This is a genomic window from Fibrella aestuarina BUZ 2 (assembly GCF_000331105.1).
GTDB classification, from domain to species: Bacteria; Bacteroidota; Bacteroidia; order Cytophagales; family Spirosomataceae; genus Fibrella; species Fibrella aestuarina.
On sequence record NC_020054.1, the window covers coordinates 6,448,829 to 6,679,514 of the forward strand.

Below are 230,686 nucleotides of genomic sequence, written 5' to 3' on the forward strand. Positions count from 1 at the left end.
AGAACACGAACGTGGGCGAAGCCGTTGGCAATTGCAGCATGTACTTGATCTTCACGTACTTGCCCTTGATTGCCGGTGGCGGATACGATTCAATCTCGGGCTGCATGAGCTCGTTGATTTTCGAGGTCGGAATCCGCTTTTTCTTGTTCTCGTATACCTCCATCGCTTTTTCCATTACCTGAAAAATGCGCTGCTTTTCGTGTACCGACGCAAAGACGATGGGCAGGTAATCGATGGGTGCCAGCCGCCGTAGGAATTCCTTCCGCCACACATCGGCCGTTTTGTGGTCTTTCTCCACCGCATCCCATTTGTTTACCATAATGACCACACCCTTCTTGGCCTTGATCGCCTGCCCGATGATGGTCATGTCCTGCCCTTCCATCCCGCGGGTAGCATCGAGCAAGATCACGCAGACATCCGATTCCTCCATCGCCTTGATCGTGCGCAGCGTCGAATAGAACTCGATGTTGTCGCTTACGCGCGCCTTGCGACGCAGCCCGGCCGTATCGGTCAGGATGAACTCCTTCCCGAACGCCTTATAGTGGCTGTTGATGGCGTCGCGGGTGGTACCGGCAATGTCGGTCACGATGTTGCGCTCTACGCCCAACAGCGTGTTAACGAACGACGATTTGCCCACGTTGGGGCGGCCCAGAATGGCAATGCGCGGAATACCTTCGTCGGGATTCTCGGCTTCTTTGGTGGGAAAATGCTTCACCACCGCGTCGAGCAGATCGCCCGTGCCTGAGCCGGTCTGCGCCGAAATCGGATACGGCTCGCCCATGCCGAGGCCGTAGAATTCGCTGGCGGCGTGCATCCGATCGCTGGTTTCGGCTTTGTTGGCCACCAGGAACACCGGCTTTTTCGACCGGCGCAGCACATTGGCAAACTCATCGTCGAGGCCCGTTATGCCGGTCATGGTATCGACCACGAACAGCACCACCGTTGCTTCGTCGAGTGCAATCTCAACCTGCTCGCGAATCGCTTCTTCGAAGACGTCTTCCGACCCAACCACGTACCCACCCGTATCGATGACGGTAAAAAAGTGGTCGGTCCATTCGGCCCGTCCGTAATGCCGGTCGCGCGTTACGCCCGACTGGTTATCCATAATGGCCTGCCGCTGCTCGATCAGTCGATTAAACAGCGTTGATTTGCCCACGTTGGGGCGGCCTACAATAGCTACAATGTTTGACATTTTCGTAAAGGAGGAAAGGGAGGAACGGAGAAAGGGGAGAAAAGGGTGTAAAGGGGTTGTGCCTGAGCCTCCCCTTCCTCTTTTCTCCCGTTACTCTGTTTCTCCTTTCTTATTTATTCGTCATAGCCCAGCCGGCGGAGCATTTGTTGCTTCTGGCGCCAATCGGGTTCTACTCTGACGTGTGTTTCTAAAAAGACTTTTTTGGCAAAGAAGCGTTCCAATTCTTCGCGGGCCATGATGCCTGTTTTTTTGATCATGTTACCCTTTTCGCCCAGCAGGATAGCCCGTTGCGTGGGCCGCTCGACCAGAATATCCGCCGAAATCACGATCATATCGTCGCGCTCCTTGAAGCCGTGCACGATGACCTCCGAGCTATAAGGCACTTCCTTTTTGTAATTCAGGAAGATTTTTTCCCGAATGATCTCCGAGGCAAAGAAGCGCTCAGGCTTGTCGGTCAGTTCGTCGTCCGGGAAGTACGGCGGGTGATTGGGCAGGTGCGCCATGATCGAGTCGAATAGCCGGTCGATGTTGACGCCGTTCAGCGCCGACACGGGAATGATCTCGGTGGCTTTGCGCGGCCCGGTGGGTACTTTGGTGCCAGGTACGTCGTCCGGAGCAGGTTCTTCATCGAGTTCGTGCTCGGCGGCCAGTTCGTCGATGTCCGGGTCGACCACGGCTGCATCGTCATCGTCGTCGGCATTGACGATCCCGCCAATCTCGAAGTGTTCTTCCCAGTACCGGATCTTCTCCTCGATCTGCTCGTCGGTGGCCTGATCGATTTTATTGATCAGGAGCAGGATGGGTACGTTGGCGTACTTGAGCCGCCGGATCACGTCGTCTTCGTCGTGTTTTTCGAAGATGTCCGTCACAAACAGAATGACGTCGGCGTCTTCGAGCGACCCGCGCACGAAGTTCATCATCGACTCATGCAGCCGGTACTGCGGCTTGATGATGCCCGGTGTATCGGAGTAAACGAGTTGGAACGGTTGACCGTGGTGGTTGCCGTTCATAATGCCCATAATGCGATGGCGCGTGGTCTGCGCTTTCGACGTAATAATCGAAAGGCGTTCGCCCACCAACTGATTCATCAGGGTGGATTTGCCCACGTTGGGCTTGCCCACGATGCTCACAAAGCCCGCTTTGTGCCCATCGGGTGGTTGTATGTCAGGTGATCCCATGCGAGATGGCTGAGGTGAATTTTCGGCCCGACGACTATCGCCAAACAGAAAACTAAAATATTTTTTACAAAGATAGTTGATTTAGTTGAAAACGTGATTACCTTTGCACTCCCAACATCGCGGGATGGAGCAGTTGGTAGCTCGTTGGGCTCATAACCCAAAGGTCGCTGGTTCGAGTCCAGCTCCCGCTACTAAGTCAAACCCCAATCATTTGTTTATCAAGTGATTGGGGTTTTTTGTTGCTTAAACGGGGAATGCAAAAGCACCTAGACGCATGGCACCTCATGCACATACAACGAGCGGTTTAACGTACCTGAGTCGCTCCCCAACCGTGGACCCATCCTTACAGAAAAGCCAATTAGTGCCGGTTCTCTCAAAATCGAGGGCTAAAGTCAATGTCAATTCTAAAGCATGGGGCTTTTAGGTCAGCCAGCAACGGGGGGCTGGAAACGAAGGGTAGTACCCGGTTCTCGATACACACATGGTTCTCTCAGTCTTTTGCTAATCTGTGAAATACTTGCTCTTCCTATAAAGTAAGTTGGCGCAGTTGAGTATTCTGTCCAGCCTTTCGAGGTGAGACGAATAGAGGCAGCTCATTATAGCTCCAACGAAACGAACCAGCCTTCCGTGAGAGAGGCTGGCTCATTATTATCGCAACGCTGTTGGCTAATTCTTGATGAAGTAAGGCGAGCCGTCGGGGAAGGACGCTTTACTATACCCCTCGATAACTAGCTCTTGAGGCGCATTGCTGGGCGGCTCCAAGCCCCCCGTGCCTGTATCGCCGCCCCCAAAGCAACGGGTACGTCCCCGATCCCAGGGATCTTCCGTTATCTGCACATCGGAGCGAACTAACATGTTGCGGCCCCGAATAATGAATGCATCTCTTAGGAATTGGCGACTCACGTTCTGAACCACCCACCATTGGCCCCGAAAGAAGCGTCCGTCTACCCGATCATTCGTCAGGTTCCAGAAGCCAATGGGGATGATAGCCCCATCACTAGCCGCATTGAAGCGGGGGCTACACTTAACTCGGTACGAGTATGGCGTATTGCCCGATTCAAAGATTGATGCGGGTTGGAAGTTGTTCACACTAAAACCCTGTTGGTCGCCAGCATCACCCTCAAAACAGCCCACATTGAGGTTACCAGGCTGGCCCGCAATATCCGTACGTTGCAAAAAAGCCCGGCCTCGAACGAGAAATTCGTCATTCCCTATAATCTGGGCTACGTACTGCTTATTGTCACCGGGATTGATGAGTGCCTGCAAGCGGCTGTTGGTCACCGTCCAGGTACCCAAAAAACTACCATTATCGTAGATATTACATCCTGGATCACCGGTTTTGGCGCCGCGGTTATTAACACTAGTAGGTTGAGCTGCGCTGTCTTTATCGCGTTCGCAGCTGACAGGGACGGTCAGTAAGCCGCCCAACACCAGATAGGCACCGATGCGAATCAGGCCTGTTTTGTAGAGATTCATATACGTGTATTGAGTGTTTGATTACTCCATAAAGGTCTATTTGATCTACAATTAATACAATCAGTGAAACCACTGCTTTTTAACTGAACAGGCTAAGGGAATCCCCTTATTCGCCCTTAATCGTGCCGGATGAGTTGACCTCATTCGCTGGCCGAACAAAGCGTCAACTTCCGTAGGCCATTCTCTTTATGGCTTTCGACTGTCTCGACACGGATGCGTCGAGGCTAAACAATATCCCGATTGGTGTAGCCTGAAGCTACCAAGCTCACTATCGCACACTCTTGGCAAGTCAACAAACTATCGAATTGGATGGGCGTTGATAGGGGGATTTCCCTATGCCGATCAGCCAGGTCAGACGAACTAAAGCGATACCCATTGGCGCTGCAAAACCAGTGGCGCCATGAAATTGGCGAAGCTTTCTGCACTACGATGGATATAAGTTGTCTCAGGATCGCTGGGCCTTATCGATGCCTGCTTTGCTTAATGCCAAACGCTGGTCGCAAAGCACCGACTGAACGACAAGCCGATTCGTCTTCTTTCCTTTCGTCAATTGCCAGTAGGTACCGGTGATTTTTTTCGATTCTAGGCAAACGATTGCGCAGGCCAGTACAAACGGTTGCACACCCGGAAAGCCCGTTTTTTGTCCTTTTAACGAAAACATAATCCTTTACTTCCAATGCTGGCCTTAATAGGTTTAGGTATTCGTTCGGAGCGTTGATATCAACGAAACGATTATCCGACGCTCATAAACGCTGTTTTTGATGCGCCCAACAACTCGACGTACTTTCCTGAAAACCGCGGCTCTGAGCAGTGCCGCCCTGTCGCTGCAGCCCGCACTAGCCGCCTCGTCGCTGACGACAAACCACCCGCCCATGCTGGACAAGGTACGGCTGGCCTTCATAGGGGTTGGGTTGCGGGGGCGTAACCACCTGCAACAGGCGCTTTACCGGCCCGATGTGGAGATCACCGCACTTTGCGATGTGTCAGCCGACAGCATCGCCAGGGCCACTGCTCTGATTGAGAAAGCGGGGCGGAAGGCCCCGGCCACGTACACGAAAGGCGATGAGGCGTTCAGAGACATGCTCAAGCGCGACGACATCGATGGGGTGGTGATTGCTACGCCCTGGGAATGGCACGTGCCGATGGCCGTGGCGACCATGAAAGCCGGTAAATATGCCGGTGTCGAGGTGTCGGCTACAGTCACGCTCAAGGAGGCCTGGGATTTGGTCGATGCGTTTGAGAAAACGGGCGCCCACTGCATGCTGCTGGAAAACGTATGCTACCGGCGCGATGTCATGGCGATCCTGAACATGGTGCGGCAGGGTATGTTTGGCGAACTGACATACACCCACTGCGGCTACGAGCACGACCTGCGCAACATTAAATTCAATGATGGCAAATCCGTCTCGGGTGTTGGGGCTGAGTTTGGGAAGGGGGGCTTTTCTGAAGCAAGCTGGCGTACGCAGCACTCCGTGGATCGAAACGGCGACCTGTACCCGACGCATGGCCTTGGCCCGGTGGCCCACTGGCTCAACATCAACCGGGGCAACCAATTCGTCCGGCTGACCAGCATGGCGACCAAAAGTCGGGGCCTGCACAAGTACGTGGTCGATCACGGCGGAGCCGATCACCCTAACGCCAAGGTAAACTTCAAGCTGGGGGACGTGGTCACGACGATGGTGGAATGCGCCAACGGCGAGAACATTATGATCATCCACGATACCAACTCGCCCCGCCCCTACTCGCTGGGATTCCGGGCGCAGGGTACGCAGGGCATCTGGATGGATGACGGCGACCAGATTTACCTGGAAGCGGCAAATGGCAAACCGCTAAGCCCCAAGCCGCACACCTGGGAGCCCTTTGCTCCGTATCAGGAGAAATACGACCATCCGCTCTGGAAAGAACACGGCCAGAATGCCCAGAATGCGGGCCACGGGGGCATCGACTTTTTCGTGTTACGCGCCTTTATCGAATCGATTAAAAAGCAGGTAGCGCCCCCCATCGACGTCTACGATGCCGCTGCCTGGAGTGCCATCAGTCCGCTCTCGGAAGAGAGTATTGCCAAGGGCAGCAAGCCCATCGACATCCCCGATTTCACGCGAGGCAAGTGGAAGACAAACAAACCCATTTTCGGGCTTAACGCCGTGTACTAACCACCAATCAGCCACAGCATCACCTGGGCAGAGTCAGGCGCAAACTGACCCTGGTTGGAACCCCTATATCCGCTCCGTTGCCAGTACGCTTTACCCAACTCACCTACACGCGCTGCGGACCGCTTACCTCCGGACACCTCAACCCACTGACTGTAAATCATTTATCACCCTTTTAAGCTCTTCATCCATATGCACCAAACGTATCTACCGATTACACGCACCCTTAGTCAGGCGATTCGCTGGCTGTGGTTACTGGCACTGCTCGCTTCACCGCTGGGTATGTGGGCTCAGTCAGCCGTGACGGTTAGTGGCGTAGTCACTGACGTCGAAAATGGCCAGGGGCTCCCCGGCGTCAATGTGGTAGTCAAGGGGTCGCCGCGCGGCACCACAACCGATGGCAACGGACAGTATAAACTAGCCGTTGCTGACGCCAGTGCGGTGCTGGTCTTCAGTTCCGTTGGGTACGTGTCGCAGGAGGCGACCGTCGGGACGCAGACGAGCCTCAATATTCAGTTGGTCAGCGACAGCAAAAGCCTGAACGAAGTGGTCGTGTTGGGCTATACCACCACCACGCAGAAAAACCTGACGGGCGCGGCCCAGGCCGTTTCCGGCAAGGAACTCAAGGACGTGACGACCAACAACGTGCAGCAGATGCTCCAGGGAAAGGCTGCGGGGGTTTTCGTTGGCAACAGTTCCGGCGACCCGCGCGTCCCCCCCAAGATACTGATCCGGGGCGTGGGTACGTTGACGGCCAGTTCGGACCCGCTGTACGTGGTCGACGGGGTCATTGGCGGCATCCCGAACCCCAGCGACATTGAAACGCTGACGGTGCTGAAAGATGCCTCGGCAACGGCACTGTATGGGGCGCGGGCTTCTAACGGGGTCATTGTCGTGACCACCAAACGGGGAGCCCTGGGCAAAACCCAGTTTACGGCCCGGCTGAACAAAGGGCTGGGTTACCTGAGCCTGGGCAACTTCCGGTTGCTGAACGGGCAGGAACTGTATGATCTGCAAAAAGCGGTGTTTCAGCGCGACCGCCCAACGGGGGTCCTCACCGATTACCTGCCGACGCCCGACGCCAACGCCAACACGAACTGGTTTGATCTGGCCTTCCGGCCCGCCAGCAATACCCTCGCCGAACTGAGTGCGGCCGGTGGCAGCGACAAAACCCGCTTTTACCTCAGCACCAACTACTACCAGGAAAAGGGGATTCTGGACAAAACAGGGTTGGATCGGTTTGGCCTGCGGCTCAACTTTAATCACAACATCAGCGACAAGTTTCGGGTGGGCCTCAACACGGCCGCCACAGTCACGCGTGGCTTCGACAACAATGGCGGGGCGCTCTATGCCGCCTACACTTACCTGCCTTACGATGACCCGTATGCCAACGGATTGCCTTACAACCCGGTAACCGGCGAGAAAAAATGGTATGGCCGCGACAACGCCAACTTCATCTACAACCGGCAGTTCATTAATTTCAAGGAGAATACGCTCAATGGCGATGTGTTGCTGAAAGCCGAGTATGACCTCCTGCCCTGGCTCACGTTTACCACCTCCAACCGGGCGCAGGGCACAAACTATGCCTATGACAGTTACGAGGATATGCAGGGGCCATCAGCGGCCGACGTGATGGGTCGGCTATCGGGCTATAATGAGCGCAGTTATACGCTGCTTACCTCCGACCTGCTTCGCTTCAAGCATAATTTTGGCAATGGCCATACCCTCGACGGACTGGCCGGTTACGAGTACCAGACGTATTACTACGAATCGCTCTGGGCAACCGGTAAAGGCATTTATTCGGGGCTGGACATCCTGGATGCCACCTCGCAGCCGGAATCCATTGGCGGGTCAAAGACCGAAAACTCCTTCCAGTCGGGGCTGTTCCAGGCGAATTACGGCTACAAAGACAAATACCTGCTCACGACCTCGTTCCGCCGTGATGGCTCATCAAAGTTCGGGCGCAACAAGAAATACGGTAATTTCTACGCCGTTGGCCTAACCTGGCTGGCCTCCAACGAGGCGTTTCTGAGCAACAACGCCACCATCAATAACCTGAAAGTCCGGCTCAGCTACGGCACCACGGGCAACGCCGACGGGATCAACGATTACGCAGCCCAGGGGCTTTACAGCCTGACGGGGCAATATGCCGGCGTGCCCTCGGCTTATCCAACCCGGATCGAAAACCCGAATCTGTCGTGGGAGGTATCTAATAACGCCAACATCGGCGTCGATGCCACGCTGTGGAACCGCCTGACGGTTTCGGTCGACGTTTACAATCGCCTGACCAACAACCTACTCTTCAGCCGTCCGTTGCAGGGAACCAGCGGTTATTCGTCCATTACGGAAAACGTGGGGGCCGTTCGCAATCAGGGTCTTGAAGTTATCCTCTCGGCCGACATTCTTCAGAAAACGGCGCTGAAATGGCGCGCTGAAATCAACGCGGGCCTGAACCGGAACCAGGTAACGGCCCTTTACGGCGACCGGACATTCGTGGCCAACGGGCAGCGTCCCTACGCGCTCAACACGCCACTCAACAGTTGGTACATGCGCCGGTGGTCGGGCGTCGACCCGGCCAATGGTGATCCGCTCTGGCAGAAAATCAATCCGGACGGCACCGCCACCACCACCAACAACTACAACGAGGCGACGCTCCAGTTTATCGGTAACAATGCCAACCCGAAGCTGTTCGGCGGCATCCGGCAAATGCTGAGCTGGAAAGGCCTTGAGCTGAACGGGTTCTTTACCTACTCGGTGGGGGCAACGCTCTACAACGGGGCGCGTAACCTGTTCGATAATGACGGTGCCTACGACCGCTACAACCTGCTGGCCCTGCAACCTGGCTGGAGCCGCTGGGAGAAGCCCGGCGACGTGGCCACCCATCCCAAATACATTATCGGCGGCAACAAAAATGCCCAGCGCCCTTCCTCGCGTTTTCTCGAAAACGGCAACTACCTGCGCCTACGGAACGTGACGATCAGCTACGAATTACCCAAAGCGCTCGTCAGCCGGGCCAGGCTGGGTAGTGTTAGGCTGTCGGCATCGGGCGATAACCTGTTCACGCTCACGAAGTTTTCGGGCATCGACCCCGACGTTACCGAGACGGGTGACGTGGGGACGAAGTATCCTTTCAGCAAGAAATTCATCCTGGGCGTTCAACTCACTTTCTAAGCCACTGCACTCATGAAAACGGCTGTTTTCCGCTATACACTGCTGAGTCTGACCCTCCTGGCATCAGCCTGCAGCATCGATAAAGTCCCCTACAATGGCCTTCCTGAAAGCGCCATTCTGAACGACGTGCAGGGCCTGCGGGCCGCCACCGACGGGAATTACACGTTCATCAAGGATGAGGCCTACACGCGCAACCTGTACATCATGAACGAGTACCCGGGCGACAACGTCACCCTGAGCGGTACCACCACCGACCCCCTGTTTCTATCCTACACCTACCGCCACACGTCGGATCAGGGCAACACGGTGGCGATCTACCGGAAAGGCTACCAGATCATCGTTGGCTGCAACAAGGTCATCGGGGTAATCAAGGAAGATGCCTCCGCCGCCACCGACCAGCTGCTGGGCGAAAACCTGTTTCTGCGGGCCATGGTCCACTTCGATCTGGTTCGGTTGTTTGGCCGCCCTTACACCCAGAGCCCCGAATCGAACCTCGGGATCATTATTAAGACGGACACGCAACCCGATGATAACGGCAAGCGCGCTACGGTAAAAGACGTGTATGCGTTTATCGTGACCGATTTGCTGCGGGCCGCCAAACTGATGACCGAAGAGAAATCGAGCAACTACGCCAGTGCAGCGGTTGCCAATGCGCTGCTTTCGCGGGTGTATCTGTACATGAACGACAATGCCAACGCCATCAAATACGCGGATCTGGTGATTGCGAGCGGCCACTACACCCTAGCTACCCCAGGGCAGGTGCCCAATTTCTACGCCACCGACAATGAGGAGAATCCGGAGGTCATTTTCGCCATCAAACACACGCTGAAAGACGATCGGACCTGGAACTCCATTGGCTCTATGTATTATACCTCGCCGGGGGGCGTGGGCTGGGGCGAAGTGTATGCCTCGCAGGCCTACCAGGACCTGGTCAATAAATTTCCGAACGATAAACGCCGTACTTTTCTGGTCAGGAAGCTGACAGCGGCGGGCGTGCAGGAAAAGCGAAACGGCATCGACAAGGTCTATATCACCAAATTCTCCAACCAGGGCGGTTTACCCACGCTCAGTTCGCCCATCGTGCTTCGCCTGTCGGAGATGTACCTGAACCGCGCCGAAGCCTATGCCAAAACCGGCGAAACCGCCAAAGCCATTGCCGATGTCAACCTGATTCGGCAGCGGGCAGGCCTGACCGGCGCTGAACTTTACACCACAACTGACCTGAAAGGACTACCGACGGTACTCGACGTGGTGTTGCAGGAACGGCGCCTTGAACTGGCGTTTGAAGGCCACCGACCCTATGATCTGTTTCGCAACAACCTGAGTCTGGTTCGCAACTATCCGGGGTATCACAACACGACCAACGGACAGCAAACCGTGCCAGCTACCGATAAGCAGGTCGTCAACCTGATTCCCGAAACCGAGATCGTTCTTAACAAAAATCTGGTGCAGAACCCGCTGTAACCAGCCAATCCCGAGCGTCGGCAATAGAGTCCGTTGGGGCTGTTGCCGGCGCTCGTCGCCTACCGCCCATGTCGTTTCTAATCCGGACGTATCTACTAAGTGTGCTTCTCGCCAGCCAGCCAATGCTCTCCACGCCGCTCTTCCCAGCTGTGCCTGCCCCGACCGTTTTGCCAGTTCCTTTGGGTGGCAACAGCTGGGTAACGAGCTCGGCAGAAAACGAGCCTTCGATCACCCAGGAAGGCTTAACCAACTGGACCAGTCCGGCGAGCCGGGTAACTACCTACGTTCGGTTTGACCGGTCAGGTACGTTGGCCTTGTCGGCGATGCTGCGCGTTCCGGCGGGCAAGAGTCGGCTTCGGGTTACGCTGCTGGGGCAGGCCAAAGAGGTCGAGGTTGAGGGGCAGGCCTTCACCAGTCAGGCGCTGGGGCAGTGGATTATCCCGCAGGCAGGCTACGTACCCATCGTACTGGAGGGGATCAGCAAGACGGGGGCCGTCTATGCGGACGTTAGGGAGCTAGGTATCAGCGGCGAGGCCGTCGACGAACGTACCTGCTTCGTCCGCAACAACGAGGGTAATTTCTTCTACTGGGGGCGGCGGGGACCATCGGTGCATCTGCGCTACCCGATTCCAGGCGGCGTCGACGCCGAGTGGTTTTACAACGAAGTGACGGTGCCAAAAGGCAACGATGTCATTGGTTCCTACTTCATGGCCAACGGCTTCGGCGAAGGGTACTTCGGCATGCAGGTCAATTCCCCTACCGAACGCCGGATTCTGTTTTCGGTCTGGAGCCCCTTTCATACCGATGACCCCAGTAAAATTCCCGCCGACCAGAAAATTTTGCTCGCCCGAAAAGGTACCGACGTCACGACCAACGACTTCGGCAACGAGGGATCTGGCGGGCAGAGTTACCTGCGCTACAACTGGCAGGCCGGTCAGACCTACCAGTTCCTGTTGCACGGCCAGCCGATCGACGGCGGTTACACGCAGTATACGGCCTACTTCAAACCGACCAGCGAACCAACCTGGCGCCTCATCGCCAGTTTCAAACGCCCTAAAACCACCACGTACCTGAAATCCCTGTACTCCTTTCTGGAAAACTTTACGCCCGAAACTGGTAACCTTCAGCGCGAAGTCAATTTTGGTAACCAGTGGGTACGTGGTACCGACGGCCAGTGGCACGAGCTAACCAATGCCCAGTTTACGGCCGATAATACAGCCCGAAAAACCTACCGGATGGACTACGCAGGCGGCTTGCGGCAAAACCAATTTTTTCTCCGCAACTGCGGCTTCTTTTCGAGCTACACCCCCATCAGCACGTCCTTTTCGCGCCCACCCCAACGCAAGCCGCCGACCATCGATCTGGACAAACTGTGACTTACCCTCCCCCGGTTCAGCGGGCAGGACCTACGTCATTTCGGCCGGTTTCACCAGCGCCTTACTTCAGCCAGCCACCGGTGAAACCAGCGCGGGTCAGGCCCCGGCGAATGTGCGGGTTCCGCTTCATGAGCTTCCAGACGAAATCGGTGCGGGCGTTTTCGGCCATCAACAGAATCGGGCCCTGATCAATGCCGAGATAGTCGATATCGAACCAGCCAATGGTGGTGGGGCCGTTGGCAAAGGCCGACGGGTAGCGATACGTGGGGTTGAACGCATCGCGGAAGCCGTAGGGGCCGTATAACTGACTGCCGTATTTCGCTTTCATCGCCCGCAACGCAGGCAGGCAGATTTCCGGGGCGAACGGCATGGAGCCACCTGCTGCCGTGGGGGCTATGGTACCATCATCGACCACCTGCTGAACGGCTGCGCCACGGGCCCGGTATGAGAAAAACCGGCGGCCAGCCACGGTCGTGTCTTTGGGGCCGTCGCAGGCCGTCAGACCCCAGATGTTGGACCCATAATCCTGCCAGCCAGCGGGGTTGCTCAGGCAATAGGCCCGGTTGGCGTAGGTAGCCCGCCGCGAATTTTCGGCATAATCGAACCCCTTTGACTGCATGTAGCTGTCCCGAATCCCGCGAAAGTCGATCCAGACGTGTGAGTACTGGTGGCCAAACAGGGGGTCGAAATTGACGTGGGGTTTCTGCCCAAAAGGAGCGGCCCAGTCGTAGGTTTTCACCCAGGCGGGCCACACCTCAGGACCAACCGGATGGGTAGGTGAGCCGAGCGCCAGCACGTAGAGCAACATGGCCTCGTTGTAGCCTTTCCAGTCGTTGCTGATGAATCCTTTTTCGGGGTGCCAACCCATCGACACAAATGGCTTGTTGTGTTGAAACCAGGTCCAGTCGACACGCCCGTAGATCTGCTCGGCCAGTTTCCGGATCTCCGCCTCGACGGGCGTATTCCGGTCGAAATAGGTCTGGCTACTCAGGATGCCGCCCAGCAGCAGCGCCGTGTCAATGGTCGACAGTTCGACCTGTTTGAAGCGCTCGCCGGTTTTCATGTCCAGGAAATGGTAGAAGAACCCTTTGTAACCCGCCACGCCGGTGGGCTTGTCAGACTGGGGCGCCTGGGCAAAAAAACGGAGCGTCTGCCGGGTACGTTCGGCGGCCTGCTCCCGGGTAACGTACCCACGCTCGATACCAACCAAATAGGACGTGAGGCCAAAACCTACGGCGGCAATGCTGGAGAAAGCCGTTCTTGGTGCGCGGTCGGGAATCAGGCCATTGGCCGGGTTGGCCGTTTCCCAGAAATACCGAAAGGTGTCGCGCTGCAAACTATCCAGAAAGGCGTTGTCGCTGGCAGAAAACCTTGTTGGCGGTTTAGTCGTCGACAAGTGGGAAGTCGGAATGGCGATGTCGGCCGTAGCGGATTTTCCTGCGTTGAACTGATGACTCAGTGTAAGCAGCAGGGTGACCGGCAGGAGCAGTTTTGAAGCGTATTGTATCACTGTTTTTCGTAACGAATAAGCCGATGGTACTGGCTACGTCGAGCAGGCGTAGCCAGTGCCATCGGCAGGCTGAGTTAATATCCCGGATTCTGCGTCAGTGCGCCCCCGCTCAACTGAATCTGGTTCTGCGGGATAGGGAACACTTCGTTTTTACCCTTCGTGAACGTTTTACCATGCGCCGCGAAGGCCTGCACGGCCCGCCCGGCCTGCACGTCTTCCTGCCGGATCAGGTCGAAGAAGCGGTCATGCTCCATTGCCAGTTCCACGCGCCGTTCGTGCCACACCGCGGCCCGGTCGAGCGTTGTGAGCGCCGGCAGCCCGGCTCGGGTACGTAGCCGGTTGATGTCGGTGAGTGCCGCTGCATTCTGGCCTGTCGCCAGCGCTGCTTCGGCGTGAATCAGCAGCACCTCGCCCAGGCGCATGATCCGAAGGTTTTTGGGTAGCCGGTCATTATTGCCGCAGTTCCGTTCGGCCGTGCGGCTGTGGTACGCCTTATAATTGTAGCGGTCATTTTCGACCGAATCACGACTTGGCACCCGGAAGCCATCCCACAGGACCGTACCGCGCGGGGCGGGATTAATAAAGATAATGGTGGCCGCCCGGCGCTGATCGTTTGCTTCGTACTCATCGACCAGACTCTGAGAAGGCGTACCAAACCCGAAGCCCAGATCGGACCAGCCTCGTTTACCACCCGCCCGTGGCCCCTGGCAAACGACATACAGGTTGATGGCCGCGTTACACGACAGATTGATCCCAGTCTGCACCTCAAACAGCGACTCCACACTGTTGGCCCCGGTTTCGCGCCAGATGTTGGCGTAGTTGGGCAACAGGTCGTAGCTGCCAACCTGGTTTTTCACGATCGAATCAGACAGCGTGTAGGCCTGCTGCCAGTTTTTCTGGTACAGATACACTTTAGCCAGCATCGCCATTGCCGCTGCTTTGGTGGCCCGGCCCGTCTGCGTTTGCCCTTTTATCGGCAACACGTTGGCCGCATACCGCAAGTCCCGCACAATCAGGTCGTACACCTGCTCGCGGGTGGCGCGCTTCTGCAAATCGGTATTGTTCACCTGATCAACCGCCGGAATGGCATCGAGCAGCGGAACACCACCGAAAAACCGAACGAGGTTGAAGTAAAAATAAGCCCGCAGGAAACGGACCTCCCCTTCTAACTGACGCCGTACCGTCGGCTCGGCTGCGCTGAGCGGAATGAGCGCCAGCGCCTGGTTGGCTTTAGCGATAGACCGAAAATAAGCCGACCACAGGTTGTTGAGATTGCCCACGCCCGCCGTTGGGTTCAGGTTGTCAAGCGTACCAAACGTATTGGCGCCATCGGCGGCCGAGCTGCCTTTGTCAGCGTCATCGGACGCGATGTTGGTCATGCCGACGAAGTCAAAGCCGTGCATGCTTTCTTCCCAGAGGCTGTTATACACGCCCGTGACCAGGTTCTGGGCCGCTGCCGGGTCATTCCGCACCGCGTCTTCACCAATCAGGCCCTGAGGCGGCGTGGTCAGGAAATCATTACAAGCGGCCAGCCCCAGCACAAACAGGGCCATCAGCAGCGAGAGTCGAATCGGAGATTTTACCGAAGATTTAATAGACGTCATGGTCGTAAGGTCGTTTGATTAGAAGCCTACGTTCAACCCAACAGCGAAGGTGCGGGTGGTTGGATAGGAGGTCAATTCGATACCAGAGTCGAGCGGCCCGCCGGGGAGTTCGGGCGAGAAACCGCTGAATTTCTGAAGTGTAAACAGGTTTTGCGAGGTCACGTAGAGGCGGGCGGTCCGCAACCGCACTTTTTCGCGCCACGCGGTCGGGATTGTGTACCCGAGCGTGAGGTTATTCAGCCGAACAAAGGAACCCGATTCCACAAAGTAGGTAGAGGCGGGCGTGGCCGACGTAATCAGGCGCGGATCGGTCTGCGAAGGGCGGGTAGGCAGCCAGCGCGCCTCGGCATAGGCCGCTTCGATGTTGTCCGTGTTTTCAAAACGGAACGCCTTTTTACCATTGTACACCTGGTTCCCCGCGTTGCCATACACGTCAGCCGTGAGGTCAAACCCTTTGTAGGTCAACGCCAGGTTGATGCCGTAGTAGAGCTTGGGCTGATACGACCCGGCGTAGATCCGGTCATCGGTATTAATGACCCCATCGTTGTTTACGTCCTGGTATTTCAGATCACCCGGCCGCACGTTGGCGCGTGTACCAAATACCGGCGACCCGTCGATTTCGGCCTGATTCTGGAAAACGCCGATGGCATTCAGCACGTAGAAACTACCCACCGGCTGACCGTTGTCGCTACGAGTTGTAAAGCCCTGCTGCCCAACCCCTCCGGCCAGCAGTGCCTGCCCACCGTTGAGCCCAACCAGTTGGTTCCGGTTCAGCGTCAGGTTACCGCCGATGCTATAGCCCAGGCCGCTTTTGGTCGTTTCTTTCCAGTTCAGCACAAACTCGAAGCCGCTGTTTCGGAACGAGGCGATGTTGGTCAGAAACTGGTTATCCGGGTCGCCGAAAATAGCCGGAATGATCCGGAACGCCAGTGCATCGCGGGTCGTCTTGTTGTAATAGTCGATCTCACCCGTCAGGCGGTTATCGGCCAGGGCAAACTCCAAACCCACGTCGACCTGCTGCGTCCGCTCCCACTTCAGTTGCTGATCTTTGATGTCCTGAATCGCGTTGCCGAGGGTCAGGCCATTGTTGAAAAAGTACGGAATATTCACATTGGCCGTCAGGATGTAGGCATTGCTGGCGATGTTGTCGTTGCCCAGAATACCCCAGCTCCCCCGCAGTTTCAGGAAGTTGACCAGCGACTGCGTTTTCAGGAAGCTTTCATCAGAAATAACCCAGCCGAGACCCACTGTCGGGAAGAAGCCCCAGCGTTCGCGGAACTTGGAACTGCCATCGGCCCGCAGTGAGGCATTGAACAGGTAGCGATTGGCAAACCCATACGTCGCGCGCGTCACGAACGACTGCCGGGTCTGGAGGTCGCCGCCGCTGTTGTTAGACAGCTGCTGGTCGGGATTACCCAAGCCTAGATACCACTGGTTGGGGTCGTTCGGGATGTTGATGCGGGAACCGGTGATGAAGTTAGACGTAAACCGCTCCGTAACGGCCCCCAGTAGGAATGTGACGTCGCTTCTGCCGAACGTCTTGTCAAACGTAGCGGTGTTGTCGATGATATACCGCTGCGACTGGCTGTTGTCGAGCGTAAGCTGACTATTCTGCTGACGCTGGTTGCCACCCGCCGTAATGAACGTAGCCGCATCGTTCTGAAAAGCCCGCAGGTACGTTCGGTTGTTGTTGAAAATCAGGTCCGTATTGAAGGCCGAACGGAGCGTGATCCACTCGGCAGGTTTGTAGCTGAGGGCCAGATTGCCCTGCAACCGGCTGTTGATGATCCGGTTGTCGCGGGCGTCGAGGCTGAGCAGCGGGTTGCCCACGTTGCCGAAGGCCGAGAGGTTCCCGTATTTAGTATCGACCAGTGCCGGTACGATGGGCGCCGCCCGGTAGAGACTTTGATAGACCCCGTCGAGGTTGACGGCGCGTTCGTTACCACGAGCAAACGAAATCTGATTGCTGAACGTCAGTTTATCGTTGATCTTGACCTCATTATTGGCCCGCAGGGTCAACCGTTGAAAGTCGTTCGTGTTGACTACGCCCTGATCCGAGAAAAAGCCCGCGCTGATAAAAAACGTGTTGCGTTCGCCCCCGCCCGAAATAGACAGGTTGTGGTTCGATTGGGGAGCCCTCCGTAGCGCATAGTCGTACCAGTTGGTCGTTCCTGTCGACGTGAGCGGCGGATTATTGACGTTCACATTGGGAGCGGCATCGGTCAGGTAGCTGATGTACTGATCGCGGTTGGCCATTGGAATCAGGTTGGCGGCCTGCCGCACGCTGAAGTTGGCGTCGTACTGGACCTGTGTAGCCCCCGATTTGCCCCGGCGTGTGGTTACGATCACGACGCCGTTGGCCGCCCGAACGCCGTAGATCGCCGCCGAGGCATCCTTCAGCACTTCAATGCTAAGAATGTCGTTGTTGCTGATGTTACGGATATCGTCGGTGAGCACCCCGTCGACGACGTACAGCGGGCTGACGCCCGCCAGAGCCGACCCGACTCCCCGTACCCGAATCTGCGGCTGCTCGTTGGGCCGCCCCGAGGCGATAATCTGCACCCCGGCCAGCTTACTCTGGAGGGCTTGCGTGGGCGTCTGGACGGGGTACTTAATAATTTCCTCGCCTTTTAGCTGCGCCACGGACCCCGTCAGGTCGCGTTTCCGTTGGGTCCCGTAACCCACTACCACGACTTCGTTGAGAGCCTGGGCATCGTCCGCCATAACGACATTGACCTCCGTCTGGCCGTTGACCGGCACTTCCTGTGCGGTATACCCTATGCTGGAGAAGACAAGGGTAGCGTTGGCGTCGACCTGGATCGTGTAGGCCCCTGACGCGTCGGTGGTTGTGCCCTGAGACGTCCCTTTGACCTGTACGGTGGCACCGGGTAACCCGGCCTTCGTTGCCTGGTCGGTGACCCGGCCGGTGATTCGATTTCCCGCCGTCTGCGCATAGACGGTTACGCTTAGCAGCCCCCAGCAAAAAGCCATCAGGAGGCGAAAACGAACACCAGTCAACTGGCTAGTAAATTGGTTTACCATATTCATGTGAATGACAACAATTTTCCTATAATTAATTGCACAAAAGTAGGCTGTCAGAATACACCTCATCAGTAAAGAGGTACATCAAAACCTCATCATACCGCCGATATTTGCCGGGAAATAGCCTTTTTCAGTACATCAACATCGAGTTCAACGTGATTCCGTCTCCTCAACACCAGCAGTGGCTACCCAGCCAGACAACGTACCTGCTACGGTGGTTACTCGGGTTATTGCTCGTCAGCCATACCGGTGTTGGACAAGATGCCTACCAGTTCTGCCAGCCCGACATTATCAATTACACCCGCCAGCAGTATGGGGCCCATAAACACAATTGGAGCATTGCCCAGAGCCCCCGTACCCGATTTATGTATCTGGCCAATTCGAGGGGCCTGCTGGAATACGATGGGAGTACGTGGCGGGTGTACGAACTTCCCAAGAAGCAGCGGGTACGGTCGGTGGCAGTCGACGAAACAGGTCGAATCTTTACGGGAGCGCTGGGCGAATTCGGCTATTGGGCACCCGGCCCCAGCGGCGAGTTGACGTATAAGTCACTGGCCCCGCTGATCAGAGACCCGGCGTTTCGGAACGAAGAAATCTGGCACGTGCTGGTGACCCCACGGGGCATCCTCTTCCAGTCCTTTGCGTACATGTTTCGGTATTGGCAGGGGCGGGTCGAGGCGATTCCTACGCCCGGCAATGTATTGTTCGTGCGGGCGGTGCGGAATCGGTTACTGGTGGAGGTCATTGATAAAGGCCTGTATGAACTGCGGGGCAAGACGTTCACCCTGATACCGGGTAGCGAATTTCTGGGGCGCGAAACCGTCAACACGCTGTTACCGCTTGGCAAAACGGAACTGCTCGTTGGGACTGAGCGGGCACTCTACCGGTACGATGGGCGCCGCTTTCGGCCCTTCAACGCCCAACTCAATGCGTTCATCCAGCAGAACCGGCTTAACCGGGGCATCCAGTTGGGCGCGGACGGATACGCCTTCGGTACCTTGCTGAACGGGGTGTTGATTACCACCTCCGACGGGCGCATCCGGTATCTGTTCAATCAGCAAACGGGCCTGCAAAACAACACGGTGCTGGCCCTCTGGCAGGATGCCAACCGCGACCTGTGGGTGGGCATGGACCAAGGCGCCGACCTGATTCACCTCAGCTCGCCTATCCGCTACTTCACCGATAGCGACGGTGACCTGGGTACGTTCTTTGATCTGGCCCGCCATCAGGGAAACCTGTATCTGGGCACGAATCAGGGCGTTTATTACAAGCCACTAGCCCAACCCGAGTTGCCGTTTCGACTGATTACGGGCACCCAGGGGCAGGTCTGGCAACTGAGCGTACAGGATGGCCAACTCCTGTGCGGGCACAATCGGGGTACGTTCCTGATCGATGGAACGACGGCCCGGCTCCTGTGCCCCATCACGGGCGGCTGGGCGCTTCGCCGACTGGCCAAACACCCCGACCGGTTGCTTCAGGCGACGTATACCAAACTCTGCGTGTACCAGAAAGACAAGCGGGGCCAGTGGGTCTTCGCCCATACAGTGGATGGGTTTTCGGCACCGGTACGGCAATTGGAAGAAGACGAGACCGGGGCTATCTGGCTCAACAAAGCGCCCAGTCAGGGCATTCAGCGCCTGTACCTCTCGCCCGACCTGAAGCGCGTGGTGAAAAGCACCAGCTACGACTCACCCGCTTTTCAGACCACCACGGCGAACCTCGCCCAACTGGCAGGGCGCATTGTGGTGACGGCCGCGCCCATTGCGCAGGTTTTCGACCCAACGCGGCAGCAGTTCAGCCCGGCGCCGCTGCGTTTCCCGTTTCTGAAACCGGGGGTTCAGAAGCTCTTCCAACTAGCGGGCTCCGAACTGCTTCTGCTGCATCAGGATGGGCGGTTGCAGCATGTTCAGGCGGGGCAGACAACCGCGCATGATATTCCGGTGCGCACCAATCGGTGGGTCGAAGAAGACGAAACGCTGGTCGACTTGGACACCAATTACCTGGGCCTCTGTCGTGAAAATGGCTTTGCGCTAATCCCCCGTCGTGGATTGAGCCAGTTACAGCAAACGGCCACGCCACCACCGCTGATCCGCAGCGTTACGACCCTCGACACGCCCGCTGTGCAGCATACCTTCCAGGCTCCGCAACGCCCCGACGCCGCCTTGTCGTTTTCGCACAAGCAGGCCAATCTCCTCGTCACGTTCTGCACGCCCGCCTTCACGCAGCCGGTGCAATACAGCTACTGGCTGGAAAACAACATGAGCAGTTGGTCGCCTTACCAGCCCATCCAGCAAAAAGAATTCAACAACCTGCCTGCGGGCCAGTACGTGTTGCATCTACGCGCCAACGGCAGCCCCACGGAAAGCACCCTCGCCTTTGAGATTCGCCCACCCTGGTATTGGTCGGTCTGGAGCAAGCTGGGCTATCTATTGCTGGGAGTTGGCGCGCTCACCCTCTCCTACCGGCTGCATCTGCGCCGCGTGGCCACCAAACAACAGCAATTGCGCACCGAACTCGAAGCCCGGCTCCGCCAGCAGGAAGAGGCCAGTCAGCGGGAGATTATTCTGTTGCAGAAAGAGCAACTGGAGCAAGGCCTGATTCAGAAATCGGAAGAACTGGCCAATTCAACAATGACCCTGATTCGGAAGAACGAACTGCTGATGCAGTTGAAGGACGAGCTTAATCAGGTCAGGAATCAGGTGAACGGGCGCGGCACGGGCGAGCATTTTCAGCACATCAACCGGCTGATCGACCAGAACATTTCCAGCGAGCAGGATTGGGCGCTGTTCGAAGCCAATTTCAACAAAGTACACGAGCAGTTTCTGAAGCGGCTGATCGACCAGTACCCCGACCTGGGACAGGGCGACATGAAACTGGCCGCTTACCTACGCATGAACCTGTCGACGAAAGAAATTGCCCAGCTGCTTAACATAACGCCCCGCAGTGTCGAGTTGAAACGATACCGCCTTCGCAAAAAACTGAACCTCGACGCGCAGGCCAACCTGAGCGAATTTATGATCAAGTACTGAGTCGTTACAAGCTCATTGTCTGGCGCTTAACAGGCAAACGGGTACAGAAGTGGGGGCCTCGTCTTTTGGTAGCACCTAAAACCTAAACGCCTGCCTTTCATGAACCACCTCGCTACCGCCGATTACGCGGTTTTCCTGACCTACTTTGTCCTTGTCGTTGGTTACGGCTACTGGATTTACCGCTCGAAGCAGTCGGGCGAAACCAATACCAAAGATTTTTTTCTGGCCGAAGGGTCACTGACGTGGTGGGCCATTGGCGCTTCGCTCATTGCCTCCAACATCTCAGCCGAGCACTTCATCGGCATGGCCGGGTCGGGTTTCGCGATGGGGCTGGCCATTTCGTCGTATGAATGGATTGCGGCGGCGACGCTGGTAATCGTGGCGGCGTTTTTTATTCCCATCTACCTCAAAAATAACATCTCGACCATGCCCCAGTTTCTGGCGCAGCGGTATTCCGACACCGTCAGCACCATTCTGGCCATTTTCTGGCTAGTGGTCTACGTGCTTGTCAACCTCACGTCGATTCTGTATCTGGGGGCTATCGCCATCGAGTCGCTGGCGGGGATCTCGTTTACTACCTGCACCATCGGGCTGGCCATTTTTGCCATTTTTATTACCCTGGGCGGCATGAACGTCATTGGCTATACCGATGTGATCCAGGTGGTGGTGCTCATCTTTGGCGGGCTGGTGGTCACGTACCTGGCGCTGCAACTGGTGGCCGACAAATCGGGCGTCGAGGGCGTCTGGAACGGGCTGGCCACCCTCCGCACCCGCGCCGACGACCATTTCCATATGTTCTTCGCCGAAGGGCATCCGCATTACAACGCCCTGCCGGGTATGTCGCTGGTGTTGGGCGGGATGTGGATCAACAATCTCTATTACTGGGGCTGTAACCAGTACATCGTGCAACGGGCGCTGGGTGCCGATCTGCCCACGGCCCGAAACGGTATTCTGTTCGCGGCGTTCCTGAAGCTGCTCATCCCGCTGATCGTGGTCATTCCCGGCATCGCGGCCTTCGTCCTGTATCAGGAGGGCACCTTCGCCGCCGCCATGACCGATGCCAACGGCAACGTCAAACCCGACCATGCGTATCCGGTGCTGATGAACCTGCTGCCTACGGGCATGAAAGGGTTGGCCTTCGCCGCGCTCACCGCCGCCGTGGTGGCCTCGCTGGCAGGCAAGTGCAACAGCATTTCCACCATTTTCACGCTCGACATCTACCGGAAGTTCGTTGACAAAGACGCGTCAGAGCAGAAGCTGGTGCGGGTAGGGCGCTGGGCTGTGGTGGTCTCCTTCGTTGTGGCCATCCTCATCGCGCCCATGCTGCGGTCGTTCGATCAGGTATATCAGTACATCCAGGAATACACCAATTTTCTCACCCCCGGCGTGTTTGCCATTTTTGCGCTGGGCTTTTTCTGGAAACGCGCCACCAACCGTGCCGCCCTCACGGTCGCCATCCTGACGATCCCGCTCTCGATTCTATTCAAATTCTGGCCAGCCATCAGCGAATTGGTTGGCGAGCGGGCCGCCGAGATTCCCTTTCTTCACCGCACTACCTGGGTTTTCTGCATCGATATGGTGCTGATGGTCGTGGTATCGCTCACCGATCCGACTAGCGAGGGCAACCCCAAAGGACTGGCTATCGACAAAGCCATGTTTCGGGTATCGCGGTCGTTTCTGGCCGGATCGGCGGCAATCGCGGTGGTGCTTATTACCTTATATACCTTGTTCTGGTAGCAACGTACCTAGGCTGCTACGGCGGCCCCGGCCGTTTCGCGAGCCAGCGCGTCACGTACCTGAGCCGTCAGTTCAAAGGAACGAAGGCGGGCCGTGTGGTCAAAAATCTGGGCGGTTGTGATCAGTTCGTCGGGGCGAAGCTGGTCGATAAACCGGGCCAGCCCCTGCTGCACCGTGTCGGGCGAACCAACCATTGCATACCGCAACGCATGGCTGGCTCCCGCCTGATCGGCCGCAAACTGAAGCAGATCGGGGCGATCGACGGGCGGGGGCAACATACCGGGCGTACCACGCCGCAGGTTGATGAATTGCTGCTGCACCGACGTAAACAGGCGTTGCGCTTCGGCGTCGGTATCAGCCACGACCACGTTGGCCGCCAACATGACATAAGGCTTATCCAGCGATTCTGACGGGACAAACTGCGTCCGGTACACGTGCAGGGCCTGCAACAGAGCGTCGGGGGCAAAGTGAGACGCAAAGGCGAAGGGTAAGCCGAGCATGGCGGCCAGCTGCGCGCCAAACAGGCTGGAGCCCAGTATCCAGATGGGTACGTCGAGGCCCGCGCCCGGTACAGCCTGCACCGCCTGCCCCGGCTCGGTCGGCTGGAAATAATCGCGCAGTTCGACTACATCCTGCGGGAACGTATCGGGGCCCGTGAGGTTGCGGCGCATGGCCCGGGCCGTTACCTGATCGGAACCCGGCGCGCGGCCTACGCCCAGGTCGATCCGGCCGGGGTAGAGCGATGCCAGCGTGCCAAACTGCTCGGCAATGACCAGCGGCGAATGGTTAGGCAACATAATGCCCCCTGACCCAACGCGGATGGTTTGGGTGCCCCCCGCGATGTAGCCAATCCCCACCGACGTAGCCGCGCTGGCCACGCCCGTCATGTTATGGTGTTCGGCCAGCCAGTAGCGGTTATACCCCCAGCGTTCGGCGTGTTGAGCCAGATCAAGCGCATTATGCAGCGCCTGCCGGGGCGTACTGCCTTCGGTAACCGGCACCAGATCTAAAATTGAGAAAGGAATCTTTTTCATGGCGTTGGAAAGCCACGTACCCGGTCAGGTTGTGTGCCGGATGGCTTTCGTGTACAACACAAACGGTCCGGAAATCATTACCCGAACCTGTTAACCGAAAGGCAACCGGCACGACTTAACGCGCTTCATTGACCAGTAGCCAGGGCATTGATCGCTGCCGGAACATCTGGCTCACCCTTGAAAAACACGCCGCGTTTACCCTGTGTCAGCGCCCAGCGGTGTAGCCACGAGATGCCGCCATTCCGAACGTAGTCGTCCTGCGACTGGTAGGCGGGGTCCTGGAGCGCCTCATGGAGTGAGACGAATTGATACCCTTCGGCCGTCAGGCGCGCTAGTATATCGCCCAGATACTGCGAATTGATGGTATTGGCGTGCGTTAACAGAACATGTGCTATGGAGCGCCTGAATAGTGAGTCGGCCTGCGCCTCGTAGTAATGAACACAAGCCAGCATGTAATCGACGTATTGCTTACCGACCGACGAGGCCAGCGCACTGTCTTTCCGAAGCAACGCGACATCGTAGGCAGCGGAGAACAGATAATCGGCATTATCGATAGACACCGGCGCTTCTACATACTGCTGGCTGGCCAGATAGCGAACCAGCGAATCGCGTTTGCTGACCGTGTTGCCCCGTTGCAAATATGGATGACGAAAGTAACGGAGGCGTCGATTAGCCGCCTGAAGCAACGGACGCAGCAACGTATCGGCGCCGGCAACGTCTTGCTGGTAGGCAGCGGCCGATAGTGTATTATATCCCAGGTGCGCAAACGTGTGATTGCCTAACTCCATACCGGCTTCCAGCCAGCGCGTCAGCAGGCGCAGCTGACTGCTGTCAGGCTGTGACTGGCTCATCAGTTTTTCGCCAACGACGAAGCCAATCGCAGGTACGTTGTGTCGTTTCAGCTGTGCCAGCAACCGATCAGTCAGCGAGTCCTGCCCGGCGACGGTCCGGTAAACCCGTGAAACGGTAGGTAAATCATCAATGCTGATGCACATCCGTTTCTGAGCGCAGGCTGGTATCAAACAACCTACTATGAACAACGACGTGAGCAAAAATCGACAGGAGACTACTGTTGTGTGCATAAGCCGTTCTAGTAACAATATATGTTGGCCTTCGGAAAGCACACCAGCGCCTTCCGAAGGCCAACAAAGAACGTACCTACTGGCTAAGCGATGACCCCTATCGCTTCAAGAATCTTTTCGGCGGCATCCCGACCGGTTTCGGCCCCGCCATTCATGTATCCCTGATAATCGGCGCTGCAATGCTCACCCGCAAAAAATAAGTTGTTGACCGATTCGCCTTCAGCACCGCCAAAGCTGGTCTTTTGCCCGACGGTGTAGCAGGCGTAGCTTCCGAGCGCAAACGGGCTGCTTGGCCAGTGAAAACGCTCGGCTCGACCATTGTAGCGAGCCGACGCACCGGGGAAAATCTGGTTTAACTTAGGCAGATAATATTGCGCTTGCAGTGCCGCGCTGCCTACGCCAAGCAACGTACCCGTAACGCCGCCGGTATAGACCGTAAAGCCACCCGAGCTACCTGCCTGCAGTTGGCTATTATCCCACCCCGACTGTAGGCCATTGTCGGAGAATACGTACCCAGAATAACTCTGACTACGCCACGGACGGTTGGAGAAACCCAACAGCAGTTTGGCGTTGGTGCCGTAACCCAATTCCCAGATAGCTCGCCGTTTGCGAGTGGGCAAACTTACGTTCAGTTGCACCTGCCGCAATTTTGTAAACGGAAGCGTCAACAGCACATAATCGGCGCGGACGGTAGCACATCCATCAAAAACCAAGTCAAGTTTGGTACCATATGTAGTCACCGCCCTCAACACGGCGCCAGTCTTAATCGAGTCCTGATACAAACCCGCCAGGCGATCAACGATCTGCTGATTACCGCCTTCAATTTTGTAGCGTTCGTCGCTGTCGCCAAATACCTCAAACTGCCCCCCACTGGTGTCGGTCGAGATAAGCGTGAGCAGGTTGAGTGCCGTTTGAACATCACAGGAAAGACCAAATTCCGTTTCGTAGGCCACCGTCAGCAACGACCGGATAAGTCCGGGAGCGCCAATAATGAGGAGGTATTCGCTAATCGACAGCCAGTCAAAGCGCAAGCCGGGGCCACTCGTCGTGGTGTAATCAACGCTGTCGGGTAACTGATCGATGTCAGCCTGTATACGGCTGGCAATGGGCCGAAACGCCGACACGATCTGAGCCAGTGAGTAGAGCCGTCCGTTGAAGAAGTAAGCGTCTTTGATCAGCGCGGTTTCTGAAGGGGCCTGCGTATCGAGTAAGGGCAAGCCAAATTCCTGGGCCAACTGCAGCATATCCGCATGGCCACTGTCGATAAATTCACCGCCAAGTTCGGTGGCCAGGCCAGTCGCCAGCAGGTTTTTGGCCGTGCGAATCCGGCCGCCAATCACGTTGGCTCCTTCGTAGATGGTGAAATTACCGAACCCCCTTTTAGCAAGGGTATGGGCTGCGTGCAAGCCAGCAATACCAGCCCCGATAATCGCTACGCTGGGGCCACTGGTACTCAGGCGAGCGTTGCGCGCGGGCTGGACGGGCGCAAGGTCATCGGAGCGGCAACTACTCAGTGCGGCTAATCCGCCGGCAGCTAGTGCCATCTGGCCTGACGAACGCAAAAACGCCCGGCGCGACTGTTGTTCGATCAATTGGCCAACTAACTCATCGGCGGGTATCTGGGTACGTTCTGCGTCAATGGCGAGCCGATAAGCCTGACGCAACAAAGTCATCAAGGGGGTCTTCGATGTAAACATTATTCGCAAATTATTAAGTATAATTACCCGACAATTTGCGAATAAATAACTAGTTTTAGGTAGCACCGAGTGACATAATTCGTACTTTTCAAGGCTGGATGACCCGTTGACCTGCCTTACAGCTGACTAGTACTGCCTGGCTTGCGGGCACCAACCGGCGGCAATTATCGTTTACTCGCTGTAAGATTCTGACAGCCAAACAAAAAATGGCGTTGCGCTTTCCAATTGTGTTTTCTATCTTTGCGCTCCCGTTGAGAAAAAGACATAGCCATGGCTAAGAAAGGTAATAGAATCCAAGTCATCCTGGAGTGCACCGAGCAGAAAGAATCGGGCGTACCAGGAATGTCGCGGTACATCACGACTAAGAACCGCAAAAACACGCCCGCACGTATCGAGCGTAAGAAGTACAACCCCTTCCTGAAGAAGGTAACGCTTCACAAAGAAATTAAGTAATTGTCATCTAAACTGGCGGAACCCGGCTTAACTTGCTGAGGAACACGTCGAAACCAACATAAGCAATGGCAAAGAAGGTAGTTGCAACCCTGAAAACGAAGGACAACGGCAAAGCATTCGCGAAAGTGATCCGCGCCGTGAAATCACCCAAAACGGGTGCTTACACCTTCAAAGAGGAAATGGTACCCGTCGACGACGTGCAAAACGCACTGAAAGCGTAATCGGTTAGTTGCCTTTCCCGAAAACACTACACTGAAAAGTCCCCAAAAGGGACTTTTTTTGTTATACAGAAAAGTCGGCAGGCTGCGCTGTCATTAGGCTTCGCCATCATTGATGGTTATTCATGGTAAAAAACAATTAATGACTACCAATGACGCCGCAGGCAAATGACTACCAATGACAATCAATGACGGCGCAGCCCACTGACTATCAATAGACACTACACGATGGCCTTTTTTGGATTATTTGGCAAAGAGAAAAAAGAATCGCTCGACAAGGGACTGGAAAAAACCAAAGACAGTTTTTTCTCCAAGCTGGGCCGGGCAGTCGTTGGCAAAGCAACCGTCGACGAAGAGGTGCTCGACGAACTCGAGAGCGTCCTGATCTCGTCGGACGTGGGTGTCGAAACCACCGTCAAGATCATTAACCGGATTGAAGCCCGCGTAGCCCGGGACAAGTACATGGGTACGAGCGAGTTGGACAGCATTCTGCGCGAAGAAATTGCCGGGCTGCTATCCGACAACAAACCTACCGGCAGCAACGTACCCAACGATGACTTTTCGCTCCCCGCCGATAAGAAACCTTACGTGATTATGGTCGTTGGGGTGAACGGGGTCGGCAAGACCACCACCATCGGCAAGCTGGCGGCGCAGTTTCACAAACGGGGTAAACAGGTCGTGCTGGGCGCGGGTGATACCTTCCGGGCGGCGGCGGTCGATCAGCTCAAGCTCTGGGGCGACCGCGTGGGCGTACCGGTCATCTCGCACGGCATGAACACAGACCCCTCGGCCGTAGCTTTCGACGCCGTGAAAAAAGGGACCGAAATGGGCGCTGACGTGGTCATTATCGACACCGCCGGCCGGTTACACACCAAAGTGAACCTGATGAACGAGTTGTCGAAGATCAAGCGGGTGATGCAGAAATTCATTCCTGACGCCCCCCACGAAGTATTGCTCGTGCTCGACGGATCGACCGGACAGAATGCCTTTATTCAAGCCACCGAGTTTACGAAAGTGACCGAGGTCACGGCCCTGGCCATCACCAAACTCGACGGCACGGCCAAAGGTGGGGTCGTTATCGGCATTTCCGATCAATTCCAGATTCCCGTCAAGTACATCGGCGTGGGCGAAAAAATCGAAGACCTGCAAGCCTTCGACAAGATGGAGTTCGTCGATTCGTTCTTTAAGAAAGTGTCGTAACCGTAGAGACGCAACATCCTGCACGGTCCGCCACTGCGGTCTCTACGCTACACCCCCTCCTTCCTATGCGCTACCTGTTCCTGCTTCTCTGCTTGCTGACGATCAACGCTATGGCTCAGAAAAAGCCGCGCCGGAAGGCCGCGCCCAAACAGGGTATTTGCGGGGTGGTGGTCGAGAAAGTGGGGAATCAGATGCCCAGCCCCGACGCCCCCAGCTCGAAACAAGCGGCGTTGGGGTCGCCCGTGAGCCGGGAAGTACTCGTGTATCCGCTGCTGAAGATGGACGCCGTGGAAGGGATTGAGGATGGCTTTATCACGTCGACCAACGGCGTGCTGCCCATCAAAACGACCAAATCAGCCGCCGACGGCACCTACTGCCTGACGGGCTTATCTGCCGGCCGCTATACGGTGCTGGTTCGCGAACCCAAAGGCCTCTACGGTAGCCTGTTTGATGGCGAGGGCAACATCAACCCCGTCACGGTGCCAGCGGGAAAAACCGCCCGGCATACCATCCAGATCACCTATCAAGCCGCTTTCTAGCGCCATTCATGATGGTAACCTTTCTGGTCGTTTTTGGGCTGTTCTTCCTGGCAATACGCGGGCTGTTGAAGTATACCAGCCAGACGCTAGGCGATGAATCGCCGCTCAGCCAGCCCGTCACGTACGCCTATCCCAACGATTATTTCTGGTGGCGCGAAACCGTATGGGTTTTACCAATCACGTTACTAGTAGTCTACGGAGATTGGCTATTTCTAACTCGATTCCCCACAGCTACGAAACTCTGGCATTATCTTTTAATCGGATTTATGCCAGGACTGACGGCCTTCTTCATTTACGTGTTGAGCCGTCTTTACTGGACCGAGCGTCAGTTGGCAACCATCATCAAGGATACCCTTGTCTACCTCGATCCCCCTACGCAATCCATGGTCGTCAGCCGGGCCAGCACCGATACGGTACTCACGACTGCCAACGTGGCTGCCATTGAGATGCATACGGTCTCATTTGGCAAATTCCTGTATTTGTATTTCCGCTTCATCGATCAGGATGGCTGCGCTACGCCGATCTACGACTACGGTAAAGGCTTACCGTTTGGCATTGAAGCCTATTTTAAGGGCATTCCCGTAACCGCTTTCACCCACAGCTACCCTACGTCGCCACTGCCGTTAAGCTGACGAATCATCTCGGCGGATCCAATGAACAACGGACTCCGTTGATGCAGGTTATCAGGCGCTACGTCGAGCAAACGTATCGGCCCGTTGGTGGCTACGCCGCCCGCCTGCTCGGCAATGAACGCCATCGGGAAGCATTCGTAGAGCAACCGCAATTTGCCATTCGGCGTTTTCACCGTGGGCGGGTACAGATAGATACCACCCTTGATCAGATTCCGGTGAAAATCAGCGACGAGCGAGCCGATGTAGCGGCCCGTCAGGCGTTGTTGACGGCAGGTTTGCAGGTACGTCTGCACCGAGACCGGGTAGTCGAGTACGTTGCCCTCGTTGCAGGAGAAAATTTGCCCGATCGGCGGTTGGCTCAAGCCGGGGTGCGACAGGATGTATTCGCCCAGCGACAAGTCATACGTAAACCCATTGACCCCGTCACCGGTCGTCAGCACCAGAATCGTGGAGGAGCCGTAGAGAATATAGCCCGCCGCTACCTGCTGATCGCCGCCTTGCAGAAAATCGGCCAGCGTTGCGGGGGTTCCGACGGGCGTAATGCGGCGGTAGATGCTGAAAATCGTACCGATCGACACGTTGACGTCGATGTTGGACGACCCATCGAGCGGATCAATCGCGACAACGTACCTGGCATTGAGATTGCCCGTGTGAATGATGTCATCATCTTCTTCGGAGATAATGGCGCAGGTTTGCCCACCGTTTTTGAGCGCCCGAATAAACCGGATATTGGCCACCACGTCGAGCTTCTGCTGCGTTTCGCCCTGCACGTTGCCTGACCCCGCCGAGCCAGTAATGTCCATCAGCCCGGCCCGGTTGATCTCCCGGTTGATGATTTTGCTGGCCAGCGCCATATCGCGCAACAACTGCGACAACTCGCCTGTGGCGTAGGGCACGGCCAGTTGCTTTCGCATGATAAACCGGTCGAGCGTGGTGCCCACGGGCAGGGCCAGATTCGCGAGGGAAGACTGCATGGTTGTCACGGTCGAGCGCGTTTGAGTGCGTGAATGGGTGAGCTTATAACGCGTTTATCTTCTGATCGAACCGGGCTTTCAACTCGCTCGCCTGTGCATCGTAAGCGGCTCCGTCGGCCCAGGTTTGTCGCGGGTCGAGTAACGCATCGGGCACGTTTGGGCAGCTCGCTGGAACGGATAACCTAAAAACAGGATGCGCCTGGTAACGTACCCCACCCGAATTGGCCATATCGGGATCAAGCGTGCCGTTGAGCGCCGCCTGAATCAGCGCCCGCGTGTGGGCAAGGCTGATGCGATGCCCCACGCCAAAGGGACCGCCCGTCCAGCCGGTGTTCACCAACCAGACTGTCGTGCTGTGCTGCCGGATTTTCTCGCCCAGCAAGTCGGCGTATTGGCGGGCCGGTAGCGGCATAAACGCCGCCCCAAAACAAGCCGAAAACGTAGCTTCGGGCTCAGAAACACCCATTTCCGTACCAGCCACTTTGGCCGTATAACCCAGCAAAAAGTACTGCATCGCCTGTTCGGTTGTAAGCCGGGCAATGGGCGGCAGCACGCCGAACGCATCGCAGGTCAGGAAGAAAATCGTATCCGGATGGCCCGCCACCGACGGGTTCAACGCGTTGTCGATAAAGTTGATCGGGTACGATGTGCGGGTATTCTCGGTAATCGTCGTGTCGGTGTAATCGACAGTACTGGTGCCAGCGTTGAACCGCGTATTTTCGACAATTGCCCCGTAGCGAATCGCGTCGTAGATCTGTGGTTCACGCTCGTGGGTCAGGTCGACTACTTTAGCGTAACACCCCCCTTCAAAGTTGAAGATACCGTCATCGTTCCAGCCGTGTTCGTCGTCGCCCACCAGTTGGCGGGTCGGGTCGGCCGAGAGCGTCGTTTTGCCCGTACCCGATAGCCCGAAAAACACCGCCACGTTGGGTTTGCCATCACGCCCGACGCCCACGTTAGCCGAGCAGTGCATGGGCAACACCTGCTGACGAGGCAATAGGAAATTGAGGGCCGAAAAAATACCTTTCTTGATCTCTCCGGCATAGCCTGTGCCGCCAATCAGCAGCACCCGCTTCGCCAGATTCAGAATCGCAAAATTTTCGCTTCGGGTGCCATCCTCAGCCGGATTCGCCTTGAACTCAGGTACCGCCAGAATGGTAAAGTCAGGCTCAAAACGGGTCAGTTCGTCGTTCGCAACACGCTGAAACATGTTGTAGCAGAACAGATTCTGCCAGGCCGAGGTCGTCAGAATGCACAGATTGAGTTGCTGTGCTTCATTCGCCGCGCTGGCCGCCCGGGCGTAGCGTACGTAGATGGTTTCGTATTCGAGGTAACTGCGCATCCGGCGATGCAACTGCTCGAATCGTTGCGGATCAAACGGCAGGTTCACCCGGCCCCAATCGACGGTTGTTTCGGTTAGGTCGTCGCGTACGATGTAACGGTCTTTGGGCGACCGACCTGTAAACGTACCTGTGGTGCATTGCAGCGCGCCCGTATCGGTCAGTTGCCCCTCACCCTGCTGAATCGCCTGCTCAATGAGCGCCGCTGGCGGTAGCTGGAAAAACAGTTCGGCCGGATCGTTCAGACCCAGAAACTCGATGGCCCGTTCGGCGGGAAAATTCAGACTGATGAGGTTGGCAAACGGCTGCGCTTGTTCAATGACCATGACCGATGAAGTTAAGTAGACGCACAAACATACTGCGAACTTCTATAATTTAGCGAACGTTCGCTAAATTAATTACAAACGCTCTTATCAATTGGTCTTTGTAGCTTTGTACCCCACCCCCTGCCCCCTCCCCTCAAACAAGGGGAGGGGGGCTTCTGAGTAGCTGGCGTAGCCAGACAGCGTAGTGCCGTTATTTCGTCAGCTTTTTAGGCCAAAAGAACATCTTTGACATCCTTTTGCCGGTAAGCGAAGCTACTGTAGAGCAGTTCCCCTCCCCTTGTTTAAGGGGAGGGGCTAGGGGTGGGGTATCCTATGACTACAGATCGCGATAAAGTACGCCTCATTTTTGGGCTGAAACTGAAACAGTTGCGCGCCGAACGGGGCTTTTCCACCTACGACCTAGCCGACCGCACCGGCCTGTCGCCGTCGTACCTCAACGAGATTGAGAAGGGGAAAAAGTACCCGAAAACGGAGAAGATTTTTGCGCTGGCCAAAGCGCTCGACACCGACTACGATGCTCTAGTGTCGTTGAAGGTCAACAAGCAACTGGAGCCGGTCGCCGAACTACTTAACTCAAACGCACTGAGCCAGTTGCCATTTGAGTTGTTTGGCATCGAACCGGAATATTTTCTGGAAGTGATGGCCAATGCACCCGCTAAGCTGAGCGCCTTCATCAACACCATCATCGAGATTGGCCGGAACTACGATTTGCGTGTCGAGCAGTTTTTTCTGTCGGTGCTGCGAACGTACCAGGCCATGCACGACACTTATTTCGACGATCTGGAACAACAGGCCGACGCCTTTCTGGCAAGCCATGACGTACCCAATCGTGAGCCAGCCGGCGACGTACCCACGTACCTGACGCAGGTCCTCACCGGGGAGTACAGCCTTAGCGTTGTTCCTTACGACGCCCATACGTACCCCGACCTGATGTCGCTTCGCTCCGTTTTTTTACCCGAAAAGAACACGCTACTCGTCAACAGCCAATTATCGACCGAGCAGACGGCCTTCACGCTGGGCCGCGAAATCGGGTATAACCAGTTGAAACTGGTCAATCGGCCGCTGGAGTCATCAATGCTCCGGGCGTCATCATTCGATGAAGTGCTGAACAACTTCCGGGCGTCGTACTTCGCGCGGGCCATCCTGATTCCCCGCCAAACGCTACACCCGCTGCTGACCGACTTGTTTCGCCAACGTACCTGGCAGCCTGATCAATTACTGCGCATGATGGCGTCGTTCACCGTAACGCCGGAAATGTTTTTGCTGCGCATGATGAATCTGCTGGCGCACGATTTTGGCCTGAACGACCTGTTTTTCCTCCGATTCGACAATCCGGGCGTTAACCATTCAGCCGATCAGCCCCGGTTCGTGTTGTCGAAAGAGCTACACCTGAGCCGCCTGCACACCCCACACGGTGTGGCGCGCGACGAGCACTACTGCCGCCGACAGGTCGCCCTGACGATGCTGACCGACCTGCGGGACCAGCAAACGCAGGGTCAATGGAACGGGCAGCCGATCTGCCGGGCGCAAATCACCACCTATGCCAGCGACGGGTCGGCGTATTTTGTGCTGTCGATCGCCAACTCATCACCGCCGACTACCACCAACAGCAGCATCAACATCGGCCTGCCCCTCACCGATACACTGCGCAATACACTGGCTTTTCTCGACGACGCAACCATTCCCCGCACCGACGTCGGCGAAACCTGCGAACGCTGCCCCATCACCGACTGCGCCGTCCGGGCTGCCCCGCCGACTGTCTTACTAAAAGAACAGCAAACGCAGGCGATTCAGGCGCAGATTGAAGCGCTGCGTTGATGTTACCCCACCCCCACCCCTCCCCTTAAACAAAGGGAGGAGAACTGCTCTACAGTAGCTTCGCTTACCAGCAAGACCGGCACTTAGTCAACTCTTCCCCCTCTGTTTCAGGAGGAAAAAAGAATATCGTACAGCGGTTGCGCTAACAAAGCTTTTTCAAAAGCATTCCCCTCCCCTGCCTTTCAGGGGAGGGGGCAGGGGGTGGGGTCAACGGCTAAAGCAGGCAATGATCTTGGCCAGAACGGCGTCAATATCCATTTCAACTTCGTTGTTCGTTACCCGCAGCGTGTGGATCGCTAGTTGAGCCAGGGTTGCGTCCCGTTCAGCATCGTGTTGGCGGGCCTCCGCTGGTGCATGAGCGCTGCCATCTACTTCGACAGCAAGCCGTTCGGCGGGGCAATAAAAGTCGAGCACGTACATACCCACACTATGCTGCCGCCTGAACTTACGCCCCAGCAATTGGCTGTTCCGCAGCCGTTCCCAGAGACGTGCCTCGGCGTCGGTCGGTCCCTTTCGCAAGTCCCGCCGCACCGCCTCCATGTGTTTACGATTATGTATTAACTGACTCATTCGTAGTGTATTGGTGGTTCGACCACAAGATACTAGTGGTCATCAAAATAGCATCGACTATTAAAGCCGTAGAGCAAGTCACCAGACTAGTGCCAATCACCGGAAGGAGGCGGGCATTCAAGCCTCCCCTCCCCTTTTTTGAGGGGAGGGGGCCGGGGGGTGGGGTCAACCCCGAACTTTGCGCCGCCGATCAGTCGTTACCAACAAAACCGATTTGTTTTGAAGACCAAAGGCTTAGTAAAGAATAAGATTAACATCGTCACGCTGGGTTGCTCCAAGAACCTGGTCGATTCCGAGAATCTATACACGCAACTGCGGGGCAACGGCATGAACGTTACCCACGAATCGAAGAAAGACGATGCCAATATTGTGGTGATCAACACCTGCGGGTTCATCGATAACGCCAAAGAAGAGTCGATCAACACCATCCTGCGTTATGTTGATGCCAAAGAGGCGGGTGTTGTGGATAAAGTGTATGTCACGGGTTGTTTGTCGCACCGCTACAAAGACGAACTGGAAGTCGAAATGCCGACCGTCGATGCGTGGTTTGGCACCAACGAACTGCCCCGCATGCTGAAGACGCTCCGCGCCGATTACAAACAGGAGCTTGTGGGCGAACGTCTGCTGACAACCCCGGCGCACTACGCGTACCTAAAAATCGCCGAAGGCTGCGACCGCCCCTGTTCGTTTTGCGCCATTCCGCTCATGCGCGGGCACCACGTGTCACGCCCGATGGACGAGCTGGTGACGGAAGCCAAGTCGCTGGCCCGCCGTGGCACCAAAGAACTGATTCTGATTGCGCAGGACCTGACCTACTACGGCCTCGATCTGGACAAAAAACGCTCACTCGCTACCCTAGTTGACCGCCTTGCCGACGTGGAGGGCATCGACTGGATACGGCTGCAATACGCTTACCCGTCGGGTTTCCCGATGGACGTGCTCGACGTAATGCGCGACCGGCCCAACGTCTGCAACTACCTCGACATGCCCCTGCAAACCGGCTCGACCGAGTTGTTGAAGGTAATGCGGCGCGGCATTACGCGCGAAAAAACCGAGGAGTTAGTGCACACCATCCGCGAGAAAGTGCCGGGCATTCACCTGCGGACCACGCTGATTGTAGGTCACCCCGGCGAAACCGATGCCCTCTTCGACGAGACGCTCGACTTTGTGGACCGGATGCGCTTCGACCGGCTGGGTACGTTCACCTACTCGCACGAAGACCAGACGCACTCCTTTACCATGCCTGACAACGTACCTGACGAGGTGAAACAGGAGCGCGCCGACGCCATTATGGAAGTGCAGGAAGGGATCTCGCACGAAAAGAACCTCACCAAAATAGGCCAGACCTACAAGGTACTCTTCGACCGGAAAGAGGGTGGCTACTTCATCGGCCGCACCGAATTCGACTCGCCCGAAGTCGACAACGAAGTGCTGGTGCCCGCTACAAAAGACACCTATGTGCGCCTCGGCGATTTCGCCCAGGTACGTATCACCGACGCTCAACCGTTTGATTTATACGGCGAACTGGTAACGACGATGTAACACAAAAGAACGTATTCGATACAGTGAAAGGCAGGCCGCGTGGTTTGCCTTTTTTTGTGCTGGCTTGAGCACAAATGCAAAGTTCGCGTTGGTGCCTGACTGACAGCCTATCAGCCAGCCTTTCGTATTGACTCCGGCCCGACGGCTTCGATGGCGGGTACACCAGCGGGGTAATGACGGTACGTGGCTTTTTCAACCAGAGACGGGTAATGTTCGAACGTAACCCACCGGAGGGGCCACTTGCGGAGCCACAACGCCCCTTCCAGCGTCTTGACGAACCAGGCCGGGGCAGCCGGATAGCCAAACGCCGTCCGCAGGGGCTCGGTCAATAGAGCTGAAGCAGCCGGTTTTACGGCAAACCGCAGCCACGTCGGAAACCAGCCTTCGACAATGCGGACGGTGGCGTCGGCCACGCGGCGGTTGCTTTCGGTATAGCGAAAATGCCGGTGTTCATAAGACGTCGTGAACGCCAGCATGTCGGCCATCGAGGCGGGTAGATCGTGCAGGTTCATGCGACGGCCCACTTCCATGAAAAACGTGAAGAGCGCCAATTCTTCATTGGGCGTAAGCGCCCGCCAGCCGTAGCGTCGTAGCCAGTTGATGGGGTACGTGACGAACGTGGCCAGTACAAACAGATAGTCCGCGTTGTCGATGCGGTAATGGCTGTGGATGTGGTTCATGTGGGCGATGGCCCGCTGCCCTTTCTCATCGTCGTAGCCCGATTCCATAAACTGCGCGATGAGTCGGCTGGTGTCGTCGTATCGTTTCTGGCCGTGGCGCTCAAACTCACCCGTGCGGGCCAATAACCCCGATACGCGCGGACTGGCATAGGTATGAAACAAGGCCAACTCAAGCGACCGCACGATGTCGTACGGAAACTCATACGCCACCAGCAGGTGCACCATGCGCTGATGATCGCGCACCGGATCGAGCCGTTCCAGTTCCTGCCGCACCGCCGGATCGCGAAACAAGCCAAACCGCTTATGATAGATCGTCTCCGTTTGCATGTTTACGAAGATACGAATGAATGATTGGCACGCGGATTTTTAGGATAGTCGCGGATTTTCTTTTCTGAATGTGATAGACCACGATCAGTTGGCTTTTATCCATTCAGAGAAAAAATTCGCGACTATCCTAAAAATCCGCGTCATCCGTACGGCCCGCCGCTGCGGTTCCCGTCAGCCGAGATAACTTGGCAGTTCGGCTATGTTGTAAGTGGCTGCAATGGGCGTTCCCCACGACGTCTCCAGCGGAATAACACCAGCCCAGGTAGGTAAGTCGACATCGCCGGGGTCGTCGTTGGGGCCGCCCGTGCGGACTTTGGCCGACGCCTCTGCCAGCGAGAAAGCCAACACGGTCGTTTTGCGCAGTTCGCTGTCAGTCGTGGCGCGCAGATCGGCCCAACGGCCCGGAATCAGGTGGTCGGTAATGAGCGTCAGCGCGTGCAGGCATTCGGATTCGTCGGTAACCTTTTCAGCCTGCGCCATCACCACCACCGACCGGTAATTGACCGAATGTGAGAACGCCGATTTGGCCAGCACCAGCCCATCGGCCAGCATCACGCTGATACAGACCGAAGCCCCGTTTTCGATGCTGCGAATGAAGTGGCTTCCTACCGAGCCGTGAATGTACAGCCGGTCTTCGTGGCGGGCATAGGCCGTAGGAATGGCCATTGGCTGCCCATTCAGCACGTAGCTGACGGTGCAAAAAAGCCCTTCATCCAGAATAGAATAAATGGTTTCGGTATCGTAGGCCGTGCGTTTCGCCAGCCGGCTGGGGGTTGTTCGAGGTGTTTGCATGGCACAAACGTCAGTCTTTACTGGCCTATCTATATATACCAGTTTTTGAAAAACAGCTAGTCCGGTTTAGTTTTGGTAAAACGCCGCCAACTACCGACAATCATGCTCCCCTTTGCCACCCTGCTTCAGTTAACTACCGCAACCTCAACGCCCCTCTACGTTCAGCTTAGTCAGCAGCTGGGGCAGCTGATTCGGGCAGGTACGTTGGCGGCGGGGCAACGCCTGCCGGGCAGCCGGTTATTGGCCGCCCAACTTGCCATCAATCGCCTGACGGTGGTGGCAGCCTACGACGATTTGCTGGCGCAGGGATGGCTAAGCAGCCGGGGAGGCAGCGGTACGTTTGTCGCCGATCATTTACCAGAACCAGCCCCTCAGTCCATCCATAATCAGGTTGTGAACCCCACGGTGCAGCCCGGTTATACATTCGCCTCGCGCCCGCACTTGAAGGTACCCGTGCGCAACAGCCCGGCCGGCCTGCGCTTCGACGATGGCCTGCCCGACGCCCGGCTGGCCCCGCTCGATGAACTGAGCGGGGCCTATCGATCCTATAGCCGCTGGGGCAACAAACAGGCCCACTTTGGGTACGCCGACACGCACGGACACCCGTTCCTGCGGGAACAGTTGGCACAGCACCTCAACGAAACCCGTGGGCTACAAATCGGACCCGCCAATGTGCTGATCACGCGCGGCACGGTCATGGGTATTCACCTGGTCTGCCAGACCTTGCTCCGGCCCGGCGACGTGCTGGTAACGGGTGGCATCACCTGGACGACGGCGAGTATGAACGCCCAACAAGCCGGTGCGCGCGTACTGACTGTTCCCGTGGATGAGCATGGCCTCGACGTAGACGCGCTGGCTGATCTGTGCGCCCGTCAGCCCGTTCGGATGGTCTACATCACGCCGCACCATCACTACCCCACCACGGTCACACTCCGGGCCGACCGGCGTCTGCGCCTCTTGCAATTGGCCGACCAATATGGCTTTGCGCTCTTCGAAGACGATTACGATTATGATTTTCACTACCTGGGCCGGCCCATCCTGCCCCTCGCCAGCGCCGACCGGCACGGCATGGTCGTTTACGTGGGATCGATGACCAAATCGGTAGCCCCCGCGTTTAGGGTGGGCTATGTGGTGGCCCCATCGGCGCTGATCGACGAACTAGCCCGGTTACGACGCATCATCGACCGGCAGGGCGATCCGGCCCTTGAGTTTGCCATTGGGCAATTGTTTGAAACGGGCGAGATGAAGCGCCATTTTCGCAAAGCCCTCCGAACGTACCTGGGGCGCCGCGACCACATCGCTCAACTACTGAGCAGCGAACTGGCCAACGACCTCTCGTTTACCAAACCCGACGGCGGCCTGGCACTCTGGGCTACGTTTCGGCCCGATGTTGACCTGCCCGCGCTGGCCGAGCAGGCCGCATCGTTGGGGCTTTCGCTCTCGTCGGGCCTGCCGCATGTGCGCCCGGGGCAGCAACCACACAGCATCCGCATGGGCTTTGCGTCATCCACCGAAGCCGAACTGGAACAGGCCGTGGCGATCCTGAAGCGGGTTACAATGGGTCCCAATAATAAAGCCTCCCGTCGGTAGCCGCGCTTCAGCGACCAGCCAGGAGGCTTTGTTAACGACTAGTTGACAGACCAGTTGCCGGGTCAGAATGGTTTAATATCGCCCCGAATTTCGCCAGCAGGATAGATCGGCGTATGCAGGTTGGCGTAATAGAACCCATTCAGCATGCTATCCACCCGCGTGGCGGTGGTGAGCGTGGTTATCCCGATAATGGGCGAACTCAGGGCGGCAAACGGGATTTCAACTGGCCCAACCCCCGTTGGCGAATTGGGCGTGATCCGGTGTAAATGGCCCGCCGATGGCGTGATGCCCGCATACGTAACCGTATAGCTCAGCACCCGGGTTGCGGGGTCCAGCACCCCCGCAAACGTGCCGGTAGCGGCCGAAGGCGTTGGTGTTGGCTTTTCGCTGGCGCCATTCAGCACCGCACTCAACTTCACGGGGCCGTCCACCCGGATATTCCCGCGAATCTCACCCGCCGGGTTGGCTGGCGTGTGCAGGTTGGCGTAGTAGAAACCCCGGATCAGGCTATCCGCCCGGCCCTGCGAGGCCAGTATGGCGGTACCGATGATGGGCGAGCCCAGCGCCGCAAACGGAATCTCGACTGGTCCCGTCAGCGTGGGTGAATTAGGCGTAATTCGGTGCAGGTGGCCCGCTGTCGGGGTTATTCCTGTGTAAGTCAGCGTGTAGCTCAGCACCCGGGTCGACCGGTCGAGAATCCCCACGAACGTACCTGTACCGGGCGAGTTAACCGGGCTGGGACGTTCAGCCGAACCGCTGAGGTTGGCTACCAGCCGTACCTGCGCATCGGCGGGTAAGTCGATCCGGTGATCGCAGGCGACAAGGGCTATGCCTAGGATACTACTAAGCAGAATGTACAGGAAGCGGTAGTGGCGTGAGCGGGTCATTGGCTATTTGTGTTGACGTGGTTGATAAGCCGAAGCCTGATTACACCAATTGATTGATTGGCAACCAGTTACCTATCGCTACGAGAAAGATCCGCAAAAGGTTGCGTACCGTAACCGACGTTTAGTCAATATATCCGCTAACTATGTTTTTTGTGCAGTATAAGGGCAACTCTCTGCGCAAAATAGTCAAGATTGTACACAAGTATATCAGGAACCAGAGATTTTTTTGTCCTATTCCAACGTAATTTTGGCTTCATAACCAACTTACCATTTGGTGTATGCAGCGCTGGTCAACGAAGCGTTTAACGTACCTGAGCCTGCTGGCTTCCGCTTCCGCCTTTGGTAGCGTGATCTGGTCGTCTTGTGGGCAGCACAATAACCTGAGCAAACCGGCCGACGTGGTAGCTGCCGAGGCAGGTCTGCCCGAAAAAGTCGACTACAATCTCCACGTCAAGCCCATTCTGTCGGACCGTTGCTTTGCCTGCCATGGCCCCGACAAAAACAAGCAGCAGGCGGGCCTGCGGCTCGACACGCCCGAAGGCGCTTATGAAGCGCTGGCCAAAAGCGGCAAAACGGCCGTTGTACCGGGCGATCCGGGTGGCAGCGAACTGGCCCACCGTATCCTGAGCGCTGACCCCGACGAGGTAATGCCCACGCCTAAGTCGAACCTGACGCTGAGTGCCGACGAAAAAGCCTTGTTGTTGCGCTGGATTGAACAGGGTGCCGAATACAAACAGCACTGGTCGCTGGTGGCGCCCACGATGCCCGAAGTGCCTAACCCAGCTAACGACCGCTGGTCGCGCAACGACATCGACCGGTTTGTACTGGCAAAATTGGGGGATAAGAAACTGACCCACGCGTCCGAAGCCGACAAGCTGACCCTGCTCCGCCGCGTGAGCCTCGACCTGACGGGCCTGCCCCCCACCCCGGCCGACGTCGACGCCTTTCTGGCCGACAAATCGCCCAACGCCTACGAAAAAGTGGTCGATCGGTTGTTAAAAAGCCCGCACTACGGCGAACGGCAGGCGATGGAATGGCTCGACGTGGCGCGCTACGCCGATACGCACGGCTATCAGGACGACGGCCTGCGCACGGTCTGGCCTTACCGCGACTGGGTGATCCGGTCCTATAACGCCAATCAGCCGTTCGATCAGTTTGTAACCTGGCAACTGGCGGGCGATCTGCTACCCCGTTCGGCCAACATCAACGAGCAGCGCGACAAGTGGCTGGCTACTGCCTTCAACCGTAACCACCAGCAAACGCAGGAAGGGGGCGTCGTCGACGAAGAATACCGCGTGGAATATGTCGCCGACCGGGTCAACACGTTCGGGAAAGCGTTTCTGGGGCTAACCACCGAATGCGCCCGCTGCCACGACCACAAATACGACCCCATTTCGCAGAAGGATTACTTCTCGCTGTACGCCTTTTTCAATACGAACAGCGAACGGGGACAGATTCCCTACAACGGCGAAGCGGCCCCCACGGTTACGCTCCTTAACCAGCAGGAACAGGCCCAGCTCGCTTACATCCGGCAAAAGCTGACGCCGCTCCAGAAGCAGTTGAACCCCAACCAGCCGGTTTATCAGCAACGGTTTGCTGGCTGGCTCGCGCAGGCCGAACGTACCCAGCCGAAACCGAACGAGACCGCGTTGCTAGCGCACTACACCTTCGACGAGGAAAACCGGGGCGACGCGGAGGCGTATGATGAAAAACGAAACGCCGAAAACCGCAAAAAAGACGAGGAACGGCAACGCCTTGAAGCACGGGCTAAAGCCGCCGGGAAAACCTACGTACCCAAGCCGGAGCCTCGCCAGTCCAAAACTCGGGCCTCCGTTGAGCAGGACCCACGCAATGCCTTCCTCAACAGTGTCAACGATACACTGCATGCCCAGTTAGGCGGCGATGTCGACAACCTGCCCCGTTCGGTGCCGGGCCGGTTTGGCAAGGCCCGGTTTCTGCCCGGCGATAGTTACATCGCGCTACCCTACGAAATGGCGGCGTTTGAGCAGAACCAGCCCTTTACCATCAGTTCCTGGTTCAAGCTGAACAAAGTCGGCAGCGGCCTTACGCTGCTGGGGCGCACCACCGGCCCGATGGACGGGCAACGTGGTTACCAGCTTGACCTGTTGGGTGATGGCCGATTGAAGCTCATGCTGAGCCACGTATGGCCCGCCAATGCGCTCGATGTGGAATCGGTGGAAAAAGTACCGGTCGGCCAGTGGTTTCAGGTAGCGTTCACCTACGACGGAATGGGAAAAGCGCGGGGCCTGACGCTTTACCTGAACGGGGAGCCCATGCCCACCCGCACCGTGACGGATCATCTGATTCACAGCATCGTGTGGGGTCGCCACAAGTCGCACTGGGCGCAGCACTCGTTCTACGTGGGCCGGATGCACGATAATTTCTACAAAGATTTTGCCGTCGACGAACTGCGGATCTACAACCGCTGCCTCACGCCCATCGAGCTGCCTCGTTTGGCTGGCAAACCCGACGCGCTGGCCCTGGCCTTGCGCACCCCGTCGGCCAACCGAACCCCTGAGCAGCGCGCCGCCCTCTACACCTATTACGTCCGCACGCAGGACCCCGGTTACCGCGCTACCTTCGACAGCACGATGGTTTACCGGGCCAAGCACTTCATGACGCTAACGGATGCGAATCAGGTCATGGTGATGCGCGAAATGAGTCAGCCGCGCCGCACGTTCCTGCTGCAACGGGGAGCCTACGACGCCCCCGGCGAAGAAGTGACCGCCGCGACCCCGCACTTCCTGCCCGCTCTGCCCGGCAACGTACCCAAAAACCGTCTTGGACTGGCCCAATGGCTGCTTGGTGCCGAGAATCCGCTCTTCAGCCGGGTGATGGTCAACCGGGTGTGGCAGCAATACTTCGGGCAGGGGCTGGCCAAAAACGTCGACGACTTCGGGAATCAAGGCGCGCTCCCCTCCCACCCCGAACTGCTCGATTACCTGGCCGTGCGTTTCCGGCTTGGCGACGGGGCGGCCGTCAAACCCTGGGACCTGAAAGCCCTACACCGCCTCATAGTAACGTCGGCGACCTACCGGCAAAACTCATCCGTATCGGCGGCGTCCCGCGAAGCTGATTTCGACAATACGTACCTGAGTCGTGGGCCCAGCTACCGGCTGTCGGCCGAGCAGGTTCGCGACAACGCGCTGGCGGCGAGTGGCCTGCTCACGCGCCGCATTGGCGGGCCGAGCGTGCGACCTTACCAACCGGCGGGCATCTGGGAGGCGCTCTCGACCCGCAACGCGGTCAACTACGTGCAGAGCAAGGGCGACAGCCTCTACCGGCGCAGCATGTACACGATCTGGAAGCGGTCGTCGCCCCCACCGATGATGCTCAATTTCGATGCGTCGGAGCGGCACATCTGTATTGTGAAACGGCAAAAAACCAGCACCCCGTTGCAGGCCCTCGTGACCCTCAACGACCCGCAGTTTGTGGAAGCCGCCCGTGTGCTGGCGCAGAAAGCAGGAAGCACGGCACAGAGGTCCGGGGCCACGGGACCGGCGATCATCGACCAGTTTTTCAAAGCCATCATCAGCCGCCCGGCGCGACCAAAAGAGCTGACGCTGATGCAGCAACTCTACGCCGACGAACTGGCCGATTTCCAGAAAAACCCGAAACGCGCCGCCGAATTATTGTCGGTAGGCGATTATCCGGTCGATAAAACGTTGCCACCCGCCCAACTCGCCGCCTGGACCGTAGTAGCGAGTACTTTACTCAATTTCGACGAAGCGATTATTAAACGATAAGGAAGTCAGTAGCCTTCGGCGTCATGTATAGTCACTGGGTGGTCATTTATCGCAACTAGAACGACGAATGACCATACATGACGCCGAAGGCTGATGACGACAGATGACATTACTTCATGGACATTCAGGACGAAGTATTCGATAACATCCACGACACCTTAAGTCGCCGGACGTTTCTGGGGCAGACCGGCGCAGGGCTGGGTACGTTGGCGCTGGCGTCGCTGCTCAATCCGGGGCAGTTGTTTGCCGGCAGTACGGCTCCTGGTGATGGCCCCGCGCTGGGTAAACCGCATTTCCCGCCCAAAGTAAAGCGGGTGATCTACCTGTTTCAGAGCGGCGCGCCTTCCCAACTCGATCTGTTCGATTACAAGCCAAAGCTCGAAAGCATGTGGGGGCAGGATCTGCCCGCGTCGGTCCGGAATGGGCAACGACTGACGGGCATGAGCGCCGGGCAGAACAAATTTCCGCTGGCGGCTTCAGCGTTCAAGTTTGCGCAGCACGGACCGGGGCGCATGTGGGTGAGCGAGTTACTGCCTAACATTGCCGGCATTGCCGGCGACGCCACGTTTATCCGGACCATGAACACCGACGCTATCAACCACGACCCCGCCATTACGTTTATCCAGACGGGTAGTCAGCAGGGCGGGCGGCCGAGTTTCGGGTCGTGGGTCAGCTACGGGCTGGGCAGCGACAACCAGAATCTGCCGTCGTTTGTGGTGTTGCTCTCCAAAGCCCGTAACGGCGATCAGCCGCTCTACGCCAAGCTGTGGAGCAACGGATTCCTGCCGTCGGTGCATCAGGGCGTGGTGTTCCGGTCGGGGCCCGATCCGGTGTTTTACCTCAACAATCCGCCGGGTATCGACCGTACGAGCCGCCGCCGCATGCTCGACTACCTCACCAAACTCCACGCCGAGCAGAGCCACCACGTGCTGGACCCGGAGATCAACAGCCGGATGCAGCAGTACGAAATGGCCTACCGCATGCAGGCGTCGGTACCCGAAACGCTCGACATCGCGCATGAGCCCAACTACATTTTCGATATGTATGGCCCCGACAGCCGCAAGCCGGGTACGTTTGCCGCCAACTGCCTGCTGGCGCGAAAGCTGATCGAGAAAGACGTGAAGTTTGTGCAGCTCTACCACCAGGGCTGGGATCAGCACGGCAACCTGCCGAATGATATTCAGGTGATGACCAAAAGCGTCGATCAGGCGTCGGCGGCATTAGTGAAAGACCTCAAGCAGCGCGGCCTCCTCGACGACACGCTCGTGATCTGGGGCGGCGAATTCGGCCGGACCAACTACTCGCAGGGCAAGCTGAGCAAAGCAAACTACGGCCGCGATCACCACCCGCGTTGCTACACGATCTGGATGGCTGGGGCGGGCGTAAAGAAAGGACTCGTGTACGGCGAGACCGACGAATTTGGCTACAACGTGGCCAAAGATCCCGTCCACATCCACGACTTTCAGGCGACCATCATGCACCTGATGGGCGTCGACCACGAGAAACTGACGTTCAAACACCAGGGTCGCCGCTACCGCCTCACCGACGTGCACGGCAAAGTAGTAAAGCCGCTGCTGGCGTAGTATCGATGACTTGTAAAAAATGTGGCACTGATAATTGGGGCACTTGGATTTCATCATCTACGTCGAAACTCCATGTGTATTGCAAAACATGCCGAAGAGACAGGGCTAATGCTTATTCGCAACGAAGAGCCAAAGCTCCTGGTACACACACTACCAGTCAATGGCTTGCTAAGTTAAAAGAACATGACAAATGCCCCGCCTGTAATCGGCTATGGAAATCTATCCCCCATAGGCCTGACAAGCGCTATCGTTACGTTTGGACCAAAGATCATATTGTTCCGCTAAGCAGAGGAGGTACAGACAGCATCGAAAATATTCAACCACTATGCTATCAGTGCAATTTTGGTAAGCGGTGAGAGCATTTCGATCTTTAGACCATCCTGTTTCGGCAGCCTTGACATTCGCCAGCGCCCACTACTCCACCCGGAACGCGGCGAGGGCTTTGGTCGGTTTACCGTCGTTGCCCCAGGCGCTGAGGCCGTATTTACTCCAGCTTCGGGCGCCCTGCGGTTCCCAGTATAGCACGCCCAGCCCTTTGCGGTTAGGCACAGCCTTTACTTTTTGCTGCACGGCCACCAGCATGTCGTAGGTGTTCTGCACCTCGGTGTCTTCCCCGCCGACTTCTACCACCATCACCTCTTTGTTGTACCGCGTCGCCAGATCGGTCAGGTTATCGCCCAGATCGTTGATCGACAGCGTGTAATCGGGACTGCCATCGAGCCAGTAGGGGTAATACGACAGCCCAATCACGTCGTAGCGCGCCTTGTGCACGGTGGCGCTATCGAACCAGGCCCGGAACCTGGGCCGGTTGTTGCCCTGATCAACGTGCAGGATCACCTTCGACTGCGGGCTTACGGCCTTGATGGCGTCGTAGCCTTTGTTGATCAGTTGCGCCAGTTGGTTCCAGTGGGCCGTGCTGCCTTCGGGCAGGAGCATGCCGCCGGGGGTTTCGTTACCCACCTGCACCCACTCCGGCGTGATGCCTTTGGCCTTCAGGGCCGTCATCACGTCGCGGGTGTAGTCATACACGTCGGTGAGCAGCATAGGAAAGTCGTGCGTTTGCCAGGCGGCGGGCTTGATCTGCTTCGAAGGATCGGCCCAACTGTCGCTGTAGTGGAAATCGATCATCACGCGCATGCCTGCTTGTTGCGCCCGCACGGCCATCGCCACCGTTTCGTCGCGGCTGCAGTGCCCGCTCTGCGGGTCGTTGGATGGATTCACCCAGGTACGTAGCCGGATGCTGTTCATGCCGTGATCTTTCAGTATCTGGAAGCAGTCCTGCGATACGCCCTGCTCGTTGTAAAATGTATAGCCGGTCGCCTCCATCTGCGGCAACCAGCTGATATCGGCGCCTTTAGCGAAGGCCGGTTGGGTCGTTGTGTTGGTTCGGTTGGGGGCAAGCGTCCGTTTGGCACAGCCTACGCCCAGCACCGTCAGCAGCCCGGCCATCGCCAGCAGCCGACCGTTGAGAAGTTGCATACAGTTCATCATACAAAGAACGGTCTGAATGGGCCGTGCTGTATGGCGCATCCGCTCGAAAAGTAACGTCTGGATTGTCCTTTGGGCCTTTTCGTGCAGTAAATCAACCCGGTAAGGCTTGTATAGTGTGGGGGCTTCCCCATCTTCGTGGTGCATTTACCGACACACTATGACCAACCGCTACATCAACCTGATTCTCTGTCTGTTCACGTCCCTGATCGCCTCGGCGCAGGTTGCCGACAGCTACTACCTCCCCCAGACCGTTCAGTACAACGCCGCCATCCCCACACCCCGCCAACACCTGGGGTATCAGGTGGGCGAATGGCATGTTTCGCACGACCAGATCGTGGGCTACATGAAAAAGCTCGACGAGGTATCTGACCGGATCACCCTCGTGGAATACGGACGTACCTACGAAAGCCGCCCGCTACTGCTGCTCACGATCACGTCGCCCCAGAACCAGCAACAGATCGACCGGCTTAAAGCTGAACACGTTCAGTTGGCCGACCCCGCCCGCTCGACGGGCCTCGATGTGAGCAAAATGCCCGCCGTAGTCTGGATGGGCTACACCGTCCACGGCAACGAACCCAGCGGCAACAATTCGGCCCTGCTGGCGGCGTACTACCTGGCGGCGGCACAGGGGCCCGCCATCGACTCACTGCTCAACGAAAGCATCATCCTGCTCGACCCGTGCATCAATCCCGATGGGGCCAACCGCTTCGCCAACTGGGTCAACGCGCACAAGAGCCAGAACCTGGTCAGCGATCCGGCGAGCCGGGAGTTCAACGAGGTGTGGCCCAACGGACGGACAAACCACTACTGGTTCGACCTCAACCGCGATTACCTCTACCAGCAGCACCCCGAAAGCCAGAGCCGAATGGTGAAGTTTCACGAGTGGAAACCGAACCTGCTCACCGACCACCACGAGATGGGCACCAACAGCACGTTTTTCTTTCAGCCGGGCGTACCCAGCCGCACCCACCCGCTGACGCCCCGCCGCAACGTGGAGCTGACCAACCGATTCGGGCAGTTTCAGGCCGAAGGCATGCAGCGGATTGGCTCGTTGTTCTACACGCAGGAAAACTTCGACGACTTCTACTATGGCAAAGGCTCGACGTACCCCGACGTGCACGGCTGCGTCGGGATTCTGTTTGAGCAGGCGAGTTCGCGGGGGCACGCGCAGGAAGGCAGCAACGGGCTGCTCACCTTCCCGTTCACCATCCGCAATCAGTTTACGGCCATGCTCTCGACACTCCGGGCGGCGCGGGCCATGCGCGTCGACCTGCTCAATTTCCAGCGCGATCACTACCGCGAAGCTAACGCCGACGACGTGCGGGCCTATGTGTTTGGCAACAGCAACGACCGGGTACGTACCTGGGAAATGGTGAACATTCTGCGGCGGAATCAGGTAGCCGTGTATGAACTGAACCGCGACGAAACCCTCGACGGACGTACCTACACGCGCGGTAATGCGTACCTCGTGCCGCTGGCCCAGCCGCAACACCGCCTCATCCGCAGCATGTTCGAAAAGCGCACGACCTTCCAGGACAGCCTCTTCTACGACATCTCGGCCTGGTCGATGCCCCATTGTTTCAACGTACCGTATTCGGAAGCCCGGACTGCGCTGACGCCCGGTGCTAAAGTCGAGGCCAACCCCTTCCCGAAAGGGCGGGTTATTAGCGGACCCGTCGGTACCGATTACGCCTACCTCTTCGCGTGGGACAGCTATTTCGCGCCCCGCGCCGCCAGCGAACTGATGCGCAAAGGGTACCGGCTCAAAAGCGCATCGCAGCCATTCAGTGCGCAGGTTTACAGTCAGTCGCAGCCGATGCGGTTTGATTACGGAACGGTGCAGATTCTGGCCAATGGGCAAGACCCCGTTCAGCTTCGCAACCTGCTGGCAACGCTGGCCGAACGGGATGGCGTCGATTTTTACGCCGTCTCGTCGGGGATGACGCCCGACGGCATTGATCTGGGCAGCGACAATTTCAAAAATATGCGGCAACCTCGACCGTTGCTGGTGGTGGGTTCGGGCGTGAGCAACCTCGACGCGGGCGAAGTGTGGCACCTACTCGACACCCGCGTCAACGTTCCCTTATCGACCGTCGATATGGCGCAGATGAGCCGCGTCAACCTCGACCGCTACAATGTGCTGGTGCTTGTGAGCGGCGACTACAACGGCCTGCCGACGGAGAAAATCAGGCAGTGGGTGCAAAACGGCGGTACGCTGGTGGCCATGACCGACGCCGTGCGCTGGGCGAGCGAAAAAGGCCTGTCGACCGCCCGGCTCAAGCGCATCCCGACCGATACGACCGGCACCCGCGCTTATGCCGATTACGAACGATACAGCGGCTCACGCGTGATTGGCGGGGCCATTTTCCAGACCCGTGCTGACCTCACGCACCCGCTGCTCTATGGCTACAAAACCAATTTGCTCTCGGTGTTCAAAGACAATACCGTGTTTCTGGAAAAAAGCCGCGACCCCTTCGCCACGCCACTCTATTACACGCCAACGCCACTGGTGAGTGGGTACGTGGCGTCGGCCAACGAACGGCTTTTCCGCGACACGCCCGCCATTGTCGTGAACACGCTGGGCAGCGGGCGAGTCATCGCCATGGCCGACAACCCGAATTTCCGGGCCTTCTGGTACGGCACCAACAAGCTCTTTCTGAATGCCCTCTTTTTCGGTAATCAGATTGGCGCGTTTGCCCGTGGCAGTTCTGACGAAAACGATTAAGGCGTTTCAGGTTTACCGTCTAAGGTTTGATGTTTACAGCAGGCCCTTAGACGGTAAACCTGAAACGTCAAACCTGTTAAGCACCAAACTGCCTCTTGCGCGAATTACTCCACGATATCCGAACGTACCTGCGGGCCGACTTTAAGCCTGGCCTGTATGCCATTACGGCGGCCTGGGTTGCCCTGCTTATCAGCATCAATTACGCCATTGGGCTGGAGAATACCATCATCGATGCGCAGCCGTTCAGCCCCTGGCGGCCAGTATGGTACCTGGCGCTCTACGCCACGGCCTATTACGGTGCGTTCTGGTTATGGAGCCGCTTTCACCACCGCTCCGATATCTGGCGCGACCGGCGTTTCTGGCGGCACACGCTGGTGGCGTTGGTCGTTTACAGCTATGCCGTTGGCTCCAGTGTTTACGCCGATCTGGCCCGGCGCGTCGAGGATATGCGGCTTTATCCGTATGTGTACCGCGTGCTGGGTAACCTGCACTCCATCCTGACGATCCTGCTGCCGCTGGTTCTGTATTACTACCTGATCGACAAACCTCAGAATGGCTTTTACGGCCTGCAACCAAAGCGCAAAGGCCTGTTGGTCTACCTGACGCTCCTGCTGCTGATGGTACCTATCATTGCCTTAGCCGCTACCCAACCCGATTTTTTGCAGGCCTATCCCACCTACCGCAACACGGGGGCGCACCTGGCGCTGAACGTACCGGAGTGGCTCACCATCCTTGGCTACGAATTGGCCTATGGCTGGGATTTCGTGCCGACCGAACTGCTCTTTCGGGGCTTTCTGGTCATCGGTCTCAGTCGGCTACTGAACCCCGCGCTGACCAACGCGGCGACTCAGCCAACAGGCCTCACCACGCCGGGGCCAGTTTTGCCCATGATTGTCTGGTATGCCAGTATTCACTTCGGGCGACCGTTGGGCGAAACCCTTTCGTCACTCGTCGGCGGCTACATCCTGGGCGTGCTGGCCCTGTCGACACGTAGTATCTGGGGCGGTCTGTTTATTCATATCGGCATCGCCTGGCTGATGGAAGCCGCCGCCTTTCTGGCCAGCCGGTAGCGTTTATGGTTGTTGAGGACGCCCATTGTTTACTCAACAAAAACTTTAATAAGGAGTAGCAAACTGATTTAATCCACAATCACTTAGGTTATCCACACTGTTTTCTGTCGAAATTGTGGATAACTCGGTAACCCAAGTCCATTTACCGACATGTTGTGCGCTTGAGTTACCGAGTTCGTATTTTCTTAAACGCCCACCAACGGGCCGCGAGCCGAGGGAGTTGCTGCCGCCAGCAGCCGTTTGTGGTAGTAGACGTATGACACGTACCCCACGATCGGAATCACAATGATGGGCGCCCACGTACCCAGCGGTTTCCCACTCATGGCGATGCAATAGATAGCCCCCAGAATGTCGATCATCAGCCCAGCATAAGCCCATTCGCGCAGGCGCGGAAAACCGGGCACCAGCAGAGCAATCACCCCCAGCAGTTTAGCCCACCCTACCAGAGGTAACAAATAGGCCGGTAACCCTATTTCTTTGAACCCCTGCACGGCTTCGGGCATAACGATGATATCAGGAATGGCCGACCCCAGCATAACGAAGGCAAACAGACCCGTGGCAATCCAGTAAATTGTGTTGATTGTTTTCATGATTGACAGTGTATTTGTGTGTTGACTAGACAGTAGCGCGACAGCGAGCTAGGCGGCTTCCGGCTTGCTGAAGTTCAGAAACCAGTGGAAGCCGTACTGATCCGTAAAATCACCGAAAAGACTGTTCCAGAAGGTGTGTTCCAGCGGATGCAGCACCTCACCGCCCGCCGATAGCTTGGCGAACAGATCGGTGATTTCGGCTTCGCTACCGCATTCCAGCATCAGCGACACCGCATGCCCAATAACGTCGCCGGGCCCAACGTGCAAATCATCGCCCATGAGCATAAAGCTGCCCAGTTTCAGGTCGGCGTGCAGGATTTGGTCTTTTTTGTCGGCCGGGAAGTCGCCTGCCATCGGTGAGTCGCTAATCGGTAACAGCACCAATTCGCCACCAAGACACTCCTGATAGAACGTCATGGCTTCGCGGCAGTTGCCGTTAAAATGCAGGTAAGCAGTGAGTTGTGTCATAATTCTGTATTTGTTGTTTTGATCGGGTAACTACACAAAGATACAGGGGCACTACTGCCCGAATCGGGGGTAAAAGCGGCAACGTAGGGGGGCTTTTGCGCCATAGTTTTCGACCAGATCAGGGACCCCAAAAAGAGTGGTTCCGCACTAACTACAGACCGACTCAGTAACTTGTGAGGCAAGGCCTCCTTCTCCATGAACTCCTCCGGCACGCTGGCTTATCCGCAACTGACCTCGACCCGCTTTGTCGCGGCCTTTCTGGTTATTGTGTATCACTTCGGGATTTTACCCAGACAAGTCGTTCCTTTTCTCTGGTTCGACCAGATCCATTTTTTCAATCTGGCTGGTGGTTCGGCGGTCTATTACTTTTTCGTCCTATCTGGCTTTGTCCTGACAGCCGCCTACCGCGACAGGCCGCTTCGTTACGGGTTGTTTATCGCTAATCGGTTAGGTCGGATTTACCCGGTGTATTTCGTTGCCCTGTGTCTGACACTGCTCGTTACAAGCCTGCCTTCTGAGCACGTTGTCGGGTGGTTTCATACACCATCAATTGATGGCACCAAGCAACTAGTGAAGGCCGCGTTGCTGTCGGCAAAGACGCTGAGCAAACGGGATCTGTGCCTGTCTGTTTTGCTGCTACAGGGATGGCACGTCACTACCTGGCAGGCATTCAACGGACCGGGTTGGTCCTTATCGGTGGAGTTCTTTCTGTACCTGCTTTTTCCGTTTCTGTTGCCGCTTGTTCGTCGGGAAGCAGCAACCTACCGCCGTGTTTTTTTGATTGTGGGTATTGCAGGGTCTACTGCCTGCCCGCTGCTACTGGCATCGCCCCTTGTCGATAGCAGCCGGGGTTTTCTGTTTATTGGTTCTCCCCTGTTGGCTATCCCCGGTTTTCTGCTCGGCATGGTTGCCTACGAGTTTGGGTTGCGGTGCCGCCTGCCAGCGGGATCGCGGGTGCCTGCTTTCGTTTTTTTGGGAAGTGTCGGCGGCTGCGTTCTCTTGCTTAGTGTCTTTGAAGCCAGCGACTTTTTACTCAATCCGTTCTTCGCGCTGATTATCTGGAGTCTGTCGCAGGACACGTCGATTATCACCCGCACACTAGCGCATCCCAAACTGGTTTTGCTCGGCGAAGTGAGCTACGGGTATTATATCCTGCAACTCCCGATATTCCTGCTCGCCAGCCAATGGCTGCACCCGTTTGACGGCCTGACCGATACGACCTTTTTCTATCGGTTCAACGGCCTGTTGCTGCTGGTTGCCTGGGGAAGCTTCGTGGGCTTTGAGACGCCTGTCAGGCGCTTCGTGAAAACGATCACCGCCCGCATCGACCATCGCCTCACGCGCCTGGACCAACGCAGCCTTCCCTTGCCGAAATCGGCTTGACAGAAGACCTGAAAGGGGTTGATCCAGGCAATACGGCACGCTTGCTCCTATTTTTCGTGCCCAGTTACTAACGTGGTTAGCCATTCTGGTCGGGCTTCCTTATTTTTGTACTTTATTAAGAACAGCACTTAACAAACTGCTGGTAATCAAGATTATGCAAACGTCAACCTACGTCCCCTACAAGGTTAAGGACATTGCCCTCGCGGAGTGGGGCCGGAAAGAAATTCGTTTGGCCGAGGCCGAAATGCCGGGCCTGATGGCGCTACGGGCTGAATATGGTCCCAGCAAGCCACTGGCCGGTGCTCGGATTGCGGGTTGTCTGCACATGACCATCCAGACGGCGGTGCTTATCGAAACCCTCGTTGAACTGGGTGCCGATGTGACCTGGTCATCCTGCAACATCTTCTCGACGCAAGACCACGCCGCTGCGGCCATTGCCGCGGCTGGTATCCCCGTTTACGCCTGGAAAGGCATGAACGAAGAAGAATTCAACTGGTGTATCGAGCAGACGCTGTTCTTCGGTGAAGACCGCCAACCGCTCAACATGATCCTCGACGATGGCGGCGACCTCACCAACATGGTGTTCGACGTGTATCCTGAGCTGATCGGTGGGATCAAAGGGCTGTCGGAAGAAACCACGACGGGTGTTCACCGGCTGTATGAGCGCATGAAGAATGGCACGCTCCATCTGCCTGCTATTAACGTGAATGACTCGGTAACGAAGTCGAAATTCGACAACAAATACGGTTGCCGCGAATCACTGGTCGATGCCATCCGCCGCGCCACCGACCTGATGCTGGCTGGTAAAGTAGCCGTTGTGGCTGGTTACGGCGACGTAGGTAAAGGCTCAGCCGAGTCGTTGCGTGGGGCAGGTTGCCGCGTACTGGTGACCGAAATCGATCCCATCTGCGCCTTGCAGGCCGCTATGGACGGCTACGAAGTGCTGCCGATGGACGAGGCCGTTACCCGCGCCAACATCTTCGTGACGGCTACGGGCAACATTGGCATCATTAAAGACCGCCATTTCCGCGCCATGCGCGACAAATCGGTAGTGTGTAACATTGGCCACTTCGATAACGAAATCGATATGGCGTGGCTGAACGAGACGTACGGGCAGACCAAAAGCCAGATTAAGCCGCAGGTGGATATGTACGAAGTCGACGGCAAGGAAATCATCGTGCTGGCTGAAGGCCGGCTGGTGAACCTAGGCTGTGCCATGGGCCACCCGTCGTTTGTGATGTCGTGTTCGTTCTCAAACCAGACGCTGGCCCAGCTCGAACTGTGGACCAACGCCGACAAGTACGAAAACAAGGTATATGTGCTGCCGAAAGTGCTCGACGAAAAAGTAGCGGCCCTTCACCTCTCGCATGTGGGTGCTAAACTGGAACCGCTGGCGCAGGATCAGGCCGATTACATTGGCGTGCAGGTATCGGGTCCGTTCAAATCAGAACTGTATCGGTACTAGGCTTTTACGGCCACCGTCAACTTGCTTAAGGGCGTGGCTTCGGAAACGGAGCCGCGCTTTTTTGTTGGCTGGGTACGTTGCCTAACAAGAGGAGCCAGCATGAGCAAACAATGTAAAAAAAGAACATTTTTGAGCCGTCAATTACGTATGCGTACCGGTACCTATATACCTACACATACGTGTGGTAGCGCTTGAAGACCTTGGTTAAGCAAACACCTTTTCGCCTAATCGCCTGGCAGCAATGGCTCACTGTGAGCCTGTGGCTCTCCGTAGTTGGCTCAGTGTGGGGGCAGACGCCGCAACTGCGCCCAACCCCATACGTGACGGGCCTGTATCATCCGGTCGATATGGCGGCGATCGGGCCACAGCAGCTACTGGTCGCTCAGACCAACGGACAGGTCCGGCTGGTCCAGAATGGGGTAATCCAATCGCCCGTCGTGCTCGACATTGGCCCGCTGCTCTTTGACCTCGACTTCAACGGCATCTTCGGGCTGTGCGTGCATCCGCAGTTCGCTCAGAACGGCTACCTCTACGTGCAGTATTTTCGGAAGACGGACCAGGCGGCCGTCGTTGCCCGCTATACCTGCACGCGCACAGCGCCCATACAGGCCAGTCTGGCCTCGGCACAACTCATTTTCACGGTGCCTTACCCGGCAGCGGGGCATCGGTCGGGGCGCATTACGTTTGGGCCGGATGGCTACCTCTACATCAGCACCGGCGATTCGGGCGAGGGCGCGCGCGGCAGTCAGGGTGACCCCAGCCAGCTCGCCCAGAACCGGCAAAGTCCGTTTGGCAAACTGTTCCGAATCGATGTCGACGCTGCCACACCCTACGCCATCCCGCCCGACAACCCATTTGCCAGCCCGACCGACGGCGTTCCCGACGAACTTTATGCGCTGGGCCTACGCAACCCCTGGCGATGGAGCTTTGATAAACTTACGGGCGACCTCTGGATGGCCGACATTGGGCAGGATGGCTGGGAAGAGCTAACCGTGACGCCTGCCGCAGCCCCCGCTCCCCAGAACTACGGCTGGCCCTGCTACGAAGGTACCCACCCCTACGCCACCAGCGGGTGCAGCCTCACCACCGTTTTTGCCCAGCCCCTGCTCGATTACGCTGGTTACAACAACAACGGCCAGCAGGCGCGGTCAATTACGGGTGGTTTTGTGTACCGGGGCAGTACCTACCCTAGCCTGCGTGGCTGGTATGTCTACGGCGACTGGTCGCAGGGAACCCTCTGGACGCTGCGTCGCCCCACCAACACCACCTACCAGAACGTTACGCAGACACCGACCGTCGACGGATTGGTGTCGTTTGGCGAAGGCACCGATGGCCAACTCTATGCCCTGTCTTTCTGGAGTGGAACCGTCTACGCACTGGGTGTCTATACGCTCGGCAGCGCTCAAACCGGCAACTGGCAGGCACCCACCACCTGGACCTGCCAATGCGTTCCCGATGCCACGGCGGCCACCGTAGTGGCCGCTACCCACACCGTCGAGGTCAGCCAGCCGACACCTGCTCAGTCGGTTCAGCTACGCGGGACGATCCGGTTCTCCGGCAACGGAGCCTTACGATTTCAGTAAATGACTCGTTCAATGGCCCAATGGTATCTATTGTCGCAAAACACCCGCCCGGTACTTGCCGGGCGACGTACCCAGCCGGGCCTGAAAGAGCCGGTTTAGGGTACTGATGTTGTCGAACCCAGCCTGCGTTGCAATCTGGCTGATGGGCAGATCAGTAGCCGTGAGCAACTGGCAGACGTGCGTCAGCCGCACTTTGTTGAGGTAGTCGACAAATGTCACGCCCATGTGCTGCCTGAACCACCGGCAGAAGGCGTTGGGCGAAAAGTGGCAGGCATGGGCAATTTCCTGCAACGAAACCGGGCGCTGGTAATGCGTATTGATGTAATCGACGGCCGTCCGGATGCGGGTAGCGGCACCAGTCATTACGGCATGGCGCTGATACGCCTGTTGCAGGATCGGCTCGCGCTCAGGTACGTTGCTGAGCCGGTCAAGCAGTTCGATGAGCCGCACCAACGCCGCCGTACCCGTCTGATGCACCGTCTCTTTCAGCAACGTAACCAGCACAGCGGCGGGGTTCGGAAACGAAAGCCCACATCGGGCCGACTCGAAAAAGGCCGCCAATGGTTTACACTCGGCAAACGAATCGAGCAGGTTGGGCGGAAACTGGATGCAATACGCTTCGACTAACTCCCCTTGCTCATCGGCGTAGCTGACAAACGTGTGGGGCAGGCTCTCGCCAATCAGGAAAAGGCTTCCTTCGTCGTACAGCGAAATAGCATCGCCAATAAACCGCACCCCTTTCCCCCGTGCAAAGTAGACAAGCTCCAGTTCGGGATGGTAATGCCAGTGGGATTCAAAAGCCGGCTGGCAGAGCCGAAAGGCTTTGAACGACGCAGTCGCCAGGTTGGTAATCCCCCTTTCCAGCTCAGGTTTCATAGGCAGACAGCGGTGAGGAGATGACCTTCAAAATGAGCCAATATTACCAGTGTACTAGTACTAAACGATTGATACGGTTAATATCCGAAAAGTATTGGACTAAAGTGGTAAAACAGCAGCGTGCTTTTTGCGCGCACCTTTGCCTTATCCGAGCCGCTACGTTGGCTCCTCAGTTCAAGCTTATCACTATTCCTGTTTATGCCCATGCAATCACTGGATACGCCCTACGAACTCCAACCCGAGCAGATCGATTTTTACCAGAAAAACCGGTTTATCAAACTCAAACACGTGTTCGACGCCGACACGCTGGCCCATTACAATGACGTTATCAGCCAGCAAGTAGCCTCGATGAACACCGTATCTACTGCCCTCGACCAGCGCGACACCTACGGCAAGGCCTTTTTACAGCTATTCAACCTGTGGCGCGAAAACGAGGCTATCAAACCGTTTGTGTTCAGCCGACGGCTAGCCAGGATTGCCGCCGAGCTGATGCAGGTCGATGGCGTGCGGATGTACCACGATCAGGCGCTGTTCAAAGAAGGCGGTGGCGGCATCACACCCTGGCATGCCGACCAGTACTACTGGCCGCTCAGCAGTGACAAGACCATCACGGCCTGGATTCCGTTGCAGGCCGTGCCCCTGCCCATGGGGCCACTCGAATTCAGCGCGGGCAGCCACCGAATTGTGGAAGGCCGCGACCTGAAGATCAGCGACGACAGCGAGAAGCTCATCGCCGAAAAACTGCGCGTCACCGACTTTGCGCACGTCATCGAACCGTTTGAGCTGGGCGAAGTGAGCTTCCATTCGGGGTGGGTGTTCCACCGCGCCGGTGCCAACGTGACCAATCAGGTACGGAAAGTGATGACCGTGATTTACATGGACAAGGATATGCTCCTGCAGCAGCCCACCAACAAGAACCAGGAAAACGATTGGCATACCTGGTGCCCCGGCGCCGAAGTTGGGCAGGTAATCGATACCGAACTGAATCCAGTCCTTTACTAGCCCGTTCCGATGAACCGACTCGTCGCCTTACTGCTCGTTTGCTACACGTCGCTAACCTACGCCCAGCCTGTGCCCCGGCCCGTAGCGGGCACAATCAGGCGAATGGAAAACGTCGCGTCCAGGTTTGTCGAACCGCGCCACGTCGACATCTGGCTACCAGCCGGGTACAGCGCCAACAAGCAATACGCCGTCGTGTATATGCACGACGGGCAAATGCTTTTCGACTCGGCCACCACCTGGAATCACCAGAGCTGGGATGTCGATGACGTGGCTACCAGTCTGCTGGCGGCGCATCAGGTGCAGGACTTTATCGTGGTCGGCGTCTGGAACGCCGGGAAGAGTCGTCACGCCAACTACTTTCCGCAAAAACCATACGCCTCACTGACTACTGAGCAGAAAGCGGCTGTCAACCAGCAGCTTCAGGCCATCGGCCGAACGACCGAACCCTTCCAGCCCAACTCAGATGCGTACCTGAAATTTCTGGTCACGGAGCTAAAACCGCACATCGACAGTACTTACGCCGTTTACACCGACCGGGCGCATACGTTTGTGGCGGGCAGCAGCATGGGCGGCCTCATTTCCCTGTATGCTCTCTGCGAATACCCGGCAGTTTTCGGTGGCGCGGCCTGCCTGTCTACCCACTGGCCGGGCATTTTCTCGGTCGACAACAACCCCGTTCCGGCGGCTTTTTTCGACTATCTACGTACCCGGCTGCCTGACCCTAAAACGCATAAGCTCTATTTCGACTACGGCGATCAGACGTTGGACGCGCTTTATCCGCCGCTGCAACAGCAGGCCGATGCAGTGATGCGCACCAAAGGGTACACGGTCACGAACTGGACCACCCGGTTTTTCCCTGGCGAAAACCACAGCGAACAGGCCTGGCACAAACGGCTTGCTATTCCGCTCACCTTTCTGCTAACGAACTAAGCTCATGATGATGCTACCTCTGTGCCGCCTCTGGTTGGCCCTTACCTGGGGGGCCCTCACTTGTGTAGCCGCCCCCAGTCTGTTGATGGCTCAGGCGCCGCTACCCGAAACCTATCAGTGGCTGCCCCTTGGCGACGTAAAGCCGAGAGGTTGGCTCCAGGCCCAGATGAAGCAGGACTTGCAGGGCTTCGTGGGAAACCTGGACCGGCTGGTGCCCGACCTGATCGTGAAGGATGATATCTACGGCAAAAACCGCCTTACCACAAAGGTGAAAGCCAAAGACGTGGGCGCCATCGCCGAAAACGGCGACTGGAACGTGCAGTTCCTATGGTGGAACAGCGAAACCCAATCGAACTGGCGCGACGGATTTGTGCGGCAGGCGTTCCTGTCGGGCGATCTGAAGGCCCAACAGCGCGCCAAATCCTACATTACGGGTATACTGGCCACGCAGGATGCGGACGGTTACCTGGGCGTGTATGCCCCCGATCTGCGCTATAGGCTCACGGGCGAAAACGGCGAACTCTGGGCCAAAGCCACCCTGTTTCGGGTGCTGTTAGGCTATTACGAACTAACCAAAGACCCCCGGGTCTGGCAGGCGGTGGTGAAGGCCGTCGACAACGTGATGGTCAATTACCCGATCAATCAGTCGTCGCCGTTCAGGGCCGAAAAGCCATTCGCGGGACTGAGCCACGGCCTCGTTTTCACCGATGTGCTCGACCGGCTCTACCAGCTCACCAACGATCGGAAATACCTCGACTACGCGCTGTTTCTGTACACCGATTATTCAAAAAACGCCGTCTCGGAAACCGATATCCAGTTGCCCAATATTCTGGACGACAACTACCGAATGCACGGGCACGGCGTACACAGCTACGAGCACCTTCGCCCGCTGACGGTGGCCTATTGGGCGTCGGGCGATGCGCAACTGAAGCAGGCGCTGGATCGATACCAGCAACGAATCGAGCAACTGACGACCCCCACCGGCGGCCCCATCGGTGACGAATGGATCACGCAGGCGTCGGCCGACGCCACCCAAACCGGCTACGAGTATTGCTCATTGCACGAGTTGCTGCATAGTTATTCGATGCTCTTGCAGAAAACGGGTCGCCCCGCCTACGCCGATCAGATCGAGCGGCTGTTTTTTAACGCGGCCCAGGGCGCTCGCCACCCCACCCACAGCAGCATTGCTTACCTGAAAACCGACAATTCGTACGCGATGACCGGGACTCGAAACGGCGGAGGCGACCCCAAACAAACCCGCTACAAGTATTCGCCCGCCCACCAGGATGCTGCCGTCTGTTGCGTACCCAATGCGGGGCGTATTGCCGCCTATTATGTGCAGGCCATGTGGATGCGCCAAGCCGACGGGCTGGTGGCCAACCTGCTTGGGCCCTGCCAACTAGCCACGCAGCTTGGCGACAATGCTGTATCCATCCAGGAACAAACCGACTATCCTAACCAGACTAGTTTTGTGTTCACCATACAGGCGCAACGGCCCTTCCGGCTCAAAATCAGGCAACCCACCTGGGCCACAGCCGCCACCTGTAGTCACCCCTACGACCGCGAACCGGGCTACCTCGCCCTGCCGGTCAAGGCGGGTAAAACCGTGATCCGGCTGGCCTTCAACGCCGCCGTGATGGCGCATCCGTTTGCCAACAGCGAAACCTATTTCAGCTACGGCCCTTTGGTCTACGCTCACCCCCTACCGGCCCAAGAAGCCGTTGTGAAGACCTTCCCGGTGGCGGGGTTCGCCGATCGGACGTACCGCCCCGTCGAACTGGCTACGTATCGGTACGTACCCAGCAGCCCGGCAACGTACCTGAACTCGACCATCACCATCCGGGCAAAAAATGAAAAAACGCAGGTGATCGAGCCGATCCGGCTGGTACCCGTAGCGGGGACGATTCTGCGGCAGGTTACATTCTAAGCCCTTCTTCAGCCACCATATGACCTCGTTTAGGCCCAGCAAAATTTACCTAGGGGCGCATTTGCAGACCCTTGGTATCGAGGTACCAGTGCGTCACGCAACTGATTTGATTGGGCGTAGCGGTCCACGTTGTCAAATCGAACGTACCTGAGCCGTCGGCCGTCCCTTGCACTTCGATCGCCCGAAGCGCCTTCTTACCGCCGATCCAGACAAGCGGCTTACCCACAACGCATTGATCGGGCTTGCTCGGTTTGGTGGGAGCAACGAAATAAGCGACTCCTTGGCCAAAGACCCGGGCGAGGCCATTGGCATCAATGGCAACCGCCGTTTGCTCACTCACGCCAATGCCCCGCCCGGTCAGGTCCCAGTCGGTGCGCATCCGGGCCAGAAACGCCGCCAGCCTTCCCTGTCGTTTGCGCTCGGCAAAATGGGTATCTGTGATGGTGTTGGCCAGAAATGGTGCGTCGATAAAATCGTTGCGGCCCAGCATCAGGTTCGGGTGATAGGGGTCGCTCAGGGCTTCGGCCGAGGTAAGGCTCTCCCGAAAAGCCGGGTAATACAGCCCGCCCAATATGGCACAACCTGCGCTCGTACCACCCACGGGCACTTTCTTGGTATTGATGAGGTAATTGATCGCCTCTTCTACCTTCGAGTCCTTCCAGTAGTTGACATACTTGGCCTGGTCACCACCCGCGATAAACAACGCTTCGGCGTTGCGGATGGTCTGCGCGACGGAATCGTCGTTGGCCCAATCGCCTGAGTTCAGCAGAATGGTCTCGACCGAGTTGACGGATTCGCCCAGTTCCGAAAACAGGTATTGATTGTACCCATCAGCCCCACTCGCCCGCAGAATAACTACGTCGCCCCCACCAGCTCTTTTCAGCAACCACCGCATGGCCGCGGCCACGTCTGTACTACCACCCGCCAGCAGCATACCGGGCGTGGTGGTGGTGGTTACGTCGGCGGGGTCGCCGGTGAGCCAACTGGTGGGCGTATCAGGTACGTTGGTGGGCCTTAGTGCTAAACCAAGCAGGCTTAGTAAAGCCAGTGTCAGGGCGGATAGTCGATTCATGGATGGGTGGGGTATGTCAGTACTAGCACAGTTCGCGCCTACGTGACAGGCAAAAATAAAGCCCGACACCTTTCGGCATCGGGCTTCGGCTTAAATCTAGTCAGATTCGTCCGTTAATCGCGGCTACGTCCGTTCAGGATGCTCACGTAATAGAGCAACGTAGCCAGCGAACTCAGGGCGGCCACTACGTAGGTCATCGCGGCCCATTTCAGGCCATCTTTCGCTACGCCATACTCCCGCTGCGATACCACGCCGCGGCTCTCAATCCAGGCCAGCGCGCGTTTGCTGGCGTCGAACTCAACGGGCAGCGTGATGAAGCTAAACAGGGTCGTGACGGCAAAAAGACTGACACCGATCGTCAGCGGTATCAACGTGCTGTTGATCATCAGGATACCCGCCAGCAAAATCCACTGCATGTATTGCGAGGAGATGCTCACGAACGGCACAATGGCCGAACGGAACTGAAGCGGGCCGTAGGCTACCTTATGTTGCACAGCGTGGCCGCACTCGTGGGCCGCCACGGCCGCCGCCATCACACTCCGCCCATGGTAGACATCGGGTGAGAGGTTCACGGTTTTGTCCTGCGGGTTGTAGTGGTCGGTGAGTTGGCCCTCAACCGACAGCACGCGCACGTCGGAGACGCCGTTTTCATACAGCATCTTTTCGGCCACTTCGGCTCCGGTCAGGCCGCTGCTGAGCGGAATCTGTGAGTACTCGCTGAATTTGCTCCGCAGTCGCCACTGCACAAACAGGCCGACGAGGAACAGGATAATCATTAACAAATAAGCACCAGGCATGGTCGTTGGAATTGGTTACGGTTGCTAATACACGCTAACAACTCAGTAAGAAAACAAAGTGTTGGCCAAAAATGTCCCATCTCCCATTCCACTCGTCCGGCCGGGCTGCCGTTGGTCAAGGGCGAACGGCAGTCCGACTCTGGGTACGTTGTCAGCCGTAAGCTGCCACAATTTTTCCGATCAGCGCGGTGGTTGAGTAGCCCGGCACCAGTGCGATGGTCTCAACGCTTCCGCCGTTGCTCAGCACAAAATCGGCCCCTACGATGGTAGCCACGCTGTAATCGTCGCCTTTTACGAGTACATCGGGCCGCACGGCTTCAATCAGTTCAAGCGGCGTGGGTTCGTCGAACAACGTCACAATATCCACAAATTGCAGGGCGGCCATAAGCCGGGCGCGGGCCGTTTCGTTCACTACTGGCCGCAACGGGCCTTTGATCCGGCTCACTGAGGCATCGGTGTTGAGGCCTAGCACCAGTTTGTCGCCCAGGGCGCGGGCTTTTTCGAGGTAATCGATATGGCCCAGGTGTACGATATCGAAGCACCCGTTGGTAAATACCACGCGCAGCCCCTGCTGATGCCAATCGGCCACCTGCGCTACGGCGTCATCGCGGGTATGTATTTTAGAGGCAGTCATGTGATCAGGGCAGTAAGCTTATTTCGTAAAAATCACGTACGGACCAATCAGCGGCCTTCCCCGATGGTGGCCGCACCAACCGTCGGGTCGGCAGCCCGGCCCCGGCCCAACACAAGTAGAAACGCCAGCCCACCCGCCACGATGACCACAGCCCATTGCGACAGCAACATCAGCGTGGCCAGCGTTTGCCCGTCCTGCTTGGTGAGGCCATACAGCACCAGCGCCGACCCCACCATGATGTTGAACGAGCCCAGCCCGCCTTGCGTGGGCGCAGCCATACCGATACTGCCCATCATCAGGATGGTGAGCGCCGCTACCGGACCCAGGCTGGCGGTTTGTGGCATGGCGAAAAACAGGACGTAGGTCGAGAAATAGTAGAGCGTCCAGATGAGCAGCGTATGAAAAATAAACAAGCCCGGCTGACGCAGTTTCCGCACGCTTAGCAGCCCCTCGAGCAGGCCCAGCACGAAGGTTTCGACTTTGGCAAACAGCGCATTACGCCGCAGCACTTCTTTGTATCGGTTGTACAGAAACAGGGCCACGACGGCGCTGCCCAGCCCAGCGGCCAGGAGCCAGTACAGACCGGCTTTTGAGCCACCGCCGCCTTTGCCAGCAAATAACTCCATCACCAGATCGCCCAGCCGACCGGCTTCCAGCACGAGCGTCAGGCCGATTACCAGCAGCAGCATGAGTACGTCGAAAATCCGCTCGGCAACGACCGTTCCGAAACTGACGTTGACAGGTACGTTGTCCAGCCGGTTGAGCGTACCGCAGCGCGTTACTTCACCCATGCGCGGAATCAGCAGGTTGGCGAAATAGCCCGTCATTACCGACAGCAGGGCGTTGGTCTGCGAAGGCCGCTGCCCCACCACCGGCTCGAGCAGCAGGCTCCACCGGACGCCCCGGCTCCAGTGGGCCACCATGATGATGACGGCGTAGGCGCCCACCCACAGGTAATTGGCCTGCGCGATGGCGGCAAACATGGCGTCGAGGTCGATGTCTTTGAAGACATACCACAACAAGCCGCCCGCAATGGTCAGCGAGATGGCGTAGGTCAGCAGGTTTTTCATTACCGGATGCGGTTCGACTCGCGCACGAGCTTTTCGTCGCGACGGATGAAGCGGTTAGCCAGCGCATTCAGCACCAGTGCCACCACGATAGACCAGAAACCCGTCAGGAACGAACCCTGATCGGCTGGATTTCCGTACGATTTTCCGTTTATTAGTACGTTATACAAAATAACGCCCATGGAAGCCGTCAGCAGAATGGCATTGACGGCGCAAAGACCCATTTGCAGTAATCTTTTTTTGTACTGAAAAATGGCGACCAACGCGATGACGGCGATGATTACCAGTAGCCCGCCCAGATACCAAAGCGGCGTAACAAAGGTGGTAACACCTTGTTCATAAGCATATTGCAGCGAAGTAAGCTCGGCTTCTTCGCCAGGTTTGCTGCCGGGTTTCTCCCAGATGGGGTTGGCCAGCGTTACCCCCATAGCGGCGGCAATCAGGAACAGGAAGATACTTTGAATGCGTTGAATCATGATCGGACTCGAAAACTAACTTTAGTAATAAAACTGTTCAGCCATCAGTAAACAACTAAGGCTGTTTTGCTCTTATTGATTAACCCAGTGCGGTACGTAATCGCATACAAAAGTAGCCCGAAAGCATGGCATAACGCATGAATACGCAAGTCGTCGTTACGGCAGATGGGTCACACTCGATCCTGAACACCGACATTGGTCAGCATTATCATTCTATTTACGGAGCCATTCAGGAATCGGAGCGGGTATTTATTGAGCTCGGTCTGACCTATGCGTTTACCTTATTCGAGGGGCCGATCCGGGTTTTCGAGATGGGGTTTGGCACGGGGCTCAATGCCCTGATGACGACCCGGGAAGCGATGCGCCTGCACCACCCTATCGACTACGTAGCCGTAGAAGCTTACCCGATTGATCCCACAGCGGGCAAATCGCTCAATTATGATGGGCAGCTAACCACCTTCTGGCTCGACGATCTGCACGATGCTCCCTGGGGCATCCAGACGCCCATTACCCCCTACTTTACGCTGACCAAATACCGGACGCCCATTCAGGCGTTGCCCAACGTAGGGCCGTTTCACGTGATCTACTACGATGCGTTTGCCCCCGAAGGCCAGCCCGAACTCTGGACGACCGAGATTTTTGAGCAAATGGCCTCCATGCTTCGGCCCGGTGGTATCCTGACAACCTACTGCTCGAAATCGGCGGTGCAGCGAAACCTGCGCGACGCTGGTTTTCTGGTGGAAAAACACACGGGCCCGGCTCGCAAGCGCGAGGTCATCCGGGCCATTCGGTTGTAATGAAACCGTAGCGTTTCCTCACAGATCATCCCACTCGATGTCGTGTAGGTCTTTGATGGAGCCGAAGCCAATGAGGTCTTTTAGGCCCTCGCCTTCCCGTAGTTCGGTAGCCCGAATCAGGTGTTTGCCGCCCAGCCGCTCGTTGATGGCGTAGAGCGTTTGCCGCAGTTTGTCTTTGCGGCTGTGATCTTCAAATAACGTATACTGGACGTCGTTCGCGGCGACAAAATCGCTCACGCCCACGCCAATCTGCCGTACGTCGCCGTTCAGCAGCGGGCCACGGCGGTGCTGCTGCGCGTACCTGACCATTCGTTGGCAAATCGTCTGAAACAACTCAATGCCGTCCTGCATCGGTACGCTGAACGCCAGTTCGTCTTCATAGCGCTGATCGTTCCAGTAACGTACCCAGGCCTGCAGCCGTTGGCAAAACAGGTGCCGGTGCACCATGCGGCGTTCGAGCGTCAGGCATAGGGTCCGCAGGATCATCTCCAGCACCTCGACCGACTGCCGTTGCTCGGCCGACACCGACCGAATGGCCTGCATGTTTTTGTAAGCCTGCGTCGCCAGATCGACCTCACCCCCAAAGTTGAGCCGCAAGTGCCAGTGCCAGCCAATGATACTTTGGCAAACGACCTTGAGCCGGTCGGGTGAGGCGTAGCGCAGGTCGAGCGGCGTTTGAATTCCGCCTTTCCGGAGCCGGGTTGCCATGCGCTCGCCAATACCGGGCAGGTCGGTGAGGGTTAGCCGCGCCAGTACCGCATCGATGTTGTCGGGTGAAATAGTGGTCAGGCCATCGGGCTTTTGCTGATTGGAAGCCAGTTTTGCCAGAAATACGTTGGGCGCAATGCCGATGGAGCATTGGAGGTAGTCGCCCACGTCGGTGCGGATCGCCGCTTTGATGCGCCGGGCTACCTCGTCCATGCTTTTGTAGGTTAGTTGATGGCGGGTCAGGTCCACCACCGCCTCGTCGATGCTTTTGGGCAGCACATCCGCCGAGAATCGCTTCAGCACGTCGATGATTCGGATGTGGTACTGCCGGTAGCGGTCCGGGCTGGTTTCAATCGCAATCAGGTCGGGGCAGCGTTGCCGGGCGTCGTCGAGGCGCATGCCCGTTCGTACACCTCGTTTTTTGGCCTCGATCGACGGCGCAATGACGCAGCCGCGCGGGCCCGTATACACACAAACCGCCACCGGCTTATGGCGCAACCGGGGGTCGTCCTGCTGTTCACAACTGGCAAAAAAACTGTTCATATCCACAAACAGGACAGTTGGTTTTGTATGAGGGCGCAGGTGGTTTGCGTTCATGTATTATTCGCTACAAAGACATGAAATATGCTTTCCTTTTGATAGTAATTTGTCGTAAACTTGCATTGAACGGGTGCAATATATTTCAATCAAAATATACTATCCAATTTTTATAACATAAAAATGGAAGAGTGTGCAGTAAACATCGAGGCAGTGGAAACGATTCAGGATCGGCTGAAGCAGGTATTTGACGCATTGGGCATGACCATCTATCAGATATCGAAGGACTTAGGTGAAAACCCGTCGAAGTTCTATAATATCCTGAGTGGCCGGGCCAAACCGTCGTACGACACCATCATGAGCCTGTTGGCCTGCTACCCGCAGATCCGGGCCGATTACTTGCTGCGGGGTCTTCTGCCCGTGCTGGGCGAAAGCGAACAGGAAGGCAACAGCCGCTTCACGGTGGCCGACGAAAACCTGGTCGAAGTGCCGTTCGTGCCCATTAAATTCTACGCCAGCTTTGTGGAGACCTACACGGAGGGCTTCCGCAAAATGGACATGGATACCTACCGGGTCCGTAGCTCGTCGATTCGGTCGAGCCGGCCGGTGGTGGTGATCGAAATTTCAGGGAATAGTATGACGCCCCAGTTAAGCAACGGGGCGAAAGTCCTGGCGGAGCAGGTCGACCAAAGCAACTGGGAATACCAGTCGGGCGGCATTTTTGCGGTCATGTACCGCGACTTTTTCGTGGTCAAACGAATCCGCGACAACGAACTGATGACGAAGAAATACCTGACACTCCACTCCGACAATCCGCTGGGCGGTAGTGTCACGGTGAGCCACAAAGACCTGCGCGGTATGTGGAAAATCGTCAGCATCGTCGATTCGCCGGTGGAATAGCGAAGTCTGGGAAATCGGATAAAGCAGAAGTCCGTAGGATTGACAGTCGTTCAGTGGTGCTCAGACATCACACACTAAAACGACTCTCAACCCTACGGACTTCTGCTTTATCCGAGTTGCCAGACTTCGCTGTTTACAACAGCCCCTTCGCAAAGTTCAGCACACCGCCAAGTTGCTGCTTAACGGCCGGTTCGGCCGCAGCCCCACCCACACCCGACAACTTGCCGACGCCCGCGAGCGCATTGCTGATGAGCGAGTTGCCCGTGGTGGCTGCAGAACCACCGCCAATGGCAGGCAGGGCTCCTTTCATCAGATTGAGGCCACCCGTCAGCGCGCCTACCGAACCAAGCAGGCCACCACCGCCACCCAGCAAACTACTGATCTGGTTGGCACCAAGCGCCATTTTCACCAGCGACACGGCTTTGCTCAGCACGTTTCCCCCAACCAGCCCGCTGCTCACGCCCGGAATCAGTTTCTTCAAATTACCGGCCTGACTCATTAGCTTGTCTTTAAAATCGCCTTTGCTGGTAGCAGCCTGTGCTTCGGCGGCGGCTACGCCAGCGTTGAGCGCGCTCACCGTAGCCGCTTTGTCGCCCTTGTTTCTGGCCGCCAAAGCGGCATCCAGTTTGGCAGCAGCGGTATCGGCCGGTGATTGCGCCATTGCCGCCGTATCGGCCGTCATCGGGGTGGGCGAAGCCATCGTAGTGGGTGCTTTGGGCAACCCTGCTGGTAGTTGGGCCAATGCAAGCGTGCTCCCCAACAGCGTAGCCAGCGCGGGCAGCAAGCCCCTGAATGCAGTATGTAGCATGATAAATTTGGTTGTCAAGTTGATCTGCGCCTCTAATCATCCGGTATCTTCGGCGACCTTAGCAGGGCTAAGACGATGAATTAACCTGTTTGTAACGATAATTCAATGCGACACCCTTTTCTTTACCTTGCCCTCTTCGTAAGTGGCATGATCACCGCCCCACTCCAGGCCCAACCGACGCCCGAGCGGCTCTATGTGGGTACGTATTCAACACGGGGCAGCGAGGGGATTTACACGTTTGCCTTCGACCGCACCGCGGGTACGCTGACGCAAATCGGCTCGACCAAAAACGACAAAAGCCCGTCGTTCTTGGCTCTCCACCCATCCAAGCGGTATCTCTACTCCGTCAACGAATCGAGCGACGGCCCCAACGGCGTCAACGCCTACGCGATCGACGCTAAAACCGGCGCACTCACGCTGCTGAACCAGGGATCGTCGGAAGGCAGCGGCCCCTGCCATGTCAGCCTCGACAAGACCGGACGGCTTGCCTTTATCTCGGCCTATGGTGGCGGTACGTTCGCAGCCTTGCCCGTTGGGGCGGATGGCAGAGTAGGAGCGCCTTCGTTCAAGATGAAATACGAAGGGGGTAACCCGGCCAATCCCCGCCAAAACGGGGTCCATATTCACTCGGCGACGGTTTCGCCCGACAACCGCTTTGTGTACGTAGCCGATCTGGGCTCCGACCGGATCTACACCTACGCCATCGACGCCACTAAGCAGCGCGTTTCGCCCGCTGCTACACCCTACACGACGGTGAAAGGCGGCTCGGGCCCGCGCCACATGGTCATTCATCCCAATGGCCGGTTTACCTATCTGGTTGAAGAACTCACCTCGTCGACGGCCGCTTTCAGCCGCGATGCCAAAACGGGCGCCCTGACGCTTCTGCAAGACAACGTACCTACGCTCCCGGCCGATTTCAGCGCCCAGAACACCTCGGCCGATATTCACATGGACCCGTCGGGCAAGTTTGTGTACCAGTCGAACCGCGGCCTGAACGCGCTCTCGATGCTGACCGTGGGCGCCGATGGTAAACTGACAATGGCAGGCACGACACCAACCGATGGCAAAGCCCCACGGAACTTCTGGGTCGACCCGCGCGGGCAGTTTGTGATCGTCGCCAATCAGGAAACGGACAACCTTGTGGTGTTCCGCCGCGACACCAAAACGGGTAAGCTCACCCCCACCGGCCACAGCGTGAAAGTACCCGCGCCGGTCTGCGTTATTTCTGGCAATTAACCCCCTCCCTATCTATGCAACGGTTTCTGTTTGCTCTCTTCCTGCCCCTTCTGTTTGTGATGGCGGCCCCCACCAAAAAAATAACGCTCTTCAACGGCAAAGACCTGACGGGCTGGAAAATCTACGGCACCGAGAAATGGTATGTCGATAATGGCGAGTTGATCTGTGAAAGCGGCCCCGACAAGCAATATGGCTACCTGGCCACCGAGGCGTTCTACAAAAACTTCGACCTGTCGGTGCAGTTCAAGCAGGAAGCCAACGGCAATAGTGGCGTGTTTTTCCGCTCGACCATCGACGGCACAAGAATCAGTGGCTGGCAGGTTGAAGTCGCGCCCAAAGACCACGATACGGGCGGTATTTACGAATCATACGGACGGGGTTGGCTCGAACAGATACCCGCCGAAAAAGAGACGATTCTGAAGCCGGGCGAGTGGAACACGCTTCGTATCCGCGTGGAAGGCGACCACGTGCAAACGTACCTGAACGGCAAGCCGATGGTCGATATGCGCGACGCAAAAATCGGCGCCGCAAATGGCTCCATCGCTCTACAGATTCACGACGGCGGCGGCATCAAAGTCCGCTGGCGCAAGCTGATCCTGAAGGAGTTGTGAGAATGTATAATGAATAGTGCACAATGTATAACGGGCTGACGCGAGAAATTGATCTGGCGCCAGCCCATTGTACATTGTACATTGTACATTATTCATTACACATTCCGTATGCCTACTTCAACTCGATATACGACATCGTGTGCACGTCGTCGGCTTTGCTGTTGACGAACTTCTTCTCGGGCTTGTCGTAATCGCTGATATAGAGCCGCTTACCTTTCAACAGCACTTCAGCAGGTTGGTCGAGCCGACCATATTGCCCGTCGGTATCGCCGTTCTGCGCCAGCGTACTCACGGTGCCATCGGCCAGATTCACCGTCATGATGGCATTCATGCGGGAGTTGCAGAGGTACATTGTATTGGTCGCCCGATCCACAATCAGGCCATCTACGCAGGCAATTGGCTGACTGACACTAAGCACCTGTTTTGAGGCAAAACTGCCATCTGGTTTGAGCGCCACTTTGTAGAGCGTACCGTCGCCAAACGAGCCGGTGTACAAATTTCCCTGACTGTCGTAGTCCAGCCCATCAGCGCCATTATCGAGGCCCGTTTCGTTTACGGTGGTCGTAAACGTAGTCAGCACATGCGGGTCCATCGTTTTAGGTTTCAGCACGATAGGCGCGTTAGTTGTCGCCTTGTTCAACTCGGCCATCGTGAACCGGAAAATGGCGCTTCCTTTGTCATCTTTGTCGGTATCCCACTGGCTGTCGGTCACGTAGAGGTTGTTGCCTTTCCAGAGCACGGCATTCGACAAACCAAAGCCCGTCACCAACTGATCGACGCCCAACACCTTACCGCCTTTCATGCGAATGCGCATCAACCGCGATTTGTTATTTTTATCGTTTTCATATTGGTTATCAGCGTAGTACAGGTTACCATCTGGTCCAAAGGCCAGATCCATCGGGCAGGCGTGCTTTGTCTCGGGGTGGGCGGGCAGATCGCTGACGAACTGCACCGAATCACCGACGATTTTCAGCAAAACGCCGGGGTAATCGTTGTTGGCCAGATTAGGCATCGACAGGTAGACCGTGCCATCAGGGCCCAGCGCCAGGCCGTCGGGTGTGTTGTATTTTTCGGGCAGTGTAGCCAGCAGCACCGGATTACCAATGGTGGGCACAGAATCGGCGGCCATTGCCGTAGCAGTAGAGTCGGCAATTTCGGTTGAAGTCTCCTTTTTCTGCTGCTGACAGCGCGCCAGAAAGCCGATGATAATCAGCGTAAGAAGTACGTAACGGGTCATATAACGTTAAGTGTTAAACAGGAAGTAAACAGCCTGCCCAACACTTTGTTACACTTCGTTACCTAACGGGTAGCCAGCAACTCGTTGAGGTTGAGGGGCCGCGTGTACATCTCGATGCTGCCGTCGGGCCGCAGGGGCCATTCGTCGCGGGGGCGATCCCAATACAGCTCAACGCCGTTCTGGTCGGGGTCATTCAGGTAAATCGCCTCCGATACGCCGTGGTCCGAGGCGCCAGTGAGCGGGTAGCCCGCGTCGAGCAGGCGTTGCAGCGCTACGGCCAGATCGCGGCGAGTCGGGTACAGAATGGCCGTGTGAAACAGCCCGGCGGCACGCACCGGCGCAGGCGGGGCATCTTTGCTGTACCAGGTGTTGAGACCGATGTGGTGGTGGTAACCACCTGCCGAGATAAACGCTGCCTGATCGCCGTACATGGTGATTAGTTCAAAGCCGAGCAGGTCGCAGTAGAAAGCCATTGCCCGTTTCAGGTCGGCTACTTTCAAATGAACATGCCCAATGCGGGTCTGGGCGGGTAGTGAGTAAGGTGCCATACGATGCCGTAACCTTCGCCGGGCAATTTGCGTTCTTGGGGTAGCTGACCGGCGGCGATTGACCACGCAGCAAACTAATCCGTTCCTCACTATGGACTTCATTGATTATTATAAGATTCTGGGCATACCGAAAACAGCCTCTGAGGATGAGATCAAGAAGGCCTACCGGAAATTGGCCCGGAAAATGCATCCCGACCTCAACCCCAACGACCCGGAGGCCAATAAGAAGTTTCAGCAACTGAACGAAGCCAACGAGGTACTCAGCGACCCCGACAAGCGCAAGAAGTACGATCAGTACGGCAAAGACTGGCAACATGCCGAACAGTTTGAGCAGGCGCGGGAATCCGCGCGGCAGCAGCAACGTACCCAGAACCCGTATGGCGGTGCTCAGTATGGCGGAGGCGACGGCGGCTATTCGTTCTCGGGCGATTTTGACGGCAGTAACTTCTCCGACTTTTTCGCCTCGATGTTTGGCTCTGAAGCGGGCAGCGGTTTCGGTCGGCGCGAAGCGCGCTTTCGGGGTCAGGACTACGAAGCTGAACTCCGCCTCAGCCTGCGCGATGCCTACACGACCCACAAACAATCGCTGACCGTCAACGGCAAAACCATCGGCATCACCGTCTACGCGGGGGTCGAAAACGGTCAGAAGATCAAACTGACGGGCTATGGCGCACCCGGCGTCAACGGCGGGCCCAACGGTGACCTGTACCTCACCTTCCTGATCGACGATGATCCGCGCTACAAACGGCAGGGCAACGACCTGTACGTGACCGAGGAAATCGACCTGCTGACGGCGCTGCTGGGCGGCGAAAAAGTGGTCGATACGCTGTCGGGGCAGGTGAAAGTACCCGTCAAAGCCGAAACCCAGCCCGGCACCAAAATCCGGCTGCGGGGCAAAGGATTCCCGGTCTACCGGCAGGAAAACACCTTCGGCGACTTGTATGTGCAATGGCAGGTGAAACTCCCTACCAACCTGACCGACGACCAGAAAGACCAACTCCGCGCAGCCCTTACCCGTTAACCGATCGTCTCATGTTTGCAAACGACCTGATTCCGGCCACCGATTTCTGCGTGTACCACCACGTCGAAATCACCTTTATTCATACCCTGGCTCAACACGGGCTGATTAACGTCGTGACGGTTGAGCAGACCGATTACGTGCAGCCCGACCAGCTCACCCGCCTTGAAAAGCTCGTCAGGCTGCATCAAGAGTTGGCCATCCACCCCGACGACCTCGACATTGTCGATAACCTGCTCGATCAGGTCGAGACCCTTCAGCGGCAGGTAACTACCCTTCAAAACCAGTTGCGGTTTTATCAGTAGGGCTTAGGCTACATTCCATTCACCCAAACCGGTACACCCGATAGGGCGGCGTTGCCCGTCAGCGAATCGGCAAAGGCTTCGTCGGTCAGGTCGTTGACGCTGGCCCCGGCATGTTGCTGCGCCACGTCGAGCCGGGTGCCAGTGCGGTGGTGGCCGTAGCCGTGCGGCATGCACACTACGCCGGGCATAATATCGGGCGTGATGTCGGCGGGTATATCGACTTCGCCCACGCGGGAACGTACCCGAACCGATTGGCCCGTTACGATGCCCAACCGGGCCGCGTCGGTAGGGTGCAACAGCAACGTACAGCGGTTTCGCCCTTTCATCAGCACGCGGGCGTTGTGCATCCACGAGTTGTTGTCACGCAGATGCCGGCGGCTGATCAGGAGCAACGAATCGGGGGCAGGTGTGCCCTCTTGCAGAGCCGCATGGGCGCGGGGCAAGTCGGCCAGAAACAGGGCGGGAGCCACGTCGATGCGGCCATTCGGCGTGAACAGGCGGCCGGGTAACTGCGACTGCAACGGCCCCAGATCGACGCCATGTGGGTACTCGCGCAGGTACGTTAGACTCAGTCCCTGCCTGGCGTAAGGCCCATAGCGCAACCCCTGATCGATGATCTTTTCCGGGTTTTGTAGTGTCCACTCCGCGCGCGACGTACCCAGTAAGCGCAACCGTAGGTGCTCGAAAATTTCCCAGTCATACAGCGTGCCATCGGGTTTGGGCACCATCGGCTCTGAGTAGCGGGCGGTATTGCGGATCGCCAGCATGTGGAAGGTCAGGTCGTAATTGGCCGTTTCGAGGCCCGTCAGCGGCGGTAAGATGTAGTGAGCATGGCGCGTGGTTTCGTTCAGGTAGATATCAATCGACACCATGAAGTCGAGTTGCGTCAGCGCTGTCTCCAGCCGCCGTCCGTTGGGCGTCGACAGCACCGGATTCCCGCAACTCGTAACCAGCGCCCGCAGTTGTCCGTCGCCCGGCGTTTCGATTTCCTCGGCTAAGCAAGCCACTGGCAGTTCGCCCATAAACTCCGGCTTCTGGCTCACCCGACTTTGAAAGCGGTTGTACTTGTTGTAAACGGGCCGGGGCGAACCGGGGCGGGTGGCTAGCACGTCGATGGCGGGTGAGGTAAACAGCATCCCGCCCGGCTCGTCGAGGTGGCCCGTCAGCAGGTTAAGTACGTTGATGAGCCACAGACAAAGCCCACCAAATTCCTGCGTTGAAACGCCCACCCGCCCGTAGAGAGCCGCACGGGGCGTCTGCGCCAGTTCATGCGCCAACGCCCGAATCACGTCGGGCGAAATACCCGTTATGGCCATTACCGATTCAGGCGTAAATGGGGCTACGGCCTCCTGCAACGTACCCAGCCCGTCGGTCAGCGCGGTCAGGCGACCGGGGTTAACCAGTTGTTCGGCAAACAGCGTTTGCGTCATGGCCAAGAGCAAAAACACGTCGGTGCCGGGTCGGATAAAGTGATGCTCGTCGGCCCGGTGGGCTGTTTCGGTACGGCGGGGATCGATAACGACGACGCGGCCGCCCCGCTGCTGAATAGCCCGCAGGCGTGTGCTCACGTCCGGGGCCGTCATGATGCTACCGTTCGACGCGATGGGGTTTCCACCGATGATGAGCCAGAAATCGGTGTGGTCGAGGTCGGGAACGGGCATTAGCAGCGGGTGGCCAAACAACTGCCAGGCCGCAAAATGATGCGGAAACTGATCGACCGACGAAGCCGAAAACACGGCGCGGGCGCCCAGGGCTTTCACCATGCCCGGCATGGCCAGAAACGACCCCGAATTGTGCACCGTTGGGTTACCGGCATAGACACCGATGGCGCTCGGCCCGTGCTGGGTACGTACCTGATGCAGCCGGTCGGCGACTTCGTCCAGGGCCTGCTCCCACCCGATTTCCTGCCAGTCGGTGCCTACGCGTTTCAGCGGTTTTCGCAGCCGGTTTGGGTCTTCATACACATCCCGCAACGCCACCGCTTTCGGGCAAATATGACCCCGGCTGAAGGGATCATCGGGGTCCCCCGCGATACTGACGACCTGCCCGTTTCGGTGCGTCACGATCAGGCCACAGATGGCCTCGCAAAGGTTACAGGCCCGGTAGTAGGTTCGCAGGGATTGATCAGTTGATGAAGACATAAATTAGGGCTGGTGGCGCTAGTAGTTTGTTAAGAATAAGGAAAAGTAAAGAAAGTTTATAGCTAAACATAGATAGCCTGTAAACAGCTATTTTTCAGTAGCACTAATTCTAAAACAAAAAGGGCGATTCGGCAGATACGTAAGTAGCACCTGATAGTAAACGCTGTTGACTATATGCACAGCTACAGGCAGGCGCGCCTATTTACGTTATGAAAAAATACGGGTTACTTCTTCTCATTTGGGGAATCAGCCTGATGGTTACCGATGTCGTTCTTGCGCAAAAATCGCCCGATTCGTTAGCCACAAGGGCTTATTTGACCGATTGCATTCAGTACGCGCTCGCCAATCAACCTATCGTTCGTCAGTCGCTCATTGATCAGGAAATTGCCGACCGCAACATTCGCGTGGCCCAATCAGGTTGGCTACCACAGGTCAATGCTGGCTACAATTTATTTCACTACCTCAAACTGCCCGTCACGCTCATCCCCGACGCGACCACCGGCGAGCGACGGCCCGTTACCCTGGGGGCGCGCAACACATCCACGGCTTCCTTTTCGCTGTCGCAAAACCTGCTCAGCCGCGATCTGCTACTGGCCAACCAGACTGCCGACGCCTACCGAACCCAGGCCCGACAGGTGACCGCCAGCAACAAAATCGACGTGGTCATCAATGTCAGCAAAGCCTTTTATGACCTGATCCTGACGCAGCGGCAGGTGGAAGTGCTTTCTGAAGACATCGGGCGGCAACAGCGCAGTTATCAGGACGCCACCAACCAGTATCAGAGTGGACTTGTCGATAAAACCGACCCGCAACGGGCCAAGATTGCCCTCAACAACACCATTGCCCAACGCAAGCAATATGCCGATCTGGTGGGGGCCAAATACCAGGCGCTGAAACAGTTGATGGGTTACCCGCCAAACGGCGCGCTCAATCTGGTGTATGACTCGCTCCAACTGGCGCAGGAATCACGGCTCGACACGACGCTGCTGGTGGATCCGCGCAATCGAATCGAGTACCAACTGCTGGAAACACAAGGGCGCCTCGCCGACGCCAACGTGCGCTACAATCGCTGGTCGTATCTGCCTACGGTGGCGGCCGTCGCCAACTACAACTTCCTGTACCAGAACAACGTCTTTCCGCAGCTTTACGGCCAGGCATTCCCCAACTCGCTGATTGGGCTGGTGGTGTCGCTGCCTATCTATCAGGGCGGGCGGCGCATTCAACAGACACGCATTGCCGAGCTACAGGTGAAACGATTGGAATGGGATAAGAACGCGCTCACCAGTTCGGTCGATGCGGAATACGCGCAGGCCCTCGCCAACTACAAAGGCAACCTTGCCAATTACCAGGCCTTGCAGGAGAATTTATTGCTGGCGCAGGACACCTACCGCGTCATCAACCTGCAATACCGATCGGGCATTCGGGCCTACCTCGACGTCACCGTGGCCGAGGCCGATCTTCGGGCCGCTCGCCTCAATGTTTTCTCAGCCCTCAACCAACTCATCCTCAGCAAACTGGATGTAGAGCGTGCGTTGGGCCAAATTCGATTCTAACGGAGGAGTTATTCCCCACTATTCGTCAGTTCAGTAACCATTACTATGAGAACGTACCTGCTGTTGCCTGCCCTGCTGTTCATTGCCGCAGCGTGTGGAGGCAAAAAAGACGAGCAACAACAAGCCCCACCACCGCCCACGCCCGTCACGGCTGTGAAAGCGACCAGGGGCAATGCCACCTATTACGACGAATTCCCGGCTACGGTAACGGCGCTGGTCGATGTCGAGATTCAACCCCAGGTTGCGGGTAACATCACCGGCATTTTTTTCCAGGATGGGCAGCGTGTGAAGAAAGGGCAGAAGCTGTACACCATCGACCCGCAGCAATACCGGGCAAGCTACGATCAGGCGGTGGCCAACCTGAATGTGCAGAAAGCTAACCTCAACCGCGCCCAGAAAGACGCCGACCGCTACAATACGCTGGCCAAACAGGATGCCATTGCCCGGCAGGCGGTCGACAACGCCAATGCCACTCTGGAAGCAGCCCAAATGCAGGTACAGGCGGCGCAGGCCAACATCCGGGCGGTGTCGACCAACCTCAAATACACCACCATCTACGCCCCCCTCGACGGTACCATCGGCATCTCGCAGGTACGTCTGGGCGCAGCAGTCGCGCCGGGGTCGACGCCGCTCAACACTATTTCGGCCGACAACCCGATTTCGGTCGATATTCAGATCGATGAATCAGACATTCAGCGGTTTGTGAAGCTGCAAAGCCAGCCCAGCAATCCGCGCGATTCCACGTTCGTCTTTCTGCTGACCGACGGCACCCGCTACCGCTACCCCGGTGCCGTCCGGATCGTCGACCGGGCCGTTGACCCACAGACAGGTACGTTGCGCGTACGGGTGGCCTTCCCTAATCCCGAGCGGCAACTGAAAGTGGGCCTGAACGGTAATCTGCGCGTGAAAGCCAGCACGGGCGCGCCCCAACTGATGATTCCGTATCAGGCCGTTACCGAGCAGATGAGTGAATACTTTGTCTTCGTCGTCGGTGACAGCAGCAAGGTGACCCAGAAAAAAGTGACGCTGGGCCCCCGCATCAACGAAAAGGTGATCGTGAAGAACGGCCTCAACGAAGGTGAACTCATCGTGACGGAGGGCACGCAGAAAATCCGCGAAGGCGCACGCGTTAAGGCTGCCGTTAAGTGAATGGATAATGCATGATGTATAGTGCATAATTAATTCATTATCAATGCATTGCACATTACTACACCTTGTTCATTATACATTGTGCAGTATACATTAAAATACCATGTTTGCAGAAATATTCATTAATCGCCCGGTCACGGCCATTGTTGCGTCGATCATTATTGTTGCTCTTGGCGTGCTGGCGCTGCTTAGCCTGCCCGTTGGCCAATACCCCGACATCACGCCGCCCGTGGTGCAGGTAACCAGTAACTACACCGGTGCCGATGCCCAGACGGTGGAGCAAACCGTGGCCACGCCCATCGAGACACAGGTAAACGGAACGCCGGGCATGAGCTACGTGCAGACCAACGCCACCAACGATGGCCGCATGACCATGAACGTGACCTTCGACGTGGGCACCGACGTGAACATTGCCGCCCTCGACGTGCAAAACCGGGTTGGCATTGCTACCCCCCAATTGCCCGAAGAAGTAACACGCCTGGGCGTGACGGTGCGGAAACGGAACCCGTCGCTGTTCATGCTGGTCGCTATTTTTTCGCCTAAAGGCACGCACAACGTGTCGTTCCTCGACAACTACACCAACGTCTACATCCGCGACGCCCTGCTGCGGGTGAAGGGCGTAGGCGACATCTTCAGCCGGGCCGATGATTTCAGCATGCGTATCTGGCTCAAGCCCGACCGGCTGGCTCAGCTCGGGATGACCGCCGACGACGTAACGGCTGCCCTTCAGGAGCAAAACCTGCAAGTAGCCGGTGGGTCGGTTGGGGGACCGCCGCAGCCATCGTCGCAAGCATTTGAGTATACTGTCTTCACCAACAGCCGGATCAGCAAGGAAACCGAGTTCGAAAACATCGTCGTGCGGTCCGATCCGGCGCGGGGATCGCTGGTGTACCTGAAAGACGTGGCGCGGGTGCAGTTGGGCAAGTTTTCGTACGCCAGCAACTCATTCGTCGATGGCAAACGGGCGGCCTATCTGCTGGTGTATCAGTTACCCGGCAGCAACGCCCTATCAACGGCGCAGGGTGTGTACGCGGCGATGGATCAGTTGAAGAAAACCTTCCCGAAAGACATCGATTACGTGGTGCCGTTTGAGTCGGTATCGGTGATTCAGGTGTCGATTTCGGAGGTGGTGCAAACGCTGCTCGAAGCCCTTGTACTGGTGATTCTGGTGGTATTCCTGTTCCTGCAAAGCTGGCGGGCCACACTCATTACGCTCCTGGCTATCCCTGTGTCGATCATCGGTACGTTCGCGCTGTTTGTGCCGTTGGGCTTCACCATCAACACGCTGACGCTCTTTGCCTTCGTGCTTGCCATCGGGATCGTGGTCGATGACGCCATTGTGGTGGTGGAAGCCGTGCAGGCCAATATCGACGAAAAAGGCCTCTCGCCCAGAGACGCCACGCGCGAAGCCATGCGCGAAATTTCGGCTCCGGTTATTGCTATCGCCCTCATTCTGGCGGCGGTGTTCGTGCCGGTTGGGTTCATTCCTGGCATCGTGGGGCGGTTGTATCAGCAGTTTGCCATCACCATCGCCGTGTCGGTGCTGATCTCGGCCTTCGTGGCCCTGTCGCTGACGCCCGCCCTTTGCACGCTGCTTCTGCGCGAACAGCATATCGACGAAAACGCGAAAGGGCTGAACAAGTTCTTCTACAAATTCAACCAGTGGTTCGGCCGGGTAACCAACTCCTATTCCAACGGCGTGCAACGGCTGATCAAAGCTACGCCGCTTGTGCTGGTTGGGCTGGCGGTTGTCTACGTCGGTACGGTGCTGATGTTCCGGGCCAAACCAACAGGCTTTATTCCGACGGAAGACGAAGGGCGGCTTATCGTCACCTATGAAATCCCCGAAGCGGCCTCGACCGCCCGAAGTCTGGCCGTACTGAACCGGGTGATGGATACGCTGCGGCGGCAATCATACGTCAATCACTTTGCCGCCTTGGGTGGCTTGAACGCTATCACGTTCGCCTCGAAATCAAACAGCGGCACGGTGTTTATGTCGCTGAAACCGTGGGAAGAACGCAAGGAGCGCGGCTTACAGGCCGATTCGCTGGTGGTGAAACTGCAACGGGCCTTGAGCTCGATCAACGATGCCCGCGTGCAGGTAGTGCAGCCCCCGGCCATTCCCGGTCTGGGGCAAAGCTCAGGGTTTACCTTCGAGATTCAGCAGCGCGAAACCAACGACGACGTGCGGGCCTTCGACGGGGTGGTGCAGAACTTCCTGGCCGAAGCCAACAAGCGTCCCGAGATTGGCCGGGCCTTCACCTACTTCACCGCCAAATCGCCGGCCTACCGCGTCGATGTGGATCGCGACAAGTGTAAGAAGCTGGGCTTGTCGGTGAGCAACGTGTACCGCACTATCCAGACGTACCTGGGTAGCCAATACATCAACGACTTCATCATCTACGGGCGTAAGTTCCGGGTGGTGGCGCAAGCCGACACCATGTACCGCTCCGACCTGAAGGCGCTCAATCAGTTCTACGTGCGGAACAGCAACAACCAGCTTATCCCGATCAGCAACGTCATCACCACCAGCGTGATCGAAAACGCGCCGCTCATTTCGCACTTCAACCTGTTCCGGTCAGTCGAACTGAACGGCGCCGCCAAGCCGGGCTTCAGTAGTAGTCAGGCCAACGACGCCCTGCGTGAAGTGGCGGATAAAGTGCTGCCAGCCGGCTACTCCTACGATTTTTCGGGTCTGAGCCGGGAGGAGATCAACGCGGGTAGTAGTTCGGTCTATATCTTCCTGCTCAGCGTTGGGTTTGTCTTCCTATTTCTGGCGGCGCTCTACGAAAGCTGGTCGGTACCCTTCTCGGTACTACTGTCGGTGCCACTCGGTGCCTTGGGAGCCATCATCGCGCTACTGCTTTTCCCCTATCTGAGCAACAACGTCTATGCGCAGATTGGTCTGATTACGCTGATCGGTCTCGCCGCGAAGAACGCCATTCTGATCGTTGAATTCGCCAAAGAACGCGTCGACAAAGGCGAAGATTTGCTCGAATCGACCATCGAAGCCGTTCGGCTGCGGTTACGGCCCATCCTGATGACCTCGCTGGCCTTTATCCTGGGCGTTATTCCGCTCGCACTTGCCACCGGAGCAGGTGGCGTAGCCCGCGCCACCATCGGTCGCACGGTATTGGGCGGGATGCTCGCCGCGACGTCGCTCGCCATCTTCGTTGTGCCCGTCCTCTACGTCGGCATTACCCGACTGGCCTACGGCAAAAAAGGACTGGAAGCTCTGAAGAAGAATGCCCAAAAAGACAAACCCGACGACGCCAGCCAGGCCCCGGAAGCGGGTCAGCCGCAGCAGGCTTAGTATATGCTTCTTGTCACAATTTGTCGCTATGGGTAGCGTCCAAATTGCGTCTTTCCAAGTAATTGTGCCTTAGTCACGGATTGGTAAAAAACCTTTGCTGCCCAGCATTTTCATCACACTACGGAGTAAATAGTTATTGTCAAAACGAATAGTGTATTTACGCTTGGCAACTTCATCCGATTGGATGAGTTTCTTCTCGCGTAAATACCTCAGTTGTCTGGATAACTCAGCAGCTTGTTTGCCTGGAAAAAACTCCGCAACATCAGCAGCCTGAATCTGCTGATTAGGTGAATTGACAATTTTGATCAAAACTCTGTAGTCGATTTGCGTTATGTATTTCAGTTCCAACGCATCTTTCAGCGCTGGCACCAAAATTTCAGCCTTGAGATAACTATAGTCCAACAGCCGATCTATTTTCTCAATTTCGTCCCGCAGGCCACGAAGTACATAGTCGCACCAGCGTAGCAGTCCTTCGGCTTCGCCTGTATCGGCTTCTGATAAGAAATGGTAGTATGCGTTGCGGTCGTTACAGAAAACGGCAGTTGGATTGAGTATTCGGCCGACCCCTACGTTAAAACCACTACGCACTAACATGGCGTAGGTAAAAAGTCGCCCTGTTCGTCCATTTCCATTCCCGAACGGGTGAATCCACATAAACCGGTGATGAGCCAGTGCGATTTTCAGCAAATCATATTTGGGTGAATCTTTTTGATTAATGAATGTCATTAACTCATCAACATAATCGGTAATCAGCAACGGATCGGGTGGCGTATGATTAGCTTTTTCGATACGAACCATGTGGTTTCTGAATTGCCCTGGTGTTTGGTCACCTTCTCCCTGTGGTGGCGCTTTCAGGTCTTTCACCACAAGTTGATGAAGCTCCCGGATAAAATGCCGGTCGAACGGACGCTCATGGATGAATGAATCAATAAAGGTCATAGCCTCTTCCAGGTTCCGTATTTCTATGACACTGGGCATGTGGCTAAGCGACGTGTCGTTCAGCGTTTCTTCGACGTACTCAGCTACGGTTGTATTGTTGCCTTCTATCCGAGCCGAACCGATACTTTCAAGTATGTGAAAAAGGTGCTTTAACTGAAAGAATACCGACGGATAAGTCGTGCCGCCCAACGTTTTCCGTCGCAGATGGTCAAGGTCGATAATTAAGTCTGTCAGTGGGTCGTCAAAGGAGGGCTTAACCAGCGCTAATGGATAGTGCATCCGGGCAGATAAGTCTAGTTCTCATAAAGCTATTAATTCTTCTACAAGTATTGACAGCACCTCTATATATATTTAACATCACATCGATTTAAATTACTGACTATCAATAATCTAATCTATATATTGTTGATGGTCATTTTAACATTAATAACAAATAACATTTAACAAATCTCAACACGATTAGAGCCATGATTAACGTACCGGACGCTTGCCACTTCTTTATGGCAAGCATCCAGTACGTCAATCATGGTTTATTGCACCTTCTTCAAATTATCGGTCGGTATGCGGTCGGCGAGGTAACTGAGGGGGTCGACGCCCGCTTCATAGGGCGGTTCTTTCACCGTGAATGTGAACGTACCTGACGGCTTTTTCATGCGGGTGCGGCGGATGGCCAACAGCTTGCCAATTTTTTTGCCATCAGCCGGTTTGCCATACACGCCCACGTCGATGAGGTCATTGAGCGGCAGGGGCGTTTCGCGACCCAGCGAGTCGGCGCGGAGTTTGGCCGTTTGCACCGTTACGGTCACGTCATACTGGCCGTCGTTACGTTTTTTGGCCGTAGCGGTGGTAGCGCGGTTGTCGTAAATGGTGATCTGCTCGAACAGGTCGCGGATGGTCGATTGCAGGCTGTCGGGCGTTTGGGTACGCAGCCGGTCAACGAGTGCGTACGACGTGGGGTACGGTGGTAGTCGATAAGCATACGTATTAACCAGATCACGCAGCGCCGTATTGACCGCCGTTTCACCGATGAACTCTTTCAGGTTGAACATCACCAGACTACCCTTGCGGTAATGAATATACCCTTGGTTCTCAACCGTTTCCAAGGGTACCTCTTTTTCCGATTCACTCCCACGCGCCTGGAGATAATTGTCTGACTCATAGCCCAAAAACCGCTTCATCCGGTCGCGACCGTAGGCTTTCTGCATCACCATCAGGGCCGAGTATTGCGCCATCGTTTCCGACAGCAACGTGGCACCCTGCATTTCGGCCCCGATCACCTGATGCGCCCACCACTGATGCCCCATCTCGTGCGCGACCACGTACTTCACCATGTCGATGTCGGTCTCGGGATCGATCTTGGCAATGAACCCGATGCTTTCTGAATAGGGCATGGTGCCGGGGAAGGCCTGCGCAAACGACGCATAGCGCGGAAACTCGATGATCCGGGCCTGCTTGTGCCGGTAGGGTCCAAAATGCTCGGTGTAATACGCCAGCGACTGCTTGATCGACTCGCTCATGTTCCTGACGTTGTAAGCGTGTTTTTTGTCGTAATACACCTCCACATCAATGCCATTCCACTTGGTGCGGTCAACCTCAAACTGCGCCGAAATGAACGAGTAAAAGTTAAGCGAAGGATGATCGAGCGCGTAGCTGAAGTAGCGGCGCGGGCGCCCTTGTTTATCGCTACCTGTCCACTCCTTCCGCAACGAACCCGGCGCGACGGCGATTTGATCAGGACTGGTACTGATCGTTGTTTTCACGTTGACCCAGTCCGCATTGCCGCCGATGTAGGTGTTCATACAGGCGTCGGTACAGGTACGTTGTAATTTCAGCATGCGGGCTCGTTCGGGCAGATCGTATTCCTTACGGTCGTTTTTGCCGCTGATCTCGCCTTCTTTCTGGTAGCCGATCTGCGGCGACACATCGGCATTATTAAAGAACGAACCGTTTTGATTGACTTGCTGCACAAAGGCGATCTCGTTCTCGATGCCTTTCGCCCGGTGCTGCACCGTCCAGCTCAACTGGATCGAATCGCCGGGAGCCAACGGGCGGGCCAGCCGGTAAATCTGGTACTGATGCACCGAATCGTTGAGCACGCGCTGGGCACCGGGCAGCGTCAGCGCGTAGGTCATCCGGTTGGGCAACACGATATGCAGCGAGTCGATGGGTACGTTGGTATGGTTGGTAAGCTGGTAACGGCCCTGCACAGCCAGTTCACGCTCCGCCGGGTAGAGGTCGATGGTGTAGGCTACGTCGGTGATGCGGGGCTGTGGCCGGTTCTCAAACTTCTTATAGGTTTTTTCGTAGGCAACCTGCCGTTTCTCCTGCACTTTGCTCGTCACGTAGGGGTTCAGCACCTGCGTGTTGTAGAATAGAAACCCGCCCACGGCCAGCCAGGCCACCAACGTACCCAGCGCCACGCGGGCATTTAGCCCCGCGGAGGCCTGCCTGGCTTGCTGCCAGCGTGACCGCCAGGTGGTGTCTTTACCACGTACCCAGAACAACACCGCCACCACGCCCAACAGGACCGTAAACAGCAGCCAATAAGCCCGGAACCACGCAATAGCGGCGACGTAGGGACCCCAGCCGTTCATGTCGGAGTAGGTATAGTCGGGGCTGGCGTTGAATTGCACCAGATTGCTTTGCACGTCGAGCGGACTCCAGATATAGGCGTTCATGATCAGGATGACCACCACCGCAAAAAAGGCGACGTACTTGTTGTTGACCAGCGTGTGGATCAGCATCGATAGCACGATGATCGGGATTAGCCGGAGCATGCTGATGACGCCCATCTCCACGATGTATTGTCGAAGGTCGTAGGCTGTGTAGCCTTTTAGCGTCTGGGCCAGCAACCCGGCTACGATACATAGCAACTGCACCACAAACACGACCCCGGTCATCGCCAGCAGTTTGCCCACAAACACGCTCCAGTTGCGGTGGGGCATGGAGTCGTAAATCTGGGCCAGATCGGCGTCGCGTTCTTTCCAAATCAGGTCGCCGGAGTAAAAAATAATGATGGCAAACAGGAAGATACCCATCGTGCCCTGAATGGTCTGGATGACCTGATACGTGACCGGGTAGGAATACAGCCCGTAGGACTGATCGGCGAAACGCAGCGAAAAGCCCATGTTGAGCAGGCCCGCCAGCAGAATCACCAGAAACGCCACGCCTTTGCTGATTCCCCAGAAGTCGGTGCGGGCGATGCGCCACGCCTGCGCCCACTGCACGCCCGCGCTGGTCTGTACACGTACCGGCGGCAGGGGGTTAACTGCCCCAAATACGCCCACGCCCGCCGCATCGGCAGGCAGGTCATCGGTCGGTCGGGCGGCTTTCTTCCGGCGGCCAAACCAGCCCATGCGCGTTGGTTTGGCGGTTCGTTCGGCAAACGAAAAGCGGCTGTACGTGATCGCCAGCCAAAGTAATCCCACGCCAAACCAGATGAGCCGGTTGATGCCCATATCGCCATTGAGCAGGCTTACCGAGCGCGTATTTTTATCAGCCACGGTCCAGTATTTGGTAACCAAGCCGAAGGGTCCGAAGCCCAGCGCGTCGAAGTAGGCGACCAGCTTCTCGTTGTCGAGATCCCGCAACAGATTCCCCGCCACAGCCTGCGCCACCAGCAAGAGCACGGCCCCGACGAAGGCCACGACCGTAGAGCGGCTCAGCGCGGCAAGCATGAAGATGAACGTACCTGAAATGAAGGTGTTGCCCACGGCAAACGTCAGAAAGGCGTTCAGGTGGGCCGACCAGACTACCGGCCCGTAGCGGTCGGCGTCGGTGGCGCCCGTCATTTTTCCGATCAACGTACCCAGCAGGATACCGATGGAAATGCCAAGGAACGGAATCAGCGCCACGCAGAACGACCCAAAAAACCGCCCGGCGAGGTAGTCGATCTTGCGAATGGGCGACGAGAAGACGAGTTGATGGCTGTTGTAAGTGAAATCGCGAAGGGCGGCGTTTTGCACGAAAGCCGTCGTCATCAGCAGGGCGAAAATCGTCCAGACGCCGTACTGATTCTGAATGACGAAGGGCGCATTCTTGTAGATATTGCCAAACGACCCGCCAATGGTCAGGTCGTCGGAAGCGGCCGCCCAAGCAAACATCGTGATGTTGACGAGCATAAAGATCCAGACCATCGGCTGCCGCAGCCAATACCGGATTTCGAAGGTAAAAATAGAGGCGAACATAGGTAGTGAGGGTAAACGCAGATGGCGCGGCTTGAGCGGCGCATCGCGGCTGTTCAGGAATGAAGACGTAACGCTAGATGCGATCGTTGGCCTATGCGGGCCCGATCGGTGGCAATACGAAGCAGCAATCGGTCTTGATTGGCTTCATCGGTGTCATCTGCGTGCCACTCCGGTCTGAATCTCACTAAAGAACACGTCTTCCAGATCGGGTACGACGGCCTCGAACCCGTCGCCGGGGTCGGCTTCGCTCAGGACGTGGATCTGGGGTTTGCCCCCGACGAGCTTGCTGGAAATGATGGTGTGCGTTTGCTGGTAGGTAGGCAGCTCGGCCTTCGTGATCGACTTGCCCCACACTTTTCCTGAAAGGCTAGCCACGGCGGCAGACGGCGTGCCCCCATATAGCACGCGGCCCTGATGGATGATCGCCATGTTGTTGCAGAGCTCCATCACATCCTGCACAATGTGCGTGGACAGAATCACGATGACGTTTTCGCCAATTTCGGAGAGCAGATTATAGAACCGGTTGCGCTCGCCGGGGTCGAGGCCCGCCGTGGGCTCATCCACGATGATCAGTTGCGGGTCGCCGATGAGCGCCTGCGCAATGCCGAAGCGCTGTTTCATACCGCCCGAATAGCTGCTGACGGCCTTCTTCCGATGTTCGAATAGATTGACGCGATGGAGCAGCGCCTCCACGAGCTGGGTACGTTCGCGACCATTGACAACACCCTTGAGCAGGGCAAAATGGTCGAGCAACTCGGTGGCCGAGATACGCGGGTACACGCCGAATTCCTGAGGCAGATAGCCCAGCGTCCGCCGAACGGCTTCTTTCTGATTTAATACATCCAGATCGCCCAGAAAAGCCGTACCGCTGTCGGCATCCTGCAAGGTGGCCAGCGTGCGCATGAGCGTGCTTTTACCGGCTCCATTCTGGCCCAACAACCCGTACATACCCGTCGGGATGGTTAGCGAAACATTGTCGAGCGCTCGAACGCCATTGGCGTATGTTTTTGATAGATTTTGAAGAACTAGCTGCATAGAAAATTTGGCGAAGAGGTTCTGTGACCAATGATCTGTTCGGTAAGCTACCGATTCGTCACGTACCTGACTCCGTTTCTATGCCATCGGTTGTATAAGGGGATGCGCGGTTTGACTAATGCACAATGCACGATGTATAATGCACAATGGGCTGACCGGGCCGCCGGTGCGGTGTCTTACTCTGGCGTCAGCCCATTGTGCATTATACATCGTGCATTGTGCATTATCTCTTGTCTACTATTTGAACCGCTGAATGCTGTAGGCGGAGGCTGTCAGGCTGGCGGGGTTCCCACTCATGGCCGCTGCCGACACTTCGCCGATCCGCGCGTTCAGGGTGTAAATCTGCCCATTGACCACCGTATTGGTCGTCGCCTGATCGTAACCGGCAGCGTCGGTTTTCACGATCGAAGCCGTAGCCCAGTTGTTGGCCCCGCGCAGCTGGGTCACTTGGTTTCGGTTGTTTACGACGTACAAATCGTCGCCGATTAGCACCATGCCGTCGCCTCCGACAACCGGCGAGAAGCCTGTCACTTCCGTGATGGCGTTCTGGGCCCCCAGATCAATCTTGTAGAGTTGCCCGGTTGCCGCTTTTACCACCAGCAGGTAATTACCCGTATGCCACACAATGCCGTTCAGGCCAAACTGACCAGTAGGCGCACCCAATGTCGCGTTATTGACCAAGATACTCGCCGCGCCGTCGGTCCCCACGCGGTACACCACCGGCGAGAACGAATCAGTCACGTAGGCAACACCTTGCCCATCAAGCGCTACGTCGTTGGCCAGGTGTGAGGCATTGGGCAGCAGCGCCGCCAGATCGGTCCGGCGTTCAATCTGCCGGGTGTTGAGGTTGTACACAAACAAGCCGGCCGTTTTCATGACCGTCTGCGGTGTTGCCTTCGAGGCCACGGCCTGCGCCGCGTTACAGACGTAGACCCGATCGTTAAACACCTTGATGCCCTGCGCCGAGATAAGTTGCGAATCGGTGAACAGGTCGGTATAGGTGCCGTTTACATCGACAGTACCCACTTTACCCTGCGTGAGCGACGTCACCAGAAACTGGTTGAGCGAGGGGGCATACGCAATACCTTCGGGGTATTGCCGGTCGGCGGTGAAGTTGATGCGTTCGGCAAACTGCGGGGCATCGACGTCGACATTTTTCTTGCAGGCGTTTAAACTGATGAGGGCGGCTGCGGCCCAGACTACTCCGTTTTTCATGGTTGAGCAATTAACTGTTTGTACACTTAATCGCTTACCTGGTGGTTTGTTTTACAAAATCTACCAAACAACAAGAGTACTTCAACGAACCGATCAATCAGACGCCGAACAACCCACTCTCCCCGTTGTTAAGTAGAAAACAGATTACCGTCATGACACACTTCACCACCCTGACCGAGGCCATGCAGGATTTGCAGGGGCGCGGCTATACCGAAGAGTTTGCTCCGGAAAAAGATCACATCAAGGTCACCACGAAAGACGACGTTCGTTATGGCAGTGATGAATTCAAAGTCGACGAGTTTCACCGTTTCGAAGGCACCTCAGACCCCGGCGATGAGATGACACTCTACGCGATTTCGTGCAACAACGGTGTGAAGGGCTTATTCGTCTCACCGCAGGGCACCTACTCCAACGAGGTTTCGCCTGAATTGATGGCCAAATTTAACCTCTCTGACCGCGCCGAAGTCAACACCGATGGCGCCGTACAGCCGCTTACGCCGACTAGTTAGCCGTTTCGGATTTGCCGGTCAGGGGTGAGCGCTGGTGAGTACAGCAACGTGCGCATTTGTCAACGTTTACCCTTGACCGGCAAACCTAAAAACAGCCCCTAAAACACCATTTCGCTACAACTTCCCACTCACATTTGCAAATAAATGCGGGACTAAAAATCGCAACGGGGTTTTGACGTAGTATATTTGCGAACTTCCCCTATTTTATCTGCTTATTTGTCAAGGGGATCATTCTATGAAGCTATCCGAATTCCGATTCGACCTCCCCGAAAGTCTCATTGCCAAATATCCGGTTGAACGAGGCGAGTCGCGGTTGATGGTCATTGACCGCAAGACAAAAACCATTGAGCATAAAAAATTCGGCGACATCCTGAGCTACTTCAATGATGGCGATTCAATGGTCATCAACAACACCAAGGTGTTTCCCGCCCGGCTATACGGCAACAAGGAAAAGACCGGGGCCAAAATCGAAGTGTTCCTGCTGCGCGAATTGAACCGCGAAATGAAATTGTGGGACGTGCTGGTCGATCCGGCGCGTAAGATTCGGGTTGGTAACAAGCTTTATTTCGGCGATAGCGATCTGGTCGCCGAAGTCATCGACAACACCACCTCACGCGGGCGGACTATCCGCTTCCTGTTCGACGGCAATCACGAAGAGTTCATGAAGGCCGTTGACCAACTGGGTGAAATGCCCATTCCGCGCGAAATCATGCGCGAATCGGTCGATGCCGATCGTGAGCATTTCCAGACGGTTTTTGCCGAGCACGTTGGTGCCGTAGCCGCCCCCACGGCGGGCCTGCACTTCACCCGCGCCATGATGAAGCGGATGGAGATTAAGGGCATTCACTTCGCGCCCATCACGTTGCACATCGGGCTGGGTACGTTCCGGCAGGTCGACGTGGAAGACCTAACCAAGCACAAAACGGATTCGGAGAACTTCCGCATCGGGCCCGAGGCCGCCAACATCGTCAACGCCAGCCTCGACGCGGGCAAGCGCGTGTGCGCCATCGGGACCACGGCGTTGAAAGCCATCGAATCGTCGGTGTCGGCCAATGCCCGGCTCAAGCCCGTTGAAGGCTGGACCGACCGGTTTATCTTCCCGCCCTATGAGTTCAAAATCGCCAATTCACTGCTGACCAACCTGCATTTGCCGGAGTCGGTGCTGCTGATGATGACGTCGGCCTTCGGCGGTCACGAACTGATCAAAGAAGCCTATCAGGTTGCCATCAAAGAGAAGTACCGCTTCTTCACCTACGGCGACGCGATGCTGATCCTGTAAGTCTGAAAAGTCGGTAAGAAAGGAAGTCCTCAGTTTGGAAAGTCTGTTTAGTGTTGCTTACGCAGCACAGTCAAAAAATAGACTTTCTGGTCTGAGGACTTCCGTTCTTACCGACTTTTCAGCCTTAGCACTTCCTTTCTTACCGACTTTCCTGACTTACACCGTTGACACGTACCGATCAGTTCTACGCCATTATCGTGGCGGGTGGTAGTGGCAGCCGCATGAAAAGCGACATCGCCAAGCAGTTTTTGCCGTTGCGTGGTAAGCCCATCCTGCAACACACCATCGAGCAGTTTCTGGCTTATTCCGACACCATGCCGATCCGGCTCGTGCTGCCCGAACGCGACCTGCCCATCTGGGAGACACTCTGCGCCGAACGCCGGTTTCGCCCGGCCAACGTCACGACGGTCATCGGTGGTGCGTCGCGCTTCCAGTCGGTACGAAACGGACTGGCCAGCATTCCTATCGAGGCGGACAAAGCGGGGCTGGTAGCCGTACACGACGGCGTGCGCCCCTATGTCTCGCCCGCCATTATCGCCGAAAGCTTTGCCACGGCCTCGCACCGGGGCAGCGCCGTGACCTGCGTGCCGGCCAAAGATTCGGTACGCCTTGTCGACGCCGACGGCCGTAACACCGCTGTCGATCGGGCGCGGGTACGGCTGATTCAAACGCCCCAGACCTTCCGGCTCGACTGGTTCCGGCAGGCTTTCGCTGTGGCCGAACAACCTCATTTTACCGACTGCGCCAGTGTGCTGGAATTTGCCAACTACCCGATCACGCTGATCGAGGGTTCCTACGAAAATATCAAGATCACCACGCCCGACGATCTAAAGTGAACAATGGACAATGCGGTCCGCCGCTGCGGCACGATGAACAAGGAAGGCGCAATTCATTGTTGTTCATCGTACCGCAGCGGCGGACCGCATTGTCCATTGTTCATTGACTGCTCATGCGCCCTCGTCAACCCGCCTCTTTTTATATCGATGGTATCCGGGCCGGTGACCGACTGGTCCTGAGCCGGGCCATAACGCTCGTAGAGAGCCATCGCCCCGACGATCAGGCGTTGGCGCAGGCAGTCCTGGAAGGGGTATTGGCCTTTGCCCCAACGGATACCATTCGGGTGGGTATCACGGGTGTACCGGGCGTGGGCAAGAGCACGTTCATCGAAGCCTTCGGAACGTACCTGACTGGCATTGGTAAGCGATTGGCGGTGCTGGCCGTCGACCCTACGAGCCAACGGTCGGGCGGGAGTATTCTGGGCGACAAAACACGCATGGAAACGCTCTCGGTAAACCCGCAGGCTTACATCCGCCCCTCGCCCGCTGGCGATTCGCTGGGCGGCGTGGCCCACCGCACCCGCGAGACCATGCTCCTCTGCGAAGCCGCCGGTTTCGACACCATCCTCGTCGAAACGGTAGGCGTCGGGCAATCAGAAACGCTGGTGCACGGCATGGTCGATTTTTTTCTGCTGCTGATGCTGGCGGGTGCCGGCGATGAATTGCAGGGTATGAAGCGGGGCATCATGGAACTGGCCGATGCGCTGGCCATTACTAAAGCTGATGGGGATAATGCCGCGGCCGCCCGCCGTGCCCGCGTAGAATACGAAAACGCGCTCCATCTGTTTCCACCCACACCAACCGGTTGGCAGCCGCCCGTGCTAACCTGTTCAGCGCTGACCAACGCGGGTATCGCCGACCTCTGGGCCACCATCGAACAGCATCAGGTACGTATGACCGCGACTCAACGCGATGGCGTATCGGAACGTACCTGTCACCGGCAGCGGCAGGCGCTCGATTGGTTCCGAACGTTGCTCCGCCAGCGGATCGAACGCCAGTTTTTTGGACAACCGGGACTACGCGAGCAGGTGCAGCAATTGGAACAGCAGGTGCAGGCGGGCGACCTGTTGCCAACCCGGGCGGTTGAACAGTTGGTAGGCAAAGCGATATAGGCCATCGGCCAACGTACCCAGCCATACCGACACAGCCGCCGGTTTGGTTAAACCTGACTTCTTTTCTGCTTCTACTAGTAGCTTATTCATTACCCGATGCGTCTACGATTCCTTTGGTTAGCACTACTACTGGCGGTTGGTCGACTGGCCGCTGCACAGTCGGCGCGCGACACCACGATTTTGATTAAAACGATGGCCGGTTTGCAGTTCAGCGAAAAACGGCTGGTGCTGCGCCCGAATACCCGCCTAACGCTGATTGTCGAGAACGACGACGATATGGCACATAACCTGGTGGTCACGAAGCCCAATAGCCGCGCCCGTGTGGTGGAGTTTGCGCTGGGCATGGGCGAAACCGGCCCCGCCCGTCAGTTTGTCCCAACCCTCTCCGACGTACTGGCGCACACGCGGCTGCTCTCACCCGGCGACAGCGACACGCTATCGCTGACACTACCCGACGAAGGTGATTTCTCGTATGTCTGCACGTACCCCGGCCACGGCTCCATTATGTACGGCATGCTGTACGTCACCAACGCACCCCGGCGGCTCCCCCCTATCGAGCGCGACCCTAACTTGCCTCAAACAACTGCCCATACGGGCCATGCCCATGCCGCTGGGCCGCCGGCCGTGCATCCCTACGCACTACGCCTGCCTGCCGTTTACCGCACGTTCATGCCCGATGCCAGCCCCGCCGCCATTGCCGTGGGGCTTCCCGGTCTGAGTGGCGGTCCGCAGCAGTCCTATTGTTGGGACGCTACGACCTGCCAGTTGCGGTATGCCTGGGCGGGTGGTTTCGTCGATAACACCGAGCAGTGGGACGGCAAAGGGCAGCGTCTGACGAAGCTCGTTGGCGATCTGTTCTTCCGCGACTCGACCACGCAGACACCCTGGTACGTTGATGGCAAACCGGCACAGGTACGTTTCGGCGGTTACACGTTGCTTGATCGATATCCCGAATTTACTTACACGGCCAATGGCGTGACGATCCGCGAACTGACCAAACCGCAAGCCGGACAGCGTGGGTTGGTGCGCCGGTTCACGATTGGTCCAACCCGTCAGGCGTTGCGGTTTCGGCTAGGCGACACGGCCAATCAGTACAAAGCGTCGGCGGGGCGCATCGAGCGAGGTTGGCTGATCATTCCGCCTACCGTTCGCTCGGTCACGGTGTCGAGTGTCGTTTTACCCACCGCCCAACTGCCTTAACTTATGCTGAACACGTTGCTGCTGCTGGGTACGTTGCTCACGGCCCCCGCCGACACCATTACCGACTATTACGAGGTCGAGACGATACCGACGCCAGTGGGTCTGTCTGCCGAAACGGGTGGGCTGGCCTTTCTGCCCGATGGTCGGCTGGCTGCCTGTTTTCACCGGGGCGAAGTGATGCTGTATTCGCCCAAGACCAAACAGTGGCGCGTGTTTGCCGAAGGGCTCCACGATCCGCTGGGGGTGATGGCCATCAGCAACCGGGAATTGCTGGTGATGCAGCGCCCCGAACTGACTCGCCTCATCGACACCAATGGCGACGGGGTTGCCGACCGCTACGAGACGGTTTCCGATCAATTCGGCATGTCGGGCAATTACCACGAGTTTGCCTTTGGGCCGATACGTGACGCCAAAGGCAATCTGTACATCGGCCTGAACACTGCTTCCAACGGGGCGGGCATCCGGCAGCAACTGCGCGGGGCGTTTAACCCGCTGGGTAGGCCCGGCCGCATGTATGCCTGCGTGCCGTATCGGGGCTGGGTGATGCAGATTACCCCAACGGGCCAAACGATTCCTTATGCGCTGGGCTTCCGCTCGCCGGACGGACTGGGCTTCGATGCACAGGGTCGGTTTCTAGTCACCGATAATCAAGGCGATTGGCTCGGCACCAGCAAATTGCATGTGGTAAAACCGGGTGCTTTTCACGGGCACGTAACCAGCCTGGTCTGGAAGGGCGATTTCCCTAAAATCGACCCGCTTACCTTGCCTGTTTCTACCCTAGACAGCCTGCGCACCCACGAGGCCGTTGCGTTTCCGCACAGCCTAATGGCCCACTCACCTACGCAGCCGGTTGTCGACAATACAGGGGGCAAGTTCGGGCCGTTTGCGGGCCAAACGTTTGTTGGGGAAATGGACTACCCGCATCTGCTGCGCGTGCTGCTGGAAGAGATTGGTGGCCAAACGCAGGGGGCCTGTATTCCGTTTCTGGCTAAAGGGGGACAGCGAATAGGCAACCATCGGCTTGCTTTCGGCCCCGATGGCAGCCTCTACCTGGGTCAAACCGATCATGGCTGGACCGGGGCTCAGGGTATCCAACGAGTTCGTTTTAAAGGCGGGCAGTTTCTCGATATTGCCGCCATGCACCTGACCGCTACCGGTTTTGAACTGAACTTTACGCTCCCGGTACGCGAGGCCGAAGCCCGTGAGCTGGCCAATTACACTTTCCAACGCTATCAGTACAAATACCACCGCGATTATGGCTCGCCGCAGATCAACAAAGCGACGGTGCCGGTTCAGGCAGTGCGACTGTCGCCCGATCGCCGCACCGTGTCGATCGACATAACTGACCTCCAGGAAGGCTTTATCTATGAATTGTCGATGGGCCGATTACAGACCGAAACCGGAAAGAAGTTGCTGAATACGACCATTTGCTACACGCTTAATAAACTTAACAAATAAGTCATTCCACTCAATTATTTCTTTCCATTATCCTATTCCGTATCTTTGTAGACGTACAGTTTCCTATTCCTGAACCCTTTCCTTTCTTGTCTGGCGAAGCGTCACCTCGAAGCTTATCGAGTCTTCCCCACTCTTGTCACGCCGAGTTGGCTGAAGACTGTGGCTCCGGGGTTTCTGCGCCTCGCCAACACTTGTCAAACACAAAGCCCCGGCTCTCTTTCGATAGCCGGGGTTTTTTAGTTAATCGTTGCGAACTCGCTTATGCGTAGGTATTCAGCATGACGGGCATGACCAGCATCAGAATCTCTTCGTCCTCTTCCTTGTCAGCGGGGATGATCAGGCCGGCGCGGTTCGGTGCCGACATTTCCAGCGAAATCATTTTGGCGCTCAGGTTGCTCAGCATCTCCGACAACAGTTTGGCGTTGAAGCCAATTTCCATTTCATCGCCGTCGTATTCACAAAGCAGTTTTTCATTGGCCTCGTTTGAATAGTCCAGATCTTCTGCCGAGATCGTGAGGCTGTTGGCCTTCATCGACAGCCGAATCTGATGCGTCGTCCGGTTGGCGTAGATCATAATCCGCTTCAGCGAGTTCAGCAGATCGGCGCGGCCGATCGTCAGCACGTTCGTGTTGTTGGTCGGAATGGCGTTTTCGTAATCGGGGAAACGCTCGTCGATCAGGCGGCAGATCAGTTGGGTCGGGCCAAACGAAAAAGACGCGTTAGCCTGGCTCAGTTCCACCTTTACGTCGGCCCCTTCCGGCAACGACGCTTTCAGCAACGACAGGGCCTTGCGCGGGATGATGAGCGAGGTGCTAGCCGTGGTCTGGATGTCGGTGCGGCGGTACCGGATCAGCCGGTGGCCGTCGGTAGCCACAAACGTAGCGTTGTCGCTGTTCAGTTGTAGATAAACACCCGTCATGGCCGGGCGCAGATCGTCGGTGCTGGTGGCGAAGGCCGTATTGTTGATGGCGCTCAGCAGGGCATCCGATGAGAGTTCGACCGACAGGTTTTTGTTGACGCCCGGAATTTTGGGGAAGTCGATCGGGTTCTCGCCGGATAGTTTGAAGCGGCCGTTATCAGTCAGGATTTCGGTGCCAAACGTATCGGTGTTGATATTGATCGTAATCGGTTGTTCGGGCAGGCTCCGTAGCGTATCGAGCAGCAGCTTGGCCGGAATGGCGATCGCACCGTTCTCCGACGCATCCACCGGAATCTGCGTCGTCATGGTGGTTTGCAGGTCAGAGGCCGTTACGGTAAGGGTGCCCTCTTCAATCCGAAACAAAAAGTTTTCGAGAATCGGGACGATCGGGTTCGCCGCCACCACACCGTTGATGTTCAGCAGGTTCTTGAGCAGTACGGAAGAGGATACAATAAATTTCATAAGCCGCTTTCTAGCAAAATCTTGTAAGACAAAAGTAACGAAAATAAGTCCATTTTCGGCCCGCCGCTGACTCAATTATCGGGCATATTGTCGCCGTCTGATCGCCTGCCAGATCAGGCCCAATGCCAACACCAGCGCCAGCGGCCCCAGCACATTCAAGGCCTGCCACTGGGTACGTTCCGCACCGATTTTGACGCTGTCGAGCGGGCGCAGGGGCACCTCACGCTGCCGCGCCACAATCAGTCCCTCGGGGTCGACGAGGTAATCGATGGCGTTCAATATGAAGTCTTTGTTAGCGAATTGGGTCCGCGTAAACCGGTCATACCCCAGCGGTAAGGGCGCTTTGCGTTTGTAATCGACATCGTTGACGACCAGATCACCATCCGAGCAAAGCAGCACCTTCGCCGCTACGCCCGTTTCGCGGTACCCATTCTTGAGTGAATCGGGTAGGAGCTGATTGGCAAAGAGTGAGGCAAACGACCCTTCCAGCAACGTACCTACCGACCGCACGCCGCCCAGGTACGTTGCCGGGTCGGGTTGTTGCCGGGCTTCGTTGTAGCTAACCAGCGTTGGTGTTTTCAGTACCTGAGTGTAGGCCGATGTTTTGAGCAGCACCGTTTTATGAATACCGTTGGCGCGCACGGTGTCGATGGTGCTGACAAATCGGCCGTAAATCGCGTCGAGATTACGCGTGATGGGGCTGTCGCCAAACGAATTCAGCACCGGGTAGAATCGCCACGGCACCAGTTGAATGTTCGGCTTATCGCCCATATTCCCCACGTTGAGCGGGATCACGCCACAATTGAGGTCCTTCACGACGTCTTTATTCACGCGGGCACCCCAGTTGAAAAATAACTCATCGAGACCCAGCACGAGCGGTTGGGCGTAAGAGCCTTCGGTGCCGACGCTGTCGATACGCTGTCCGTCCACCACAAACAGCGCCCGGCCCCCTTTCACCACATACTGATCGAGTTTGAAGATCTCGCTTTCCACAAAAGGCTGATCGGGTTTCAGCACCAGCAGCGCATCGACGCCCTCAACCGGGCCGGGTTTACGTAAGTCCACAAAAAACAGGTCATACGTTTCCTGAATCGACGCCAGCACGTCGGAAAACCGCTCGGGGGGAACCTGCGTATGGCCAAATACCAATCCCACCCGGCGCCGACTGCCTTCGGGCTGCGTGAGTCGCCGGATAGCCGCCGCCAGCTGATACTCGACGCCCTCATACGACTGGTTCAACTGCTCTTCGGGCGAGGCGGCTTTGTTGCCCTTTAAGAGCAAAACGCCGATCTGTTTACCCTCGTAATGCACGACAGCGCCCGGGACCACGAGCTGTTCGGTACGTTTTCCGCCCTGGTTGGCAAACAGGTTGGTGGGTTGGAGGCCTAGTGCTGCCAGTTCCGCCAGCCGCTTATTTTGCTCGGTCGTTGTGCCGGTAATGGGGTCGATAAACCGGTAACTTATGTTGCTTTCGCCCTCCGCTTTGAACCCTTCCAGTGTTTCGCGCACGGCGGTTTCGAGGCGTCGGAAACCGGGCGGCAGGTTGCCGGTCAGGTACACATCGACATGCACGCGGGCGGGTAACGTGGCCAGCAGTTGACGGGTACCGTCGGTCAGGGTATATCGTTTATCACTGGTCAGGTCGAACCGGGCATAGACGAACGCCGAGAGCAGGTTGATGACAATCAACCCCAGCAGAAGCCCCAAAAAGCGCTTGGTGGATAGAGACATACGGCTTAGTAACGAAAAAGCCTCCGCTGGTGAGGCGTTGGCTTTTCAAAATTAGTACGATGCGGGCTGGATGCCTTACTGCATGAGCGTCACAAAATCGTCGAACAGGTAGCGTGAATCGTGCGGGCCAGGCGACGCTTCGGGGTGATACTGCACCGAGAACGCCGGTTTGTCTTTCCGGCGAATCCCCTCGATGGTGTTATCGTTCAGGTTGATGTGGGTCACCTCCACGTTGCCGTGGTCTTGCACTTCGTCGGCCTTCACGGCAAACCCGTGGTTCTGCGAGGTCACCTCGCACAGCCCCGTGATCAGGTTTTTAACCGGGTGGTTCAGCCCACGGTGGCCGTTGTGCATTTTATAGGTGTCGATGCCACTGGCCCGCGACAGAATCTGGTGCCCCAGGCAAATACCAAACAGCGGTTTTTCGGTTTCCAGCGCCTGCTTCACCGTCTCGACAGCATAGGGCATAGCGGCCGGGTCACCAGGTCCGTTTGAGATAAAAAACCCGTCGGGGTTGAAGGCCTGTAGTTCGGCAAACGGGGTTTGCGCCGGGAACACTTTACAGTACGCGCCGCGGTCGGCCAGGTTCTGCACGATGCTCTTCTTCACACCCAGATCCAGCACCGCCACTTTCAACCGCGCATCTTCCTGCCCAACGGTGTAGATCGCCTTCGTGCTTACCTCCGACGACAACTCCAGCCCGGCCATGTCAGGTACGTTGTTCAGTTCGGCCAGTAATTGATCGGGGTCCAGCACAGCCGAGGAGATGATGCAGTTCATTACCCCTTTGCTCCGAATGTGCCGTACCAGCTGCCGCGTATCGATGCCATGAATCCCGACGATGTTGGCTTTTTCGAAGTAATCCTGCAAAGAGCCATCGGCCAGGTGACGCGAGAAAATGGGTGAAAAGAAATTGCACACCATCCCCCGGATTTTCACCCCGGCCGATTCTTCTTCCAGCCCAAGCTGAATGCCGTAGTTACCGATGTGTGAGGTTGTATTCACGATCACCTGCCCGTAATAGGACGGATCCGTGTAAATCTCCTGATAACCGGTCATGCCTGTGTTGAAGCAAATTTCGCCACCAGCGGTACCGATCTTACCTAAGGCAAAACCGTCAAAGACGCTACCATCCTGCAATACCAATAATGCCTTGGGTTGTTGGGGACGTGTCATGAAGCTCGTTGGGTATCTGTTTATTGGTTAAAAAAAAGGGTTAACCGATGACCGGCTAACCCAATTTCTGTATGACATCTGGTTTTGTCATTATTCAGCAGCTTGTTCGCGACCACCTTTCAGGCGATCGGTCAACGCTTTGAATTCATCTGTTTTTCCGTCGCGGAGCAGAGCAGCCTGCTCATTCCACGTCGTTACATCAGCGATGTTAAATTGGTTCCCGGCGGCATCCAGAATAGCCCGTACGTCTTCGTCCTTGGCATCAGCCAGTTGAGCGAAAGTCGTGATACCGGCGTTGTTCAGCAACTCGGCGATTTTAGGACCAATGCCTTCGATGATTTTCAGGTCATCAGCAGCGGGAGCTTCGGCAGCCTCCGCTACAGGGGCGGCCTCAGTAGCAGCCGGTGCTTCGTCAGCAGCGACAGCCGCTACGGGAGCAGCATCACCCGCGTTGTCGGCCTTACGACCTGAACCACCCCGACGGCTACGACGCGTCTTGGTAGCAGCCTGTTCGGCGGCCGCCGTCAGCAGCGTTTCGTTGAAGTCAACGAGTTCAATCAGGCAGGTATCAGCGCCGTCACCTTTCCGGTTGCCCAGTTTGATGATCCGCGTGTAGCCACCCGGGCGAGTTGCGATCTTGTCCGACACCGTGTCGAACAACTCTTTCATCCCTTCTTTATGGTTCAGGGATTTGAAGACAATCTTCCGGTTCTGGTTGTTGTCTTCTTTTGCACGCGTCAGGATCGGCTCAACGTATTTGCGAAGCTCTTTCGCTTTCGCCACCGTCGTCTCGATGCGCTTGTGCATAATCAGCGAAACGGCCATGTTCGACAGCATTGCTTCGCGGTGCGAATGGGTCCGGCTGAGGTGATTATCTTTCTTACCGTGTCTCATTTTGGTAAAGGGAGGAAGGAGGATGGAAAAAGTAGGAAGGGGCTTTCGCAACGACTTTCCTTCTTTCTCCTGTCTCCCTTCTCCTTGATGTTTTAGTCTTCGTCTAAGCGGTACTTAGCTACGTCCATGCCGAACGTCAGGCCCTTATCGGCTACCAGTTGCTCCAGTTCCGTGAGCGACTTCTTACCGAAGTTGCGGAACTTCATCATGTCGGAAATCTCCAACCGAACCAAATCGCCCAGCGTCCGTACTTCAGCCGATTTCAGGCAGTTGTAGGCCCGAACCGACAGATCGAGATCCGATAGCGACGTCTTCAGCAGTTTCCGCATGTGCAGCATCTCTTCGTCGACAACGCTGTCTTCTTCCGGTTTCACCGTGTCGAAGGTCATTGTCTGATCAGAGAACAACATGAAGTGCTGAATCAGGATGTAAGCGGCTCCTTTCAAAGCCTCTTCCGGGTGCACTGAACCGTCCGTTTCGATGTCGAGCACCAACTTTTCATAGTCGGTTTTCTGCTCAACCCGCGTGTTTTCAACGGCGAACTTCACATTCTTGATCGGCGTGTAAACCGCGTCGATCGGGATGTGGCCAAATGGCAGTTCGTTGGCACGGGGTTCATCGGCAGGAACGTACCCACGACCTTTTTCAACGAAGATTTCCATCTCCAGATCGCGTGTATCGTCAATGTGGCAAATCACCAGTTCAGGGTTCAATACCTCAAACGAAGCCGAAGCTTTTGAGATATCGCCAGCCTTCAGCACGGACTTACCTTTAATATTGACCGTAATCTTGTTATCAACAACGTCGTTGATCTTCTTGAACCGAACCATTTTCAGGTTCAGGATGATTTCCGTTACGTCTTCAACAACACCTTCAATCGAAGAGAACTCGTGCAAAACGCCCGGAAACTTTACGCTCGTAATAGCATAACCTTCCAGCGACGATAACAGGATGCGACGAAGCGCATTGCCAATCGTTACGCCGTAACCCTTTTCGAGAGGCTTGAACTCAAATACACCGTGAAAGTCGTCGGCTTTTTCCATTACGACTTTATCGGGCATTTGGAAAGCTAATATTGACATACGTTTTCGTGGTTAACAGCCTAAAATTAAGTATGCAGTTGGCATCGACTGCGGGCCAGCAGGCTGCATTTGCCAGCACCAACTGCTCACTGGATTACTTCGAGTACAATTCAACGACGAGCTGCTCGTTGACGTTCTCAGGGATCTGATCGCGCTCGGGGTAGCTGATAAACGTACCGGCGAGTTGCTGCTGATCCCACTCCAGCCAGTTGTAACGCTTCGCGTTGCGGCCGGCCAGGCTAGTTGTAACGGCTTCCAGTGACTTTGATTTCTCACGAACGCCGATGATCTGACCGGGTTTCAGTGAGTATGAAGCGATGTTGACCACTTCACCGTCGACAGTGATGTGCTTGTGCGACACCAACTGACGGGCCGCCCGGCGCGTAGGCGCAATGCCGAGGCGGTATACGGTGTTATCGAGGCGGGCTTCGCACAGTTTCAGCAGGTTCTCACCCGTGATCCCTTCACGCACCGCAGCGCGGTGGAACAGCCCCCGGAACTGACGCTCCAGAATACCGTAGATGTATTTTACTTTTTGTTTCGCCTGAAGCTGCTCAGCATATTCTGAGGTCTTGCGCTTCCGGCCACGACCGTGCATACCCGGTGCGTAGTTTTTCTTTTGTAAGGCTTTCGACGGGCCAAGGATAGGCTCACCGAACTTACGTGATATCTTAGCCTTCGGGCCAATATAACGTGCCATTATCTGGAATGAATAAGGTTTGACAATGATCGGACACAACTCAATGTCGCCCGACCGTATTCATTGCTTCGGCAACTTATAGTTACTGTTAGCAATTGTAAGTCTATAGTTTCTAGTTTGGGCTTCAGCCATTTTGGCTCGGCTAAAAGCGGTAAACAAAAAACTGCAAACTAATTATTAGACGCGACGACGCTTCGGAGGACGGCAACCGTTGTGGGGCAGCGGCGTGATGTCGCGGATCGTTGTTACTTCGATACCCGTGTTCTGAATGGTACGAATAGCTGACTCACGACCAGCACCGGGGCCTTTTACGAACACTTCTGCTTTACGCATGCCGAGTTCGTGGGCAACCTGAGCACAGTTCTGAGCGGCCGTTTGGGCAGCATACGGCGTGTTCTTTTTAGAACCCCGGAAACCCATCTTACCAGCCGATGCCCATGAGATCACCTGACCGTTCATGTTGGTGATCGAAATAATGATGTTGTTGAACGTGGCCCGGATGTGAACCTGACCAACCGACTCCACAACGACGACCCGCTTCTTAGCTTTGTCTTTACGTTTTGCTTGTGCCATTTGCTTAGATAATCGTCATTACAATCAAGCAGTCATCTGTTGTCATTGATAGTCATTTGTCGAAAGCACGATACTATACGATAAATGACTACTTACTGACCATAAATGACGTTTCAACTAATGACCGTTGACTTATTTCGTTGCTTTCTTCTTGTTGGCAACCGTCTTACGCTTCCCTTTCCGGGTCCGTGAGTTGTTCTTGGTTTTCTGACCACGAACCGGCAGACCTTTCCGGTGACGCAGACCCCGGTAGCAACCGATGTCCATCAACCGTTTGATGTTGAGCTGCACCTCAGACTTCAATGCACCTTCAACTTTAAACTCTTCGCTGATAATGTTACGGACGGCGTTCGACTCTTCGTCATTCCATTCAGCTACTTTCTTATTCGCGTCAACACCAGCTTTAGTCAGGATCGTCACGGCTGCACTCCGGCCAATGCCGAAGATGTAAGTCAATGAGATCGCGCCACGCTTTTTGTCGGGAATATCAACACCTGCGATACGTGCCATGTGTGCTTAACCTTGTCTTTGTTTGTAACGGGGATTCTTTTTGTTGATCACGTACAGCTTCCCTTTCCGACGGATCACGATGCAGTCTTCACTGCGCTTCTTGATGGATGCTTTAACCTTCATGGTTTGAATTTGAGTCTACTTTCCAAAATTCACTGTTAAACGTCGACACGCTCTAAGCTTGCGCCAATAAGCCCGGCGACGTTGACCGATGAACTTTAAACCGTAAACGTCTATTTGTACCGGTACACAATCCGCGCCTTACTCAAATCGTAAGGCGACATCTCCAACTTTACACGGTCACCAGGCAAAATCTTGATGTAGTTCATCCGCATCTTGCCCGAAATGTGTGCAATCACTTCATGCTTGTTGGCCAGTTCAACCCGAAACATTGCGTTTGACAAAGCTTCGAGAATTACGCCATCCTGCTCAATCGAATTCTGTTTTGCCATATAGCTGTTAAGCCGCTACTGCGGCACTCAACTCGATTTCCATGTTGGTTCCCGCCGTAACCGCTTCGATGTATTCGAACGTGGTTAGTATGTCGGCCTTCCCCCGGCGCACGGCCACCGTATGCTCAAAATGAGCCGATGGCTTCCGATCCATTGTCCGGATCGTCCAGCCATCTTTCTCCTGGACCACGCTTTTCTTACCAAAGTTGATCATTGGCTCGATGGCAATGACCATACCTGACTTGAGCTTGACACCCTGACCACGCTTTCCATAGTTCGGCACTTGTGGTTCCTCGTGAAGGGTTTCGCCCACCCCGTGACCCACCAATTCGCGAACGACGGTGTACCCGTGATGCTCGGCATAACTCTGTACGGCGTAACCGACATCACCAATCCGGTTGCCGTCGATCGCTTTTTCAATACCCTTGTAGAGCGACTCTTTCGTCCGAAGCAGCAACTTGCGAACACCCAGACTCACCTCACCTACCGGGTACGTATAAGCACTGTCGGCATGGAACCCGTGCTGGAAAACCCCACAGTCGACCGAAATGATGTCACCATCTTTCAACTCATACTGACTTGGAAAGCCATGCACGACAACGTCATTTACGGAGATACACAACGCACCAGGAAAGCGAGTAGGCGTACCGTTATTAAAATTCAGGAACGAGGGAATGCCGCCATTATCCTTGATGAACGTCTGGGCAACCGTATCCAGTTCCTTCGTAGTAATACCAGGACGGATCAGCTTGGCAACCTCGGCGTGTGTCTTTCCTAACAACTGACCGTTCTGCCGGATGATCTCGATTTCTTCGTCGCTGCGTAAGGTAATCGTCATTGTTTTAAACAGTCACGCCTTCTGTGCGGCCTTTAACCCGACCCGACTGCATCAGACCTTCGTAACGACGCATCAGCAGATAGCTTTCAATCTGTTGCAACGTATCCAACACCACACCCACCATAATCAGCAGCGACGTACCCCCGAAGAAGGAAGCAAATGCTGACGTCATACCAAGCTGGCTAGCAAACGAGGGCAGAATAGCCACAACCGCCAGCATAACCGCACCGGGTAACGTGATATGATCGAGCACCGTACCGATGTATTCAGACGTAGCAAGACCCGGTTTAACGCCCGGAATAAACCCACCACTCCGTTTCATATCATCGGAGATCTGCGTCGGGTTTACCGAGATAGCCGTGTAGAAGAACGTAAAGACGATAATTAAGAAGGCGAACAGCAGGTTGTAGGGCCACGACGTGTAATCCTGAAACAAGCTATTCAATGTGGCCATCGTTTCGCTCTTCTCAGCCCCCATCTGGAAGACAAAGCCAGGAATGAACATCAACGCCTGCGCGAAGATGATCGGCATTACACCGGCAGCGTTCAGCTTGAGTGGTAAGTATTGCCGTTGACCACCGACAACTTTATTACCGACAACCTGCTTGGCGTATTGAATCGGAATCCGGCGTACAGCCTGTGTTAACAAGACGGCACCCATGATCACGAAAAACAGCGCCACCATTTCTAGGAAGAAAATGAAGATTGACGACGTACCCCGTGATTGCGCTTCACCAATGATTGCACCCGGGAGACGCGATACGATCCCGATCATGATGATCATGGAAATACCGTTACCGATGCCTTTATCCGTGATACGCTCGCCCAACCACATGCAGAAGATGGTACCGGCCGTGAGCACAAACACCGAAGAAATGGTGAAGAGCGTACGGTCGATTAACAAGGCTTCAGCAGGGATGGTCGTCCGAATGTATGTTATGGCCTGAACAGCCGTTACGGCAATCGTGAGCACCCGAGTGATCTGGTTCAGCTTTTTACGACCTGATTCGCCTTCCTTCTGCATTTTCTGGAAATACGGAAGCGCCAGCGTCAGAAGCTGAATGGCGATCGATGCCGAGATATACGGCATGATACCCAACGCAAAAATCGATGCCTTGCTGAAGGCACCGCCAACAAAAGCGTCTAGCAGGCCTAATAGTCCGTTCGTCTGTACATTCAGTCGCGACGGATCGGCACCAGGGAGCACAATATGCGTACCCAGCCGGAAGACCGTTATAAACAAAAGAGTGTTGAGGATACGTGTCCTCAACTCCTCAATTGAAAAGATATTCTTAATAGTCTCGATGAAACGGTTCATACAACTTGTACGCGGCTACCGATAGGTTAGTTCGAGGCTTCTTCTTTTTTGGCTACTTGCTCAATGACCGTTACGGTCCCGCCTGCTTTTTCAATAGCTTCTTTCGCAGCTACCGAGAAGGCGTGGGCCGTTACGTTAAGAGCAGTCGTTACCTCACCACGGCTCAATACTTTGATGAGGTCATTCTTGCCAGCGAAACCATGTTCGCGCAGGAATGCGAAGTCAATAACGGTTGCATTAGCATCCGTAGCCAATGCCTGAAGCACATCAAGGTTGATAGGCTTGTATTCAACACGCGTCGGGTTTTTGAAGCCAAACTTAGGCACACGACGCTGAAGGGGCATCTGACCACCTTCAAAGTTCAATTTGCGGCTGTAGCCAGAGCGTGATTGAGCACCTTTGTGGCCACGAGTTGAGGTTCCGCCTTTTCCGGAACCTTGACCGCGACCGACTCGCTTGCGCTCTTTAACTGACCCTTTTGCCGGCGTTAGATTACTGAGATTCATTGTCAGTTATGAAATTTAAATTTCTTCAACAACAACCAGGTGTTCCACTTTGCGGATGACACCAGCAATCGACGGATTGTATTCCAGCTCGATGCTCCGGTTGATCTTGCCCAGACCCAGTGACTGGATCGCCAGTTTCTGCGTCTTAGGGCGTTTGATGGTACTACGTACCTGAGTGATGCGTACCCGTGCCATGTTTCGTCTTGATTAACCGTTGAACACTTTCTTCAATGAAACCTGACGCTGGAAGGCAACCTGGTGAGGCAGACGCATCTTGATCAGTGCGTCGATCGTTGCTTTCACCACGTTGTGCGGGTTCGACGAGCCTTTCGACTTCGCCAATACGTCGTGGATACCGGCGCTCTCCAGAACGGCGCGCATAGCACCACCTGCAATTACACCCGTACCGGGGGCTGCCGGCTTAACCAGTACGAACCCACCGCCAAAGCGGCCTTCCATCTCGTGGGGTACTGTACGCTTCAGCAGAGGCACCTGAAACAGGTTCTTCTTCGCGTCTTCAACACCCTTCGTGATTGCGTCCGTTACTTCGTTGGCTTTGCCCAGACCGTAACCAACCACGCCGTTGCCATCACCTACTACGACAATCGCCGCGAAGCTGAAGCGACGACCACCTTTTACTACCTTGGCTACCCGGTTGATCGCTACTACGCGTTCTTTCAGGTCAGCCTCGTTTACTTTTGAAGGTCTTACGTTCGATACCATTCTGTTAGAAATTGAGGCCACCCTCCCGGGCACCGTCGGCTAAAGCTTTCACTTTGCCGTGATACAAATAGCCGTTCCGGTCGAAAACCACCGACTGTACATTTTGAGCAGCAGCTTTTTCGGCGAGCCGCTGACCCACTTTCTTCGCCGTGTCAACGGTGAAACCACTCACCTCTGTCTTCAACTCTGCGGATGAAGCCGATACTAGCGTCCGGCCAGCTTCATCATCGATGATTTGAGCGTAGATCGCCTTGTTTGAGCGAAATACAGTGAGACGGGGGCGGGTTGGCGTGCCGGATACTTTTGCCCGGATGCCAAACTTAATCCGCTGACGTCTTTCTTGTTTAGTTGCCATGTTATTTGATACCGACCAAATGGGCACCGATTACTTCTTACTTGCTGATTTACCCGCTTTCCGGCGAACAACTTCACCCACAAACCGGATACCTTTCCCTTTGTAAGGCTCAACTTTGCGCAGTGAACGGATTTTGGCCGCCACATCGCCCAGCAGTTGCTTGTCGCTACCTTCCAGGGACACTTTAGGGTTCTGCCCTTTTTCGGTCAGGGTCGTCACTTTAATCTCCGAGGGAATAGCCAGGAAGATGTTGTGTGAATAACCGAGGTTCAGTTCCAGAATGTTGTTATTCACGGATGCTTTGTAACCAACCCCGATAATTTCGAGGTCAAGTTTAAAGCCAGTGCTAACGCCCGTCACCATGTTGTTGACCAGCGCGCGGTACAAGCCATGCATGGCTTTGTGGCGCTTCTGATCAGTGGGGCGGGTTACCTTCACCTGCGTACCGTCCAGCGATACGGTGATATCCCGGTCGATAGGCTGCGAGAGGCTACCTTTAGGGCCTTTCACCGTGACCACGTTATCAGCATCTACTGACAGCGTTACGGCTGAAGGCAGTTCAATTACTTTATTACCTACGCGTGACATAGTGCTCTTTCGATCTTAATAAACGTAACACAACACCTCACCGCCTACGTTGAGCGTCCGCGCTTCTTTGTCGGTCATTACGCCTTTCGACGTAGAGACGATCGCAACACCAAGGCCATTCAGGATGCGGGGCATCGAGGTGGCACCGGTGTACTGACGCAGACCTGGGCGGCTTACCCGTTGCAGATCAACAATAGCTGGCTGCTTCGTGGTCGGGTTGTATTTCAACGCAATCTTGATGGTACCTTGAGGACCCGTCTCATCGAACTTGTAGTTCTGAATGAAACCTTTGTCGAAAAGCACCTTCGTGATTTCTTTTTTGATATTGGATGCAGGGATCTCAACCACCCGGTGCTTGGCACGGATGGCGTTTCTGACGCGGGTCAAAAAGTCTGCAATCGGATCTGTATTCATTTCTGCAAGGAGTTACTTGCTTGCCTGTTTTCGAAAAAGGCTTGCAAAAGTACGGAAACTGTTTGAGAAATAAAACCTTACCAGCTTGCCTTCGTTACACCCGGAATCTTACCTGCGCTGGCCATCTCGCGGAAGGTTACGCGCGAGATACCGAACTTACGCATGTAGCCACGAGGACGGCCAGTCAGTTTGCAACGGTTGTGCAACCGTACCGGCGAGGCATTACGCGGCAATTTGTCTAAGCCAACATAATCGCCTGCGGCCTTCAGAGCAGTCCGCTTTGCTGCGTATTTAGCAACCAGAGCCTGGCGCTTACGCTCTCTGGCTTTGAGTGATTCTTTTGCCATGGTTCGTTTTTATTTTTTGCTGCTGTCGGCAAACGGAAGACCCAGACCGCGCAGCAATTCGATGCTTTCAGCATCAGTATTAGCCGTTGTCACAAACGTGATATCCATACCTGAGATACGAGCCACTTTATCGATGCTGATCTCGGGGAAGATAATTTGCTCTTTCACACCGAAGGTATAGTTACCCCGGCCGTCAAAGCCTTTGTCGCTGATGCCTTTGAAATCGCGAACGCGGGGCAGCGCCACCGAGGTCAGACGATCCAGGAACTCATACATCCGGTCACCGCGCAACGTTACTTTCGCACCGATCGGCATACCTTCACGGAGCTTAAAGTTTGATACGGCTTTCTTAGCAATCGTGGCAACGGCCCGCTGACCCGTGATGGTCGTCAGTTCGTCAACGCCAACGTCAACCAGTTTCTTGTCAGCGACGGCGGCACCGATGCCTTTGTTTACAACGATTTTGGTAAGCCGGGGAACCTGCATCGCCGATTTGTAGGCGAACTTCTCCTTCAGCTTATCGACAACCTCGTTTGCGTATTTCTCTTTCAATCGTGGCGTGCTTGCCATGTCTTTGTCCGTTTAATGTGTTTGGTCGAACACAACTGGGCGTTAGATGAGGTTGTTGGTCTTCTTAGAGAAGCGCTGCAACTTACCTTTATCGTTCAGGCGACGACCCGTGCGGGTAGGCTCGCCAGTAGCCGGATCAACCAGCATCAGGTTGCTGATGTGAATCGTGCCCTCTTCTTTCCGCAGTTCACCCTGGGGTGTCTGTGCCGTCGGCTTGATGTGTTTCGTGATCATGTTCACGCCTTCCACCTTAGCCCGGTCTTTGTCGCGGAGCACTTCTTTCACTACGCCCCGCTGGCCTTTGTGGTTCCCAGAAATCACAACAACGGTGTCACCCGACTTGATGTGGAATTTGTGAGGAACAACTACTTTTTTCTTTTCCATCTTGTATCGTCTGGTTTAGATAACCTCCGGGGCCAGCGAAACGATCTTCATGAACTGCTTCTCGCGAAGTTCGCGAGCTACAGGGCCGAAGATGCGCGTACCGCGCGGTTCATCGTTGTTGTTGAGCAACACGGCTGCGTTGTCTTCAAAGCGGATATATGAACCGTCTTTCCGACGTACTTCCTTCTTTGTCCGAACGACAACGGCTTTCGATACCGTGCCTTTCTTCATGTTGCTTGAGGGGATGGCTGCTTTCACCGTCACGACAATCTTGTCGCCCAGCGATGCATAACGTTTGCCTGTACCGCCCAGCACCCGGATCACCAGCACTTCTTTCGCACCGCTGTTGTCCGCAACACCTAATCTTGATTCCTGCTGTACCATGGCTCGTTACTTCGCTTTTTCGATGATTTCAACTAACCGCCAACGCTTATTCTTGCTCAACGGGCGGGTCTCCATGATCCGAACCGTGTCGCCGATACCGCACTCGTTGTTCTCGTCATGTGCCGTGAACTTCGTGGTGCTGGTCATAAATTTACCATACTTGGTGTGCTTCTCTTTCCGGTCAACGGCAACGGTGATGGTCTTCTGCATTTTATTGCTCGTTACCTTTCCGATCCGCTCTTTCCGGGCACCCCGCTGAGCGGTAGTCTGCTCAACTGCTGCCGCCTTTTCTGCCTGCGGCTGGGTTTGCTCTTGTTGTGATTCCATAGCGATGCGTGGCTATTGATTAGGCCTGGGTTTGCTTCTGGGTTAACTCCGTATACAACCGGGCAATCAGTTTGCGACTTTCACGAATCCGCATAGGGTTCTCGATGGGAGATACCGCGTGGGCAAACGTGAGCTTTTGCAATTGCGATTTTTCGGCACTGATCTGCTCCTGGAGCTGCTCGACCGACAGGGCTTTGATTTCTGCTTTTTTCATGGCTTATCGTGCGTCCTGCTTATGCCTCTTCTTCTTGATAATCCCGGCGAACGATGAATTTCGTACGAACGGGTAGTTTCTGGGCGGCTAACCGCAGCGCCTCCTGAGCGGTTTCGAGGGGAACACCAGTGGCTTCGAACATAATCGTGCCAGGCTTCACAACGGCTACCCAATACTCGGGGGCACCTTTACCTTTACCCATCCGCACCTCAGCGGGCTTCTTGGTAATCGGCTTATCGGGGAAAATACGAATCCATACCTGGCCTTCACGTTTCATCGCGCGGGTAACCGAGATACGGGCGGCCTCGATCTGACGGGCGGTGATACGGCCCGGTTCGAGGGATTTGATACCGAAAGTACCGTAGGCGATCTGGTGGCCGCGTGTAGCGAGCCCCTTGATGCGGCCTTTCTGCATCTTCCGGAATTTGGTTCTTCTTGGCTGTAACATTGCTGTTATAGTGAGTTAAGAAATCGTAGGTTGGTTCAGGTACGTTGGCCTAAGGCCGCCCTACGATTCGCTGATGTCTATCGACGACCACCGCCGCCACGGTTATTGCCACCGCCACGGTTGTTGGTATTGCCACCGCCGCGGTTATTGTTGTTGTTGCCACCGCGATCATTGCTGTTGCGGTCACGGCCACGGCCACCCCGATCGCCACCGCGCTCATCGCCACGGTCGCGACCCCGACGGTCGCCACGATCTGAGCTTCCACCCGCCCGGTCACCAGCCGAAGCTTGCGACATCAGAGCAGCCGGCGACAGGTCGCGCTTGCCATACAACTCACCTTTGAAGACCCATACTTTGATGCCGATCTTACCGTATACGGTTTGCGCTTCAGACAGGGCGTAATCGATGTCGGCGCGAAGGGTGTGCAGGGGCACACGGCCTTCTTTGTATTGCTCTGAGCGGGCAATTTCAGCACCACCCAGCCGGCCCGATACTTTCACTTTGATGCCTTGGGCACCAACGCGCAGCGCCGAGTTGATCGCCTGCTTCATGGCACGACGGAACGAGATCCGCGCTTCCAGCTGCTGAGCGATGGCTTCACCAACCAGCTTCGCGTCGATTTCAGGACGTTTGATCTCGAAGATGTTGATCTGGACGTCTTTGCCCGTGATCTTTTTCAGTTCTTCTTTGATCTTATCGACTTCACCGCCCCCTTTACCGATCACGATACCCGGGCGGGCCGTATGAATCGTCAGGGTGATACGCTTCAGGGTACGCTCAATCACAACGCGGGCGATAGCTCCTTTCGGAATACGCGCCGAGATGTATTTGCGGATTTTCTGGTCTTCAACAAGTTTGTCCGAGAACTCCTTGCCGCCATACCAGCTCGAATCCCATCCTTTAACGATGCCGAGCCGGAGACCTACTGGATTAATTTTCTGTCCCATTCGATTTATGCGTTTTCAGATGACTCGGTTGCGGTTTCAACTGCTTCCAGGCCCTGCACCTTGCTATCGATGACGATAGTGATGTGGTTCGACCGCTTCCGAATCCGGTGGCCGCGACCTTGCGGAGCAGGGCGCAGACGCTTCAGCATCGTGCCACCATCAACGAAAATCGTTTTGATGTACAGGTCGGCGTCTTCGATGCGCTCGTTTTCGTATTTCTGTTGCCAGTTGGCCACTGCTGAAAGAAGGACTTTTTGCAGTACGGCAGCACCGGCTTGCGGTTGGAACCGCAGAACACCCAACGCCCGGCTTACGCGCTGACCCCGAATCAAATCGGCGATCAACCGCATTTTGCGCGGTGATGAGGGTACATTTTTAAGCTTAGCTATTGCTTCCATGTTTCTTTGGCGTGGAGCGTGGGGCTTGGGGCGAGGGGTCTTCATAACCCGTAGCCTTAGGCCCTAAGCCCCGTGCTTTTTACCGTTTGCCTTTGTCTTTCTTAGCCGTGTGACCACGGAAGTTGCGAGTTGGTGAGAACTCACCCAGTTTGTGACCAACCATGTTCTCGGTCACGTAGACCGGAACAAACTTATTGCCATTGTGCACAGCAAAGGTGTGGCCCACGAAATCCGGAGAGATCATTGACCGGCGTGACCAGGTCTTGATCACCGATTTTTTGCCCGATTCGTTCAGCACCTCCACTTTCTTGTCGAGGCGGAAGTCAATGTATGGGCCTTTCTTTAAGGAACGTGCCATTTACTGCTTACTTTTTACGACGGCTGATGATCAATTTGTTAGACGGGTTCTTCCTGCTGCGAGTCTTCTGACCTTTGGCAAACTGACCGTTGCGTGAGCGCGGGTGACCACCTGAGGCCCGACCTTCGCCACCACCCATCGGGTGATCGACCGGGTTCATGGCTACAGGACGTGTGCGCGGCCGACGACCCAGCCAACGTACCCGACCGGCTTTGCCCATCGTCACGTTCATGTGGTCGGAGTTTGATACCGTACCTACCGTTGCCAGGCAGGTATTCAGTACCCGGCGCGTTTCGCTTGACGGCAGACGCAGAACAGCGTAACGCTCTTCACGAGCTACCAGCTGCGCATACGTACCGGCCGAACGAGCCATTGAGGCACCACGGCCCGGCTGCAATTCGATCGCGTGAACGATCGTACCGATTGGCATCTTGCCCAGCGGCAGCGTGTTGCCAACGTCGGGGGTTACACCGTCCAGGCCCGACCGTACGATCTGACCAACGGTGATGCCTTGCGGCGCGATGATGTACCGCTTTTCGCCGTCTTCATACTGCACCAGTGAGATACGGGCCGAACGGTTCGGATCATACTCAACCGAGAGTACGGTAGCAGGCATATCGAATTTATCGCGTTTGAAGTCGATAATCCGGTACATGCGTTTGTGACCACCGCCGATGTAGCGCATGGTCCGGCGGCCTGAATCATTCCGGCCACCTGATTTTTTGAGAGGTTCCAGCAGGCTCTTTTCAGGCTTATCGGTCGTCAGCTCCTTGAAATCGGGAGCAACCCGGAAGCGCATGCTTGGCGTTACTGGTCTTAATTTTCTTACACCCATGATAGTGTTCGGTTTGTCAGCCTATGGGATGAGGCTATAGGTCTCCGTAAATGTCGATCACTTCGCCTTCAGCGACGGTCACGATGGCTTTCTTAACGAGCGGGGCACGGCCCGAAACAACGCGCCCGTTAATGTTTTTTGACCGCTTCTTGCCGAGGGTCCGCATGGTGTTAACGCTTGTCACGTTTACGCCATACAGTTGCTCAACGGCCTGAGCAATCTGAATTTTATTGGCTTTCGGATCAACCGCGAAGGCGTATTTGCCCAGCTTGTTCTGAGCGGACATCTTCTCGGTGACGATCGGTCTTTTCAATACGTCCATGATTTAGTTCGCTAAGAGGGTTTGCAGTTTATCCAGCGCCTCGGTGCTGATCAGCAGTTGGTCGGCGTTCATCAGATCGTAGGTGTTCACCTGCGAAGCCGTCATGACACGGGCTTTCTGAACGTTACGGCTCGACTTTACTACGTTGGTATCAACGTCGGGCAGAATGAGCAGCGTCTTCTTGTCGGCCAGCGACAGAGCGCTCAGGAAGGCTACGTAATCTTTGGTACGGGGCGCGTCGAAGGTGAAGCTTTCCAGTACCGATACGTTGTTGGCCTGTGCTTTTGCAGCCAGTGCCGAGCGGCGGGCAAGCGCCTTTACTTTCTTGTTCAGTTTGAACGAGTAATCACGGGGGCGAGGACCAAATACGGTACCACCACCGATGAAGACAGGCGACTTGGCGCTACCGGCGCGGGCGCCGCCCGTACCTTTCTGCTTCTTGAGTTTCCGGGTCGAGTGGGCACTCTCGGCACGCTCTTTCGTTTTGTGCGTACCCTGCCGCTTATTGGCCAGGTGCTGCTTAACGTCCAGGTAAATCGCGTGCGTGTTCGGCTCGATTCCGAAAATGGCATCCGACAACTCGACTTTCTTGCCGGTGTCTTCGCCTTTGCTGTTATATACGATGACTTCCATGACGGCCTATTTCTCGATAATGACGAATGAGTTTTTAGCACCCGGTACTGAACCACTCACAACGAGCAGGTTCTGATCGGGCATCACACGCAGCACGCGCAGGTTTTGCACCGTTACGCGGTGACCGCCCATCCGGCCAGCCATGCGCAACCCTTTAAACACACGCGAGGGGAACGAGCAGGCCCCGATTGAACCCGGGTGCCGCTGCCGGTTGTGCTGACCGTGTGTCTGGCCACCAACCCCGCCAAAACCATGGCGCTTTACTACACCTTGGAAACCCCGTCCCTTAGCCGTACCGACTACGTCGACGAAATCCCCCTCACCGAATACGTCGCCCACTTGCAACGTAGTGCCCAGATCAAATGACTGCTCGAATTCTTTGAATTCAACCAGCTTGCGCTTGGGCGTCGTGTTGGCCGCTTTGAAGTGGCCCAACATCGGCTTGTTGGTGTTCTTTTCTTTCTTTTCGCCGAAACCCAATTGGATAGCTTCGTAGCCATCCTTGTCCTTGGTGCGGACTTGGGTAACGACACAGGGACCAGTTTCAATTACCGTACATGCCAGAGCCTGCCCGTCCGCATTGTACACACTGGTCATCCCGATCTTTTTACCAATTAAACCAGACATTATCTGTTAGTTAAAAGCAGGTGAACGATTGATTAAACTCGTACGGAGCGCCGTACCGCCCAAAACGGGAGCGCAAAAGTAGAAAAAAGGAGTCGCTTATCCAACGGTCTGTTTTTCAGGCACAAAAAAAGAGGTCAGCTATGAACGTACCTGACCTCCTAGGGCCTATGGCAACAATGTGCGCACCGCCCTGAAAAAATCAGATGTGGTTTCCGTTCAGGACCTTCACCCGCTTCTATGTCGTTTCCTTTTGCTATCGCATTTGGGACTGCAAAAGTAGTTATTTATTATCGAAAAACATTGAGAATGAGAAAAATTTTCCAGAATCTGTTGGATGCTACTTCCCACGTACCCAGCGGCTTTGGCTCAGACCAATACTCATCGTGACTAAGGTTCGTCGGGCGGGTAGCCAGCTTTATTGGCTGTAAGCCTAGGTTCACGCTCATTTGGCGGTATCAGGCCTGCCGAAAGCGTAGGTTTGACGAGTCGATCAATCGTTAACAGGCCAATCACATGAGTCAACTTCCTACGTTCTTCCTACTACTTTTCATCGTGAACCTCGGCATCGCCTTTGGAGCCGGGCTCTACGAAACCCGCATCGTTTTGCCCCTGTGGTTTCAGCCTCAATCAGGCGTGGGCTACCGGGTGGATACAGCAGCCATGCAACGAATGGACGTAGGCCGACGCTTTTGGGGCTTTGTTACTACCATGCCTTTATCGGTACTTACGCTGGTCAATCTGTATTACGCGTATCAGTCTCATCCGCCACAACAAACCTGGTGGTTGATGGCGTCCCTGCTGATGCTCATCGAGCGCATCGGCACCTTTGCCTTTTTTATCCCGACGGCGATCCGACTGGAAAAAGCTAACTCGATGGATGCATCGACCGCATCGCGGTTGAGTCGGCTCTGGATGCGGGCTAACTACGGGCGCAGTGGACTCAACTTGTTAGGTTGGCTGTTTGCGCTAAAAGCTTTTAGTCTTTGCTAGCGCAAGCCGCACCACGTACACATGACTATCGGCTCATGCATACCACTTTTTGATTGTGGTCAGCCAGGCACGGTAGCTACCAGGTACCACCTTTCGAGCAAATCTGTTAGCTGCCGTACCCAACTAACTCGTAATCAGCTTTTCACGAGAGTGCCTATTGACACATGAATGACCACTTTAGTGTTCATATATAAAGTGGGACGCGGTCGTTTCAGCCAAATGGTAGTATTGGACGATTTTGTTGCACTGGTTTTACCGGCAGCAAATCGCTTATACCCTTAACCATTTAACAAACGAACGCATGAGAGTCGCACTTTCAGGAGTAACCCTATTAGGAACAATAGGCCTGTTTCTAACGTCTTGCGAACCACAGGTCGCGCCCGAGTTTCAACCCAAGGTAAGTAACGCACGCGCTGCTGCGCCAGTCGTCAATGGCGTGATGATGCAGGGCTTCTATTGGAACGTACCCAAAACGACCACGGCCGGTACGTGGTGGCAAAACCTGGCAGCCAAAGCCACCGAGCTTCAAACAGCCGGTATCACGGCCCTCTGGATTCCGCCTGCTTACAAGGGCGGGAGCGTCGACGATGTTGGCTATGGCGTGTATGATCGCTACGACCTGGGCGAATTCAACCAGAAAGGTACGGTAGCTACCCGCTATGGAACATTGGCTCAGCTTCAATCGGCCATTACGGTGCTGCACAGCAAGAACATTCAGGTCTATGAAGACATGGTGATGAACCACCTGACCTGGGCTGATTATACGGAAAACCGCAACAATGAGAATATCTATACGGGCTTCTCTTATCCAGGCCGCAACAATACATACAGCGCTTATAAGTGGAATGCTACGCTCTTCAGCGGGTACCAGCGCGGCGACGGCTCCTGGAATCAGTGGCAGCCCTGGGATTTTGCCTCGTATAACAACGGCGATGCCTACGACAATTTGCTGGGCTGCGAAATCAAGTACAACAACGGGGTCGGCAGTAATTCGGCAGCTAACGAGACCATTACCTGGGGCAACTGGATCACCACCAAGCTGGGCCTCGACGGATACCGGCTCGATGCCACAAAACACATCTACACGCCTTTCCTGAACAACTGGCTCGATCAGGTGAAAACCACATCCCGCTTCGCCGTCTCGGAAGCCTGGTTCAATAATGTGCAGTGGCTACAGGATTACGCCGCCGCTACGGGTGGGCGCACCAGCCTGTTCGACGTACCGCTCCACTACACGTTTGTGAACATGAGCAACGGCAATGGGGCCTGGGATATGCGGGGGCTGGCCTTCGCGGGGTTCACCGAAGCCAATGGCTCGCTATCGGTCTCGTTTGTTGACAACCACGATACCGATGCGCCTTCCGGTGGGCTGCGCTCGCCGGTGGTTAACCTGAAAATGCTGGCCTACGCCTACATCTTGACCCGCGACAAAGGGTATCCCTGCGTGTTCTACCGCGATTATTACGAGTATGGGCTGGGCGCACAGATCAAAAAGCTGATCGACATTCGGAAGGCCAATGGCTACGGATCGGGTTACGAGTACACCAGCGTAAACGACGCCGACGTCTATGTGTACTCGCGGGCGGGCGATACGACCCACAAGGGCATGCTCGTCATGCTGAACGACGGCAGCGGCGCCAGCACAAAAGGCGTAACAACCCCCTTCAAAAACGCAACACTGACCGACAAAACCGGCAACCGTACCGGCACGGTAACCACCAACGCCAGCGGTTTTGGTAGCTTCCCCGTCAATGGCCGTAGTTATTCGGTCTGGGTACCGAATTGAGGAGTTTGAAGTCTAAAGTTTGAGGTTTAAGGTAGCTGACACAGGAGTAGATCGTGTCAGCCAACCTTAAACCTCAAACGCCATTAGCAAATGCCAGCGCCCGCCGTTCGGCGTAGGTGTGCAAGTCGCCGTTGAGCATGAAACCGACGTGGCCACCGAGGGGCGGCGTTTCAACATACAGGTTATCCATCCGCCGGGCCAATTCGTGCGGAAAACACTCCGGCGACAGCAGCGGGTCGTTTTGGGCGTTCAGAATCAGGGCCGGAATGGCGAGGGTGTCAACAAAGCGGATGGCCGATGCCTGCGTGTAAAAATCATCGGCGTCGCGATACCCATTGACGGGCGCCGAAAAGGCATCGTCGAAGTCTTTCCACCAACGTACCTGACCCTTCCGGGACAGATCGAGCCGGCCGGGAAACTGCTGGGCTTTGTAGCTGATCTTCGCCCAGAGCTTTTTCATAAACCGATTGCGGTAAAATCTATTCCGGGGCAAATCGAGCAACGGCGCACTGGTGATCAGATTCACGGGGGCCGAAACGGCAACGACCTGTTTGACCGCCGCGGGCAATTGCGCGCCCATCACACTGGCATATTTCAGCGAAATATTGCCACCCATGCTGTAGCCCACCAGCACCACCTGTTCGTAGGCCTTCTGTGCCAGCGCGTGAGCAATTACGTCGCCGATGTCGCCAATTTCGCCGTGGTTATACAGCCTGAACGCCCGGTTCATTTCACCGCTACACGACCGGCAATTCCAGGCCAGCACATCAAATCCAGTATCGTGGAATAACTTGGCGGTGCCTTTTATGTAATGCCGGTGGCTGTCGCCTTCAAGGCCGTGCGTAAGCACCACCAGTTTTAAATGCTGCGGTTTGCGGAGCCAGTCGAGGTCGATGAAATCGCCGTCGCTCAGGGTGAGGCGTTCCCGGTTGTAGACGATGCCCGGAATGCGGCGCGTCAGGCTGGGTACGATGGTTTGCATGTGCCCATTGTATTGAAAACGCGGCGGACCCGGATACGTAGAAAGCAAAGAAGGCATTAGTCGTTATTGATTGTCAGCACAACGCGGCCGACACCGTAGCTGTTTATCTGTGCAAACGAGTCGGGGCTTTGTTAGTTATAAGGAAACCACCATCTACGATCGCTTCCACCTTATCATGAAACTCACCATTGCCAAATATATATCAGTCGCGTTGGCCAGCATGCTAAAGTTTATCGGCGGCCCGTTGGCGGGGCTGGCGCTGAAGCTGCCCTGGTTTGAGACGGCGCTCTGCACGCTGGCCGGTATGATGATCAGCGTGTTTCTGGTCGTATTCGCCGGTACAGCCCTTAACCAGATCATGCAACGCTACCGGAGAGTCACGCCCCGCCGGTTTACTCGACGTACCCGGCTGGCCGTACGGATCTGGAAACGCGCCGGTCTGGCGGGCATCGCCCTGCTGACGCCCCTCCTACTGACGCCCATCGGTGGAACGGTACTGGCCGTTTCGTTTCGCGTGCCGCCCGTCCGTATTTTGCTGGCTATGCTTGCCAGTGGCTCGTTCTGGGGCGTCGTACTCACCCTGATTACCTACCAGTTACCGGGTCTGTTCAGGTAGCCTGTTTTGGCGTATCTTGTCGGAAACAAGCCTTTCCTATGCTTTCCGCTACGATACGCCTGGCCTTACCGCTACTGAGCCTGCTGGCCCTGCTCGGCTGCCAGCAAACCACATCGTCCACCAACGAAGCGTCGACTTATACGCAATCGCCGGAAACGGGCGTCCGCACGGGCGGGGTTCGGGTCATTCCCATCAAAACACCCTCAGGTACGTTCAACGTCTGGACGAAGCGGGTGGGCAACAACCCGCGAATGAAAGTGCTGCTCCTGCATGGCGGCCCCGGCGGCAATCACGTTTTGTTTGAGTCGTTCGAGAGCTATTTCCCCGCCGAGGATATCGAATTTTATTACTACGATCAGCTTGGCTCGCTCAATAGCGATCACCCTGCCGACAGCACGCTCTGGCAAACGCCCCGCTTTGTGGAGGAAGTGGAGCAAGTACGTCAGGCGCTGGGGCTGACCAACGACAATTTTTACCTCCTGGGCCACAGCTGGGGCGGCATTCTGGCGACGGAATACGCCTTGAAATACCAGCAACACCTGAAAGGCCTCATCATCAGCAACATGATGAGCAGTTGCCCCGAATACGGCAAGTATGCCGAAGAGGTCTTGGCCAAACAGATGGCCCCAAAGGTGTTGGCCGAAATCAGGGCCATCGAAGCCCGAAACGACTTCGCGAATCCACGCTATATGGAGTTGTTGACGCCCAATTTTTATCAGCAACACGTTTGTCGGCTAAAACCCTGGCCGAACGCCTTCGACCGGGCGTTTCCGCAGATGAACAGCACCGTGTACACGCTCATGCAGGGGCCGTCGGAGTTTGGCATTTCGGGGCGGTTGGCCAAGTGGGATCGTCGCGCCGACTTACCCAAGATCAATGTACCTACGCTCACCATCGGCGGCGCACACGACACCATGGATCCGAAACACATGCAATGGATGGCCACGCAGGTTAAAAATGGCACGAGCCTGACCTGCCCCGACGGCAGCCATTGCAGCATGTGGGATGATCAGCCACATTATTTCCCCGGTTTGATCAAGTTTATCAAAGGCGTGGATGCGGGTCAGACAAAGAACATTCTGTAACCATGACGCCAGCCGCTGATTTTACGCCGTTGCGGCGAGCAGTGGAGCAGTTTACCACTCTGACCGCCGCCGACTGGGCCCTGCTGGAACCGCACCTGCGCATCGAGTCGATTCAGAAACACGCCCTGTTTGCCGAAGAAGGCAAGCGGGCCGATACTATTGCGCTGGTGCTGGAAGGGTCATTCCGGCAGTTTTACACTAAAGACGGCGACGAACGAACGACGTATTTCTTTTTCGAAAACCACCTGATGAGCGCCTACATCAGTTGCTTCACGGGCCAGCCTTCGCAGCTGACGATCGAGGCGCTCAGCAATGGACGCTACATCGCGTTTCCGTATTCGGTCATGGCGGCGTTGTTTGAACGCAGCATGGCCTGGCAACGGTTTGGCCGACGCATCAGCGAGTATGCACTGAAGGGACTGGAAGACCGGATGGTGGGCCTGCTCACCCAAAGCCCCGAAGAGCGATACGTGGCGCTGCTCGAAAGCAACAAGAAGAAGATCATCGAGCGCATTCCGCAACACTACATCGCCAACTACCTCGGCATCACGCCCGTCAGCCTGAGCCGCATTCGGGCGAGGGTGATGAATGTACAATGAAGGATGTATAAGGTACAATGGCCTATCGGCGGATTACTGCTGACGCGAAGCCATTATACATCATACATCCTTCATCATACATCCTTCATTATACATTCCTTAGCCAAACGAAGCACCACTTAGGCGACCGGGGTTACGGCTTGGCCCCAATGACCATCGCCCGGCCCGGCATCGTCCGGTAGGTGACAACCTTGCCCGTTCGTAGGTCGGCGTCGCGCTGCCACGATTGGATTTCGGCGATCGAGTAGTTGCCGGCCGTACTTGTCAGGCCGTAAAACAGGTCGGTGGAACTACCGACGAGTTCGGGCGATGCACCGGTTTCAGGCCGGATAAATTCATTCACGATGTAGATTCCGCCGGGTTTGAGCGCCTGCGCCACACGCCGGGCTACGTCCCGATTCTGGTCGGGCGTGAAATGGTGCGCCAGACTCGACATCAGCACCAGATCGTATTGGGCTTCGCCGAAGTCATCGGTCAGGGCATTGCCAGGTACGTGCCTGACCCGGTCGCCCATGCCCAGACGAGCGAGCAGTGGCGCGGCCTGCTCGATGGCGGCGGGTAGGTCGATAATTGTCGATGCCAAGCCAGCGTATCGTTTGCAGAGCGCTACCGAGTGCTGCCCGTGCGAGCCCCCAATGTCGAGCATCTGGGTACGTTGTTCACGACGCAATGCTTTGGGCACCGGCGCACGACGGCCAAACTCCTTCGCTTCGCTGCCACTCGCGGCTACCATCGCCTGCTGGTAGTAGTTCCACTGCTCGGGGTTGAGGTGGTCGTGGTAGTGAATGCCTTCGCCCGTTTCCAGGTACGTCCCAAGCTTATCGAGCCAGGGCCACATCACCCGGTTGTTGAACAGCATCATGCCGTAGACCGACTCCGGCTCGTGCTTGAGGGTCCACTTGCGGGCCATCCGGGTGAGGGTGAAGCGCCCGTCGTGGTATTCAAAGTAGTCAAGGGCCGTCAGCAGGCCGAGCAATTCGCCCGTCGCTTTTGGGTTGAGCTTGCAGTGTTGCGCGATGGCGTCGGTGGTGATATGCCCTTCCGCAACGGCGTCGAACACCCCTTTGTCGGCGGCTTCTAGCACAGCCTTACTGATAACAGGCATAATCTGCGCGTGCAACAGCGGCACCGGCACCATGTTGGCCCGTAAGGCAATCCACTCCAGCGGATTGTCGGGCGAAATCGTTAATTGCATAGGATGGGGGCTGGTCTCTAACGGCCAAGCGGTCCGTCGCTGTGGGTCCAGTGCTCCATGATGACTGGCGCACACACTTTTTGCACCGGTCATCATGGAGCACTGGACCCGCAGCGGCGGACCGCTTGGCCGTTGAACCTTAAACCCAGTTTTAGGCTTTCAGCCGGTCTTTGAGGTAGCTCAGCGACCGTTTGTAGGCATCAGTAGCGGCGGTTTTGTCGTAAACGGGATTGCTCGGATTGGCAAAACCGTGATCGGCTTCGTAACGAACCACCTCGATTTTCTCACCCGCCTTTTTCATGTTGGCCTCAAACGTATCAACGACTTGCGGGCCGATAGCCTTGTCTTTGTTACCGAAAATACCCAGCACGTCGGTGTCGAGCGCTTTCAGCTTCTCGACATCCTGCTCGGGGAAGCCGTAATACATCACGCAGCCTTTGGCCTGTTTGCCTTCCAGCATGGCCGACTGCAACGACAGGCTTCCGCCAAAGCACCAGCCCACGCTGGCGATTTCGGCTTTCGGACCAGCATACGCAATGGCCCCTTTCATGATCGCCCCCAGCCGGGCCTTGTCGGCGCCCTGCATCAGTTTGGCGGCTTCGGTGCGTTCGGTGGCCACTTTGCCATCGTACATGTCCACAGCCAGCACGTTTACGTTCTTAAGGTCATTGTAGAACGACTCCGCCTGTTGCTTGATGTTGTCGTTCAGGCCCCACCACTCCTGGTACACCAGCAGCCATTTGTCGGACGGTTTTTTAGATTTCAGCAGAAAACCGTTGGCCGTTTTGCCATCGGGAGTCTGGAACGTCATCATTTCACCCGCTTTCGACGTGTAGTGAAACGGCACCGGGTTTTCGTGCAACGCCTGGAAGGCCGGATCGCCCGCCAGCAACTGCATGTGGGCTACACCGCAGAGGGGAATATTAGGCGCAGGTACGTTGGTATCTGGCGTGTTTTTTTTGGGTGCTGTCCAAAGGGTCAGCAGCGATAGAATGGTAGCGAGAATTGTTTTCATGCGGTTTTTAACGTGAAGATTGTAATCTCGGGCAAGATGCCTACGCGGCCCGGATAACCAATATAGCCATAACCCCGATTCACATATAAGGTTTGCTGCCCGCCCGCCGTCGTGGGCTCGGTATACAGCCCGGCCCACTGCCGGTAAAAATACTTCACCGGGCTCCACTTGTAATCGCCCACTTCCACCCCGAATTGCGCGCCATGCGTGTGGCCGCTGAAGGTCACGTCGATATCGGTGAATTTTGGCCGGATTTCGGCATCCCAGTGCGTCGGGTCGTGCGAAAGCAACAGTTTGACGGGATAATCGGCCGCCCCCTGATAGGCTTTGGCCAGGTTACCCGCCCGTAGTGCCGCGGGGCCGAAGCCCAGGTTCTGCACACCAATAATAGCGAGCTTATCGCCGCCCTGGGTCAGGATGTGGTTTTCGTCCATCAACGGATTCCAGCCCATCAGCTTGTGGGCCTTTACTACGTTGAGCACGTTCTGGCGCTGCGCCTCGGGGCTGGGCCACTTCACATAAGCGCCGTAATCGTGGTTGCCGAGAGTCGAGAAAACGCCCAGCGGCGCTTTCACCTTGTTGAAAATATCGATGTACTCATTCACCTCGTCGGCCCGGCTGTTGACCAGATCGCCCGTAAAAAAGACGAGGTCCGGCTTTTCGCCCAGCAGCATATCGACGCCGCCCTTTACAGCCGTTTTGTTAAAGAAGCTCCCCGAGTGAATATCCGACAGTTGAGCGATGGTGAGGCCGTCGAAGCTGCGGGGCAGGTTTTTCAGCGGCAGCGTGATCCGGCGGATGCGGTAATCATGCGCCCCCGAAATAATGCCGTACGAAAAAGCCACCAGCGGGATCGTGCCCGCCGCTACGGCCGTTTTGATCAGGAAATCGGAGCGCGTGATGGTGTTGTCGCGGGGCGGAGCGGCCATATCGACCGTTGTTGATTTGGATGGGCTCAACGTACCACCAACCACCTGCGTCCAGATCCAGCACACAAAGCGAACAATGTCGCCGATGAAGAGGAAAATGACCGAGATGAACTTGGAGAAATAGGTAATGGCCACAAACGACATCAGCATGGTGCGGGTGACGCGCCCGAGCGAATCGACCGGGGCCAGTTGCAGTAACAGGTACGTAGCAACGGTAAGCGCCGATAAGCCCCAGAATGCCCAGCCTACCGCCCGTTGCGTGCTCTCCGACGAAGCCCGTAATAAAAAGCGAATAGCCTGATATACATAAAGATCGATCAGCAGGAAAGCGCCGATCAGCAGAAAACCAACGAGGGTCCGGTTCATGAAGGTGAGTCTGTCGTTTAGGCTTCTACAAAAACACGCAGCCTATTGTTTCGCTGCCACCAAAATCTGGGTCAGATTGGCCAGAAACACAGGGAGCAACCCCCTAGAGGTTGCTCCTGTTGCCTTAATAGTGGATGTAAGCTTATTTTTTCTCGGTGCATCGACCCACCGCAGTAGTTACCTGCGTAGTGGCTGGTCTGGGCACCTTCTTTATGTCATTTGTTGTTGGGATGAACCACCCGTTTACGGGTTATTTACCCATCTACGTAAAAGGTCATATGTTCGGATTGCCGCCTAACCAAAAAATGCGTATCAATTAATACCCAATTGTGGCCCTACCCCTTCGGGTGAATCATAGCCCTTCGCCTGTTTTGACGTACCTTTGTTTTTCTGATTCATTGGCTGGTGGCCGTCGACCGGTAGATATTGGATTTGTCTACTACTCATAGCCTACCACCCAGCATCCAGTATCCAAGATCTCTTTCAGATGAAAGTAACGCTTCAGCAAACCGACCGTTTTGAAGACCGCCACAACGGTCAGTTTGACCAGGATTTTGACCAGATGCTCCACGCCGTGGGTGTCAGCAGCATCGATGAACTCATTGACCAGACCGTACCGGCCAACATCCGGTTACCCCGCCCACTCGACCTACCCGCGCCCAAAGGCGAGCAGGCGTTCCTGAGCGATTTTCGGAAACTGGCCCAACAGAACAAACTCTTTACGTCGTACATCGGGCAGGGGTATTACGACACCATAACACCGAACGTCATCCTGCGCAATATTCTGGAAAACCCAGCTTGGTATACGGCCTACACGCCTTATCAGGCCGAGATTGCCCAGGGCCGCCTCGAAGCCCTGCTCAATTTCCAGACGGTCGTGAGTGACCTCACGGGCATGCCCATTGCCAACGCCTCGCTGCTCGACGAAGCTACTGCCGCCGCCGAAGCCATGACGATGCTACACGGTGTTCGGCCCGCACAACGCAAAAACGCCGAAACGTTCTTCGTATCGGATCGTTGCCACCCGCAAACGATCGACGTGGTACGGACCCGCGCCACCCCGCTCAATATCCGGGTCGTGGTAGGCGATCACCGCCTGGTCGATCTTGTATCGGGCGATGTGTTCGGGCTGCTATTGCAATATCCTGCCACCGACGGGAGCGTCTTTGATTACACCGATCTGATCGCAGCGGCGCAGGAGCAGGGCATTCACGTGGCCGTAGCGGCCGACCTGCTGGCCCTGACCATGCTGACCCCACCGGGCGAAATGGGTGCCGACGTGGTGGTTGGTTCAGCGCAGCGCTTTGGCGTACCGATGGGCTTTGGCGGCCCACACGCCGCTTATTTTGCGACGAAAGACGCCTTCAAGCGGCAAATTCCGGGCCGCATCATCGGCGTTTCGGTGGATGCTCAGGGGAAACCCGCCCTGCGGATGGCCCTGCAAACGCGGGAGCAGCACATTCGCCGCGAGAAAGCAACCTCCAATATTTGTACCGCACAGGTGCTGTTGGCCGTAATGGCCGGTAGCTACGCCGTTTACCACGGTCCGCAACGCCTCCGCGCCATTGCCGAACGTACCCACGGCCTCACCCGATTGTTTGCCAAAGCGGCCCGCCGCGCTGGGTACGTTGTCGAAACCGAACAGTATTTTGATACGATCACGCTGCGCATCGACGATATCGACTCGCTCAAAAAATCGGCGCGGGCGGCGCAGGTCAACCTTTGCTACACGACCGACGACGAGCGCGTGAGCCTCTCGTTTGACGAAGCCAAATCGATCGACGACGTGCAGAAGTTGTTCGACGTATTTGGCATTCAGATCGGGGCCGACGAACTCGCCAGCCTGATCGATGGGCTCGACGTTACCTGGCCTGAGCGGCTGGTGCGGCAGTCCGATTACCTGACGCACCCGGTCTTCAACACACACCATACCGAGCACGAAATGCTGCGGTACCTGCGGTCGCTAGAAGAAAAAGACCTGTCGCTGGTGCACTCGATGATTTCACTGGGCAGCTGCACCATGAAACTCAACGCCACCGCCGAGATGATCCCCGTGACGTGGCCTGAGTTTGGCAAGCTGCACCCCTTCTCGCCGAAAGACCAGACGGCGGGTTACCAACAGTTGTTTAGCGAGTTGAATGCCTGGTTGTGCGAAATCACGGGCTTCAAAGCGATGTCGCTGCAACCCAACTCGGGAGCGCAGGGCGAATATGCCGGGCTGATGGTGATCCGGGCGTACCACGAAAGCCGGGGCGATACCCACCGGAATGTGGCGCTGATTCCGCAATCGGCGCACGGTACCAACCCCGCCAGCGCGGTGATGGCCGGGATGAAGGTCGTGATCGTGAAGTGCGACGAGCGCGGCAACATCGACGTACCTGACCTGAAAGCCAAAGCCGAGCAATACGCCGAGACACTGTCGTGCCTGATGGTGACGTACCCAAGCACCCACGGCGTTTTCGAAGAAAGCATCACCGACATCTGCGCCACCATTCACCAGTTCGGCGGCCAGGTGTATATGGACGGGGCCAACATGAACGCGCAGGTCGGCCTTACGTCGCCAGCCGCCATCGGGGCCGACGTGTGTCACCTCAACCTGCATAAGACCTTCTGCATTCCGCACGGCGGCGGCGGCCCGGGCATGGGGCCCATCGGCGTAGCCGAGCAATTGGTGCCGTTCCTGCCGGGTCACGTATCGGAAGGGCGCAGCAAACGCGCAGCCGGTGCCGTATCCGCCGCGCCACACGGCTCGGCCAGCATCCTGACGATCTCGTATGCCTACATTGCGATGATGGGCGGCGAAGGCCTCACCAACGCCACCAAGCGCGCGATCCTGAACGCCAACTACATCAAATCGCGGCTCGATGGGCATTACGAAACGCTCTACACCGGCACCAATGGCCGGGCGGCGCACGAGATGATTATCGATTGCCGGCCACTGAAGCAGGTGTCGGGTGTGGAGGTGGAAGACATCGCCAAGCGCCTGATGGACTACGGCTTCCACGCCCCGACGGTCTCGTTCCCGGTAGCGGGAACGATGATGATCGAACCGACTGAGTCGGAATCGAAAGCAGAACTCGACCGCTTCTGCGACGCCATGATCGCCATTCGGGATGAAATTCGGGAGATCGAAAAAGGGCAGGCCGACCGCACCAACAACGTGCTGAAACACGCACCGCATACCGCCGCGGTTGCCCTTGCCGATGATTGGAACCGGCCCTACAACCGCCAGAAAGCGGTTTATCCACTGCCTTACCTGCAACACCGCAAGTTCTGGCCGTCGGTGAGCCGCATCGATTCGGCTTATGGTGATCGCAATCTGGTTTGTGCCTGCGTACCGACCGAGGCCTACGCCGACGAGGCCGTTACCGCCGAAGACCACCTGGTTGCCACCGACGCAATGTCGCCAGCGTAAGCAATCGTTTTTGTAGCGACACTTTACTTAAAAGGCGTTCTCACTTCAGTGGGGACGCCTTATTTGTTTATCGGTTTGCCCGGCGTGCCCGTCAAGGTGACCCAAGCTGGTTGGACCAGCAACCGCTTTAGTCCGACATTAGGCCTCACTGCGCACTTTGCCCAGTTGGGCCAGCACCACCCCGACCAGCACGACAGCCAACGCGATACCCTGCCCGGCGGTAACCCCTTCACCGGCCACCAGCCAACCAACCAGTACCGCCACCAACGGATTAACGAAAGTGTGGGTGCTGACTAGCGCCGGTGGCTGAACGGTAATCAACCACGCGAAAGCCAGGTAGGCAATCAACGAACCGAACACGATCAGAAAAGCGAGTCCACCCCAGGCGGGCAGTGGTACGGATTGCATCGAAAAGGTGCTCCACTCGCCATTGGCCAGAGCAATCAGGGCGGCAAACAGGCTCGCTGCCAGCAGTTGAATGGTCGTGTGCCACAGGTTGTAGCTATCGGGCTGAATGCGCCGGGCCGCAAACAAGGTACCGACTACCCACAACAACGCTCCCGCCAGTACGATCGCCGTGCCGATCAGCTGATACGTCGCATTCTGTTGCGTGGCTTGACTCTCCGGGCCAAATTGGGCGAACAGGAGAACTCCCGCAAAACCGATCAGCAGCCCGGCAACAATCTTTTTGTTGCTGAAATAGTGTCGCCAGCGAGGCCTGTCGAGCAAGACGAACCAGAGCGGCTCGGTTGCCACGATCACCGCTGTGGCGCCAGAGGCTATGTACTGTTCGGCAACGACAACCAGCCCCGAGCCACCCACCAGCATCAAAATACCGCTAATGGCCAAATCCCGAATTGTGGTGCCCGACGGCATCACCTGACCTTTGCCAAGCGCTAGCGCGCCCAATAGCAAGCCTGCCAGCAAATAACGCAGGGCCGATATGATGAAGGGTGGTATCCCCTGAAGCGCGTAGAGATTGGCCAGGTACGTTGTTCCCCACACAAAATAGATGGCGCCGAAAGCGAGTAACAGTCTGACACGAGAAGTGGCTTCGAGCTGCATATTCTAACCGTTAAAAACTCGTTTAGTGGTATAAATCTACCCAAAGAACCACTAACCAGCTAACGTTGTTTTAAGGGTTAGTCAACTAATTCTGTACAGCCGATGGCCAAGATTACTACGATTGCCCAGATGGATCTGACGAGTGGGGTGGCGTGTCTGGATTTTGTCAACACGGGTTTAAACTTCGAACGCCCCGTAGAGCGCCTTCACACCTATGCCGATTTGCTGGTTCTGATTGAGCGGCTATCGTTGCTGGACGCCAACACGCTGGCTTCGCTCAGGCAACGGGCGGAAGCCGATCCGGCACAGGCGGCGGAGGTATTGCAGCAGGCCCGTCGGGTGCGTGAGGCGTTAACCAGTGTGGTGGCCGCCCTCGTCGAAGGGCAGGTCGGGCAGGTGGCTTCGCAGACGCTGACTTTCTTTAACAAGGCTATTCAGGACGCGCTAACGGCGCGGGGGTTCATACCCAACGACGGGCAACTGACCCTCGGCTGGATCCAACCAGTTCCAGACCTCAAGCTGGCTATCTGGTTATTTAGCCTGTCGGCCTATGACTTGCTGACCACGCAGGACCAGACCCTCATCAAACAGTGCGGGGCCTGCGCCTGGTTTTTTCTGGATCAAACCAAAAATCACCGCCGGAAGTGGTGCGACATGCAAACTTGTGGCACCAACCAGAAAGCCCGGCGTTACTATCAGCGCAAAAAGCAGCTTCCCTCCGGGCAAATCGAAGCGATCTAGCAAGCCATTTTTGGGAGCATATCGTTTTTCAACGATCAACTGCCCGCTATATCCTTCGTGGCTTTAGAGTTTGATCTGCCACACACTGCCCGTTTGCGGAAATTGAGCGAGTTGTTCGTCAGATAGCCCCTGGCGGGCACTGGTGACGAAAATGGTGTGGTAATCGGGGCCGATGGCCGGTTTGGTGATGTTCCAGGCCGGAATCTCGATAGTGCGCAGCAAGGAGCCGTCCGGTGCGAACTGATGCACCTCGCGGGAGCCATAACCACCCACCCATAGATTACCCGCTCGGTCGACCGTGACGCCATCGGGCGATCCTTCATACTGCCAATCGATTAGCAGCGTTAGCGGACCCAGTTGCCCATCAAGGCTGAGTGGGGCCTGATACACGCCTTTCGTGCGTTCGGGGTGACCGTTGGTTTCGTTGACGTAAAGCGTTTGTTCATCGGGGCTCAGCGCGGGGCCGTTGCCAATCACGAAGCCGTCGACCAGCAAATCGGCGTGGCGCTGCGAGAAATCGGCGTAGCGGTGCAGTTCGCCAATGGGTTCTTCCACATCCATATCCATCGTGGTCGCATACAATACCCCGTTGCGATCAACCCAGCCATCATTGAACCGGATCTGGTGGTTGGGAGCAGGTGTCAGGTACGTCAGCCGGTCGACCGAGATACCGCCGTCGGCCTGAAGCGTAACCCGGTGCAAGCCCGATTGTAAGCCCGCCCACAGCGTGCCGTCGGGATGGGGTAACACAAAGCCCACCAGTTCGTCGACTACCCACGAGCGAACGTGGTGCCCCGTCGGGTCGGCGCGGTAGATGGTACAGTTGGTGATATCCACCCACCACAGACACTGCCTGACATGGTCCCAAACAGGCCCTTCGCCCAATTCACACGCTGCTTCAACAAATACAGAAACCATACTTCCGTTTGAGGTTTAACGTTTGATGTTGGTCGTTACCTACCAGAATTACGCGCTGGCAATAACGTCAAACATCAAACCTTGAACAGCAAACGACTAATTTCGTCCCATGCACCAACACACAATTTTATCCGCAGGTCCCGACGACGTAACTGCGCTCAACCAGCTTGTGAACAGCGCGTATCGGGGCGACTCGTCACGGCAGGGCTGGACAACCGAAGCCGATTTGCTCGGCGGCGTCCGCACCGACGAACAGGCGCTGCACGCCATGATTGAAAACCCCAATGCCACGATTCTGCTCTACAAAATTGAGGATCAACTGGTTGGCAGCGTTTATCTGGAAAAGAAAGGCGACAGTCTCTACCTGGGTATGCTGACGGTCTCGCCTGAGCTGCAGGCGGGAGGCATTGGGCGGGCGCTGCTGGCGCGGGCCGACCTATATGCCCGCGAGCAGGGGTGCCGCACCATTACAATGACGGTCCTTTCGCAGCGACATGAACTTATTGCCTGGTACGAACGGCGGGGCTACCACCAAACCGGCGACACACGCCCATTCCCGTCCGATGATCCGCGCTTTGGCCTGCCCAAAGTTCCGTTGTCGTTTATTGTTTTAGAAAAAGACATATAACTGTTTACTGTGGTCTGTTCGCCGTCGTCTATTGGCTGACGCCTGAGTAGACTTGCGCCAGCCAATAGACGACGGCGAACAGACCACAGCAAACCGTTTTTCCAATGACTGACTACGATCCCAAAGACTGGTTTCGCTACCTCATTTCGTTCGACAAAGGCGACACCGCCCGCAAACTGGCCCCGGCCTTGCTGGGGATGGCAGCTTATTGCTCAGCCATCGCCTGGTTTGTGATCGAGTACGTACACCCCGGCCCCGACTCAGACCTGAAGAACATCGCCATCATGCACTCGCTGCTGGGGTTCGTGATTTCGACGCTGCTGGTATTCCGGACCAACACGGCCTACGACCGCTGGTGGGAAGGACGCAAAGCCTGGGGAAGCCTGACCAACAATTCGCGCAACCTGGCCCTGAAAATGGCCCACATCATTGCCCCCGACGATCAGGCAAGTCGGGAATTCTTCCGGTCGATGATTCCCAATTATGCCTTCGCGCTGAAAAACCACCTGCGGGGTCATTACGAGGCGAGCGACTTCCTCTTATGTCCCGGCTTCGACCCGGCCACCATCAACCCCGACAACCACGTACCCAACCAGGTGGCCATGCGCCTGTTCAGCAAAATGGACGAGCTGTATCAGTCAGGTACGTTCCGGCCTGAGCATTTGCTAGTGCTAAACGAGGAGTTCAGTTCGTTTACCGACATCTGCGGGATCTGCGAGCGGATTCACAGCACGCCTATCCCCTATTCGTATTCGTCGTTTCTAAAAAAATTCGTGGCGGTGTATTGCCTTACCCTGCCCCTGGGTTACGTGCTGTCGCTACACTATTGGGTCATTCCGGTCGTGATGATTGTCTTCTACGTACTAACCAGTCTGGAGCTGATCGCCGAGGAAATTGAAGATCCGTTTGGCACCGACGCCAATGACCTGCCCACCGAGAAAATGGCCGAGAACATCCGGAAGGCTGTCGCCGCGTTGCTCTAGCCGTCAGTCGCGGGGTAATCGCCAGCACAGTATGGCCAAGGCAGCCAAGCTGGCGGCAAACCAATAAAATGGCAAACTGAGCTGGATAGTCGACAGGCCACCATACACAAGGGTCGTCAGTAGGCTGGCAATGCCGGTCAAGGCCTGATTGAGGCCAAACAACTCGCCCCGATCATCGTCGGTGGTGAGTTTGGCCAGAAATCCGTTGAGCAACCCGGTAATGAGCGCGACCGACAGGCTATCGACGGCTACGGCCCCGTATAGCAACGGTAGCGAGTCGCCCACGTTGGCGTACAGGATGTGCAACCCAACACCCAGCACCGTAGCCCCCAACAGCACCAGCCGCTTGTTGAGCCGATCGACCAGATATTTGAAATAGAGCAGGTTGGTTAGGGCACTCAATCCACCCAGATAGACAAAGAAAAACGAGATATGCTGGGCATCGAGCTTAAGCGGCCCCAGCGCCAGGTACGTGATAAAATAAGTCTGGTAGCCCAGGTGCAGCGTAGCCAGCAAAATAAGCAGGGTCACAAACCGGAAACCGGGGTGTTCGTGGTCCTTGTCGGCCAGGCGTTGCCAGAGTTTAACCACGTTCAGGTTGGCCCCGACCTCCTGCCACAATGCCCGCCAGTCGAGTTTGCCGCGGCGTTCGGTAGTTTCGCTCATCAGTAACGTGACGCCGACGTTAACAACGCTCAATCCCAGCAGCACCCAAACTACCAGTTTGGCCTGCTCATCCTTATCCGTCGTGAAAAAGAGCGCCAGCCCCGCCACCATCGGCCCAAACACGTGCCCTAGCGACGTCAACGTGCTGATATAGCCGGTGTTTTTGTTCAGGTCTTCATCGGGCGACAGGTCCGTCACCGACGACCGCATTAGCGCGTACATGCCGTTGGTGAGTCCATCGGCTAGTCGGTTGGCGAAAAAGAAGCCGGCTTTAATCGGAATGAGTAGCAGGTTGGCCGCCAACGTACCCACCGCCGACACCAGCACCAGTGGTTTGCGACCGAGCGAATCGGAGAGTTTGCCCAGCAACGGGGCCGAAATGAGTTGCACACCCAGAAAAAGCGCCGTTCCGACCGAGAGCCACCACTCCGGATTGGACAGTCCCTTAACGAACGCCGGCCTGACGGGACCTGTTGCCGAGCCAACCACCACATCGAGTAAAACAATCAGAAAAATGACGGTCAGCCGCCGGTCTTTAAACATGTAGGTACAACAACGACGCGGCGATTTATGCCTTAAAAATCAGCCAGTGGCAATGGGCAACGCCTGGGCTCTCAAGATATTGACGAAGCTCATGTACACATTCATACTTTATTGATACTATTGCCTTCTCCTAAACCGAACGTTACTCTCCGATGGAATCCACCGTCCAGGCCGATGTTATCATCGTCGGCGCCGGGTATGCGGGCCTCACGGCCGCCCTGTCGCTACACCGTGCCGGTAAATCGGTGCTGGTACTTGAAGCCCGCGAGCGGGTGGGCGGTCGTGTCTGGACCCAACGCTTCGACGATGGCTCGTATGTAGACCTTGGTGGGGCGTGGGTGGGCCCAACCCAAGACAGGCTTTACGCGCTGGCCCGTGAATTTGGCGTCGATACGTACCCAACCTACGATACCGGCAAGAGCACGCAGTATTTTCGGGGACGTATCAAGCGCTACAAAGGCCTGATTCCGCCGCTGTCCATCCTGTCGTTGCTGAGCCTCGATAAAGCCATCAAGCGGGTCAACAAGCTGGCGCGCTCCATCGACCTCGACGCACCCTGGCAAAGCCACGACGCCTACCTCTACGATTCGATGACGCTGGGTACCTGGATGGAGCAAACGATTGGCTTCGATACGGCCCGGTCGTTTTTTAAAGTAGCCGCCGAAGCCATCTGGGCCGCCGATCCCGGCGACATTTCGATGCTCCATGCGTTGTTTTACACCAAATCGGGTAATGGCCTCGAAAGCCTCATGAACGTGAAAAACGGCGCGCAGGAAGAACGATTCGTAGGCGGGGCCCAGACTATCGCTGACCAGATGGCCAACGAACTGGGCCATCGCGTTCGGTTCAACAGCCCCGTGCGGTACGTCAGCCAGAACGAACAGTTCGTGACCATCGCCGGGCTCGAGTTCAGTTACCGCGCCCGCCATGCCATCATCGCGATTCCGCCTGCGCTACAGGCCACGATTCACTTCGACCCCGCCCTGCCCGACGATCGGCTTCAGCTGATTCAGAATCTGCCGATGGGGGCTGTCTGGAAATGCTACGCGATCTACGACCGGCCCTTCTGGCGCGAGCAGGGCCTCAACGGACTCGCCGCCACGCCCGACGGGTACGTGACTGTTACCTTCGACAATTCACCGAAGGACGGAAGCCGGGGTATTCTGATGGGATTTGTGCTGGGCAATCAGGCGCGTGCTTTTTCGGAGTTGACCGACACAGAGCGCCAAACTGCCGCCCTCGACGCGTTCGCGACGTTCTTTGGCGAAGCAGCCCACACGCCCCAACGCTACCTGGATCACAGTTTTTTGAACGAACCGTATAGCCAGGGATGCTATGCGGCGTTGTTTGGCCCCGGTATCTGGACCCAATACGGCAGCGCCCTACGCGCCCCGGTTGGTCGCCTGCACTGGGCTGGCACCGAAACCGCCACCGTCTGGAATGGCTACATCGAAGGAGCCATCCGCTCCGGCGAACGAGCAGCAGAGGAGGTTAGGAATGAATAATGGATAATGTAGAATGAATAATGGGCTGACGCATACTACCTCTTGCGTCAGCCCATTATTCATTCTACATTATCCATTATTCATTCTTAATTCCCCCGGCGTTGCGTGAAGAACCCATACGTACCCAGAATGAAGTCCTGAATGGCGGTGCCATGGTCTTTGCCTTCTGCCGGTGTCAGGCTGATGTCGGTGACACCGCGGGCTTTCATTGCCGCCAACGCATCGGTTGAGTTCCGGTAGAACACCTGCTGATCGGCCGTGCCGTGTACAAGCAACAGCGGCGTTTTGGGCTTCCAGTCGTACACGTTGTTGTCGCGAACGGCTTTCAGCAAATCGGCGTCGGAGCCGCTGACGATGCTCGCCTTGAAAGCGTCCGAAAAGGCGTTGTTGATGCTCGTGTTGATCGATGAGCGATTGCCGTTGGCCTGCACATCGGTAGCATACGGCTCTTTAAAATAGGCACTCATGGGCCGGTTCAGGCCATAAACGCGGTTGTAGGTTTGTAATACCCAAACATACAGGTTGTTGTAACTGGCGTTGCCATGCGTGGTCTTCGTTGCCAGATCCTGCATGAAGCCCTCCACGTTATAAGGACCTGCGCCGCACGAGGCCGCCGTAATACGGAACTCATCCGGGAACTGCTCTTCCATCATCTTCAGCATCGACATTGTCGAGTGGCCACCCTGCGAGTACCCCGCCAGAAAGACCTGCTTGTCCCAGGAGATGTTGTTCTGCGTGACAAAGTCCCGGGCCGCGCGCAGCATGTCGAGGCTGGCCTGTGCCTCGGTTTGCCGGTGCAGATACGGGTGCGGTACATTTTTCGATTCGCCGTACCCGATGTAGTCGGGACAGGCTACGATGTAGCGGTTCGAGGCAAACAACGTACCTGCATTCACGTCGGCACTGGTGGTGAAGTAGGACGGGGCCTGAGCGTCATCGAAGATGGTACCATGTTGCAGGCTGATCATCGGGAAGCTCTCGTTGCCGATGGCCGTGGGTACAATCAGAGCGCCCGAAGCCAGCACCTCGGTCCCATCCGTATTTTTCGTCTTATAGGTAATGCGGTACGCTTTGACGTCGCGTTGGAGAATCAACGAGAGGATCGTCGAATTACTGCCCAGGTTAATGCCTAACGCCGCCACCCGGTCAGCCAATTGGTTACGGGTAAGTGTAGCAATCTGCGTACTGCTTGCCAGTGTGGTTGTGGTTGGCTGCCCAGGGCCATCGCCACCATGCTTGCAACTGGTAAACGATAATACCAGTACGGTCACAAGCGACCACAAGGCCAGTAAACGGCTAGTTTTCATAAACGTGATCATATACTAATGAATGCAACGAAAAGATACGCGATTTAGTACAATAAAACAGGATTACCGTGTAAACTAAGTTGCATGACTGAAAATAGAACAAACTTATTCTGCCTCAGTGCAAGTCCGACCTTTACCTACCAGGTTGGTCACTGCGGACTGAGTAGTGGAGGCAAACACTAAAACCGACCGATTCGCCTGTTTTTACAAAGGCGTTCGCACGAAGCAACAAGCCCGATCAGGTACGTACCTGACCGGGCTTGTTCATTTACCTAACCTATGAGTATCGAAAAGCGGCTAGTTTCGACCACTGCCCTGTTGCGCGGGCGGGCGGGTGCCCTGCCGTTGTTGCTGCATGGGGTTCTGCCCCTGCGGGCCGAAGCGTTGCTGCTGCTTGAAAAGCTGGAACCGCGTGGGCTTCGATGTGCGCGGGAAGGAATTATTCTCCGTATCGATGTCGGCAATTTCCTGGAAGGGGTCCAGCGTCCACTGCGTCACCTTCTTGTTGGTGGCAATCACCTTCTTGATCGACACATCATTGAAGCGCCAGATCTCGGCCGGGAAACGCGCCACCGAGTCGGTACCGTCCTCAAACTCCATCCGAATGATCACCGGCATGGGGATGCCCCCCTTGTTCTTCAGCGACAGCGTGTAGAAGTTCTGCTTGCCCTCCAGCACCGACCGCTCCTCAGCCGTTAGCGTGGCCAGGTAGTCCTGATACTTCTTGCGGTCGGCGTCGGTGACGGCGTAGGGGTCGTAGCTGTTGTAGAAGTCGCGCATGGTGGAGTCCTGGGCCACCACGCTCTCGTCTTTCTTCAGAGCGTCGCGCTGTTTGCTGATGGTGTTCATCCGGCGCTGGGCCTCGGCGCGGGCTTCGGCCTTCACCACCTCGGGGTTCTGGCTGTTGGCCTGGTACCAATCCACTTCGACCAAATCCTGATCGACGGGCTCTACGCCGTAGAACCAGCCTTTCCAGAACCAGTCGAGGTCCACGCCTGAGGCGTCTTCCAGGGTGCGGAAGAAGTCGGCGGGTTCGGGCGACTTGAAGGCCCAGCGGCGGGCGTACTCCTTGAAGGCGTAGTCGAAGAGCTCGCGGCCCATCACCGTCTCACGCAGGATGTTGAGCGCCGTGGCCGGTTTGGCGTAGGCGTTGGCACCGAGGTTGATGACATTGTCAGATGAGGTCATGATGGGCGACAGCACCGCTTTGTCTGACTTCATGTAGTCGACAATAAATTGTGGTTCACCGCGGCGGCTGGGGAAGTTGTAATCCCATTCTTTCTCGGCCAGGTACTGGCAAAAGGTGTTCAGGCCTTCATCCATCCAGGTCCACTGCCGCTCGTCGGAGTTGACGATCATCGGGAAGAAGTTGTGGCCAACCTCGTGGATAATCACACCGATCATACCGGCTTTCACGCCTTCCGAATACGTACCGTCAGCCTCGGGACGGCCACCGTTGAACGAGATCATGGGATACTCCATCCCACCACCGGCCGTCGCGTGGCACGAAATCGCCACTGGATACGGGTATTTGATGGTCCGGTTGCCATATGACTTCAGCGTGTGCTCAACCACGCGGGTCGAATACTGGCCCCATAGCGGGTTACCCTCTTTCGAGTAGAACGACATGCTCCAGATTTTCTTCCCGTCGCCATAGACATCGGTCTGCATGGCATCCCAGATGAATTTACGGCTGCTGGCAAAAGCGAAATCCCGCACGTTGTCGGCTTTGTAAACCCATGTCTTGGTGGCTTTCACGTCGGCGGGCTGCGCTTTTTCAGCCGCCTCGGCTTCGGCCTGCGTGACGATAACCACCGGCGTTTTGCTGGTAGCAGCCTGCGCCATGCGCTTCTGCTGCGTGGCGCTCAGTACCTGCTTGTAGTTCTGACATTCGCCCGTCGAGCCAACGATGTGGTCGCTCGGCACCGTGATGGCCACCTTGTAGTTGCCGAAGATGAGGGTAAACTCCCCCTGCCCCAGAAACTGCTTGTTCTGCCAGCCGTTCACGTCGTTGTAGGCACACAGACGCGGAAACCAGTGGGCAATGAAGTAGTTGCTGTTACCATCCTTGAACTTCTCGTAGCCACTACGGCCGTAGTATTCGGTCACGAAGTAGTTCCAGTCGACGTTGAAGGCGTATGACGTACCTGGCTTCAAGGGCGTAGGCAGGTCGATCCGCATCATCGTTTCGTTGATGGTGTATTTCAGCGGCTGGTTGCTTTTGCCATCAGTAACGCGGGTGATCTTATAGCCAAACTTGTCGCTCGCCTGCTGCTGACTGCGCTCACGTACCGAAGTCATGTTCTGCAACTGCGCGAAGCTCATGCCGCTCTCGTTGACGCCCCCCGTCCGGGTGACGCTCCCCGTTGACCCTTTGGCAAACAGGTTCTGGTCAAGTTGCAGCCAGATGTACCGCAGTTCGTCGGTTGAGTTGTTGTGGTACGTAACCGTTTCGGTGCCGATGATCTTTTGCTCAGCGTCGTTGAGGGTGACTTTGATGTCGTAATCGGCCCGGTTCTGGAAGTAATCTTTGCCCGGTGCCCCGGCCGCCGTGCGGAAGGTGTTGGGCGTGGGCAGCATCGGCCCGAGCTGCTCAAACTTATTGTTGGCGTTCTGGGTCGGGGCGGTAGGCGCCTGCGCCCGTGCGGTAAACGCCCCCAGGGCCAGGCTCGCCATTATCAGCGTTTTTCTCATGGTTTATTGATTAAGTAGGTACTAGACTAGTTGCGGCCACTGCCCTGTTGCGCGGGTGGCCGGGCGGCTGGCCGTTGTTGCTGCATGGGGTTACCCGCGGCTGGCCGTTGCTGCTGCTTGAAAAGCTGGAACCGCGTGGGCTTCGTCGCTACGGCCGGAAATGAATTATCGTCACTGTTGATGTCGGCAATCTCCTGGAAGGGATCCAGCGTCCACTGGGTCACCTTCTTGTTGGTGGCAATCACCTTCTTGATCGACACATCATTGAAGCGCCAGATCTCGGCCGGGAAACGCGCCACCGAGTCGGTACCGTCCTCAAACTCCATCCGAATGATCACCGGCATGGGGATGCCCCCCTTGTTCTTCAACGACAGCGTGTAGAAGTTCTGCTTGCCCTCCAGCACTGAACGCTCCTCAGCCGTTAGCGTGGCCAGGTAGTCCTGGTACCTCTTGCGGTCGGCGTCGGTGACGGCGTAGGGGTCGTAGCTGTTGTAGAAGTCGCGCATGGTGGAGTCCTGGGCCACCACGCTCTCGTCTTTCTTCAGAGCATCGCGCTGTTTGCTGATGGTGTTCATCCGGCGTTGAGCCTCGGCGCGGGCCTCGGCCTTCACCACCTCGGGGTTCTGGCTGTTGGCTTGATACCAGTCTACATTCACCAGCGTTTGGTCCACGGGTTGAACCGTGAAGAACCAGCCTTTCCAGAACCAGTCGAGGTCCACGCCTGAGGCGTCTTCCAGGGTGCGGAAGAAATCGGCGGGCTCGGGCGACTTGAAGGCCCAGCGGCGGGCGTACTCTTTGAAGGCGTAGTCAAACAGCTCGCGGCCCATCACCGTTTCGCGCAGGATGTTGAGCGCCGTGGCCGGTTTGGTATAGGCGTTGGGGCCAAACGTGTTGCGCGGGATGTTGTCTGAGCTATTCATAACGGGCACCTGCTGCGTCGAGTCGAGCTTCATGTAATCGACGATGTATTGCGGGTCGATACCGTGCGCCGGGAAATTGGGGTCCCACTCCAGGCAGGCGAGGCCTTCGAGGAAGCTGTTCAGGCCTTCGTCCATCCAGCTCCACTGCCGCTCGTCGGAGTTGACGATCATTGGGAAGAAGTTGTGGCCCACTTCGTGAATAACCACCGAGATGAGGAAGTTTTTAGTGCCTACCGAATAGGTACCATCGGCTTCGGGGCGGGCGCCGTTGAAGCTCATCATGGGGTACTCCATACCACCAACGGGTCCGTGTACCGAGTACGCCGCGGGATAGGGATAACCAATGGTGCGACGCGAATACGACCGGAGCGTATGCGCGACAAGGCGGGTCGAGTACTGCTCCCATAGCGGATTGGCTTCTTTCGGGTAGAGCGACATGGCCCACACGCGCTTGCCTTCGATGTTCGGTTGCAGGGCGTCCCAGATGAATTTACGGCTGCTGGCAAAGGCAAAGTCTCGCACGTTGTCGGCTTTGTAAACCCAGGTTTTAGTACCTGTCGGCTTACCCTTCTCGGCAGCGGTGGCCTCCTCCTGCGTCACGATCAGCACCGGGTTTTCGCCGGGCTTGTCGCCTTTGTTTTTGGCTTCGTTCCAGCGCTTAAGCTGCGTGGCTGTCAGCACCTGCGACGGGTTCTGTAGTTCGCCCGTTGCACCGACGACGTGGTCGTTGGGAGCGGTGATAGCCACTCTGTAGTTGCCGAAGATGAGGGTAAACTCCCCCTGCCCCAGAAATTGCTTGTTCTGCCAGCCCGTCACGTCGCTGTAGGCGCACAACCGGGGAAACCATTGGGCCATTTCGTAGATGTAGTTACCATCCTGAGCGAAGTACTCATAACCCGACCGAGCGCCCGTTGCGCGGGCATCCACGATGTTGAAGTTCCAGTCGATGATAAACGAATACGAAGCCCCCGCTTTGAGCGGCGTGGGCAGATCGATCCGCATCATCGTTTCGTTGATGGTGTACTTCAGCGACTTCCCGGCAGCATCGGTTACTCGCGTGATGTTGTCACCATAGGGTCTGGCATTCTTTCCGGTCAGGGCGTTCAGCTGCGCGAACGAAGCGCCCCGGTCACTATTAATGCTATTCGTCTGCGATGTGCGACTGGTGGCATCCGACCGGAAGGTGTTCTGGTCAAGTTGTAGCCACAGGTACGTTAGCGCATCGGCCGAGTTGTTACGGTACGTGATGGTTTCGGTGCCTGTCAGCTTTTGCTGGGTATCGTCGAGAGTGACTTTGATGTCGTAATCAGCCCGGTTCTGGAAGTAATCTTTGCCCGGTGCCCCGGCGGCGGTCCGGAAGGTGTTAGGCGTGGGCAGCATCGGCCCAAGCTGCTCGAACTTCGTGTTGGCCCTAGTCGTCGACGGGGCCGTTTGAGCAATGGCCCGATCGCCCAGCCATAGCACAGCGGCTACGGTTAGCATCGACCCAATAGTATGACGCATAAGAAGATGTTTGTTAATGGAATATCGGCTTAAAAGTACAGAAACTGCCTGTAAATACCGTCAATGACCGTATTGACAGAATACCGTAGTGACGAAATACTGCCCTATTTTGCGGCATGAAACACCTCTTCAACTTACTGAGCTGGTGCGCCTGTGCCTTGCCCGTGCTGGCTCAACCCACCCCGCCCACACCTACTTCAACGTCAGCGCTAAGTATCGAGACGATCATGCAGGACCCTAGGCAATGGGTCGGTACGTCGCCGTCCGGGGTGTTCTGGTCCGACGATTCGCGCACGATTTACTTCACCTGGCACGATGCCCGGTCGGCCGACAAAGCGCTGGGCGACTCGCTGTACAAAATTACGCTGCCTGCCCCCGGAACGGCTGGCCGAAACGCCGCCATACCAGCTCCCGTCAAAGTGTCGATCGCCGAACGTCGGCTGCTGCCGTCGGCCGACGACCGGCCGATCTATAACCGCGCCCGCACGCTACGGCTCTACGAAAAATACGGCGATATCTTTCTGCTCAACCGCCAGACGGGCCCATCGGGCGCGCAGGTACGTATGCTCACCAGCACCGTCGAGCGCGAATCGAACCCAGTGTTTTCCGGCGACGAGAAGGCGGTTATTTTTACCCGCGCCCAGAACCTGTTTCGCCTCGACCTCACGACCGGCTTCGTCGAACAACTGACCAACTTCGACCCCGCCGCCAAAAAGCCGGAGGCCAAACAAACCGACCAGGAATCGTGGCTCAAAAAAGATCAGTTAGCCCTGTTCGACGTGCTCCGGCTACGGAAAGCCAAACGCGACGAAACCGAACGCACAACCAAAGCCGAACAGCCCCACCGCCCCAAAACGATTGGCACCGACGGCCGCACCGTCATGAATGCCAGTCTGAGCCCCGATGGTCGGCTGGTTACCTATAACCTGATGCGGTCGGCGAGCAGCAAATCGACCATCGTGCCCAATTTCATCACCGAATCGGGCTTTACGGAAGACCTCCCCGCCCGCACCAAAGTAGGCGCGCCGCTGGCAGCGGTCGAGTTTATGGTGTATGACGTTCGGCGCGATACGGCCCTGACCATTAGCCTCGCCAGCCTGCCCGGCATCACCGACAAGCCCGACTATCTGATGCCCGCTGCCGTCACGAGCGGTTCGGCGACGGCGGCGGGGCGCAGCACGGTCGCGGCCAGCGAAAAAACGGCAAAAGACACCACGACGACCCGCAAAGGCGCCACCACCAAACCGGCGAACCGGCCTGTGTACGTCAGCATGCCCGTGTGGGCCGAAGGGCCAACCGCCCGCTACGGGGTCGTCTCGATTCGTGCCCTCGACAACAAAGACCGCTGGCTGATGCTCGTCGATACCGAAAGCCCGACAACCATGAAGCTCCTCGATCGGCAGCGCGACGAAGCCTGGGTGGGTGGTCCCGGTATCGGTGGGGCCTTCTCGCCAGGTACGTTGGGCTGGCTCGACGCCCAGACGATCTACTACCAGTCGGAAGCCGACGGTTATTCGCACCTGTACACGCAGAACGTACTGACGGGCCAGAAAACCCAGCTGACCAAAGGGCGCTTCGAAGTGCAGCAGGTGACGCTATCGGCCGACAAACGCTTCTTCTACCTGACCACCAACGAACGCCATCCGGGCGAGCAGCACCTGTACCGCCTGGCCGTAACGAGTGGCCGCGATGGCGCTCTGCAACGTACCCAGCTCACCACCATGACCGGCGCCAACGACGTCACGCTCTCGCCCGACGAATCGCGGATGGTCATCCGGTATTCGGCCAGCAATAAGCCCTGGGAGCTTTATTTACTGGACGGTATCAAGAAGAAGGGGACTGAGCCGGTGGCTTTCGGTGGCTCGGCGATCCAACTGACGCAGTCGACCACCGCCAGTTTTCAGGCGTACCCGTGGCGCGAACCCGCCGTGGTCACGATTCAGGCCCGCGATGGGCAACCCATCTACGCCCGCCTGTACCAGCCCGCCGCCAACGCGGCCGTCAAAGCCACGGGCAAAGCCGTCGTCTTTGTGCATGGTGCGGGTTACCTCCAGAATGCGCACAAATGGTGGAGCCAGTATTTCCGCGAATACATGTTTCACAACCTGCTGGTCGACAAGGGCTATACCGTGCTCGACATCGACTACCGGGCGTCGGCGGGGTACGGGCGTGACTGGCGCACGGGCATTTACCGGTTTATGGGGGGCAAAGACCTCACCGATCACGTCGATGCGGCCGCCTGGCTTGTCAAAAACCACGGCGTCGATGCCAAACGAATCGGTATATACGGTGGGTCGTACGGTGGGTTTATCACCCTCATGGCCATGTTTACTACCCCCGACGTATTCAAGGCGGGCGCCGCCCTGCGCCCTGTCACCGACTGGGCGGCTTACAACCACGGCTACACCAGCAATATCCTGAACGAGCCTTACGCCGATACACTCGCCTACCGCCGGTCGTCGCCCATCTACCACGCTGCTGGCTTGAAAGGGCACCTGCTCATCTGCCACGGTATGGTCGACGTAAACGTGCATTTTCAGGATGCCGTCCGGCTGGCGCAACGCCTCATCGAACTGAAAAAGGAAAATTGGGAACTGGCGGCCTACCCCGTTGAAGACCACGGATTCGTGGAGCCAACGAGTTGGATGGACGAGTACAAACGCATCCTCAAACTGTTCGACGAGCGATTATGAGTAGCCCGTTGGCACAGTTTAACGGCTTCCTAACTCGGATTTCATAACACTGCCAGGCGGCGCACGTTCTTGCAGTAGTTGGCCCCACTAGAACCCGCCAACTACACAACACGATGAAAAAGACCCTCATGCTGCTGGCCGTACTGGCCACTACCCTGACGATGGCGCAGGCACAGGACGTGAAAGAAAATGCGAAAGCAACGGGCCGCCAGGCAAAACGGACGATGAACGCCGCCGGCGATAAGATCGACCGCGAAACCCGCGAGGCAAAAGCAGACGTGAAAGACGAAGCCAACGAAGCCTCACAGAAAACCAAGCGGGCCACCAATAAGGCGCTGAATAAAACCAAGCGCACCATGAAAAAGACCGAACGCAAGCTGGAAAGCAGTAAGTAAACCCGTTCTTTCGTTTCTAAAGCCGTCACGCGAACCCGCATGACGGCTTTTATCGTTACGTAGCGACAGGCAACCAGCCTTAACGTAACTATCGGTGCGATTGGCCTGAATGCCCTTTTGCCCTTACTTTGTCGATATGACTCAACCGCTTACCGTTCTGCTGTTCGGCATCACCCGCGATCTTGTCGGGCAATCGACCGTGGCCGTTCCCCTCACCAAGGGCGCTCGGGTTGCCGATCTGATGACGCACCTCAACGAGCAATACCCGGCTTTGGCCAATGTGAAATCGATTCTGGTGGCTGTCAATAGCGAATATGCCGAACCCGACACGGTGTTGACTCCTTCCGACGAAGTAGCGCTTATCCCGCCGGTGAGTGGCGGCTAAGTTTAGTTTTGGCGTTTCTGACTTTCCCGTTTTTAATTAGGCGACTGTCTTCACTAGCCCTAACGGACTGCCGAAACCTCCAAGCCGGAACCTGAAACCTCTTTCTATGATAGCCCTTACTGCCGATCCTATCGACTTTAGTTCGGCGTATCACTACCTGCAAACCGATGAAGCCGGGGCCATTGATTTCTTCTTTGGCGTGGTACGTAACAATACCCAAAAACGCGATGTGCAGCAGCTCGATTACGAAGCCTACGGCCCGATGGCCGTTCGTGAGATGCAGAAAATCGCCGATGAAGCCTGCCGCCGCTGGAATGTGCTCAGGTACGTTATCATCCACCGGACGGGCGTGTTGCGTATTGGCGAAATGGCGGTTCTGATTGGGGTAGCTACCCCCCACCGCGATGCCGCCTTCGAAGCGACTCGGTACATCATCGACACCATCAAACAGACGGTTCCCATCTGGAAAAAAGAGCGCTTCACCGACGGTGAAGTCTGGGTCAACGCAACGCCATGAATTAGTTTGGGGCTTATCGTTTCGAGTTTGCAGCCCTTTAGGCAACGTACCTAGGCTCCGCAATGAAGCCCATTCAACTCGAAACTGTAAACTCAAAACGTTACGCTACGGCACGGCATAGGTGCCTTCAATCGGGTAATGGTCTGAGTAAGGAATGTCGCGGTGGGTATCGAACCGAAGCAGGTATAAGCGCGGATCGTAAAACTGATTGTCGATCCGGATAAAGCGCGGGGCCCGGTTGAGCGTGAAGCCAAACCCCGACCCACCATCTTCAAACGCATTGTGCAGGCGTCGACGCAGGCGTTCGTAAATGATGCTGTAGGGCGTATCGTTGAAATCACCCGTAATAATCACCCGGTAAGGGCTGCTCTGTACGCACTGCTCGATGAGCCGGACCTCGTGCCGACGCGCCACAAACCCCGCTTTGAGCGCGCCCAACACGGTACGGGTTTCTGACTTCATAGCGTCGATTTCTTCCTTCTCGAACACCCGCCGGACCCGAATCCCCATCGACTGCATGTGCACGTTGATGATCCTGACCGTGTCGGTTCCTAGGTTAATGTCGGCCCAGACCATGCCGTTGAAGGTGCCAAACGCCCGCCGCCCCTGCCCAACAATGGGGTATTTTGAAAACGTAGTCACGCCCACGTACCCATCGTTGATCGGTTGCAGAAACGCCCGATAGCGATAGCCGGCCCGCTCAAGGCGCTGCCGCACCTCGTAGGTCGGCGAGATGCTACCCGTGTAAAATTCCTGAAAGCATTTAACGTCCGCCGGATGTTTCACCACCCAGTCGACAAGCTGCTGGCTCTTTTTTGACTCCTGCTTAAATTCGTAGAACTCGTCGGTCGCAAACGCCGATACGTTGTAACTGAGCAAATTGAGTGTCGGGCGGTTGTCGGTATTGGCGTTGGCCGAATCGAGACTTAACGTCCGCGGCCACAGCCAGTAGCCAATCAGAAAAGCCGCCAGGGACAGCAGCGCCCGCCAGGGGCGGAAAAACAGCCAGATGATCGCCAGCACGACCAACCCGACCCAGGCTACCGGCAACGTGATCATCAGCATGCTGGCAAACCAGTGCTCCGAGAGTAACGAGTGCAGCAGGTAGTAAACAAATAGGGTGTAGAAGAACAGCCCTATGTGTACCGACCAAAGCACTGACCGGGCAACGAATGCCAAAAATAGACTGATCCGGTTCTCCAGTGCCATGAACTGCGTGCTTGATTGTCGCGCAAAAGTACGCCGCGTTGGCCAAAGGGCGAAGGATACCGCGCTGCCGTTCTATAGTCGCTTTAGTGGCTGCTAGCGCCAGCCAGCTACGTCACCACACAGTAACCCACGCGCGGCCACCCTTGCTTTTCGGCAAATAACTCCTTATATTTGCGGCACTTAGCGACATCGACACGGATCAAGCAAAGGGAGTTCGGCTCCCTTTTTTCTTTGGTAGCCTTTCATGAACGACCAGCAACGCATCAGCCAGCTACTCGAACCGCACCTGAATGGGGGCGAGTATTATATCGTTGATATTCAAGTAGCTGGTCGGCAGGGAGGAACGCTCAAAGTAACCGTGTTGCTCGACTCCGACGTGGGCATCACCATCGACGAGTGTGCGCGCATCAGCCGGCAACTGGGCAACCAGATGGATGAGCTGAATTTCTTCGGCGAGGCCCCGTTCAACCTCGAGGTATCGTCGCCCGGCGTGGGTTTCCCGCTTTCGCAACCCCGGCAGTTCACCAAAAACGTGGGCCGGACGCTAAAAATCGAGACCACGGGCGGGCAAACGCTTGTGGGTACGTTGGCTTCGGTCGACGAGTCGGGTATTGTGCTCGACGTACCGCCCGCCAACATTAGTAAAACCAAACGCAAAACGCTCACCGAACTGCCCCCCGAAGGCCCCCAAACCCTGGCGTTCGACACAATCCGGAAGGCGACTGTTGAAATAACGTTTAAATAAAAGTTTAGACGTTTTCGGTTTCAGTTTTCATCTGGCCGACGCAGGGTCAACAAGCCTGCGCCAGCTACCTAAAAACGGGAAACTGAAAACTGAAAACTGCTTTTCCCATGAACAGCGGACAGTTAATTGAATCCTTTGCCGATTTTGCCCGGTCGAAAAACATTGACCGGCCCACCATGATTGCGATTCTGGAAGAAGTCTTCCGCACCATGATTCGCAAAAAATTTGAAACCGACGCCAACTTCGACGTAATCATCAACGCCGAAAGTGGTGATCTGGAAATGTGGCGCACGCGCGAAATCGTGGACGACAACTCGGAAGACATCTGGGACTATGACAAAATACCCCTCTCGGAAGCCCGTAAGATTCAGGACGACTTCGAGGTGGGGGAACAAGTGGCCGAAGAGGTCAAACTAGAAGATTTTGGGCGGCGGGTTGTGCAAACGGCACGGCAAACGCTCATTCAGCGTGTTAAAGATTTAGAAAAAGAACTGCTGTACCAGAAATACAAAGACCAGGTTGGCGACCTGATTTCGGCCGAAGTATACCAATTCCTCAAAGGCGGCGAAATTATTCTGGTAGACGGAGAAAACAACGAACTGAGCCTGCCCCGTGGCGAGCAGATTCCGAAAGACCGGTACCGTAAGGGTGAGGCCGTGAAGGCTGTCATTCACCGGGTCGACATGAACAACGGCACCCCGAAAATTGTGCTGTCGCGTACGTCGCCCGTGTTCCTCGAACGCCTCTTCGAAGGTGAGATTCCTGAAATCTACGACGGCGTGATCTCGATCCGCAAGATCGTGCGTGAACCGGGCGAGCGGGCCAAAGTGGCCGTTGAATCGTACGACGAGCGCATCGACCCGGTTGGGGCCTGCGTGGGTATGAAAGGCGTGCGGATCCACTCGATTGTGCGCGAACTCGGCAACGAAAACATCGACGTAATCAACTACACCGAGAACCTCGAACTACTCATCAGCCGCGCCCTCAGCCCGGCCAAAGTAAGCTCGATGAACATTGATCGGGAGGCGGGCCGCGTTGCCGTTTTCCTCAAGCCCGATCAGGTGTCGTTGGCCATCGGGAAAGGTGGTCAGAACATTAAGCTCGCTGGCCGGTTAGTGAATCTGGAACTGGATGTATACCGCGAAACGGACGGTCAGGAAGACGACGAAGACGTTGACCTGATGGAGTTTAAAGACGAGATCGACGAGTGGATCGTTGATGAGTTCCGCCGCGTAGGGCTCGACACCGCCAAGAGTGTACTGGCCCTGAGCCGCGAAGAACTCGCCCGCCGCACCGACCTCGAAGAAGATACCATCGAGGAAATCCTGAACATTCTGCGTCAGGAGTTTGAATAATGCTAGTTTATCAGTTTACCAGTTTAAGGGTTTCCGGGTGGCTCACCAGCGTATACAGGCTGAGGCGAAGCACCTGAAAACCCATAAACTCAAGACTCATAAACTGCCCTTGGGATTTATAATCCGTTAATCGTTGTTATCACTGTATAAACAACCACTAATTTTGTCGGGTCTAAACCGAACGTATGGCAGAAGATAAGTCAATGCGCCTAAGCCAAGTGGCAAAAATTCTCAACAAAGGGCTCTCCTCTGTTGCGAGTACGCTTTCTGCCAAAGGGTTTAAGGTGGAAGTGAATCCCAACACCAAAATCAACACAGAACAGTTGGAGGTGTTGGCGAGAGAATTTAAATCGAACGAGCTCCTGAATGGTGCCCGTAAGCCGGCCGAGGCTACGGCGCCCACAGAAGCACCGACTCGTCGGGACGACGACTACTTGCCGCGTTACTCACGCGACGATCATGGACGCCCTGTGACAGGTGCGCCCGCCGGCCAAGCGCCGGCCAGCAACCGGCCTACGGAAGCTCCCCGCCCGCAAAGCAACGCGCCTGTTGAGCGTGAAGCCGCGCCAGCCTCGGGATTACCCGGCCTGAAGGTGCTGGGAAAAATTGACCTGAACCCGAAACCAGCGGCGGCACCGGCACAGCCAGCTAAACCGCAGCAACCAGCAGCGGTACAGCCAACGGTTCAACCTGCCGCTCCGCAGCAGCCACAGCCTACGCCGCCCGTACAGGCCAAACCGGAAACGCCCAGCCAACCGGTTGAAGCGCCCAAGCCTACGCCAGCACCTGCCCCCGTGGTAGCGGCTCAGCCGAAGCCTGTCGAGCAGAAGGCCGCGCCGGTAGCACCAGCTCCGCCGAAAGCCGAAGAAGCGCCCAAGCCTGCACCGGCTCCCGTGGCGGCCACGCCGCAGCCAGCCGTTCAGAAGCCAGCCGAAACGCCGGCACCTGCAGCGGCTCCTAAGCCTGTAGCTGAAACACCAGCTCCTGCGGCTAAACCTGCTGAAACGCCAGCGCCTGCACCAGCCGATACACCTCCCACGCCCGTTGAGACGATCCGGGCCGAAGGTAGTGTGCAGCTGAAAGGGCTTACCGTGAAAGGCACCATCGATCTGACCCAGTTCAATCGCCCGCAGGGTGGTGGCGCGGCAGGTCGTGATAAAAAGAAACGTAAGCGCATCCCCAACGCCAACGACCGCCGTCCGGGCCAACCGGGACAAGGTACCGGGCAACCGCAGGGCGATCGTCAGGGTGGCCAGCGTAGCGACCGTCCGCAGGGCGAGCGCCAGGGTGGCCCCAACCAGGGCGGGGATCGTAACCAGAATCAGGGTGGCGACCGCACCAACCAGGCTGGCGGAGACCGTCGTCCACAAGGACAGGGGGGCGGCACCAACCAGAACCGGCCACAGGGTCAGGGACAAGGTGGTGGCACCAACCAGAACCGGCCGCAAGGACAGGGACAAGGTGGTGGCAACAATCAGAACCGCCCATCTAATGGACCACGTCCTGGCAGCAAAAACGACCGTCGGGGACCCGGTGATCGTGACCGCCGCGAAACGCCGTCGAAACAGGAGGTTTCGGCTAACATCCGAGCCACCAACCAACGGATTGCCGGTGGCAACACGCGCACCAACCGGGGCGCCGAACGCCGCCGTGACCGCCGAAATCAGCGCGAAGAGGACCGCCGCCTGCTCAACGAACAGGAGGAACTCGAAGCCAAAACACTGAAAGTGACCGAATACGTATCGGCCAACGACCTCGCGTCGTTGATGGACGTATCGATCAACGAAGTGATCTCGGTTTGTTTGAGTGCTGGTATGTTCGTCTCGATCAACCAACGCCTTGATGCCGAAGCTATCACGTTCATCACCGACGAGTTTGGTTATGACGTACAGTTTGTATCGGCCGAAGAGGAGGTAGAATCGGGTCTGGAAGAAGCGCCGGATGCCGACGAAGACCTTGAACTCCGCGCCCCGATCGTTACGATCATGGGTCACGTTGACCACGGTAAGACGTCGTTGCTTGACTACATCCGTCGGACGAAAGTGGCAGCGGGTGAAGCCGGTGGTATTACGCAGCATATTGGTGCCTACAGCGTGAAAACGGCTGATGGCCGCATGGTTACCTTCCTCGATACGCCTGGTCACGAAGCCTTTACGGCTATGCGGGCACGGGGTGCGAAAGTAACCGACGTCGTTATCATCGTGATCGCCGCCGACGACAGCATCATGCCCCAGACGCGTGAGGCCATCAACCACGCACAGGTAGCCGGTGTACCCATCGTGTTCGCTTTCTCGAAAGTGGATAAGCCGGGTGCCGACGCCGAGAAAATCCGGAACGAACTGGCTCAGATGAACCTGCTCGTTGAAGAATGGGGTGGTAAATACCAGTCGCAGGAAATTTCGTCGAAATCAGGAATGGGTATCGACGAACTGCTCGACAAAGTATTGCTCGAAGCCGAAGTACTGGAGCTGAAAGCCAACCCGGACCGCCGCGCCACGGGTACGGTTATCGAAGCCACACTCGACAAGGGTCGTGGGTACGTGACCACCGTACTGGTGCAGAACGGTACACTCCGCCAAGGCGACATCATGCTTGTGGGCGCTCACTATGGCCGCATCCGCGCCATGACGAACGATCGCGGCGAACGCATCAAAGAAGCCGGACCGAGTCAGCCGGTGCTGATCCTGGGTCTGCCGGGTGCACCACAGGCGGGTGATAAGTTCAACGTGATGGAAACGGACCGCGAGGCCCGCGAAATCGCCAACAAACGGGAGCAACTTCTGCGCGAGCAGACACTCCGTACCCGCAAGCACATTACGCTCGAAGAGATCGGTCGCCGGAAGGCTATCGGTTCATTTAAAGAGCTGAACGTGATTGTGAAAGGCGACTTCGACGGTTCGGTAGAAGCCCTCTCCGATTCGTTGCTGCAACTCTCGACAGGTGAAGTGCAGGTGAACATCATCCACAAAGCGGTGGGTCAGATTTCCGAATCCGACGTGCTGCTGGCCTCAACGGCGGATGCGATCATCGTTGGCTTCCAGGTACGTCCGTCGTCGAATGCCCGCCGTCTGGCTGAGCAGGAACAGATTGAGATTCGCCTGTACTCGATTATTTACGATGCGATCAATGAGATCAAAGACGCGATGGAAGGCCTGTTGGCACCGACGCAGGAAGAGGTCATCACGGGCAACATCGAAGTACGCGAGGTGTTCAAGATCAGCAAGATTGGTACGGTGGCCGGTTGTTACGTTACGGATGGCAGCATCAAGCGGAACAGCAAGATTCGGGTCATTCGCGACTTCATCGTGATCCACACGGGCGAAATCAGCGCGCTGAAACGCTTTAAGGATGATGTAGCTGAAGTTCGTACCGGTTACGAATGCGGTCTGAGCATCAAAGGCTTCAACGACATCGAAGTAGGCGATACCATTGAAGGCTTCGAAATCAAAGAGGTTAAACGCACACTGGCCTGATCGTCAGGTACGTTGATATAGCAAAGCGGTGCTGGTTTCGACCGGCACCGCTTTTTGTTTTGGCCCCGTAACGCCCGGCTCCAGCCAAGTCGTAGCGAAAGCTTATAAAAACGATCACTACGACCCGGCTGGAGCCGGGCGTTACGGAGCACCATCCATGCAATAAGATGCACACGACAAAACACAAAAAGGGCTGACATGGTAGATGTGTCAGCCCTTTTCTATAGCAAATAAGCTAGCTTATCCTTTCCAGCGGACGAAGGCTTCCATGGCTTCGTATTCGGCCAAGCCGAGACGGTTGTACAGCTCGGCGGTAGCGCGGTTGCGCTCTTCGGCACGTTGCCAGAACTCCCGCGAGTCGGTACCCTGGTACACCACGCCGTCTTTCTGCGACTGGTGTTTGAAGATACCCAACCGCTTTTTCATCACCTGATCGGGCGACATCGGCACGGCCATTTCAATCTCGTGGATATCCCACTCGGCCCAGGCACCGCGGTATAGCCACACCCAGCAATCTTTCATGAAGTTCTTGTGGCTGAGTCGGCGAACCGCTTCAAGGATCGCATCCAGACAGACTTTGTGCGTGCCGTGCGGATCGGCTAGGTCACCGGCGGCGTAGATTTGATGCGGCTTGATGGTCTCGATCAGTTCCATCGTGATCCGAATGTCGTCTTCGCCCAGCGGTTTCTTCTCCACCTTACCCGTTTCGTAGAACGGCAGGTTCATGAAGTGCGCGTTTTCGACCGGAACCCCAACGAACCGACAGGTCGATTTGGCTTCGCCCATGCGGATCAGGCCCTTCACATAACGCACCTCATCGGTATCCATTTCTGAATCCTTTTTGGCACGCAGGAAGGCGGCCGCATCTTGGAAAATGCGCGTGGCTTCGGGGCTCTTGATACCAAATTTTGTATTGAAATCGACGACGTAATCGGCGAAGCGCAGGGCTTCGTCGTCGGCCACCGCGATGTTGCCCGACGTCTGATAGCCCACGTGTACTTCGTGTCCCTGATCGACGAGCCGCTGGAATGTGCCGCCCATCGAGATGATGTCATCATCGGGATGGGGGCTGAAAATAAGGCAACGTTTCTGAGCCGGCAGTGCGCGTTCGGGGCGGTTGGTATCGTCGGCGTTGGGTTTACCGCCGGGCCAGCCAGTGATGGTATGCTGTAGCTGGTTGAAAACGTCGATGTTGATGTCGTAGGCTTGCCCATACTGTGCCAGCAGATCGGAAACACCGTTGTCGTTGTAATCGCGGTCGGTCAGTTTTAGAATGGGCTTTTGAAGCGTCAGCGACAGGTACGTTACCGCCTTTTTCTTCATCGCGTTGTCCCAGGTCACCGAGTCGACCAGCCACGGGGTTTTCATCCGGGTCAGTTCCGAGGCCGCCGCTTCGTCGATCACAAACAGCGCGTTGGGGTGCGTTTGCAGGTACGACGCGGGGTTTGTCTCGGTAACGGTTCCTTCTACGGCGCCGCGAATTACCGGCGCTTTGCGCTCGCCCCAAGCCAGCAGCACCACCCGCTTGGCTGCCAGAATGCTGGCGACACCCATGGTGATGGCTTTGCGGGGTGTGCGGGGAAGCCCCCCAAAATCGACCGCCGCCGCCGCCCGCGTCGAGTGGTCGAGCATCATCAGGCGCGTGTGGCTATTGATGAGTGAACCCGGCTCGTTGAAGCCAATATGGCCATTCCCCCCAATACCCAGGAGTTGAAAATCTAGGCCACCTGCTTCCGCAATCTGCCGATCGTACCGCTGCGCAAACTCCGCCACTTTTTCGGGGCGAATGGTGCCATCAGGTACGTTGTAATTGCCTTCGGGAATGTCGACGTGGTCGAACAGCTGTTCACGCATAAACCGCCAGTAGCTCTGCAACGAATCGGGCTCCATGGGGTAGTATTCGTCGAGGTTGAACGATACTACGTTGCGGAAGCTCAGCCCTTCTTCGCGGTGCATCCGAATCAGTTCGGCATAGACCGTCTTGGGCGACGACCCGGTTGCCAACCCCAGAATGCAGGGCAGGCCTTCCTGTTGCCGTAGCCGAATCAGATCGGCAATTTCGTGGGCGACAGCACGTGAGGCGGCTTTGGCATCCGCGTAGATGTGGGTGGGGATTTTCTCGTAGGTAATGGCTGACTGAAGCGGACCACTAAAGGCGGCATCAGGGAGAGTTGGTTCAGCAATCATACGTTAAACAGCGGTTGATTGGAGCCGCAAAGGTAAACAGTTCCCCTCGATCCGCAGGGCCCCTCCCTCAGTAATCTGCTTCGTAGTCAATGGCGGCAATCTGCCAGGTACGTTCACCAGTGGGTGTTCGTAAGGTTACGGTTTCTCCTAAGCGTTTACCCTGCATCGACCGGGCTACGGGGGCTGTAAAGGCAATGCGTCGTTGGGCGGCGTTGGCCTCGTCGACACCGACGATGGTCAGTTGCCAGTCAGGTTGGCCGGGCGCCTGTAAGGTTATGGTAGCCCCGAAACGCACATCGTCGGTAGGTTGCTGCTGCGGCTCTACCAGCCGGGCGCTGGCAATGCGGGCGTTGAGCGCCCCAATCCGGCCGTTCAACTCGGCGAGTTGCCGGGTACGTTCGGGGTCATCAGGCACCCCCGTGGTCTGAATCCGGGCGTGGTCGGCTTCTAGTTCGGTCAGTTCGGCACGCAGCAAGCTTAGGCCACGGGGGGTCACGTAGTTGGGGGTGTTGGGCGGCAGGGGAGCCCGCGCCGGAATAACAACGGGGCCGTCGGCAGTTTCGTTTTTGAGGAACGCGCTACTCATGGCCGTTCGTTGGCTAATTGGTCGGCAGTCCAGGCTGTTTCCAGGCTGGTGAGACCGTTTTCTTCTGAAATAATCCGGTGTACATCGGGCTGTTTGATGGCCGCCGCCTGATCGCGGAACATCAGCCGGAGCAGTTCACTGTAGCGGTGCTGTTTCTCCACCTCAAACCCAAACCGAAGCTCGATCTGCTGGTAGGCGTGGAAGGTCTTGTGGCGACCGCCAATGGGTTTCGACGGGTCAATGTTGGCCGTAACGTCGAGTTGCGCGCCAGGGAAGAGCGTCATTAGTTCGCGGGTGGTGGTTTCGTCGGCGACGCAGCGGAGCACCATGCGGGTGGGCACCCACTCATAGAGCGTGATGTCGCCGCGCTCGAAAACCAGCCGCATCTCCTGCCGGTCCATCCGCCCGGTTTGGGTAAAACCGTGGTAAAAGTTGACGAATTGATGATTACCGGCATCGCCGTACCGAACCGTGGCCTGCACCTGATCGATGATATCCGCGCTGTTGGGGCGCTGGGTAGTCTGCGCCGCTACCACCTCACCTTTACCCAGCCAACCGGCAAAGAGATCGAAGAAGTGCACGCCGTGTTCGATAAAAATACCGCCCGATTTACTACGATCCCAGAACCAGTGTTCGGGGCTCAGGCCTTCGTCACCCGCGTAGTTCTCGAAATACCCGTGCAGGAAGTCGCCGAGCAATTGTTTGTCGATCAGGTGTTTGATGCGGGCAAAAAGCGGGTTGTACCGCTGCATGAGGTTCGTCACCATCAGCAGCCCCTTTTCGGCGGCTTTGGCCAGCATTTCCCGGCCCTGTTCGGGGTTCATCGCCAGCGGCTTCTCGCAGATGACGTGCTTACCGGCTTCGAGGGCCAGCATCGCCTGCTCGTAATGTAGAAAAGGCGGCGTGGCAATGTAGACAATATCGACGTCGGGGTGCGCGACCAGTTCCTTCAGGCTACCGAGTTGGTCGGCCCCAAACCGCTGCGCGGTGCGGATGGCTTCTTCGCGTTTCGAGCCGGCAATGGCTACGAGCCGCGTGTTAGGATGTTGCAAAAACTGTTGAACAGCGTAGAGCCCAAAGCCCCCCATCCCAATCACGCCAATGCCCATTTCCTTCTGTTCCATAACGTTGTATTCGGTTTGATCGGCCGCTGTTGGCGACCAATGTCTTCTCTTCCAACTTCCGTAGGTACGTTAATGTTATGGCAACAGAAAGTCGTATATTTAACAACCAACCCAATCGTCGGTAGCACGACGTCACAGCGTATGGTCGCCTCAGCTCAGCCCACCGAGCAATCTGGTATTGACTTGCCTCAATCGCTACAAACCGTCGATGAGTTTGAAGCCTGGCAACGCCTGTTCGTCAAGGAAGGAAGTTACGAGTTCGTGCGGGGGCGCGTTATTCCCAAACCCGCCATGAAACAGGACGAAGTCTTTATTACCGACTTTCTTTTGCGTCTTTTCACCAAGACAAACGCCTATGCACAGGGAGATTCACTGCTGCCCGAAACCGATTCATACGTGGATGGGGTACGCAAACGGATTCCTGATATAACGTACCTGACGGCGGAACAGAAACAAGCGATTCGGCGGGGGGAACGCGTCAGTACCCTGTTTGCCATTGAACTCCTGTCGGAATCGGAATCCTTCGAAGACGTTACCGACAAGATTCAGGATTACTTCGATGCTGGGGCGCAGTTGGTCTGGTACATCGCTCCCCGGCAGAAACGGGTGTATGCCTACACGTCAGCCACTGAGTCTGTGGTCTACAAAGCCGACGCAACCCTGTCGGCGGCTCCCCTCCTGCCCGATTTCCAGTTTACACTGACCAATTTGTTTGCCTGAGTGGCCGGGTCAGGTACGTCTTTTTACAGCCTCAAACGCTGCTGACATAGGGCTGTCAGTGGTTGCGCAGACCTTTGTATGGTCAAGTGACAACGACTGCTTCACCGCTCAATTCTCCGTTCAGCATGCTTACTGTACTGCCCGCCATCAACTGGCTAAGTGTTCTTGTTGCCTTTGTACTCTATTTTGGCTTAGGTGCCTTCTGGTACCTGTTTCTGTTCCCCAAACCGTATCGGATTTCCCTCGGGCGAAGCGCCAACGAGCCACAAAGCGGCAATCCACTGTACATCGTCGGGCCAGCGGTCTGTTCGCTGATTATCACCCTAACGAGCGCGGTACTGTTATACGCCCTGAACGTGACGTCGTATGGTGCGGCCACACTTTTTGCGGCGGTAGTTGGCGGTGGCTATCTGGTTACCAACACGGTCAACATTGCTATCAATCCGAATATTCCCCGGCCCTTCCTGTATGGGCTGATTACGGGCAGCTACCACTTTGTTGGTCTACTGCTGATCAGTCTGTTGTTGGTAGCTATGCGCTAGGGTAATGAGGCAGAGCGCAGTGACACACCCGTCAACGGCGCTCTGTCTATCAAGCCATTAGGCAACTTATTGGCCAGCCGCTAATAAACCATCGACGGTTTGGGACGGGGAATATGGCCCCGGTGGTCGTGCTGCAATAGTAGTTCGAACAGCTTCACCGTAGCGGCGGCGTCACCATACGCGCGGTGGCGGGCCGATACCGGAATTTCGAGCGACCGGCAGAGCTTACCGAGGCTATACGACGGCAAGCCGGGAATGATTTTACGACTCAACCGGACGGTGCAGAGCGTTCGCCGCAAGAACTCGCGGTCGAGCCAGTTCATCTCTTTTTGCAGGAAACCGAAATCGAACTGCACATTATGCGCCACAAAAATGGCCCCGTCGGTGATCTCATGCACACGGTCGGCCACCTGATCGAACGTAGGGGCTTCGGCCACCATCGCGTCGGTGATGCGCGTGAGCTGACTGATAAACGGCGGAATGGGATGGCCCGGATTAAGGAGGGTCTGAAACTCGTCGACGATCTGGTTACCGTCGTGGCGGATCAGGGCAATTTCAGTAAGGCGAGTGGGGCCTTTCACGCCGCCAGTGGTCTCAACGTCAACGATACAATACACGCAGTGCGAAATAGGATGCTAAGAGTGATACCAAGAACTCACGCACCATGCGCGACAATTGACATTCCCTTAAGTGGATAAGCGATTAGCCGATAGCCTAAAAATAGAACGCGACAACGAAACGAACAATTCCAGACACAAAGATGACCGGTGGCCCACTACTTTTGCGAGTATGACGCGCTACGGATTAATCGGCCACCCACTGACCCACTCCTTCTCCCAGAACTATTTCACCCAGAAATTCGCCCGCGAAGGCATCGCCGACGCCCGCTACGACCTGTTTGACCTGCCCGACATCGCGGCCCTGTCCGACTTATTGCAAACACCTGGGCTGCGGGGGCTGAACGTCACGATTCCGCATAAAACCAACGTGCTGCCCTACCTAGACCGGCTCGACGCATCGGCGCAGAAAGTGGGCGCTGTCAACGTGATTCGTCTCGAAACGGACGGCAGCCGAACCGGCTTCAACTCCGACTATTACGGCTTTCGGCTGGCGCTGGAAGAAGCGTGGCGGGAAGGGCACGGGGCAGGGGGCGTTGGGCAGGGCATGAAGGCGCTCATTCTGGGGACGGGTGGGGCATCGAAGGCGGTGGTGGCGGCGCTTACGGATATGGGGATTGCGCACAAAATGGTGTCGCGCACGCCCGATGCCAATGGTCTCCGCTACGCCGACGTACCTGACTTGATCGCCGAGTATCACCTGATCGTCAACTGTTCGCCCGTGGGTACGTACCCCAACGTATCCGCCGCGCCCGATCTACCTTACGATCGGCTCACACCCCAGCATTTTCTGTATGACCTGGTCTACAACCCCGCCGAAACCGAATTTTTGCGGCGGGGGCGGGCGCAGGGAGCTGCCGGTCTCAACGGCTATCGGATGCTCGTTTTGCAGGCCGAAAAGTCGTGGGAAATCTGGAATGAACACTAGTCGAATTCAACCCGACGGCTCACGTCGGGTATTTTCTGTCTTTTAACCGTCATCACCGATGTCACTTCTGCTCATTGCCAACATTACGGCCAAACCCGGCTGCGGCCCCGATCTGAAACCCGCCCTACTTGAGTTGGTCGAAGCTGTCAGGACCGAACCCGCCTGTTTGTTGTACGAACTCTACGAAAGCACCGAATCACCCGACCGCTTCATCATGCACGAACGTTGGCCCGATCAGGCGGGGCTCGACGCCCACAACCAGATGCCGCACATGGCCGCGTTTCAGCAGAAAGCCGGCTCGTTGCTCGACGACGTAACCCTGACCAAAGTAGAGCAGTAGCCGAGGCCAGGCACCCGCTTCCGTAAACGAACCAACCGATTTTAGCCCCACCGAAGCTGGTGCTTTGGTATTATTCATTATGCTTTTCCAAAACGCAACCGTTTTTACCGGCGATCAACTGCTGTCGGGCTACGATGTACTGATCGAGCGCGGTCAGATCAGCGCCATAAGTACCGATCTACTCGACGCCACCACCGAGCAAGTGATCGATCTGAATGGCGATTACCTGGTGCCGGGCTTCATTGACCTGCAATTGTATGGTGGCTCGGAAGCGTTCCTAAACGAAACACCCACGCCCGACGCGATCCGGCAGATTTTCGACAGCCACGCCCGCAACGGCACCACCACGCTGCTGCCCACGATGCACTCCGACACGTTGGCGCAGATGCAACAGGCCATGGCAGCCATCGCGACGGTGCGGGACGCCATGCCGCTCAACGTACCCGGCATTCACCTGGAAGGCCCTTATTTCAACCCAGTAAAACGCGGGGCGCATCGGGCAGCGCTGGTACGTACCCCAGCCGAAGGCGAACTGGAAGCGCTCTTCAGCACCAATGCCGACGTGATCCGTATTCTAACGGCCGCGCCTGAGGTTCTCTCCGATGAGCAACTCGCTCTCCTGAATCAGTTGAAGCACCCCGACACGCTGCTGTCACTGGGGCATAGTAACGCCACCTATCAGCAGGCAACCGATGCCTTCAATGGCGCGGGAGCCTCGCCCGTATTCACGCTGGCAACGCACCTGTACAACGCCATGCGGGGCTTCGAAAGCCGCGAGCCAGGCACTGTAGGGGCTATTTTCGATCACCCAACCGTGGCCTGTAGCATTATCGCTGACGGCTACCACTGCGCCCCGGCGGCCATTCGGATGGCGCACCGGCTGCTCGGCCCCGACCGGCTCTTTATGATCTGCGATGCGCTGTTTGCCAACCCGCCGCGCCCCACCTTCGCGCTGGGCGATTTCATCGTCAGCTACGAACCCGGCAGCGGCACACCCGACGAGCCCCTGCACGGTCGGTACGTCAGCCACGAAGGGAAGCTGGGCGGCACAGCTATCACCCTCGCCGATTGTGTGCGGTACGCCGTGGATACCGTCGACCTGCCGCTGACGGACGTATTACGGATGGCGTCGACCACGCCGGCCCGCCTCATTGGTCTCGATACTCAGATTGGCCATATAAAGGCTGGGTACGTGGCTAACCTCGTTCACCTCGACCGGTCATTGACCGTGAAGGGCGTCTGGATCGACGGAGAAGCGCTGGCCTAAGCGCGTCGCCACGTCCACAGCTCATCCGTCCCAACTTGCTCGCGGCTCACCAACGTACCTCGCGCGGTTGGGGCGGCAACACCCTGACCCAGCGTCTGCATGCTTCGGAATTGGCGAATTTCGTCCCAAAGCCCGGCGTCGAGGAACGTACCCAGCACCTGCGCCCCGCCCTCAACCAATACCGATTGAATACGGCGTTCGTGCAGGTCGGTGAGTAAGTCTGGCAGTGAATCGGCGGCGGCGTAGCTCACGTTTTCTGAAGCTACAGGTACGTCCAGTCCCGACCGATGATAGACCAGCGTTGGTTGGGTGCCATCAAACAGATGGAGCGTGGTAAGTAATGCAAGCGTGCGATCCAGCACGACCCGCACCGGCGACCGACCCGGCCATAATCGCGTGTTGAGGCGGGGGTTATCGTGGCGAGCGGTGGTGGTCCCAACCAGAATTGCGTCTTCTTCGCTCCGCCAGCGGTGCACCAGCCGCCCCGCCAGTGGCCCACTAATGGGAACCGGCGTAGCACCAGGGCCACCCATGAAGCCGTCGGCAGTCTCAGCCCATTTCAGGATGACGTAGGGCCGTTGCTGTTCGATAGCCGTAAAAAAACGGGCATTCAGCAGGCGGCCTTCGTCGGTCAGCAAGCCTGTAATTACCTCGATACCGGCATCACGCAGTTTTTCAAAGCCTTTGCCAGCTACCAGCGGATTGGGGTCGTCGTTGCAACACACGACCCGGCCCAGTTGCTTTTGGATAAGCAGATCAGCGCAGGGTGGCGTTTTGCCCCAATGCGAACAGGGTTCAAGCGTGACGTAGGCCGTCGATTGGGGCAGCAGCGCTTCGTCGGCTGGCAGCACGGCCCGAACGGCATTGACTTCGGCATGGGGGCCGCCATACTGTTGATGCCAGCCTTCACCCAGGATGCGCCCCGTAGCACCCTCCCCTAAATCGTGGACAATGACACAGCCAACCATCGGGTTGGGACTAACGTGACCCCGACCCAACGTAGCCAGATCGAGGGCCCGGCGCATGATCAGTGAATTGGGTGTATTCATCAAACCTATAAGGTTTCGAAAACCTTATAGGTTTAAAACTTCCCTATTTTTGTCGAACTCAGCATAGCGTCTGTACTTCACCGAATGGCTCTTACCACGCGTCCCCTTTATCAACAACTTAGCCGTAACATCACGGCCTATCCGCCTGAAGAAGCGCGCGAGATGGCCTTTATGCTACTCGACCACTATTTCGGCCTCCGCAAAGCCGATGTATTGGCCGATAAACCGCTCCCCGCCAACCGTACCGAACCCGACTGGTTTCGGATCATCGAACGGCTTAACCGGCAGGAACCGATTCAGCACGTGATTGGTACGACCATTTTTTGCGGACTGGAATTTGAAGTATCGCCCGACGTGCTGATTCCCCGCCCCGAAACGGAAGACCTCGTCCGGCTGATTATGCACGATTTTGCCGATCAGACCGAACGGCCCGTGCGTGTCATCGATATCGGTACGGGCAGTGGCTGCCTGGCGGTAACGCTCGCCCGGTTCCTGCCCCAGTCTGACGTAACGGCCTATGATGTGTCGGAGGTGGCGCTGGCGATGGCCCAACGCAACGCCGACAAGCTTAACGCCGAGGTGACCTTTCAGAAACAGGATATTCTGGCCGTGGCCCAGCAGCAGGTGGGTACGTTCGATTGCGTGGTGAGCAACCCGCCTTACGTAACCCGCTCGGAAGCCGCCCAGATGGACAAGAATGTGCTGGACTATGAACCCGACGTGGCTCTGTTTGTCGACGACGCCGACCCGCTGATTTTCTACAAGGCCGTTGCCGATTTCGCCGCCCACAACCTGTCGGAAGCCGGTGTCTGTTACGTCGAAATCAACGAACGGTTCGGCGAAGCGACCAAGGCGGTTTTCGACGAACGCGGCTTCCAGAACGTTCAGATTTTTAAAGACATTCACGGCAAAGATCGCAGCGTCAGAGCGACCAAAAACTAGTTTGACGTTTAACGTCTAACGTTTACGATTTGCCTGCGGACCGTTAATGAACGTTAGACGTCAACCGCCAAACCTTTCATATGACCTATCATTCACAAATCAGGCAGGTACTGGCCGAAATCGGCAAGGTCGTGGTTGGGCAGGAACGCCTGCTGAACCGGCTGCTTGTTGGCCTGTTCACGGGTGGCCATATTCTGCTCGAGGGCGTTCCCGGTCTGGCCAAGTCGCTTACGATCAATACGCTGGCGAAAGTACTACAGCTTGATTTTCAACGGATTCAGTTCACGCCCGACCTGCTGCCCGCCGACCTGATCGGGACGATGATCTTCAATCAGCGCACGTCGGATTTTGAGGTGAAACAGGGACCCGTTTTTGCCAACCTGATTCTAGCCGACGAAATCAACCGGTCGCCGGCCAAGGTGCAATCGGCCCTGCTGGAAGCGATGCAGGAAAAACAGGTAACGATTGGCGAAGAGACGTTTATTCTGGACCGCCCGTTTCTGGTGCTGGCCACGCAAAATCCCGTTGAGCAGGAAGGCACGTACCCACTGCCCGAGGCGCAGGTCGACCGGTTTATGATGAAGGTGTTTGTCGACTACCTCAACAAGGAAGAAGAATTGCTGGTGATGCGGCGGATGTCGAACCTGAATTTCGACTACGAAGTGCAGTCGCTACTGGACCGCACCGACATTGCCAATATCCGCGACGAAATCAACGCGGTGAATATCTCCGAGTCGCTCGAAAAGTACATTATCGAACTGGTGTTTGCCACGCGCCGCCCCCTCGACTACGGCTTGCGCGATGAATCCCGCTACATTCAGTATGGTGTTTCGCCCCGCGCGAGCATTCATCTGAACCTCGCAGCCAAAGCCCTCGCCTATTTCGATCAGCGCGATTATGTGCTGCCGGAAGACATTAAAGATGTATGCCCCGACGTGTTCAACCATCGGGTTTTGCTCAACTATGAAGCCGAAGCAGACGGCATCACATCACTTCAGGTGATCGACTCTATTCTGCGCAAAGTGGCCATCGGCTAACGTATGAACGACTTTTGGATTTACCTCGGTCTCGGTTTTGATCACATCACCGATCCGGGTGGTTACGACCATATTCTCTTTATCATCGCCCTCTGCGCGATCTATACCCTCTCACAGTGGCGGCAGGTGCTGATCCTAGTCACGGCCTTCACCATCGGGCATTCGATCACCCTGGCGCTGGCTACGTTGCGTCTGCTCACGTTTCGCTCCGACGTGATCGAACTCCTGATTCCGATCACCATCCTGATCACGGCGATCATCAACTTTTTTTATCAGGAGCGCACGAGCCCGTTCAGCACGCGGATCAAATCACGGAAATGGGGACGCTACAGCCTCGCGCTGGCCTTCGGCTTGATTCATGGCCTGGGCTTCTCCAGTTACCTGCGCAGCCTGCTGGGTCGGGAAGCCGACATCGTTACCCCTCTATTGGCGTTTAACGTTGGTCTCGAGTTGGGCCAACTCCTGATTGTATCGCTGGTACTGGGGCTGTCGCACTTTATCCTGAATGCCTTCCGGGGTCACCGCCGCGACTGGGTGCTCATCATCTCCGGCATCGTCGCCGGCATGGCTATTTCCCTGATTATCAATAATTCGCTAGTTTCAGGGTCGTGATTTTTGTAAACCTATAAGGTTTTAAAAACCTTATAGGTTTGATATCCTTCTGCTAATACGCCAATACCGGGGATAACCAGCGTTCGGCTTCGTCGAGGGTCATATCTTTGCGGTGCGCGTAGTCGATCACCTGATCTTTATTGAGTTTGCCAACGGCGAAGTACTTCGATTCGGGGTGGCTGAAGTAAAAGCCGCTGACCGATGAAGCCGGGTACATAGCAAAACTCTCCGTCAGCACGATGTCGGCCCGACCCGCGTCGAGCAGGTCGAAGAGGGTGGCTTTTTCGGTGTGGTCGGGGCAGGCGGGGTAACCCGGTGCCGGGCGGATGCCCTGGTACTTCTCGCGGATGAGTTCGTCGTTGGTTAATTGCTCGTTAGTGGCGTAGGGCCAGAACTCCTTCCGGGTACGTTCGTGCATCAGTTCCGCGAAGGCTTCGGCGAGGCGGTCGGCCAGGGCTTTCACCATGATGCTGTTGTAGTCGTCGTGCTCGCGCTCAAACTGTTCGAGCAGCACTTCGATGCCGATGCCCGCCGTTACGGCAAACGCGCCGATGTAATCTTCGCGACCGCTTTCCAGCGGTGCCACAAAATCAGCAAGGCATAGATTGGGCAGACCGGCCGCTTTCTGGTTTTGCTGCCGCAGGAAGTGCACCACCGTTTTAGTATCGTATACCAGTTCACCCGCGGGCGTTACAGCCGCCTGTGAGGCCGCTGCCTGACTGATCTTGTATTCGACGTGCCGGTGCGATCCGTGCCGTTCGCAGGGAACCTCCCGGGTGATCTCTTCGAAATCGTGAATCAGCACATCGTCATCGGTGGCGTTGGCGGGATAAAATCCTACGACGGCTTTGGCGGTCAGCGATTTATCGCGGATGATCTGCTGCAACAGTGCATTGGCATCGTCGTACAACTTCCGGGCTTCACCGCCCACGGTAGCGTCTTCGAAAATGGCCGGATACTTACCGTGTAGCTGCCACGTCTGGAAAAACGGCGTCCAATCGATGTAGCGGGCGATCTCATCGAGCGGGTAATCGTCGAAGTAGCGGTTGCCCAGGTACGTTGGCTTGGTGGCCGTGAAGCTCGCCCAGTCGATCGACACCCGGTTACGACGCGCCTGCTCGATCGTCAGCAAGTTTTTCTCTTTCTGCCGCCGGGCGTGTTCATCGCGGAGCTTGGCGTATTCGGCTTTGATCTCGTTGAAGATCTGGTCGCGGGTGGTGCGTTCGTCGCTCACCAGTCGGCCTGCCACGGGTACGCTGCGGCTCGCATCCAGCACGTGAATCACCGGCCCCGAATAGTGCGGATCGATTTTCACGGCGGTGTGGATGCGCGAGGTGGTAGCCCCGCCGATCAGCAACGGAATGGTGAAGCCCTGCCGCTCCATTTCCTTGGCCACGCCCACCATTTCGTCAAGCGAGGGAGTAATCAGACCACTCAGGCCAATAATATCGACGTTGTGTTCGCGGGCGGCGTCCAGAATTTTTTGAGTAGGCACCATCACGCCCAGGTCGATGATTTCGTAGTTGTTACAGCCCAGCACCACGCCCACGATGTTCTTACCAATGTCGTGTACGTCACCTTTCACCGTCGCGAGCAAAATCTTGCCCGCCCCGGCGGCATCGCCAACCTGCTTTTCGGCTTCGATGTAGGGCGTCAGGTGGGCAACGGCTTTCTTCATCACCCGTGCCGATTTCACCACCTGTGGCAAAAACATCTTGCCTTCGCCAAAGAGGTCACCCACCACGTTCATGCCGTCCATGAGTGGACCCTCGATCACGTGCAGTGGACGCTCGGCCTGCAGGCGGGCTTCCTCCACGTCCTCGTCGATGAAGTCGGTAATGCCTTTGATAAGCGCGTATTTGAGGCGTTCGGCTACGGTGTTGCTGCGCCAGGCTTCGTCAACCACCACTTCTTTGCCTTTGGCTTTCACCGTGTCGGCAAAAGTCACCAATCGTTCGGTGGCGTCGTCGCGCCGGTTCAGCAGCACGTCTTCTACCCGCTCGAGCAACTCTTTGGGGATATCGTCGTAAATGGCGAGTTGGCCCGCATTGACGATACCCATGTCCATCCCGGCCCTAATGGCGTGGTAGAGGAACGCCGAGTGCATGGCCTCGCGGACGGGGTCATTCCCCCGGAACGAGAACGAAATGTTTGAAACCCCACCACTAACCTTCGCCAGCGGCAGGTTTTCCTTGATCCAGCGCGTAGCGTTGATGAAGTCGACAGCGTAGTTGTTGTGTTCGTCGATCCCCGTCGCAACGGTCAGGATGTTCGGGTCGAAAATGATGTCCTGCGGGGCAAACTTGACCTGATCGACCAGGATACGGTAGGCCCGTTCGCAAATCTGGATGCGACGTTCGTAGGAATCGGCCTGCCCGTCTTCGTCAAAGGCCATCACGACCACTGCCGCGCCGTAGCGCTTTACGAGTTGGGCGCGTTCGATAAACGCCTGCTCGCCTTCTTTGAGCGAAATCGAGTTCACGATGGCCTTACCCTGCACACACTTCAAACCGGCTTCGATCACCTCCCATTTCGAGGAGTCGATCATCACGGGAACACGGGCAATGTCAGGTTCGGCGGCGATCAGGTTCAGGTACGTTGTCATGACCTCGGCCGAGTCGAGCATGCCTTCGTCCATGTTCACGTCGATCACCTGCGCCCCGTTCTCGACCTGCTGCCGGGCTACGGCCAGCGCGGCCTCATAGTCGCCCGCCTTGATCAGCCGGGCAAAGGCTTTGGAGCCCGTCACGTTGGTGCGTTCCCCCACGTTGACGAAGTTGGTTTGCTCCGTAATCTTTAGCGGCTCCAGTCCGCTCAGTTTCTGGTAGGGTTCGGGCGTAGGCTTGGGGCGAGGCTGGTACTTCGCCATCGCGCCAGCAATGGCCCGGATATGGTCAGGCGTTGAGCCGCAGCAGCCGCCCACAATGTTGACAAACCCGTCTTTGGCGAAGCTTTCAATCTGCGCCGCCATTTCGTCGGGCGATTGGTCGTACTCGCCCATCTCGTTGGGCAGGCCCGCATTCGGGTAAGCCGAGGTATAAAACGGCGACTCGTTGGCCAGCGTCTGCACGTAGGGCCGGAGCAGTTCGGCACCCAGGGCGCAGTTTAGCCCCACGCTCAGTAGCGGCAGGTGCGACACCGAATACAGGAACGCCTCGGTCGTTTGCCCCGACAGGGTACGGCCCGACGCGTCGGTGATGGTGCCCGACACCATGATAGGTAGTGACGGCTTGCCCTGATCGGCAAAATAACGGTCGATGGCGAACAGCGCCGCTTTAGCATTCAGGGTGTCGAAAATGGTTTCGACCAGCAGAATATCCGAGCCACCGTCGACCAGACCACGTACCTGCTCGTAATACGCATCGACTAGTTCGTCAAACGTGACCGCCCGGTAGCCGGGGTTGTTGACGTCAGGCGAGAGGCTGGCAGTACGGTTGGTTGGCCCCATGGCGCCGGCGACAAACCGGGGTTTGGTGGGATCGGCCTGCGTAAACTCGTCGGCGATGGCGCGCGCTATCCGGGCCGATTCGTAGTTCAGCTCATAGACCAGCTCCTCCATGTGGTAATCGGCCATCGCGATACTGGTGCCGCTGAACGTGTTCGTTTCAACAATGTCGGACCCCGCCTCGAAATATTGCCGATGGATTTCGGCGATAATGTCGGGGCGGGTCAGCGACAGCAGATCGTTGTTGCCTTTTACGTCGTGCGGGAAGTCACGAAAACGGTCGCCACGGTAATCGTCCTCGCTGAGGTTATACCGTTGAATCATCGTGCCCATTGCCCCATCAAGGATGAGGATGCGCTGTTGGAGGAGGTCGGTGAGCTGTTGCAAATCGAGCCAATAGTTTCGTGAAAAAAGCTAATGAGAAATACCCATCAGCCCGGAATAGTACAAATTTAGTGAAAGATGGCGGGAACACGGGTAAATAGGCTCGTAGATGACACGGATGGGATGGATTTACGTGAATTTGCAAAGAGAAGGCGTCAATAATACACCTTGCTAGTGAGTGACGGGGAGGCTGTTTCGACGCATCTGCCTAGTACCTCACTATGGTAAATCCATTTCTATCTGCGTCATCCGCGTTTCAATCGTTAGTTTTGCGACCCGCAAACGATTCCTGTATCCAATGAAACTGGCCGCTATCGACATCGGTTCCAACGCCGCCCGCATGCAGATTTCCACTGTGCTAACCGTCGATGGGGTGGTTAGTTTCAAGAAGGTTGAGTACGTCCGCTTTCCGCTGCGACTGGGCCACGACGTGTTTACGCATGGCGGCCTCACCACCGAAAGTGTGCAGCGCACGGTGAAGCTCATGCAGGCCTACAAGCTGCTGATGGAACTGCATGAAGTGGAAGCTTACATGGCCTGCGCTACGTCGGCGATGCGCGAAGCCACGAATGGCCGCGAAGTGGTCGATCTGGTCAGAAGCCGGTCGGGCATTGACATTCAGGTGATTGACGGGCAGCGCGAAGCCGAGTTAATCAACAACGTGGTGGTGCTAGCCCTCGATGATCGGCAGACGCTCCACATCGACGTGGGTGGGGGTAGCACGGAACTGAACCTCTATTGCAACCGGCAGAAGATCACGTCGCGGTCGTTCAAGCTGGGTTCGGTGCGGTTGCTCGAAGGCAAAGAGACTAAGGGCGCCTGGAAGAAAATGCAGGACTGGATCAACGAAAACGTGGATCGGTCGAAGCCCGTTACGGCGGTGGGTACGGGTGGTAACATCAGCAAGCTGTTCAACCTCGTCTCGAAAACGAGTGATACCACCACGACGCTGGCCGAGATTATCCGCATGCACGACTATATCGCCGAGTTCAGCCTGGAAGACCGGATCAACAAGCTGCGCCTCAACGCCGACCGGGCCGACGTGATTGTTCCCGCCGCCGAAATCTACATTTCGGTGATGCAGTGGGCCGGTGCCACCGAAATCACCGTCCCCGACCTAGGCCTGAAAGACGGCATCTTACAACTGGTGTATGAGCAGTTGACGTAATTTTTAATGAATACTGTATGATGTACAATGAATAATGGGCTGGCGCAGCATACCACCGCGCCAGCCCATTATTCATTGTACATCATACAGTATTCATTCATCAAACCCGAATGTTCTCGGTTACGACTTTACCGTCGAAGAGGTTAACGGTGCGGTGAGCAAAGCCAGCGTCGTAGGGAGAGTGCGTTACCATGATAATAGTCGTGCCCTCGTCGTTCAGTTCGCCCAGTAGTTTCATCACTTCCTCGCCATTCTTCGAGTCGAGGTTACCCGTCGGTTCATCGGCCAGGATCAGCTTGGGTTTGGCAACGACCGCCCGGGCAATGGCCGTACGCTGCTGCTGACCGCCCGACAGTTGTTGCGGGAAGTGATTGCGCCGGTGCATGATATTCATGCGGTTCAGCGCTGCCTCCACGCGCACCTTCCGCTCATCGGCAGGCGTTTTCAGATACAGCAGGGGCAACTCGACGTTTTCATAGACGGTCAGCTCGTCGATGAGGTTAAAGCTCTGGAAGACGAAGCCAATGCTGCCTTTTCGCAACTCGGCCCGCTGCCGTTCGCTTAGCCTCGACACTTCCGTGCCATAAAAATTGTACTGTCCATCCGACGGGTTGTCGAGCAGGCCCAGGATGTTGAGCAGCGTGGATTTACCACAGCCGGAAGGCCCCATGATGGCGACGAACTCACCATCCCGAACATCCATATTGATGCCGTTCAGGGCGGTAGTCTCTACCTCTTCCGTGGCGAAGAGCTTTTGTAGATTGATGGTTTGGATCATTTTTTTTGGAGGAAAGGGAGGAAAGGGAATAAGGGGAAAAAGCGCGTTTAATGGCTTTGCCTGCATCCACCTATACTCCTCAATTCATGGCTAAAGTTGATAAATTTGAAGATCTGCTGATTTGGCAAAAAGGCCTGTCTCAGGCAATCGATTTGTATAAACTGATGGTTGCCTGCACAGATTTCGGCCTCCGTGATCAAATGCGCCGTTCAGCGGTCTCTGTACCGTCCAATGTAGCAGAAGGCTTCGAGCGACACACTAACAAAGAATTTATTCGTTACCTACGAATTGCCAAAGGGTCGAATGGCGAGCTAAGAACACAAATTCATGTAGCCATAGGCGTTGGAATTATTGAGACAACGACAGGCGAAGAGTTGCTTGCAAAGAGTCGTATCCTTTCGTCCATGTTGCAAAATCTCATCAAAACCGTGAAGAAAGTTTTCTTAAACCAGAAGACAGAATCGAGATCTACTAAGAATCACCTTGCAGGCATCCTCCCACTCCCCTTTCTCCCCTACTCAAAATTCTAGCACCTCATTATCCCCAAAATTCTCATACGAAGACGTAATCACCTGTTCGCCGGGTTGCAGTCCTTCCAGCACTTCATAGAATTCGGGGTTTTTACGACCTAGCGTGATGTTTCGTTTGGTGGCGCGCTTGCCCGAGTTATCCAGCACATACACCCAGTTACCACCCGTATCGGAGAAGAACCCGCCTACTGGCAACAGCGTGGCCTTGCTGGCTTTACCCAACTCCAGCCGAATCGGCGACGACTGTCCGCGTTTGATACCCTGCGGCGCCCCCTTCGTGAAGGTCATGTCCACTTCGAAACGGCCATTCCGCACCTCGGGATACACCCGACTGATCTGAATGCTGTGTTCCTGCCCGTTGAACTCAAACGAGCCGGTCAGCCCCGGGAATACCCGACTGATGTAGTGTTCATCAACACCCACCCGCATCTTGAAGCCGTTGAGGTCATCGATCTGCCCGATGTTCTGCCCGCGGTTGATGTTACTACCCACCTCGACGTCGATGCTCGACAGCTGCCCCGACACCGGCGCCTTAACCACCAGGTTTTCAAGCGTTTGCTGCCAGAGCGCTACGTTGCGCTGGGTACGTGCCAGGGTGCCTTCCAACTGCTGAATCTGCAGTTTGGAGTTGTCTTCCTGGTATTTCTGCGATTCGGCTTCGATTTCGCGCTGCTTGGCCAGGCGTTCGTAGGCCCGTTTGGCTTTCAGGTAATCTTCTTCCGACACCACCTTGTCTTTATACAATTTGGCCTGCCGGTCGTAGGTATCCTTTGCCTGATCAAGCTGGGCGTCCAGATCGGCGAGGTTTTTCCGGAGGGCAAACCGCTCCACCCGCAGCCGTTGACGGGTATTTTGCAGGTCGTTGACGAGCCGGTTCGCTTCCGTCTCCGATTGCAGGAAACTCAGCTTCAAGCCCTGGTTCTCCAGTTTCAGCAACACCTGCCCTTTCTCGACCTGCGTGCCCCCTTCAACCAGTTTCTGGGTAACGTACCCACCCTCGATGGCATCAAGGCGGATGGTTTTTAGTGGCTGCACCACGCCCGTTACGGCGATGAATTCTTCAAAAGGACCAATCGTTACGGGCGAGACGGTCAGTTTATCACGCTCGACATTCAGTTTGGAACGCTTGTCGGCAAAGAGAGTTACGTAGGCAATCAGACCAACGATCAGAATACCGCCTGCGGACAGCGCGATGCGTTGTTGCGTCCAGAAGCGTTTGGGTAAGGCACGATCCATGTTCAGTCAAGTCAAATTAGGTCATTCACAGTCGTCATCGGCGGCGTCAACAACATAGACTTAGACTGTTGTGGCGACACCGATGACATTCAGCCAGATACGGTTAGCCAATCTGCGTGCCAAAGTAGCATAACTGTTGATTCTAAGGCGGTTCGACACCTTTTTACGCCCCCTCCTGTCCGCATTCGGACAAACTTTCGTCCAGATGTGGACAGCCTTTTTTCGCCCCCTTTCTCACGGGCGCCACCGGAACGATTTATCGTCGATGGCGCGCATCGTGCACAGAATTCCGTCGAGATGGTCGTACTCATGTTGCAGCAATTCCGACAGCGCATCGTCCAGGTGCCAGCGCTGCGGACGCCAGTGTTCGTCGAAGTAACGGATCGTGAGCGACTTGTGCCGACGGACCCGTACCAGCAGATTGGGGAAGCTCATGCAGTCGTCCCAAAGCTCAAATGTCTCGTCGCTGAGGTCTTCCAATACGGGATTGATAAACACCACCGGCCCCCGCCCGGCGGGTGGCGGTACATTCATGTAGATGAGCCGCTTCATGATTCCCAGCTGTGGGGCGGCAATGGCCCGGCCGAAGTTGTACTTGGCCCGGATCTCCTCCATCACATTATGGAGATCGGCCACCCAACCGGCCACCAGCGGTAGCTCATCAGGCTCGACCTCGGCGCAGATCTCATACAGGCGGGGGTCGCCCAGCAGGAGCAGATCAGCCAGTCCTTTCATACGTCAATACTGCTTGAAGAGCTTGATCAACTGGCGGCTAATGACCGTGTAGCCTTTATCCGACGGATGCAGGCCATCGTAGGTCATGGCCATCGACTCCGGTGGGTAGGGGTATTCGTCGGTCGCCGGGTTAAACGGTAGGTCGACAAACGCTGGGTAAGGGTAGTTGGTGTATTGGCCCGTCGACGGTTTTTTTACCCGCTTGAACCGAACCAGTTTGTCTATCGCCAGCTGTCGGGTATGGTACAGATCCACGACCGGCAATTGCGCATAGCGACCAATCGAGTCGATGGCGTTGGCAAAGGCTTCGAGCGTCTGTCCGGACTTATTGGGCTTGTAGGAGCCGTAGGCGTTGTTTTTGTAATTAAAGAGATACACAAAATCAACGCGCTGCATGGGCGTAATCAGCACGATTGGCGCCGCCGGATTCAGCGTCCGCAGCTTATCGACAATCAGGCGAAAAGAGCCGTAGACGGTACCATTGCCGGTATTAGTCTGGTAATCACTGAGCCGACCCAAGGGCCGCCCGGCCCACCAGTCGTTGGTCCCCAGAAAAACGGTATACAGATCAGCCGGGGCAATGCCTAGCTTGTCGATCTGCTGCGCGATCTGCCCGGCCGTCCAGCCATTATGGCCCTGATTAACGTACCTGAGGTAGGGCAATTTCTCGACGACCTGCGTCATGTACCCTTTCGTGATCCGGTGCTGCGTTTCGTCGGTGTGGTCGTTCAGGTACGTTATGGAGTCGCCAATCGCTACCCAGGCCATCTCTTTATGCCTGAACGAACTGAGTAATCCGGTCAGAATGACCAGCAGGAGCAGTGGTTTCATGCCGCCCAATATACAGCAAAGCCGTGACTCAGCTATAAGCTCGGGGTCGCGTTGATCAGCTAGCCAGCTGCCAGACACTCTCTACCTGCAACGCGTATCGGGCAGGCTGGATTTCGGCCAATGACACAATAACCAGGTACGTACCTGACGCAACAAGCGCATAGCTAGTGCGCAGCCCATCTTCATTTTTATACAAGCCTGATAAGGCACTTTTCTTCAGGCCGGAGGCAACCACAAGCCGCTCAAAGCTGGGTACGTCGATCTGCTCGCCAAGCGATTCTATCTCGTTGAGTTGAACGTCCTTAATGGCAAACGTCAACGTTTCCCCACTGGTCAACTGGAGTTGTAAGGGCTTATCAATAACGTCCGCTTCGGTGCCCGATACGTATTCTTTTTGAGGCAGCCGATTAGCTAATTTAATTACCAACTAAGTTACGGTTATAGTGTCAGTCTTCCTCCCAAATAAGGGAAGGATCCATCTGTTCGTTTTTGACAAAATATTGGATTGCTTGTTCGGCCAATTGCCTGTCAATTACAATCGCCGGAGGGAATGTGCCCGCCTGTCCACCTGTAACAACCTCAATCTCATCAGCCTCATCTTCAGGTGCGACATTGGGGTTGATTAAATTAAAATACGCTTCCTGTTCACCTTGTGTATAGGTACAGACATAAGCGCCAAGCCCCCCCCCAATCATTAAGTGTCCATCAGAGGCGCCTAATACCAGTTGAGTGTATTCTTTCTGATTAAGCGCTGTTAGGCGTTCTATAACAAGATTTATGTCGGATGGACTAATAGTTTTAGTTACACTTTCGTTGCGATTAGCCGACCAAACATCGTAATCGAGTTCCATTGATTATTTTGCTTTAGGGGGGTAGTAAACCTTAGTTCCGCTAGGCGAATGTACTGTTATTTTCTCTACCCCAAGTTCTCTAGCCAGCGACCCAATGCCGTTGTATTTTCCGCAGGCATCACAAGCATCCCGATCAACCCACATTTCAGCCTCTTTGGCTGTACCTTTTTTGCCTGCATTTATTGCCTTTTGGACGGCCTCTGCCTCTGCATGTGTTTTAGTTTGCGCATTTGCCTTTAGAGTCACCTTTGTTTTAGGCTTCTGGTACTTGCTATTTGCCCCATAGAATTCATCGTTACCTATCTTAATTTTAGAGACAGTAGCATCATCTGTGGCCGATCCCGCTGGTGGTAAACTTAGGCGTTTTCGTTCTGCAGCAACATCATCGAAATGCTGTTGCCGTGTTTTGGCAAGTGTTGCACTTTTATTTTTCTTCTGCCTAGCCGCTTCCTGGGCTTCCCGCATGACTTGCTGCAACTTGCCAGCCCCCTTCTGCAAGCGAGCCACCAGCAGGCCGATACGCTCTTCCAGGTAGACCCACACGGCTCTAGCCGTGATGCGCCCGCCACCCAGCACGGTCAGCCGACGGACGGCCCCACCCGCAAACAAAATGTCGATCACGTCCAGCCCGCCCCGCAGAATAGCCTGCGCGAAGAGCTTACCTGCGGCGTCGATTTCTGCCTGATCTTTGGCGGCTATCGCTTTATGGTAAAACTCCACCAGCAGGGGCAGCACGTTCATTAGCAGGTCGTAGACCGCCACCGCTCCCATCAGAATCAACGCAATCTCACCCCCCAGCACGAAAATGGCGGTAACGGCCACGATTAGCAGCATACCCTGCCAGGTAAGCAAGCTGTCGATAATCTTCTGCACCGTTTCGACGACCTGACCCGGTAATTGCCGAATCCCGCTGGCCATCGCCAGTTTAAGCCGGTCCCACTCGCTGAGGTTAGCCGGTTTAGGCTGAACCGCCTGCACGGCCTGAAGCCCCTGCGTGGTTTCCCATGAGTGCTTCAATTGCACCCACTGGTGGTGAAGGTTTCCCTGCCGCACAATCAGCAATTCACGTTCGTTGTAGATGAACGTATGGACCTGCCCCTTCCCCATTTCGCTGATACGCCGCATCCGTATGTGCGACGACAAGGCCTGTTCCAAACCAGCCGGTGCCGGAGGGCCGTAAACGCGGGGCTGGGTACGTTGCGGCGCCATTGCCGGGCTATGGGCAGGTACCTGCTGCTGCCTGTTTTGTGGCACCGGCATGCCCTGCGAAGGCAACCCACGCGAACTAGACGTTGCCATGACGCCTTGCGGATGCTTACGTACCCAATCGATAACGGCGTTTTCAACAGTCCGTTTGTTGACTGGTCCCGACAGAATCAGTTTGTATTCCATAAGCCCAGTGAATCAATCACAACGAATACTGACTAGTTATACCTGTTACACGGCTACCCAATTACGATCTGTCGAGCCTTACTGACCGGGTTTCCAGTCGAGCCACATATTATCGTGTTCGGCGTTATTGAGGTTGATCCGCCGCGCTGTCAGGCCGAGGTCAAAGGTATAGGCGGCTGTGGTGCTGCCCGATACAAACACCTCGCGGTATTCAACGCAGTAGGTATCGTAAAACTGAAGCGTCTTTAACGTGCCTCCTTCGCTGTCTTTAAAAACGATTTTACCACTCAGCGACTTCAGCGGATCGACGCCCCAACTGGCCAGTGTACCGTTGTCAGTACCCAACAGCGTCACCCGGATCAGCCCGCTACGTACCCCGGCGTTGGGTCGGCCGCGCACATCATCGGGCTGGTTAAACTGGTAATGGCAATGCATCAGCACCATCGGGTCCATGCCCGGTATATGAAACGTTGATTCAAACGAAGCAGCCATACAAGGAGGGGGTTGGCCTGAAGGTTATGAATATCAATTGGCTTCGATGGGAGGCCAATGGTTATCGTGGTTGATGGAACCGATACTGAGCTTTTCCGGTGAAATGACGATGGTTGTCACCATATCAGCAGAGTTGTTGGTGCCATCAAAATCTTCCTGTAGATCCAGACAGAACGCGTTCTGAAACGATACGGTTTTCAGCGTCACGCCCACCATATCCACATACGTGATGGTGCCGCTCCACTGCTTGGCGGGGTTGAACATCCAGTTGGTAACCAGTGGATCAGCGGTGGTGTTGAACGAGATCGTCAGCTTACCACCATACGTTGCCGAAGCCGGGCGACCCAGGGTATCGATCTCCTGATGCATGTCCAGAATAACCGAGTTGACCCAAGTTTTAAAACTACCAACAGTGAGATAGGCGCTGAAGGATGACACGGAGCAGATAGCGGCGTTGAAAGGCCTGGCGTACAGGCGCGACCGACACTAAAAGTAACGGCTATCGGCTTACGATATATATCTACCGATGCAAAATGAACGGGTCTTTTTCGTAACCGGCACCGTAGCTACCTCATTTCAACCGACGTACCCGCCGTAACCCTTTCCCGATCGCCTGAGCCAGCTTTTGCCGGAAGGCCGGGTCGGTAATCAGGGCTTCATCCGTACGATTACTCAGAAACGGGCCTTCGACCAACAGGTTGGGGTAATCGGTAGGGCTGTTGAAAAAGAAATTGAAATGGCCCACGTTGCCAAATTCGCGGACGGGCAGCCGACGTAGCATCTCATCGAGTACCAGTTGGCTCCAGGGGCGAAAACCCAGGTGTTTGTAGTACGTACTTACCCCCTGCACCCCCACATTCCCCGACGAATTGAAATGGATACTAACAAGCAAATGGGGCAATTGCTTCCGCATGGCCCGGATGCGCACCGATGGCACCAGATTGGTATCGGCATCACGTACCAGCACTACCTGCGCTCCGGCGCGCGTCAGGTACGTGGCCAGCCGCCGGGCTACGTCGAGGGTGAGGTCTTTTTCCAGTTGGCCCGATTGGCTACCCCTCGCGCCGGTGTTACTACCGCCATGCCCCGCATCGACGGCGATCACCAGCCCTCGTAATGACCGCCCCGCTGGCGGGCGACGTACCCGGACCATAAGCGTGTTTTTCTGGTAATATACCGAATACCCCCAGTGCACTGGCCCCCGCTTTGGGCCTTTCAACGCCACGATAACCCGAATGTGCCCATCGCCCTCCGCTTCAAACCAGACGCGCTCGATCATCTGCGCCGACCTGAGTTGCGTGATCCAGTTGGTGTTGACATCGGCCCCAAATAGGTCGAGGATAAGGCGGTTGGGATCTACTTCCTGGCGAGTCTGGTACGGCAGGCGGTCGGGCAGGCGGATGGCTACGTAGTCGAAGAGCGAATCGCCCGAAACCGTCCAGTTGCCCGTCAGGTACGTTGTCGAGGCGGGTTGGGCGGCGACCAACGAGGCCGAATCGATACGTACCTGCTCGGTGGGTACGTAGGCTGTCTGATTGGGAGCCAACTGCACCCGATACAGGTTATTTTGCTGACCCGTCACTCGCAGCACCACGCCCGAATCAAGGGTTTCGCGTTTGGCGCCTCCCAAGCGGTCGGTACCGGCTCCGTAATAAAGATTCGTCAGGGACGACGTAGTGCGGCCCAGCCGGGGAAAACGCGGCACGGTGTCGGCCAGTATAGGTGCAGGAGCGATGGTGTCCGGCACAACGGTCGGTACCGTCTGGGCCAGAGCGGCCGAGGTCATTAGCCAACAGAAAATGGACAAAAAGCGCATGTCAAGTCGAAGCATAAAGAAGGGGCGCAGATGGCCTGTCGACTACCTGCGCCCCTTTTCTGAAGCGTGAAGCTACCCAATCCTAGAAGCCTTCCTTCTCGTCTTCTTTATCTTTTTTCTCTTCCTTCGGCTTGGGCGGTTCTTTCTTGGCGACCGTTGGCTTGCCTTTGGCCGCTTCCGTTTTAGCCGTCGCCGTCTTGCCTTTGCCTGTCGCCTTGGTTTTGGGAGCGGGTTCTGCCGTTGGCGTAGCCGCTGGGTCGGTTGCTTCTTCGTCAGCGGCGGCAGGCTCAGCTTTCGCCGTTGTCGCTTTGGTGGCGGCTTTGCCTTTAGCCGGTTTAGCCGTCGGGGCTGACGTCGGCTCGGTTTCGCCACCGAAGCCGTCCGCCTCTTTGGCCACGGTCGGCTCGGTGGGGGCGGGCTTGGCTTTAGGTTTGGGAGCGGTTTTGGGCTTAGTGCGCACCTTGTACTGAATCTCGTACCGCTCCACGAAGGCCGACTTATCTTCCATGTCACCCGGCACGATGGCGAGGCTAGTTTTGGTCGATTTGCTGTTTCTCAGCAGCGCCGTGATGCGGTCGTTGATTTCCTGTTCCGACGTCACAATGGCCAGCTGACCACCCGTGCCGCCAGCGGGGCGGTAGTCGTAGAACACCCACACGTCGGGCGACGAGGCCAGATACAGACTCAGTTCATCGCCATTGCCGCCCTTCCGGATCTCGATATAGCCGTCCATCTGCGCATTGATGTCGGCCGTCTGGATGTTCGACACCCCCAGCTTACCCACGCTGTAGAACGCGTTATGCAGTTCCGACCAGCGCAGGTTCGCATCGGCCAGCACCAGCGAGGTGTTCAGCTTGGGCGAAGCCGACGACAGCACCACGTGCTGATTCTGCGCCCGGTTGCGGTAGTCGTCAACGGCTTTTTTGCCAATCAGCGGGAGCATCTTGTCGGAGATCCGGTTCAGATCGTCGTCGGCGGGGGTGTCGTTGCGCTCTTCGAGGTTGGCTTCGACCAGCTTGCCGGCAATGAGCGTATTGATTGGCTCGGGAATAGCAAACGTTAGCGCCATGAGCGCGTTGATCCGGTACGTACTGCTGTCGACGTTGGCGCGGGCCGACCCACTCGCCAGCAGGTACTGGTTGGGGCGGGTAGCCAGCAGGTTCATCGCGCCCCGGAACGTCATGATGCCCTTCTCGTCGTTGAACAGGAAGGTGTTGTCAAAATCGTCGCCGAGGCCTTCGGTGCCCAATTTGGTACCGATGCGGAAGGTTTTGTCTTTTTCGTCGTAGCGCATGTAGCCCTCCGCCCGGAAAATGTCATCGTCGCGGTTGTCTTCCTTCGGCGACATGAACGTCGGGTAGATACCGGGGCTACCGTAGCGGCTCTGCAAACCCGCCACCAGCACCTGATCGCCGTCGTTTTTCAGCTTGTCGTTGACCGGAATCTCGATGGTTTCGATCACCTTCTCCTTAAACGGAATCCAGCCACTGATGAGCGCCGGGCGTTTCTTGAGGGCGGGTTTGATAAACCCATCCAGCGCCAGGTCTTTCTCGGGCGCTTTGACCAGCACCGTTCCTTTAAACTGCATTTTCGGCGCCAGCATCAGCTTATCATTTTCGTCGATGTCGGCACTGGCCACGGTGTAATAAGTAGTCAACGGTTTATCAGCACCGCGCTTGCCTTTGCGGCCCGCGACGGGTTTGCTCGACGCCTTTGCGACAGCCCCCTCGTCCGGTTTGGCTTCTTTTAACTCGAAGCTACCCATCTTGATCGACGCCGTATCGCCTTTTGCCGTCGCGAACAGGTACGTGGCATCACCGGTGAAGCGCGTCCGCGACGCCACCTGAATGTTGGCTTTGCTCATGCGGTGGAACAACGTAGTCGTGTCCATCTCCAACCGGGCATTCTTGAACGGCATCATCTCGCCGTTTCGTCGTATCGTTACCTGTCCTTTTTCGGGATAGATGCGCGCATCGGCCGAGGTCACGTAAGGCACACCGCCCACGTTGAGCATCATCTTGTCGATGTCGTACTGCGCCGATCCCGCGTTGAAGGTCAGGCCTTCCTGCTCCTCAGCCGTCGCCGTAAACGTCGACGTCTTCACGTCGCCGCGCATGGCGATGGTTTTGTTTTTGACGTTCCACTGCGCCCGGTTAATGTTGGTTTTATAGGCCGCGTACGGAAACTCCATGCTCGGCCGCAGGGTATCTTCTACGCTGCGGTTGTCGAGGTTTGTGGCCAGATCAACCAGCCCTTTCACCTGGTCAAAATCGACGTTGAGTGCCGTGCCCACCAGCACGGGCTTAGGCGCAACACCTTTCACGTCGTTCAGGGCCAGAATCTGGAACTTGGCATCGTCGGCGGAATACCCGTCTCGGTTGAATTTGATACTCTCCGAACGGACTTCTGAATCGGTGCGGGTCAGCACCCCGTTGCCGAACAGCCCCGACGCCCGCAGCAGCAGATTGCCTTCCAGCTTAGTCGTCGCGTTGAAGAAGGTGAAGCTGTTTTTCTGGGTCGTAATCACCATGCTGTCGGCCTGGGGCCACCACTTCATCGAGAAATCGTTGAGCGCCACGTTGGGGTAGTAGGTCTGCGCCACGCTTGGCTGACGAACCACGCGCTGCCCCTTTTTAGCCGGAGCCGCCGCCACTTTGGTCGTCTGCGACTCCACGATCTGCCCCGTCGCGCCGCTGGCAATCACCGAGTCGGGCATAAAGAGCAGCTCTTTCGTGGTAAGCGAAGCCGCCAGGTGGTTCAACGTACCAGCCGCCTGTAACCCCTTTTTGTCCATCGTAATGTCGCCCGCAAACTTCACGTTCGACTTGGAGCCGTAGACCGGGTAGCCCCCCGCCGGTGGCGTGTGCACGAAACCCAGCGTCTGATCGGGCATGGTTTTCAGCTCGGCCTGAAACGGCGGCATGATCCCACCGGAATGGAACGTACCTACGAACGAAATATCGCCCTTGCCCACGCTGTCGTTGTCGATGGCCGGTATCTTGAAGTACACCTTCCGGTCGTAGCGGCGGTCGCCCCGGTCTTCCTGATCAAAATAGGCCGTCATACCTTCGGGCATCACCAGCCGCTGCGTGGTTTTCTTGCCCTTCATCCGGCCCGATTTATTGTCGGCGGTAGCGAAGAAGACCGAGCCGGGTTTGTCGTATTTGATGTCGCCGCCAATCTCGTCGGTACGACCCTGATCGGCCAGTTTCTGCGGCGTGAACGTGATCGAGTTGATCTTGTTCATGTTCAGCCCAAACTTGTCGTAGTCAAACGCCAGATCGACGCCGTTGTAGCGCATGTTGCCCGACTTCATCTGCCCCGTAAACACCAGCGACCGCCCTTTGGCAATCCGCAGCGTCTTGTCGGCGGGCATCCCGTACAGCTTCAGCGAATCGCTGATCGTGAACCGATCGACGCCCCGCACCACCAGATACCGCTTGGGGTCGGTGAGGTTGATGGTCGCGTTTTTCAGCGAATCGTTGGTGTTGAAGTACGACTTGACCTCGAAATTGTCGTAGTCCGATTTGTCGTTGTAGGCAAAATAGTAGAGCGCTCCTTTCCGGCTCAGCCGCAACGTACCTGTACGCGGGTCGCGGTCGAGGTAGCCCTCCATCACCATCCGGTTGAGGGCACCGCGCAGCGCGGCAGCGTTCACGTTGGGCACCGAGTTGGTGATATCGTCATCCAGAAAGGTCTGCTGCTTCGTTTTGGCGATGTAATTGGCTACAATCTGGATGGGATGAAACCCGTAGTCGACGGCGATCGACGAATAGCGCTCCGGCTGGAAGTAGTCGAACGACTCCATGCGCATGGGTACGTCGCGTTTGGCCGCAACCTGGTAAAACTCAATCTTCTGTTTGGCTACTTCCCAGCGCACTACCTCGGGCACCACGAAGAATTTATGGTAGCTGTCGGCAAACGGCACGCGCCCATAGCCCGTGCGGTCGACGCGGTTAAACCAAGCGGTGCGGGTTGTTTTGTCAAACTTGAACTGAACGGAGGGGTGCGTTAGCGAGTCGCTTTCGTACAAATACCCCGTCAGTTGCACCGCCGAAGCCGTAATGAGCGAGTCGACAAACTCAAATTTGCGGCTGATGAGCTTCAGCGCCGTTTTTTTGTTCTGATCCTGAATCGTCAGCACGGCCGGTTGACCATCGGCCGAGGCGCCAATCAGTTGCAGCCCTGCCAGCGCCAGCCCGCCCTTGTAACTGATGCCCGCGCCGAGGTTGGGAATCACCTCGTTGTTGCGGTAGGAAGCAAAGCGGGGGTATTCGTCGGGCCGGTTGGTGTACCGCTTTTTGCTGACGTATTCAAACGCGCCCGAAATGGGTTTGCTGCCTTTTTCGTAGGTCAGCGTTACGTCGTCGGCCACCATGCGCGGGTTCATCGCCACCATGCTGTAGTCGCTCAGCGTGACGAAGCGATCTTCTTTCCCCTGCAACGCCCAACTGAACGTCCCCCCTTTGCCGACCCAAATGCCGTCTTTAAGCAGGAAATACCCGCTTGTGCTGTTGACCAGCGCCGAATCGCCGTTGGCGACAATGGCCAAATGCGCGTTGGACACCATCACGACGGGACCAACTACCGCCGGAATGGGTCGGCGCGGAATAGGCTTATACAGTACGCCGATCTGTTTGGGTTGCGTCGAATCGATACCAACGGGAGCGTCCCAGCCGTCGAACCGCGACTGTGCCTCGTTTTTCAGGTCGACGGCGGCCTGCGTCGAGCTAACCTGCCCGGTGGTGGTGCCGGGCTCAACGTACCTGAACTCGAAGGTACCGCCCAGCAAAAAGGTCTTGTTGTACTTGGCGGCGTAGAGTTCACGCCGTTGCAGAAACGCCCGCATCGCCTCGACGGTGCGCGTGTAGGCTTTCTGGTCGTTCTGGGCGAACTGCTTCTCAGCCACCGTCAACAGGTTGTCGATGTCGGGCGGGTTCACGGCTGGTTTGGCCGTGTAAATGATATGGTAGATGGCCGCAAACAGGGGTACAAACTGCGCCGTAGGCTGGTAGCGCTTCTGCACCTGCTGCCGACACAGCACCATCAGCCGCTCCCGTTGCGCGGGCGTCAGCATGCCATCCGTCCAGATCGACTCCAGATCGGCGGTGGCTTTCACGGCCTCCGGGCCACCCCTTGCCATAAACGCCTTCAGATCGGGCAGAAACTGATCGGGTTTATCAGACAGCTTGGTTACCTGCGCCAGCCCGACAGCGGCGGTAAGGCAAAGTAGGAATAGACTATGTAGTACAGTTTTCATCAGTATCCTCAATAGTTGCAAAACGCTATGGCTAGCGCCGGGAAGCTGGCGCGCAGCCCGCACAGATCCACCTACTTTAAACGTTTTTATGCCCGTTATATTGACTGCCGAAACAGGATCGACGCCCAGCCATTTCGGGTGAGCTGCGTCTGCACCGTCAGGCCCGCTTCGGCCGCTTTCGCGACGATATCGGGCGCGTCAAATTCATAGAAACCACTCACCATCAGATGACCGGCTGGTTTCAGGTACGTTACGTACGTCGGGATTTCGGCCAGCAGCACGTTCCGGTTGATATTGGCCAGAATGATCTCGAACCGTTCGTTTGCCTCCACGCCCGCAATGGTCCCCTGAAACACGCGTACCTGATCAGCGCAACCGTTCAGCGCGGCGTTTTCGATGGCATTCTCCACGGCCCATTCTTCAATGTCGAACGCCAGCGCATCGGCAGCACCCAGCTTGATGGCCAGGATGGCCAGGATACCCGTGCCACTCCCCACATCCAGCACCGACTTGCCCGCATGATCGAGGCCGAGCTGATGCTGCATCATCATGTGCGTGGTCTCATGATGCCCTGTCCCGAACGACATTTTGGGGTTGATGAGCAAATCATACGTAAACGACGGATCGGGCTCATGAAACGACGCCCGCACCCGCACCGATTGCTCCGCCGACGTACCCGACTCGGTTCGTACCTCGATGGGCTCGTAGTTCTGTTCCCACTCGGCGTTCCAGTTTTTCTTTTCCAGCGTCTGGGTCAGGTACGTGATCGGCGTCTGGCTGGCGTAGCGCGCTACCAGTTCATCGACCGCATCGGGCAAAAACGCATCCTCGGTGATGTAAGCGTTCAGGCCTTCGTCGGTTTCGACAAACGATTCAAAGCCCAGTTCGGCCAGTTCGGCGGTCAGGATGTCGGCGTAATCGGGCGAAAGCGTCAGTTGTACTTCAATGTAATTCATGCAATAAAGGTACGCCGACGCCCCGAAAGCAACGAACATTGGCCAGGTGGCGTATCCGAAGATACATTCACAGTTACTCACCAATCACTATGCGTTTTACACTGATTCTTGCTTGTCTGCTGGTCACTACCCTTACCTACGCTCAGGACAACATCATGCTCCGTTCGGGCGAAGAAATACCGGCGAAAGTGCTGGAAGTCAACCAGTCCGAGCTGAAATACCGCAAAACCGCCAACCCCGATGGCCCCATTTACACGGCCCCGCTGCGCGACGTTTTCCTGATCAAATACGCCAACGGCACCAAAGATGTGTTTGGCAACCCACCGGCCACGCGCCCGGCAGACGCAACCGCTCCGGAGGCTGGCCTCGATAAACTGCGCTACAATAGCCGCTGGTTCAACCGGCATTTCGAGGATGGACTGGGGCGGCGGCTCTCGATGCGCGACGCCGAAGAAGCCTTTCAGCGTCAACCCGACGCACTGACGGCCTTTGATCGGGGGCGGTCGCTACGTACTTGGTCGGCCATTACGGGGGGCACTGGTGTAGCCCTGATTGGCGTTGGTGCTGGATTGGCCCTATCGGATCGGCATGGCCCAATAGGTCGTGATCATACGGTGTTCAACCCTGGCCGGGACAACAACGGCCGACGGAACACCCATATCGGGGCCGCCGTGGCGGGCAGCGGAGTACTACTAGGAGTCGCCTCATTGTGGCTGAGCCATCGGGCGTCGGTGCAGTTCCGGCGCGCCGCCGATCGCTATTCGATCCGACCGGTATCGACCCTGCGCATAGCTCCCGCCAGTAAGGAACCAGGCCTTGGCTTGCTGCTGACACTCAATTGATGGAAACGCTAAACCTATAAGGTCTTAGACGGGGTCGCCTAGACGGGGTCGCCCAGACCTTATAGGCTTGAAGAGGCCTAGCTAAAATGGGCCTACACAGCGCCTTTTTCCTCATCCACTTCGGTGATGGTGTATCCAACGGCGTGTGAGCCGGGCGAGACATCGGCGTGAGCCCATTTGGCGTATTGCCGGGTAAAGGCTGCGCCGTAGTAAAAGATCAGCGAGCAGTAAAAGACAAACAGCAGCACCAGCGTGATAGCGCCCGCGCCGCCGTGCAAGGTACGGAGTTGGCCATACGTCAGCAGCCGGGTCAAGGTCCATTCACCCAGCAAAAAAAGAGCGCTCGTGACCCCTGCGCCCACCCGCACCGCCGAAGCGGGCACCCGCACGTCAGGGATGACGGTGAACAGCATGGCGAACCAAACAGCCATCACCACGAACGAGATCACAAACCGCAAAAAGCCAGGAACCTCGCTGATCGACTCCCAGGTTTCGGTAACGGTCGTGGGCGCATACATCGGTAGCGATAACCGCTGCACCAGCGTAGCAGACAACAGGAAAAGCAACCCCGACGCCAGGATAAGGCATAGCGCTACCAACCGATCTCTCAGCCCGTAAAGCACCGAGTGCCGCGCGGTGGCCTTCACATTCCAGAGCTGATTGAGCGAATTTTTCACCACGGCGAACAACGTCGTGGCACTGAGCAGCAACACCACAATGGTGATCGTCAATTCGATACGGTCCGTTTGGCGAGCCTGTAGGTGGCGCGAGATATCCTGAAGCTGCCGGGCACTTTGCGGACCAAACAATTCGGCCAACTGCCCAAATAATTGTCGGCTCATGGAATGATGCCGCGTGTTGACGAACGTACCCAGCACCTTGTTGAGAATCACCACGATAGACGGCAACGCGAAAAAGGCAAAGAAGGCCGTGGCACCCGCCATCCTGACCGGATCGTTGGCGCTGAAGTTGCTGAACGCCTGCCGAAAGAGGCTTAGATACGGAATGAATCGCTTCAACTGACGGTCTGTTTCTGCCGCTTGCGACAACGTACCTGATAGCTAGACTACAGCCGTCGAACAAGTCGGCCTGTGTTGGCATAACCCCCGCCACCGCCGTTTGTTAAATCACCACCGCGATTTACATCAACAAGCCCCACGCTGACCAGTTGGAACGGCTAGCGCGGGGCTTGGTATAATCCGGTGAACGTACCCAGCGTTATTCAGGTACGTAGCTCAGCAGTTGCCCCCCGGCTAAGAAATAAAGCCTATTGCCTAACCCCACACCATAGCTCAGATTCTGCGGCGAGTTCATTACTAACTTCCATTCATTGGGCGTTGGCGTAAACGAGATCAGCGAACCATTGAGGCCACCACCCTCACGAAAATTACCAATAATATACGCTCTATTATTGTGTACGAAAGCCTGCGATGCATTTGTCAGGTTAATGTCGGCAGTGGGCGTGGTGATGCGTTCCTCCAACGCTAAGTCAAGCCCTTTGCCATCAACCGTTTCCGTAGCCCTGAACGCCCATATGTCGCGGGCGATTCTGTCAGATATAATGCCTGGTCCCGCACGTAGCTTCTCGCCTCCACCTGTGTAAACACGATTGTTAAGCACAAAGCCAAACCCTCCTTGACGGAATACGCTGAAATAACGGTAGTTGTCATCATTGGCGTAGGGGATCGGCACTGTTGGCGTGATCGTCACCGTGCTTCGCCCCCAGCCAAGGCCATCGGTGTATGAGAAAGGCTCATTAGTGGTAGTTGTGGTGAGGCTCGATTGGCGATAGGTGCCGAACAGCAGCGTTCCCTTATTACCATATGTGAAGGTAGTAGCCCCCGTCAGACGAGCGAAATCTAGAAAACGATACTCGGGCGACTCAACCTGCTGCCATCTATCCGTAGTCGGGTCATACTGGTAAACATTCGGATTATACTTTTCAATACCCGTCACGTCCTCCGTTCCTGTCAGCGTACCTAAGGCAGCATATAACTTGTTGTTAACCACAAAAAAGTTGCTACTAGTAAGCGGTTCGCCCGGCAGATCTGCTTGCTGGGTAATCGCACCCGTACGCGGATCGATGGACACCAGACGTTTGAAACCTCGTCTGGTTGGGTCTGCTGCGCTCGGTGCTGCCTGTCCGGCATACAGTTTACCATTGAGCGTTACGAGAAAATAGCCAATATCCGGAGCGGAGCCGAGCGTTTGCCAGCTACCAGGCTGAGCAGCCGGGTCCTGAATGTGATCGCAGCCAGTTAGTAGCAGCGAGATAGTCAATACAAAAAAAAGTGAACGATAAATCATAACGTACCTGAGTTTAGGGCTTCATCCGGTAACGTCAGGATAGGTAAGTCACTCAAAGGCACATAATCTAGGTTTGTGTTTACCGAGTATAGTTGTCCGGTCTACTCTTGTTTCTTCTGGTACTGATTCGCGCGTTTATTTTGGGCGGCCAGCGTGGCCGTTTCCATAATGCGGTTCTGGCGGGTTTCGGGTCGTTTGGCATTGAGAATCCATTGCAGAATGCCCTGCTTTGCCGATTTAGGAAAAGCAGCAAAATGAACATCGGCGGGTGGATTCTCGGCCAATGCAACCTGAAGATCGTCGGGGATGATCAGCGCATCAACGGGGTTCAGCGCGTCCCACGTACCAGTTCGCTGAGCCAATTCAATCATTTTCAGCCCGGCGGGTGTCATCAGGCCTTCGTCGAGCAGTCGGGCCACCCGCGTTTTGTTCAGCGCACTCCAGTTACTTTTGGGCTTACGGGGCGAGTAATAGAGCATCGACCGGCCCTCGTCGTATTTGCTTGGTTTGCTGTCGATCCAACCGAAACACAAGGCTTCTTCCACCGCCTCGGCGTAGCTAAGCCGGGCCTTACCCGTGGCTGTCTTGTTGGTCAGTAACCACACGCCTTTCGCGCTTGTGTGGTTGGCCGCCAGCCAGTGGCGCCATAGCGCACGGTCATTGATCTCAACGATCTGAACACCATCTATATGGACCATAAGTGATTCGGTTTACTCCCTCAGCAAGTTCCTGACAACGTACCGGAAAAACAAAAAGGCAGCCTCTTTACAGAGACTGCCTTTGGGCAAACCTTATAGGTTTTGGACGGGGGCGCCCAGCCCTATAGGTTTTAATAATTACGCCGCCAGTACGGCTTCGGCCAGTACCAGTACGCGGTTCCGCAGCACTTCGACCACGCCACCGTCGACCGTGAGCGTTTGCTGTCCACTTGCCGTAACGATCGTCACCGGCCCACGATCCAGCGTGCTCACCAAGGGAGCATGGCCGTTTAGCACCTGAAATTGCCCTTCCGAGCCCGGAAACGTTACCGATGACGCCTCGCCAGAGAAAACCGACCGGTCGGGCGTTATGATGTCGAGTTGCATAGCTAATGAATAATGTACAGTGAATAATGTACAATGACCACTCGTATAGGCGCACTACTCAGTAGCGACAACCATTATACATTGTTCATTGTACATTATTCATTCAGTTCTACTGTCCTGCTTCTTTGATCAGGCGCTCACCTTTCACGACGGCGTCTTCGATGGTGCCGACCAGGTTAAACGCCGCTTCGGGCAGGTGGTCATATTTACCGTCGATGATCTCGTTGAAGCCTTTGATGGTGTCTTCGATGCTCACCAGTACGCCTTTCAGGCCGGTAAACTGCTCGGCCACGAAGAACGGCTGCGACAGGAAGCGCTGCACCCGGCGGGCACGGCTTACAACCAGTTTGTCGTCTTCCGACAGTTCTTCCAGACCCAGGATGGCGATGATATCCTGCAATTCTTTGTAGCGTTGCAGAATCTCTTTCACCCGCTGAGCGGTACCATAGTGCGCGTCGCCCAGTACCTCGGCGCTCAGAATCCGTGAGGTCGAGTCGAGGGGGTCAACGGCGGGGTAGATACCCAACTCGGCTACTTTCCGGCTCAATACCGTGGTGGCATCAAGGTGAGCAAAGGTCGTAGCCGGGGCGGGGTCAGTCAAGTCATCGGCAGGTACGTATACAGCCTGTACCGACGTGATCGAACCACGCTTGGTTGAGGTGATCCGCTCCTGCATGGCACCCATTTCGGTGGCCAGCGTGGGCTGATACCCTACGGCCGACGGCATCCGGCCAAGCAGCGCGGATACTTCGGAACCCGCCTGCGTGAAGCGGAAGATGTTGTCGATAAAGAACAGGATATCACGACCCTGCCCTTCGCCGTCGCCATCGCGGAAGTACTCAGCCACCGTCAGACCCGACAGGGCTACGCGGGCACGGGCTCCCGGCGGTTCGTTCATCTGACCGAACACGAAGGTTGCCTGCGACTTTTTCAGTTCATCGTAATCTACTTTGGTGAGGTCCCAGCCGCCTTCTTCCATGCTGTGCTTGAACGCATCACCGTATTTGATGATACCGGCTTCGATCATCTCGCGCATGAGGTCGTTCCCTTCACGGGTACGTTCGCCCACACCCGCAAACACCGACAGACCTTCGTAGGCTTTGGCGATGTTGTTGATGAGTTCCTGAATTAATACGGTTTTGCCCACACCAGCACCACCGAACAGACCGATCTTACCCCCCTTTACGTAAGGAGCCAGCAGGTCAATTACTTTGATACCCGTGTAGAGTACTTCGGTTGACGTAGCCAGGTCTTCAAAGCGGGGAGCCGCCCGGTGGATCGACGACCGCTTTTCGTTAGGCAGCGAGCCCAGACCGTCGATGGCTTCGCCTACTACGTTGAACAGACGGCCTTTGATGGCGTCACCGATGGGCATGGTGATGGGACCGCCGAGGTCAGTCACCTCCATACCCCGCTGCAACCCTTCGGTCGAGTCCATGGCGATGGCGCGAACGCGATCTTCGCCCAGGTGCTGCTGGCACTCCAGAATAACGACCTGACCATCGGGCCGGGTTACTTTCAGGGCATCGAGGATGGCCGGAATGCGAGACCCTTCGGCCTCGAAACTCACGTCCACAACCGGGCCGATCACCTGCGTAATCTTACCCGTATTGACTGCCGTTTCCGTAATCATTTGTTTATGACGTTCTTAAAATTGAAGCTATACTATCAGGCCGCAAAAGTAGGAATAAACAGGCTAAAACACAACTCGCTTTTAATCCTTTTTGGCCACCTTGCCGCGCCGAATGAATTGTCTGCAAGGTTTTTACGCCAAACAGCCGCCCAGGTGGCATTAAATCATTTTTGGACAAAACGTAGAGACCGGTACGCCGGTGCGCCAATCCTCCGCGTCTGGTCGTGCGCCCGCAACAGGCATCAACCCGCTGCCTCCTGGTAACCCTGCATGATTTGTTGCCAGCGCCTGAAAGACGCAAGGCATCGCGCCGCTACCTTTGCGGTATGGGAATTCGTTCAGTCTTCAGTAAACCACTGGCCCGTTGGGTACGTATGCGGCAGCAGGCGTGGCGCGAGCAACCCGGTGAGGCTCAGCAGCGTTGGCTACAACACCTGATCAAACGCGCCGCCACGACCCAGTTCGGCCGCGACCACCATTTTGCCGACATCCGCACCGCCGCCGATTTCCGACAGGCGGTGCCCATCCGGGATTATGAGGCGCTGAAGCCCTACATCGAACGCGTTACCGACGGGCAACCTGATATTTTGTGGCCCGGCAAACCAGCTTATTTCGCCAAGACATCGGGCACCACGTCGGGGACGAAATACATCCCGCTTACGGCCGAGTCGCTGCCCAACCACATCAACTCGGCCCGTGATGCGCTGCTGTGTTATGTGGAAGAAACCGGCAATTCGGCGTTTCTGGACAAGAAACTCATCTTCCTCTCGGGCAGTCCCGAACTCGATCAGAAAGCGGGTATCTACACCGGGCGGCTATCGGGCATCGTCAATCACCACGTCCCGGCCTACCTACGTTCCAATCAGCTCCCTTCTTACGACACCAACACCATCGACGACTGGGAAACTAAACTCGACCGCATCATCGACGAAACCATTGATCAGCCGATGTCGCTGATTTCGGGGATTCCGCCCTGGGTGCAGATGTACTTCGACCGGATTCAGGCGCGCACCGGCAAAGCCATCAAAGATGTGTTTCCCGATTTTTCGGTCTTCGTGTACGGCGGCGTCAACTTCGAACCGTACCGCGCCCGGCTGTTTGAGAGCATCAGCAAGCGCATCGACAGCATCGAAACGTACCCAGCCTCGGAGGGATTCATCGCCTATCAGGATACGCAGGACGCCGAAGGACTGCTGCTGCTGGCCGACAGCGGCATTTTCTTTGAGTTCGTGCCTGCCGACGAATATTTCTCGGAAAACCCGCGCCGCCTGACCATCGACGAGGTGGAACTGGGGAAAAATTACGCCGTGATCATCAACAACAACGCCGGCCTGTGGGGCTACTCGCTGGGCGACACGGTGAAGTTTGTGAGCTGTAACCCGCACCGCCTGCTCGTAACTGGGCGGATCAAGCATTTTATCTCGGCCTTTGGCGAACACGTCATCGGCGAAGAAGTCGAGAAGGCGCTCCAATACGCCATGCAGCAGCAGCCCGGCACCGAAGTCGTCGAGTTTACGGTGGCCCCAATGGTATCGCCCACCGAAGGCCTACCCTACCATGAATGGCTGATCGAGTTTGCTCAGCCGCCCAGAGATGCGGTCCGTTTCGCCACCGATCTCAACACGCGCCTGGCGGAGTTGAACGTGTATTACGAAGACCTGATGACGGGCGCCATTCTGCGCCCGCTTGTGCTCACCCCCCTGCCACGCGGCGCGTTCCAGCAGTTTATGAAAAGCCAGGGCAAGCTGGGTGGGCAGAATAAAGTCCCCCGCCTCAGCAACGACCGCGCGCTGGCCGACGGGCTATTGGCAATCCAGCCGAGCTAATCGACTGGCGATCAATAGCCGTAATCTTTGATCGGCTTAATGTCGTAATAAGCGCGAATCTCTTCGATGGGGGGCGTTTTGAGGGGCCGGACCACGCGGAATCCGCAGAACGAGGCCGAGGTCATCCACCAGTCCGATTTGGGACTTTGCGGGTCGATCACCTTCCAGGCCGGGTCAGAGGGCGTGCGGGCAGCCGAGCGCAGAATGGCCGGGTCGTCGTCCCACGAGCCACCACGTACGCTGTTGGGGTACAGCTTGGTGCGGGGCGCGTACGCCTCGTTGACAGTCCCTTTCGCCACTTTGGCGTAATAATCGGCCACGTATTCATCCTGAGTCCACTCCATCACGTTGCCATGCATATCGTGCAGGCCGAATTTGTTCGGCTTTTTGGTGCCGATCTTTTTGTAGCTACCAGCGCTATTACCCTTATAAACAGCATATTGCCCCAGCAGCTTCATGTCGGCCCCAAAGGAATAAGGCGTAGTGCTCCCCGCCCGGCAGGCATATTCCCATTCAGCCTCGGTGGGCAATCGGTAAAACAGTCCCGTCTTGTCGTAGAGCCAGGCACAAAACTTGACCGCGGCGTAGTGCGTCATGTTGATGGCCGGATAGCCCGACCGCCCCATGCCGAACGACATATCCACATAGGATGGACTCGGCCGGGTAGTGGCATCGGTTTTGCTCAGGTCTGCCCCGTCGGGGTAGCGGGCCGCCATCGCTTTCTCGATGGTTTTGGTGGTAAACAAATCGTAGATGTCCCAGACCACTTCGAACTTGCCCATCCAGAACGGTTCGATCGTCACCTTATGCTGCGGTCCTTCATCGGCTTTCCGGCCTTTCTCGGTGGCGGGGCTACCCATCAGGTACGTGCCGCCGGGGATAGCTACCATCGGGTACGTCTGGTTGCTACCGGTGATGATTTGGGTATACGACGCAAAATCGGTCGATTGAGCGGTTACCTGTTGAAGGGTCAGTGTATAAAAGAAGAAAGCGAAAAGGCGTTTCATGCGGCAATGATTATCGGACACTAGTTCGTTGAGGGAAGACACGGCACAGGCTGAATTACCTCATCGAACGGACACTACGCTAATTTTGCTTATTTAATTACAATTTATTAACAGAATAATTGTATTATTAGCATAAATTGCGCCTATTCACATCCAACCAACTAAGGCTATGGCAAAATGTGTTTTTCTTGACCGAGACGGGGTCCTCAATGAAGACCGTACCGACTACGTGTATCGGGTCGAGGATTTTGTTATACCCGATGGCGTAGTCGAAGGGCTGCGGCAGTTGAAAGCGGCTGGCTATCTGCTCATTGTCATTACCAATCAAGCAGGCATTGCCAAGGGCCTCTATACCCGCGACGACGTGATGCGCTGCCACAACTACCTGCAGGAACAGTGCGGCCACCTCATCGACGACATCTATTACAGCCCCCACCATCCCGACTACGACACGCGCTCGCTCACCCGCAAGCCCGATTCGCTGCTGCTCGAAAAAGCGATTGCCAAGTATAATATCGACGTTAATCAGTCGTGGATGATCGGCGACGCCCCGCGTGATATGTATGCCGGCAAGCGCGTCGGGGTTCGTACTGTGCATGTGCGGCACACGCCCACTCAACCCGCCGTTGGCGATTGGGAAGCGCAAAGCCTGCTCGACGCGTCGAAGCGCGTGGTGGATACGGCATCGTAGAGCCCAAACCGTGCACGGTCTGCCTGCCGCTGCGGGCTCTACGGATTCCCTATTCCTGCTCCAACTTATCCACTAGCCGGTTGAATTCGGCTACGTATTCGTCGTAATAAGCGCCGGTGCCGGGGCCTGAGAAGCCGGTATGGATGTGGCGCACCTGCCCTTTTTTATCCAGAAAAATTGTCGTCGGGAAGGCCACCACCCGGTTGAGGGCCGGTAAGGCTTTTGACGCTTCGGCCTTGTCGTTGGTGCCAGCCAGCAAAACGGGGTACGTCACCCCGAACCGCTCGGCCATCCGCTTGATTTTCGGCCCCGACTCCGTCAGATCAGCCGTTTTTTCAAACGCCAGCCCAACCACTTCAACCTTTCGGCTGCGATTCTTGGCGTACCAAGGCGCCAGGAATCGGGTTTCGTCCATGCAGTTAGGGCACCACGTACCCAGAATCTGCACCACGGTCACCTTACCCTTGAAGCGGGGGTCGTTCAGCGACAGAATCTTACCCTGCGCATCGGGAAACGTAAACATAAAGGCCTGACCCGGTTTCACAAACGTCAGTTTGCCCGGATCGGGCAGGGCGGCATTGGGTTCAAGGCGAGCCGTCCAGGTTTCGCGGTAGGTTGGCCCCGAATGAAACACGCCCGTCATGGTCTGCTCGGCACTGGCCTGGGGCTTCGTCAATTTGGCTTTGAACAGAAACGCATGCGTGCCATCGAAACACGACAAAAACAGGCTGTCGCCAAAGACGTTGCCGGCCAGATAGCGGTAATCGCCGGTGGGTGTCAGGAACGTACCTGACACGGTGCCGTTCTGCTGCGAAAACACCCCCACGGCAATGGTGGTATCGCCCTCGGTAGCCCGGAAGAGCGTCTGCCATTTGCCCGTCACGGTTCGCGACGCCGACTGCCCCGCCGACGTACCTGAGCGCGGCGCAAACCGAAAAGCCTGCCCAAACTGCGCCGTAAACGGCACGATCTGGTACTGATTGCCGGTGCGGCGTTTCCGCCAGACGCCCGTCATCCGGTCACCGTTTACGCGACCCACCAGTTCCGATTCAAACACCAACATGGGGATGTGGAGCGAATCGTTCTGAACGTAGGCCTCGTCCATAGCCAGCCGTTCGGTGCCGTTGATGGCATGAACCGTGTATCGGCCCGCCTCCGCGGCGGGTTGAATGTCGAGCCCAAAGGGCAACTCGCCGCCACTGGTTTGCAGCGTGGCGCGCCAGGTGCCGGTTTTCAGCGCTGGAGCCGACTGGCAATTCACCAAAAGAGGCACAAGAAAGAAAAACGTCAGGTAGCTGAATCGGAAAGTCATGCGTCGATGGCGGTGGCACAGAGCCGTTTTGCAGTTCGGAATAGCAACGCAGAAAGGCCATTCGCTCGTTCCTGCCCCTGCTGATCGGAAATCGATTAAACCTTGCCGACCTGTAACTGTCCTTAGTCATCAATCATACTGTTAACGAATCATTTATGAAAACGATAGCTACTTTGCTGCTGCTGACCATTTGTCTGGGTTGTGCAACGACCCGATTCAACACCAATACGGATCGCGGTACGTTGCCTGAGTTTAGCCGGATTTTGGTGGTATCGAAAGTGCCGCTACAGAAGCGGGACTATATTTTCCAGTACCTCACCGCTTTCCCGATCGAGTACGAAGTCTGCGCCATTGAAGCCAGCGTATTGGCGTTCGGCAACCCAGATTCTCTGGTTCGGGAAAAGATAAAGCAGTGTGACAGTCAGGTTATGCTGACCATCCAGCCTTATAATGACTTTGTATCGGGTACGGGGAAATATGCCACGGGGTACAGCGAATTTCTAGTTGAGATGACCGACCTCGCCACGAACAAACCCTTCTGGAAGTCGATTGCCGTCACTGCCGGAGGCAGTTGGCCCAACGTTGGGGAAACGGTAAGGCAACTTCGTCGGGACGGCGTCATTACGGGCAGTCTACGAGCAGCGGACGTGATGACACCGGCCTCACGCTAATTTCCGTTCGCCATTCGGCCAGTTTCGTTAAGTTTGTGTAGGGCTTTTGTTGCCCACCCTGCCCACAAATGACGACGGACTACCACCAGCCCGTGATGCTGGCTGAATGTATAGACGGCCTTGCGCTGAAACCCAACGGCATCTACGTCGACGTGACGTTTGGTGGCGGCGGACACAGCCGGGCTATTCTCGATGAACTGGGCCCCGGCGCCCGCCTCCTGGCTTTCGATCAGGACCCCGATGCGCGCGCCAATGCCGCTGCCCTTAACGATCCCCGCCTGACCTTCATTGCGGCTAATTTCCGCAACCTCAAACGGTATCTGCGCTTGTATGGCGTGAAACAGGTCGACGGCATCTTGGCCGATCTGGGTATTTCGTCGCACCAGATCGACACGCCCGAACGCGGTTTCTCGACCCGCTTCGAGGCCGACCTCGACATGCGCATGAACCAGCAGGGCGACCTCACGGCGCGGCAGGTGGTGAACACGTACCCAGAGGCTGATCTGCACCGGATTCTGGGCATGTATGGCGAACTGACCAACGCCCGCACGGCTGCCAATGCCATCACGTCGGCCCGCGCCAATCAGCCACTCAACACAATCAACGACCTTAAAGAAGCCCTCAAACGCTGTGCGCCACGGGGCAAGGAGAACAAGTATTTCGCGCAGGTCTTCCAGGCGCTTCGCATTGAAGTCAACGATGAGTTGAAAGTGCTGGAAGAGTTTTTGGAACAAGTGCCCGACCTGCTAGCGCCCAATGGCCGACTGGTGGTGATGAGCTACCACTCGCTCGAAGACCGGCTGGTGAAGAACTTCATCAACAAAGGCAAATTTTCGGGTGAGGTCGAGAAAGACCTATTTGGCAACGAGATCAAACCGCTGCACGGCGTTACGCGCAAACCCATCGAGGCCACGCCCGACGAAATTACCCGCAACCCCCGCGCCCGCAGCGCCAAGCTGAGAATAGCGGAAAAAGCGGAGGACGGAGGAAAGCGAAAGGAATAGCCCTTTCTCGCCTTCTTTCATTCTCCTCCCTTTCCTTCATCCCCCTTCCTATGGCCCTCAACACCTTCAAACACCAGCCGCCGCCCAAGCCGGTGCGCCGCAAACGGAAGCCCAACCGCATTGCCACGTGGATCAATGAGGTGATTGGTTTCGACCGGCTGTTCGGCTCCGATAATGCCTGGCCGATTCGTAACATCAACCGCATTTTGTGGGTGACGTTGCTGCTGATGCTCTACATCGGCCTGAACCACAACGCCGAACGACTGGTACGGCGCATCCACCGCACCCGCACCGATGTCGACGAGTTGCGCGCGCAGGCGACCACGCTCGAAGCCGATCTGGCCCGTAGCAGCAAACAATCGGAAATCAGCAAACGCGTCTACGCCGACAGCCTCGTCGACAGCCAAACGCCACCTATCAAATTAATTGTGAATGAGTAATTTCAAATGAATGATGTATGATGAATAATGTACAATGAATGGGCTATGAGTCAATCCGTTCGGCTAGCAAACCCAGTATACATTGTTCATTATACATTATTCATTCTCCACCCTCTCCCATGAACATCAAAGAAGAATTCCTGAACCGATCGCGGCACGCCTTCTTTGCACTGGTGTTGCTGGGCGTAGCGATCCTGGGTCGGCTGGTATACATGCAATACTTTGCCACCTTCAAGAAGAAGGGCGAAACAGAAGCCAAACTCTGGAGCCAGCGCATCGAAGGCTTTCAGATCCGGCAGGATACGTTGCGGGCCAAACGGGGCGACATCTACGCCCGCGATGGTAGTCTGCTGGCAACCTCGCTCCCAACCTACGAAGTGGGCATCGACCCGCGTGTGGCCAAGGAAGACTATTTCAACGCCAAAGTCGATTCGCTGGGGCTGGTGATGTCGGCCATTTTTCGGGACAAATCGGCCCGCGAATACACCAGTCTGGTGCGGGCCGCGCGCCAATCGGGCCGAAAATACCTGCTGCTCAACCGGCGGCGGGTGTCGTTTCAGGAGCGGCAGGAGCTGTTGAAATGGCCTTTTTTCCGAAAAACCAAAAAGCTGTCGGCGCGGGGCGGTGGGCTGCGGGCCTATTACGAGCGCTACCACCCCTACGGGCAGATGGCCTTGCGAACGGTGGGCGACCTGAACCCGAAAAACGGACAGGGGCAAATGGGCCTCGAGGCCTCATTCCAGACCGCGCTGGCCGGTAAAAACGCCGTTGGGCTGGTCGAAGTACTGGCTGGCGGCGTGAAGAAGCCCGTCGACGATGGCCCCGACATGAAACCCGAACCCGGCCTCGACCTGTACACGACGATCGACGTCAATTTTCAGGACATTGCCGAAACCGCGCTGAAAGGCGCGTTGGAGCGCTACAACGCCGACCGGGGCAGCGTAATCGTGATGGAGGTACAGACGGGCGAAATCCGGGCGTTGGCCAACCTCACCCGGCAAAACGGTGGGTACGTCGAAAACTTCAACCACGCGCTGGCGGGCCGCACCGATCCGGGTAGCACTTTCAAGCTGGCGACCATGATGGCCCTGCTGGAAGAAAAAGCCATCTGGCCCGGCAAGATGATTCACACCGGCGACCGGGCCGTGCGCTACCACGGCGTTGAAGTGGCCGACTCGAAAGGCGGCGCGTCAGGCAGCATTACGGCACAGCAGGTGTTTGAAAAGTCATCGAACGTGGGCATCCACATGATGATGGCGAGCTACTTCTACAGCCGTCCCGACCTGTATTGTCGCTACCTGCGGCAGTTCCGGCTCAACAAACCCACGGGCATCCACATGCGCGGCGAGGCGCCCCCCGTTATGCGCAACCCCGACATGAAAGGCTGGAGCAAAACGTCGCTCACCTTCATGTCGTACGGCTACGAAATGCAGCTGACGCCCCTGCAAATGCTGACGTTCTACAACGCGGTGGCCAACGATGGGCGCTGGGTACGTCCGATGCTGGTGAAACAGGTGAAACTGGCCGGTGAAGTCATCGAAGAGACCGCGCCCTATGTAGCGCCCGAACCGATTGCCAAACCCGAGACGATCCGGCTGGTGAAAAACATGCTTGAAGGGGTTGTTGACCACGGCACGGCCCGCAACATCCGAAACCCCAATTACAAGATCGCGGGGAAGACCGGCACCGCGCAGAAAATCGTCAACGGGCTTTACCAAAAAGGGCGGTACTATACGTCATTCATTGGCTATTTCCCCGCCGACCACCCCAAATACACGATCCTGACGATGGTGGATAACCCGCACGGCGAAAACGTCAATCTGCTCTATGCGGGTAGCGTGTCGGCCCCCGTCTTTAAAGAAGTGGCCGACCGGATTTACAGCTACGACATCGACATCCACGCGCCCATGCGCCCGCGCCGTGCCGAGCGCCCCGCCCGGTTCAGCCCGCAACTGGCCAATGCCGGGTATGCCGAAGACCTCCACACGATCAGCACCGAACTGAACCTCGACAGTCAGCCCGCCGCCGAAGGCTGGGTACGTCGGCGCGAGGGGGGTAGCTGGCAGAGCGTACCGGCGCGGAAAGACCGCATCCCCGACGTACGCGGCCTCACCCTGCGCGACGCCCTGCCCCTGCTCGAAAACCGGGGGCTGCGCGTAGCCGTGCAGGGCCGGGGCAAAGTACAGGAGCAATCGCTTGAGCCAGGCATCGCACTCGCCAACAACCGGCAGATCGTACTGACGTTACAGTAAGGCCTGACGCAATCGATCTTGCCGATAAAGCCGTAATTTTGGTTTATGGAAACGCCATCACCCGCTATTGACCAGCTAGAGCACTTACCCGGGCACATTCGCGATACACTCGCGAAGGTCCGGCAAGAGTTAATAGCCTTTTACGGTGATCAACTTAAGCGAATTATTCTGTTTGGATCGTATGCTCGGGGTGATTTTCATGAGGACTCTGACCTCGACATTATGCCCGTTGTGAGTGGGACATCAGTACTGGACCTCAAAAAGGAAGGCCTCTTCCAGCTAGCTTACCGGCACTTTGAGCAAGACCGCATTCGCGTTTCGTTTGTGCCATCGTTGATGAGCCAATTTGTCGAAGCAGAAACCTTCCTGCTCATGTTTGTTCACAAAGACGGTATTGACCTGTGAAGGAACGTGTAGCCCGATGGCTGGCCAAAGCGGATGATAGTTTAGAATCTGCTCAACTGCTCCTCAATAAAGCTCATATAGCAGGCGCTGTCAACCGGGCCTATTACGCCATGTTCGACGCTTTCCGTACGCTTCTGTTTGTTGAGAGCGTGTTTACTAATTTTGGTTGAGTAATACCCCACTACAGCCCTGTTCAGTACTTGCGTATTTTATTGAATGACGAATCCAACTCCTAAACGCCGACTGGCCATTCTGGGCTCGACAGGCTCCATTGGCACCCAGGCGATCGAGGTCGTACAGGCCCACCCTGATCAGTTTTCGGTGGAAGTCCTGACGGCCAACCACAACGCCGACCTCCTGATTGAACAGGCCCGGCTGGTGCAACCCAACGTGGTGGTCATCTGCGACGAAACCCGCTACGACACCGTTTTTTCGGCCCTCGACCCGCTGGGCATCAAAGTCTACGCCGGCCTCAACTCCATTGCCTCTGTCGTGCAGATGGACAGCGTCGATATGGTGCTGACGGCGATGGTCGGCTATGCGGGTCTGCTGCCCACTATTAAGGCCATCGAAGCGGGCAAACCCATTGCGCTGGCCAACAAAGAAACGTTGGTGGTAGCGGGCGAACTCATCACCCGGCTGGCAGCCCAACGCGGCGTCAATATATACCCCGTCGATTCAGAGCATTCGGCCATTTTTCAGTGCCTGGTGGGTGAGTTTCACAATCCCATTGAGAAGATTATCCTGACGGCGTCGGGTGGGCCGTTCCGGGGCAAAGACCGGACGTACCTGGAAACTGTCACGAAGGCACAGGCGCTGAAACACCCCAACTGGAGCATGGGCGCCAAAATCACCATCGATTCGGCTACGCTGATGAACAAGGGGCTGGAGGTCATCGAGGCTAAATGGCTGTTCAACCTGCGGCCCGATCAGATCGAGGTGGTGGTGCATCCGCAAAGCATTATTCATTCGCTGGTGCAGTTTGAAGACGGTAGCCTCAAGGCACAGCTGGGCCTGCCCGACATGAAGCTGCCTATTCAATTTGCACTTGGTTACCCCAATCGGCTAAAATCCGACTTCCCACGTTTTAACTTTGCCAATTATTCGTCGCTAACCTTCGAGCAGCCCGACCTGGGTACGTTCCGTAACCTGCAACTGGCGTTTGATGCGCTGGAACGGGGCGGTAACATGCCCTGCATCATCAACGCCGCCAACGAAGTGGCGGTTGATGCCTTCCTGCACGACCGGGTTAGCTTTCTGGGTATCTCCGATGTTATCGAGGCCGCGATGCAGCAGGTCTCGTTTGTGGCTAACCCCACGTACGACGACTACGTGGCCACCGACAAAGAAACCCGCCGGCTAGCGACCGAAAAACTTGGGAGTTTTGTTTAAAAAATAGCGTTTGGTAGCTGGTAACTGGCAAGTTTGCCGCATCAAACGGGAGACGTCAACCGTCAAACGGATTTCATGGAAATAGCAATTATGGTTGGTCAGCTGTTGCTGGCCCTTTCAATTTTGGTTGGTCTGCATGAGTTGGGCCACTTATTGGCAGCGCGTCTGTTCGGGATGCGCGTTGAACAGTATTTCATCGGGTTCCCGCCCAAGGTGGTCAGCATCCGGCGGGGCGAGACCGAATATGGCCTCGGTGCCATTCCGCTGGGTGGCTTCGTGAAAATTTCGGGCATGATCGACGAATCGCTCGACACGGACCAGATGAATCAGCCGCCTAAACCCTACGAGTTTCGGGCCAAACCCGCCTGGCAGCGTTTGGTGGTGATGATGGGCGGTATCATCGTCAACATCATTACGGGTATCACCATTTTTGTGGCGCTGATTTACAGCCTCGGCAGCACCTACATCTCGACCCGCGACGCCAAATACGGCATTGTGGCCCTCGAATACGGGCAGCAGATCGGCTTAAAAACCGGTGACCGGATCGTCGAAATCAACGGAAAATCATTCGACAACATCGCCGAGGTAACCAGCCCCGACGTGCTGCTCGGCCACAACAGCTATTACACCGTCGAGCGACCTAACGCCTCAGGTACGTTGGAACGGGTGCGCGTCGACGTACCCAACAACATGGCTGAGCGCTTTTCGAGCAAAGAGGCGGCCAGTCAGTTCATCGCCCCTATTTTCCCTTTCTCGGTATCTGAAGTACAGCCCGGCTCCCCCGCCGACAAGGCAGGCCTGAAAGCCGGTGACCGCATCACGAGCGTCAACGATCAGCCTACGGCCTTCTTCCATGAAGTGCAGCAGGGTATTCGGGCCAACAAGGGCAAAGTGATTACGCTGGGCATTCAGCGGGGCAATCAGTCGCTGACGATTCGGCCGATGGTTTCGCCGGAGGGTACCATCGGTTTCTTCCAGAAATCGGAACTGAAAGAAACCCATGTTGACTACACGTTTGGCGAGGCGCTGAGTAAAGGCACCAAGCAGGCCTTCGGTGTGATCTACGATAATATCCGTGGGTTTGGCAAAATCTTCAAGGGCGAAGTGTCGGCTTCGAAGGCCATCAGCGGCCCCGTAGGCATTGCCAAAATGTTTGGCGGCGTGTGGGACTGGACGCGCTTCTGGTCGCTGGCGGGCCTGCTGTCGATGGCGCTGGCCTTCATGAACGCACTGCCCATTCCGGCACTCGACGGCGGGCATGCGACCATCCTGCTCTATGAGATGATCTCGGGCCGTAAGCCATCCGACAAGTTTGTGGAGGGTGCGCAGCGGGTAGGCATGGTGTTGTTGCTGGGCTTGATGGCCTACGCCTTCTTTATCGACATTTTCCTGAAGTAAACGTGAGCCGAAACGAGCAGAAACGACAGGGACAAACCTATCTGTCAGGGTTATTCTTTGGTGCAGCGGGCAGCGGCGACCATGGCTCAAGGCTTGCCAGCGTCATGGCCGGAGGCGCCCTGTGTTTTCTGCTCGTTTCACTGGTTGCCTTCGTCGCGCATCCGTTTCATACCAGCCTCACCCAGATTCAGTACGACGCCAAAAACCAGGCGTTTGAGGTGAGTTTCCGCGTTTTTACCGACGATTTGGAAACCGCTCTAACGAAAGAAAATAACGGGAATAAGATCCACTTACAGGATCAGAAACACGACCGTTTAATTGAAAAGTACATTCGTAAGCAGTTTATTATTGCCGACGCGCAGCGAAAGCCTAAGGTCTTAACGTACATTGGGTATGAGCCGGAAGGTGATGCCCAGTGGATTTATTTTGAACTACCGGGGCAATCACCCGACGGGCTGAAAAACGTGGTCATAAAGCATACGCTATTGATGGATTTGTTCGATGATCAAGTCAATTTGGTCAACCTGCAAAGCAGCCAGCAGAAGAAAACGATTGTCTTCCGAAACAATCAGCCCGTTCAGGCAGTATCGCTTTGACAAGCCCACGGCGTTTTCGCCCTAAGTGACCTTGTTACAGCCCGTTTAGCCAGCCAAAAGAGTTACGAATCCGCGTTCTGGCATGTTGCTTGTCCTGTATACCCCCTGCACTTCTCAACCATAAAGAAACCCACTGCGTGCACTTTTCACTGCCTTTTTGGCAGGATACATTATGATATTATCAAGTGATTTGGCTTCAGGTCTGTTTTTGGCAGATACAGATTTAGACAGTCTGGAAATGATTCCACTCGGTTCGCCCGACGGCGACGATCTGGATTACGAAATGCCCGAACATTTACCTATTCTGCCCGTTCGAAATACGGTTTTGTTTCCCGGAGTGGTGGTGCCTGTCACGGTTGGGCGGCAAAAATCAATCCGGCTGGTCAAGAAGGCTTATAAGGGTAACCGCATCATCGGGGTGGTGGCGCAGAATAATCAGCAGAAAGACGAGCCCACGCCCGACGATCTGTACCGCATCGGCACGGTCGCCTACATCATTAAGATGATCACCCTGCCCGATGGCAACATCACGATTATCATTCAGGGTAAAAAGCGGTTTGAAATTCAACGGATCGAGCAGGAAGACCCCTTCCTGACGGCAACGGTTCGTCAGATCGAAGACTCCTTCCCGAGCGCCCATAAAAAAGAAGGCAAAGCGCTGTTGCAGTCGCTGAAAGAAGCGGCCTACAAGATCCTGCGCCTCAACCCGGAGATTCCGCAGGAAGCCCGCATCGCGCTCGACAACATCGAAAGCCCAATCTTCCTGCTGCATTTCCTGTCGTCGAACATCAACGCCGAAGTATCGGATAAGCAGCAGCTACTGGAAAAACTGGAAGGTGTTCAGCAGGCGCAATTGCTGCTCGAATATTACCTGAAGGAGGTGCAACTGCTGGAACTGAAACGCGAGATTCAGAGCAAAGCCAGCCTCGACCTCGATCAGCAGCAGCGCGACTACTACCTGCGGCAGCAGATGAAAGTGCTGCAGGATGAGCTGGGCATGGACAACCCCGATCGTGAGCTGGAGCAGATTCGGGTGCGGGCCAACCAGAAAAAGTGGCCGCAGGCCGTGCGCGAGCATTTCGAAAAAGAACTCAGCAAGCTGCAACGCAGTAACCCGATGGCCCCCGAGTATCCTGTCACGATGAACTACATCGAACTGATGGTCGATCTGCCCTGGGGTGAATACACGAAAGACAATTTTGACCTGAAACGCGCCCAGAAAATCCTCGACGGCGACCATTTTGGGTTGGAAAAAGTGAAGGAGCGGATCATCGAATACCTGGCCGTTCTTAAGCTGAAAAACGACATGAAAGCCCCCATCCTGTGCCTCTACGGGCCTCCGGGCGTAGGGAAAACATCGCTGGGCCGGTCGGTTGCCAAGGCGTTGGGCCGCAAATATTCGCGCATGGCCCTCGGCGGGGTGCACGACGAAGCCGAAATACGGGGTCACCGCAAGACCTACATCGGCGCCATGCCGGGCAAGATCGTGCAGAACATTCGCAAGTGCGGGGCCTCGAACCCGGTCTTTATTCTCGACGAGATCGACAAAGTGAGCAGCGACTTCCGGGGCGACCCGTCGTCGGCACTGCTGGAGGTGCTTGACCCCGAGCAGAACTCGACGTTTGTCGACAACTACCTCGACGTTGAGTTCGACTTGTCGAAATGCCTGTTCATCGCCACGGCCAACTCGCTCGACACCATCCACCCCGCCCTGCGCGACCGGATGGAGATCATCGACATTACGGGCTACACGGTGGAAGAGAAAGTGCAGATCGCCAAGAAGTACCTGATTCCGAAACAACGCCGCGAACACGGTTTGAAAACCAAGGATTTGCAGTTCGATGATAAGGCAGTGCTACGGATCATCGAAGGTTACACAAGGGAGTCGGGGGTGCGGAGCCTCGAACAGAAAATTGGTTCGCTCGTCCGTAAAATTGCTAAGTCGATCGCCCTGGAAGAGCCTTATCAGCATCAGGTACGTCCCGCCGACGTGACCAAGCTGCTCGGCCCCGAAATTTTCGATAAAGACCTGTATTCCGACGACGACATCGCCGGGATCGTGACGGGCCTGGCCTGGACACAGGTTGGCGGCGAGATTTTGCTCATCGAAAGCAGCCTCAGCCGGGGCAAAGGCGTGCTGACCCTGTCAGGGCAACTGGGCGACGTGATGAAAGAGTCGGCGATCACGGCTCTCTCCTATCTGAAAGCCCACGCCGACGACTTGGGCATCGATTACCGCATTTTCAACAACTACGACCTGCACGTACACGTACCGGCGGGCGCCGTGCCCAAAGATGGCCCCTCGGCGGGGATCACGATGGTCACGTCGATGGCGTCGATTTACACGCAACGGAAGGTTCGTCCCTTTGTGGCGATGACCGGCGAGGTAACCCTGCGCGGCAAAGTACTGCCGGTGGGTGGTATCAAAGAGAAAATTCTGGCGGCCAATCGGGCGGGCGTTCGTGAGATTATCCTTTGCTCGAAGAACCGCAAAGACATCGAGGAGATCAACCCGGCGTACGTGAAAGACCTGACGTTCCACTACGCCGATACGGTCGATCAGGTGCTGGCGATTTCGCTGTTGCCTAATCAGGTGAGCCGACCGCTGAAGTTTATCCTGCCCGAGGAAAAACCGGAGCCGGCGATGAGTCAGTCATAAGCACACTGTGTTATCACAAAAGCCCGCCTGGTTGTCCAGACGGGCTTTTGTGCACCACCAACGTACCTGAACGGACCTATTCGGCCCGGCTCAGGTCGGCGTGCTGATAGGTACTGGCGGCATGTACCAACACCGGCTGACTGGCCGGGCCCGTGCGGGTGGTGCGGGTTGACGTGAACACCAGATCGAACTCGACTTTCCGGCTGTTGAACGTGTACGTGGTCGTGATCAGGCTTTCACCCACCGAAAATTGGGAAACAATCCGATTGCCCATCTGCGTGGCCGACAGCACAACGCCGTCCTTTTCATCGATCTGGCAAATTCCTTTTACCGGGTCAATGATCACCAGTTCGTAATTGCGGGCGGGCTGATCGCCGTATTTGATGTAAAACGCATATCGATTGGGCCGGCCCGGCAACGAATCGATGGTCAGTTTCATCGGAATTTTCTGAGGCTGTTTGGCCCCCGACGTACTGGCGTAGAGCGTGCCCTGCCATACGCCGAAGTGGCTTTGCGGAAAAACAACCTGGGCCTGTACGCCCGAAATACCTATACCCAAAAGAAGGAGAAGAAGGCAGACAATACGCATGATCTGAACGGTGTTGGAAGGAATTGGCGAGTGGACTAAATAGGCTGGAAAGATACTCAGTAGCTAACAAAGTTGTCACATGCGAAAACACGGGAATAAGCCATCTTAACAGGCAGATTCTGTATTTTTGTCTAGCGTCGCCAACGTTCGGCGCGATAAACTGCCCTATTCTGCTTCATGAATAAACTATCTCTCTGGTTAGCCGCCACAGCGCTGGCTACCAGCCCGGCAATGGCCGTGTCGCCCCCCGTTAAGCCCGCGCCCCAAAAGCCCGGTGCCCCCCGCGACGAACGGAAGTACATCGACCCGAAAAACATGGACACCAATGTGCGGCCGGGCGATGATTTCTACCAGTATGCCAACGGGGCCTGGTTGAAAACCAACAAAATTCCGGCGTCGAAAACGTCGTGGGGTAGCTTCAACGAGCTGCGTGAAAAGAGCGTCGAGGCCATGCGCAGCCTGCTGGAAGAAGCCGCCCGTAACCCAAAGAAAAGCCGTCTTCAGCAGATGGTGGGTGATTTCTACGCCAGCGGTATGGACAGCCTCACCATTGAAAAGCGGGGCTGGGACCCACTCAAGCCCGATTTTGCCCGGGTTGACAAGCTCAAAAATATGACCGACGTGCTCAACGAGCTGGCCTACCAACGGAAACAGAGCAACGGCATGCTGTTCAGCTTCTTCGTGGGACAGGACCGGAAGAACGTCAACAAATACCTGCCGCAATTTGGTCAGGGCGGCACGACCCTGCCCGACCGCGACTATTACCTGAAAAACGATCCACGCAGCACCAAAATCCGCGACGCTTACCGCGACCACCTCACTAAGATGCTGACGCTGGTGGGCGACCCGCAGCCCGCGCAGAACGCCGACAAGGTGCTGCAACTCGAAACGGCGCTGGCCCAGGCGCAGATGGCCCGCGTGGAGATGCGCGACCCGTACAAGACGTACAATAAACTGACCGTCAAAGACTTCGACAAGATCACGCCGCACATCAACTGGGTCGATCAGATGAACCGGTTTGGCGTGAAAGGGCAGGATACCGTGCTGGTGGCCAACCTCCGTTTCTACAAAACGGTGGATAGCCTGCTGGTCGCCACGCCGATCAACGACCTGAAAACGTACATGCGCTGGAATCTGCTGAAAGGCGCGGCGCCCTACCTGAGCTCGCCGTTCGTGAAGCAAAATTTTGCCTTTACCCGCGTGCTGACCGGCCAGAAAGAGCAAACACCCCGTTGGCAGCGGATGAGTGGGCTCATCGACGGTACACTGGGCGACCTGCTGGGTCAGCTGTACGTGCAGCAGTATTTCAAGCCCGAAGCCAAGCAGCGGATGATGGTGCTGGTCGATAACCTTGAAGCATCGTTCAAAGAGCACATCAACGGGCTGGAATGGATGAGTGCCGATACCAAAAAGAAAGCACTCAATAAACTGGTGTCGTTCAAGCGTAAGATCGGTTATCCCGACAAGTGGAAGAATTACGACGGTGTCGTGGTCAAGCGTACCGATTTCTTCGGGAACGTCGAAGCGGCCGGTCAGTGGAGCTACAACTACATGATCAACCGCCTCGGCAAACCCGTTGATCGCACCGAATGGGGCATGACACCGCCGACCGTGAATGCCTACTACAGCCCCGTCAACAACGAAATCGCGTTTCCGGCGGCCATTCTTCAGTTTCCGTTCTTCGACGCCAACGCCGATGATGCCGTCAACTACGGCGGTATCGGTGCCGTAATCGGCCACGAAATGACGCACGGCTTCGACGACTCGGGCCGACAGTATGATGCCGATGGTACCCTGCGGGACTGGTGGACGGCCGAAGACGCCAGCAAGTTTAAGGAGCGGGCGGGCAAAGTTGAAGCGCAGTTTTTTGGCTATAAAGTGCTCGACACACTAGCTGTAAACGGCAAGCTGACGCTGGGCGAAAACCTGGCGGACCTGGGCGGCCTGGCCATTGCGTACGATGCCTTCAAGAAAACAAATCAGGGGAAAGGCAACACCGCGATCGACGGCTTCACGCCCGATCAGCGCTTCTTCCTGTCGTGGGCGCAGGTGTGGCGCATCAATGTGCTGCCCGAACAGCAGGCGCAGCTGATCCTGACCGACCCGCACTCGCCCGGCCAATACCGCTGCAACGGACCATTGAGCAACATCGACGCCTGGTATACGGCCTTCAACGTGAAACCCGGCGATAAACTCTACAAGAAACCCGACGACCGGATCCGGGTTTGGTAATGAGTCGCTTTGGCTCGTTTGATTGACCACAGGGGTCTGGGTACGTTCCCGAGCGGACGTACCCAGACCCCTTCTCTATGCCATAAACGGAGGATCATTAGCGAAAGCGGGACGTTTGGCCTTTTTTTGCAACCAGAAAACGGGCGCGTTTCCGTTGCGTAAGTATGCTGTTATCCGATCTAGTCTATAAAGTCTCCCTGCTGGCTACGGCCGGCCCCATGAGCGCCGAGGTAACCCACCTGACGATGGATTCGAGGCGCGTTGGGCCGGGGAGCTTGTTCATTGCCGTGCGGGGTACCGTTTCCGATGGCCACAGTTTCATCCCCAAAGCGATTGAACAGGGGGCGACCGCCATTCTGTGCGAAGAACTGCCTGCCGAGCGGCCCGAGGCCCTGCCCGAGTCGGTCACGTTTGTGCAGGTCGAGAATGCCCCCCGGGCGATGGGCTTCCTGGCAGCCAATTTCTACGGGCACCCGTCGAAAAAGATCAAGCTGGTCGGCGTGACGGGCACCAACGGCAAAACCTCGGTGGCTACCCTGCTCTTCCGGCTGTTCCGGGCGCTGGGCTACCGCTGCGGCCTGCTCTCGACGGTGCAGAATCAAATCGACGACGAGGTGATTCCGACCACGCACACCACGCCCGATGCCATCACGACCAACGAACTGCTGGTGAACATGATCAAACACGGTTGTACGCACGTGTTCATGGAGGTCAGCTCCCACGCGGTGGTGCAGGAGCGCATTGCCGGGCTGCATTTCGTGGGGGGCATTTTCACCAACATCACCCACGACCACCTCGATTTTCACGGCACGTTCGATAACTACATCAAAGCCAAAAAAGGCTTTTTCGATCAGTTGCCGCGCTCGGCCTTTGCCCTGACCAACGCCGACGACAAACGTGGGGCGGTGATGTTGCAAAACACGCTGGCTCGCAAAGAGAGCTACTCGCTCCAGTCGCTGGGAACGTTCAAAGGCAAGGTGCTGGCCGACGGCCTGTTTGGCATGGAAATGCTTGTCGATGAGCGACAGGTTTGGTTCAAACTCATCGGTCGGTTCAACGCCTACAACCTGCTGGCGGTGTATGGCGCGGCGGTGTTGCTGGGCGAAGACGAAGAGGCGATCCTGACCGAGCTATCGAGCCTGACGCCCCCGCCTGGCCGGTTCGAACAGGTGATTTCGCCGGATAAAATCGTCGGGATTGTCGATTACGCCCACACGCCCGACGCCCTGCAAAATGTGCTGGAAACCATCGACAGCCTTCGGCAAAGCAACGACTCGGGTGTACTGCCCCAGGTGATTACGGTGGTGGGTTGCGGCGGCAATCGCGATGCAGCCAAACGGCCCATCATGGCGCAGATTGCCTGCAAGCTCAGCGATCGGGTGATTCTGACCTCCGACAACCCGCGCTTTGAAGACCCTATGGCGATTTTGGAGCAGATGCAGGCGGGCATACCAGCGATCGATTACAAAAAGACGCGCACAATCGAAGACCGCCGCGCGGCAATTCAGGCAGCAGTAGCCATGGCGCGCCCCCACGACATTATCTTGGTAGCGGGTAAAGGCCACGAAACCTACCAGGATATTCAGGGCGTGAAATACGATTTCGACGACCGGCTTGAACTACGTAAAGCCTACCAAATCCGCTAACTTTGACACCAATGACTGAATGAGCGACTGAGCGAATACCTTCTATACGTCGCGTAGTCAAACCCATATATCCACTCATTCACTATTTCACTCATTAGCCAATGCTCTATTACCTCTTTCAGTATCTCGACCGGAATTTCGATTTTCCTGGAGCGGGGGTTTTTCAATACATCTCGTTTCGGGCACTCGGCACGGTAGTGACGTCACTGCTCATCGCGGCGGTATTTGGTCGGCGGATCATCGACACGCTGCGGTCGCTGCAAATCGGGGAGTCGATCCGCGATCTGGGGCTGGAAGGGCAAATGCAGAAGCGCGGCACCCCCACGATGGGCGGCTTTATCATTCTGTCGTCGTTGCTGATTCCGGTGCTGCTGTTTGCCAAACTGTCCAACGTCTACATCATCCTGCTGCTGGTATCGGCCGTCTGGACGGGCCTGATTGGCTTTCTTGACGACTACATCAAGGTCTTTAAAAAGAACAAAGAGGGGTTACAGGGCAAGTTCAAAGTAGTCGGTCAGGTAGGACTGGGGCTCATCGTGGGGCTCACGCTATCATTTAACCAGCACGTCAAAATCCGGGTGTACGACGCCCCGGTAGCCGGCTCGATCACGCGACAATTGACTCGTTATCAAGACATTCACTCTACCGTCTCGACGATTCCATTCGTTAAAAACAACGAGTTCGATTATAGCTCGCTGCTGTTTGGCCTGGTCTCACCCGATTACACCTGGATCATCTACACGCTGGCTTGTATTTTCATTATCACAGCCGTTTCCAACGGGGCCAACATCACCGACGGCATCGATGGGCTGGCGGCGGGCTCGTCGACGATCATCGCGCTGACCCTGGCGGTGCTGGCTTACCTGTCGGGGAACGCCCGGTTCGCCGATTACCTCAACATCATGTACATCCCCAACTCGGGCGAGATCGTAATTTTCTGCGCCGCCTTCATTGGGGCCTGTGTGGGCTTTCTTTGGTATAATTCCTACCCGGCGCAGGTCTTCATGGGCGACACGGGCAGCCTGATGCTCGGGGGGGTTATTGCGGTAATCTCGCTCAGTCTGCGCAAAGAACTGCTGATCCCGATCGTGTGCGGCATTTTCCTGGCCGAGCTGGTGTCGGTGATGCTTCAGGTCAGCTACTTCAAATACACCAAGAAGAAGTTTGGGGAAGGCCGACGGCTCTTGTTGATGTCGCCGTTACACCACCATTTTCAAAAGAAAGGCTACCATGAAGCCAAGATCGTTACCCGCTTCTGGATTGTGGGGATCATCTTGGCCGTTATGACGCTGGCCACGCTCAAATTGCGATAGGCCCTTCGGGTAGTCTTGAAAGTCATTCGAAAAGAAGTCCAACGTCAGGTGAGCCGCTTGCTGTAAAAGCGGTTTGCCGGCAGGCTGATCACTAAACCATGACTTTCGAGACTTTGGACTTCTTTTCGAACGACTTTCAAGACTGAACGAGCATGCAAGCAATCGTTTTTCCGGGTCAGGGTTCTCAGTTTACGGGGATGGGCCAGGCTTTGTACCAATCGTCGGAGCAGGCGAAAGACCTGATGGATCAGGCCGACGAGATTCTGGGTTTCTCGCTCACCAACATCATGTTTACGGGCACCGATGAGGAACTGAAACAGACCAACGTAACGCAGCCCGCGATCTTTTTGCAGTCGGTGGCGCAAGCGCTTACCACCCCCGATTTTGCGCCGGACATGGTGGCCGGGCACTCGCTGGGTGAATTCTCGGCCCTGGTAGCGGCAGGGGCGCTCTCCTTTGCCGACGGGCTGCGGCTAGTGGCCCAACGCGCCGACGCCATGCAACGCGCCTGCGAACTGAACCCCTCAACGATGGCGGCTATCCTGGGCCTGCCCGACGCGGTTATCGAGCAGATTTGCGAGGAGGTTACCGGCGAAACGGGCGAAATTGTGGTGCCTGCCAACTTCAACTGCCCCGGCCAGGTCGTGATTTCGGGCAGCAACGAAGGCATTCGGGTGGCCTGCGAACGGCTGAAAGCCGCCGGTGCCAAGCGGGCGTTACCGCTGCCGGTGGGTGGCGCCTTTCACTCGCCCTTGATGGAACCGGCCCGCGCCGATCTGGCCCAGGCGATCGAAAACACCACGTTTCACACGCCGCATTGCCCGATCTACCAGAACGTCGACGCCCAACCCTCAACCGACGTACCCACGATTAAAGCGAACCTGATTGCCCAGCTCACCGCACCCGTCCGCTGGACGCAGTCGGTGGAGCGCATGGTGGCCGATGGCGCTACGACCTTCACCGAATGTGGCCCCGGCAAAGTATTACAGGGCTTAGTGAAAAAGATTGCTCCCAGCGTCGAAGTTGGTGGCCTCGCTTAACCATCTCGCATCGCCAAACAGAAGAGCCCACCCCTGATCAGGAGTGGGCTCTTCTGTTTGGCGATAGCCTGAAGCGTGCTTAGGGCTTGTTGCTGTCTACTTTCAAGCGTTCGTCGCGGTTGGCAATTTCCCAGGCGGTGTAGAACACAAGCCGGGCTGTTTTCTCGGCCAGTTTGAAGTCAATCTTGTCGACATCGTCGGTCGGGCGGTGGTAGTCGGCATGCAACCCATTGAAATAGAAGATGATGGGTATTTTATGCTTGGCAAAATTGTAGTGGTCTGAGCGGTAATAGATGCGCTCAGGGTCCTGCGGATCGTTGTACTTGTAATCCAGCTCCATTTTGGTGTGTTCGGCGTTCTGCGCTTCGCTGATCTTGTGCAGATCGCTCGACAGCTTGTCGGAGCCGATCACGTAGATGTAGTTGTCGTTGGGCTGCTTGTTCTTGTGCAGATCGTCCACGCGGCCCACCATGTCGATGTTGAGGTCGGCTACGGTATTTTCCAGCGGCAGTACGGGGCTGAAATCGGCGTAGTATTCCGAACCCAGCAGCCCTTTCTCTTCGCCCACCACCGTCAGGAACAGTACCGACCGGCGCGGTCCCTTGCCTTCGGCTTTGGCCTGACTGAAAGCCTGCGCCAGTTCAAGCACCGACACCGTACCCGAGCCGTCGTCGTTCGCGCCGTTGTTGATCTGCCCGTCGGGGCTGATTCCGATGTGGTCGTAATGGCCCGACACGATCAGCACCTCGTCTTTCTTATCGGTTCCTTCGAGGTAGCCCATCACGTTTTCGGTCTGCACGTTTTCGTCTTTCCGTTCGGCCTTTACGCTCGCCTTACCGGCAAACTTGCCAACGGTGCTCGTGCCCATGCGGGTGATCTGCTCCAGCCCTTTCCGGAACTTGTCGGGTTTCTGGCCCAGCAACGCCGCACCCATATCGGTCGATACCACGAACGTACCCACCGAGCCTGTGTTTTCGGCACCGGGTTTCAGGCCAAGGCGGTTAAAGCGCTGTTGCAGGGCGGCGCGCTCGCTCATCAGGCGTTTAAACCCGGCGGCATCTTCCATCGACACGATGAATACCTGCGCGGCCCCTTTGTCCTTGGCAGCCGTTACTTTCGCCCGCCAGCTATCAGGTTTTCCCCATTTTGATGGCTCCTTACCACCGCTGACAGCCGAGCCACCATCGGCATTTTTGGGCTCGCCGTCGAGCATCACCACCGCTTTGCCCTTCACGTCGAGGTTCACGTAATCGTTAAACTTATCGTCGACGATGCCGTAGTTTACGAAAACGGTTTCGTAGTTGGTTTCGGTGGGCACCGAAAACAGGCCATTCACCAGAAAGTCGGTCAGGTACGTAAACGACTTGCCGTCGGCTTTCACGTTCAGGTCACCCCACGTTTTCTTGTAAAGGGTAAACGGTTGCAGATAGCCCATGGAGCCGTCGGCCTGCTTTACAATCGGCTTCAAGCCAAACTGGGCAAACTGACTGGCGATGTAGGCGGCCGCTTTTTTCTGGCCGCGCGTACCGGTTTCGCGGCCTTCCATATCGTCGGCCGCCAGAATGCGAAGGTGTTTTTCGAGGTCAGCGGCCGAAACGGTCTGTGCGTAAGTGGTTGCCGCCGACGAAACGGGGGCGGGCGCCTGAGCCAGCAACAGGTGGCCAGTCAGGGTGAGCAGGCCGGTCAGCCGACCGGCGCGAATGAAGTGCATAAGCGGTTGAAAGTAGTTAATGCTCTACGCCCAATGCCACCCGTAAACGGGTTTGTTCATTGACCATAAAACCGGAAATAGACACTGCAAAAATAAACGTTTAGGCGGCACAAGCCGGTATGTTTTACAGCAGCGATTTAACCCAATCTAGCAAAATTTAATAGGCTTTTGATCAGATTAACTACCTGTCAAACAGGCCCATTTACTTGAAAAAGAAGAAATTTATGCGTAAACTCAACGATAAGAAGCCACTCGTCTGCTTTTAGTCAGGCAGGCTTTGTGCCAGATCGTAGGTAACACATGAAAGCAAAGTGGTTGGCTATTGGCGGCGGGGTTGCCGTCATCGCGCTGTCGTCGTTCTCGGTATTGGGCCTCTTTTCGGAACCGGTTGATTTCAATACGCAGATCAAACCGATTCTGAACAAGAACTGCATTGCCTGCCACGGGGGCGTCAAAAAAGCCTCCGATTTCTCGCTGCTGTTCAAAGAAGAGGCGCTTGCTCCCGCCAAATCGGGGCACCCGGCCATCATCCCCGGCGACGCCGATGGCAGTGAACTGATCCGTCGCCTGAGCCTGACCGACCCCGACGAACGGATGCCGCTCGACGCCCCGCCCCTCAAACCTGAGGAGATTGAGCTACTGCGGAAATGGGTCGACCAGGGAGCCGAGTGGGGCGACCATTGGGCCTACCAAACACCCGACAATCCCAACGTACCCAGCATTGGCACGGTCTGGAGTCGGCTGGGCCTGAGCCAGCATCCCGAAACCGACTGGGCCACCAACGAGATCGATCAGTTTGTCCTGGAAAAGTTGCGCGAGAAAGGGTTGACCGTATCGCCGATGGCCGATAAGGCCACGCTGCTCCGGCGCGTGAGCCTCGACCTGACGGGCCTGCCCCCTACCGAAGCAGAGGTTAAAACCTTCATGGCCAACTCGTCGCCACAAGCCTACGAAAACGCCGTCGACCGGCTGCTGGCGTCACCGGCTTTTGGCGAAAAATGGGCCGGGATGTGGCTCGACCTGGCGCGGTATGCCGACACGAAAGGCTACGAGCGCGACCCCGGCCGCACCATCTGGCGCTACCGCGATTACCTCATCCGGGCGTTTAACAGCGACAAGCCCTACGACCAGTTTCTGACCGAGCAACTGGCGGGCGACTTGCTACCCGCCGCCACCGACGAGCAGTTGATTGCGACGGGTTTCCACCGCAACACCATGAACAACGACGAAGGCGGCACGCAGGATGAGGAGTTCCGGGTGGCGGCGCTGCTCGACCGGGTGAGCACCACCTGGGATGTGTTTCAGGGGACCACCTTTGCTTGTGTGCAGTGCCACAGCCATCCGTACGACCCCTTCCGGCACGAGGAATACTACAAATACATGGCGTTTTTCAACAACGCCCGCGACGAAGATGTGACCTCGGAAACGCCCACGCTCCGGTTCTACAAAGGCGCCGATTCGATCCAGTTGAACCAACTGACAACGTACCTGAAACGGAGCATTCGCGACCCCCAAAAGGCTAATGCCGAGGTACGTCGGGTCCAGTTGATGGCGCGGACGATGGAGCCTAAGATCAACTCGCACGCTTTCGATCAGTACGTCAATGCCTCGCTGCTTGACGCCAAATACTTCGGCGTGCAGCATCAGGGGTCGGCCCGAATCCCGAACGTCACGCTCACCGGCCTGCCCCGCCTCTACATTGCCTGGGGTACCAACGCCGACGACGCCCAACTGACGTTTCGGCTCGATAGCCCAACCGGGCGGGTGCTGGCCACAGCTCCAGTGCCCAAAACAGGTAGTAGCTGGTCGGATTCCATTCAAGTGGTGCCGCTGCCGCCAGTGTCGGGCAAACACCACATTTACTTGTCGCTGAGCAGTCCCACCAAGCCTAAAGAGTGGACGATGATCAAGTGGGTGTCGTTTCAGTCGACGATGGCCGCCCCCGCCGAAACCCTGCTGCTGAGCCTACTCAACAAAAACCCCGAACAGACGCCCATCATGCTCGACGGCCAAGGCGACTTGGCCCGCACCACACATGTCTTCACACGCGGTAGCTGGCTGACACCCGGCAAAGCCGTGCAGCCCGACGTACCCCACGCGCTGCCGCCAATGGACACCGACGAGCAGACGCTGCCCCGCAACCGGCTCGGTCTGGCCCGGTGGATGACCCGCCCCGACCACCCGCTCACGGCCCGCGTGGCGGTCAATCGGTTCTGGGAACAACTCTTCGGCGCGGGGATTGTCGAGACGGTCGAAGACATGGGCACGCAGGGCAGCCAGCCCACCCACCGCGAGTTACTCGACTGGCTGGCCGTGACGTTCATCGAAGACGACCACTGGAGCATGAAACAGTTGCTGAAGCGGATGGTGCTGTCGAGCACGTACCGCCAGCAAGCCAACGCCACGCCCCAGCAATTGGCCGTCGATCCGTTCAACCGCTATTATGCCCGTGGCCCACGGGTCCGGCTAGCGGCGGAGCAGGTACGTGACCAGGCGCTGGCCGTGAGTGGGTTATTGAGCCGGAAGATGTATGGCCCTAGTGTGATGCCGCCGCAACCCGACGGCATCTGGCAGTCGCCCTACAACGGTGAATCCTGGGTGCAGGCGCAGGGCGATGATAAGTACCGCCGGGCGCTGTATACCTACTGGAAACGTACCTCGCCTTACCCGTCGATGATCACCTTCGACAGCCCCAGTCGGGAGTTTTGCCAGATCCGCCGCCTACGCACCAACACGCCGTTGCAAGCGCTGGTGACCCTCAACGACCCGGTCTACGTGGAAGCTGCCCAGCGCCTCGCCGACTATATGACGAAGCACGGCACCACGCCCGACGCGCAGATACAGGCTGGCTTCCGCCGAATCATGCTCCGCGATCTGGCGCCCAAAAAACTGGCTGTCCTGACCCGACTTTACACCACGACCGAAGCCTGGTACACGCAGCACCCGGCCGAGGCCAACAAGCTCTTGGCGACAGCGTCGGCGTTACCCAAACAAGCCGCCCTGACCGTCACGGCCAACGCCATGATGAACCTGGATGAAGTGATTACGAAGGAATGACCTCACCGCAGCGTCGGACCCCACCCCCAGCCCCTCCCCTCAAAAAAGGGGAGGGGAGTTGGCAAGGCTAGTGAGCGTGACAGGGCCACAATTGGAAAATCAGTCTTATCCTTTTACCTGCTGTGAGAATAGAATCAAATTAAGGCATTAGCCCAGTCTACATTAAGAGAACCGAACTAAACGCGCCTTCCCCCTCCCCTTTTTTAAGGAGAGGGGCCGGGGGTGGGGTCAACAATGGACAAGCTTATCAATGAACTTCAGCAGGCGATCCTGCAACGCGATACGCGGCGGCATTTTCTGCAAACCTGCTCGACGGGGCTGGGCGCTATGGCGCTGGGTACGTTGTTCAGTGGCTGCGAAAGCCTGTTGGGCCGTACTGACAAAGCCGCCGCCAGCTTAGCCGGAGCTGGCATTGACCCCACGGCCAGCCCAACGGACCCGCGCCTGTCTCAGTTTACGCCGAAAGCCAAACAGATCATCTACATCCACATGGCCGGGTCGCCCAGCCAGTTGGAGCTGTTTGATTACAAGCCCGAACTGATCAAATACAACGGCAAAGACTGCCCGCAGGAACTGCTGACGGGGAAGAAATTCGCTTTCATCCGGGGGGTGCCCAAGATGCTGGCGTCCACGGCTACGTTCAGCCAGCATGGGCAATCAGGAGCTTGGATCAGCGACTACATGCCACACTTGCAGACCGTTGCTGATGAGCTGACGTTTATCAAGTCGATGCACACCGACCAGTTCAACCACGCTCCGGCCCAGTTGCTGATGCACACGGGATCGCCGCGGTTGGGGCGTCCCAGCATCGGATCGTGGGTGACGTACGGGCTGGGTACCGAGAACGCCAACCTGCCGGGGTTCATCGTGCTGGCGTCGGGCGGTAAACAACCCGACGCGGGCAAGTCGGTCTGGGGCAGCGGCTTTTTGCCCACGGTGTATCAGGGCGTGCAATGCCGTACCGATGGCGACCCCGTGCTGTACGTGAGCGACCCCGCCGGTATGCCCCGCGACATCCGCAAGCAAACGATCGAGGCCATTAACCAGATCAACGAGCAGGCGTATCAGGAAGCTAAAGACCCCGAGATTCTGACGCGTATGTCGCAGTACGAAATGGCGTTTAAAATGCAGACGTCCGTGCCCGATGCGATGGACATTGCGGGGGAACCCGAGTACATCCTGAACGCCTATGGTGTCGACCCGAAGGTGGGATCATTTGCCCGTAACTGCCTGCTGGCACGGCGGCTGGTTGAGCGTGGGGTCCGTTTTGTGCAACTCTTCGACTGGGGCTGGGACACGCACGGCACCAGCAAAGACAGCTCCGTCGATTTTGGGTTGCAGGAGAAATGCCGCCAGACCGACCAAGGCGTAGCGGCGCTCATCAATGATCTGAAACAACGCGGCCTGCTCGACGAAACGCTGGTGGTCTGGGGCGGCGAATTTGGCCGGACGCCCATGCAGGAAAACCGCGACGGACAGGTACAGGGTTTTCACGGTCGCGATCACCATCTCGACGCCTTCACCGTGTTTATGGCCGGGGGCGGGGTCAAACGGGGTCTCTCGTACGGCGAAACCGACCCGATTGGCTACTACGCCGTGAAAGACAAGGTGCACGTCCATGACTTACAAGCTACCATGCTGCACCTGATGGGTTTTGACCATACCAAACTGACCTACCACTTCCAGGGTCGTCCCTTCCGCCTCACCGACGTAGCGGGCAAGGTTGTCAAGGGCGTATTGGCGTAATTGATCGAGTATGAAGAAAAGCGAAGCACAGCATGTGCAGATTGCCATCGGTGCACTGATAGGCGAAGTAGTCTTAACGACTGTACTCTTCTCGTCGGCTAATGGGGTGCTGATTCTGTTATTGTTGGTCTTTCTGGCCGTATTCGCGGTGGGGTGCTGGAACATGGTTACGTACATCATCCGATCCTCTTGTCAGGAGAACGTCCGGCTTGGCCTATTGATCAGTACCTTACTACCCTTAGCTTACCTGGTTTTTCTGGTGGCCTATATCGCCTCAGACATCGTTGTCGACTGACGACGTAACCGGCAACACCACCCGTTCGCCGATCTGTTGCCGCCACATGGCGTAGTACAAGCCTTTCGCCTCGACCAGTTCGTCGTGGCTGCCCGTCTCGACAATCCGACCTTTTTCGAGCACGTAGATCGTGGTGGCGTGCATGATGGTCGAGAGGCGGTGCGCAATCAGGATCGTGATCTGCTCCTGCTCGGCCGATACGGCGCGGACTGTGTTGGTAATGGCTTCTTCCGTCAGCGAGTCGAGCGCAGACGTTGCTTCGTCGAAAATCAGCAGACGCGGACGGCGGACCAGCGCGCGAGCGATGGACAGGCGCTGTTTTTCGCCACCCGACAGCTTCATCCCGCCTTCACCGATGGGCGTATCGAGGCCGGCGCTCGACCTTGTCACTAAGCCCATCGACGCCGATTTCCGCAGTGCCTCAATCATTTCCTCGTCGGTGGCGTCGGGCCGCACTAGCCGCAGGTTATCGCGTATACTACCCGCAAACAGATGCGTTTCCTGCGTGACGAACCCCAACTGTCGGCGCATAGGATTAAAACGTAGATCGTTGGTCGAAATATCGTTGTAATAAATCTGCCCATCCACAGGCCGGTACAACCCCACCAGCAGCTTGACCAGCGTTGATTTGCCCGAGCCGGAAGGCCCCACAAAGGCGATGGTATCGCCCAGCCCCGCCTCAAACGACACTCCGTCGATGGCGTTTTGCGTAGCGCCCGGATGCCGGAAAACCACGTCGGCAAATTCGAGCCGTTCAATCGGCCCCACCTCCTGCGCCGATTCGGGGTTGCGCTCGATGGGCTTCTGCATCAGCTCATCGAAACTCTGCACACCCGCCTCTACTTCGCGATACGCCAGAATGAGGTTGCCCAACTCCTGCAACGGGTTGAAAATGGCCACCGAAATAAACTGCATTGAAATCAGCTCGCCGGGGCTCAGTACCCGCCTGAAAATCAACCACAGCAGCGTAAACAGAATCGACTGTTTGAGCAGGTTGAGCGTCGTACTTTGCCAGAAGGTCAACATACGTACCCGGCGAATTTTCTGCATGTCCAGGTCAAAAATCTGCTTCGTTTGCTGCTGCATCCGCCGAATTTCGGGGAAGGTCAGGCCCAGGCTTTTGATCAGTTCGATGTTCCGTAGCGATTCGGTAATGACACCCGACAGCCGGGCCGTTTCGCGGTTGATGGTCCGCTGCGTGAGTTTGATCTCGCCACTGAGCCGGGCCGTGAGTCCGCCGAGCACGACCCCGCCAATGAGGAAAACGGGCACCAGCGCCCAATGCTTGGTGAGAGCGTAGAATACCAGAAAGCCTAGCCCGACCACCGATGAAAACAGCACGTTGACGAAGGAATTGACAAAGCGCTCCGTATCCGTGCGAATCTTCTGCAACACCGACAGGGTAACCCCGCTGCTTTGGTCGCCGCCCTGCCCGTAGGAGAGTCGCAGCGTCTGTTTCAGGCCATCGTTGAACAGATCCGTCCCGAACCGCTGTACCACGTACCGGGTCACGTAATCACCAGCGGCCTTGACGGCGTTGGACAGCAGCGCCACGCCAATGGCCAGCCCGAGCAGGGTAAGCACGCCGCGCAACTGCTCACTGTCCGTTTTGCGGACCGGATTGGTCGCGTACTCATCGATGAGTTTTCCGAAAATAATGGGATCGATCAGGGCCAGTATCTGCGCCAGTCCGGCCAGCGCCAAGGCGGCAGCAGCCCGCCAGCGATACGGTTTCAGGTACGTCCAGAGGGTGTGCACAGGGTAGTCGAACGGTCAGGTAGCTATCGGCTGCCGGTTGGTAGCCTTCTCGGTTAGTAAACGACCCACCCAGGCAAAGGTTTGGCAGCGAGGCAGTCTGCTCATTCGTCGGCCTTACGTCGTCGCCAACCACTGTTCCTGTCGGTATGTAGCCAGCAAGCGGGTCTATTTGTATCTTACGGCTCACTCTTCTCTGCATGAAACACCTCTTCGTTTTTCTGCTGCTGCTGTCTAGTGCGGCACTGGCGCAGCCCTACGACCTGATCATCAAAAATGGCCGCGTGGTCGACGGTGCGGGCAATCCGTGGTTTTATGGCGACGTGGCCATTCAGAACGGGCGAATTGCCAAAATCGGAACGATTCCGGCGGCCGACGGGCGGCAGGTCATCGACGCAAAACGGCAGATCGTAGCCCCCGGCTTTATCGACGTGCATACCCACGTGGAGGGCGATCTGGAAACACGGCCCGGTGCCGAAAACTTCATCTACGACGGCGTAACGACCCTCGTGACGGGCAACTGCGGCGGCTCACAAACCAACCTCCGCGCCATGTTCGACACGCTGCGCATCAAGGGCATGTCGCCGAATCTGGCATCGTTGGTGGGGCACAATTCGGTGCGGCTAAAGGTGATGAAAGCGGCTTTCCGCGAACCCACCGCCCGTGAACAGGCCGAGATGGAAGCGCTCGTGCAGCAGGCCATGCGCGACGGCGCCGTGGGCCTCTCGACGGGCCTCATCTACACGCCAGGTACGTATGCCCGTACACCCGAAATTGTGGGGCTCGCCAAAATGGCCGCGCAGTACGGCGGCGTGTATGCCTCGCACATCCGCAACGAAGGGCAGGATGTGCAAACGGCCATCCGGGAAGCCATTCAGATTGGGCGCGAGGCGGGTATTCCGGTACAGATTTCGCACTTTAAAGTAGCTAGTAAACCGTTGTGGGGCCAAAGCACCGAAACCGTGGCGCTGGTGGAAAACGCCCGTCAGAAAGACGGCATCGACGTAACGGTCGACCAGTATCCGTACACGGCGTCGAGCACCTCGTTGCAGAGTATCGTACCGTCGTGGGCGCTGGCCGATGGCGATTCGGTGGTACTGACCCGCTTCCGCGACCCCGCTACCCGCCGCAAAATCCGGGATGAAATGGTGGCATCACTGAAGAAAAACGACCGCAAGAATTACGAGTACGCCGTGGTGTCGCGCTTCGAGGCCGATACGACCTACAACGGCAAAAGCATTCACCAGATCGCGCAGGTACGTGGCCTGAAAACCGACGCGGCTTCGGAAGCCGACCTGGTAATGGCACTGCTCGAACAGGCGCAGATGAAACGAATTCAGATGGTCTACCATACCATGTCGGAAGCCGATGTGGCGACCATCATGCGGTACGCCAACACCATGATCGCGTCGGACGCGGGCGTGGCCCGGTTTGGGTCCAACATGCCGCATCCCCGCGCTTACGGCACCAACGCCCGCGTGCTGGCCAGGTACGTTCGGGAGCAAAAGGTCATTCCCCTCGAAGAAGCCATCCGGCGGATGACCTCGCTGCCGGCGCAACGTTTCCGCTTTGCTGATCGGGGACTGCTCCGGCCGGGTTACGCTGCTGACATCGTTATTTTCGACGAAAACACCATCACCGACGCCGCCACCTACGACGCCCCCCACGCCTATTCGCAGGGGTTCAGCTACGTGCTGGTCAACGGAGTGCCGGTGGTCGAGTCGGGCAAGCATACCTACAAACGGCCGGGGCAGATCCTGCTGGGCAGTGGGTATGTGAAGCGGGATGAGTGATAGGTTGCTAGGGTTAGTAAACCGTTTTTTGTCATCCCGACCGGGGCGCGCAGCCGTCAGGAGGTATCTTGGCGTTTCCTTGCTTGAGAGTCAGGATGCATTAAGATCCCTCCTGGCGTCAGGATGACAAAACACCCTTCATCGCTCATCCTCCATCGCTTCCCACAGGTAAAACAAACCCCTTTTGTCTTTTTCGATACAGTCAACGTCCTAAACCATACACCATGTTTCGCCAATCCCGCCGTACGTTCCTCAAGCAAACCGCCCTGGCTTCGGCCGCTCTTGCCGCGCCGGCCACAGCCTTCACCACTCACCGCGACGAGGCCGTTGTGATCGGGCATGGGTCGCACCGCTACCGGGTCGTACCCAACTGGGGCGTACTCGATGCGGGCAAGAACCCCGTCAACGATTGCCACGAGATGGTACAGGACGCCAAAGGCCGGATTTTCCTGCTGACCAACGAGACCAAAAACAACGTCCTGATCTACGATAAATCGGGTAAGTTGCTCAGTTCGTGGGGGCACGATTACCCCGGCGGCCACGGCCTGACCATCGGCGGCGACGGTAACGATCAATACCTACTCATCTGCGACCCCGACCGGCATCAGGTGATCAAAACCGACCTGAACGGCAAAGAGTTGATGGTCCTCGATTACCCGCGCGAAACGGGTGTCTACGCTTACCCGGCCAAGTACAAGCCGACCGAAACGGCCATCAACCCGGCCAACGGCGATATCTACGTGGCCGACGGCTACGGCTCGAACTATATCATGCAGTACGATCAGAACGGTAAGCTGATTCGCTATTTCGGCGGTCCCGGCTCGGCCAACGAGCAGTTCGATTGCTGCCACGGTATCGTCGTCGACCGGCGTAACGCAGCTAACCCGACGTTGCTCATCACCGACCGTCGCCACAACTGCCTGAAACGCTTCACCCTCGACGGCAAGTACCTCAGCACCATTGCCCTGCCGGGTTCGTACATCTGCCGCCCCAACATCAAAGGCGACCATATCTACGGGGCCGTTTTCCGCAGCACGTCCGATGCCTACCCTGACTCTGGGTACGTTCAGATTCTGGACAAAAACGACAAGGTCGTCTCGACGCCCGGCGGCTCAGCCCCCACGTACCTGAACGGGCAGCTACAGGAACAGCGCAAAGACCGCACCTTCCTGAGTTTCCTGCACCCCCACGACGTCATGGTCGATGCCGACGAAAACCTCTACGTAGCCCAATGGGCCTCTCGTAAAACCTACCCCATCAAGTTAGAGCGGGTGTAGGTCCCTGCTAAATCAAGGCAGGATAGGAGTGCAGCCATTGTATTTTAGTGAAATGTCATATATTAACTTGTTGGGCGAGCGGTTCATCGAAGGACTTGTGCGCTGTCCGTCTCGCGTGTGACATGCAGCACGTTTCGCAAATGGGGCGGTGGTCCGTTAGGAGGCTCCGTGCAACAGACCCCCCCCCCGCGTAGTCAAGTGCAGTAAGTAGAGTTGTGCGCGTCTGGCTCCCTCGTGGGCCAGGTTTCGATTGACACAGGCTATGCCCGGCGAAGGTGAGTTGAGATGCTTAGCGCTTACAAGGCCGTTGGGTTTGGCGGTGTGAATGTCTTTTTGGGTAAGTTTTTATGAACAACCACCTCTATATCGGAAACCAAGATTTGTTCGCTGTTAGACTGGCATGGAAGCCGGCAACTCATCCGTCCCATCTTCCAGTTGTCTATGCACATTTAGTGATTGGAGGCCGTGTTATTGGCAACCCTGCAGAATCATGTTTTCTTCCAGGTTGGTCCGCAGCTATCGAATATTTCAAAAGGGCGATAAATGACCACTTTGACCAATTGTACCATCCTAATTTTGCAGGTCTTAATGATAGAGAGATTTTTGACATGATTTGGGAAGCCTATCCAGACCGTAGTCAGACTAATCCAATTTACAACGCGATCCACTTGGACGAGACAACTGATAGCTATCTGATGGTCATGGTTGCTCACGGAAAATCTTCTCTCAAATTCATTTGGAAATGCTGGCAGGAGCCTTGTGAGTCACTGGGGAAGTTATTCACAATTGTAGTGGAGCGTAATTTTGTGCTTGACACTTTGGAAAACACTCTAATTCGACTCCAATACGAACCTTATCGCTCCGCGTGGCCGTCTCGCGGGCGACAGGCCAAACGTCCAAATGAGTAACCTAAAAGTTTTCTTCTTTGATGTCTATCTGGCTATCTGCGGTAGTGGGTGTTTCCTAATGTCATTATTGATGTCAAATTGGCTCTTTGAGGCTAGCTCGGTTAGCCAGAAGATGACCACAGGATTACTTGTACTGGTTTTGCCGATCCTGTTTTTCGCTGCCCTGCCAGCTGTAGTTAGCGCCATGACTGAAAACGACAGGACAACCCTTCGGCGCATTTTCATCAAGGCCTTCGCCATTCAGGCTGTTATTGTGTTGAGCGGCTACCTGATGTTGGGTGGCGTAATCCTAGTAGGGCGATAGTAGAAATCCCCCTCCTCAAACTGACGTTGCGGTTAGAACGAGGCGAACAGACGCTTTTACCAATGGCTAGTTCTACTTGTAGCCGTTTCTGTACATGACGTTGTTGCTTCAGGCTCAGCCTTCCGACTGGGCGTTGTTTTTCGGGCGTTTCCACCCGCTGATCGTGCACTTACCCATCGGCTTTCTGCTGATTGCAGCGGTGCTCGAACTGGATCGGCTCATTCGGGGGCGGTCGGTGAGCCCACATACTATCACGACGATTTTGTTCTGGTCGGCAGTGAGCGCTACGTTGGCTTGCCTGTTTGGCTACCTGCTTTCGCTGGGCGGCGGCTATGACGAAGAGTTGCTCGACGAACACAAATGGCAGGGTATCGGTATGGCGCTGTTTGCCTGGGTGGCGTGGGTGGTCAAATCGGAGCGGATTGGGTCGCGGCTGCGTATGCGTCAGCTAATCTACCTGCCCGCGCTGGGGCTGGCGGTGCTGCTGCTACTGTCGGCGGGGCATCATGGCGGGGCGCTTACCCACGGTTCCGATTACCTCACCCAATACACACCCGAGCCGCTCCGGTCACTGGCGGGGATTCCCCCACGGACCGTAGCCGAGTTCAAGGCCAAACCCATCACCGACGTCAACCAGGCGCTGGTGTATGAGCAGATCGTTAACCCCATCCTGCAAACTCGCTGCGTACAGTGTCACAACGCCGAAAAAGCCAAAGGCGATCTGCGTATGGACACGCCCGACTTCCTGAAAAAAGGAGGCGAAGAAGGCCCCATTTTCGTGGCGGGCAAAGGAGCCGACAGCCGGATGGTCAAGTACTGCCTGCTCGACGAAAGCGACGAACACCATATGCCACCCAAGGGCAAGCCCCAACTCACGCCCGAACAGGTGACGCTGCTGTCGTGGTGGATCGATCAGGGGGCGTCGTTCGACAAAAAAGTAGCCGACGTGCAGGTCACTGACGCCGTGAAGCCCGCGCTCGCTTCGCTGGGTGGCGGTGCCGCACCGGGAAGCGGAGCGGTAGCGCTGGCTACAGCAGGGGCCTCCGCTGCGTCGCCTCAGCCGGTATCACCCGTGTTGACGATGAAAATTGCCCCCGCTGATGCCACTGTGGTCGACGCACTGAAAAAGTTGGGACTGTTGGTGATGCCACTTTCCAAAGAGAATAACCAACTGGAAGTGAGCGCCGTCAACCTGAAAACCTTGACGGATGCGCAGGCAGCCGGGCTAGCCAAACTAGCCGATCAACTGGTTTGGCTGAAGCTAAGCGACACCCAAATCACCGACGCCACGATGGCGACCATTGGCAAGCTGAAGAACCTGCAAAAGCTGCACCTAGAACGTACCGCCGTCACCGACGCGGGCCTGCGTCAGTTGGGTAGCCTAACGTACCTGGAATACCTGAACCTCTACGGAACGAACATCACCGACGCGGGACTGGCCAATCTAGCGGGCCTAAAATCGCTTCGGACGGTGTATGTCTGGCAAACCAAGACAACTGAGGCAGGCATTGCTAAACTGAAACAGGCACTGCCCAACGTGGAAATCATCGGCGGCATGAGCGCGAACACGGTAGCGGCCAACTGAGTAGTGCCCAGGTTGGATCTTCGGCGCTATTGAACCGCACAATTTCTTAATACAGCTTTTGCTGGAAAGCGCGGCGGGAATGCGTTGTTTTGCGCCGTTACATTTCCCAGACTACTCATGCCTCCCATCCAACTCGTCGTTTTCGACATGGCCGGTACTACCGTCACCGACCAACACGAAGTCGAACGCTGCTTTACTGAAGCCGCCGCTCAAACGTCTCTACCGGTATCGCCCGAACGGATTCTGGCCGTGCAGGGTATGGGCAAGCGGCAGGTGTTTCAGATGCTCTGGGCTGAACAACTGGGCGAGCAGCACCCCGAGCTGGAACGGCACGTCAACACGTCGTACGCTGCCTTTCGGCATATTCTGGAAACACACTACCAGACCCAGGGCGCTAGCCCTACCGAAGGCTGCCTCGATACCTTTGCCTACCTCCACAAACGTGGCATTGCCATTGCCCTGACCACGGGCTTCTACCGGGCCGTGACCGATATCATTCTGGAAAAGCTGGGCTGGCTCGATGGCCTCAACGAGCAGCACGTGGGTACGTCGGATAGCCTCATTCAGGCGTCGGTGGCCAGCGACGAAGTGGCTGAAGGGCGCCCGGCGCCGCTGCTCATCGAACGGGCGATGCACCTGCTGGGCGTTACCGACCCGAAAGCCGTGGTGAACGTAGGCGATACCCCGTCGGATCTGCTCTCGGGGCAGGCGGCGGGTGTCCGGCTCAACCTAGGCGTGGTCAACGGTACGCATAGCCTCGATCAGCTACAACCCCACCCGCACGATCAACTGCTGGCTTCGCTCGCCGAATTGCCCGCCGTGCTCGAAGCGCTTTAACCCCGTTTACTCCCCCTTGTTATGTACGACCTCATTATCGTCGGCGCGGGTGCGCTGGGTACGTTCCATGCCTATCATGCCGCCAAGGCCGGGCTGCGCGTGTTACTGCTCGAAAAAGATGCACGGCCCGTGGGGGCGACCGTCCGCAATTTCGGGCAAGTGGTGCCGTCGGGACTGGCCGGGCGGTGGTTTGATCATGGCCGCCGTAGCCTCGACATTTACAAGGAGCTTCAGGCACAGACCGACCTGACGGTACGCACCAACGGCACCGTTTACATCGCTTCCGATGCCGACGAATGGGCGTTGGCCAATGAGTTACACGACCACTACCGCGCCCTCGACTACCCGAGCGAACTACTCTCTAAAGCGCAGTGCCTCGCCAAGTACCCGGCCCTGCAACCCGATTACGTACTGGGCGGGCTTTTCTTCGCACAGGAGCTGAGCGTTGAACCCGACCAGATGATTCACCGGCTAATCGCCTACTGCCGCGAACGATACCGCGTCGACTACCGAGCCGGACAAGCTGTGGTCGATGTCCAGTCAAATTACGGCGGAGCGGTGGTAACGATGGCCAACCGTGAACGCTTCGACGCCACGCGGGTGCTCATTTGCAGCGGCCACGAGATGCGGCTCTTATTTCCTGAAGCGCTCAGCGAAGCTGGTCTGATCGTCAGTAAACTACAGATGCTGCAAACCCAGCCGGTAATGGATGCTGGCCTTGTCGGCAAAGCGTTGCCCGGAAATATTCTCACGGGCCTGACCATCCGCCGCTACGAAGCCTTCCAGGCTTGCCCGTCTTACGCCAGCCTGCAAACCCCTGAGTCGTTGCAGGAACTAAAAAATTGGGGCATTCACATCCTCTTTAAACAGGCACTCGACGGCTCCTTCATCCTCGGCGATTCGCACGAATACGCCCCGGCCACCGAGGCTGAAACGCTTGGCTTCGATACCCACGAATACATTAACAAGCTCATGCTTACCGAGGCTGAGCGTATCGTTCGTTTTCCGATTCAGGTACGTCGGGCGTGGGCTGGTTTTTACAGCCAGACTACCGGAGTCCGTGATCGGGAGATTTTCGAGTACGACATTGACGACCACATCCGGCTCATTACGGGCATCGGTGGCAAGGGCATGACCTCCAGCGCAGGTTACGCCGAGCAAAGTATTCGGGCGCTTTTTTCGCTTGCCTAAGTATATTAACGTACTGTGAACCAGTCGTCGGATTGCTTCACAAACGCTTGACCGCCAGTCAATATTGACGTAATAGGCCAAACCTACTTTTGCAGTTGAACCAACAAGGAATTCAATCTGCAAACGTATGGAAGCCAACGTTTTACACCATTCTACCCGATCACTCAGCGCGGTCTCAGGCCACCGATGGGCCCGGCTTGTACTCGCGCTGGTGGCGGGCTTTTTCCTGAGTCTTTCCGGGCGGGCACAAACCATCACGGGGCGCATCGTGTCGGCCGATGATCAGGCACCGCTGCCGGGCGTGTCGATCCTGGTGAAAGGCACCGGTGTGGGCACAACCAGCCGGGCCGATGGCACCTATACCATCAACGTACCCAACTCGCAGGCCAGCGGTCGCGCCATGCTGACGTTCTCGTTTATCGGGTTTGCGTCGCGCGAGGTGGCGGTCGGGAATCAGTCGCGCATCGACGTGGCCATGCAGCCCGGAGATCAGCAACTCTCGGAGGTAGTCATCACCGCCCTGGGTATCAAAAAAGACGTGCGCCAGACGGGCGTGGCCATTCAGCAGGTCGACGGGGCTACGCTCGTGAAAGCCCGTGAACCCAACCCCATCAACAGCCTAGTGGGTAAAGTAGCC

At 56.5% G+C, this 230,686-nt stretch carries 199 protein-coding genes and 1 tRNA gene (2 of these 200 cut by a window edge); 96 read left to right on the forward strand and 104 right to left on the reverse strand.

What is annotated here, in order from left to right; all coding sequences use genetic code 11:
- A protein-coding gene (gene der, locus FAES_RS26740; RefSeq protein ID WP_015334333.1) for a ribosome biogenesis GTPase Der crosses the window boundary here: on the reverse strand, positions 1 to 1,192 show its 5' portion. The gene continues 116 nt to the left of window position 1, outside the view; the window shows 1,192 of its 1,308 coding nt (coding positions 1–1,192); it begins with the start codon at positions 1,190 to 1,192; the stop codon falls past the left edge of the window.
- A 113-nt stretch (positions 1,193 to 1,305) separates the two neighbouring features.
- A complete protein-coding gene (locus FAES_RS26745; protein ID WP_015334334.1) occupies positions 1,306 to 2,370 on the reverse strand; it encodes a GTPase Era in 1,065 nt (354 codons plus the stop codon).
- Between the two features lie 118 nt (positions 2,371 to 2,488).
- Between FAES_RS26745 and FAES_RS26750 the strand changes: the two genes are divergently transcribed.
- A tRNA-Met gene (locus tag FAES_RS26750) sits at positions 2,489 to 2,561 on the forward strand.
- A gap of 475 nt (positions 2,562 to 3,036) precedes the next feature.
- Here the strand turns inward: FAES_RS26750 and FAES_RS26755 are convergent.
- Entirely contained in the window at positions 3,037 to 3,846 is an 810-nt protein-coding gene (locus tag FAES_RS26755) for a hypothetical protein (protein WP_015334335.1), read from the reverse strand.
- Positions 3,847 to 4,607: 761 nt separating this feature from the next.
- On the opposite strand from FAES_RS26755, the gene FAES_RS26765 reads away from it, so the two are divergent.
- The 4 genes from FAES_RS26765 (at position 4,608) to FAES_RS26780 (ending at position 12,007) form a co-directional block, all read left to right on the forward strand.
- Positions 4,608 to 5,999 (forward strand): Gfo/Idh/MocA family protein, encoded by a 1,392-nt coding sequence (locus FAES_RS26765; RefSeq protein WP_015334337.1) that lies wholly within the window; start codon positions 4,608 to 4,610, stop codon positions 5,997 to 5,999.
- A gap of 189 nt (positions 6,000 to 6,188) precedes the next feature.
- Entirely contained in the window at positions 6,189 to 9,167 is a 2,979-nt protein-coding gene (locus tag FAES_RS26770; RefSeq protein WP_015334338.1) for a SusC/RagA family TonB-linked outer membrane protein, read from the forward strand.
- A 12-nt stretch (positions 9,168 to 9,179) separates the two neighbouring features.
- Positions 9,180 to 10,631: a RagB/SusD family nutrient uptake outer membrane protein gene (locus tag FAES_RS26775; RefSeq protein ID WP_015334339.1), complete on the forward strand. Its 1,452-nt coding sequence runs from the start codon at positions 9,180 to 9,182 to the stop codon at positions 10,629 to 10,631.
- 68 nt (positions 10,632 to 10,699) lie between these two features.
- Positions 10,700 to 12,007, forward strand: a complete 1,308-nt coding sequence (locus tag FAES_RS26780) for a DUF3472 domain-containing protein (protein WP_015334340.1) — start codon at positions 10,700 to 10,702, stop codon at positions 12,005 to 12,007.
- A gap of 61 nt (positions 12,008 to 12,068) precedes the next feature.
- Here the strand turns inward: FAES_RS26780 and FAES_RS26785 are convergent, their stop codons facing one another.
- The 3 genes from FAES_RS26785 to FAES_RS26795 form a co-directional block, all read right to left on the reverse strand.
- On the reverse strand, positions 12,069 to 13,517 hold the full coding sequence (locus tag FAES_RS26785; RefSeq protein WP_229364543.1) for a glucoamylase family protein: 1,449 nt from the start codon (positions 13,515 to 13,517) through the stop codon (positions 12,069 to 12,071).
- Positions 13,518 to 13,591: 74 nt separating this feature from the next.
- Positions 13,592 to 15,121: a RagB/SusD family nutrient uptake outer membrane protein gene (locus tag FAES_RS26790; RefSeq protein WP_015334342.1), complete on the reverse strand. Its 1,530-nt coding sequence runs from the start codon at positions 15,119 to 15,121 to the stop codon at positions 13,592 to 13,594.
- An 18-nt stretch (positions 15,122 to 15,139) separates the two neighbouring features.
- The gene (locus tag FAES_RS26795) at positions 15,140 to 18,112 is read right to left on the reverse strand and encodes a SusC/RagA family TonB-linked outer membrane protein (protein WP_041259549.1); all 2,973 of its coding nucleotides are present in this window, start codon (positions 18,110 to 18,112) and stop codon (positions 15,140 to 15,142) included.
- A 161-nt stretch (positions 18,113 to 18,273) separates the two neighbouring features.
- On the opposite strand from FAES_RS26795, the gene FAES_RS26800 reads away from it, so the two are divergent.
- Together FAES_RS26800 and FAES_RS26805 are read left to right on the forward strand one after the other, a co-directional pair.
- Positions 18,274 to 21,192: a hypothetical protein gene (locus tag FAES_RS26800; RefSeq protein WP_041258432.1), complete on the forward strand. Its 2,919-nt coding sequence runs from the start codon at positions 18,274 to 18,276 to the stop codon at positions 21,190 to 21,192.
- Between the two features lie 99 nt (positions 21,193 to 21,291).
- On the forward strand, positions 21,292 to 22,929 hold the full coding sequence (locus FAES_RS26805) for a sodium/sugar symporter (protein WP_015334345.1): 1,638 nt from the start codon (positions 21,292 to 21,294) through the stop codon (positions 22,927 to 22,929).
- An 8-nt stretch (positions 22,930 to 22,937) separates the two neighbouring features.
- On the opposite strand, the gene FAES_RS26810 is transcribed toward FAES_RS26805, so the two are convergent.
- From FAES_RS26810 to FAES_RS26820, 3 genes are all read right to left on the reverse strand, one after another.
- A complete protein-coding gene (locus FAES_RS26810) occupies positions 22,938 to 23,963 on the reverse strand; it encodes an LLM class flavin-dependent oxidoreductase (protein WP_015334346.1) in 1,026 nt (341 codons plus the stop codon).
- Positions 23,964 to 24,088: 125 nt separating this feature from the next.
- Entirely contained in the window at positions 24,089 to 24,958 is an 870-nt protein-coding gene (locus FAES_RS26815; RefSeq protein WP_229364544.1) for a polysaccharide deacetylase family protein, read from the reverse strand.
- A 170-nt stretch (positions 24,959 to 25,128) separates the two neighbouring features.
- Positions 25,129 to 26,718, reverse strand: coding sequence for a flavin monoamine oxidase family protein (locus tag FAES_RS26820; protein WP_229364545.1), 1,590 nt, complete (start codon positions 26,716 to 26,718; stop codon positions 25,129 to 25,131).
- A 294-nt stretch (positions 26,719 to 27,012) separates the two neighbouring features.
- Between FAES_RS26820 and rpmG the strand changes: the two genes are divergently transcribed.
- The 5 genes from rpmG to FAES_RS26840 all read left to right on the forward strand — a co-directional run bounded on the left by rpmG (position 27,013) and on the right by FAES_RS26840 (position 29,784).
- Positions 27,013 to 27,195 carry a 50S ribosomal protein L33 gene (gene rpmG / locus FAES_RS26825; RefSeq protein ID WP_015334349.1) on the forward strand — a complete coding sequence of 61 codons (183 nt, stop codon included), beginning with the start codon at positions 27,013 to 27,015 and terminating at the stop codon, positions 27,193 to 27,195.
- A 65-nt stretch (positions 27,196 to 27,260) separates the two neighbouring features.
- The gene (locus tag FAES_RS29815; protein ID WP_015334350.1) at positions 27,261 to 27,416 is read left to right on the forward strand and encodes a DUF4295 domain-containing protein; all 156 of its coding nucleotides are present in this window, start codon (positions 27,261 to 27,263) and stop codon (positions 27,414 to 27,416) included.
- Positions 27,417 to 27,641: 225 nt separating this feature from the next.
- On the forward strand, positions 27,642 to 28,613 hold the full coding sequence (gene ftsY, locus FAES_RS26830; protein ID WP_015334351.1) for a signal recognition particle-docking protein FtsY: 972 nt from the start codon (positions 27,642 to 27,644) through the stop codon (positions 28,611 to 28,613).
- Between the two features lie 65 nt (positions 28,614 to 28,678).
- A complete protein-coding gene (locus FAES_RS26835; protein ID WP_015334352.1) occupies positions 28,679 to 29,152 on the forward strand; it encodes a carboxypeptidase-like regulatory domain-containing protein in 474 nt (157 codons plus the stop codon).
- Positions 29,153 to 29,163: 11 nt separating this feature from the next.
- Positions 29,164 to 29,784, forward strand: coding sequence for a hypothetical protein (locus FAES_RS26840; protein WP_229364546.1), 621 nt, complete (start codon positions 29,164 to 29,166; stop codon positions 29,782 to 29,784).
- On the opposite strand, the gene fbp is transcribed toward FAES_RS26840, so the two are convergent.
- Together fbp and pckA are read right to left on the reverse strand one after the other, a co-directional pair.
- Complete coding sequence (gene fbp / locus FAES_RS26845; protein WP_015334354.1) at positions 29,754 to 30,758, reverse strand: class 1 fructose-bisphosphatase; 1,005 nt, start codon at positions 30,756 to 30,758, stop codon at positions 29,754 to 29,756. The two genes, FAES_RS26840 and fbp, sit on opposite strands and share 31 nt — an antisense overlap.
- A 43-nt stretch (positions 30,759 to 30,801) precedes the next feature.
- Positions 30,802 to 32,424 carry a phosphoenolpyruvate carboxykinase (ATP) gene (gene pckA / locus FAES_RS26850; RefSeq protein ID WP_015334355.1) on the reverse strand — a complete coding sequence of 541 codons (1,623 nt, stop codon included), beginning with the start codon at positions 32,422 to 32,424 and terminating at the stop codon, positions 30,802 to 30,804.
- A 312-nt stretch (positions 32,425 to 32,736) separates the two neighbouring features.
- Here pckA and FAES_RS26855 point away from each other — a divergent pair, with 312 nt between their 5' ends.
- Positions 32,737 to 34,242 carry a helix-turn-helix domain-containing protein gene (locus tag FAES_RS26855; protein WP_015334356.1) on the forward strand — a complete coding sequence of 502 codons (1,506 nt, stop codon included), beginning with the start codon at positions 32,737 to 32,739 and terminating at the stop codon, positions 34,240 to 34,242.
- Positions 34,243 to 34,449: 207 nt separating this feature from the next.
- Here FAES_RS26855 and FAES_RS26860 read toward each other — a convergent pair whose 3' ends face one another.
- The gene (locus FAES_RS26860; RefSeq protein ID WP_015334357.1) at positions 34,450 to 34,812 is read right to left on the reverse strand and encodes an endonuclease domain-containing protein; all 363 of its coding nucleotides are present in this window, start codon (positions 34,810 to 34,812) and stop codon (positions 34,450 to 34,452) included.
- 219 nt (positions 34,813 to 35,031) lie between these two features.
- On the opposite strand from FAES_RS26860, the gene rimO reads away from it, so the two are divergent.
- The gene (gene rimO, locus FAES_RS26865) at positions 35,032 to 36,354 is read left to right on the forward strand and encodes a 30S ribosomal protein S12 methylthiotransferase RimO (RefSeq protein WP_041258433.1); all 1,323 of its coding nucleotides are present in this window, start codon (positions 35,032 to 35,034) and stop codon (positions 36,352 to 36,354) included.
- 110 nt (positions 36,355 to 36,464) lie between these two features.
- On the opposite strand, the gene FAES_RS26870 is transcribed toward rimO, so the two are convergent.
- Both FAES_RS26870 and FAES_RS26875 read right to left on the reverse strand, forming a co-directional pair.
- Positions 36,465 to 37,361, reverse strand: a complete 897-nt coding sequence (locus FAES_RS26870) for an oxygenase MpaB family protein (protein ID WP_015334359.1) — start codon at positions 37,359 to 37,361, stop codon at positions 36,465 to 36,467.
- Between the two features lie 171 nt (positions 37,362 to 37,532).
- Positions 37,533 to 38,153: a pyridoxamine 5'-phosphate oxidase family protein gene (locus tag FAES_RS26875; RefSeq protein WP_015334360.1), complete on the reverse strand. Its 621-nt coding sequence runs from the start codon at positions 38,151 to 38,153 to the stop codon at positions 37,533 to 37,535.
- Between the two features lie 102 nt (positions 38,154 to 38,255).
- Here FAES_RS26875 and FAES_RS26880 point away from each other — a divergent pair, with 102 nt between their 5' ends.
- Positions 38,256 to 39,743, forward strand: coding sequence for an aminotransferase-like domain-containing protein (locus FAES_RS26880; RefSeq protein ID WP_015334361.1), 1,488 nt, complete (start codon positions 38,256 to 38,258; stop codon positions 39,741 to 39,743).
- A 62-nt stretch (positions 39,744 to 39,805) separates the two neighbouring features.
- On the opposite strand, the gene FAES_RS26885 is transcribed toward FAES_RS26880, so the two are convergent.
- Positions 39,806 to 40,630 carry a CHRD domain-containing protein gene (locus FAES_RS26885; protein ID WP_015334362.1) on the reverse strand — a complete coding sequence of 275 codons (825 nt, stop codon included), beginning with the start codon at positions 40,628 to 40,630 and terminating at the stop codon, positions 39,806 to 39,808.
- Between the two features lie 278 nt (positions 40,631 to 40,908).
- Between FAES_RS26885 and FAES_RS26890 the strand changes: the two genes are divergently transcribed.
- The 3 genes from FAES_RS26890 to FAES_RS30855 all read left to right on the forward strand — a co-directional run bounded on the left by FAES_RS26890 (position 40,909) and on the right by FAES_RS30855 (position 46,336).
- Entirely contained in the window at positions 40,909 to 44,397 is a 3,489-nt protein-coding gene (locus FAES_RS26890) for a DUF1553 domain-containing protein (RefSeq protein ID WP_015334363.1), read from the forward strand.
- Positions 44,398 to 44,513: 116 nt separating this feature from the next.
- Entirely contained in the window at positions 44,514 to 45,980 is a 1,467-nt protein-coding gene (locus tag FAES_RS26895; protein WP_015334364.1) for a DUF1501 domain-containing protein, read from the forward strand.
- A 5-nt stretch (positions 45,981 to 45,985) separates the two neighbouring features.
- Positions 45,986 to 46,336 carry an HNH endonuclease gene (locus FAES_RS30855; RefSeq protein ID WP_083891512.1) on the forward strand — a complete coding sequence of 117 codons (351 nt, stop codon included), beginning with the start codon at positions 45,986 to 45,988 and terminating at the stop codon, positions 46,334 to 46,336.
- Between the two features lie 58 nt (positions 46,337 to 46,394).
- Here FAES_RS30855 and FAES_RS26900 read toward each other — a convergent pair whose 3' ends face one another.
- A complete protein-coding gene (locus FAES_RS26900) occupies positions 46,395 to 47,459 on the reverse strand; it encodes a glycoside hydrolase family 53 protein (RefSeq protein ID WP_229364547.1) in 1,065 nt (354 codons plus the stop codon).
- Positions 47,460 to 47,628: 169 nt separating this feature from the next.
- Here FAES_RS26900 and FAES_RS26905 point away from each other — a divergent pair, with 169 nt between their 5' ends.
- Positions 47,629 to 50,196, forward strand: a complete 2,568-nt coding sequence (locus tag FAES_RS26905; RefSeq protein ID WP_015334366.1) for a M14 family zinc carboxypeptidase — start codon at positions 47,629 to 47,631, stop codon at positions 50,194 to 50,196.
- A 95-nt stretch (positions 50,197 to 50,291) separates the two neighbouring features.
- Positions 50,292 to 51,266 carry a CPBP family intramembrane glutamic endopeptidase gene (locus FAES_RS26910; protein ID WP_015334367.1) on the forward strand — a complete coding sequence of 325 codons (975 nt, stop codon included), beginning with the start codon at positions 50,292 to 50,294 and terminating at the stop codon, positions 51,264 to 51,266.
- A gap of 185 nt (positions 51,267 to 51,451) precedes the next feature.
- Here FAES_RS26910 and FAES_RS26915 read toward each other — a convergent pair whose 3' ends face one another.
- Positions 51,452 to 51,856: a DoxX family protein gene (locus FAES_RS26915; RefSeq protein WP_015334368.1), complete on the reverse strand. Its 405-nt coding sequence runs from the start codon at positions 51,854 to 51,856 to the stop codon at positions 51,452 to 51,454.
- A 48-nt stretch (positions 51,857 to 51,904) separates the two neighbouring features.
- The gene (locus tag FAES_RS26920) at positions 51,905 to 52,324 is read right to left on the reverse strand and encodes a VOC family protein (RefSeq protein WP_015334369.1); all 420 of its coding nucleotides are present in this window, start codon (positions 52,322 to 52,324) and stop codon (positions 51,905 to 51,907) included.
- A gap of 195 nt (positions 52,325 to 52,519) precedes the next feature.
- Between FAES_RS26920 and FAES_RS26925 the strand changes: the two genes are divergently transcribed.
- The 3 genes from FAES_RS26925 to FAES_RS26935 all read left to right on the forward strand — a co-directional run bounded on the left by FAES_RS26925 (position 52,520) and on the right by FAES_RS26935 (position 56,755).
- Complete coding sequence (locus FAES_RS26925) at positions 52,520 to 53,707, forward strand: acyltransferase family protein (protein WP_015334370.1); 1,188 nt, start codon at positions 52,520 to 52,522, stop codon at positions 53,705 to 53,707.
- Between the two features lie 154 nt (positions 53,708 to 53,861).
- A complete protein-coding gene (gene ahcY / locus FAES_RS26930; RefSeq protein ID WP_015334371.1) occupies positions 53,862 to 55,172 on the forward strand; it encodes an adenosylhomocysteinase in 1,311 nt (436 codons plus the stop codon).
- A 200-nt stretch (positions 55,173 to 55,372) separates the two neighbouring features.
- A complete protein-coding gene (locus FAES_RS26935) occupies positions 55,373 to 56,755 on the forward strand; it encodes a PQQ-dependent sugar dehydrogenase (protein ID WP_229364548.1) in 1,383 nt (460 codons plus the stop codon).
- Positions 56,756 to 56,782: 27 nt separating this feature from the next.
- On the opposite strand, the gene FAES_RS26940 is transcribed toward FAES_RS26935, so the two are convergent.
- Positions 56,783 to 57,631, reverse strand: a complete 849-nt coding sequence (locus FAES_RS26940) for an AraC family transcriptional regulator (RefSeq protein ID WP_015334373.1) — start codon at positions 57,629 to 57,631, stop codon at positions 56,783 to 56,785.
- Between the two features lie 198 nt (positions 57,632 to 57,829).
- On the opposite strand from FAES_RS26940, the gene FAES_RS26945 reads away from it, so the two are divergent.
- The 3 genes from FAES_RS26945 to FAES_RS26955 are packed head-to-tail and all read left to right on the forward strand — an operon-like array spanning position 57,830 to position 61,490.
- Positions 57,830 to 58,633, forward strand: coding sequence for a phytanoyl-CoA dioxygenase family protein (locus FAES_RS26945; protein WP_015334374.1), 804 nt, complete (start codon positions 57,830 to 57,832; stop codon positions 58,631 to 58,633).
- A gap of 9 nt (positions 58,634 to 58,642) precedes the next feature.
- Positions 58,643 to 59,563 carry an alpha/beta hydrolase gene (locus tag FAES_RS26950; RefSeq protein ID WP_015334375.1) on the forward strand — a complete coding sequence of 307 codons (921 nt, stop codon included), beginning with the start codon at positions 58,643 to 58,645 and terminating at the stop codon, positions 59,561 to 59,563.
- A 4-nt stretch (positions 59,564 to 59,567) separates the two neighbouring features.
- A complete protein-coding gene (locus FAES_RS26955; protein WP_015334376.1) occupies positions 59,568 to 61,490 on the forward strand; it encodes a beta-L-arabinofuranosidase domain-containing protein in 1,923 nt (640 codons plus the stop codon).
- Positions 61,491 to 61,539: 49 nt separating this feature from the next.
- On the opposite strand, the gene FAES_RS26960 is transcribed toward FAES_RS26955, so the two are convergent.
- The 5 genes from FAES_RS26960 to FAES_RS26980 all read right to left on the reverse strand — a co-directional run bounded on the left by FAES_RS26960 (position 61,540) and on the right by FAES_RS26980 (position 65,536).
- Complete coding sequence (locus FAES_RS26960) at positions 61,540 to 62,562, reverse strand: cyanophycinase (RefSeq protein ID WP_015334377.1); 1,023 nt, start codon at positions 62,560 to 62,562, stop codon at positions 61,540 to 61,542.
- Positions 62,563 to 62,675: 113 nt separating this feature from the next.
- On the reverse strand, positions 62,676 to 63,359 hold the full coding sequence (locus tag FAES_RS26965; RefSeq protein WP_173401280.1) for a zinc metallopeptidase: 684 nt from the start codon (positions 63,357 to 63,359) through the stop codon (positions 62,676 to 62,678).
- Between the two features lie 151 nt (positions 63,360 to 63,510).
- On the reverse strand, positions 63,511 to 63,993 hold the full coding sequence (gene rfaE2, locus FAES_RS26970) for a D-glycero-beta-D-manno-heptose 1-phosphate adenylyltransferase (protein WP_015334379.1): 483 nt from the start codon (positions 63,991 to 63,993) through the stop codon (positions 63,511 to 63,513).
- Positions 63,994 to 64,040: 47 nt separating this feature from the next.
- The gene (locus FAES_RS26975; RefSeq protein ID WP_015334380.1) at positions 64,041 to 65,063 is read right to left on the reverse strand and encodes a lysylphosphatidylglycerol synthase transmembrane domain-containing protein; all 1,023 of its coding nucleotides are present in this window, start codon (positions 65,061 to 65,063) and stop codon (positions 64,041 to 64,043) included.
- Positions 65,063 to 65,536, reverse strand: coding sequence for a DUF4293 domain-containing protein (locus FAES_RS26980; RefSeq protein WP_015334381.1), 474 nt, complete (start codon positions 65,534 to 65,536; stop codon positions 65,063 to 65,065). The genes FAES_RS26975 and FAES_RS26980 overlap by 1 nt, the downstream gene beginning before the upstream one ends.
- 137 nt (positions 65,537 to 65,673) lie before the next feature.
- On the opposite strand from FAES_RS26980, the gene mnmC2 reads away from it, so the two are divergent.
- On the forward strand, positions 65,674 to 66,333 hold the full coding sequence (gene mnmC2 / locus FAES_RS26985; RefSeq protein ID WP_015334382.1) for a tRNA (5-methylaminomethyl-2-thiouridine)(34)-methyltransferase MnmC2: 660 nt from the start codon (positions 65,674 to 65,676) through the stop codon (positions 66,331 to 66,333).
- Positions 66,334 to 66,351: 18 nt separating this feature from the next.
- On the opposite strand, the gene FAES_RS26990 is transcribed toward mnmC2, so the two are convergent.
- On the reverse strand, positions 66,352 to 67,584 hold the full coding sequence (locus tag FAES_RS26990) for a DNA polymerase Y family protein (protein WP_229364549.1): 1,233 nt from the start codon (positions 67,582 to 67,584) through the stop codon (positions 66,352 to 66,354).
- 177 nt (positions 67,585 to 67,761) lie between these two features.
- Here FAES_RS26990 and FAES_RS26995 point away from each other — a divergent pair, with 177 nt between their 5' ends.
- Positions 67,762 to 68,478: a LexA family transcriptional regulator gene (locus FAES_RS26995; protein ID WP_015334384.1), complete on the forward strand. Its 717-nt coding sequence runs from the start codon at positions 67,762 to 67,764 to the stop codon at positions 68,476 to 68,478.
- Between the two features lie 133 nt (positions 68,479 to 68,611).
- Here the strand turns inward: FAES_RS26995 and FAES_RS27000 are convergent, their stop codons facing one another.
- Positions 68,612 to 69,286 carry a hypothetical protein gene (locus FAES_RS27000; RefSeq protein WP_015334385.1) on the reverse strand — a complete coding sequence of 225 codons (675 nt, stop codon included), beginning with the start codon at positions 69,284 to 69,286 and terminating at the stop codon, positions 68,612 to 68,614.
- Positions 69,287 to 69,391: 105 nt separating this feature from the next.
- Between FAES_RS27000 and FAES_RS27005 the strand changes: the two genes are divergently transcribed.
- Together FAES_RS27005 and FAES_RS27010 are read left to right on the forward strand one after the other, a co-directional pair.
- Entirely contained in the window at positions 69,392 to 70,522 is a 1,131-nt protein-coding gene (locus tag FAES_RS27005) for a lactonase family protein (RefSeq protein ID WP_015334386.1), read from the forward strand.
- Positions 70,523 to 70,536: 14 nt separating this feature from the next.
- On the forward strand, positions 70,537 to 71,133 hold the full coding sequence (locus tag FAES_RS27010) for a 3-keto-disaccharide hydrolase (protein WP_015334387.1): 597 nt from the start codon (positions 70,537 to 70,539) through the stop codon (positions 71,131 to 71,133).
- A gap of 112 nt (positions 71,134 to 71,245) precedes the next feature.
- Here FAES_RS27010 and FAES_RS27015 read toward each other — a convergent pair whose 3' ends face one another.
- Together FAES_RS27015 and FAES_RS27020 are read right to left on the reverse strand one after the other, a co-directional pair.
- The gene (locus tag FAES_RS27015; protein WP_015334388.1) at positions 71,246 to 72,370 is read right to left on the reverse strand and encodes an SMP-30/gluconolactonase/LRE family protein; all 1,125 of its coding nucleotides are present in this window, start codon (positions 72,368 to 72,370) and stop codon (positions 71,246 to 71,248) included.
- A 62-nt stretch (positions 72,371 to 72,432) separates the two neighbouring features.
- Positions 72,433 to 72,918, reverse strand: a complete 486-nt coding sequence (locus FAES_RS27020) for a VOC family protein (protein WP_015334389.1) — start codon at positions 72,916 to 72,918, stop codon at positions 72,433 to 72,435.
- 91 nt (positions 72,919 to 73,009) lie between these two features.
- On the opposite strand from FAES_RS27020, the gene FAES_RS27025 reads away from it, so the two are divergent.
- A complete protein-coding gene (locus FAES_RS27025) occupies positions 73,010 to 73,939 on the forward strand; it encodes a DnaJ C-terminal domain-containing protein (protein WP_015334390.1) in 930 nt (309 codons plus the stop codon).
- 11 nt (positions 73,940 to 73,950) lie between these two features.
- The gene (locus FAES_RS27030; protein WP_041258434.1) at positions 73,951 to 74,241 is read left to right on the forward strand and encodes a chaperone modulator CbpM; all 291 of its coding nucleotides are present in this window, start codon (positions 73,951 to 73,953) and stop codon (positions 74,239 to 74,241) included.
- 8 nt (positions 74,242 to 74,249) lie between these two features.
- Here the strand turns inward: FAES_RS27030 and FAES_RS27035 are convergent, their stop codons facing one another.
- The gene (locus FAES_RS27035; RefSeq protein WP_015334392.1) at positions 74,250 to 76,382 is read right to left on the reverse strand and encodes a molybdopterin-dependent oxidoreductase; all 2,133 of its coding nucleotides are present in this window, start codon (positions 76,380 to 76,382) and stop codon (positions 74,250 to 74,252) included.
- Between the two features lie 254 nt (positions 76,383 to 76,636).
- On the opposite strand from FAES_RS27035, the gene FAES_RS27040 reads away from it, so the two are divergent.
- The 3 genes from FAES_RS27040 to FAES_RS27050 all read left to right on the forward strand — a co-directional run bounded on the left by FAES_RS27040 (position 76,637) and on the right by FAES_RS27050 (position 82,397).
- Positions 76,637 to 77,935, forward strand: coding sequence for a TolC family protein (locus FAES_RS27040; protein ID WP_015334393.1), 1,299 nt, complete (start codon positions 76,637 to 76,639; stop codon positions 77,933 to 77,935).
- Between the two features lie 45 nt (positions 77,936 to 77,980).
- Complete coding sequence (locus tag FAES_RS27045; RefSeq protein ID WP_015334394.1) at positions 77,981 to 79,084, forward strand: efflux RND transporter periplasmic adaptor subunit; 1,104 nt, start codon at positions 77,981 to 77,983, stop codon at positions 79,082 to 79,084.
- A 103-nt stretch (positions 79,085 to 79,187) separates the two neighbouring features.
- Positions 79,188 to 82,397: an efflux RND transporter permease subunit gene (locus FAES_RS27050; RefSeq protein ID WP_015334395.1), complete on the forward strand. Its 3,210-nt coding sequence runs from the start codon at positions 79,188 to 79,190 to the stop codon at positions 82,395 to 82,397.
- Positions 82,398 to 82,466: 69 nt separating this feature from the next.
- On the opposite strand, the gene FAES_RS27055 is transcribed toward FAES_RS27050, so the two are convergent.
- The 4 genes from FAES_RS27055 to FAES_RS27070 form a co-directional block, all read right to left on the reverse strand.
- Complete coding sequence (locus FAES_RS27055; protein WP_015334396.1) at positions 82,467 to 83,615, reverse strand: Fic family protein; 1,149 nt, start codon at positions 83,613 to 83,615, stop codon at positions 82,467 to 82,469.
- 251 nt (positions 83,616 to 83,866) lie between these two features.
- A complete protein-coding gene (locus tag FAES_RS27060) occupies positions 83,867 to 87,523 on the reverse strand; it encodes an ABC transporter permease/M1 family aminopeptidase (protein WP_015334397.1) in 3,657 nt (1,218 codons plus the stop codon).
- 153 nt (positions 87,524 to 87,676) lie between these two features.
- A complete protein-coding gene (locus FAES_RS27065) occupies positions 87,677 to 88,558 on the reverse strand; it encodes an ABC transporter ATP-binding protein (protein ID WP_015334398.1) in 882 nt (293 codons plus the stop codon).
- Between the two features lie 237 nt (positions 88,559 to 88,795).
- Positions 88,796 to 89,773, reverse strand: a complete 978-nt coding sequence (locus FAES_RS27070; protein WP_015334399.1) for a hypothetical protein — start codon at positions 89,771 to 89,773, stop codon at positions 88,796 to 88,798.
- A gap of 152 nt (positions 89,774 to 89,925) precedes the next feature.
- Between FAES_RS27070 and FAES_RS27075 the strand changes: the two genes are divergently transcribed.
- From FAES_RS27075 to FAES_RS27100, 6 genes are all read left to right on the forward strand, one after another.
- Positions 89,926 to 90,282 carry a hypothetical protein gene (locus FAES_RS27075; protein ID WP_015334400.1) on the forward strand — a complete coding sequence of 119 codons (357 nt, stop codon included), beginning with the start codon at positions 89,926 to 89,928 and terminating at the stop codon, positions 90,280 to 90,282.
- A gap of 235 nt (positions 90,283 to 90,517) precedes the next feature.
- Positions 90,518 to 91,561 carry a tRNA preQ1(34) S-adenosylmethionine ribosyltransferase-isomerase QueA gene (gene queA, locus FAES_RS27080; protein WP_015334401.1) on the forward strand — a complete coding sequence of 348 codons (1,044 nt, stop codon included), beginning with the start codon at positions 90,518 to 90,520 and terminating at the stop codon, positions 91,559 to 91,561.
- A gap of 164 nt (positions 91,562 to 91,725) precedes the next feature.
- The gene (locus tag FAES_RS27085; RefSeq protein ID WP_015334402.1) at positions 91,726 to 92,397 is read left to right on the forward strand and encodes a 2-C-methyl-D-erythritol 4-phosphate cytidylyltransferase; all 672 of its coding nucleotides are present in this window, start codon (positions 91,726 to 91,728) and stop codon (positions 92,395 to 92,397) included.
- 113 nt (positions 92,398 to 92,510) lie between these two features.
- Complete coding sequence (meaB, locus tag FAES_RS27090; protein WP_015334403.1) at positions 92,511 to 93,509, forward strand: methylmalonyl Co-A mutase-associated GTPase MeaB; 999 nt, start codon at positions 92,511 to 92,513, stop codon at positions 93,507 to 93,509.
- A 96-nt stretch (positions 93,510 to 93,605) separates the two neighbouring features.
- Positions 93,606 to 94,709, forward strand: coding sequence for a plastocyanin/azurin family copper-binding protein (locus FAES_RS27095; protein ID WP_015334404.1), 1,104 nt, complete (start codon positions 93,606 to 93,608; stop codon positions 94,707 to 94,709).
- Between the two features lie 3 nt (positions 94,710 to 94,712).
- Entirely contained in the window at positions 94,713 to 96,167 is a 1,455-nt protein-coding gene (locus tag FAES_RS27100) for a DUF7133 domain-containing protein (RefSeq protein ID WP_015334405.1), read from the forward strand.
- 259 nt (positions 96,168 to 96,426) lie between these two features.
- On the opposite strand, the gene dnaN is transcribed toward FAES_RS27100, so the two are convergent.
- From dnaN to rplC, 32 genes are all read right to left on the reverse strand, one after another.
- Positions 96,427 to 97,548, reverse strand: coding sequence for a DNA polymerase III subunit beta (gene dnaN / locus FAES_RS27105; RefSeq protein WP_015334406.1), 1,122 nt, complete (start codon positions 97,546 to 97,548; stop codon positions 96,427 to 96,429).
- Between the two features lie 75 nt (positions 97,549 to 97,623).
- A complete protein-coding gene (gldG, locus tag FAES_RS27110; protein WP_015334407.1) occupies positions 97,624 to 99,279 on the reverse strand; it encodes a gliding motility-associated ABC transporter substrate-binding protein GldG in 1,656 nt (551 codons plus the stop codon).
- Between the two features lie 75 nt (positions 99,280 to 99,354).
- Positions 99,355 to 100,455, reverse strand: a complete 1,101-nt coding sequence (carA, locus tag FAES_RS27115; RefSeq protein ID WP_015334408.1) for a glutamine-hydrolyzing carbamoyl-phosphate synthase small subunit — start codon at positions 100,453 to 100,455, stop codon at positions 99,355 to 99,357.
- A gap of 90 nt (positions 100,456 to 100,545) precedes the next feature.
- The gene (gene rplQ / locus FAES_RS27120; RefSeq protein WP_015334409.1) at positions 100,546 to 101,349 is read right to left on the reverse strand and encodes a 50S ribosomal protein L17; all 804 of its coding nucleotides are present in this window, start codon (positions 101,347 to 101,349) and stop codon (positions 100,546 to 100,548) included.
- Between the two features lie 92 nt (positions 101,350 to 101,441).
- Positions 101,442 to 102,431 carry a DNA-directed RNA polymerase subunit alpha gene (locus FAES_RS27125; protein WP_015334410.1) on the reverse strand — a complete coding sequence of 330 codons (990 nt, stop codon included), beginning with the start codon at positions 102,429 to 102,431 and terminating at the stop codon, positions 101,442 to 101,444.
- Positions 102,432 to 102,525: 94 nt separating this feature from the next.
- A complete protein-coding gene (gene rpsD / locus FAES_RS27130) occupies positions 102,526 to 103,131 on the reverse strand; it encodes a 30S ribosomal protein S4 (RefSeq protein ID WP_015334411.1) in 606 nt (201 codons plus the stop codon).
- Positions 103,132 to 103,308: 177 nt separating this feature from the next.
- Entirely contained in the window at positions 103,309 to 103,704 is a 396-nt protein-coding gene (gene rpsK / locus FAES_RS27135; protein ID WP_015334412.1) for a 30S ribosomal protein S11, read from the reverse strand.
- 132 nt (positions 103,705 to 103,836) lie between these two features.
- Positions 103,837 to 104,214: a 30S ribosomal protein S13 gene (gene rpsM / locus FAES_RS27140; protein WP_015334413.1), complete on the reverse strand. Its 378-nt coding sequence runs from the start codon at positions 104,212 to 104,214 to the stop codon at positions 103,837 to 103,839.
- A gap of 6 nt (positions 104,215 to 104,220) precedes the next feature.
- On the reverse strand, positions 104,221 to 104,337 hold the full coding sequence (ykgO, locus tag FAES_RS29825; RefSeq protein ID WP_009284800.1) for a type B 50S ribosomal protein L36: 117 nt from the start codon (positions 104,335 to 104,337) through the stop codon (positions 104,221 to 104,223).
- Between the two features lie 110 nt (positions 104,338 to 104,447).
- Positions 104,448 to 104,666: a translation initiation factor IF-1 gene (gene infA, locus FAES_RS27145; RefSeq protein ID WP_009284801.1), complete on the reverse strand. Its 219-nt coding sequence runs from the start codon at positions 104,664 to 104,666 to the stop codon at positions 104,448 to 104,450.
- Positions 104,667 to 104,673: 7 nt separating this feature from the next.
- Entirely contained in the window at positions 104,674 to 105,504 is an 831-nt protein-coding gene (gene map, locus FAES_RS27150) for a type I methionyl aminopeptidase (RefSeq protein ID WP_015334414.1), read from the reverse strand.
- Between the two features lie 4 nt (positions 105,505 to 105,508).
- Positions 105,509 to 106,822, reverse strand: a complete 1,314-nt coding sequence (secY, locus tag FAES_RS27155; RefSeq protein WP_015334415.1) for a preprotein translocase subunit SecY — start codon at positions 106,820 to 106,822, stop codon at positions 105,509 to 105,511.
- Between the two features lie 26 nt (positions 106,823 to 106,848).
- Entirely contained in the window at positions 106,849 to 107,328 is a 480-nt protein-coding gene (gene rplO / locus FAES_RS27160) for a 50S ribosomal protein L15 (RefSeq protein ID WP_015334416.1), read from the reverse strand.
- Positions 107,329 to 107,343: 15 nt separating this feature from the next.
- Entirely contained in the window at positions 107,344 to 107,523 is a 180-nt protein-coding gene (rpmD, locus tag FAES_RS27165; protein WP_015334417.1) for a 50S ribosomal protein L30, read from the reverse strand.
- Positions 107,524 to 107,535: 12 nt separating this feature from the next.
- Positions 107,536 to 108,051, reverse strand: a complete 516-nt coding sequence (rpsE, locus tag FAES_RS27170; RefSeq protein WP_015334418.1) for a 30S ribosomal protein S5 — start codon at positions 108,049 to 108,051, stop codon at positions 107,536 to 107,538.
- A 4-nt stretch (positions 108,052 to 108,055) separates the two neighbouring features.
- A complete protein-coding gene (gene rplR, locus FAES_RS27175; RefSeq protein ID WP_015334419.1) occupies positions 108,056 to 108,406 on the reverse strand; it encodes a 50S ribosomal protein L18 in 351 nt (116 codons plus the stop codon).
- A gap of 30 nt (positions 108,407 to 108,436) precedes the next feature.
- Positions 108,437 to 108,994 carry a 50S ribosomal protein L6 gene (gene rplF, locus FAES_RS27180; protein WP_015334420.1) on the reverse strand — a complete coding sequence of 186 codons (558 nt, stop codon included), beginning with the start codon at positions 108,992 to 108,994 and terminating at the stop codon, positions 108,437 to 108,439.
- A gap of 15 nt (positions 108,995 to 109,009) precedes the next feature.
- Positions 109,010 to 109,408 (reverse strand): 30S ribosomal protein S8, encoded by a 399-nt coding sequence (rpsH, locus tag FAES_RS27185; RefSeq protein ID WP_015334421.1) that lies wholly within the window; start codon positions 109,406 to 109,408, stop codon positions 109,010 to 109,012.
- Positions 109,409 to 109,485: 77 nt separating this feature from the next.
- On the reverse strand, positions 109,486 to 109,755 hold the full coding sequence (rpsN, locus tag FAES_RS27190; RefSeq protein WP_015334422.1) for a 30S ribosomal protein S14: 270 nt from the start codon (positions 109,753 to 109,755) through the stop codon (positions 109,486 to 109,488).
- A 9-nt stretch (positions 109,756 to 109,764) separates the two neighbouring features.
- Positions 109,765 to 110,325 carry a 50S ribosomal protein L5 gene (rplE, locus tag FAES_RS27195; protein WP_015334423.1) on the reverse strand — a complete coding sequence of 187 codons (561 nt, stop codon included), beginning with the start codon at positions 110,323 to 110,325 and terminating at the stop codon, positions 109,765 to 109,767.
- A 42-nt stretch (positions 110,326 to 110,367) separates the two neighbouring features.
- Positions 110,368 to 110,709, reverse strand: a complete 342-nt coding sequence (gene rplX, locus FAES_RS27200; RefSeq protein ID WP_015334424.1) for a 50S ribosomal protein L24 — start codon at positions 110,707 to 110,709, stop codon at positions 110,368 to 110,370.
- Positions 110,710 to 110,724: 15 nt separating this feature from the next.
- The gene (rplN, locus tag FAES_RS27205) at positions 110,725 to 111,093 is read right to left on the reverse strand and encodes a 50S ribosomal protein L14 (protein ID WP_015334425.1); all 369 of its coding nucleotides are present in this window, start codon (positions 111,091 to 111,093) and stop codon (positions 110,725 to 110,727) included.
- Positions 111,094 to 111,099: 6 nt separating this feature from the next.
- Positions 111,100 to 111,420 (reverse strand): 30S ribosomal protein S17, encoded by a 321-nt coding sequence (gene rpsQ, locus FAES_RS29830; protein ID WP_015334426.1) that lies wholly within the window; start codon positions 111,418 to 111,420, stop codon positions 111,100 to 111,102.
- Positions 111,421 to 111,439: 19 nt separating this feature from the next.
- Positions 111,440 to 111,634 (reverse strand): 50S ribosomal protein L29, encoded by a 195-nt coding sequence (rpmC, locus tag FAES_RS27215; protein ID WP_015334427.1) that lies wholly within the window; start codon positions 111,632 to 111,634, stop codon positions 111,440 to 111,442.
- 19 nt (positions 111,635 to 111,653) lie between these two features.
- A complete protein-coding gene (gene rplP, locus FAES_RS27220; protein WP_015334428.1) occupies positions 111,654 to 112,082 on the reverse strand; it encodes a 50S ribosomal protein L16 in 429 nt (142 codons plus the stop codon).
- A 77-nt stretch (positions 112,083 to 112,159) separates the two neighbouring features.
- Positions 112,160 to 113,029: a 30S ribosomal protein S3 gene (rpsC, locus tag FAES_RS27225; RefSeq protein WP_015334429.1), complete on the reverse strand. Its 870-nt coding sequence runs from the start codon at positions 113,027 to 113,029 to the stop codon at positions 112,160 to 112,162.
- Between the two features lie 5 nt (positions 113,030 to 113,034).
- Positions 113,035 to 113,427, reverse strand: a complete 393-nt coding sequence (rplV, locus tag FAES_RS27230) for a 50S ribosomal protein L22 (protein ID WP_041258436.1) — start codon at positions 113,425 to 113,427, stop codon at positions 113,035 to 113,037.
- 79 nt (positions 113,428 to 113,506) lie between these two features.
- Entirely contained in the window at positions 113,507 to 113,785 is a 279-nt protein-coding gene (rpsS, locus tag FAES_RS27235; RefSeq protein WP_015334431.1) for a 30S ribosomal protein S19, read from the reverse strand.
- A gap of 7 nt (positions 113,786 to 113,792) precedes the next feature.
- Complete coding sequence (gene rplB, locus FAES_RS27240; protein ID WP_015334432.1) at positions 113,793 to 114,620, reverse strand: 50S ribosomal protein L2; 828 nt, start codon at positions 114,618 to 114,620, stop codon at positions 113,793 to 113,795.
- Positions 114,621 to 114,654: 34 nt separating this feature from the next.
- Positions 114,655 to 114,942 (reverse strand): 50S ribosomal protein L23, encoded by a 288-nt coding sequence (rplW, locus tag FAES_RS27245; protein ID WP_015334433.1) that lies wholly within the window; start codon positions 114,940 to 114,942, stop codon positions 114,655 to 114,657.
- 3 nt (positions 114,943 to 114,945) lie between these two features.
- The gene (gene rplD / locus FAES_RS27250) at positions 114,946 to 115,575 is read right to left on the reverse strand and encodes a 50S ribosomal protein L4 (RefSeq protein ID WP_015334434.1); all 630 of its coding nucleotides are present in this window, start codon (positions 115,573 to 115,575) and stop codon (positions 114,946 to 114,948) included.
- 6 nt (positions 115,576 to 115,581) lie between these two features.
- Positions 115,582 to 116,202, reverse strand: coding sequence for a 50S ribosomal protein L3 (gene rplC, locus FAES_RS27255; protein ID WP_015334435.1), 621 nt, complete (start codon positions 116,200 to 116,202; stop codon positions 115,582 to 115,584).
- 513 nt (positions 116,203 to 116,715) lie between these two features.
- Here rplC and FAES_RS27260 point away from each other — a divergent pair.
- Both FAES_RS27260 and FAES_RS27265 read left to right on the forward strand, forming a co-directional pair.
- Positions 116,716 to 117,192: an anthrone oxygenase family protein gene (locus FAES_RS27260; RefSeq protein ID WP_015334436.1), complete on the forward strand. Its 477-nt coding sequence runs from the start codon at positions 116,716 to 116,718 to the stop codon at positions 117,190 to 117,192.
- A gap of 301 nt (positions 117,193 to 117,493) precedes the next feature.
- Positions 117,494 to 118,978 (forward strand): alpha-amylase, encoded by a 1,485-nt coding sequence (locus FAES_RS27265; protein ID WP_015334437.1) that lies wholly within the window; start codon positions 117,494 to 117,496, stop codon positions 118,976 to 118,978.
- A gap of 73 nt (positions 118,979 to 119,051) precedes the next feature.
- Here the strand turns inward: FAES_RS27265 and FAES_RS27270 are convergent, their stop codons facing one another.
- On the reverse strand, positions 119,052 to 120,017 hold the full coding sequence (locus FAES_RS27270; RefSeq protein ID WP_015334438.1) for a YheT family hydrolase: 966 nt from the start codon (positions 120,015 to 120,017) through the stop codon (positions 119,052 to 119,054).
- A 118-nt stretch (positions 120,018 to 120,135) separates the two neighbouring features.
- Here FAES_RS27270 and FAES_RS27275 point away from each other — a divergent pair, with 118 nt between their 5' ends.
- The 3 genes from FAES_RS27275 to FAES_RS27285 are packed head-to-tail and all read left to right on the forward strand — an operon-like array spanning position 120,136 to position 122,260.
- Positions 120,136 to 120,576 (forward strand): hypothetical protein, encoded by a 441-nt coding sequence (locus FAES_RS27275; protein WP_041258437.1) that lies wholly within the window; start codon positions 120,136 to 120,138, stop codon positions 120,574 to 120,576.
- Positions 120,577 to 120,614: 38 nt separating this feature from the next.
- On the forward strand, positions 120,615 to 121,661 hold the full coding sequence (locus tag FAES_RS27280; RefSeq protein ID WP_015334440.1) for a proline iminopeptidase-family hydrolase: 1,047 nt from the start codon (positions 120,615 to 120,617) through the stop codon (positions 121,659 to 121,661).
- 2 nt (positions 121,662 to 121,663) lie between these two features.
- Positions 121,664 to 122,260 carry a Crp/Fnr family transcriptional regulator gene (locus tag FAES_RS27285; RefSeq protein WP_015334441.1) on the forward strand — a complete coding sequence of 199 codons (597 nt, stop codon included), beginning with the start codon at positions 121,664 to 121,666 and terminating at the stop codon, positions 122,258 to 122,260.
- A gap of 133 nt (positions 122,261 to 122,393) precedes the next feature.
- Here FAES_RS27285 and FAES_RS27290 read toward each other — a convergent pair whose 3' ends face one another.
- The 3 genes from FAES_RS27290 to FAES_RS27300 form a co-directional block, all read right to left on the reverse strand.
- Complete coding sequence (locus FAES_RS27290; RefSeq protein ID WP_041258438.1) at positions 122,394 to 123,455, reverse strand: class I SAM-dependent methyltransferase; 1,062 nt, start codon at positions 123,453 to 123,455, stop codon at positions 122,394 to 122,396.
- A 151-nt stretch (positions 123,456 to 123,606) separates the two neighbouring features.
- Positions 123,607 to 124,470, reverse strand: coding sequence for a dienelactone hydrolase family protein (locus FAES_RS27295; RefSeq protein ID WP_015334443.1), 864 nt, complete (start codon positions 124,468 to 124,470; stop codon positions 123,607 to 123,609).
- Positions 124,467 to 125,765: a metallophosphoesterase gene (locus tag FAES_RS27300; protein ID WP_015334444.1), complete on the reverse strand. Its 1,299-nt coding sequence runs from the start codon at positions 125,763 to 125,765 to the stop codon at positions 124,467 to 124,469. The genes FAES_RS27295 and FAES_RS27300 overlap by 4 nt, the downstream gene beginning before the upstream one ends.
- Before the next feature lie 487 nt (positions 125,766 to 126,252).
- On the opposite strand from FAES_RS27300, the gene gcvP reads away from it, so the two are divergent.
- The gene (gene gcvP / locus FAES_RS27305; protein ID WP_015334445.1) at positions 126,253 to 129,180 is read left to right on the forward strand and encodes an aminomethyl-transferring glycine dehydrogenase; all 2,928 of its coding nucleotides are present in this window, start codon (positions 126,253 to 126,255) and stop codon (positions 129,178 to 129,180) included.
- Between the two features lie 138 nt (positions 129,181 to 129,318).
- Here gcvP and FAES_RS27310 read toward each other — a convergent pair whose 3' ends face one another.
- Positions 129,319 to 130,245, reverse strand: a complete 927-nt coding sequence (locus FAES_RS27310; RefSeq protein WP_015334446.1) for an EamA family transporter — start codon at positions 130,243 to 130,245, stop codon at positions 129,319 to 129,321.
- A gap of 102 nt (positions 130,246 to 130,347) precedes the next feature.
- Between FAES_RS27310 and FAES_RS27315 the strand changes: the two genes are divergently transcribed.
- The gene (locus tag FAES_RS27315) at positions 130,348 to 130,986 is read left to right on the forward strand and encodes a CGNR zinc finger domain-containing protein (RefSeq protein WP_015334447.1); all 639 of its coding nucleotides are present in this window, start codon (positions 130,348 to 130,350) and stop codon (positions 130,984 to 130,986) included.
- A gap of 63 nt (positions 130,987 to 131,049) precedes the next feature.
- On the opposite strand, the gene FAES_RS27320 is transcribed toward FAES_RS27315, so the two are convergent.
- Positions 131,050 to 131,904: an SMP-30/gluconolactonase/LRE family protein gene (locus tag FAES_RS27320; RefSeq protein WP_015334448.1), complete on the reverse strand. Its 855-nt coding sequence runs from the start codon at positions 131,902 to 131,904 to the stop codon at positions 131,050 to 131,052.
- 109 nt (positions 131,905 to 132,013) lie between these two features.
- On the opposite strand from FAES_RS27320, the gene FAES_RS27325 reads away from it, so the two are divergent.
- Entirely contained in the window at positions 132,014 to 132,532 is a 519-nt protein-coding gene (locus FAES_RS27325) for a GNAT family N-acetyltransferase (RefSeq protein ID WP_015334449.1), read from the forward strand.
- 104 nt (positions 132,533 to 132,636) lie between these two features.
- On the forward strand, positions 132,637 to 133,515 hold the full coding sequence (locus FAES_RS27330) for a bestrophin family protein (protein ID WP_015334450.1): 879 nt from the start codon (positions 132,637 to 132,639) through the stop codon (positions 133,513 to 133,515).
- Positions 133,516 to 133,518: 3 nt separating this feature from the next.
- Here the strand turns inward: FAES_RS27330 and FAES_RS27335 are convergent, their stop codons facing one another.
- Positions 133,519 to 134,724 carry an MFS transporter gene (locus FAES_RS27335; RefSeq protein ID WP_015334451.1) on the reverse strand — a complete coding sequence of 402 codons (1,206 nt, stop codon included), beginning with the start codon at positions 134,722 to 134,724 and terminating at the stop codon, positions 133,519 to 133,521.
- Between the two features lie 152 nt (positions 134,725 to 134,876).
- On the opposite strand from FAES_RS27335, the gene FAES_RS27340 reads away from it, so the two are divergent.
- Positions 134,877 to 136,229, forward strand: coding sequence for a flavin monoamine oxidase family protein (locus FAES_RS27340; RefSeq protein ID WP_015334452.1), 1,353 nt, complete (start codon positions 134,877 to 134,879; stop codon positions 136,227 to 136,229).
- Positions 136,230 to 136,315: 86 nt separating this feature from the next.
- Here the strand turns inward: FAES_RS27340 and FAES_RS27345 are convergent, their stop codons facing one another.
- From FAES_RS27345 to FAES_RS27355, 3 genes are all read right to left on the reverse strand, one after another.
- Positions 136,316 to 137,536 (reverse strand): alpha/beta hydrolase family protein, encoded by a 1,221-nt coding sequence (locus FAES_RS27345; protein WP_041259565.1) that lies wholly within the window; start codon positions 137,534 to 137,536, stop codon positions 136,316 to 136,318.
- A gap of 297 nt (positions 137,537 to 137,833) precedes the next feature.
- On the reverse strand, positions 137,834 to 140,230 hold the full coding sequence (locus FAES_RS27350; RefSeq protein WP_015334455.1) for a M1 family metallopeptidase: 2,397 nt from the start codon (positions 140,228 to 140,230) through the stop codon (positions 137,834 to 137,836).
- 26 nt (positions 140,231 to 140,256) lie between these two features.
- Complete coding sequence (locus FAES_RS27355; RefSeq protein ID WP_015334456.1) at positions 140,257 to 142,653, reverse strand: M1 family metallopeptidase; 2,397 nt, start codon at positions 142,651 to 142,653, stop codon at positions 140,257 to 140,259.
- 116 nt (positions 142,654 to 142,769) lie between these two features.
- Here FAES_RS27355 and FAES_RS27360 point away from each other — a divergent pair, with 116 nt between their 5' ends.
- The 4 genes from FAES_RS27360 to FAES_RS27375 all read left to right on the forward strand — a co-directional run bounded on the left by FAES_RS27360 (position 142,770) and on the right by FAES_RS27375 (position 146,643).
- Positions 142,770 to 145,346: a S9 family peptidase gene (locus FAES_RS27360; RefSeq protein WP_015334457.1), complete on the forward strand. Its 2,577-nt coding sequence runs from the start codon at positions 142,770 to 142,772 to the stop codon at positions 145,344 to 145,346.
- Positions 145,347 to 145,459: 113 nt separating this feature from the next.
- Positions 145,460 to 145,741, forward strand: a complete 282-nt coding sequence (locus tag FAES_RS27365; protein ID WP_015334458.1) for a hypothetical protein — start codon at positions 145,460 to 145,462, stop codon at positions 145,739 to 145,741.
- A 136-nt stretch (positions 145,742 to 145,877) separates the two neighbouring features.
- Positions 145,878 to 146,126, forward strand: a complete 249-nt coding sequence (moaD, locus tag FAES_RS27370) for a molybdopterin converting factor subunit 1 (RefSeq protein WP_041259566.1) — start codon at positions 145,878 to 145,880, stop codon at positions 146,124 to 146,126.
- 106 nt (positions 146,127 to 146,232) lie between these two features.
- Positions 146,233 to 146,643, forward strand: a complete 411-nt coding sequence (locus FAES_RS27375) for a molybdenum cofactor biosynthesis protein MoaE (RefSeq protein ID WP_015334460.1) — start codon at positions 146,233 to 146,235, stop codon at positions 146,641 to 146,643.
- A gap of 105 nt (positions 146,644 to 146,748) precedes the next feature.
- Here FAES_RS27375 and FAES_RS27380 read toward each other — a convergent pair whose 3' ends face one another.
- A complete protein-coding gene (locus FAES_RS27380) occupies positions 146,749 to 147,852 on the reverse strand; it encodes an endonuclease/exonuclease/phosphatase family protein (RefSeq protein ID WP_015334461.1) in 1,104 nt (367 codons plus the stop codon).
- A 244-nt stretch (positions 147,853 to 148,096) separates the two neighbouring features.
- Here FAES_RS27380 and rimP point away from each other — a divergent pair, with 244 nt between their 5' ends.
- From rimP to infB, 3 genes are all read left to right on the forward strand, one after another.
- Positions 148,097 to 148,597 carry a ribosome maturation factor RimP gene (gene rimP, locus FAES_RS27385; protein ID WP_015334462.1) on the forward strand — a complete coding sequence of 167 codons (501 nt, stop codon included), beginning with the start codon at positions 148,097 to 148,099 and terminating at the stop codon, positions 148,595 to 148,597.
- 107 nt (positions 148,598 to 148,704) lie between these two features.
- Entirely contained in the window at positions 148,705 to 149,952 is a 1,248-nt protein-coding gene (gene nusA / locus FAES_RS27390; RefSeq protein WP_015334463.1) for a transcription termination factor NusA, read from the forward strand.
- 185 nt (positions 149,953 to 150,137) lie between these two features.
- A complete protein-coding gene (gene infB / locus FAES_RS27395) occupies positions 150,138 to 153,425 on the forward strand; it encodes a translation initiation factor IF-2 (RefSeq protein WP_015334464.1) in 3,288 nt (1,095 codons plus the stop codon).
- 240 nt (positions 153,426 to 153,665) lie between these two features.
- Here infB and FAES_RS27400 read toward each other — a convergent pair whose 3' ends face one another.
- The 3 genes from FAES_RS27400 to FAES_RS27410 all read right to left on the reverse strand — a co-directional run bounded on the left by FAES_RS27400 (position 153,666) and on the right by FAES_RS27410 (position 157,322).
- Complete coding sequence (locus FAES_RS27400; protein WP_015334466.1) at positions 153,666 to 155,612, reverse strand: glucosamine-6-phosphate deaminase; 1,947 nt, start codon at positions 155,610 to 155,612, stop codon at positions 153,666 to 153,668.
- A gap of 67 nt (positions 155,613 to 155,679) precedes the next feature.
- The gene (locus FAES_RS27405) at positions 155,680 to 156,198 is read right to left on the reverse strand and encodes a GreA/GreB family elongation factor (RefSeq protein WP_015334467.1); all 519 of its coding nucleotides are present in this window, start codon (positions 156,196 to 156,198) and stop codon (positions 155,680 to 155,682) included.
- Positions 156,195 to 157,322 carry a Gfo/Idh/MocA family protein gene (locus FAES_RS27410; RefSeq protein ID WP_015334468.1) on the reverse strand — a complete coding sequence of 376 codons (1,128 nt, stop codon included), beginning with the start codon at positions 157,320 to 157,322 and terminating at the stop codon, positions 156,195 to 156,197. The genes FAES_RS27405 and FAES_RS27410 overlap by 4 nt, the downstream gene beginning before the upstream one ends.
- Positions 157,323 to 157,463: 141 nt before the next feature.
- On the opposite strand from FAES_RS27410, the gene FAES_RS27415 reads away from it, so the two are divergent.
- Positions 157,464 to 158,042, forward strand: coding sequence for a Uma2 family endonuclease (locus FAES_RS27415; RefSeq protein WP_041258439.1), 579 nt, complete (start codon positions 157,464 to 157,466; stop codon positions 158,040 to 158,042).
- A 125-nt stretch (positions 158,043 to 158,167) separates the two neighbouring features.
- The gene (locus FAES_RS27420) at positions 158,168 to 158,584 is read left to right on the forward strand and encodes a DUF1761 domain-containing protein (protein ID WP_015334470.1); all 417 of its coding nucleotides are present in this window, start codon (positions 158,168 to 158,170) and stop codon (positions 158,582 to 158,584) included.
- 80 nt (positions 158,585 to 158,664) lie between these two features.
- On the opposite strand, the gene FAES_RS27425 is transcribed toward FAES_RS27420, so the two are convergent.
- Positions 158,665 to 159,201, reverse strand: coding sequence for a 3'-5' exonuclease (locus FAES_RS27425; RefSeq protein WP_015334471.1), 537 nt, complete (start codon positions 159,199 to 159,201; stop codon positions 158,665 to 158,667).
- Positions 159,202 to 159,373: 172 nt separating this feature from the next.
- Here FAES_RS27425 and FAES_RS27430 point away from each other — a divergent pair, with 172 nt between their 5' ends.
- The 3 genes from FAES_RS27430 (at position 159,374) to nagA (ending at position 161,736) form a co-directional block, all read left to right on the forward strand.
- A complete protein-coding gene (locus FAES_RS27430) occupies positions 159,374 to 160,129 on the forward strand; it encodes a shikimate dehydrogenase family protein (protein WP_015334472.1) in 756 nt (251 codons plus the stop codon).
- Positions 160,130 to 160,187: 58 nt separating this feature from the next.
- Positions 160,188 to 160,469, forward strand: coding sequence for a putative quinol monooxygenase (locus FAES_RS27435; protein ID WP_015334473.1), 282 nt, complete (start codon positions 160,188 to 160,190; stop codon positions 160,467 to 160,469).
- A 79-nt stretch (positions 160,470 to 160,548) separates the two neighbouring features.
- Positions 160,549 to 161,736, forward strand: coding sequence for an N-acetylglucosamine-6-phosphate deacetylase (gene nagA, locus FAES_RS27440; protein ID WP_015334474.1), 1,188 nt, complete (start codon positions 160,549 to 160,551; stop codon positions 161,734 to 161,736).
- Here nagA and ribD read toward each other — a convergent pair.
- Positions 161,733 to 162,785 carry a bifunctional diaminohydroxyphosphoribosylaminopyrimidine deaminase/5-amino-6-(5-phosphoribosylamino)uracil reductase RibD gene (gene ribD, locus FAES_RS27445; protein ID WP_015334475.1) on the reverse strand — a complete coding sequence of 351 codons (1,053 nt, stop codon included), beginning with the start codon at positions 162,783 to 162,785 and terminating at the stop codon, positions 161,733 to 161,735. The genes nagA and ribD overlap by 4 nt on opposite strands.
- 84 nt (positions 162,786 to 162,869) lie before the next feature.
- On the opposite strand from ribD, the gene prmC reads away from it, so the two are divergent.
- From prmC to FAES_RS27460, 3 genes are all read left to right on the forward strand, one after another.
- Positions 162,870 to 163,727 carry a peptide chain release factor N(5)-glutamine methyltransferase gene (gene prmC / locus FAES_RS27450; RefSeq protein WP_015334476.1) on the forward strand — a complete coding sequence of 286 codons (858 nt, stop codon included), beginning with the start codon at positions 162,870 to 162,872 and terminating at the stop codon, positions 163,725 to 163,727.
- A gap of 80 nt (positions 163,728 to 163,807) precedes the next feature.
- A complete protein-coding gene (locus tag FAES_RS27455) occupies positions 163,808 to 164,764 on the forward strand; it encodes an AAA family ATPase (RefSeq protein WP_015334477.1) in 957 nt (318 codons plus the stop codon).
- 3 nt (positions 164,765 to 164,767) lie between these two features.
- The gene (locus tag FAES_RS27460) at positions 164,768 to 165,376 is read left to right on the forward strand and encodes a HupE/UreJ family protein (RefSeq protein WP_015334478.1); all 609 of its coding nucleotides are present in this window, start codon (positions 164,768 to 164,770) and stop codon (positions 165,374 to 165,376) included.
- Positions 165,377 to 165,428: 52 nt separating this feature from the next.
- On the opposite strand, the gene metH is transcribed toward FAES_RS27460, so the two are convergent.
- Positions 165,429 to 169,154, reverse strand: a complete 3,726-nt coding sequence (gene metH, locus FAES_RS27465) for a methionine synthase (protein ID WP_374755366.1) — start codon at positions 169,152 to 169,154, stop codon at positions 165,429 to 165,431.
- Between the two features lie 349 nt (positions 169,155 to 169,503).
- Here metH and FAES_RS27470 point away from each other — a divergent pair, with 349 nt between their 5' ends.
- Positions 169,504 to 170,373, forward strand: coding sequence for a Ppx/GppA phosphatase family protein (locus tag FAES_RS27470; protein ID WP_015334480.1), 870 nt, complete (start codon positions 169,504 to 169,506; stop codon positions 170,371 to 170,373).
- 100 nt (positions 170,374 to 170,473) lie between these two features.
- Here FAES_RS27470 and FAES_RS27475 read toward each other — a convergent pair whose 3' ends face one another.
- A complete protein-coding gene (locus tag FAES_RS27475; RefSeq protein WP_041258440.1) occupies positions 170,474 to 171,151 on the reverse strand; it encodes an ABC transporter ATP-binding protein in 678 nt (225 codons plus the stop codon).
- A gap of 86 nt (positions 171,152 to 171,237) precedes the next feature.
- Here FAES_RS27475 and FAES_RS27480 point away from each other — a divergent pair, with 86 nt between their 5' ends.
- Positions 171,238 to 171,681 carry a four helix bundle protein gene (locus FAES_RS27480; RefSeq protein WP_083891513.1) on the forward strand — a complete coding sequence of 148 codons (444 nt, stop codon included), beginning with the start codon at positions 171,238 to 171,240 and terminating at the stop codon, positions 171,679 to 171,681.
- On the opposite strand, the gene FAES_RS27485 is transcribed toward FAES_RS27480, so the two are convergent.
- From FAES_RS27485 to prmA, 11 genes are all read right to left on the reverse strand, one after another.
- Positions 171,670 to 172,917 carry an efflux RND transporter periplasmic adaptor subunit gene (locus tag FAES_RS27485; protein ID WP_015334482.1) on the reverse strand — a complete coding sequence of 416 codons (1,248 nt, stop codon included), beginning with the start codon at positions 172,915 to 172,917 and terminating at the stop codon, positions 171,670 to 171,672. The two genes, FAES_RS27480 and FAES_RS27485, sit on opposite strands and share 12 nt — an antisense overlap.
- A gap of 234 nt (positions 172,918 to 173,151) precedes the next feature.
- Positions 173,152 to 173,652 (reverse strand): peptide deformylase, encoded by a 501-nt coding sequence (locus FAES_RS27490; RefSeq protein WP_015334483.1) that lies wholly within the window; start codon positions 173,650 to 173,652, stop codon positions 173,152 to 173,154.
- Positions 173,653 to 173,655: 3 nt separating this feature from the next.
- On the reverse strand, positions 173,656 to 174,483 hold the full coding sequence (locus FAES_RS27495; RefSeq protein ID WP_015334484.1) for an SGNH/GDSL hydrolase family protein: 828 nt from the start codon (positions 174,481 to 174,483) through the stop codon (positions 173,656 to 173,658).
- A gap of 55 nt (positions 174,484 to 174,538) precedes the next feature.
- Positions 174,539 to 174,910, reverse strand: a complete 372-nt coding sequence (locus FAES_RS27500) for a hypothetical protein (protein WP_015334485.1) — start codon at positions 174,908 to 174,910, stop codon at positions 174,539 to 174,541.
- Between the two features lie 19 nt (positions 174,911 to 174,929).
- Positions 174,930 to 175,334 carry an Imm1 family immunity protein gene (locus FAES_RS27505; protein ID WP_041258441.1) on the reverse strand — a complete coding sequence of 135 codons (405 nt, stop codon included), beginning with the start codon at positions 175,332 to 175,334 and terminating at the stop codon, positions 174,930 to 174,932.
- A 3-nt stretch (positions 175,335 to 175,337) separates the two neighbouring features.
- Positions 175,338 to 176,633: a deaminase gene (locus tag FAES_RS29835; protein WP_198409040.1), complete on the reverse strand. Its 1,296-nt coding sequence runs from the start codon at positions 176,631 to 176,633 to the stop codon at positions 175,338 to 175,340.
- 171 nt (positions 176,634 to 176,804) lie between these two features.
- A complete protein-coding gene (gene tssD / locus FAES_RS27515) occupies positions 176,805 to 177,218 on the reverse strand; it encodes a type VI secretion system tube protein TssD (RefSeq protein WP_015334487.1) in 414 nt (137 codons plus the stop codon).
- Between the two features lie 33 nt (positions 177,219 to 177,251).
- Positions 177,252 to 177,656: a type VI secretion system tube protein TssD gene (tssD, locus tag FAES_RS27520; RefSeq protein WP_015334488.1), complete on the reverse strand. Its 405-nt coding sequence runs from the start codon at positions 177,654 to 177,656 to the stop codon at positions 177,252 to 177,254.
- A gap of 133 nt (positions 177,657 to 177,789) precedes the next feature.
- Complete coding sequence (locus FAES_RS27525) at positions 177,790 to 179,049, reverse strand: N-acetylmuramoyl-L-alanine amidase (RefSeq protein ID WP_015334489.1); 1,260 nt, start codon at positions 179,047 to 179,049, stop codon at positions 177,790 to 177,792.
- Between the two features lie 67 nt (positions 179,050 to 179,116).
- The gene (locus FAES_RS27530; RefSeq protein WP_015334490.1) at positions 179,117 to 184,294 is read right to left on the reverse strand and encodes a hypothetical protein; all 5,178 of its coding nucleotides are present in this window, start codon (positions 184,292 to 184,294) and stop codon (positions 179,117 to 179,119) included.
- A gap of 95 nt (positions 184,295 to 184,389) precedes the next feature.
- Complete coding sequence (gene prmA, locus FAES_RS27535) at positions 184,390 to 185,250, reverse strand: 50S ribosomal protein L11 methyltransferase (protein WP_041259572.1); 861 nt, start codon at positions 185,248 to 185,250, stop codon at positions 184,390 to 184,392.
- A gap of 89 nt (positions 185,251 to 185,339) precedes the next feature.
- On the opposite strand from prmA, the gene FAES_RS27540 reads away from it, so the two are divergent.
- The gene (locus tag FAES_RS27540) at positions 185,340 to 186,092 is read left to right on the forward strand and encodes a hypothetical protein (protein WP_015334492.1); all 753 of its coding nucleotides are present in this window, start codon (positions 185,340 to 185,342) and stop codon (positions 186,090 to 186,092) included.
- A 92-nt stretch (positions 186,093 to 186,184) separates the two neighbouring features.
- Here FAES_RS27540 and FAES_RS27545 read toward each other — a convergent pair whose 3' ends face one another.
- The 5 genes from FAES_RS27545 to atpD form a co-directional block, all read right to left on the reverse strand.
- Positions 186,185 to 187,111 carry a YihY/virulence factor BrkB family protein gene (locus FAES_RS27545; protein ID WP_041258442.1) on the reverse strand — a complete coding sequence of 309 codons (927 nt, stop codon included), beginning with the start codon at positions 187,109 to 187,111 and terminating at the stop codon, positions 186,185 to 186,187.
- 199 nt (positions 187,112 to 187,310) lie between these two features.
- Entirely contained in the window at positions 187,311 to 188,399 is a 1,089-nt protein-coding gene (locus FAES_RS27550) for a Kelch repeat-containing protein (protein WP_015334494.1), read from the reverse strand.
- Between the two features lie 101 nt (positions 188,400 to 188,500).
- Positions 188,501 to 189,097, reverse strand: coding sequence for a YdeI/OmpD-associated family protein (locus tag FAES_RS27555; protein WP_015334495.1), 597 nt, complete (start codon positions 189,095 to 189,097; stop codon positions 188,501 to 188,503).
- Between the two features lie 138 nt (positions 189,098 to 189,235).
- The gene (atpC, locus tag FAES_RS27560) at positions 189,236 to 189,484 is read right to left on the reverse strand and encodes an ATP synthase F1 subunit epsilon (protein ID WP_015334496.1); all 249 of its coding nucleotides are present in this window, start codon (positions 189,482 to 189,484) and stop codon (positions 189,236 to 189,238) included.
- 109 nt (positions 189,485 to 189,593) lie between these two features.
- Entirely contained in the window at positions 189,594 to 191,117 is a 1,524-nt protein-coding gene (atpD, locus tag FAES_RS27565) for a F0F1 ATP synthase subunit beta (RefSeq protein WP_015334497.1), read from the reverse strand.
- A gap of 326 nt (positions 191,118 to 191,443) precedes the next feature.
- On the opposite strand from atpD, the gene FAES_RS27570 reads away from it, so the two are divergent.
- Positions 191,444 to 192,943 (forward strand): GH3 auxin-responsive promoter family protein, encoded by a 1,500-nt coding sequence (locus FAES_RS27570; RefSeq protein ID WP_041258443.1) that lies wholly within the window; start codon positions 191,444 to 191,446, stop codon positions 192,941 to 192,943.
- A gap of 11 nt (positions 192,944 to 192,954) precedes the next feature.
- Here FAES_RS27570 and FAES_RS27575 read toward each other — a convergent pair whose 3' ends face one another.
- Positions 192,955 to 193,950, reverse strand: a complete 996-nt coding sequence (locus FAES_RS27575; protein ID WP_015334499.1) for a formylglycine-generating enzyme family protein — start codon at positions 193,948 to 193,950, stop codon at positions 192,955 to 192,957.
- Between the two features lie 169 nt (positions 193,951 to 194,119).
- Between FAES_RS27575 and FAES_RS27580 the strand changes: the two genes are divergently transcribed.
- Positions 194,120 to 194,641, forward strand: a complete 522-nt coding sequence (locus FAES_RS27580; protein ID WP_015334500.1) for a D-glycero-alpha-D-manno-heptose-1,7-bisphosphate 7-phosphatase — start codon at positions 194,120 to 194,122, stop codon at positions 194,639 to 194,641.
- 49 nt (positions 194,642 to 194,690) lie between these two features.
- Here FAES_RS27580 and FAES_RS27585 read toward each other — a convergent pair whose 3' ends face one another.
- Positions 194,691 to 195,953: a TlpA disulfide reductase family protein gene (locus tag FAES_RS27585; RefSeq protein ID WP_015334501.1), complete on the reverse strand. Its 1,263-nt coding sequence runs from the start codon at positions 195,951 to 195,953 to the stop codon at positions 194,691 to 194,693.
- A gap of 155 nt (positions 195,954 to 196,108) precedes the next feature.
- Between FAES_RS27585 and FAES_RS27590 the strand changes: the two genes are divergently transcribed.
- The 10 genes from FAES_RS27590 (at position 196,109) to lon (ending at position 206,770) form a co-directional block, all read left to right on the forward strand.
- On the forward strand, positions 196,109 to 196,624 hold the full coding sequence (locus FAES_RS27590) for a hypothetical protein (protein ID WP_015334502.1): 516 nt from the start codon (positions 196,109 to 196,111) through the stop codon (positions 196,622 to 196,624).
- Between the two features lie 68 nt (positions 196,625 to 196,692).
- Complete coding sequence (rsmH, locus tag FAES_RS27595) at positions 196,693 to 197,628, forward strand: 16S rRNA (cytosine(1402)-N(4))-methyltransferase RsmH (protein WP_015334503.1); 936 nt, start codon at positions 196,693 to 196,695, stop codon at positions 197,626 to 197,628.
- Between the two features lie 50 nt (positions 197,629 to 197,678).
- Positions 197,679 to 198,068, forward strand: coding sequence for an FtsL-like putative cell division protein (locus FAES_RS27600; protein WP_015334504.1), 390 nt, complete (start codon positions 197,679 to 197,681; stop codon positions 198,066 to 198,068).
- Positions 198,069 to 198,187: 119 nt separating this feature from the next.
- On the forward strand, positions 198,188 to 200,320 hold the full coding sequence (locus FAES_RS27605; RefSeq protein ID WP_041258444.1) for a PASTA domain-containing penicillin-binding protein: 2,133 nt from the start codon (positions 198,188 to 198,190) through the stop codon (positions 200,318 to 200,320).
- Positions 200,321 to 200,365: 45 nt separating this feature from the next.
- Positions 200,366 to 200,725, forward strand: coding sequence for a nucleotidyltransferase family protein (locus tag FAES_RS29375; protein ID WP_051054345.1), 360 nt, complete (start codon positions 200,366 to 200,368; stop codon positions 200,723 to 200,725).
- Positions 200,722 to 200,895 carry a HEPN domain-containing protein gene (locus FAES_RS30860; RefSeq protein ID WP_083891514.1) on the forward strand — a complete coding sequence of 58 codons (174 nt, stop codon included), beginning with the start codon at positions 200,722 to 200,724 and terminating at the stop codon, positions 200,893 to 200,895. Before FAES_RS29375 ends, FAES_RS30860 begins: the two co-directional genes overlap by 4 nt.
- 46 nt (positions 200,896 to 200,941) lie before the next feature.
- Positions 200,942 to 202,117: a 1-deoxy-D-xylulose-5-phosphate reductoisomerase gene (locus FAES_RS27615; RefSeq protein ID WP_015334506.1), complete on the forward strand. Its 1,176-nt coding sequence runs from the start codon at positions 200,942 to 200,944 to the stop codon at positions 202,115 to 202,117.
- A 75-nt stretch (positions 202,118 to 202,192) separates the two neighbouring features.
- On the forward strand, positions 202,193 to 203,515 hold the full coding sequence (rseP, locus tag FAES_RS27620; RefSeq protein WP_015334507.1) for an RIP metalloprotease RseP: 1,323 nt from the start codon (positions 202,193 to 202,195) through the stop codon (positions 203,513 to 203,515).
- 2 nt (positions 203,516 to 203,517) lie between these two features.
- Positions 203,518 to 204,111, forward strand: a complete 594-nt coding sequence (locus FAES_RS27625) for a DUF6702 family protein (RefSeq protein ID WP_229364550.1) — start codon at positions 203,518 to 203,520, stop codon at positions 204,109 to 204,111.
- Between the two features lie 172 nt (positions 204,112 to 204,283).
- Positions 204,284 to 206,770 (forward strand): endopeptidase La, encoded by a 2,487-nt coding sequence (lon, locus tag FAES_RS27630; RefSeq protein WP_015334509.1) that lies wholly within the window; start codon positions 204,284 to 204,286, stop codon positions 206,768 to 206,770.
- A gap of 76 nt (positions 206,771 to 206,846) precedes the next feature.
- On the opposite strand, the gene FAES_RS29380 is transcribed toward lon, so the two are convergent.
- Positions 206,847 to 207,359: a hypothetical protein gene (locus FAES_RS29380; RefSeq protein ID WP_015334510.1), complete on the reverse strand. Its 513-nt coding sequence runs from the start codon at positions 207,357 to 207,359 to the stop codon at positions 206,847 to 206,849.
- 177 nt (positions 207,360 to 207,536) lie between these two features.
- Here FAES_RS29380 and FAES_RS27640 point away from each other — a divergent pair, with 177 nt between their 5' ends.
- The 4 genes from FAES_RS27640 to fabD all read left to right on the forward strand — a co-directional run bounded on the left by FAES_RS27640 (position 207,537) and on the right by fabD (position 213,590).
- Positions 207,537 to 209,591: a M13 family metallopeptidase gene (locus tag FAES_RS27640; protein WP_015334511.1), complete on the forward strand. Its 2,055-nt coding sequence runs from the start codon at positions 207,537 to 207,539 to the stop codon at positions 209,589 to 209,591.
- A gap of 164 nt (positions 209,592 to 209,755) precedes the next feature.
- The gene (locus tag FAES_RS27645) at positions 209,756 to 211,237 is read left to right on the forward strand and encodes a UDP-N-acetylmuramoyl-L-alanyl-D-glutamate--2,6-diaminopimelate ligase (protein ID WP_015334512.1); all 1,482 of its coding nucleotides are present in this window, start codon (positions 209,756 to 209,758) and stop codon (positions 211,235 to 211,237) included.
- 101 nt (positions 211,238 to 211,338) lie between these two features.
- Entirely contained in the window at positions 211,339 to 212,550 is a 1,212-nt protein-coding gene (gene mraY, locus FAES_RS27650) for a phospho-N-acetylmuramoyl-pentapeptide-transferase (protein WP_015334513.1), read from the forward strand.
- 152 nt (positions 212,551 to 212,702) lie between these two features.
- Positions 212,703 to 213,590, forward strand: coding sequence for an ACP S-malonyltransferase (gene fabD, locus FAES_RS27655; protein WP_015334514.1), 888 nt, complete (start codon positions 212,703 to 212,705; stop codon positions 213,588 to 213,590).
- 79 nt (positions 213,591 to 213,669) lie between these two features.
- On the opposite strand, the gene FAES_RS27660 is transcribed toward fabD, so the two are convergent.
- Entirely contained in the window at positions 213,670 to 215,301 is a 1,632-nt protein-coding gene (locus FAES_RS27660; RefSeq protein WP_015334515.1) for a M28 family peptidase, read from the reverse strand.
- Between the two features lie 300 nt (positions 215,302 to 215,601).
- On the opposite strand from FAES_RS27660, the gene FAES_RS27665 reads away from it, so the two are divergent.
- The 3 genes from FAES_RS27665 (at position 215,602) to FAES_RS27675 (ending at position 220,399) form a co-directional block, all read left to right on the forward strand.
- Positions 215,602 to 218,358: a DUF1553 domain-containing protein gene (locus tag FAES_RS27665; RefSeq protein WP_015334516.1), complete on the forward strand. Its 2,757-nt coding sequence runs from the start codon at positions 215,602 to 215,604 to the stop codon at positions 218,356 to 218,358.
- 234 nt (positions 218,359 to 218,592) lie between these two features.
- Positions 218,593 to 220,104, forward strand: coding sequence for a DUF1501 domain-containing protein (locus tag FAES_RS27670; protein ID WP_015334517.1), 1,512 nt, complete (start codon positions 218,593 to 218,595; stop codon positions 220,102 to 220,104).
- A gap of 10 nt (positions 220,105 to 220,114) precedes the next feature.
- On the forward strand, positions 220,115 to 220,399 hold the full coding sequence (locus FAES_RS27675) for a hypothetical protein (RefSeq protein ID WP_015334518.1): 285 nt from the start codon (positions 220,115 to 220,117) through the stop codon (positions 220,397 to 220,399).
- Here FAES_RS27675 and FAES_RS27680 read toward each other — a convergent pair.
- Positions 220,379 to 222,157 carry an ABC transporter ATP-binding protein gene (locus FAES_RS27680; protein ID WP_015334519.1) on the reverse strand — a complete coding sequence of 593 codons (1,779 nt, stop codon included), beginning with the start codon at positions 222,155 to 222,157 and terminating at the stop codon, positions 220,379 to 220,381. The two genes, FAES_RS27675 and FAES_RS27680, sit on opposite strands and share 21 nt — an antisense overlap.
- A gap of 197 nt (positions 222,158 to 222,354) precedes the next feature.
- Between FAES_RS27680 and FAES_RS27685 the strand changes: the two genes are divergently transcribed.
- From FAES_RS27685 to FAES_RS27720, 8 genes are all read left to right on the forward strand, one after another.
- Entirely contained in the window at positions 222,355 to 223,947 is a 1,593-nt protein-coding gene (locus tag FAES_RS27685) for an N-acyl-D-amino-acid deacylase family protein (protein ID WP_015334520.1), read from the forward strand.
- Positions 223,948 to 224,171: 224 nt separating this feature from the next.
- Positions 224,172 to 225,224 (forward strand): twin-arginine translocation signal domain-containing protein, encoded by a 1,053-nt coding sequence (locus FAES_RS27690; RefSeq protein ID WP_015334521.1) that lies wholly within the window; start codon positions 224,172 to 224,174, stop codon positions 225,222 to 225,224.
- 347 nt (positions 225,225 to 225,571) lie between these two features.
- On the forward strand, positions 225,572 to 226,132 hold the full coding sequence (locus FAES_RS27695; RefSeq protein WP_148289461.1) for an Imm42 family immunity protein: 561 nt from the start codon (positions 225,572 to 225,574) through the stop codon (positions 226,130 to 226,132).
- A complete protein-coding gene (locus FAES_RS27700) occupies positions 226,125 to 226,436 on the forward strand; it encodes a hypothetical protein (protein ID WP_041258446.1) in 312 nt (103 codons plus the stop codon). The genes FAES_RS27695 and FAES_RS27700 overlap by 8 nt, the downstream gene beginning before the upstream one ends.
- 94 nt (positions 226,437 to 226,530) lie before the next feature.
- On the forward strand, positions 226,531 to 228,021 hold the full coding sequence (locus FAES_RS27705) for a c-type cytochrome domain-containing protein (RefSeq protein WP_015334522.1): 1,491 nt from the start codon (positions 226,531 to 226,533) through the stop codon (positions 228,019 to 228,021).
- A gap of 117 nt (positions 228,022 to 228,138) precedes the next feature.
- Positions 228,139 to 228,858 carry an HAD family hydrolase gene (locus FAES_RS27710; protein ID WP_015334523.1) on the forward strand — a complete coding sequence of 240 codons (720 nt, stop codon included), beginning with the start codon at positions 228,139 to 228,141 and terminating at the stop codon, positions 228,856 to 228,858.
- 21 nt (positions 228,859 to 228,879) lie between these two features.
- Positions 228,880 to 230,049: a TIGR03364 family FAD-dependent oxidoreductase gene (locus tag FAES_RS27715; RefSeq protein WP_015334524.1), complete on the forward strand. Its 1,170-nt coding sequence runs from the start codon at positions 228,880 to 228,882 to the stop codon at positions 230,047 to 230,049.
- Between the two features lie 127 nt (positions 230,050 to 230,176).
- On the forward strand, positions 230,177 to 230,686 hold the 5' end (the start) of the coding sequence (locus tag FAES_RS27720; RefSeq protein ID WP_015334525.1) for a SusC/RagA family TonB-linked outer membrane protein. The gene runs 2,826 nt beyond the window's last position; the window shows 510 of its 3,336 coding nt (coding positions 1–510); its start codon is at positions 230,177 to 230,179; the stop codon falls past the right edge of the window.

What these genes read in the sequence shown, in the direction of transcription:
- rpsD (WP_015334411.1), bottom strand. Translation starts at nt 103,131, where the DNA reads ATGGCACGTTATATTGGCCCGAAGGCTAAGATATCACGTAAGTTCGGT.
- FAES_RS26755 (WP_015334335.1), bottom strand. Translation starts at nt 3,846, where the DNA reads ATGAATCTCTACAAAACAGGCCTGATTCGCATCGGTGCCTATCTGGTG.
- FAES_RS27330 (WP_015334450.1), top strand. Translation starts at nt 132,637, where the DNA reads ATGACTGACTACGATCCCAAAGACTGGTTTCGCTACCTCATTTCGTTC.
- rplC (WP_015334435.1), bottom strand. Translation starts at nt 116,202, where the DNA reads ATGTCTGGTTTAATTGGTAAAAAGATCGGGATGACCAGTGTGTACAAT.
- rplB (WP_015334432.1), bottom strand. Translation starts at nt 114,620, where the DNA reads ATGGGTGTAAGAAAATTAAGACCAGTAACGCCAAGCATGCGCTTCCGG.
- ykgO (WP_009284800.1), bottom strand. Translation starts at nt 104,337, where the DNA reads ATGAAGGTTAAAGCATCCATCAAGAAGCGCAGTGAAGACTGCATCGTG.
- FAES_RS27295 (WP_015334443.1), bottom strand. Translation starts at nt 124,470, where the DNA reads ATGAAAACAATTCTCGCTACCATTCTATCGCTGCTGACCCTTTGGACA.
- FAES_RS27045 (WP_015334394.1), top strand. Translation starts at nt 77,981, where the DNA reads ATGAGAACGTACCTGCTGTTGCCTGCCCTGCTGTTCATTGCCGCAGCG.
- rpsS (WP_015334431.1), bottom strand. Translation starts at nt 113,785, where the DNA reads ATGGCACGTTCCTTAAAGAAAGGCCCATACATTGACTTCCGCCTCGAC.
- FAES_RS27570 (WP_041258443.1), top strand. Translation starts at nt 191,444, where the DNA reads ATGGGAATTCGTTCAGTCTTCAGTAAACCACTGGCCCGTTGGGTACGT.
- FAES_RS27690 (WP_015334521.1), top strand. Translation starts at nt 224,172, where the DNA reads ATGTTTCGCCAATCCCGCCGTACGTTCCTCAAGCAAACCGCCCTGGCT.
- FAES_RS27320 (WP_015334448.1), bottom strand. Translation starts at nt 131,904, where the DNA reads ATGGTTTCTGTATTTGTTGAAGCAGCGTGTGAATTGGGCGAAGGGCCT.
- meaB (WP_015334403.1), top strand. Translation starts at nt 92,511, where the DNA reads ATGCGCCCTCGTCAACCCGCCTCTTTTTATATCGATGGTATCCGGGCC.
- FAES_RS27365 (WP_015334458.1), top strand. Translation starts at nt 145,460, where the DNA reads ATGAAAAAGACCCTCATGCTGCTGGCCGTACTGGCCACTACCCTGACG.
- FAES_RS27525 (WP_015334489.1), bottom strand. Translation starts at nt 179,049, where the DNA reads ATGCTTCGACTTGACATGCGCTTTTTGTCCATTTTCTGTTGGCTAATG.
- FAES_RS27270 (WP_015334438.1), bottom strand. Translation starts at nt 120,017, where the DNA reads ATGCCTTCTTTGCTTTCTACGTATCCGGGTCCGCCGCGTTTTCAATAC.
- FAES_RS26945 (WP_015334374.1), top strand. Translation starts at nt 57,830, where the DNA reads ATGCCCATGCAATCACTGGATACGCCCTACGAACTCCAACCCGAGCAG.
- FAES_RS26995 (WP_015334384.1), top strand. Translation starts at nt 67,762, where the DNA reads ATGGAAGAGTGTGCAGTAAACATCGAGGCAGTGGAAACGATTCAGGAT.
- rfaE2 (WP_015334379.1), bottom strand. Translation starts at nt 63,993, where the DNA reads ATGACTGCCTCTAAAATACATACCCGCGATGACGCCGTAGCGCAGGTG.
- FAES_RS27435 (WP_015334473.1), top strand. Translation starts at nt 160,188, where the DNA reads ATGTCACTTCTGCTCATTGCCAACATTACGGCCAAACCCGGCTGCGGC.
- FAES_RS27125 (WP_015334410.1), bottom strand. Translation starts at nt 102,431, where the DNA reads ATGTCAATATTAGCTTTCCAAATGCCCGATAAAGTCGTAATGGAAAAA.
- FAES_RS27695 (WP_148289461.1), top strand. Translation starts at nt 225,572, where the DNA reads ATGAACAACCACCTCTATATCGGAAACCAAGATTTGTTCGCTGTTAGA.
- nagA (WP_015334474.1), top strand. Translation starts at nt 160,549, where the DNA reads ATGCTTTTCCAAAACGCAACCGTTTTTACCGGCGATCAACTGCTGTCG.
- FAES_RS27675 (WP_015334518.1), top strand. Translation starts at nt 220,115, where the DNA reads ATGAAGAAAAGCGAAGCACAGCATGTGCAGATTGCCATCGGTGCACTG.
- FAES_RS26975 (WP_015334380.1), bottom strand. Translation starts at nt 65,063, where the DNA reads ATGAAAAACCTGCTGACCTACGCCATCTCGCTGACCATTGCGGGCGGC.
- rplQ (WP_015334409.1), bottom strand. Translation starts at nt 101,349, where the DNA reads ATGAGACACGGTAAGAAAGATAATCACCTCAGCCGGACCCATTCGCAC.
- FAES_RS26990 (WP_229364549.1), bottom strand. Translation starts at nt 67,584, where the DNA reads ATGAACAGTTTTTTTGCCAGTTGTGAACAGCAGGACGACCCCCGGTTG.
- FAES_RS27405 (WP_015334467.1), bottom strand. Translation starts at nt 156,198, where the DNA reads ATGAGTAGCGCGTTCCTCAAAAACGAAACTGCCGACGGCCCCGTTGTT.
- ftsY (WP_015334351.1), top strand. Translation starts at nt 27,642, where the DNA reads ATGGCCTTTTTTGGATTATTTGGCAAAGAGAAAAAAGAATCGCTCGAC.
- FAES_RS26780 (WP_015334340.1), top strand. Translation starts at nt 10,700, where the DNA reads ATGTCGTTTCTAATCCGGACGTATCTACTAAGTGTGCTTCTCGCCAGC.
- FAES_RS27075 (WP_015334400.1), top strand. Translation starts at nt 89,926, where the DNA reads ATGACACACTTCACCACCCTGACCGAGGCCATGCAGGATTTGCAGGGG.
- FAES_RS27315 (WP_015334447.1), top strand. Translation starts at nt 130,348, where the DNA reads ATGGCCAAGATTACTACGATTGCCCAGATGGATCTGACGAGTGGGGTG.
- FAES_RS26805 (WP_015334345.1), top strand. Translation starts at nt 21,292, where the DNA reads ATGAACCACCTCGCTACCGCCGATTACGCGGTTTTCCTGACCTACTTT.
- carA (WP_015334408.1), bottom strand. Translation starts at nt 100,455, where the DNA reads ATGACACGTCCCCAACAACCCAAGGCATTATTGGTATTGCAGGATGGT.
- FAES_RS27335 (WP_015334451.1), bottom strand. Translation starts at nt 134,724, where the DNA reads ATGTTTAAAGACCGGCGGCTGACCGTCATTTTTCTGATTGTTTTACTC.
- mnmC2 (WP_015334382.1), top strand. Translation starts at nt 65,674, where the DNA reads ATGAATACGCAAGTCGTCGTTACGGCAGATGGGTCACACTCGATCCTG.
- FAES_RS27470 (WP_015334480.1), top strand. Translation starts at nt 169,504, where the DNA reads ATGAAACTGGCCGCTATCGACATCGGTTCCAACGCCGCCCGCATGCAG.
- FAES_RS29380 (WP_015334510.1), bottom strand. Translation starts at nt 207,359, where the DNA reads ATGCGTATTGTCTGCCTTCTTCTCCTTCTTTTGGGTATAGGTATTTCG.
- FAES_RS26860 (WP_015334357.1), bottom strand. Translation starts at nt 34,812, where the DNA reads ATGAGTCAGTTAATACATAATCGTAAACACATGGAGGCGGTGCGGCGG.
- FAES_RS26855 (WP_015334356.1), top strand. Translation starts at nt 32,737, where the DNA reads ATGACTACAGATCGCGATAAAGTACGCCTCATTTTTGGGCTGAAACTG.
- FAES_RS27020 (WP_015334389.1), bottom strand. Translation starts at nt 72,918, where the DNA reads ATGGCACCTTACTCACTACCCGCCCAGACCCGCATTGGGCATGTTCAT.
- FAES_RS26815 (WP_229364544.1), bottom strand. Translation starts at nt 24,958, where the DNA reads ATGTGCATCAGCATTGATGATTTACCTACCGTTTCACGGGTTTACCGG.
- FAES_RS27375 (WP_015334460.1), top strand. Translation starts at nt 146,233, where the DNA reads ATGATAGCCCTTACTGCCGATCCTATCGACTTTAGTTCGGCGTATCAC.
- fabD (WP_015334514.1), top strand. Translation starts at nt 212,703, where the DNA reads ATGCAAGCAATCGTTTTTCCGGGTCAGGGTTCTCAGTTTACGGGGATG.
- fbp (WP_015334354.1), bottom strand. Translation starts at nt 30,758, where the DNA reads ATGCAGTCTTCCCTCGCGAATCTGGCCCTGCCCGTGGGCACCACGCTC.
- FAES_RS27530 (WP_015334490.1), bottom strand. Translation starts at nt 184,294, where the DNA reads ATGAAAACTGTACTACATAGTCTATTCCTACTTTGCCTTACCGCCGCT.
- FAES_RS27665 (WP_015334516.1), top strand. Translation starts at nt 215,602, where the DNA reads ATGAAAGCAAAGTGGTTGGCTATTGGCGGCGGGGTTGCCGTCATCGCG.
- FAES_RS27025 (WP_015334390.1), top strand. Translation starts at nt 73,010, where the DNA reads ATGGACTTCATTGATTATTATAAGATTCTGGGCATACCGAAAACAGCC.
- rplD (WP_015334434.1), bottom strand. Translation starts at nt 115,575, where the DNA reads ATGGAAGTCATCGTATATAACAGCAAAGGCGAAGACACCGGCAAGAAA.
- FAES_RS27360 (WP_015334457.1), top strand. Translation starts at nt 142,770, where the DNA reads ATGAAACACCTCTTCAACTTACTGAGCTGGTGCGCCTGTGCCTTGCCC.
- mraY (WP_015334513.1), top strand. Translation starts at nt 211,339, where the DNA reads ATGCTCTATTACCTCTTTCAGTATCTCGACCGGAATTTCGATTTTCCT.
- FAES_RS27015 (WP_015334388.1), bottom strand. Translation starts at nt 72,370, where the DNA reads ATGACCCGTTACGTACTTCTTACGCTGATTATCATCGGCTTTCTGGCG.
- FAES_RS27555 (WP_015334495.1), bottom strand. Translation starts at nt 189,097, where the DNA reads ATGGTCCATATAGATGGTGTTCAGATCGTTGAGATCAATGACCGTGCG.
- FAES_RS27455 (WP_015334477.1), top strand. Translation starts at nt 163,808, where the DNA reads ATGACCTATCATTCACAAATCAGGCAGGTACTGGCCGAAATCGGCAAG.
- tssD (WP_015334487.1), bottom strand. Translation starts at nt 177,218, where the DNA reads ATGGCTGCTTCGTTTGAATCAACGTTTCATATACCGGGCATGGACCCG.
- FAES_RS29375 (WP_051054345.1), top strand. Translation starts at nt 200,366, where the DNA reads ATGGAAACGCCATCACCCGCTATTGACCAGCTAGAGCACTTACCCGGG.
- queA (WP_015334401.1), top strand. Translation starts at nt 90,518, where the DNA reads ATGAAGCTATCCGAATTCCGATTCGACCTCCCCGAAAGTCTCATTGCC.
- rseP (WP_015334507.1), top strand. Translation starts at nt 202,193, where the DNA reads ATGGAAATAGCAATTATGGTTGGTCAGCTGTTGCTGGCCCTTTCAATT.
- rplV (WP_041258436.1), bottom strand. Translation starts at nt 113,427, where the DNA reads ATGGAAGCAATAGCTAAGCTTAAAAATGTACCCTCATCACCGCGCAAA.
- FAES_RS27030 (WP_041258434.1), top strand. Translation starts at nt 73,951, where the DNA reads ATGTTTGCAAACGACCTGATTCCGGCCACCGATTTCTGCGTGTACCAC.
- FAES_RS27615 (WP_015334506.1), top strand. Translation starts at nt 200,942, where the DNA reads ATGACGAATCCAACTCCTAAACGCCGACTGGCCATTCTGGGCTCGACA.
- FAES_RS27495 (WP_015334484.1), bottom strand. Translation starts at nt 174,483, where the DNA reads ATGAAACCACTGCTCCTGCTGGTCATTCTGACCGGATTACTCAGTTCG.
- secY (WP_015334415.1), bottom strand. Translation starts at nt 106,822, where the DNA reads ATGAACCGTTTCATCGAGACTATTAAGAATATCTTTTCAATTGAGGAG.
- FAES_RS27605 (WP_041258444.1), top strand. Translation starts at nt 198,188, where the DNA reads ATGAACATCAAAGAAGAATTCCTGAACCGATCGCGGCACGCCTTCTTT.
- FAES_RS26885 (WP_015334362.1), bottom strand. Translation starts at nt 40,630, where the DNA reads ATGACCCGCTCACGCCACTACCGCTTCCTGTACATTCTGCTTAGTAGT.
- FAES_RS26835 (WP_015334352.1), top strand. Translation starts at nt 28,679, where the DNA reads ATGCGCTACCTGTTCCTGCTTCTCTGCTTGCTGACGATCAACGCTATG.
- FAES_RS27715 (WP_015334524.1), top strand. Translation starts at nt 228,880, where the DNA reads ATGTACGACCTCATTATCGTCGGCGCGGGTGCGCTGGGTACGTTCCAT.
- FAES_RS27260 (WP_015334436.1), top strand. Translation starts at nt 116,716, where the DNA reads ATGAGTCAACTTCCTACGTTCTTCCTACTACTTTTCATCGTGAACCTC.
- rsmH (WP_015334503.1), top strand. Translation starts at nt 196,693, where the DNA reads ATGACGACGGACTACCACCAGCCCGTGATGCTGGCTGAATGTATAGAC.
- FAES_RS27000 (WP_015334385.1), bottom strand. Translation starts at nt 69,286, where the DNA reads ATGCTACATACTGCATTCAGGGGCTTGCTGCCCGCGCTGGCTACGCTG.
- FAES_RS26920 (WP_015334369.1), bottom strand. Translation starts at nt 52,324, where the DNA reads ATGACACAACTCACTGCTTACCTGCATTTTAACGGCAACTGCCGCGAA.
- lon (WP_015334509.1), top strand. Translation starts at nt 204,284, where the DNA reads ATGATATTATCAAGTGATTTGGCTTCAGGTCTGTTTTTGGCAGATACA.
- moaD (WP_041259566.1), top strand. Translation starts at nt 145,878, where the DNA reads ATGACTCAACCGCTTACCGTTCTGCTGTTCGGCATCACCCGCGATCTT.
- FAES_RS26915 (WP_015334368.1), bottom strand. Translation starts at nt 51,856, where the DNA reads ATGAAAACAATCAACACAATTTACTGGATTGCCACGGGTCTGTTTGCC.
- rimP (WP_015334462.1), top strand. Translation starts at nt 148,097, where the DNA reads ATGAACGACCAGCAACGCATCAGCCAGCTACTCGAACCGCACCTGAAT.
- FAES_RS26790 (WP_015334342.1), bottom strand. Translation starts at nt 15,121, where the DNA reads ATGACGTCTATTAAATCTTCGGTAAAATCTCCGATTCGACTCTCGCTG.
- FAES_RS27640 (WP_015334511.1), top strand. Translation starts at nt 207,537, where the DNA reads ATGAATAAACTATCTCTCTGGTTAGCCGCCACAGCGCTGGCTACCAGC.
- FAES_RS27070 (WP_015334399.1), bottom strand. Translation starts at nt 89,773, where the DNA reads ATGAAAAACGGAGTAGTCTGGGCCGCAGCCGCCCTCATCAGTTTAAAC.
- FAES_RS26870 (WP_015334359.1), bottom strand. Translation starts at nt 37,361, where the DNA reads ATGCAAACGGAGACGATCTATCATAAGCGGTTTGGCTTGTTTCGCGAT.
- FAES_RS27095 (WP_015334404.1), top strand. Translation starts at nt 93,606, where the DNA reads ATGCGTCTACGATTCCTTTGGTTAGCACTACTACTGGCGGTTGGTCGA.
- FAES_RS27290 (WP_041258438.1), bottom strand. Translation starts at nt 123,455, where the DNA reads ATGCAATTAACGATTTCGCCCGACAATCCGCTGGAGTGGATTGCCTTA.
- FAES_RS27580 (WP_015334500.1), top strand. Translation starts at nt 194,120, where the DNA reads ATGGCAAAATGTGTTTTTCTTGACCGAGACGGGGTCCTCAATGAAGAC.
- metH (WP_374755366.1), bottom strand. Translation starts at nt 169,154, where the DNA reads ATGGGCACGATGATTCAACGGTATAACCTCAGCGAGGACGATTACCGT.
- FAES_RS27100 (WP_015334405.1), top strand. Translation starts at nt 94,713, where the DNA reads ATGCTGAACACGTTGCTGCTGCTGGGTACGTTGCTCACGGCCCCCGCC.
- FAES_RS27310 (WP_015334446.1), bottom strand. Translation starts at nt 130,245, where the DNA reads ATGCAGCTCGAAGCCACTTCTCGTGTCAGACTGTTACTCGCTTTCGGC.
- FAES_RS27350 (WP_015334455.1), bottom strand. Translation starts at nt 140,230, where the DNA reads ATGAGAAAAACGCTGATAATGGCGAGCCTGGCCCTGGGGGCGTTTACC.
- FAES_RS27480 (WP_083891513.1), top strand. Translation starts at nt 171,238, where the DNA reads ATGGCTAAAGTTGATAAATTTGAAGATCTGCTGATTTGGCAAAAAGGC.
- FAES_RS26775 (WP_015334339.1), top strand. Translation starts at nt 9,180, where the DNA reads ATGAAAACGGCTGTTTTCCGCTATACACTGCTGAGTCTGACCCTCCTG.
- FAES_RS26875 (WP_015334360.1), bottom strand. Translation starts at nt 38,153, where the DNA reads ATGCAAACACCTCGAACAACCCCCAGCCGGCTGGCGAAACGCACGGCC.
- FAES_RS27600 (WP_015334504.1), top strand. Translation starts at nt 197,679, where the DNA reads ATGGCCCTCAACACCTTCAAACACCAGCCGCCGCCCAAGCCGGTGCGC.
- FAES_RS26810 (WP_015334346.1), bottom strand. Translation starts at nt 23,963, where the DNA reads ATGAAAAAGATTCCTTTCTCAATTTTAGATCTGGTGCCGGTTACCGAA.
- dnaN (WP_015334406.1), bottom strand. Translation starts at nt 97,548, where the DNA reads ATGAAATTTATTGTATCCTCTTCCGTACTGCTCAAGAACCTGCTGAAC.
- prmC (WP_015334476.1), top strand. Translation starts at nt 162,870, where the DNA reads ATGGCTCTTACCACGCGTCCCCTTTATCAACAACTTAGCCGTAACATC.
- FAES_RS26880 (WP_015334361.1), top strand. Translation starts at nt 38,256, where the DNA reads ATGCTCCCCTTTGCCACCCTGCTTCAGTTAACTACCGCAACCTCAACG.
- FAES_RS27065 (WP_015334398.1), bottom strand. Translation starts at nt 88,558, where the DNA reads ATGCAGCTAGTTCTTCAAAATCTATCAAAAACATACGCCAATGGCGTT.
- FAES_RS26890 (WP_015334363.1), top strand. Translation starts at nt 40,909, where the DNA reads ATGCAGCGCTGGTCAACGAAGCGTTTAACGTACCTGAGCCTGCTGGCT.
- FAES_RS27265 (WP_015334437.1), top strand. Translation starts at nt 117,494, where the DNA reads ATGAGAGTCGCACTTTCAGGAGTAACCCTATTAGGAACAATAGGCCTG.
- rpsK (WP_015334412.1), bottom strand. Translation starts at nt 103,704, where the DNA reads ATGGCACAAGCAAAACGTAAAGACAAAGCTAAGAAGCGGGTCGTCGTT.
- atpC (WP_015334496.1), bottom strand. Translation starts at nt 189,484, where the DNA reads ATGCAACTCGACATCATAACGCCCGACCGGTCGGTTTTCTCTGGCGAG.
- rpsE (WP_015334418.1), bottom strand. Translation starts at nt 108,051, where the DNA reads ATGGTATCGAACGTAAGACCTTCAAAAGTAAACGAGGCTGACCTGAAA.
- FAES_RS26840 (WP_229364546.1), top strand. Translation starts at nt 29,164, where the DNA reads ATGGTAACCTTTCTGGTCGTTTTTGGGCTGTTCTTCCTGGCAATACGC.
- FAES_RS27275 (WP_041258437.1), top strand. Translation starts at nt 120,136, where the DNA reads ATGAAACTCACCATTGCCAAATATATATCAGTCGCGTTGGCCAGCATG.
- rpmD (WP_015334417.1), bottom strand. Translation starts at nt 107,523, where the DNA reads ATGGCACGGGTACGCATCACTCAGGTACGTAGTACCATCAAACGCCCT.
- FAES_RS27685 (WP_015334520.1), top strand. Translation starts at nt 222,355, where the DNA reads ATGAAACACCTCTTCGTTTTTCTGCTGCTGCTGTCTAGTGCGGCACTG.
- FAES_RS27300 (WP_015334444.1), bottom strand. Translation starts at nt 125,765, where the DNA reads ATGAACCGGACCCTCGTTGGTTTTCTGCTGATCGGCGCTTTCCTGCTG.
- FAES_RS27285 (WP_015334441.1), top strand. Translation starts at nt 121,664, where the DNA reads ATGACGCCAGCCGCTGATTTTACGCCGTTGCGGCGAGCAGTGGAGCAG.
- FAES_RS27575 (WP_015334499.1), bottom strand. Translation starts at nt 193,950, where the DNA reads ATGAAACGCCTTTTCGCTTTCTTCTTTTATACACTGACCCTTCAACAG.
- FAES_RS27660 (WP_015334515.1), bottom strand. Translation starts at nt 215,301, where the DNA reads ATGCACTTCATTCGCGCCGGTCGGCTGACCGGCCTGCTCACCCTGACT.
- rplX (WP_015334424.1), bottom strand. Translation starts at nt 110,709, where the DNA reads ATGGAAAAGAAAAAAGTAGTTGTTCCTCACAAATTCCACATCAAGTCG.
- FAES_RS27700 (WP_041258446.1), top strand. Translation starts at nt 226,125, where the DNA reads ATGAGTAACCTAAAAGTTTTCTTCTTTGATGTCTATCTGGCTATCTGC.
- rpsH (WP_015334421.1), bottom strand. Translation starts at nt 109,408, where the DNA reads ATGAATACAGATCCGATTGCAGACTTTTTGACCCGCGTCAGAAACGCC.
- FAES_RS27590 (WP_015334502.1), top strand. Translation starts at nt 196,109, where the DNA reads ATGAAAACGATAGCTACTTTGCTGCTGCTGACCATTTGTCTGGGTTGT.
- FAES_RS27460 (WP_015334478.1), top strand. Translation starts at nt 164,768, where the DNA reads ATGAACGACTTTTGGATTTACCTCGGTCTCGGTTTTGATCACATCACC.
- FAES_RS27400 (WP_015334466.1), bottom strand. Translation starts at nt 155,612, where the DNA reads ATGATTGCTGAACCAACTCTCCCTGATGCCGCCTTTAGTGGTCCGCTT.
- FAES_RS26950 (WP_015334375.1), top strand. Translation starts at nt 58,643, where the DNA reads ATGAACCGACTCGTCGCCTTACTGCTCGTTTGCTACACGTCGCTAACC.
- FAES_RS27040 (WP_015334393.1), top strand. Translation starts at nt 76,637, where the DNA reads ATGGTTACCGATGTCGTTCTTGCGCAAAAATCGCCCGATTCGTTAGCC.
- FAES_RS27010 (WP_015334387.1), top strand. Translation starts at nt 70,537, where the DNA reads ATGCAACGGTTTCTGTTTGCTCTCTTCCTGCCCCTTCTGTTTGTGATG.
- FAES_RS27325 (WP_015334449.1), top strand. Translation starts at nt 132,014, where the DNA reads ATGCACCAACACACAATTTTATCCGCAGGTCCCGACGACGTAACTGCG.
- pckA (WP_015334355.1), bottom strand. Translation starts at nt 32,424, where the DNA reads ATGGTCATTGAACAAGCGCAGCCGTTTGCCAACCTCATCAGTCTGAAT.
- infA (WP_009284801.1), bottom strand. Translation starts at nt 104,666, where the DNA reads ATGGCAAAACAGAATTCGATTGAGCAGGATGGCGTAATTCTCGAAGCT.
- ribD (WP_015334475.1), bottom strand. Translation starts at nt 162,785, where the DNA reads ATGAATACACCCAATTCACTGATCATGCGCCGGGCCCTCGATCTGGCT.
- FAES_RS26820 (WP_229364545.1), bottom strand. Translation starts at nt 26,718, where the DNA reads ATGACTTTGTTGCGTCAGGCTTATCGGCTCGCCATTGACGCAGAACGT.
- FAES_RS27710 (WP_015334523.1), top strand. Translation starts at nt 228,139, where the DNA reads ATGCCTCCCATCCAACTCGTCGTTTTCGACATGGCCGGTACTACCGTC.
- FAES_RS27345 (WP_041259565.1), bottom strand. Translation starts at nt 137,536, where the DNA reads ATGAAAACTAGCCGTTTACTGGCCTTGTGGTCGCTTGTGACCGTACTG.
- infB (WP_015334464.1), top strand. Translation starts at nt 150,138, where the DNA reads ATGGCAGAAGATAAGTCAATGCGCCTAAGCCAAGTGGCAAAAATTCTC.
- gldG (WP_015334407.1), bottom strand. Translation starts at nt 99,279, where the DNA reads ATGTCTCTATCCACCAAGCGCTTTTTGGGGCTTCTGCTGGGGTTGATT.
- nusA (WP_015334463.1), top strand. Translation starts at nt 148,705, where the DNA reads ATGAACAGCGGACAGTTAATTGAATCCTTTGCCGATTTTGCCCGGTCG.
- rpmC (WP_015334427.1), bottom strand. Translation starts at nt 111,634, where the DNA reads ATGAAAAAAGCAGAAATCAAAGCCCTGTCGGTCGAGCAGCTCCAGGAG.
- FAES_RS27415 (WP_041258439.1), top strand. Translation starts at nt 157,464, where the DNA reads ATGGTCGCCTCAGCTCAGCCCACCGAGCAATCTGGTATTGACTTGCCT.
- FAES_RS27060 (WP_015334397.1), bottom strand. Translation starts at nt 87,523, where the DNA reads ATGTTCGCCTCTATTTTTACCTTCGAAATCCGGTATTGGCTGCGGCAG.
- rpsQ (WP_015334426.1), bottom strand. Translation starts at nt 111,420, where the DNA reads ATGGAATCACAACAAGAGCAAACCCAGCCGCAGGCAGAAAAGGCGGCA.
- FAES_RS26965 (WP_173401280.1), bottom strand. Translation starts at nt 63,359, where the DNA reads ATGCCTGGTGCTTATTTGTTAATGATTATCCTGTTCCTCGTCGGCCTG.
- FAES_RS27420 (WP_015334470.1), top strand. Translation starts at nt 158,168, where the DNA reads ATGCTTACTGTACTGCCCGCCATCAACTGGCTAAGTGTTCTTGTTGCC.
- FAES_RS27280 (WP_015334440.1), top strand. Translation starts at nt 120,615, where the DNA reads ATGCTTTCCGCTACGATACGCCTGGCCTTACCGCTACTGAGCCTGCTG.
- rpsN (WP_015334422.1), bottom strand. Translation starts at nt 109,755, where the DNA reads ATGGCAAAAGAATCACTCAAAGCCAGAGAGCGTAAGCGCCAGGCTCTG.
- FAES_RS26940 (WP_015334373.1), bottom strand. Translation starts at nt 57,631, where the DNA reads ATGAAACCTGAGCTGGAAAGGGGGATTACCAACCTGGCGACTGCGTCG.
- FAES_RS27050 (WP_015334395.1), top strand. Translation starts at nt 79,188, where the DNA reads ATGTTTGCAGAAATATTCATTAATCGCCCGGTCACGGCCATTGTTGCG.
- FAES_RS26955 (WP_015334376.1), top strand. Translation starts at nt 59,568, where the DNA reads ATGATGATGCTACCTCTGTGCCGCCTCTGGTTGGCCCTTACCTGGGGG.
- rplP (WP_015334428.1), bottom strand. Translation starts at nt 112,082, where the DNA reads ATGTTACAGCCAAGAAGAACCAAATTCCGGAAGATGCAGAAAGGCCGC.
- FAES_RS27055 (WP_015334396.1), bottom strand. Translation starts at nt 83,615, where the DNA reads ATGCACTATCCATTAGCGCTGGTTAAGCCCTCCTTTGACGACCCACTG.
- FAES_RS27475 (WP_041258440.1), bottom strand. Translation starts at nt 171,151, where the DNA reads ATGATCCAAACCATCAATCTACAAAAGCTCTTCGCCACGGAAGAGGTA.
- ahcY (WP_015334371.1), top strand. Translation starts at nt 53,862, where the DNA reads ATGCAAACGTCAACCTACGTCCCCTACAAGGTTAAGGACATTGCCCTC.
- FAES_RS27550 (WP_015334494.1), bottom strand. Translation starts at nt 188,399, where the DNA reads ATGATTTATCGTTCACTTTTTTTTGTATTGACTATCTCGCTGCTACTA.
- FAES_RS30855 (WP_083891512.1), top strand. Translation starts at nt 45,986, where the DNA reads ATGACTTGTAAAAAATGTGGCACTGATAATTGGGGCACTTGGATTTCA.
- FAES_RS27410 (WP_015334468.1), bottom strand. Translation starts at nt 157,322, where the DNA reads ATGGAACAGAAGGAAATGGGCATTGGCGTGATTGGGATGGGGGGCTTT.
- FAES_RS27705 (WP_015334522.1), top strand. Translation starts at nt 226,531, where the DNA reads ATGACGTTGTTGCTTCAGGCTCAGCCTTCCGACTGGGCGTTGTTTTTC.
- FAES_RS26895 (WP_015334364.1), top strand. Translation starts at nt 44,514, where the DNA reads ATGGACATTCAGGACGAAGTATTCGATAACATCCACGACACCTTAAGT.
- FAES_RS27380 (WP_015334461.1), bottom strand. Translation starts at nt 147,852, where the DNA reads ATGGCACTGGAGAACCGGATCAGTCTATTTTTGGCATTCGTTGCCCGG.
- rplF (WP_015334420.1), bottom strand. Translation starts at nt 108,994, where the DNA reads ATGTCACGCGTAGGTAATAAAGTAATTGAACTGCCTTCAGCCGTAACG.
- FAES_RS27005 (WP_015334386.1), top strand. Translation starts at nt 69,392, where the DNA reads ATGCGACACCCTTTTCTTTACCTTGCCCTCTTCGTAAGTGGCATGATC.
- FAES_RS26900 (WP_229364547.1), bottom strand. Translation starts at nt 47,459, where the DNA reads ATGCAACTTCTCAACGGTCGGCTGCTGGCGATGGCCGGGCTGCTGACG.
- FAES_RS27430 (WP_015334472.1), top strand. Translation starts at nt 159,374, where the DNA reads ATGACGCGCTACGGATTAATCGGCCACCCACTGACCCACTCCTTCTCC.
- FAES_RS26980 (WP_015334381.1), bottom strand. Translation starts at nt 65,536, where the DNA reads ATGATTCAACGCATTCAAAGTATCTTCCTGTTCCTGATTGCCGCCGCT.
- rplE (WP_015334423.1), bottom strand. Translation starts at nt 110,325, where the DNA reads ATGGCAAGCACGCCACGATTGAAAGAGAAATACGCAAACGAGGTTGTC.
- FAES_RS26770 (WP_015334338.1), top strand. Translation starts at nt 6,189, where the DNA reads ATGCACCAAACGTATCTACCGATTACACGCACCCTTAGTCAGGCGATT.
- map (WP_015334414.1), bottom strand. Translation starts at nt 105,504, where the DNA reads ATGACGATTACCTTACGCAGCGACGAAGAAATCGAGATCATCCGGCAG.
- FAES_RS26765 (WP_015334337.1), top strand. Translation starts at nt 4,608, where the DNA reads ATGCGCCCAACAACTCGACGTACTTTCCTGAAAACCGCGGCTCTGAGC.
- FAES_RS29835 (WP_198409040.1), bottom strand. Translation starts at nt 176,633, where the DNA reads ATGGCAACGTCTAGTTCGCGTGGGTTGCCTTCGCAGGGCATGCCGGTG.
- atpD (WP_015334497.1), bottom strand. Translation starts at nt 191,117, where the DNA reads ATGATTACGGAAACGGCAGTCAATACGGGTAAGATTACGCAGGTGATC.
- FAES_RS29815 (WP_015334350.1), top strand. Translation starts at nt 27,261, where the DNA reads ATGGCAAAGAAGGTAGTTGCAACCCTGAAAACGAAGGACAACGGCAAA.
- prmA (WP_041259572.1), bottom strand. Translation starts at nt 185,250, where the DNA reads ATGAATTACATTGAAGTACAACTGACGCTTTCGCCCGATTACGCCGAC.
- FAES_RS27485 (WP_015334482.1), bottom strand. Translation starts at nt 172,917, where the DNA reads ATGGATCGTGCCTTACCCAAACGCTTCTGGACGCAACAACGCATCGCG.
- FAES_RS27340 (WP_015334452.1), top strand. Translation starts at nt 134,877, where the DNA reads ATGGAATCCACCGTCCAGGCCGATGTTATCATCGTCGGCGCCGGGTAT.
- FAES_RS27505 (WP_041258441.1), bottom strand. Translation starts at nt 175,334, where the DNA reads ATGGAACTCGATTACGATGTTTGGTCGGCTAATCGCAACGAAAGTGTA.
- FAES_RS27645 (WP_015334512.1), top strand. Translation starts at nt 209,756, where the DNA reads ATGCTGTTATCCGATCTAGTCTATAAAGTCTCCCTGCTGGCTACGGCC.
- FAES_RS26795 (WP_041259549.1), bottom strand. Translation starts at nt 18,112, where the DNA reads ATGGCTTTTTGCTGGGGGCTGCTAAGCGTAACCGTCTATGCGCAGACG.
- gcvP (WP_015334445.1), top strand. Translation starts at nt 126,253, where the DNA reads ATGAAAGTAACGCTTCAGCAAACCGACCGTTTTGAAGACCGCCACAAC.
- FAES_RS27355 (WP_015334456.1), bottom strand. Translation starts at nt 142,653, where the DNA reads ATGCGTCATACTATTGGGTCGATGCTAACCGTAGCCGCTGTGCTATGG.
- FAES_RS27490 (WP_015334483.1), bottom strand. Translation starts at nt 173,652, where the DNA reads ATGAAAGGACTGGCTGATCTGCTCCTGCTGGGCGACCCCCGCCTGTAT.
- FAES_RS26905 (WP_015334366.1), top strand. Translation starts at nt 47,629, where the DNA reads ATGACCAACCGCTACATCAACCTGATTCTCTGTCTGTTCACGTCCCTG.
- rpsM (WP_015334413.1), bottom strand. Translation starts at nt 104,214, where the DNA reads ATGGCACGTATCGCAGGTGTTGATATTCCCGACAAAAAGCGTGGCGCG.
- rplR (WP_015334419.1), bottom strand. Translation starts at nt 108,406, where the DNA reads ATGGCAACTAAACAAGAAAGACGTCAGCGGATTAAGTTTGGCATCCGG.
- FAES_RS26925 (WP_015334370.1), top strand. Translation starts at nt 52,520, where the DNA reads ATGAACTCCTCCGGCACGCTGGCTTATCCGCAACTGACCTCGACCCGC.
- rplO (WP_015334416.1), bottom strand. Translation starts at nt 107,328, where the DNA reads ATGAATCTCAGTAATCTAACGCCGGCAAAAGGGTCAGTTAAAGAGCGC.
- FAES_RS27035 (WP_015334392.1), bottom strand. Translation starts at nt 76,382, where the DNA reads ATGTCTTCATCAACTGATCAATCCCTGCGAACCTACTACCGGGCCTGT.
- FAES_RS26960 (WP_015334377.1), bottom strand. Translation starts at nt 62,562, where the DNA reads ATGAATCGACTATCCGCCCTGACACTGGCTTTACTAAGCCTGCTTGGT.
- rplW (WP_015334433.1), bottom strand. Translation starts at nt 114,942, where the DNA reads ATGGACGTATTGAAAAGACCGATCGTCACCGAGAAGATGTCCGCTCAG.
- FAES_RS27670 (WP_015334517.1), top strand. Translation starts at nt 218,593, where the DNA reads ATGGACAAGCTTATCAATGAACTTCAGCAGGCGATCCTGCAACGCGAT.
- rpsC (WP_015334429.1), bottom strand. Translation starts at nt 113,029, where the DNA reads ATGGGACAGAAAATTAATCCAGTAGGTCTCCGGCTCGGCATCGTTAAA.
- FAES_RS27585 (WP_015334501.1), bottom strand. Translation starts at nt 195,953, where the DNA reads ATGACTTTCCGATTCAGCTACCTGACGTTTTTCTTTCTTGTGCCTCTT.
- FAES_RS27540 (WP_015334492.1), top strand. Translation starts at nt 185,340, where the DNA reads ATGCGTTTTACACTGATTCTTGCTTGTCTGCTGGTCACTACCCTTACC.
- rpmG (WP_015334349.1), top strand. Translation starts at nt 27,013, where the DNA reads ATGGCTAAGAAAGGTAATAGAATCCAAGTCATCCTGGAGTGCACCGAG.
- FAES_RS26745 (WP_015334334.1), bottom strand. Translation starts at nt 2,370, where the DNA reads ATGGGATCACCTGACATACAACCACCCGATGGGCACAAAGCGGGCTTT.
- rplN (WP_015334425.1), bottom strand. Translation starts at nt 111,093, where the DNA reads ATGGTACAGCAGGAATCAAGATTAGGTGTTGCGGACAACAGCGGTGCG.